Raw genomic sequence first — 229,817 nt, 5'->3', positions numbered from 1 at the left:
AAGCGCGAGGCGAAGGACATGGTGGAAACCTTCTTCGACGAGATCCGCAATGCGCTCGAGCGCGGCGAGGCGGTCAAGCTGTCGGGCTTCGGCAACTTCCAGCTGCGCGACAAGCCGCAGCGGCCCGGCCGCAACCCGAAGACTGGCGAGGAGATCCCGATCACCGCGCGCCGCGTCGTCACCTTCCACGCGAGCCAGAAACTCAAGGGCATGGTCGAATCGACCGGCCCGCTCGCCAAGGCGGCCTGATAATCCATGAACGATCGCTTGAGCAAGACCGAACTCGCCGTGCTGCCGCCGATTCCGGCCAAGCGCTACTTCACCATTGGCGAAGTGAGCGAACTGTGCGGCGTGAAGCCGCACGTTCTGCGTTATTGGGAGCAGGAATTTACCCAGCTGAAGCCCGTCAAACGGCGCGGCAACCGGCGCTACTACCAGCACCACGAAGTGCTGCTGATCCGCCGCATCCGCGAGCTGCTGTACGAGCAGGGCTTCACCATCAGCGGCGCGCGCAACAAGCTCGACAGCCGCGGCGGCGAGGCGGCGCCGGGCTTCGCCCCCGATCCGGAAGCCGGATTCGAGCGCGAGACCCAGGCGCCGGAAGCCGACCAGGCGCTGATCCGCGCCGAACTGGTAGCCATTCTCGCGTTGCTCGAACGGGGCGTGTAGCGGCGCTGTTGCAAGCGCCTGTTACAGTGCCCCGCGGGGTGATAGAATATTGTTATTGTAGTGTTGCTGACCCAACGCATGCGCAGTACCGGGCGCGAAGAACGCCCAGGACTCTTTCCTGGTTCAGGAAAAATTAAGGGAAGACAATGATACGCGTTGCCATTTGTGACGACCACCAGATTGTACGAGCAGGTTTCAAGCAGATTTTTTCGACCTCGGGCGATGACTTCACCGTCGTCGCTGAAGGCGCCACCGGGCGCGAGGCGCTCGACATCGCGCGCCGCGAGATTTGCGACGTGCTGTTGCTCGATATCGCCATGCCCGACCAGAGCGGCATCGACATCCTGCGCACCATCCGCCAGGGCCAGCCGAACCTGCCGGTGCTGATCCTGTCCGGCTATCCGGCGCAGCAGTACGCGCTGAACCTGTTCAAGATGGGCGCCAACGGCTACCTGAACAAGGAGTGCGAGGCCGACGAGCTGAAGACGGCCGTGCGCACCGTGTACCAGGGCCGCCGCTACGTGTCCTCGACCGTCGGCGAACTGCTGGCGCAAAGCTTCGACCGCGACCCGAACACGGCCTTGCATACCGAGCTGTCGGACCGCGAGTTCCAGGTATTCCTGCGCCTGGCCAAGGGCGCGACCGTGTCCGACATCGGCGTGGCGCTGTCGCTGTCGATCAAGACGGTCTCGACCTACCGCACCCGCATCATGGAAAAAATGGGCCTGCAGTCGAACAGCGACCTGACCTATTACGCCATGAAAAACAACCTGCTCGACTAAGCAGGATCCTTGCGCTGCGCGGCTGCTGAGGCCGTGCCACGCGCCACATCCTGGGTCTATAATGCCTACAGATAGGCTCTGCCGCGCGAAAGGACCCGAGGATGTATTTCACCACCGATTCCGCGCTGAAACCCGGCCTGCCGTTCTACAAGACGGTGCTCTGCCTCGTCTGCGTGCTGGTGCTGATCGTCAACGGCTTTTCGCTCGCGCACAACCTGCAATCGCTCAAGGGCGCCAACGAGCTGCAAAGCCAGAGCGCGCGCGTCGGCGAAAAAGTCCAGTACCTCAATGTGCTCGTGATGGATGCCGAAGCGAGCCTGCGTGGCTATTTCCTGTCCGGCTCCGAGAGCTATCTCGGCCCGATGCGCACCGCGCGCGCCGAGATCGACGCGCAGTTCAGCGAGTTGCGCCTGCTGCTGGCCGACAGCCCGGCGCAGCTGAAGAACCTCGACCAGCTGCGCACCCTGGTCAACCGCAAATTGGCCGGCATGGACCAGGCGCTGGAGGTCTACCGCGTCGGCGGCCTGCGCGACATCGTCAAGGTTGCCGAGACGGCCGACAGCAAATCGGTGATGGACGAGATCCGCCTGCTGGTGGTGATCATCGCGCGCGAGCAGCACGACCTGCTGGCCGCGCGCGGCGCCGCCTTCTACAAGCAGTACCAGAACGCCGTCATCCTCGGCATCGGCATCAATCTGGTCGCGATCCTGGTGATCCTGCTGTTCTACCGCCTGATCCGGCACAGCTTTTTTTCGCGCGTGGTGGCGCAGCGCGCGCTGCAGAACGCCAACGACACGCTCGAGTCGACGGTGGCGCTGCGCACCGAGCAGCTGTCGGTGCTGTCGCGCCACCTGATCAGCGTGTCGGAAGAGGAAAAGGCGCGGCTGGCGCGCGAGCTGCACGACGAGATGGGCGCCAACCTGACCGCCATCAGCATCGACCTCAACGCCGTCACCGACCAGCTCAGGCCTGACCACGCGGCGCTAGCGGCGATGCTCGAGCGCGCGCGCGCGACCCTGGTCGATACCGTGCAGCTGAAACGGCGCATCGTCGAGAACCTGCGTCCCAGCCTGCTCGACAACCTGGGCCTGGCGGCCGCGCTGCACAGTTACTGCATCGAATACGCGCAGCTGACCGGGCTCGATTGCGAGTCGCTGGTCGATGGGGAGGTCGATGCGGCCGGGCCGATGCACGCGATCGCGGTATTCCGGATCGTGCAGGAGGCGCTCAACAACGTGGCCAAGTATGCCGGCGCGCGCCACGTGATCGTGCACCTGGTGCGCGAGGGCGATGCGCTGCTGCTCGAAGTGGTGGACGATGGCGTCGGCATCGCGCTCGACGCGGCGCGCCAGCCGAAGTCGCATGGCTTACTGGGGATGCGCGAACGCGCCTTGCTGCTGGGAGGGAGTTTGTGCGTCAAGCGCGGCGTCAACGACGTCGGCACTTGCGTGGAAGCGACCATCCCGCTGTACGGCCCGGGTGGCGCTGCAATGCCTTACTCGGCGCCGGACCTGCCGGCGCCGCCCGAATCAATCAACGCGCCGCCACATCCTCCAGCAGGCGATCATATTCCGTCTTTGCCACCTTGTAGCACTCACCCGCATACTCCTCAAGACCTTGACGGTCAATTACGGTGATGTTGCCGCGGCGGTAGGTGATCAGGCCGTCTTCCTGCAGCTTGCCGGCGGCGGCGGTGATGCTTTCGCGCCGTACGCCCAGCATGATCGAGATCAGCTCCTGAGTGACCTTCAGCTCGTTCGATGGCGAGCGGTCGAGGCGGTCGAGCAGCCAGCGGCACAGCTTCTGTTCGATCGAGCTGTGGCGGCCGCCGACGGCGTTCTGCGCCATCTGGGCGAACAGCGCGTTGGTGTAGCGCATCAGCAGCTGGGGCAGGGCGCCGCCCTGGTTGAAGGCGTCGCGCAGGTACTGGGCCTTGAGGCGGTAGCCGTAGCCGGCGCTCTGCACGACGGCGCTGCAGGTGGCGCGCTCGCCCATGAACAGCGACATGCCGCACACGCCTTCATGGCCGATCACGGCGATTTCGGTGGTGGCGCCGTCTTCCATCACGTACAGCAGGGAGACGATGGCGGTGGTGGGGAAGTAGACATTTTCCAGCTTGCTGCCGCACTCGAACAGTTCCTTGCCGAACGGCAGGGCAACCAGTTCGAGGTGCTCGAACAGCTTTTCCAGGTCTTGCCGTGGCAGCGCGGCGAGCAGTTCGTTCTGCTGCGTACCGCTGTAACTGACCACCGGTTTCGACCCAACTTTGAATTCCGGCGAGGCGCCAGGAATCTGGTTTACCGATTGTGCCTTCTGAGCGGTACCAAGTTGAGTGCTGTTCATTTTTATCCTCATTATCTCTTCATCACATCGGGAGCGATTCCGGCGCCGTTTCCTTTGCCGATCGCGATGTAAGAAGATTAAAGGTTTGGTCTGTTGGCGAACATAAGATTAGCAGTCGCCCCTGTGTAGGCTGGTTGCATAACTCGTTGTAGGCCCAGTCCTACTGGGAGAAACCGGCCTCTGCGCGGGGAAATATTGGGATTGGGCAGCGTTATGTCGCATAATGAGCGCATTCACGGCAACCTGTTCATAGCGCCCATGCAAGTTCTCCTGGTAGAAGACGACGCCGTACTCGCGGACGGACTGGCGCGCACCCTGAAGGGCCACGGCATGCGCGTCGAAGTGCTCGGCAACGGCCTGGAGGCCGACGCGGCGCTGCAGACGTCCGAGGCGGCCGTCGCCGTGCTCGACATCGGCCTGCCCGGCATCGACGGCTTCGAAGTGGTGCGGCGCCTGCGCGCGCGCGGCAGCAGCATGCCGGTGCTGCTCCTGACCGCGCGCGACGCCGTCGAGGATCGCGTGCGCGGCCTCGAGACCGGCGCCGACGACTACCTGGTCAAGCCCTTCGCCACCGCCGAACTGGTGGCGCGCATCAAGGCGCTGGCGCGCCGCAACGCGCCGCCGCCGGCCGTGCTGGCGTTCGGCCAGCTGCGTCTCGACACCGCGGCCCGGCGCGCGCGCATCGGCGAGCGCCAGATCGACCTGTCGGTGCGCGAGTGGGCCGTGCTCGAATACCTGCTGCAGCATGCCGGCCGGGTGGTGTCGAAGCAGCAGATCATCGAGGCGATCCTGCCCTGGGGCGACGACCTGACGCTGAACGCGGTGGAGGTCTATATTTCGCGGCTGCGCCTGAAGATCGCCGACGCCGGCGTGGCGATCCGCACCATCCGCGGCTTCGGCTACATGGTCGAAGCGGGCGCATGACCAGCATCCGCCTGCGGTTGCTCAAGTGGCTGGTCGGCCCTATCCTGCTGATCAACCTGGCCGGCGCCGGGCTGACCTGGCTGCTGGCGTGGACGCCGGCCCAGATGGCCTTCGACCAGGCCATCGCCGACGCCGCGGGCGCCTTGTCCGCGCGAGTGGTGGCGGGCAGGGTCGACCTGCCGGCCCAGGCCGAGCAACTGTTGCGCGGCGACCCTGTCGATGCCGTGTATTTCGTGGTGCGCGGCGCGAATGGCGCGCGGATGGCAGGCGACGCCGACTTCCCCGCACTGCCGCGCGGCGGCGCCGTGGCCGATGCCGTCATGCGCGGTGAACCGGTGCGCATGGCGGCGCGGGTGGCGGCAGACGGCGTCGCGGTGGGCGTGGCAAAAACGGTGCGCCGGCGCGTGCAGCAGCGTTCGGCCATCCTGCAGGCGGTGCTGCCGCTGGTGGCGCTGCTGTCGCTGGCGCTGGCCGGGCTGGTGTGGTTCGCGGTGACGCGCGCGCTGCTGCCGCTGGCGCAGCTGCGCAGCGATCTGAACGGGCGCGGCGCCGGGGACCTGACGCCGGTGGCGACCGACGTGCCGGTCGAGGTCGCGCCGGTGGTCAACGCCTTCAATGGCCTGCTCGACAAGGTGCAGGCCGGGGTGCGCGCCCAGCAGGAATTTGTCGCCGACGTCGCTCACCAGTTGCGCACGCCGCTGGCGGGCATCAAGCTGCAGCTCGAGTGGCTCGATGCGCGCTTGCGCGGCGACGCCGAGGCCCAGCGCTCGATTCGCCTGATGCTGTCAGCCAACGCCCACATGATCCGCCACACCAACCAGTTGCTGTCGCTGGCGCGCGCCGAGCCGAGCCGCTTCGAGAGCAAGCGCCTGGAACGGCTGGACCTGGCCGAACTGGTGACCGGATCGGTGCAGCACTTCGTGGAGCAGGCCGCCGCCAAGGGCATCGATCTGGGCTTCGAACTGGCGCCCGCGCGGGTGGCCGGCGACGCCTTCTTGCTGCGCGACTTGGTCGACAACCTGGTCGATAATGCGCTGCGCTACACTCCGGCCGGCGGCGTGGTGACGGTGCGCTGCGGCGCCGAGGCGGGGCAGGGTGTGCTGGTGGTGGAAGACAGTGGTCCCGGGATCGCTCCCGACCGCCGCGCCAGCGTGTTCGAGCGCTTCGTGCGGCTCGACGAGAGCACCAGCGGCAGCGGCCTGGGCCTGGCGATCGTGCGCGACGTCGCCGCCGCCCATGGCGCCACGGTCGAGATCGGCGAGCGCGCCGGCGGCGGCGCGCTGTTTACGGTGCGCTTTTCAGCCTGAAGCGTTGCGCCGGTTCGGGTTTGTCAGCATTTTGTCAGAATTTCCTCAGGGTAATGTCAGCTTCATCGATTATTATCCATGGGAAACAAACCCACTCCCGCACACGAGGTTGACCATGAAACCACGCAACAACGGCTTCTCCCTGATCGAAGTGATGATCGCGGTGGCGATCATCGGCCTGCTGATGGGCGTGGCGCTGCCATCCTACAACGACTACGTGCTGCGCGGCCGCCTGACCGAAGCCTACTCGGCGCTGGCGACGGTGCAGCCGAATGCCGAGCAGTTCTGGGCCAACACCCGCAGCTACGCCAGCTTCGACACCAGTTCCGGTGTGTTCCCGGCCGCCACGCCGAATTTCACCTACGCACTGTCGGGCGCCACCCAGACCGCCTACACGGTCACCGCGACCGGCCGCGCCCGGGCCGCCGGCTTCGTCTACACCATCGACCAGCAAGGCAACCGCGCGACCACGGCGGTACCGGCCGGCTGGACCACCAGTACGACGTGCTGGGTCGACCGCCGGAACGGCCAATGCTCCCAATAAGCTTTCGCCGGCCCGCCGGCTTCACCCTGGTCGAGACGATGGTCGCGCTGGTCATCGCCGGCTTCCTGCTCGCAGTCGGCATCCCGTCGATGTCGAACTGGCTGCTGTCCAACAAGGCGGCTTCGGCGAACGAGTTCTACATGGAAGGTTTCCGCCTGGCGCGCCAGCAGGCGATCAGCCATAACACCGCCAGCCGCCTGCTTCTGACGGCCAACGCCACCAACGGCCAGCTCGACTGGCAGGTCGACATCTGCTTTCCGACGTCAAGTGCGCCATGCGTGGAGGGCAGCGAGAACTGGTCGACCCCGGCCGCCCCCGCGGCCAACGATCCGGAAGGCGCCAACGGCTTCAGGTCGGTGCTGCGCTCGGCCGCCAACCTGCCGCCGGTCAGCGTGATCGCGCCGACCCTGCTGCCGGACGGGGCCTATTACGTGTTCTACACGGCGCTCGGCTGGGTCGACACGAACTACCCGGCGCGCGTGACCCGGCTCGAGCTGGCGCCCGCGCCGGCCTACGCCGGGCGCGTGCGCACCAGCGCCATCGCCGTGACCCTGGGCGGCATGCCCACCCGCTGCGATCCTTCCGTTGCCGTCACCGACTCCAGGGCCTGCCCACCATGAACAATAAGCAAAGCGGCGTCGCCCTACTCGAGGCGGTGATCGCCACTCTGATCCTGGCGATCGGCCTGCTGGGCGCGATCGGCCTGCAGGCGCGCGCCTACTCGGTTCTGTCCGACGCCGGCATGCGCGCCGAGGCCACCATCGCCAGCGACAAGCTGATCGGCATGATGACGGTCGACCAGGCCAACCTCGCGTCGTACGCGTATGCCGGCAGCGGCACCCCGAGCTCGGCGCTGAACGCCTGGTACACCGAAACGCGCAGCAATATTCCCAACGCGGCGATCACGGTGACGGTCACGCCGGTCGCCCTGACCCGCCGCACCACCGTCAACGTCAGGATCGGCTGGACCCGCAAGACGGGCGGCCAGCCGAGCTGGCATACGGTCACTTCCTACATCGCGCAGTCATCATGAAAACATTCCGATCGCCTGCGCCGGCACGCGGCTTCTCGCTGGTGGAACTGATGATCAGCATCGTCATCGGCCTGCTTGCGCTGGTGTTCGCCACTCGCCTGGTCGCCAATGCCGAAGTGAACAAGCAGGCCGCCGTGGGCAGTTCCGACTCGATGCAGAACGGGATGCTCGGCCTGTTTTCCATCGAGAAGGACCTGTCGCAGGCCGGTTGGGGCCTGAACGACCCTCTGATCAACGGCTGCGACACGGTATTCTCGGATGCCAATGGCTACGCCTTGCTGGGCGTGACGCGCAACAGCGTGGCCGTCACGCCGCTGACGGCGGCGGTGATCCAGTCGAACGGCGCCAATCCGGACGTCATCGCGATCTACTCGGGGAGCGCGATGAGCAATACCGGCATGCTGCGCGTGGCGAGTAACTATGCGGCCAGCTCGGGCTCGATCGACGTCGACCGCAATCCTTATGGCTTCACCGGCACCGACGAGGTCGCCGCCGGCGGCGATGTGATCCTGGTGGCGCCCGAGCTGCCGGGCGCCTCGAAGTGCGCGCTGGCGCAGGTGTCGCACGCCGACGCGCCTGCCGCCCAGGGCGGCCAGAACAAGATCGTGGTCGCGTCCGGCGGCAACAATCGCTTCAATTCGGGCAGCCTCGGCGTGGCCTTCAACAGCCTGCAGGCGCGCCTGTTCAACCTGGGGCCGGCCTCGCAGCTGTCGCTCCACACCTGGTCGCTCAGCCGCGGCTTCCTGCAGCTGCGCGCCACCAACCTGGCCGGCGCCAGCCGCGCGCCGGCCACGGTGATCGACAATGTGGTCTCGCTCAAGGCGCAGTACGGGCTGGACAAACGCGCCTCGTTCCTGCCGGAGCAGGGGATGACGGTGACGCAGTGGTCGAACACGGTCGGCGACGCCGACGGCGACGGCGTGGAAAACCAGGCCGACTACCAGCGCGTGGCGGCGATCCGCGTTGCGGTGGTGGCGCGCAGCCGCACGCCCGAGAAGCCCAATGGCAGCGGCGTGTGCACCGCCACGCCGGCCCTGCCGACGGTGTTCGGTTCGATCAGCGTCAACGTCGCCGTCACGGGCGACACGGTCGACTGGAAGTGCTACCGCTACCGCAGTTTCGAAACGATTGTGCCGATCCGTAATTCGGCATGGAGGCCGACGCCATGATCCTGCGCACCCAGACGCAGCAACGGGGACTGGCGTTGCCGGTCATGCTGATCATCCTGGTGGTGATGCTGATCAGCAGCGCCTACCTGCTCAAGTCGAGCAACTCGACCACGATGACGACCTCGAACCTGGCCTACGAATCGGCGCTGAACAAGGCCGCCGACCTGGGCCTGCTGACCGGCTTCGAATGGCTCAGCGCGACGGCCACCAGCAACAAGGTCGCGCTAGACGCCAACAGCAGCGACAACGGCTACGTCGCCACCTTCGACACCACCCAGAACGTGCGCTCCGACGGCTTCTGGTCCGGCAAGCGCACACTCACCACGGCCGACGGCCTGACCATCGACTACGTGATCCATCGCATGTGCTCGCAGGCGGCGGCCTATAACGCCGGCAGCAACCGCTGCCTGCAGACCACGCCCAACCCGTCCAACCTGGGCAGTTCGGTCGCGCTCGGCAGCAGCCTGTCGTCGACCGCGCTGGCGCTGGCCGGTTCGCCCCAGCTGCACTACATCATCACCGCGCGCATTGCCGGCCCGCGCGGGGGCAACGTCATCAACCAGCTCGCCGTCCTGATCGGCGCCTGATCGCGCATCGACTACAGCTACCTTCGATTGGAACGACCATGAAAATCAACCATTGTCTCGGCGCGCTGGCGCTGCTGGCCACGGCGCTGCTGGGCGGGCCGGCGCAGGCGGCGCAGACCAGCATCGCCCAGGTGCCCTTGCTGAACATGACCGGCACCGGCACGGTCAAGCCAAACCTGATGCTGTTGTTCGACAATTCCGGCTCGATGGATTGGGCCTTCCTGCCCGATTCGGTCGGTTACGGAAGCACCTACCAGTGCCGCACGGCCGCCACCCTGGCCGCGGGCGCCTCCCTGTGCTCGCCGGGCCATCCGCCATTCATGAGTCCGGACTTCAACAAGCAGTATTACAATCCGGCCATCCGTTACCAGGTGCCGATCAAGTCCGATGGCAGCTATTACCCGCAAATGACCGCGGCCAATACCAGCAACTGGACCGCGGTCACCGGCGACGGCTTCAACGCCCACAAGACCGACCTGGCCGGCGCCTCGGCCAGCACGGTCAACCTGGCCACCGGTTTCCCCGACCTGAAGTGGTGCACCTCGACCAGCGGCACCAGCTGCCAGGTCAACACCGCGGCCTACACCTATCCGGACGGCGTCTACAATTCGCCGATCACGATCAACAGCAATCCCTACTATTACACCATCGAGGTCGCGCAGTACTGTTCCGACAAGAACCTGACGAACTGCGTCTCGACCAGTGTCGGCGCCGCCGCCCCGACCGGCTATCCGTATCCGGCCAAGGTGCGCTGGTGCGACACGGTCAACCTGACCAACTGCCAGGCCAAGCAAGTCGGCAACTTCAAGTACCCGTCGTTCTCGACCCCGTTGGGCGCCCAAGTGGCGTTCGGGACCATCGCGGTGCGCCGTTCGACCAGCGCGAGCTCGATGACCATCACCAGCGTCACCATTCCGGACCCGTCGACCCAGCGCACCATCACCAACGGCACCATCACCGCGGCCACCGGCGTCGATACCGCGTTGAAGCAGCAAACCGTCGCCAGCGCGATCGCCGCGTCGATCAACGCCAAGTCCGGCCTGACCAACCAGTACTGGGCCTGCGTGCGCACGCCGGTCGGTACCACCAACGTCTCGCCGTGCTCGAGCTACGGCATCACGCTGGCGTCAGATAACATCGTCGCCGTTATTCCGATCTTCTGCAATCCGTCGACCAAGTCGGCGACCAACTGCAGCGTGCTGACCGACGCATCGCGGAACGGCTGGGGCATCACCGTCAACGCGCCGACCGTTACCGTCACGCCGGCGGTGGCGCCCGTGCCCGCGACTGCCCTGGTGCAGGTCAGCGGCACCACCGGCGGCGGCGGCACCACCCCGTCGCTCGCCTCGATCACCTGGGGCGGGACCACGGTCGGCTCCAGCATCAGTCTGGGCAAGAACTCGAACGCGGCCACCGCGGTCAGCAAGATCGTCGGTGCGATCGGCACCGGCGGCACCATCACTGCCTACGTGGGCGGCAACAACGTCACGCCCGCCTGCGCAGCCAAGAGCAATACCTGGCTGTGCCTGGTCCATACCGCTGCGACCTCCAACGTGGGCACGCCTTCGTTCGGCTCGGTGACCAACGCCGGCACCATCGCGTTCGCGCCGTCGGCCGGCACTGGCTACTCCGCCGGCAGTGCGGCGGTGACCGACTCGATCGCGACCGACGTGGCGGCCATCACCGGCGGTTCCGCCGCGGCCAGCACCTTCCGCCGCGTCGATATCCTCAACAACGGCTCAACCTACCCGCGCGCCGTCGCCCGCACCGATTGCGTGACCACGGCCGGCGTCTGCACCTTTACCGAAGAAATGGTCAATTTCGCCAACTGGTTCGCCTACTACAAGACGCGCATCCAGATGGCCAAGTCGGCAGTGGGGCAGGCGTTCGCTCCGGTATCTGGCAACTACCGGGTCGGGCTGGCGCGCATGTCGAACGTGGGAGCCGGCGGCGCAATCGACCTGGTGCCGGCCGATTTCGCCGGCACCGCGCGCGACAACTGGTACACCACTTTCTACGCCACCACCACGAGCGGCTCGACCCCGACCCGCCCGTCGATCGACAACGTCGGGCGCATGTATGCCAACCTGTCGCCGTACAACTACCCGGCCGGCAGCGAGGTGGTCCAGTATCCGTGCCAGCAGAACTTCATTCTCCTGACCACCGACGGCTACTGGAACGGCGGCTCGAGCTCGAACGTCTCCAACAACGACAACGTCGAAAACGCCAGCCGCTTCTGCACGGCCGGCCGCGGCTGCGTCGATACCCGTACTCAGTCCCCCGAGTCGCTGGCCGACGTTACCCTGCACTGGTACAACGGCGGTTCGAGCACCGGCACGGTATCGCTGCGCCCGGGTCTCGAAGACATGACCAAGCCTGGCCTGGTGCCGGCAGGGGCGGGCGAAAACACCCACCTGCACGTGACCACCTTCACCATGGGCCTGGGCATGGACGGCGTCATGAACTACGAGCCGAACTACGACACCGCACCGGCCGTCGGCGGCGACTTCTTCAACCTGATCACCCAGGCCAGCACCGGCTGCCCTTGGAACGGCGGCGGCGCCTACATCTGGCCCGACCCGCAGGTGGGTTCCTCCGCCAACACCGTGCAGGAACGGGTGGACGACCTGTGGCATGCGGCGATCAATGGGCACGGCAAGTACTTCAGCGCCAACGATCCGGCCTCGGTGCAGGCCGGCCTGGCCGAAGCGATCTCGAACATTTCGGTCCGCGTGGGCGCCGCGTCGGCCGCGGCGACGTCGACGCCGAACATCTCGCAGCAGGACAACGACATCTTCTCGGACGTGTTCACCACCGGTAAATGGTATGGCGAACTGGCCGACAAGAAGATCGACATCGCCACCGGCATCGTCGGCACGACGGCGACCTGGACCACCACCGACAAGCTCGGCCTGACGGTCGGGGCCAGCAGCGATACGCGCACGATCTGGATGCTCGATCCGGCCGGTACCAGGTCGCTCAAGGAGTTCAAGTATTCGGAGATGAGCGCGAGTCCGCTGCTGAAAGGCTGGTTCGACAACAAGTGCACGCTGCTGCCGCAGTGCTCCCTGCTGTCTCAGGCGGACAAGGACGTCGTCAACAATGGCGACAATATCGTCAACTGGCTGCGCGGCCAGCAGCAGTACGCCGACGACCACAAGCTGCGCGCCTACACCATGACCACCCCGGCCACCGGCACGGCGATACCGATCGTGCTGGGCGACATCGCCTCGTCCAAGCCAGCGTTCTTGCGCGGCCCCGACCGCCAGTATTCGACCGCGGGCTACAGCACCTTCAAGTCGGCCAATGCGGGCCGCGCCGCCACCGTGTTCACCGCGGCCAACGACGGCATGCTGCACGCCTTCGACGCGCGCACCGGCGACGAACGCTGGGCCTATGTGCCGCGCATCACGATGAAGAAGCTGTACAGCCAGGCCAGCATCAACTACGGCTTGAACCACCAGTTCACCACCGACGGCTCGCCCGAACTGAACGACGTGCAGATCGGCGGCGTCTGGAAGACCGTGCTGGTGGCCGGCCTGAATGGCGGCGGGCGTGGCTTCTACGCGCTCGATGTGACTGATCCGGCGACGCCGGTGGCGCTGTGGGAACTGTGCGCCGACCCGGCCGTCTGCGCCAAGAACGATCCGGACATCGGCCTGACCTTCGGCAACCCGCAATTCGGCATGTGGCGCGGCCAGTGGGTGGTCTACCTGACTTCCGGCTACAACAACGTGTCCGGCGTCGACGGCGTCAGCGCGCCCGCCTACGCCGGGACTGGCGTGACGCCGGGCGACAACGGCCAGGGCTACCTCTACATCGTCGATATCGCCACCGGCAATGTCCTGAAAAAGGTCTCGACCGGCGCGGGCAGCAAGGCGACGCCGTCCGGCCTGGCCAAGATCACGTCGATCAGCCTGAACCCATTCACCGATCCGGTGACGACCTATATCTATGGCGGCGACAACGATGGCCAGATGTGGCGCTTCGACCTGACCACCGCCGCTCCGGCCGAGGTGCCGGTCGTGAAAATCGGCACCGCCGTTATCTCCGGAACTGTCCAGCCTATCACCACGCGGCCCGAGGTGACGCAATGCGAAGTGGTTGACGTCGTCAACGGCGTGTCGACCCGCCGCGCCCAGCGCGCCGTGATTTTCGGCACCGGCCGCCTGCTCGACCTGTCCGACACCAGCACCACCGGGACCCAGTCGCTGTACATGGTGAAGGATACCGGCAGCCCGATCGCCAACATCCGCAGCGCATCGATGGTTCAGCAGACCTTGAGCCTGCAGGGTTCGAGCAGCAATACCAACACCTACGCCATCACCAACAACGCCGTCAACCTGTCGACCAAGGACGGCTGGTACGTCGACTGGACCCTGAATCCCGGCGAGCGCATGAATCTCGACCCGCAGATTGTCGCCGGCGGCGTCAACGTGGTCACCACCATGCCGACGTCCTCGTCGTCCTGTTCGGTGGGCGGCTCGAGCAATGTGTACCAGTTCAATGTCTGCACCGGCGCCGCGGTGGCGTCCAATTCCGTGGCCGGCGGCACACTGTCGACCAACTCGGCGGCGGTGGGCTTCATCATCGTGCGCCTGCCGTCCGGCACGATCAAGATGATCACGACGACCGCCAGCGGTAACAACATCACGACCAATGTGACCCCGCCAAGCTCGATGGAGGCGCGCAAGACCGGCTGGCGCCGCGTCAGCGGGGAGTAGCGTGTTCGTGCCGGGCGGTGCGCGCCCGGCACGGAAATTTCACACGGAAGGGCGCGGAATCGGTAAAATCGAGGGTTTTCTGTTTCCAGGGCCAATGCAAGGGCTCGATTATGTCCAACGATTCCGACACCCCCAATACCGAACTGCCCGACGCCGCTCCAGCCGAGCAGTCTTCCGACGGTTCGCGCAAGCTGCCGGCGACGATCGCGCGTGAAGTCGCGCGCCGCCGCACCTTCGGCATCATCTCCCACCCCGACGCCGGCAAGACCACGCTGACCGAAAAGCTGCTGCTGTTCTCGGGCGCGATCCAGATGGCCGGCACGGTCAAGGCCAGGAAGAGCGGCCGCCACGCGACCTCGGACTGGATGGAGATCGAGAAGCAGCGCGGCATTTCGGTGGCGTCGTCGGTGATGCAGTTCGAGCATCGCGACCACGTCATCAACCTGCTCGACACCCCGGGCCACCAGGACTTCTCGGAAGACACCTACCGGGTGCTGACCGCGGTCGACTCGGCCCTGATGGTGATCGACGCGGCCAAGGGCGTCGAGGCGCAGACGATCAAGCTGCTGGCCGTGTGCCGCATGCGCAACACGCCGATCGTCACCTTCATGAACAAGATGGACCGCGAGACGCGCGATCCGCTCGAACTGCTCGACGAACTCGAATCCGTGCTGAAGATCGAGTGCGCGCCGGTGACCTGGCCGATCGGCATGGGCAAGAACTTCCGCGGCGTGTACCACCTGCTGCGCGACGAGATCATGCTGTTCAAGGCGGGCGAGGAAAAGGCCGACGGCGCCTACGAGATCGTCAAGGGCATCGACAATCCGCGCCTGCAGGCCATGTTCCCGCTCGAGATCGAGCAGCTCAAGATGGAAGTGGAGCTGGTGCATGGCGCCTCGCATCCGTTCGACCTGGAGCGCTTCCTGGCCGGCATCCAGACTCCGGTGTTCTTCGGTTCCGCGATCAACAACTTCGGCGTGCGCGAGATCCTGTCGGCGCTGGTGGACTGGGCGCCGGCCCCGCGCGGGCGCGACGCGTCGGTGCGGGTGGTGGCGCCGACCGAGCAGCCGTTCACCGGCTTCGTCTTCAAGATCCAGGCCAACATGGACCCGGCGCACCGCGACCGCATCGCCTTCCTGCGCGTGTGCTCGGGACGCTTCGAGCGCGGCATGAAGGTCAAGCACCTGCGCCTCGGGCGCGAGATCAAGGTCTCGTCCGTGGTGACGTTCATGGCCTCGTCGCGCGAGCAGGTCGAGGAAGCCTACGCCGGCGACATCATCGGCTTGCCGAACCACGGCAACATGCAGATCGGCGACAGCTTCTCGGAAGGCGAGATGCTGGCGTTTACCGGCATTCCATACTTCGCGCCGGACTTCTTCCGCTCGGTGCGCATCCGCAATCCGCTGAAGATCAAGCAGCTGCACAAGGGCTTGCAGCAGCTGGGCGAAGAGGGCGCGGTGCAGGTGTTCAAGCCGGTGCAGGGCGCCGAGCTGATCCTGGGCGCGGTCGGCGTGCTGCAGTTCGAAGTGGTGGCCAGCCGCCTGCTCAACGAGTACGGCGTGGACGCGGTGTTCGAAGGCTCGAGCATCAGCAGCGCGCGCTGGGTCAGCGGCGACAAGCGGGTGCTGGCGGACTTCGAAGCGGCGCTGGGCCACAACGTCGCCTACGACGCGGCCGGCAATCTGGCCTACCTGGCCACCTCCAACGTCAACCTGCGCCTGACCGAGGAACGCTGGCCGAAGCTGACCTTCCACGCCACGCGCGAGCACGCGGCCAAGCTGGGGTAATGCGGCTTTGGGGTCGGGTCCCGCAGACCCGGCCCCATGTTGTTTTTCAGCGCAGCGGCGTAATCGAGGTAATCGATTGCGTGCTGGCGCTGCCGTCGGGCGCGCTCACGCGCAGCTGCACCGGATACCAGGAATGGCCCGGCGCCAGCCATACATCGAGCCTGGCCTGGCCGGGCTGCACCAACTGCATCAGGTGCACGCTGGCGATTTCGCCGAGCGGCGTGTCGAGGTTTTCGGGTCCGACGACCTGGAAGCGCACCGTACCCGCCGCGCCGCTGCCGGCGACAAAGAACTCCATCACATCCTTCACCTGCATCGGTTCAGCCAGCCCGATCCCGGACAGCAGCATCAGCACCGAGGCCCGGTCCTGGCCGTCGCCGGCAAGGTTTCCGGCGCCGCGCGCGAAGCGCACCTGCGATTTAGCCCAGTCGAAGGCGGTCACCGCGTCGGTCCCGCCGCTGCCGCTGATTTCGCGCGCCTCCAGCGGCGCGAAGCCGGCGTCGGTCAGCTGGCCGCGGCTTTGCAGCGTGCCGGTCACCCCCTGCATCGACATCTGGTAATCGCTTTGCGTGACACGCCATTCGAGCTGCGCGGCGCCTGCCGCGGCGGGCGCCTGGCCGGGCGCGCTGCGGGTCACCGCGTACGCCAGCAATGCGCTCGGGGGCAGCTGCACCGCCTGGCGCCCGGGCACGTGCTGGGCCGCGCTGTCGTCGTTGTCCGGCACAGCGCTCCAGCCGGCGGCCGAGGGCGCGGCGGCCGGAGCGGGCGTAATCGGCGCCGGCGCGGAGCCGGTCGATCGGATCGGAGGAGGGGGCGCATGTGGCGCTGGCGGGGACGGCGCGGGTGCGGCTTGCAGCCTGACCGACAGGGCGGCCGGCGCCGCAGGGCTGCCGCGCAGGTCGACACGGCCGAACAGCAGCACCGCGGCGTGGAGCAGCGCCGATGCTGCGCACAGCGCCAGCAGGCGCTTCTCGCGCGCGATGAGCCCGAAGATTTTCATGGCGCTAGTGTAGCCGCCACGCTCAAGGCTTGTCACGTCGGCCTGGCGGGGCGCCCGAGCAGCGCGGCGTCGACGATGGCGCCGATCCAGCACGCGATCATCACCCAGATCGCCATCGTCATCATGGGCGAATCGATGCCGCTGTGCTCCAGCCGGGCGCCGATCGCCACCGGATCGAACGCCAGGGCGCCCGACTGCACCAGGCCGACCATCTCGCTGACCTGGCCGGCCACCTTCCCGAGAAAATACAGCACCGCCGCCGCGGCGGGCAGCAGGAAGGCCAGCGCGCGCGCCGGGCGCTTGAGGTAGAAATGCCCGGCGCCGGGAAACACCAGGGCCGACAGCAGCGCGGCAATGACCGATCGATTCATCCATTTCCTCTTTTTTGCCGGCGCCCGGCCCGCCTTGACGGCGCGCAAACCGGCCGGGCGCGATGGGGGTAAATTGGCCTGTGCGTGTTGGAAATATTGCATACGCACATCAGACACCATGACCGCCATCATACCCGCGCGCGAACTCGGGCGCGCGCCGATTCGCTGAACCGGGAGGTGATATCTTGAAGATCCAGTTTGCCCCGGGCCGCCTCGCTCGCCTGCCTGGAAGCTGCCAGGAGATGCTGTCGAAGCTGCGCATCGGCCCCAAATTGCTGCTCGCGCCGGGCGCCGTGCTGCTGCTGCTGATCATGCTGTCGGCCGGCGCCTATTATGCGATGGTGCGCCAGAACCGCTCGCTCGACACCATCGTGCAGCAGCGCGCGGCCCACCTGCGCGACACCGCCAGCCTGGTGCAGGCGGCCCAGCACGCCCACACCGAGATCTACCAGCTGCTTTCCTGGATGAGCGCCAGTTTTTCGGCGGCGCGCGTGGACGCGCTGGCGCGCGACATCAACCAGCGCCACGCCGGCATCGGGCGCCAGTTCGCCGCGCTGGCCGCCGTGACCGAGCGCGGCAGCGTCGAGCGGCGCCTGGTGGAGCAGGCCAACGCCGCCCACATGGCCTACCTGAAGGCGGTGCGCGACGTGATCGACCTGGCCCGGCCCGACCAGTCCACCAGCACCAGCGCGATGTCCAAGGCCGAGCGCGCGTTCGAGGTGGTGGCGCTGCGCCTGGGCGAGCTGTCGCGCCTCGAGCAGGAGTTGAGCGAACAGGCGTCGGACAGCGCCGCCGCCGATTTCCGCGTCATGGCGGCGGTGATGCCGCTGGTGGTAGCGCTGTCGATCGCGCTGTCGCTGGCGATCACGATGGCGGTGCGGCGCTCGCTGCTGCGCGAGATCACCGATATCGGCGACGCCGCGGTGGATCTGGCCAGCGGCAACCTGCTGGTGCGCGAACGCCGCTACGGCAACGATGAAATCTCCGAAACCTCGCGCGTGCTCGACACCAGCATCCGCAACCTGAACGCGACGCTCAAGGGCATCTTCGAAGCGGCGCGCTCGATCGACAGCGCCTCGCGCCAGATGGCGCGCGGGAACGCCGACCTGTCGAGCCGCACCGAGGCGCAGGCCTGCTCGCTGCAGCAGACCGCCAGCTCGATGGAGGAGCTCAACGCCGTGGTGAGCCAGAACGCCCGCAGCGCCCAGGTGGCCAACCAGCTGGCCGCTAGCGCATCGAACGTGGCCACGCGCGGCAGCGACCTGGTCGAGCGCCTGGTCGGCACCATGCGCTCGATCAAGGGCAGCTCGGCCAAGGTGGCGACCATCGCCTGCCGCATCGACCGCATCGCCAACGAGACCGGCATGCTGGCGCTGAACGCGGCGGTGGAGGCCGGGCGCGCGGGCGACCACGGGCGCGGCTTCGCCCAGGTAGCGTCGGAAGTGCGCACGCTGGCGCAGGAAGCGGCGACGGCGGCGCGCGAGATCAGGGAACTGGTGGCGCTGTCGGTGGCGGAGATCGATGGCGGCAGCGCGTCGGTGCAGGAGGCGGGGCACAGCATGGCCGACATTGCCACGTCGGTGCAGCAGGTGGGTTCGATCATCAGCGCGATCAGCCACGCCAGCGCCGAACAGGCGACCGGCATCCTGGAAGTGAGCCAGGCGATCGTGCAGATGGATCAGATGACGCAGCAGAACTCGGCGTTGGTCACCGAGGCCGCGGCGGCGGCAGAAAGCCTGCAGCGCCAGGCCGTGAGCCTGGCGCGCGCCGTCGCCGGATTTTCCCTCGACGATGCGGCGCTGCTGCCGCTGCCGCCGGCCGTGCGGGCCGGGGCGGTAGGACGCAGGCCGCACCTGCGGCTCGCGTCCAAGCGAGCATGAGGATTACTCGTAGTCGCTGATCGGCGCGCAGCCGCAGAACAGGTTGCGGTCGCCGTACACGTTGTCGGCGCGGCCGACCGGCGGCCAGTACTTCTGGCGCCGCAGCGAAGCGACCGGGAAGGCCGCCTGCTCGCGCGTGTACTTGTGCTGCCAGTCGTCGGCCATGACCACTTCGGCGGTGTGCGGCGCGCCCTTTAGCGGGTTGTCCATGCGGTCGTACTCGCCGCGCTCGACCTTGACGATCTCGGCGTGGATCGCGATCATCGCCTCGATGAAGCGGTCGATTTCGACCTTCGATTCGCTCTCGGTCGGCTCGATCATCAGCGTGCCCGGGACCGGGAAGCTCATGGTCGGCGCGTGGAAGCCGAAGTCCATCAGGCGCTTGGCGACATCTTCGTTGCTGATGCCGGTGGCGTCCTGCAGCGGGCGCAGGTCGATGATGCACTCGTGGGCGACCAGGCCGTCGTGGCCCGAATACAGCACCGGATAGTGCGGCGCCAGGCGGCGCGCGATGTAGTTCGCGTTCAGGATCGCCGTCTCGGTCGCCGCGGTCAGGCCGGCGCCGCCCATCATCGCGATGTACATCCACGAGATCGGCAGGATCGAGGCCGAGCCGAACGGCGCCGCGCTGACGGCGCCGATGCCGGCTTCATCACGGGTGTAGCCAGTCGAACGCTGGTTCGGCAGGAACTTGGCCAGGTGCGCGCCGACGCCGATCGGGCCGACGCCAGGACCGCCGCCGCCGTGCGGGATGCAGAAGGTCTTGTGCAGGTTCAGGTGCGATACGTCGCCGCCAAACGCGCCGGGAGCTGCCACGCCGACCAGCGCGTTCATGTTGGCGCCGTCGATGTACACCTGGCCGCCGTGCGAGTGGATCACTTCGCACAGTTCGTCGATGCCTTCCTCGAACACGCCGTGGGTCGATGGGTAGGTCACCATTACGCACGCCAGGTTCTTGCTGTGCAGTTCCGCCTTGGCCTTCAGGTCGGCCAGGTCGACGTTGCCGCGCGCGTCGCAGGCGGTGACGACCACCTGCATGCCGACCATGTTGGCCGACGCCGGGTTGGTGCCGTGGGCCGACGACGGGATCAGGCAGATGTTGCGGTGGCCTTCGCCGCGCGACTCGTGGTAGGCCTTGATCACCAGCAGGCCGGCGTATTCGCCCTGCGAGCCGGCGTTCGGCTGCAGCGACACGGCGGCGTAGCCGGTCAGCGCGCACAGCATGTCTTCCAGCTGGCCGATCATTTCGCGGTAGCCGACCGTCTGCGCGTCCGGCGCGAACGGATGGATGTTCGAGAACTCGGGCCAGGTCACCGGGATCATTTCCGAGGTCGCGTTCAGCTTCATCGTGCAGGAACCGAGCGGGATCATGGTGCGGTCCAGCGCCAGGTCCTTGTCGGCCAGGCTGCGCAGGTAGCGCAGCATCTCGTGCTCGGCGTGGTAGCGGTGGAAGGTCGGGTGGGTCAGGTAGGCGCTGGTGCGCGCCAGCTGCGCGGGGAAGGCGTCGTCGCCGATGGCGTCGAAGTCGGGCGCAGCGTCCACGCCGAAGATCTTGCACAGCAGGGCGATGTCTTCGCGCGTGGTGGTCTCGTCGAGCGAGATGCCGACGTGGCCGTTATCGACCTTGCGCAGGTTGACGCCATGTTCGACGGCGGCCGTGTGGATCGCCGCGGCGCGGTCGGTGGCGACCGTCAGGGTGTCGAACCAGGTGGCGTTGGCCAGGGTGTAGCCGGCGCCCTTGAGCGAAGCGGCCAGGATGCTGGTGAAGCGGTGGGTGCGGGTGGCGATCTGCTTCAGGCCCGCGGGGCCGTGGTAGACGGCGTACATCGACGCCATCACGGCCAGCAGCACCTGCGCGGTGCAGATGTTCGAGGTCGCTTTTTCGCGGCGGATGTGCTGCTCGCGCGTTTGCAGGGCCAGGCGGTAGGCCTTGTTGCCCTGCGCATCGATGGTCACGCCGACCAGGCGGCCCGGCATGCTGCGCTTGAATTCGTCGCGGGTGGCCAGGTAGCCGGCGTGCGGGCCGCCGAAACCGAGCGGCACGCCGAAGCGCTGGCTGTTACCCACCACCACGTCGGCGCCCCATTCGCCCGGAGGCGTGAGCAGCGTCAGCGCCAGCAGGTCGGCGGCGGCGATGACCATCGCGCCGGCGGCGTGCAGGTGTTCGCAGGCGGCGCGGTAGTCGCGCACTTCGCCGTTCACGCCAGGGTACTGCAGCAGCACGCCGAAGCAGGCTTCATTGAGCGTTTCGATATCGGCCGCGGCGACGGTGCGCACTTCGATGCCGAGCGGTTTGGCGCGCGTCTCGACCACTTCGCGGGTCTGCGGCAGCACGTCGTCGGCCACGTAGAACACCTGCGACTTCGACTTGCCGACGCGCTGGATCAGCGTCATCGCCTCGGCGGCGGCAGTGCCTTCGTCGAGCATCGACGAGTTGGCGATGCCCATGCCGGTCAGGTCGGTCACGGTCTGCTGGAAGTTCAGGATCGCTTCCAGGCGGCCCTGCGAGATCTCCGGCTGGTACGGCGTGTAGGCGGTGTACCAGGCCGGGTTTTCGAAGATGTTGCGCAGCACGACGGGCGGCGTGAAGGTGTTCGAGTAGCCCTGGCCGATCATCGACTTCATGACCTTGTTCTGGCCCGCCAGCGCCTTCAGCTTGGCCAGCGCGGCCTGTTCCGTCATCGGCTCGTAGAACTGGCCCAGTTCGAGCTTGCTCTTGTTGCGGATGTTTGGCGGAACGATCGCGTCGATCAGCGCGGCGCGCGATGCGTAGCCGAGGGTCGACAGCATCGCCGCCTGCTCGGATTCGGATGGGCCGATGTGGCGCGGGATGAACGCGTCGCGTGCTTCAAGTTGGGTCAGGCTGGTGCGGGTCATTGTATGGGCCAGAATAAAGTGCTGGCCGACGGCGCGCGAACGCCGTGGCCGGGGTCGGGAAGGAGGGCGATGGGAACTGCCGGAAATTAGTCGGCGGTGTTCTTGCCGTAGGCGCCGGCGTCGAGCAGGCCGTTGATCGCGTTGGCGTCGCTTGGTTTCAGCTTGAACAGCCATGCCGAGTAGGCGTCGGCGTTGATCGACTCGGGCGCGTCGGCGACGGCCTGGTTGACGGCGGTGACTTCGCCCGACAGCGGCGCGTAGATGTCGCTGGCGGCCTTGACCGACTCGACCACCGCGGCGTCGTCGCCGGCGGTGAACGACTTGCCGACCTGCGGCAGTTCGACGAACACGATGTCGCCCAGCGCGTCCTGCGCGTACTCGGTGATGCCGACGGTGACGGTGCCGTCAGCTTCGGCGCGCACCCACTCGTGGGACTCGGTGTATTTCAGGTCGGCTGGGATATTCATATTGTTCGCTCCAAAGTAAGTGGGGTTAGGGTCTGACCCGCGGGGTCGGACCCAGGTGTTAATCAGTTAAGCAACCAGGATTTTACCGTTTCGCACGAACGGCAGCTTCACGACGGTGGCGGCCAGCTGCTTGTCACGGATTTCGACCTTGACGGTGTCGCCGATCGCCACGTCCATCGGCACGCGCGCCAGCGCGATGGCCTGCTGCATGCTCGGGCTGAAGGTGCCGCTGGTGATTTCGCCGGTGCTGCCGGACGCCGAGACGACCTTCTGGTGCGCGCGCAGCACGCCGCCTTTTTCGCGCAGGATCAGGCCGAGGAACTGGAACTTCTGGCCCATCGCGATCAGCGCGGCCTTGCCGACGAAGTCGCGCTCGGACACCAGGTCGATGGTCCATGCGAGGCCGGCGTCGAGCGGGTTGACGGTTTCGTCCATGTCCTGGCCGTACAGGTTCATGCCGGCTTCAAGGCGCAGCGTGTCGCGCGCGCCCAGGCCGGCGGGCTTGACGCCGGCGGCGACCAGCGCGTTCCATGCCGCTTCGGCCTGGTCGGCGGGGAAGGCCAGCTCGAAGCCGTCTTCGCCGGTGTAACCGGTGCGCGCGACCATCACTTCGCCGAACGCGGTGTCCTTGACGATGACGGCGTTGAACGGTTTCAGCGGCTCGGACGCGGCCTGCGTGGTCGGCAGCACCTGCCAGACCTTGGCGCGCGCGTTCGGGCCCTGGACGGCGATCAGCGCCATCGCGCCGGCTCCGCTGCCATCGCGGCGTTGGGTGATCGTGACGCCGCTGGCGGTGGCCGCATTCTGCTCGTTGATCCAGGCGATATCCTTGGTCGCGGTGCCGGCGTTGACGACCAGGCGGAACCAGTCTTCGCGGAAGAAGTAGACGATCAGGTCGTCGATGACGAAGCCCTGCGGATTGAGCATGCACGAGTACAGGGCCTTGCCCGGCACCTGCAGCTTGTCGACGTTATTGGCCAGCAGGCCGCGCAGGAACGAGCGCGCATTGGCGCCTTCGATATCGACCACGCACATGTGCGACACGTCGAACATGCCGACGTCGGTGCGCACGGCGTGGTGTTCCTCGATCTGCGAACCGTAGTTGACGGGCATGTCCCAGCCGCCGAAATCGACCATCTTGGCGCCGGCGGCGCGGTGTGCGGAATTGAGCGGGGTCGCTTGAAGCGTCATGGAATCCTCGAGGCAAGGTAAACAAAAAAGGGCCGCCGACCAGCAAGGGACGGTGTCGAGCCAATCCGATGGTGAATCGCGCCCCTCTGTCCTTGGTACCTGAGAGATAGCGGACAATGCATCCGCCTGCCCCTTCGGTGGGCCGCCGGCTGTGCGCCGCGGCCGCTCTCCAGAGTGTGGTGCGGCGCTGTGCAGCGCCGACCCCTGACCGGTCCTTTTGCCTGAGAGTTTTTGGGTGATGCCCCTTCGGCGGCAGCGCGTGGCTGCCCTCTCCCGATCAAGACTGTGGAGGATATGCCAGCAGGGCCGAAGTGTCAACCTGTCGGCGCCCGCGCGCAGGGCGGGGGCGCGCACGAATGCGGGGCAGCGCAAGGCTTTCTGCACCTCTATTTGTTAGAATGAGGAATTCACTTTGCGGGTAAAACGACCATGAGCGAAGATCAAGCCAAGGAAAAAAAAGAAGCGTGGTACACCCTTTCGGGAGACGTCAACAGCGATATGGTGCACCGGGTGTTCGAAGCGGTGTCGCACATGACCGACGAGGGCATCGACGTGGCGCACGTTCTGGTGCAGTCGAACGGCGGCTACGTCAGCGACGGGCTGTGCCTGTACAACTTCCTGTCCAACGCGCCGGTCGAATTCGTCATGTACAACGGCGGCGCGGTGGCCTCGATCGCCGTGATCCTCTACCTGAGCGGCACGCGCCGCTACGCCAGCGAGACTGCGCGCTTCATGGTCCACAAGTCGCACGCGACGGCTTCGCCGGGCGCACGGCCCGATGCGCTCAACATCATCGTCGAGGGCCTGCGCGCCGACGATGCGCGCACCGAGTCGATCCTGCGCAAGCACATCGAGCTGGCGCCGGAGCAGTGGGCGATCCACCAGTACTCCGACCTGCACCTGACGGCGCGCGACGCAAAGATCGCCGGCATGATTTCCGAGATCGGCGACTTCGCCCCGCCCAAGGGCGCCCACCTCAGCAACATCTGATAGCCGGGGTCTGGTCCTGCGGACCTGACCCCATCTTTGACACCGGCGCGTCAATCGAAAATGGGGTCAGGTCCGCAGGACCAGACCACGTCTCAAAGAAAAAAGCCTGCCGGCGGCGTGGCCGCTGGCAGGCTCTCTCTGCTTCTCAGAGCTTACTTCTTGTCGTTCTTGTGGCTTTGGCGGCCGGCTGCGGCGTGCTGCTCAGGGGTGCCGCCGCGGGTGCCGGCCGAAGGCGATGCCGACTGCTGGCTGCCCGACTGCGACCCCGACTGCTGCGAACCCGACTGCTGCGAACCCGACTGGCGGCTGGCGTCGTTCTTGTGGCTTTGACGGCCCGCCTCGACGTGCTGCTCGTGGGTGCCGCCCTGGCCGCCCGAACGCGAGCCCGAGCCCTGCGATCCCGACTGCTGGCTGTCCGAACGCTGGCTGGCGCTCTGCTGGCTGGCGCCCTGGCTGCGCGACTGGTTCTGCTGGTCCTTCTGCTGCTGCATCTTTTTCTGCTTGTTCATGTTCATTCCTTTACAAAGTTGAAAATGACTTGCCGCCGATTGCTACGCGAAAATAGTTTTTCGCTAGCGTTTCCGGAAACACAATCATGGGTTTCGCACTTTAGGATCGGTATCGGAAGAGCGCTTGAACCAGTGTAGGAGATCCGCCTACAAAATTGAAATGGTTTCAAGCGTGCGCTCGCTTAGAATTCCTCCCAGTCCACGTCCGGTTTGGCGACCGTGGCCCGGCGCGCGGCCCGCAGCGGCGCGGCCCGCACGGCAGAGTTCTTGCGCGGGGAAGGCGCCGGTTCCGCCGGCGCCGCGGCCGCTTTGCTGGCCAGCAAGTGGACCTGGGCCGCCGGGCGTGCGTGCTCGGTAGCGAGCGTAAAGCCGCCGATCACGCGGTTCAGGCTGGCGGCCTGTTCGCGCATCGACGCCGCCGCCGCCGCCGCTTCCTCGACCAGCGAGGCGTTTTGCTGGGTGGCCTGGTCCATCGCCGCGATTGCCTGGTTAACCTGTTCGATGCCGGTGGTCTGCTCGGCGCTGGCGTCGGCGATCTCGCCGATGATGCCGGTGACCCGCTTGACGCTGGTGACCACCTCGTTCATGGTGTTGCCCGCCTTGTCGGCCAGCAGGGTGCCGGCGTTGACTTTTTCCACCGAGTCGTCGATCAGCGCCTTGATTTCCTTGGCCGCCGCGGCCGAGCGCTGGGCCAGGTTGCGCACTTCGGAAGCCACGACGGCGAAGCCGCGACCCTGTTCGCCGGCGCGCGCCGCTTCCACCGCCGCGTTGAGCGCCAGGATATTGGTCTGGAACGCGATGCCGTCGATGACGCCGATGATTTCGGCGATCCGCTTCGACGAATCGTTGATCGAGGCCATCGTGCCGACCACTTCGGACACCACTTCGCCGCCCTTGACCGCCACTTCCGAGGCCGACACGGCCAGCTTGCTGGCCTGGTGGGCGTGGTCGGCGTTCTGCTTGACGGTGGCGGTCAGTTCCTCCATCGACGAGGCGGTCTCTTCCAGCGACGCGGCCTGCTGCTCGGTGCGCGCCGACAGGTCCTGGCTGCCCGCCGAGATCTCGCCGGCGCCGCAAGTGAGCGCCTCGGTGCCGGCGCGCACGTCGATGATCATGCCCACCAGCTTGTCGTTCATCTCCTGCATCGCCTTGAGCAGCAGGCCGGCTTCGCCGCGCGCGCTCTTGTCGACCTTGTTGCTCAGGTCCCCCGAGGCGACGCGCCGCGCCACCACGACGGCCTCGTGCACCGGCCGCGCCACCTCGGCGGACAGCCAGAAGCACAGCAGCACCCCGAACGCGAGCTCCAGCGCCAGGAAGCCCATGCTCCAGGCGAACGCGCCATCGAATTCGGCGCGCGCCAGCGCGGCGGCGGCCGCGCCGGGCTTGTGGGCGGCCTGGGCCGCCAGGTCGCTCATGTGCGCAAGTTGCCCCAGCAGCCAGCCCGCCACCATGATGCCGAGGCAGAGCACGATGGCGAAACTGGCGAACAGCTTGGTGCGGGTGTCGAGCTGGCGGATCGAGTTCATTGATTTTCCTTCGTGCAAGCGGACGGGATTCCACATGGTAAGTAAAGCGCAGCCCGCGACCATTGCGTAGCGTCAATCTAAAAGCCGGGCGCGAGTGTGGCGAAAATCATGAGGCGGCGAAAAAAACCGTCGAAATGGTATTTTCACTATTGCCATACGGCAATAATGTGCCAGAATGGGCATGCGCCGTCTTTTCGCGAGCGAGGCAAACCAATCCATGGCAACGACTCCCCACCAGCAAGCGGCATCCCGGACCGGCGTCCCCGCCGCGCGCGCGCAGCTCGACGACCTGGCCGGCATCGCCATCGCCCACCTCAACGAACAACTGACCGCGCTGTGCGGGCGCCTGGTGGCGGCGCTGCTCGACGTCGACGACCCCGCGCTCGACGCCCACACCGTGTATCAACGCGTCAAGTCGGGCAACCTGCTCAAATCGAACAGCTACGCATATATCCACCTGGCCAGCGCGGCGCTGGAGGAGGGCGTGCGCAAGGAAGTGGACGTGCTGGCGCCGACCCGCAAGCAGCTGCTGGACCGGGCGGCCGGCGAGCTGGCGTTGGTGCCCTTGGCCGAGATGGACCGCAGCGTGGCGTTCGGCGGCATCAGCCGGCCGTTCGAGGCCGCTTGCGCCGAACTGCTCGCCACGCTCAACGTGCGGCTCGGCTACCTGCTCGGGCGTGACACCCTGCGCCTGGCCCAGAACCCGTTCCGGCCCGATGTGATCCTCACCGCACTGCACCAGGCCTGGACCGAGTTTGAGCCGGACCAGCAATCCCACGGCCTGATGGCGCCGCTGCTGCGCCCGCTGGTGCTGTTCGATTTCGCGCCGCTGTATGAAGCGCTGAACCAGTCGCTGGCCGCGGCCAAGGGCGAGTCGGACGCGCTGCGCATCCGCAAGACCGACAACGCGGCGCGCGCGCGGGCCGAGCGCGCCTCCGGCCAGGCGGCGCTGGCGCAGCAGCTGCGCCAGTTTTTCGGGAGCAGCGAGGCGCCTGGCGACGGCGTCGCGGCGGGCATTCCCCTGATTCCCGACCTGCCGTCCATGCCGCAGGGCAGCGGCGGCTGGAGGCCGAGCGGCGCCGCGGGCTTCCACGGCGGCGTGGCGGCGCCCGCGATCGCGCCGGCGCCGGCGATCGCGCCTGCGCCCTTGGCGCCGGTCGCTTCCGCCGGCCCGCATGCCGGATGGGCCGAGCCGGGCGCGTTCGCTCCGGCCGTGGCGCCGCCACCCGGCCTGCTCGAGCTGCTGGTCAAAATCGGGCACGGCTTGCCGCCGCAGCCGGCCGCCGCCGCGCCGCAGGGCGACGTGTTCTACCTGCCGCGGCTGAAGCAGAGCCTGCCGCGCGGCAGCCTGTCGCGCGGCGACGAAAGCACCATCGACCTGCTGGCGCGGATTTTCGAAACCGTGTTCATCGACGAGACCATCCCGAAGGAGACGCGCGAACTGATCCAGTACCTGCAGGCGCCGGTGCTCAAGGCCGCCTTGCTGGACAAGGAATTCTTCTTCCAGGAGCAGCATCCGGCGCGCCGCATGATCGACCTGATGTCGCGCATGGGCTGGGAGCAGCGCGGCGGCGCCGACGATCCGCTGTTGCAGGCGATGCGGCGCGGCGTCGACCGGGTCGGCCGTGACGACGGCGCCGCCGCCTTCGCCGATGCGGTGGCCGAACTCGAGGCCAGCCTCGAAAGCGAGCAGAACGCCGCGGCCGCTGCGATCGAGGCGCCGATCGCCGCCGCCCTGAAGCAGGAAAAGCTGAGCGCGGCCACCAGGTCCGCGCGCAACGCCGTCGCCTTGCGGCTTGGCGGCGGCGACGTGGTGGCGGTGGTCGAGGCCTTCCTCGAAGAGAAGTGGACATCGGTGCTGACGATCGCCTACAGCGTTGAGGCCGACAAGCCGGGCGCGGTCGGCAGCGCCACCCGCACCATGGACGACCTGATCTGGAGCGTGCGGCCGAAGATCACCCAGGAACAGCGCCGGCAGCTGATCGCACGGCTGCCGGCCCTGCTGGCCACGCTCAACCAGTGGCTCGACATCATCAAGTGGCAGGACGCCGACCGGCTGCGCTTCTTCGCCGAGCTGGCCGAGTGTCACGCGTCGATCGTGCGCGCGCCGATCGTGCTTTCGCCCGAGCGCCAGCTGGAGATCGCCCTCGAGGTGGCGCAACAGGACGCGCAGCGGCGCATCGACCAGGAGCAGGCGCTGGCCGCGGCCGAGGACGCGGCTGCCGCGCAGGCCCAGGCCGATCCGGCGCTGGCCGCGATCGACGGGCTCGAGCGCGGCATGTGGCTGGAGTTCGCCCAGGCCGACGGCAGCGTGCGGACGGTCAAGCTTGCCTGGGTCAGCCCGCTGCGCTCGTTGTTCATCTTCTCCACCGGGGCGCGCAAGGAAGCCTTTTCCCTGCCGGTCGAGAAGCTGGCGGAAGCGTGGCGCGCCGGGGAGGCGAGGGTGGTGCGCCAGGACGGCGTGGTCGCGCGAGCCCTGGCCGACGCGATGGGGCTGGCGGTCAACGATCCGCTGGCCGGCGCCGCCGCCTGAATTCGCGCGCCGGCGGCGCAAATTACTTGTCGTAATGGTTGTTGCTCGTGCTATATTTCTTTTTTGAAATATTCACGTTTCCCGCCACCCATTCTTCAAGAGCCCGCCATGCGCCTGTCGATCCTGTTGTTGGTTTCCGCAATGTCCGGCTGCTTCCCCGCGATTGCCGCGCAACTTCCGGCCAAGCCTGCCGCCACGGCCGCCGACGCTACGTTCAGCCGCGGCGGCGCGCTCCCGAAATGGTCGCAGCCGCTGGCGGCCGTGCCGCCGACCACGCGCACCGATCCGGTTGTCATGCGGCTGGCCGAGACCCAGGCGATTGCCGGACCGTCGTCCGGCGTGCTGGTCAACCAGGCGCTCCAGGTGAACGACCAGGGCGCGCTGGCGACGATCGGCCAGTATTCGTTCAACTATTACCCCAGCTACCAGAAGGTCAGACTGCATCGGGTGGCGATCCTGCGCGGCGGCCAGGTGCTCGACCGCACCGGGTCGGTGAACGTGCGCCTGCTCGAGCGCGAAACGGCGGTGGAGGCCGGCGTGTACGGCGGCGCCAAGACGGTCCAGTTGCTGCTCGAAGACGTGCGGGTGGGCGACACCTTGTGGATCACCTACAGCACCGAAGGGCGCAATCCCGTGTTCGACAAGCGCTGGGCGGAAGACTTCAGCTGGGACCGCGACGTGCCGGTCGAACTGCGCCGCCTGACCATCCTGCATCCTGCGCGCCAGCCGCTGTACTGGCGCCAGCTGGGCGACGCGTCCGGCGCGCTGCTGGCGCCGGTGATCGACCAGCTGGGCGACATGGAGCGCATGCGCTTCGAGGGCGCCGCGATCGACGCGGTGGAGCAGGAGAGCTCGGTGCCGCCCGACTTCCTGCCGGTGCGGATGCTGCAGGTGAGCGAATATCCCGACTGGCAGTCGGTGGCCGGCTGGGCCGACGGCCTGTTCCCACCGGTGCAGGCCTCGCCCGGCCTGCGCCAGCTTGCCGCGAAGTTCGGCGCCGGGCCGACGCCGATGGCGCGGGCCAGCACCGCGCTGCACTGGGTGCAGGATGAAATCCGCTATTTCAGCGTGTCGATCGGCCAGAATTCGCACCGGCCGCAGGCGCCCGACGTGGTACTGGCGCGCCGCTTCGGCGACTGCAAGGACAAGACCTACCTGCTGGTCAGCCTGCTCGCGCAGATGGGCATTGCCGCCAGGCCGGTGCTGCTCGATGCGGGCGCGCCGCAAATGCCCGGCAAGCTGATCCCCTCGCCATCCTGGTTCGACCACGTGATCGTGCGCATCGAACTGGACGGCGCCACCTATTTCGTCGATCCCACCAGCACCGGCCAGCGCGGCCTGCTGAGCGGCCTGCCGGCAATCTTCCCCGGCGCGAAGGGCCTGCTGGTCGATGGCCGCACAACGGAGCTGTTGTCGTTTCCGGAAAGCCAGGACAGCGCGCCGCTGCTGGAATACATCGAAAACGTCGGCATCGCCACGTTCGATGGCGACGCCGCGCTGGAATCGCGCATCGTCTACCGCGGCCATTACGCCGATTGGGCGCGGCGCCACTTTCCGCCGATGGCGGCCAGCCAGGTCAAGCGCGAATTGCTGGCCCGCTACGAGAAACTGTACCCGGGCGTGGCCATGGTTGGCGCGCCCGCATTGCGCGACGCCGACGGGCGCTACGAGGTCGTCGCCAATTTCACCTTGCCCAAGCCCGTGACGCTGGTGGACGGCAAGTACAAGTTCGACTACGACAGCCAGATCATGGACGACACGATCGGCGTGCCGGCCAAGGTGGTGCGCAACTTCCCGTTCGCCCTGCCGAGCGGCAAGTTCCACGGCCGCTACCGGCTGAGCCTGCGTTGGCCCGAAACGTACCGGGCCAACGACGAGCCGATCGCGAAAACGCTGGACACGCCGTGGTTTGTCGCGACCGAGGAATATGCCCTGCGCGGCAACCTGGTCGATTACATGCTCGACTATCGCATCAAGACCGACCGGGTGGCCCCGGAAGCGATGCGCGAACTGAGCGTGAAAGCCAAAGCCCTGAATCCTTTCGCCTCGGGCAACTGGGGCGTGGCGGCCGATCGCGTGGCCTTGCCGGCGGCGCTGGCGCATTCCTACCGCAATTTCGAGACGGTGCTCTCTAGCCAGGCGATCTCCGAATGGGCCGCCAAGGTGGCCAGGGGCGAGCCGCCTGATTTCGAAGAAAGCTGCGAAGTCGCGCTGCGCTCGGTGCACGCCGCGGCGCTGCAGGACCCGTTCGACAAGAGCTCCTTCGAGTTTTTCCCCGACCGGATCGCCAAATGGGAAAAAGGCGTGGCCGCGCGGCGCTGCCAGGCGCGCCTGGCGTTTGCGCGGGGCCGGTTCGCCGACAGCGTCGCCCTGTTCAACGCCGACGGCCCCTTGAAGGACGCCGACCACCTGCTGCCGACGCTGGCCTGGGCCAGGTTCAGTACCGGCGACGGCGCCGGCGCGCTGGCCGACATGGCGCGCTACCGGACGGCGCGCGGCAAGGCCGGGGACTTGAACGGATTCGATATCGCCGCCAGCATCGCCTTGCTGCAGCGAATGGGACAGCCGCTGCCGGAGGAGCTGACCGCATACGGGAAAACTGTGCCCGACGGCCCCTGGCCAAGGCCGCTGGTCGCGATGCAGGCCGGCGCGATCGGCGAGGAAGAAGTGCTGGCGATCGCCGCGCGCCTGCCGCGCGATGCGCGCGACCTGGCGCTGAACGACGCCTGGTTCTATATTGGCCAGCGCCGCTTCGCTGCCGGCGACCGGGCCGGCGCGGCCGTGGCGTTCCGCTGGTTCGCCGCCAATGGCATTCCCGGCGCCGCCATCTACCCGGTCGCGCTGCATGAACTGGCCGGCAGGCAGGCGCCGGACGCCGACGTCGTCGCCGGCCGCGCGGCTGCGCGCGTGCGCGACGTCGCGGGCGCGATGGCAAGGTTCCGCGCCGCGGCAGCGCGCGGCAACCCGGAGGCGCAGTTCGAGCTGGCCAGCGCCAGCTTCGTTGGGGTGGGGACGGCGCAGGACTTCGCCGAAGCGCGGCGCCTGGCCACGCTCGCCGCGGACCAGGGTCACGCCGGCGCCATCAACCTGATGGGCAATATCTTCCTTGAAGGCCGGGGCGCGCCGAAGGACGAGGTCAAGGCGCTGGCATGGTACCGGCGCGCGGCCGGCCTGGGCGACGCGCTGGCACTGCACAATATCGGCAACTGCTATCGCTTCGGCTACGCCGGCATGGCGCGCGACCCGGTCAAAGCATTCGGATACATCCACGACAGCGCGGAAATGGGCAACGCGCGTGCGCAGGCGGCGCTGTCGCAGCTGTACGCGGCTGGCGAAGGGACGGCGGCGAACGACGAGCTGGCCCTGCACTGGGCCCGCCGCGCCGCGCTCAAGGGCGATGCCGCCGGGCTGCGCCAGATGGCCCAGCTGGTGCGCGCCGGCAGAGGCGCCGACAAGGATCCTGCCGCGGCGCTGACGATGGTTCGGGCGGCGGCTGACAGTGGCGACCCGGATTCGATGGCCGACCTGGCGCAGCTCTACGATGCCGGCAATGGTGTCGAGAAGGATCCGCGCCAGGCGTTCGCGTGGATCGAAAAAGCGGCGGGGAAGGGCAATGCCAACGCCCAGCTGGCGCTGGGTGTGCGTTATCAGGAAGGCCTCGGTGTGCGCGTCGATCCGGCCAAAGCGGTCGAATGGATGGAGAAGGCCGCTGCGGCAGGGCACCCCTTCGCGTCCATGCAACTGGCGGAGACTTTCATCAAGGGTGACGGGGTGCCGAAAGACGTCCCGCGCGCACTCGCCTACCTCAAGCCCTGCCTGGACCGGAACGAGCGCTATTGCCAGCAATTCATGGCAATGCTGCTGCATTTCGGGCGCGGCGTCGAGCGCGACTACGCCGCCGCCGCAGAGTGGTATCGCAAGGCCGCCGACCAGGGCATGGAAGTGTCGCGCAATAACCTTGCGGACCTGTACGAGAACGGCTTCGGCGTGCCGCAGGACTACGCGCAGGCGCTGGCCCTGTACCGCAGGGCCGCGCAAAGCAAGTTGCCGATCGCGTTTTTGAGCATCGGTTCGCTGTACGAAAAGGGCCTCGGCGTGCCGGTCAGTCCGCAACTGGCGTATTCGCACTATCAGCTGGCGGCGCAGGCGCGCGAGAATGATGGCAACGCCACCGAAGCGGCGCAGCGGCGCGACCGCCTGCGCGCGCAACTGAGCGACAAGCAAAAGGCGGACGCGGAAGCACTGGCCATCGCATGGAAACCCGGCGCGCCGCTGCCCGGCGAGAGCGTGCAGTAGTGAAGTCGTTGCGGCCGGGGGCCTGCGGGCCTGTCCCTGCTACATCTGCTTGAACAGATCGAGATAATTGCGGCTGACCACCAGCTGTTCCGGCCGTCCCTTCAGCTTGAGCAGCAGGCGGCCGCGAAAGTCGGTATGGGTCGATTCGACGAACTTCGCCGCCACGATTGCGCTGCGGTGCACCTGCCAGAACCGGGTCTCGTCGAGCTGCTCGCGCAACTGGCGCATCGGCGTGCGGATCAGGCTTTCGCCGTCCTGCAGGTAGACGCAAGTGTATTTGTCGCTGCTCTGGAAATACACCACCTCGTCGATCGAGATCAGCCTTGTCTCGCGGCCGTGCGCGGCGCGGATCCATTGCAGAGGCTGCGGCGCCGGCGCGGCAGCCACGCCCAGTTGCTGCAACAGCGTGCGCAGTGCCGCCGCGTCGCCAGCCGGCTTGTCGCGCAGCGCCGACTTCAGCTTGGCCACGGTGCGCGTCAGCCGCTCGAGCGTGGCCGGTTTGAGCAGGTAGTCGCGGGCCGAATGCTCGAACGCCTCGACCGCGTAATGGTCGTGCGCGGTGATGAAGACGATGTGCGGGCCATGCTCGCCGGCCGCCAGGCGCGCCGCGACGTCGAGCCCGGTCATGCCGGGCATCTGGATGTCGAGGAACACGATGTCCGGCGCCAGCTCGTCGGCCAGCCGCAGGGCGTCGATGCCGTTGGCGGCGGTGGCGACGATGCACAGCTCGGGCCAGACGACCGCCAGTTGCGACGCGAGATAGTCGCGCAGGTGCGGCTCGTCGTCCGCGATCAGGGCAGTAGGTTGGTCGATGGCGACACCATGTCAAGTGGCAGCAGGACGCGTACGGTCATGCCGCAGGGTTGATTTTCGAGTAATTGTAGCTGAGCGCCGGGACCGTACAGGCTGTGCAGCCGCGCCCGCAGGTTGGCCAGCCCGACGCCGCCGCCGGCACGGGCCGGCCTGGAGGTCAGCCCGGCGCCGCTGTCGGCCACTTCGATGCGCAGGGCGTCGCCGTCGGGGTGCGCGCGCAGTACGATCTCGCCGCCGTTGACCTTGGGCTCGAGACCGTGCATGACGGCGTTCTCGACGATGGGCTGCAGCAGCATCGGCGCCACGCGCAAGGCGCGCGTCGCGTGCGCGACGTCGATCCGGTAGCGCAGCCGCTCGCCCATGCGCACCGCCAGTACGTCGAGATAGGCTCCCGCGAGGTCGAGTTCGGCGCCCAGCGTGGCTTGTTCGGCGCGGCTGGCGGTCAGGCTGGCGCGCAGGTAGTCGATGAACCGTTCGAGCATGTGGCGCGCCTGCGCCGGCTGGGTGTCGATCAGGCTGAGCACATTGGCCAGGGTGTTGTACAGGAAGTGCGGCTCGATCTGCGCCTGCAGAGCCCGCAGCCGCGCCTCGGCCAGCAGTTGCGCGGCGGCGGCGATCTGCTCGCTTTGGCGCGCCGCCAGCGTTTCGTTCTCGATCCGGCGTTCGCTCGACCTGAGTAGCATGAACATGAACAGCGACATCCCCAACGCAAATGGCACGATGGTGGCGAGCGCGGCGCTTTGCATGAGGTAGTGGACGGGATTAACGCCCTTGAGCAGGGCGTTACCGGTGGCGACGCCAAACGTCACGCAAGTGCCGATCACCACCAGGTGGTAGCTCACGGCGGCAATTCCCTTGATGCGCGACGGCCAGCCGCGCAACAGGTAGTCCAGCGCGGCGAGCGTTCCGTGGATCAGGTAGCCCACCAGGTTGGCGATCAGACATATCGGGAAAAAATACGCCATGAATCCCATGCCGCTCTGGCCGAACAGCAAGCTGACGCCCGTCAGGAACAGCGCGATCAGGGTATTCCACAAGCCGGTGTAGATCAGGTTGCGAAAGGGCGAACACGGCCAGCGCCGAAAAAGCGGTATCTGGTCCAGCGGGTGCGCTCCGCGCCTTGCGGTGCTGTAGGCCATGGTCGGTATCCGAAAAGGTTAAGCCGGCAGAAAGTTACCATGAAAGCAAACCGGCGTCCGATATCCCAGCCGCGCCAGTGCCAGCGGACCGGCGCCGACATGCGCGGCATCGAACACGGTCATCACGGTTTCGCCGCGCCGGGTGTCCTGCGCCACGCCGACCAGGTAGCCGTCGGTTTCCGAGCGCGCATGGCGGCGCGGCACCAGCACATGTTCCTCGGCCTGCCAGCCGGCGTCGAAGCGGTAGCTGTCGGCCTTGCCGGTGTCGGTGTCGATCAGGTTGACGGTGTCGAAGACGTACTCGCGGTTGCGCGCCGCGCTGCTCAGCACGGCCAGCTTGCGGTGGCGCCGTGCCGCCACCTGCGGCATCACGCGCGGAAACTCGCTGTTGCCGAACAGGCGCGCCTGGTGCGCCTTGCCACTGGCATAATCGAGCGTGATCTGCGCTGTGTGGCTGCGTTCCAGGTTCGACTGGCGTTCGCCGCGCATCAGCGCCCCGAGCGTGGCGATCGCATTGCCGTCGTGCAGCACCGCATCGAGCCGGGTGGTCTGGCCATCATCGAAGGCGTTGCCGAAATGGAAGACCATGTGTGGATCGAGTTCGAACACCTGGCGCACCTGCAGGGTCGCCTTCGACACCACCACCGCCCGCATCGGCCGCGTGCCGGCCCAGGCATGGCGGTCGGCGAAGCTCAGGGCCGTGTCCGGCGAGAGGTCGAACGGCGGCACCAGGAAAATCAGGTGCTGTGCGCTGATGACGAAGTCGTGCACCATCGCCAGTTGCGGCACTTCCACCACGGATGCTTGCAGCAGCGCCCCATCGGCGCCGATGTGGTACAGCGCCATGCGGCCGCCAAAGGGCAGGGCGCCGAAATTCCACATGCTGCCGTCCTGGTCGATCTTCGGGTGGGCCGAGAACGGCATCGCCTTCTGGTCGTCGCGCCAGGTCTTGATGCCGACCGTGTCCAGCGTGACCGGATTGAGTTCGATCGCCGAACCGCCTTCCCACAGCGCGTACAGGCGCCCGCCAAACGGCAGCAGGTTGGTGTTGGCCGCGTTCATCGTGTCGTTGCTCTTGATGCCGCGCCGGCTGAGCTGAGTGCCGAACGCCGGATACAGGAACTGGCCCGCCTGCGACTCGTCGGTGAATTTCTGCGTGGCGACGAACTTGCCGCGATGGCTGACCTTTCCGTGGGCGATCTGCCAGCGCTGCGCATAGCCGTCGCCGTCGAACCAGTGGTGGTAGCGCTCGCCGCCCAGCTCGAACCGGCCCGGTCCGTTGCGGAAGAAGACGCCTTCGAGGTCGGCCGGCATGCGACCGGTGATGGCGGCGTCGCCGGAGCGCTCGCCCACCATGTCGGCGTACACCGCCAGGGTCGGGTCGCGTTCGAGCGCCGCATGGAAGCGCTGGTAGGTTTCGGGATTGGCGAATGCGGTGGCGGGCAGCAGGCCGAGAGCGGCGCCCGACGCAAGCAGTTGGCGGCGGTTCATGATCGCCTCCGGTCAGCGCAGGCTGACGCGCATGCTGGCGCCGGCGGCGGGCAGCGCAAAGCGGGCCTGCTCGAAACTGGGCGGCCCCATCTTGCCGAGCGCGTTATTGCTGAACGCGTAGTCTTCGGTTGGAATGCCGAGCGGGTTCCTGTCCAGTTTGTCGTTCGAATTGGCGTCGTGGAACAGGACGAACGCGTACTCGCCGGCCGGCAAATCCTTCAGCACGACGGTGACGGAATCGCGCTCGGCGACGGCGCTGGCTGCGCCCGCCGGGCTTTTCAGAAACGTGTCGGCAGAGCTGTACACCGCTACCTTGATGCTTCCGCCGCCCGCCTTGACGTCGTCGATATGGATGGTCAGGTCGGCGGCGCCGGCCGGACCGGTCGCCAGCAGCGCGGCGCAGCACATGGTCTGGATCAGTTTCATGCAAGTCTCCGGTGGGTGAACTGGAGCCCACTGTAGCGCCGCCGCGCGGGGACGGGGCGGCGATGCGATGAAACGGCCCTGGACGGCGCGAAATGCGGCCGGGCGGCGTGAAATGCCGGCTAGTCCTCAGCCGCCGGCGCCGTCTCCGCGTCGGGCTCAGGGCCGGCGGGCCTCAACGCATTGTTCGCGGCCGCCGCGCGCGCCACCGACTCGGTGGTGGGGAAGGGAAACGGGCCGTGCTCAGCGGAAGTGGGAAAGTGGACCGGTGCAATAGGAAGGTGCATGTCGCCTCGCCGGGTTCGGTTAAAGATTGTTTGACCGAAAAGATGCAGCTCAGTTCGGATCTGGCGTGCCTGGATATCTGCTCCACTTGCCATCAGGGCAACATACACCGTACACTGAGCCAGGACGGAGGACCGCGATCCGGCGCCAACGAGCGGTTGTATAACAATTCCAGGGAAGGCGATATCGATGAAGAGGTTCTCTCCGGTCGCAGCGCTGCGTCAATTTCGCGTGCGGGCTGCCATCCCCGTCGCGATGATCCTGGCGGGACACTGGTACAGGAATCGTCAGTTGAACCGGACAGACTTGCTGATCGCCGCCGTCGTGTTCCTTTCCTGTTTGATCGTGGCGTCGAGGCTGGCATCTCGAACTGCGGAGAAAGTCTGAGGTGCAGAGCATGAGAAAGCGAATTTTCGATAAGCGCTTCTTCCTGATGAGCATTGCAGGCTCTGCGATTGGAATACTGCTGAGCCGCCTTGTGATCAAGCCGCTCATGCATATGGCGGGGGATCCACCATGGCTGCGCCAAGCGGTGGTAGTGACGCTGCTGGGCGTGACCGTCGGCCTGTTCGCTCTGGCCTTTTTGACGAGGCTGGCTGCGCGCCGGCGCCGGCTCCCCAAAATCGAGCCGGATTGACGCAGCTTCTTATCCTGGAAACACTATTTCCAAATCGCAACTTCGGGTAAGATAACCCTGTTCCCCGCATGGTATGATCGTCGTCTTTACCGCCTCCGGGGTGTTGCCGGTTTTCGGCCTGGCCATAGGATAGTCAAGCAACGTGCGTCTCTCTTCCATTAAATTGTCGGGATTTAAGTCTTTCGTCGATCCCACCAATTTCCAGGTACCCGGCCAACTGGTCGGCGTGGTCGGTCCCAACGGTTGCGGCAAGTCGAACATCATCGACGCCGTGCGCTGGGTGCTGGGCGAATCGAAAGCGTCGGAGCTGCGCGGCGAGTCGATGCAGGACGTGATCTTCAACGGCTCGACCCACCGCAAGCCGGCCGGGCGCTCCTCGGTCGAGCTGGTGTTCGACAACAGCGACGGCAAGGCCGCCGGCCAGTGGGGCCAGTACGCCGAGATCGCGGTCAAGCGCACCCTCACGCGCGACGGCACTTCCACCTATTACATCAACGGCCAGCCGGTGCGCCGGCGCGACATCCAGGACATCTTCCTCGGCACCGGCCTGGGTCCGCGCGCCTACGCCATCATCGGCCAGGGCATGATCTCGCGGATCATCGAGTCGCGACCCGAAGAGCTGCGCGTGTTCCTCGAGGAGGCCGCCGGCGTCTCGAAGTACAAGGAGCGCCGCCGCGAGACCGAGAACCGCCTCAACGACACGCGCGAGAACCTGCTGCGGGTCGAGGACATCCTGCGCGAACTGAACGCCAACCTGGAAAAGCTCGAGGCGCAGGCGGTTGTCGCCAACCGCTTCCATTCGCTGCAGGCCGACCAGGAAGAGAAGCAGAAGCTGCTTTGGCTGCTGCGCAAGAACGAGGCGCAGGCCGAGCAGACGCGCTACTTCCGCGAGATGGAGCAGGCCCAGACCGGCCTCGAAGAGCAGACGGCGAAGCTGCGCCACGTCGAGCTCGAACTCGAACACATGCGCCAGGCCCACTTCGCCGTCGGCGACCGTCTGCACCAGGCGCAGGGCCACCTGTACCAGACCAATTCCGAGATCGGCAGCCTGGAGGCGCAGATCAAGTTCGTCATCGAGTCGCGCAGCCGGCTGCAGAATCAGCTGGCGACGCTGGAAGCCCAGCGCAACCAGTGGCAGGCGCAAAGCCAGGACTACCAGGAGCAGCTGGGCGAGGCCGAGTACACGCTGGAAGAACTGGGCGCGCGCGTCGAACAGGCGCAGATGGCGGCCGAGGCGCAGTCGGACAGCCTGCCGGCGCTCGACGCCGCATGGCGCGCGGCGCAGCACACCACCACCGAATCGCGCTCGCGCATCATGCAGGCGCAGCAGCAGATCGAGCTGTCGTCGGCGCACCAGCGCAATGCGTCGAACATCCTGGCCGGGCTGGCCACGCGGCGCGAACGCCTGCAGCAGGAAAAGAACGGCCTGAACCTGCCCGACAGCGCGCACCTCGAAAACCTGCGGTTGCAGCTGGAGGAAAAGCAGCAGGCGCTGGAAGAGCAGACGATGGTGCTGGAAGAGGCCACCGAGCAGCAGGAGCGCCTGGAGCAGGAGCGCGCCGCCGCCCAGGCGCAGGTGAACGCCGAAGCGGCCGCCAACGCGCAGCTCGAAGCGCGCCTGGCGGCCCTGAAGCAGATGCAGGAGCGGGTGCAGACCGAGGGCAAGGTCCAGCCCTGGCTGAAGAAGCACGAACTCGACGGCCTGCCGCGCCTGTGGCAGAAGCTGCACGTGGAGCAGGGCTGGGAAACCGCGCTCGAAGCGGTGCTGCGTGAACGCACCGCGGCGCTGGAGATGTCCAACATCGAGTGGGCAAAGGCCTTCTTCGCCGATGCGCCGCCGGCCAAGCTGGCGCTGTATGCGCCGTCGCTGGCCGCCGCGGCGCCATTGCAGATCCCGGGCTTCAGGACCTTTGCCAGTCTCCTGAAGATCAACGAACCTGGCCTGCGCGGGGTGCTGGACGACTGGCTACACGGCGTGTACGTCGCCGAGGACACGGCCAGCGCCTTCTCGGCGCGCGCCTCGCTGCCGCCGGGCGGCTCCTTCGTCACGCGCCAGGGACATGTCGTCACCGCGTCGTCGGTGCGCTTCTACGCCGCCGACGCCGAGCAGGATGGCATGCTGGCGCGCCAGCAGGACATCGACAACATCGGCAAGCAGCTGCGCGCTCAGGCCTTGCTGGCCGACGAAGCGCGCGCGCGCTCGGTGCGCGCCGACGCCGCCGTGGCCGAACTGCAGCGCCGCATGCAGGACTCGCGCCTGCGCATCGGCGCCTTGACGCAATCCGTGCATGCCCTGCAGATCGAGGTGGTCAGGCAGTCCGAGATCGAGGCGCGCTTCAACCAGCGCAGCACGCAGATCCACGCCGACCTGGCCGAAATCGCCATGCAGGAAGAAGAGCAGCAGCAGGTGCGCATGGAGGCCGAGGAAAAATTCGAACAGCTCGACATGGAGCTGGCCGAACTGCAGGGCGCGCACGAAGACGGCCAGACCGCCTTCCTGGCGCAGGAACAGGCGCTGGCCGACGCGCGCGAGAAGCTGCGCGAACTGGAGCGGGCGGCGCAGGAAGCGCAGTTCGCCGAGAAGTCCCAGCGCAGCAAGATCGAGGAACTGCGCCGCAATATCGCCACCGCCACGCAGCAGGCGGCGCAGGTCGCCGAGAGCCTGGAGCTTGGCCGGCAGGAGCTCGAGTCACTGGAATCGGGCGCCGCCAGCGACGGCCTGCAGGACCTGCTGGACCGCCGCAGCGGCCAGGAGCGCGCGCTGTCCGATGCTCGCCATGAGCTTGACCAGATCACGCAGCAGCTGCGCCACGCCGAGGAATCGCGCATGGCGGCCGAGCGCAGCCTGCAGCCGCAGCGCGACAAGATCTCCGAGATGCAGCTCAAGGAACAGGCCGCGCGTCTGAACCAGGAGCAGTTCGCCGAAGCGCTGAAGGCGGTCGACGCCGACGAGGCCGCGCTGCAGGAAAAGCTGCAGCCGGAGATGAAGGCGCAATACCTGCAGGGCGAGGTCACGCGCCTGACCAACGCCATCTCGATGCTGGGCGCCGTCAACCTGGCGGCGCTGGACGAACTGGCGCAGGCGTCCGAGCGCAAGAACTTCCTCGATTCGCAAAACGCCGACCTGACCGAGGCGATCGTCACGCTGGAGGACGCGATCCACAAGATCGACAAGGAAACGCGCGACCTGCTGCAGGACACCTTCGACAAGGTCAACCTGCACTTCTCCGAGCTGTTCCCGATCCTGTTCGGCGGCGGCAACGCCAGGCTGGTGATGACGGGCGACGAAATCCTCGACTCCGGTGTGCAGGTGATGGCCCAGCCGCCGGGCAAGAAGAACGCCACCATCCACCTGCTGTCCGGCGGCGAAAAGGCGCTGACGGCAACCGCGCTGGTGTTCTCGATGTTCCGCCTGAATCCCGCGCCATTCTGCCTGCTCGACGAGGTTGACGCGCCGCTCGACGACGCCAACACCGAGCGCTTCTGCCGCATGGTCAAGCGCATGTCCGAGCACACCCAGTTCCTGTTCATCTCGCATAACAAGATCGCCATGGAGATGGCCAACCAGCTGATTGGAGTGACGATGCAGGAGCAGGGCGTCTCGCGCATCGTCGCGGTGGACATGGAGTCCGCCGCCGGCATGGTCGACGGCCTGCAGGCGGCGTAACCCGAAGCAGGGGTCTGGTCCCGCGGACCTGACCCCATCTTGATTCATCCCTCGCGCCTGGCGTAAATGGCGTATGGGCCTTGTTATTGGTATCATGATCGCGCTTTCGCGAATAGCCTGACAGGCCAGTGACTTACTAACCGAATTTTGGAACAGAATGACAGATCTTCAAATGAGCCTGATCGGCGGTGCCGTCGTTTTCGTTGGCGCCGTATTCGTGTATAACAAATGGCAGGAGCACAAGGCGCGCAGGAGCGTCGAACGGGCCTTCTCGTCGGAGCATGACGATGTGCTGATGCGCAGCGGCGATGCGCCCGTGCCGCGCCAGGAACCGAGCTTCGACCTGGGCGCCGGCAGCGGCGGCGACAGCGCAGCGCGCGTCGAACCCGAGCTGCCCGATACGGTGATTGGCGCCGACGACGTCGAGGAACGCGCCAACGCCGCCGCCGAACAGGCCACCAGCCTGGTCGATCCGCTGATCGACTGCCTGATCCCGCTGGCGCTGGAAATCGCCGTGCGCGGCGACAAGCTGATTCCGGCGCTGCACACGCTGCGCCACGTCGGCAACAAGCCTATCCATTACATCGGCCTGGCCGTTTCCGGCGACTGGGAGCCGATCTCGCACGGCGGCGTGTACACCAAGCTGCAGGCCGGTGTGCAGATGGCCAGCCGCACCACCGCGCTGAACGAACTCGAATACTCCGAACTGGTGACGCGCCTGCGCACGCTGGCCGACGAAATCGGCGCCGAGCCGGAAATCCCCGACATGATCGAAGTGATGGGCGAGGCCAAGAACCTGCACCGCTTCGTCGCCGGCCACGACGCCCAGCTGGGCGTGAACCTGATGTCGAATGGCGCCCCGTGGGCCATCTCCACCCTGATCGGCGCGCTCGAGAAGCAGGGCTTCGACGTGCGTCCGGACGGCCGCTTCGCCATGCCCGACGGCGACGGCGGCGTGCTGTTCACCCTCTCGACCAACGTCACGCTCGGCGCGGACACCACCTCGCACCTGACGCTGCTGCTCGACGTGCCGGTGGTGGCGCCCGCGCGCGACGGCTTCGGCAGCATGGTCGCCTGCGCGCGCACACTCGGCGCGCGCCTGGACGCGACCCTGGTCGACGACAGCAGCCAGCCTTTGATGGACGAAACCCTGGCCGAGATCAACGGCCAGGTGCTCGAGTTCTACGAGGAGATGGCGGCGGCCGACATACCGGCCGGCTCGACCCGCGCGCTGCGCCTGTTCAGCTAAGGACCGTTCCGCCGTGACTACCGTACCAGCATTCCGCGAGCGCATGGCGTGGCTGACCGCCGAACTGAATCGCCACATCTACGCCTACCACGTGATGGATGCGCCGACCATTCCGGACGCCGAGTACGACCGCATGTTCCGCGAGCTGCAGGATCTCGAAGCGGCGCATCCGGAAGCGGCGTCGCTCGATTCTCCGACTTCGCGCGTGGGCGCCACGCCGATTCCCGAGTTCAAACAGGTCACGCACACCGTGCCGATGCTGTCGCTCAATAACGGCTTTTCGCCCGAGGACGTCGACAACTTCGACCGGCGCGTGCGCGAAGGCCTTGGCGTCGAACAGGTCGACTACAACGGCGAACTGAAATTCGACGGCCTGGCCGTCAGCCTGCGCTACGAGGACGGCGTGTTCGTGCAGGCCGGCACCCGCGGCGACGGCGCCACCGGCGAGGATGTCACCGTCAACATCCGTACCATTCGCGCGATTCCGCTGCGCCTGCACGGCGACGCGGTCCCGAGCGTGCTGGAAGTGCGCGGCGAGGTGCTGATGTACAAGGCCGATTTCGCCAAACTGAATCAGCGCCAGCGCGACGCCGGCCAGAAGGAATATGCCAATCCGCGCAACGCCGCGGCGGGCAGCCTGCGCCAGCTCGACTCGCGCATCACATCCTCGCGCAACCTGAGCTTCTTCAGCTACGGTATCGGCGCCCTGGAAGGCGCTGCGATGCCGGAATCGCACTCAGCGCTGCTCGACTGGCTCGCCGCCCTCGGCCTGCCGGTATCGAAGGAACGCGCGGTGGTGACCGGCGCCGCCGGCCTGATGGACTACTTCACCGACATCGGCAAGCGCCGCGCCGGCCTGGCCTACGAGATCGACGGCGTGGTCTACAAGGTCGACCGGATCGAAGACCAGCGCAAGCTGGGATTCATCTCACGCGCGCCGCGCTTTGCGATGGCCCACAAGTTTCCGGCCGAGGAAGCGCTGACCGAGGTGCTCGACATCGGCGTGCAGGTCGGCCGCACCGGCGCGATCACGCCCGTGGCGCGCCTGGCGCCAGTGTTTGTGGGCGGCGTGACCATCGAGAACGCCACGCTGCACAACGAAAGCGAAGTGCGGCGCAAGGACATCCGCATCGGCGACACCGTCATCGTGCGCCGCGCCGGCGATGTGATTCCGGAAGTGGTGGCCTACGTGCCCGAGCGCCGCCCGGCCAACGTGCGCGAATTCGTCATGCCGGCCAACTGCCCGGTGTGCGGCTCGGCCATCGTGCGGCCCGAGGACGAGGCGGTGGCGCGCTGCTCCGGCGGCTGGACCCACTGCAGCGCGCAGAAGAAGGGTGGCCTGATGCACTTCGTGTCGCGCCGCGCAATCGACGTCGAGGGACTGGGCGACCAGTTGATCGAACAGCTGGTCGACAAGGGTGTGATCCAGACCGCTGCCGACCTGTACGCGCTCGACCAGGACAAGCTGTGCGCGCTCGACCGCATGGCGACCAAATCGGCGCAGAACGTGCTCGCCGCGCTGGAAAAATCGAAGGACACGACGTTAGCGCGCTTCATCTACGCGCTGGGCATTCGCAACGTCGGCGAATCGACGGCCAAGGCGCTGGCCCAGCACTTCGGCAACCTCGACGCGCTGCTGCATGCGGCCGCGTTCGAAGGCGGGATCCAGCTGCTCGAAGTGGCCGACGTCGGCCCGGTGGTGGCGCGCTCGATCGCCGAATTCCTGACCGACCCGGAGAACGCCGCGCTGGTGGCGCAACTGCGCACGCACCTGCACTGGAAAGAGGGCGCGCACGTCATGAAGCCGACGGGCGCGCTGGCCGGTAAAACCTTTGTGCTGACCGGGACGCTGCCGACGTTGAGCCGCGACGAAGCCGCGGCGCTGATCGAGGCGGCCGGCGGCAAGGTCTCGGGCTCCGTGTCGAAGAAAACCGCCTATGTCGTCGCCGGCGACGACGCCGGCAGCAAGCTGGCCAAGGCGCAGGAGCTGGGCATCGCCATCCTCGACGAAGGCGATTTGCAGGCACTGCTCAAATCATCATCCACGGAACCAGAATGAAAAAGATCACCAAGGCTGTCTTCCCCGTAGCGGGGCTCGGCAGCCGCTTCCTGCCCGCGACCAAGGCGCAGCCGAAAGAGATGCTGCCGATCGTCGACAAGCCGCTGATCCAGTACGCCGTCGAAGAGGCGGTTGCGGCGGGCATCACCGACATGATCTTCATCACCGGCCGCAACAAGCGCGCCATCGAGGATCATTTCGACACGGCCTACGAACTCGAAAGCGAACTGGAAGCGGCCGGCAAGGACGAACTGCTCAACTTCGTGCGCAACGTGATTCCCAAGCACGTCAACTGCATCTACATTCGCCAGTCGGCGCCGCTGGGCCTTGGCCACGCGGTGCTGTGCGCGCGCCCGGTAGTGGGCGACGAGCCGTTCGCGGTGCTGCTGGCCGACGACTTCATGGACACCGCCGAAGGCCAGAAGCCGGTGCTGGCGCAGATGACGGACGTCTACGGCTACGAGAAATGCAGCGTGCTGGCGGTGCAGGACGTCCCGCGCGCCAACACCCGCCAGTACGGCATCGTCAGCGCAACCGCGTACCGGCCAGACCTGGAGCTGGTGTCGGGCATCGTCGAAAAGCCGCAGCCTGAAGCGGCGCCATCGACGCTGGCGGTGGTCGGGCGTTACGTGCTGTCGCCGCGGATTTTCGACTATCTTGCCGACATCGGCGCCGGCGCGGGCGGCGAGATCCAGCTCACCGACGGCATTGCCGCACTGATGGCGTCCGAGCGCGTGCTGGCTTACCGCTACGCCGGACAGCGGTATGATTGCGGCTCCAAGCTCGGCTACCTGCAGGCGACGACGGCGATGGGCCTCAAGCATCCCGAAACCGCCGCCGGATTCCGCGCCTTCCTCGAGCAGACCCACAAGGAGCTGGCGGCAAAATGACAGTCCGTGAAATCCTCAAGATGGGCGATCCGCGCCTGCTGCGCGTGGCCGAGCCGGTGCGCGAATTCGGCACGCCCGAACTCGACGCGCTGATCGCCGACATGTTCGACACCATGCACGCGGCCAATGGCGCAGGCCTGGCGGCGCCGCAGATCGGCGTCAATCTCCAGCTGGTGATCTACGGCTTCAAGGACAACCAGCGCTATCCCGAGGCGCCGCCGGTTCCCGAAACGGTGCTGATCAATCCGGTGCTGACGCCACTGTCGGACGAAATGGACGAGGCGTTCGAAGGCTGCCTGTCGGTGCCTGGCCTGCGTGGCGTGGTGGAGCGCTACACACGGCTGCACTACGAAGGCGTCGACCAGTTTGGCAAGCCGATCGTGCGCGACGCCGAAGGCTTCCATGCGCGCGTGGTGCAGCACGAGGTCGACCACCTGCTGGGCATCCTGTACCCGATGCGGATCACCGACTTCTCGCGCTTCGGCTACACCAGCGTGATGTTCCCCGACCTCGACCCGGACGACGACGAATGAAGTTAGCCGCCATCGCCTTGCTGGTGCTGGCGCCGCTGGCGCACGCCGACGACGTGTTCACCCGCGTCGAGCCGGCGCCGGTGCGCGAACTGTGGATCGACAGCGGCTTTTTGACCGGCCACTTCGACCGCGACAAGGATCTCAATGGCCGCAATACCGGGCTGGGCGCGGAGTATCGCTGGCGCGCCGACCTGGCGGTGACCGCGGGGCGCTTCTACAACAGCGACCGGCAGTATTCGAATTACGCCGGCGCGATCTGGCAGCCCTTCGCAGTCGGGCCGGTGCGCCTGGGCGCCGTGGTGGCGGGCTTCAACGGGTATCCGCACATGCGCGATGGAGGCTGGTTTCCAGCGCTGATTCCGGTGGCCACAGTGGAGTATCAGCGCGTCGGCGTCAACATCGGCTTCGTGCCGTCGTACAAGGACCGCCTGTACGGCGGCATCTCGGTCCAGCTCAAATTCAAGCTGCTGCAATAAGATCTGTCGTTCTTGCGGAGGCAGGAGCCCATGCTGAAGCGGCTCACAGTCGGCATGGGCTCCTGCCTGCGCAGGAGCGACAATCAGCGTTTCACTTTGTTTAGCGGGTCGTTCGGCATCCACGCCGGCATCGACTTTGCATTCGCCACCGCGTAGCCCAGGTTCAGCGTGAACTGCGCCTGCTGCACCATGCCCGACAAATCCCACGCCGGATCGTATTCGTCGCTGACCTGGTGATAGCGGTTCTTGAAGTCCACCATGCGCTTGCCCGAATCGGCAGCATCGTGTTCGAACTCGAACGACCCGTCGCCGGAGAACACGGCCGATCCGACGTTAAACGCCGGTACGCCGGCCTTCGCGAAGCTGAAATGATCGGCGCGGAAGTAGGCGCCACCCAGGTCGGGCGTGGCCGGCGCCAGTTTCAGCCCCATCGACTTCGCCACCTGCGCGGCGGTCGCATGCAGGGTGCTGCGCTCGCTGCCCGCCACGCCGATGTCGCGCGTCTTGCCGACGAAGTTCATGCTGTCGAGGTTCAGGTCCGCAGCCGTCTTCGCCAGCGGCCACAGGGGATTGCGCACGTACGCCAGGCTGCCGATCAGTCCTTGCTCCTCCGCGCAGGGCCACAAGAATATCTGCGTGCGGCGCGCCGGATGCTTCACCGCCTCCTGCGCCATCGCCAGCAAGGCCGCCGCGCCCGAGGCATTGTCGATCGCGCCGTTCCAGATATGGTCAGGCTTGCCGTTCGCCGGTCCCATGCCGAGGTGGTCCCAGTGCGCCGAGTAGATCACCGCTTCGCCGCGCAACGCCGGATCGGTACCCGGCACTACGCCCGCCACGTTGAACTGATCCACCTTGCGGATCGCGCTATGGACCGTCGCGTGCACGGTGGCGCCCAGGTCGACCGCCCTGAAGCCGCGCACTTCGGCCTGCGCGCGCATTGCGTCGAGATCCTTGCCCGCCGCCGCGAACAGGGCGCGCGCGGTGTCTTCGGTGATCCAGCCTTGCAGCGGGTTGCCGGGGCCGGCCAGGTGGAACTTGTCGTCGCCGAAGCCGTTGGACGGCACGCTCCACGGATAGGACGCCGATTCGGTGGTGTGGATCAGCAGCACGCCCGCCGCGCCCTGGCGCACCGCTTCTTCGTACTTGTAAATCCAGCGGCCGTACCAGGTGAGCGACTTGCCGCCGAAACGGTTCGGTTCCTGTACGGTCGGTTTTGGATCGTTGACCATCATGATCACGAGCTTGCCCTTGACGTCGACGCCGCGGAAGTCGTCCCAATGCTCGTCGTCGGCGTGGATGCCGTAGCCGGCGAATACCACGGGTGCGTCGATCTTCACCTCGGCCTGGCCGTTTGCATTGCCGAACACGATGTCCTGCGGCGCCTTCGGAGCCAGCGTCTTGCCGCCCGCCTCGAACGTCACCGCGCTGCCGGGCAGGGTGCGGATGCCCAGCATCGGCACCGGCTGGCGGTAGGACTTGCCGGCGGCCGGCTGAAGGCCGATCGCGGCGGCCTGGGTTTCGAGGTAGCGCACCGTCAGGTCGCCGCCGCGCTGGCCGGTGCCGCGGCCTTCGAGCAGGTCGTCCGCGAGGAAGGACAGGTGGGCGCGCAAGGGCGCTTCGGCGACGACGGGCGGCGCGGCGTGTGCGGCCTGTGCGGCGATCAGTAATGCGGAAGCGAGAAGGGTGGAAGAACGCATGAAATCTCCTGAAATATGACTGTCGCCGGCCTCTAATGGCAGTCGCGCTGCGCCGGTGTGCCGGCGCGCGCCTGCTTGCACAGCTCGCGCCAGAAAACGCGCGTGAATTCCGGATGGGCCGCGGCAAAGGGCTTGGCGACCGGCGCATAGCGGTTGGTGACCAGCGCCGGCGGCGACAGCTTGCGCACCGCCTTGCCGCCGGCGCCGCGCAGACAGGGCGCGAGCATCATGTTCGGCTCGAGGATCACGTCGAGCCGGCCCGCCATCAGCTTGCGCAGGTTTTCCGACGGCGTCGACGCCACTTCGAGCGGCCAGTGGTAGGCATCGTACACCCGGTTTGGCGCCGGCCCCACGGTTGACATGCCGACCGCGTGCTGGAAGCCGGCGAGCGCCTTACCGTCCCACCTGACGCGCTGGTCGCCGGCCCGCACGAACAGCGACAGTTCATCGGCGATGACGACCAGCGCGGGGTCGGCGCCGGCGCCGCGCATGGGGAACGCCAGCTGGTTGGCAAGATGGTCGGCGTAGGCGAAGCCGGGCAGGATATCGAGCAGCCCGAGCTGCAGCTCGATGAGCTGGCGGTTGGCGGGGCGGCGCTTCATTGTCACGGCGGGCCGGCAACCGGTCAGCGCGATGGCGTTGCGGGTCCACTCGACCAGCTGGCCAGGGGACGTCTCGATTCTGTCGGTGCCCAGCACATAGGGAGCGAACTCGAAATTGGGGAAGCTGACGCGCACGCGGGCCGGGCAATCGGCCGGGGCCGCCGAGGCGGCGAGGCAGCAAAAAAGCAGTAGCGCGGCGCCGCTGGTCTTGACGACGAAGTTCAGCAAAAAATTCTCAGCAATCAATTGTAACTTTTAGGTTAAAAGTTAATATTGCTGAGTATATACCGAACTAAATTGTTTCCGCTCAGAAATTTTCATCCGGACGCAGATAGCGCCACTGTCCGACCGGCAGATCGCCCAGCTTGACCTTGCCGATCCGCACCCGCTTCAGGCCGACGACCTTCAGCCCGACCATGTCGCACATGCGGCGGATCTGGCGCTTCTTGCCTTCTTTCAGCGTGAAGCTGAGCTGGTCCTCGTTCTGCCAGCGCACCTTGGCCGGCAGCAGCGGCTTGCCGTCCATCCACAGCCCGAAGCACAGCTTCTTCAGGTCGGACTCGGGTAGGGTGCCCGGCTTGGTGTATTCCACGCGCACCAGGTACTCCTTCTCGATCGCCGTGTCCTGGCCGATCAGCTGCTTGGCCACGCGGCCGTCCTGGGTCAGGATCAGCAGGCCCACCGAGTCGATGTCCAGGCGCCCGGCCGGCACCAGCGAACGCAATTGCGTCGGATGGAACTGCTCGGGCGAAGGATCGTCGGCCCAGCGGTTCTCCGGCTTGATCAGCGCCACCGCCGGGGTGTAGCCATCCTCGGCCTGGCCGCTAACGTAGCCCATCGGCTTGTTGATCAGCACCGTCACGCGCTTCGACTGCTCGGCCGCGGCCTGGCGCTCGACCGTCACTTTCTGGTCGGGCGTGACCTTGCTGCCCAGTTCGGACACCACCTGGCCATCGACCCGCACCCAGCCGCGGGCGATCCATTCATCGGCTTCGCGGCGCGAGCACAGCCCGAGTTCGGACATGCGTTTGGAGAGGCGTAACAATTCAGACATTCGATAATTCCAATTAAACTTTGAGGGCGTCCAGCAGGTCGGTTTCAAGCTGGATCTGGTTGCGCGAACTGGCCAGGACCTTGCCGTCGACCAGGAACACGTCCTCGACGCGCTCGCCGAGGGTCATGATCTTGGCCGTGTGCAGGTTGATGCGATAGCGCGTGAGCACGCTGGCGATCGAGTACAAGAGGCCAGTGCGGTCGGCCGCCGAAATCGACAGCAGGTAGTACTGGCCGCGTTCGTCCGGGCGCAGGTCCACCGTCGGCGTGATCGGGAAGGTGCGCGACATACGCGACAGGCGCCCCCGCGAAGGCGCCGGCAGCGGGGTCTGCTTCGTCAGCAGCTCGCAGATCTCGTGCTCGATCAGGCTGATGATGTCGCGGTAGCTCTTGGCGAAATTCTGTTCGGTGACGAGGAAAGTGTCGAGCGCGTAGCCATCCGCGGTGGTGTGGATCTTGGCGTCGAGGATGGAGAAATTCTTGCGGTCGAAGTAGCTGCAGATGCGCGCGAACAGGTCCGGCTGGTCCTTCAGGTACACCGCCACCTGCAGCCCTTCGCCGATCGGCGCCAGGCGGCACTTGACCACCGGTTTGGGCGAGTCGAGGCGGTCGTGCAGCGAGCGCGTGAGCCACGCGATGTCGGCGGCGTCGTGGCGCAGGAACCAGGCCACGTCGAGCTGGCGCCACAGCGCCTCGTGCGCATGTTCGGGCAGACCGTACAGGCGCAGCATCGCGCGCGCCTCATCCTGGCGGTTGCGCAGTTCGCGGTCGGCCGAATGCGGCTCGCCGCCCAGCACGCGCAGGGTCACGCGGTACAGGTCCTCGAGCAGCTTGGCCTTCCACGCGTTCCACACCTTCGGGCTGGTGCCGCGGATGTCGGCCACCGTCAGCAGGTACAGCGCGGTCAGGTGCCGTTCGTCCCGCACCGTCGCGGCGAAGGCCGAGATGACGTCGGGGTCCGACAGGTCCTGCTTCTGCGCCACCTGCGACATCGTCAGGTGCTGCTCGACCAGGAAAACCACCAGTTCGGTGTCCTCGGGCTCGATGCCGTGGCTTTCGCAGAACTGGCGCGCGTCCTCGACGCCGAGCTTTGAATGGTCGCCGCCGCGGCCCTTGGCGATGTCATGGAACAGCGCGGCCACGTACAGCAGCCAGGCGTCGCGGAAGTTGGCGATCAGCTGGCTGCAGAACGGGTATTCGTGCGCGTGCTCGCTCATCGTGAAGCGGCGCATGTTCCGCACCACCATCATGATGTGCTGGTCGACCGTGTAGACGTGGAACAGGTCGTGCTGCATCTGGCCGACGATCGGGCGGAAGGCCGGCAGGTAGCGGCCCAGGATGCTCATGTCGTTCATGCGGCGCAGCGCGTGGACCAGGCCCACCGGCGCCTGCAGGATGCGCAGGAACAGCGCCTTGTTCGCCGGATCGGCGCGGAAGGCGTCGCCGATGCGCCTGCGCGCGTGCCACAGCGCGCGTGTGGTGCGGGCGGTCATGCCCTTCAGGTTCGGGCGCTCGGTCATCACCACGAAGATCTCGAGCATCGACGACGGGTACTTTTCGAACGTGTCGTCGTCGCGGATGTCGATCAGGTCATTGACCTCGTTGAAGCGCTCGTTGATCTCGACCAGCACCACCGGCTGCGGGAACAGCTGCGCCTCGATATTCTGCAGCAGGATCGTGTTGAGCTGGGTGACCGTCTTGGCGGCCCAGTAGTAGCGCTGCATCAGGATCTCGCTGGAGCGGCGCGCGTTGACGCCTTCGCCGGTGGGCGCCAGGCCCAGCGACTCGGCGATGGCCGTCTGCACGTCGAACACCAGCCGGTCCTCGCGCCGGCCGGTATGCAGGTGCAGGCGGATGCGGATGTCCTTGAACGCGCTTTCCTTTTCCATCAGCGCGCGCGCCTCGGTCTGGGTGATCAGGCCGCGCGTGGCCAGCTGGCTCCATGAGTTGGCAAGGCCGGCAGCCTTGGCCACCCACAGGATCACCTGCAGGTCGCGCAGCCCGCCCGGGCTCTCCTTGCAGTTCGGCTCGAGCGCGAACGCGGTGTCCTCGTACTTGGCGTGGCGCAGCCGCATTTCGGCGGTCTTGGCCTGGAAAAAAGCCTGCGGGTCGAGCGCGCCGTGATAGCGCTCCTGCATCCGCTCGAACAGCTCCTGGTCGCCGCACACCAGGCGCGCTTCGAGCAGGCTGGTTTGCACCGTGATGTCGGCCTGCGACTCGGTCATGCACTCGTCGATGGTGCGGATGCTGCTGCCGATCTCCAGGCCCAGGTCCCACAGCAGCTGCACCAGGTTCTCGAGCCGGCCGCGGTTGATCGCATCGGCCGGTTCTGATAAAAGGATCAGGAGGTCGACGTCGGAGTAGGGGAACAGTTCGCCGCGGCCGTAGCCGCCCACGCCGACCAGCGCCGTGTTGGGCGGCAGGCCGGCGCCGGCCCACGCCTCGGCCAGCACCGCATCGACGCTCTGGCGCAGGCCGCGCAGCAGCTTTTCCGGCTTGCCGTCTTCGCGAAACGCGGCGATCAGGACCTGGCGATCCGCCTTCAGCTGCTGCTTGAGGAGGTCGCGCGCGGTGCTGGTCGGGACGGCGGCGGGCATGGCTTACGCCGCCGCGGTGGCCGCTGGCTGGGCGATGAAGGCCGGCGGCGGCGGTGAGCCGGCCGACAGGGTCAGGATCTCGTAGCCGGTTTCGGTGACCAGCACGGTGTGCTCCCACTGCGCCGACAGGCTGCGGTCCTTGGTCTTGATGGTCCAGCCGTCGCCCATTTCGCGGATATCGCGGCGACCGGCGTTGATCATCGGCTCGATCGTGAAGATCATGCCCGCTTCAAGCTTCTCCAGCGTGCCCGGACGACCGTAGTGCAGCACTTGCGGCTCTTCGTGGAACACCTTGCCGATGCCGTGGCCACAGAATTCGCGCACCACGCTGTAGCCGTGCTTTTCGGCGTGCTGCTGGATCACGTGGCCGATGTCGCCCAGGTGCGCGCCCGGCTTCACTTTCGAGATCCCCAGCCACATGCATTCGTAGGTCACGTCGGACAGGCGCTTGGCCAGGATCGACGGCTCGCCGATGAAGAACATGCGGCTGTTGTCGCCGTGGTAGCCATCCTTGATGACGGTGATGTCGAGGTTGACCACGTCGCCGTTCTTGAGCACCTTGTCGCCCGGGATGCCGTGGCAGATCACGTCGTTGACCGAGGTGCAGATCGCCTTCGGATACGGGGTGTAGCCGGGCGGACAATAGTTCAGCGGCGCCGGGATCGAGCCCTGCACGTTCACCATGTACTCGTGGCACAGGCGATCGAGTTCGCCTGTGGTCACGCCGGCCTTGACGAACGGGGTGATGTAGTCGAGTACTTCGGAGCCGAGGCGGCCGGCAATGCGCATGCCCGCGATTTCTTCGGGGGTCTTGATGGAGATGGAGGACATAGAGTTCACAATCGGCAAAAAAGTGGGTGCGCAGCGAGAGCTTCGGCTGGGACGCGGATATCCGACATTATAAGGGATGTCGATGTCTGGCGATGGCCATGGCGATAAGTGTCAAGCTGTATCTGGACGATCCGGGCGAAGATGTCGCCTTGTTCGTTACGATTCGCCTCTTGGCCCGTGGGATAGAGATGTACGCTCAGATTACTGTCACTGCATCGTATGATCGACCAGCGCTTTGCCAAGCGCTGAGCGAGCATGTTGGATCACAGGGGGTACAGCCCCTCGTCGCATTGAAGGGCACCACTTACGCGTCAATGGCTCCGGCGGTCGCGCCAACTGTCATAGCGGCCCAACTGATTCGCGACGCCGCGTCGATTTTGTACTTCTTCGATGGTCCGACAACAATCACGATACATATCACTGCTACCACCGTAGCGGAACTCAAAAAGCAAACGCGGCGCGTGACCCAACAGTTGCTGCCCGAGCTAAATAAGGGAAGAAAATTGATCGATGCAAGGATTTTTGTCGAGGAAGAGGAGGGGGAAACGCTGATTATGAGTGGGGTTCGAGTTTCCCTGCTCGGTCAGCTAAGTAGCGCCGCCGGCGAAAAATGGGCGAGCAAACTCTTGGTCCCGGGGCTCGTTTTCGGACTAAGTTCCAAGTTTTTGGCGGGAACCCCCTCAGCCGTCGCTGCGATGTTCGGCTTTGCGGCCGCGGTGCTTGCCTTCGCCGTCGAGGTGGGGCTTTTCGTCTATCATGGAGATGAATGGAAATGGAAGGAGGTGCCATGAACGATTTTGATTTCGCGAATCGCCCCGGCGAGCAACGCCAATTCCGCTCGCTGTCCGAGCGAAAACTGGCAGAGTCACTCTCGTGCGCGCTGTCCGCTCCCCTATCGTGGACACAAGAGCAAGATTCGATCCGCGTTGTCCCTGATGAGGGCGAGGGATCGTTCGGATATCGGCCGGATTTTCTCATTCGGAATGACGAGACGGGCAGATTGCTTGCTGTCGAACTCAAGGCATCCCAGGGTCTTTCGCGCGCGAACCTTATGAAGTTCAAGTTAATTAGCGACGCCTACCACAAGGCTGGGAAAGAATTTCTGTTGATTGTCGATGGAGCGCAGGATGGTTCGGCTGTTCGCGCCCTGAATCAGGACAATGTTCGCACAGCATGGCTTAGTGATGAGAGCGCCGGAACTGCGGTTGAGACGATTCGACGTGCGCTGATGGCTGCTTTCTGATTGGCCGCCGTTCCCGGTCCGTATCCGCATGACCCTGGCTTAGAGGGGCTGACGCTGACCGGTCGCTTCTCCAGTCGGGCATCTCTCCTGCGGACGCAGACACCGCCATTCCGAGTTGACAAAACCTGGCGGCTGGCGCGGCAGCTTGCCTGACGTCTCAGGCAAGCCCCTTGGGCGCGCCGCCAGCACGGGGAATCACTTGAAAGACTGCCCAAATCCGCTTATAATCTCGGGTTGCTCGGTTAGCTTTTCGGGCGAAGATGTAAAACGTAGTGCAAATAATGTTAAATCGCGAGTCCGGTCGCAAAGGGTGCCTGAATGGTGACTGACCGGATTCCAGACCCAACCCTGGAGAAATGTAATGTCCGTAACAATGCGTGAAATGCTGGAAGCCGGTGTCCACTTCGGTCACCAAACCCGTTTTTGGAACCCAAAGATGGCGCCGTTCATCTTCGGTCACCGCAACAAGATCCATATCATCAACTTGGAAAAGACGATGGGCATGTATCAGGAAGCGATGAAAACCATCAAGCAGGTTGCTGCCCAGCGCGGCACCATCCTGATGGTCGGCACCAAGCGCCAGGCCCGCGACATCATCGCCGCTGAAGCCCAGCGCGCAGGCGTGCCTTTCGTCGACCAGCGTTGGCTCGGCGGCATGCTGACCAACTTCAAGACCATCAAGACCTCGATCAAGCGCCTGAAGGACATGGAAGCCCAGATCGAAGACGGTTCGGTCGAGAAGCTGTCGAAAAAAGAAGGCCTGATGTTCCAGCGCGAGATGGTCAAGCTGCAGAAGTCCATCGGCGGCATCAAGGAAATGGGCGGCGTGCCTGACGCGATCTTCGTCGTCGACGTCGGCTACCACAAGGGCGCGATCACCGAAGCCGGCAAGCTGGGCATCCCGGTCATCGGCGTGGTCGATACCAACCACTCGCCAGAAGGCGTGACCCACGTCATTCCAGGCAACGACGACTCGTCGAAGGCCATCATGCTGTACGCCCGCGGCGTCGCTGATGCGATCATCGAAGGCCGTGCCAACGCCACCAACGAAGTGGCCGACATGGTCAAGTCGTCGGGCGACGACTTCGTCGAAGTTTCCGAGCAGGCGTAATTACCTAAGCAGGGGCGACCCTGCTTGAATCAAAAAGGGTGGCGTCGTCACCCTTTTTTTTAAACCGAAGTCGATAGCGCGGCGCCAGCAATGCGCGCCCCCGACGGATAGATATTAGGAGAATTCACATGGCAGCGATTACTGCAGCGATGGTAGGCGAACTGCGCGGCAAGACCGACGCACCAATGATGGAATGCAAAAAAGCACTGACCGAAGCCGAAGGCGACATGGCCCGTGCGGAAGAGATCCTGCGCGTCAAGCTGGGCGGCAAGGCGTCGAAAGCCTCGTCGCGCATCACCGCCGAAGGCGTGGTCGTCGCTTACATCGCCGGCAACAAGGGCGCACTACTGGAAATTAACAGCGAAACCGACTTCGTCGCCAAGAACGACGACTTCCTGGCGCTGGCCAACAACGCCGCCAAGCTGGTGGTCGAGCACAACCCGGCCGACGTGGCTGCCCTGCTGGCCCTGCCGCTCGACGGCAAGACCCTGGATGAAGTGCGTGCCGCACTGATCGGCAAAATCGGCGAAAATATGTCGATCCGCCGCTTCCAGCGTTTCGAAACCACCGGCAAGCTCGCTTCGTACATCCACAGCAACCGTATCGGCGTGATGGTCGAATTCGAAGGCGCGGACGAGCAGGTCGGCAAGGACGTCGCGATGCACATCGCCGCGATGAAGCCAGTGTCGCTGTCGGCCGACCAGGTGCCAGCTGAACTGATCGAGAAAGAGCGTTCGGTCGCCGCACTGAAGGCCCAGGAGGACGCCGACAAGGCCGCCGCCGAAGGCAAGCCGGCCCAGTCGCCGGAAATCCTGGCCAAGCGCCTCGAAGGTTCGGTCCAGAAGTACCTGAAGGAAGTCTCGCTGCTGAACCAGGCGTTCGTCAAGAACGACAAGCAGTCGATCGAGCAGATGCTGAAAGCGGCCAACACCACCGTCAAGGCATTCACCATGTTCGTCGTTGGCGAGGGTATCGAGAAGAAGCAGGACGACTTTGCCGCAGAAGTCGCAGCCCAGATGGCTGCCTCGAAGCAGTAAGTTGCAAAGCGGGCCGGAAGGCCCGTTTTTTTAGCTGTCGCAAGTTCCACCGTCCCTCGCGGGCGGTGAGGCCGGCCGGCGCGCCCGCGAGGCGCCCGCCGGCCAGCACCGAATAATCCGTCACCCAGGAGCCTCTACATGACCAAACCAGCCTATAAACGCGTTCTTCTCAAGTTGTCTGGCGAAGCACTGATGGGCGACGATCCGTACGGGATCAACCGCGGCACGATCGAGCGCATGGTCGCCGACGTGGCGGAGGTGGCGAAAATGGGCGTGGAGCTGGCCGTGGTCATCGGCGGCGGCAACATCTTCCGCGGCGTCGCGCCGGGCGCCCAGGGCATGGACCGCGCCACCGCCGACTACATGGGCATGCTGGCCACCGTGATGAACGCGCTGGCGCTGGCCGACGCGATGCGCCAGGCCGGTGTGACCGCGCGCGTGATGTCGGCCATCGGCATCGACCAGGTGGTCGAGCCTTACGTGCGCCCGAAGGCGCTGCAGTACCTGGAAGAGGGCAAGGTCGTCGTGTTCGCCGCCGGCACCGGCAATCCATTCTTCACCACCGACACCGCCGCCGCGCTGCGCGGCTCCGAGATCAGCGCCGAGATCGTGCTGAAGGCAACCAAGGTCGATGGCGTATATACTGCCGACCCTAAGAAGGACCCGAACGCCACCCGCTACGAGTCGATCACCTTCGACGAGGCGATCGCCAAGCACCTGCAGGTGATGGACGCGACCGCGTTCGCGCTGTGCCGCGACCAGAAGCTGCCGATCAAGGTGTTCTCGATCGTCAAGCCGGGCGCGCTCAAGGCCGTGATCATGGGCGAGGATGAAGGCACCCTGGTTCACGTGTAAAATATCGCATTATTTTCAAGCAACAATCTTAAAAAGCTACAGGAGAGCAGCATGACCATCGCTGACATCAAGAAAAACGCCCAGGATCGCATGGCAAAGTCGATCGAGACGCTGCGCGCCGACCTGGCCAAGGTCCGTACCGGCCGCGCCCACACCGGCATCCTCGACCACGTCATGGTCGAGTACTACGGTTCGCCGACCGCGCTGAGCCAGGTCGCCAACGTGACCCTGATCGACGCCCGCACCATCGGCGTGCAGCCGTACGAAAAGAAGATGCTGACCACCATCGAAAAGGCGATCCGCGATTCCGACCTGGGCCTGAACCCGTCGTCGCAGGGCGAGCAGATCCGCGTGCCGACCCCGATGCTGTCCGAAGAGCGCCGCAAGGAAATGGTCAAGCTGGTCAAGAACGAGGCGGAAGACGCCAAGATCGCGATCCGCAACATCCGCCGCGACGCCAACGAGCAGGTCAAGAAGCTGGTCAAGGACAAGCTGGCGTCGGAAGACGACGAGCGCCGTTCGACCGACGAGATCCAGAAGCTGACCGACAAGTTCGTCGCCGAGGTCGACAAGATGGTCGTCGACAAAGAAAAAGAAGTGCTGACGGTTTAACTTCCCAGATGATCTTCAAGAGTTCCACCACAGCCGTCCCTGAAGTCGCCAAGGTGCCCCGGCACGTGGCGATCATCATGGACGGCAACGGCCGCTGGGCCACCAAGCGGCTGCTGCCGCGCGTTGCCGGCCACGTCAAGGGCGTGGAGGCGGTGCGCGATTGCGTCGAGGCCTGTGTCGAGCGCGGCATCGAGTACCTGACGCTGTTCGCGTTCTCGTCGGAGAACTGGCGCCGCCCGGAAGAGGAAGTGTCGCTGCTGATGCGCCTGTTCGTCACCGCGCTCGAGCGCGAAGTGGCGAAGATGCACGCCAACGACATCCGCCTGAAGGTGGTGGGCGACCTGTCGCGCTTTGACGCCAAGCTGCGCGAAATGATCGCCAACGCCGAGCGCCGCACCGCCAACAACACGCGCCTGACGCTGACCATCTGCGCCAACTACGGCGGCCGCTGGGACATCATGCAGGCCACCGGCAAGATGGTCGCTGCGCATCCGGGTGTAACCGATTTCACGGAAGAGCAGCTGGCCGAACACCTGGCGATGGCGTACGCGCCCGAGCCGGACCTGTTCATCCGCACCGGCGGGGAAGAGCGCATCTCGAACTTCCTGCTGTGGCAGCTGGCGTATTCCGAGCTGTACTTCACCGACACCTTCTGGCCCGACTTCTCGACCGCGGCGCTGGACACGGCGATCTCCTCGTATCAAGGCCGCGAACGGCGTTTTGGCCGCACCGGCGACCAACTGGCCGAAAAGAAAAAATAAATGCTCAAGACCCGTATCATCACGGCGGTCGCGTTGCTGGCGGTATTGCTGCCGGTGCTGTACTTTCACGACCCGATCGCGTTCGCGGTGGTGGTCACGGTGTTCTTCGGCGCCGCGATCTGGGAAGGCTTCCGCCTGTTCAATCCCGGCTCGGCCCGCGCGCTGCTCATCGCCGCCGCGTGGACTGCGGCCTTCGTGTACGCCTTCTTCGTCGCGCACCAGGCTGTCATGCTGTTCTGGTTCGCCATCAGCGCGCTGATCTGGCTGCTGCGCCTGGCGCCGTCGCTGAAGATCGGCCTGCCGGCGCTTGGCACCACCGCCAACACCATGCTGTCGCTGACCTACGCGATCGCCATCGTCGCCTGCTTCGCCGCCATCGTCGCGCTGTTCCGCCATTCGCCGGCCTACCTGCTGTCCGTGATGGCGCTGGTGTGGATCGCCGACATCGGCGCCTACGCCGCCGGCAAGGCCTTCGGCAAACATAAACTCGCCCCATCGATCTCCCCCGGCAAATCCTGGGAAGGCGCGATCGGCGGCGCCATCGCGGTGTTCGTCATCGCCGCATCGACCGTGATCTTCGGCGGCGCCGCGCTGGCCGACACCTTCGCGGTGCACGTCCAGGCCAAATTCGGCTGGGCGGTGCTGGCGGCCATCCTGGCCGTGATCGTCGCCGCGAGCATCGTCGGCGACCTGTTCGAATCCCAGTTGAAGCGCCGCGCCGGCGTCAAGGACAGCAGCAGCCTGCTGCCTGGCCACGGCGGAGTGCTGGACCGGATCGACGCCCTGATCCCCGTATTGCCCTTGGCTGCGCTGATCGACACCTGGCTCTAAAGGCATCCCATGCAACACATCACCATCCTAGGCGCCACCGGCTCGATCGGTGTGTCGACCCTCGACGTGCTCGCGCGTCATCCCGACAAATACAAAGTCCACGCGCTGACCGCGCACAGCAAGGTCGAAGAACTGGCCGCGCAATGCGCGCAGTTCCGTCCGCGCCGCGCGGTGGTCGGCAGCGCTGAAGCGGCATCGCAACTGGCTTCGCTGCTGCGCGCGAAAGACATCCGCTGCGACGTCTCCTACGGCGAAGCGGCGCTGTGCGAAGTGGCGGCCGAAGCCGATACCGTGATGGCCGCCATCGTCGGCGCCGCCGGCCTCGCGCCGGCCCTCGCCGCAGCCCGCGCCGGCAAGAAGATCCTGCTGGCGAACAAGGAAGCGCTGGTGATGTCCGGCCAGCTGTTCATGGACGCAGTGCACCAAAATGGTGCAATCCTGCTGCCGATCGACAGCGAGCACAATGCCATCTTCCAGTCGCTGCCGCAGTCGTACGCGCGCTCGCCCGAAGGCGCCGGCGTCGCCAAGATCGTCCTGACCGCATCCGGCGGCCCCTTCCTGTCGCGCGCCGTCGAGACGCTGGAAGACGTCACGCCCGAGCAGGCCTGCAAGCACCCGAACTGGTCGATGGGCCGCAAGATCTCGGTCGATTCGGCCACCATGATGAACAAGGGCCTCGAGGTGATCGAGGCGCACTGGCTGTTCGGCGCCCCGGCGTCGCAGATCGACGTGGTGATCCACCCGCAAAGCGTGATCCACTCGATGGTGTCCTACGTCGATGGCTCGGTGCTGGCGCAACTGGGCAACCCCGACATGCGCACGCCGATCGCCCACGCGCTGGCCTTCCCGGAGCGGATCGAGTCGGGAGTAGGGCAGCTCGACCTGACCACCATCGGCACGCTGCAATTCGAAAAGCCCGACTTCGCGCGCTTCCCGTGCCTGGCGCTGGCGTTCGAGGCGCTGGTCGCCGGCGGCACCTCGCCGGCGCTGCTCAACGCGGCCAATGAAGTGGCGGTGGAAGCCTTCCTCGATCGCCGCATCGGCTTTCGCGACATCGACCGCGTGATCGCCCGCGTGATGCACGAAAACGAGCATGGCGCCGCCAGCAGCATCGAAGCGGTGATGGCGCAGGACGCGCTTGCGCGCGCCGCGGCGCGCACCATCGTGGCCGGTATCGCGCGATGAACCTGATCACCACCGCGCTGGCCTTCCTGCTTGCGCTGGGCCCCCTGATCATCTTCCACGAGCTGGGGCATTACGTCGTCGCGCGCCTGTGCGGCGTGAAGGTGCTGCGCTTCTCGGTCGGCATGGGCAAGATCGTCTGGTCGCGCCGCTTCGGACCCGACCAGACCGAATGGGCGGTCTCCGCGCTGCCGCTGGGCGGCTACGTCAAGATGCTCGACCTGCGCGACCCCGACGCTCCGGGCATGACCGAGGCCGACCTGCGCCGCGAGTTCACCCATCAAAGCGTGTGGCGCCGCATCGCCATCGTCGCCGCCGGCCCGCTGGCCAACTTCCTGCTGGCGATCCTGGTGTACACCGGGCTGTCGATGTACGGCACGGTCGAACCGTCGACCCGGCTGCGCGCGCCGGCCGAAGCCAGCGCCGCCTACACCGCCGGCCTGCGCGGCGGCGAGCACGTCGTCGCCGTCAACGGCAACGCGGTGGCAGCATGGGGCGACCTGCGCTGGGAGCTGATCCAGGCGATCGTCGACAAGCGCGACGCCCGGCTCGACGTGCGCCAGGCCGAAGGCGGCCAGTTTGTCGCGATCCTGCCGGCGCGCGCGCTGGCCGGCCTCGACGTCGACGGCGACGTGCTGACAAAGCTCGGCCTCGACCTCTGGCGGCCGAAGGCGGTAGTCGAGCAGGTGATCGCCGCTGGCCCGGGCGCCAGGGCCGGCCTGCAGCCGCGCGACGTGGTCACCGCAATCGACGGCAAGCCGGTGACCGACGGCGTGGCGCTGGTCGAGGCGGTGCGCGCATCGGCCGGTCGTCCGATCGCGCTCGAAGGCTTGCGCGGCGGCGCGCCGTTCACCCTGACGGTGGCGCCCGAATTCGACCCCGCCCGCAAGGCGTGGGTGATCAAGGTCCTGACCAGCATGGCGCCCGAGACGGTGACGGTCAGCTCAGGGCCGCTCGAAGCGTTCGAAAAAGCCGTGCGCAAGACCTGGGACACCAGCGTCATGAGCGTGAAGATGATCGGCAAGATGGTCACCGGCGAGGTCTCGCTGAAGAACGTCACGGGCCCGATCACCATCGCCGATTACGCCGGACAGACCGCCCGCATGGGCGCCCCGGTGTTTTTGGGCTTCATCGCCTTCATCAGCATCAGCCTCGGTGTGATGAATCTGTTACCAATTCCGGTGCTGGATGGGGGACATTTGCTGTATTATTCGCTGGAAGTTTTGACCGGCCGCCCCTTGCCTGAACGGATAGGGGCTTTCGCGCAGCGCGCCGGGATCGGCTTGCTGGTCCTGCTGATGGCGCTGGCTGTCTTCAACGACGTCGCCCGGCTGCTGTAGCCGGCGTCTTTCGAACATGTGTGTTGTCTTATGATTGACCATTGATTTTGCCAATGAAATTACATTCAGATCGTTTTGCCCTGCCATTCTTTCGCCGCAGTTTGATCGGCGCCGCCGCCCTGGCCCTGTGCGCCGGCCATGCACTTGCAGTCAATCCGTTTGTCGTCAAGGACATCCGTGTCGAAGGGATCCAGCGTACCGAAGCTGGCACCGTGTTCAGCTACCTGCCGGTCCGCGTGGGCGAAACCTTCGACGATGAAAAGAGCATCACCGCCATCAAGGCGCTGTACGCCACCGGCTTTTTCAAGGACGTGCGCCTGGAAGAAGAGAACGGCGTGCTGGTCGTGCTGGTCGAAGAACGGCCGGCCATCTCCACGGTCGACTTCACCGGCACCAAGGAATTCGAGAAGGACGTGCTGATCAAGGCGCTCAAGGAAATCGGCGTCGGCGAAGCGAAGATCTTCGACAAGGCCTCGGTCGACCGCGCCGAGCAGGAGCTCAAGCGCCAGTACCTGTCGCACGGCCTGTACGGCGTCAAGATCACCACCACCGTGACCCCGATCGAGCGCAACCGCGTCACCGTCATGTTCAACGTGGACGAAGGCGACATCGCGCGCATCAAGGGCATCAACATCGTCGGCAACAAGCACTTCACGGACAAGGAACTGCGCGAGACGATGGCGCTGTCGACGTCCGGCTGGTTCACCTGGTACTCGAAGGCCGACCAGTATTCGAAGACCAAGCTGACCGGCGACATCGAGGCGCTCAAGTCGTTCTACCTGAACCGCGGCTACCTCGAAGTAAACATCGAATCGACCCAGGTCTCGATCACGCCCGACAAGAAGGACATCTACCTGACGATCAACATCACCGAAGGCGAGAAGTACACCGTCTCCGGCGTCAAGCTCGATGGCGAGATGTTCGGCCGCGAGGAGGAGCTGAAGTCGCTGCTGCTGCTCAAGCCCGGCTCGACCTATTCGGGCGAGCTTCTGACCGAATCGAACAAGCGCATCTCGGACCGCCTCGGCACCTTCGGCTACGCCTTCGCCAACGTCAACGCGAATCCGGAAATCGACCGCGAAAAGCGCCAGGTCGCCTTCACCTTCTTCATCGATCCGGGCAAGCGCGCCTACGTGCGCCACATGAACATCGTCGGCAACACCACCACGCGCGACGAAGTGATCCGCCGCGAGTTCCGGCAGTTCGAGGGCTCCTGGTACGACGGCAACAAGATCAAGCTCTCGCGCGACCGCGTCGACCGCCTCGGCTACTTCAAGGACGTCACGGTGGACACGCCGGAAGCCCAGGGCACGTCCGACCAGGTCGACATCAACCTGACCGTGACCGAAAAGCCGACCGGTAACTTCATGATCGGCGGCGCGTTCTCGCAGGCCGAGAAGTTCACCTTCACCGCGTCGATCCAGCAGGCCAACTTCGCCGGCAGCGGCAACACCGTCGGCATCGAACTGAACACCAGCCGCTACAGCCGCACCATCGCGTTCTCGCAGACCAATCCGTACTTCACCGACGACGGCGTGTCGCGCTCGTTCGAGGTGTACCTGCGCACGACGCGTCCGCCGGCGCTCAACACCGGCAGCTTCACCGTCAAGCAGACCGGCGGGCGCATGAGCTTCGGCGTGCCGTTCTCGGAAACCGACACCGTGTTCTTCGGCGCCGGCGTCGAGCGCACCACCATCGAGACCGACAGCTCGAGCCCGCAGCGCTACCGGGACTACGTGGAGAAGTTCGCCCACATCCCGGGCGGTGTCGGCTCTGCCACCACCAATTCGCTGCCGCTGACGGCCGCCTGGGCGCGCGACAGCCGCGACAGCGCGATCACCCCGACGATCGGCCGCTTCCAGCGCGCCAACCTCGAGCTCGACCTGGTCGGCAACTCGAAGTACTACCGCGCGGTCTACGAGCAGCAGTGGTACCGTCCGCTCACGCGCATGGTCACCCTGGCGCTCAAGGGCGAGTTCGATTACGGCCACGGCATCCGCGGCACCAGCTACCCGGTCTTCAAGAACTTCTACGGCGGCGGCATCGGCTCGGTGCGCGGCTACACCAGCTCCTCGCTGGGCGTGGTGGACCCGAACTTCGGCGACGCGCTGGGCGGCGCCAAGCGCCTGATCGCCAATACCGAACTGCAGATGCCGTTCCCGGGCGGCGGTCCTGACAAGAGCCTGCGCTGGTTCGGCTTCTTCGACGCCGGCCAGGTGTACCAGGAAAACCAGAAGATGCGCCTGTCCGAGTTGCGTTACTCGGCCGGCCTGGGCATCTCCTGGATCTCGCCGGTGGGCCCGCTGAAGTTGAGTTATGCTAAGCCCTTGAATGAGAAGTACCTCGACCGCATTGAGCGCTTCCAGTTCCAGATGGGTACCGGTTTCTGATCGATGCCTGTCGCCAGTAGACTACCGAGATAGCGGAGAATTATGTTGAAAACTGTGACTGCCTTGCTGCCCAGGACGCTCGCCATGGCGGCCTTGTGCGCATGTTCGCTGGCCCAGGCGCAGAACGCGCCGAGCCGCATCGGCTTCGTCTTCACCGAGCGCCTGATGACCGACTCCAAGCTGGCGAAAGCGGCCGACGCCAAGATCGAAGCGGAGTTCTCGAAGCGCCAGAAGGCCAACCGCGACATGCTGGCGCGCCTGAAGGCGCTGTCGGAAAAGCTCGACGCCGACGCACCGAACCTGGTCGAGCCAGAGCGCACGCGGCGCTATCGCGAAGTGGCCGATCTGGAGAAGGATGTCCAGCGCACCCAGCGCGAGTTCAACGAGGACCTGCTGCAGCGTAAAAGCGAAGAGCGCGCCAACATCGCGCAAAAAGCCTACAAGCTGATCGAACAGATCGCCGAGCAGGATCACCTCGACGTGGTGCTGCAGGAGTCGGCCTGGACCAGCCCGCGCATCGACATCACCGACAAGATCATCAAGCTGCTCGACAAATAATACGTGACACTTTTCAGAATCAGATGGAGCGCGCTGGGGTTGCTGGCATTGGCGGCCGCGGCGCACGCACAGGGCGGTCCGGCACGCGTGGCCTACGTCGCCCCGGAGCGGCTGTACTCGGAAACGAAACAGGCCAAGGCGGCCGACGCCCGCATCGCGGCGGAGTTTTCCGGGCGCGCGAAGGCGAACGCGGAAATGGTGGCGCGGCTGCGCAAGCTGTCGGAGCAGTACGATGCCGACGAGGCGTCTCTGTCCGAGCCGGAACGCACGCGGCGCCGGCGCGAACTGCTCGACCTCGACAAGGAAGCGCGGCGCAAGGAGATCGCCTATCGCGACGACCTGCAGCAGCGCAAGAATGAAGAGCGCGAACTGATCACCGCGAAGGCGCATGCGCTGATCGGCCGGTTCGCCGAACAGGAAAAAATCGACGTGGTCCTGTTCCGGGACGTGCTGTGGGCGCGGCCGGGAGTGGACATCACCGACAACATCATCAAGCAGCTCGACAAATAGCGCTTGACCAGACATCGAACGGACAACCAGATGGGCACGCGACTAGGTGAATTGGTCGAACGCTTGGGCGGCCAGCTGGTGGGAGACCCGAACCTCGAAGTGAGCGGGATCGCCCCATTGGCGGACGCCGGGGCCGATCACATCAGCTTCCTCTCCAACAGCAAATTGCGCGCGCAGGCGGCATCGAGCGGCGCGGCCGCGCTGATCGTGTCGGGCGCCGACGACGAATTCGTCGCCGCCTCGTACACCGGCGCGCGCATCGTCACGAATAATCCCTACGTGTATTTCGCCCGCGCCGCGCAGTATTTCGCGGCGCTGGACGAAGTGGCGTCTCTGCCGGGCATCGACCCGAGCGCCAGCGTGGCGGCCAGCGCGCAAGTGGACCCGAGCGCGCACGTCGGGCCGCACGTGACCATCCTGGACGGCGCCGTTATCAAGGCTGGCGCCGTGATCGAGGCCGGCTGCTTCATCGGCAAGGGCGCGGTGATCGGCGAGGGCACCCATCTGTTCGCCAACGCGACCTTCCACGCGCGCTGCGAAATCGGCAAGCGCGGCATCATCCATTCGGGCGCCGTGATCGGCACCGACGGCTTCGGCTTCGCCAACGAGGGCGGCGTCTACATCAAGATTCCGCAGACCGGCCGCGTGATCATCGGCGACGACGTCGACATCGGCGCCAACACCACCATCGACCGCGGCGCGCTGGCCGACACCATCATCGAGGACGGCGTCAAGCTCGACAACCAGATCCAGATCGGCCACAACTGCCACATCGGCGCGCACACGGCGATGGCTGGCTGCGTCGGCGTGGCCGGCAGCGCCAAGATTGGCAAGTACTGCACCTTCGGCGGTGCGGCGATGGTGCTGGGCCACCTGACCATCGCCGACCGGGTGCACATCTCGTCGGGCAGCATGGTCTCGCGCTCGATCCTCGAAGCGGGGCAGTACACGGGTTTTTATCCGCTGGCGAAAAACGCCGAGTGGGAAAAAAGTGCGGCAATCGTTCGCAATCTGGCTTCCATGCGGGATAAAATCCGCGCGCTGGAAAAAACAATCAAAACACTGACAGACAAATCATGACCACGACCACCGAAAACAAGACCCTCGACATTTGCCAGATCAAGGCGCTGCTGCCGCACCGTTATCCGCTGCTGCTGGTGGACCGCGTGCTCACCTGGGAAGCGAACAAGTCGATCACCGCGATCAAGAACGTCACCGTCAACGAAGAATTCTTCAACGGCCACTTCCCGCACAAGCCGGTCATGCCGGGCGTGCTGATGATCGAAGCGCTGGCGCAGACCGCCGCGATCCTGTCGTTCCTGACCATGGGCGTGCAGCCCGACGAGAACTCGGTGGTGTATTTCGTCGGCATCGACAACGCGCGCTTCAAGCGCCCGGTGGGCCCTGGCGACCAGCTCAAGATGGACGTCGAGATCCTGCGCGTGTCGCGCGGCATCTGGAAGTACAAGGCGGTCGGATCGGTCGACGGCGCGGTCGCGCTGGAAGCGGAACTGATGTGCACCATCCGCGCCACCGACGACGCGAGCAAGGCGGCGGGACAGTAACATGGCATTGATTCATCCAAGCGCCATCGTCGACCCGAAGGCCCAGCTCGACAGCACGGTCGAAGTCGGCCCGTACTCGATCATCGGGCCGAACGTGTCGATCGGCGCGCGCACCGTGGTCGGGCCGCACGTGGTCATCGAAGGCCACACGACGATCGGCGAGGACAACAAGTTCTTCCAGTTCTCCTCGATCGGCGCGGCGCCGCAGGACAAGAAGTGGGCGGGCGAGCCGACCCGCCTCGAGGTTGGCCACCGCAACACCGTGCGCGAGTTCTGCACCTTCAACCTCGGCACCGCGCAGGACGCCGGCGTGACCCGGCTCGGCAACGACAACTGGATCTCGGCCTACGTCCACCTGGCGCACGACTGCCAGGTCGGCAGCAACACCATCTTCTCGAACAACGCCCAGCTGGCGGGCCACGTCGAAGTGGGCGACTGGGCGATCCTGTCGGGCTACGCCGGCGTGCACCAGTTCTGCAAGATCGGCGCCCATGCCTTCATCGGCATGTACACCAGCCTGACCCAGGACGTGCCGCCGTTCGTGCTGGTGTCGGGCAATCCGGCCGGCGCGCGCGGCGTGAACATCGAAGGCATGAAGCGGCGCGGCTTTTCGCGTCCGCAGATCGACGCCATCCGCGGCGCCTACAAGACCATCTACCGTTCCGGCCTGTCGCTGGAGGAAGCCAAGGCCGCGCTGGCCGAGCAGGAAGCGGCCAATGCGGACGTCGCGCCGGAACTGCGCGCCTTCCGCGAGTTCCTTGGAAGCGCGACCCGTGGCATCGTCCGCTGACATTTCGGTAGCGCTCGTCGCCGGCGAGGTGTCCGGCGACATGCTTGCCGGGCGCCTGCTGGCCGGCCTGCGCCCGCACCTGCCCGATGCGCGTTTCCACGGCATCGGCGGGCCGCGCATGATCGAGCAGGGCTTCGTGTCCGACCTGCCGATGGACACGCTGACGGTGCGCGGCCTGTTCGAAGTCATTCCCCGCTACCGCGAGATCAAGGGCATCCAGAACGCGCTGCGCGACCGTCTGCTGGCCGAGCGGCCGGCGGTGTTCATCGGCGCCGACTATCCCGGCTTTAACCTCGGCCTGGAGATGCAGCTCAAAGATGCGGGCATCCCCACCGTGCACTTCGTCAGCCCGCAGATCTGGGCCTGGCGGGGCGGGCGCATCAAGAAGATCCAGAAGGCGGTGTCGCACATGCTGGTGATCTTCCCGTTCGAGGAAGAGATCTACCGGCAGGCCGGCGTGCCGGTCACCTACATCGGCCATCCGCTGGCCGAGATGATCCCGCTGCAGCCGGACCAGGCCGCGGCGCGGCGCGCGCTCGGCATCGACGCCGGCGCCCGCGTGGTCACGGTGATGCCGGGCAGCCGCATGGGCGAGCTGAAATACCTGGCCGAGCCTTTTGTCGGCGCGGTCAAGCTGCTCGCCGCGCGCGACCCGCAACTCAAATTCGTCGTGCCGATGGCCGGCGAACGCCAGCGCGCCTACTTCAAGGAACTGGTCGCCAGGGCGGGCCTGGCCGACGTCGAGATCATGCTGACCGACGGCCAGTCGCACACGGCGATCTGCGCGGCCGACGCGGTGCTGGTGGCGTCCGGCACGGCGACGCTGGAAGTGGCGCTGTTCAAGAAGCCGATGGTGATCGCCTACAAGGTGATGGCGGCGTCCTGGCAGATCATGCGCCACATGGGCTACCAGCCCTGGATCGGCCTGCCGAACATACTGGCGCGCGAGTTTCTCGTGCCCGAACTGCTGCAGAACGCCGCCACGCCGCAGGCGCTGGCCGACGCGGTATGGCAGCAACTGAACGACGCGCCCGGCCGCCTGCGGCTGGTGCAGCGCTTCACCGACATGCATCACAGCCTGCTGCGCAACAGCGCGCAGGAAAGCGCTGCCGCCGTCATGCGCATCATCGAGGCACCACATTCATCATGACGAAACGAAAAATCAATTTTTATCCGGGCCTGAAGAAGTCCGAGTACCCGTTCACGCTCGAGGATGTTGTCTGCGGCGTGGACGAGGCGGGGCGCGGCCCGCTGGCCGGCCCGGTGTTCGCCGCCGCCGTGATCCTCGACCCGCGCCGCCCGATCGAAGGGCTGCGCGACTCGAAGAAGCTGACCGCCGAGCGGCGCGGCGAGCTGGCGCCGCAGATCAAGGAGTACGCGCTGGCCTGGGCGATCGCCGAGTGTTCGCACGAAGAGATCGACGCCATCAACATCCTCAACGCCACCATGCTTGCGATGAAGCGGGCGGTCGAAGCGCTGCACACGGCGCCGACCATCGCCCTGATCGACGGCAACCGCAGCCCCGTCATGGCGGTGCGCTGCCATCCGATCGTCGAAGGCGACGACAAGGTGCACGCGATTTCGGCCGCGTCCATCCTCGCCAAGACCGCGCGCGACGCCGCGCTGGTGGTCCTGCACGAGCAGTATCCGCAGTACGGCTTCGACCAGCACAAGGGCTACAGCACCAGGATGCACATGGAGCGCCTGCGCGAGCACGGCGCCTGCCCGGTGCACCGCCGCTCGTTCGCGCCGGTGCGCGCCGCGCTGGCCGGCGAGATCCGGTTCGAAACGCTGCCGCTCGACTTCAGCCTGGAGGATGAGGCGTGAAGCACATCACCTCGCGCGACAACCCGCTGTACAAGGAACTGAAGCACCTGGCGACCAGTTCGCAGGCGCGCCGCAAGGCGGGGCGCACGCTGCTCGACGGCGTGCACCTGTGCCAGGCCTGGCTGGAGCTGCGCGGCGCGCCGCCCCAGTGCATCGTCAGCGAAGGCGCCCTGCACAACCCCGAGGTGGAAGCCATCGTTCGGCGCTGCGAGGAACTGCACGCCCACGTCACCGCGCTGCCGGACGCGCTCTACAACGCGGTGACCCAGGTGGAACACGGCGTCGGCCTGATGTTCCTGGTCGATACCCCGGTGCGCGCCATCGACGGCGCCCTGAGCCAGTCGGCGGTCCTGCTCGACAACCTGCAGGATCCCGGCAACGTCGGCTCGATCCTGCGCAGCGCCGCGGCGGCCGGAATCCGCCAGGTGTACTGCAGTGCCGGCACGGCGTTCTGCTGGTCGCCCAAGGTGCTGCGCGCGGCCATGGGCGCCCACTTCGTGCTGGAGATTTTCGAGAACGTCGACCTGGCCGAACTGGTGAAGGCGTCGAAGGTGGCGGTGCTGGCTACCAGCGGCTACGCCACGCAGCGCCTTTACGACATCGACCTGCGCCAGCCGGTGGCGTGGCTGATGGGGCATGAGGGGCAGGGCGTGGCCGACGACCTGCTGGCCCTGGCCACGCACCAGGTGGTGATCCCGCACCTGGGCCAGATCGAGTCGCTGAACGTGGCCGCCTGCGCCGCCGTGTGTTTTTTTGAACAACTACGGCAAAATCAGGCATAGACGACCAGCGTTGCTCTAGGTTAATCTTTCATCTGGAGCCAAGGGGAGTAGAGATGGACATCGCGCATTTGCATTTTCTGGTGGCGGAAGCCGATCCTTCGCAGCGCGCCGCGCTGGTGGAGATGCTCGGCCAGCTTGGCGCCAGCCAGGTCACCGAGGTGCCGGACGGGCACACGGCGCTGCGCTGCTTCCAGGATTCGTTCACGCCGACGGTGGACGTGGCGATCATCGACATCGCGCTGCCCGGCATGGACGGCCTCGAGCTGATCCGCACCCTGGCCGGCATGAAGTGCCGCGCGCGCCTGATCGTCATCGGCTCCCAGCCGGCCAGCCTGATGTTCTCGGTCGAGACCATGGCCCAGGCCTACGGTTTCGACCTGCTCGGCGCCATCGCCAGGCCGGTGTCGGCCAGCCGCCTGGGTGCGCTGCTCGCGCACTATGCGCCGCCGCTGGCGCCGGCCGAGCGCGAGCCGAAAGGCCCGACTTTCAGCTTCTCCGAGATCGGCATCGGCCTGCAGGCGCGCCAGTTCGAGCCGTTCTTCCAGCCCAAGATCGAGCTCGAGACGGGCCAGGTCAAGGGCCTCGAAGCGTTTGCGCGCTGGCGCCATCCCGAGCATGGCGTGCTGGGTCCCGCGGCCTTCATCGACGCGCTCGAGCAGAACAACCGCATCGACTTCCTCGACTGGAGCATGATCGAAAAGTCGGTCGAGCATTGCCGCGGATTCCACGACATGGGCATCCCGATCTCGATTTCGATCAACCTGGCGCCCGAGACGCTGGCCCATCCGGCCTTCATGCAGCAGATCGCCGCCTGCGTCGGCCGCCATCGCGTCCTGCCCGACTACATCACCTTCGAGATGCCCGAATCGTCGGTGCTGACCACCGATCCGAGCTTCGTCGAGCGGCTGGTGCGGCTGCGCATGGCCGGCTACGGCCTGGCCATCGACGACTACGGCACCGGGCGCTCGAACCTGCAGCTGCTGGCGCGCATTCCGTTTTCCGAACTGAAGATCGACCGCAGCTTCGTCGACGGCGCGTCCAAGAAGCGCGCGCTGGGCACCGTGCTCAGTTCCTGCCTGGGACTGGCGAAAAGCCTGGACCGCATGTCGGTTGCGGTCGGCGTCGAGACCAAGGAGGACTGGGATTTCCTGCAGGGCCTGGGCTGCACCTACGCGCAGGGCTACCACATCGCCAGTCCGATGGAGGCGTCGGCCTTCCCCGGATGGCTGGAAGAGTGGCGCCAGTTTTTCTGAGCCGCGCGGGGCTCCGAGGCGCGCGCTGCATTGGTGCCATTTAGTGTACAGTATGCAAGTTGCGTGAAAACTGTCCCAGTGAGCCGAATGTCCCCTAACGATCCATCTGCGCCCAACGGCCGCAGCGCCACGGCCAGCGCCGTCGCCTCGTCCGCTACCGATGCGCGCTACCTCGAACGGTTCATCAGCGGCGTCACCGATTACGCCATCTACGCGCTGGCGCCCGATGGCACGGTCGCCACGTGGAACGCCGGCGCCCAGCGCTTCAAGCAATACACCGCCGCCGAGATCATCGGCTGCCACTTCTCGCGCTTCTACACCGACGAGGACCGGCTATCGGGCAAGCCGCAGCGCGCCCTTGCGACGGCCGAGTCGGCGGGCAAATACGAAGAAGAGGGCTGGCGCGTGCGCAAGGACAAGACTCGCTTCTGGGCCAGCGTGGTGATCGACGCGATCCGCGGCGAGGACGGCGAACTGGTGGGCTTTGCCAAGATCACCCGCGACGTCACCGATCGCAAGCTGGCCCAGGACCGGCTGCGCGCCAGCGAGGAGAAGTTCCGCCTTCTGGTGCAGGGCGTCACCGACTACGCGATCTACATGCTTTCGCCCGAAGGCCTGGTCACCAACTGGAATGCCGGCGCCGCGCGCATCAAGGGGTACCAGGCCGCGGACGTCGTGGGCACCCATTTCTCGCGCTTCTACACCGAGCCGGACCGGGCCGCGGGACTGCCGGAGAAGGCGCTGGCGCGGGCGCGCAGCGAAGGGCGCTTCGAGAACGAAGGCTGGCGCGTGCGCAAGGACGGCTCCACTTTCTGGTCGCACGTGGTGATCGACGCGATCCGCAACGACGCCGGAGAGCTGATCGGCTTCGCCAAGATCACGCGCGACATCACCGAGCGGCGCGACGCCGCCGAAACGCTGGAAAAGACCCGCGAAGCGCTGTTCCAGTCGCAAAAGCTCGAGGCGATCGGCAAGCTCACCGGCGGCATCGCGCACGACTTCAACAACCTGCTCAACGTGATCGTCAGCGGGGCCGAACTGCTCGCGCGCGAACACAAAAGCGCGAGCTCGGCGAAAATCCTCGACAGCATCCAGCGCGCGGCCATGCGCGGCGCCGCGCTCACGCAGCAGCTGCTTTCGTTCGCGCGCCAGCAGCCGCAGGTGCAGGACGACTACAACCTGAACAAGGTGATCCAGCAGTTCGAGGCGATCCTGCGCCGCGCCGTGCCGCCGGAGGTCCAGTTCGAACTGAAGCTGTGCGATCAGCCCAACTTGGTGCGCATCGACGCGGTGCAGTTCGAGGCGGCGGTGCTGAACCTCATTTCGAATGCGTGCGACGCGATGCCCGCGGGCGGCACGCTGGTGATCCGGACCGAGCTGGTGCACCTGGCCGATCAGCAGGTCGCGGGTGCGGCGGCGGGCGCCTATCTGCGCATGTCCGTGTCCGACAACGGCATCGGCATGCCGGCCGACGTCGTGGCGCGCGCGGTCGAGCCGTTCTTCACCACCAAGCCGGTCGGCAAGGGCACGGGCCTGGGCCTGAGCCAGGCGTACGGGCTGGTGCAGCAATCGGGCGGCGTGCTGCACATCCACAGCGAGACCGGTCACGGCACCTGCATCTCGCTGTATTTCCCGCTGCTGGAGCAGGACGGCGCCGGCGCCTCGCTCGAGACCAACAACGGCAACGACAAGGCGCTGATCGTCGACGACCAGCCGGAGGTGCTGGGCATCGCCGTCGAACAGTTCAAGAGCCTGGGCTACGACGTCTTCTCCGCCAACAGCGGCACCGAAGCGCTGGCGATCCTGCGGCGGATGCCGGACATCGACGTGCTTTTTTCGGACGTCGTCATGCCCGGCATGAACGGTTATGAACTGGGACGCGAAGCGCTGCTGATCAACCCGGACATCCAGGTGCTGCTGGTATCGGGATACGCGAGGCCCGAACTGGCGCCCCAGTTTGGCGACACGTCGAAATTCCAGCTGCTGGTCAAGCCGTACCGCATGTCCGAAGTGATCAAGAAGCTGCGGCAAGGCCGATGATGGACTCGCCCGCCATGACTGTGCGCGAACGGGTCGCTGCCTACGACTGGACGGCGACGGCACTGGGGCCGCGAGACACCTGGCCGGTATCGCTCAAGAGCATGATGGCGATGGTGCTCGCCGCCGAACAGCCCATGCTGCTGTGGTGGGGGACAGAGCTGGTCCAGATCTACAACGACGCCTTCGCTCCGTGCCTGGGCAACCGCCATCCCGGCGCGCTGGGCCAGCCCGCGGTTCAATTCTGGCAGGACGTCTGGCCCGTGGTCGGAGGCCAGATCGAACGCGTCCTCGCGCTGGGCCGGCCCACCGTCAAGGAAGACGCGCTGGTGCCCATCTGGCGCAACGGCCGGATGGAAGAAGTCTACTGGAGCTACACCTACACGCCGGTGTTCGGCGACGATGGCGCGCTTTGTGGCGTGCTGACCATTTGCACTGAAACGACGGCGCGCGTGCTGGCCCAGCGGCGCCAGCAGATGCTCGCCGCCTTCACGCGCTTGGTGAGCGGCTGTTCCTCGCGCGAGGAAGTGATCGCGCAGGCGAAAAGCGCGGCGCTGGCCAATGCTTCGGACATCCCCTCCATGCAAGTGGGCGACGATGGCGCCGGATCGCCGGCAGCTGCGGCGGTATTCCGGGTCGCCGATGCACAGCCGGACGGCGGGCTGGCGATTTGCTTCGGACTGAGCGACCAGCTTCCTTTCGACGATGGCTACCGCGAATTCCTCGAGCAGTTCACCGCCGCGATCGGCGAGGCGATCGCAGCGCTGGAAAGCGCGCGCAAGCACGAGATCGCGCGGGCCGATCGCGACCGGCTGCTGTCCGATGCGCCGGTCGGCGCCGCGCTGCTGGTCGGCGAAGACCTGGTGTATCACCTGGCGAACCCGATCTACTGCAACATCGTCGGCCGCAGCAACATCACCGGCAGGGCCTACCTCGACGTGTTTCCGGAGCTGGCCGGCACCGAAGTGCTGCGCACCATCCAGGCCGCGTATCGCACCGGGGTGCCGTACCGCACGGAGGAGACCCACGTGCGCCTGCGCAGCGACAGCGGCGGCGAGATGCAGGACAAGTACTTCAGTTTCAACCTGGCGCCCCTGCGCAGCGTGGCCGGCGGCGTGTATGCGCTGATGGCGATGGCGGTCGATATCACGCCCCACGTGGTGGCGCGCAAGGAGATCGAACGCCTGAACGCGGACCTGGTCGCCGCGGCGCGCGCCAAGGATGAATTCCTGGCCATGCTGGGCCACGAGCTGAGAAATCCGCTGGCGCCGATCCGGGCCGCGGCCGACCTGCTGCAGCTGGGCCGGCCGGACGAGGCGCGCGTGCGCAAGATCAGCGAAGTCATCGCGCGCCAGGCCGAACACATGACGCACCTGCTGAACGACCTGCTGGACGTGTCGCGCGTCACGCGCGGGCTGGTGGAACTGGAGATGCGGCCGGTCGACTGCCGCGAGATCGTCACCGACGCGGCCGAGCAGGTGATGCCGCTGGTGCGTTCGCGCCACCACCAGCTGATGCTGCATCTCCCGCCCGACCGCGCCATGGTCTCCGGCGACAAGGAGCGGCTGGTGCAGGTGGTCACCAACCTGCTGAACAACGCGGCAAAATATACGCCGGACGGCGGGCGGGTCGAACTGGCGATCGAACTGCAGGACGCCGAGGTGCTGATCAAGGTGACGGACAACGGCATTGGCCTGGACGCGGAGTTGATACCGCGGGTGTTCGACCTGTTCACCCAGGCGGCGCGCAGCTCGGACCGGTCGTCCGGCGGGCTGGGCCTCGGACTGGCGCTGGTCAAGAGCCTGGTGGCGCTGCATGGCGGCGCCGTGACCTGCCGCTCCGATGGACCGGGGCAGGGCAGCCAGTTCTGCATCCGGCTGACGCGCCTGCGGCAAGACCAGCCGGCCACCGGGGCGCACGGCGAGGACGCGGTGCACGCCGCGGTGAAGGGCTTGCGTATCCTCGTGGTCGACGACAATGCCGATGCGGCGGCCATGCTGTCGTTGCTGCTCAAGTCGGCCGGGCATGACGTGCTGGTCGAGCATGCCGGCGCCGGCGCACTGGCGCTGGCGCGTTCGTGGCGCCCGCACGCCTGCCTGCTCGACATCGGCCTGCCGGGGATGAGCGGCCACGAACTGGCGCAGTGCTTGCGCGGCGAGCCGGCGACGGCGGAGGCGACCCTGATCGCCGTGACCGGGTACGGGCAGGAAACCGACCGCAGGGACGCGCGCGCGGCGGGCTTCGACCATCACCTGGTCAAGCCGATCGACACCAAAAAACTGATGCTGCTGCTGGAAGGCCTGGCGGGCAGCTGATCCTGGTCTTGCGACAGTCGCGGACCAACCCTTGGGGACTCGGCGTCCCCGTCGCTCCGCCGGACCTGACCCCGAACTTGGCGCCGGGCGCAACACCTCCCAATTTATTTTTACATCCCCCTCTTTACCGGCCCGCTAAATCGGCCTATAGTCGATTTCATTAATAAATCAGACGGTTTTATTTAAGGAAATCGACGCGATGATTGCCACTTTCGGCGAAGCGCTGGTCGACCTGATCGAACAGCCCGACGGCCGCTTCGCCCCCTGCCTGGGCGGTTCGGTCTGCAATTTCACGGTGGCCCTGGCGCGCCAGGGCGTACCGACCCGCTATCTCAACCCGCTGTCGCGCGATCACTTCGGCGAACGCTTCGACGCCCTGCTGCGCGGCGCCGGCGTGGACCTGCCGGGTCATCCGCGCAGCGCCGGTCCGACCTCGCTGGCCGTGGTCAGCCTCGACGCCTACGGCAGCCCAAGTTACGCCTTCCACCGCGAGGGCGTGGCCGACCGCGACATCGATGCGCGCGCTGCGATCGCCGCTTTCCCGGCGCCGCTCGAACTGCTGCACACCGGTGGCCTGACGCTGGTGCCGGCCGACCTCGATAAAACGCTGGAGATCTGCGCGGCGGCGGCGGCCCGCGGGGCGCTGGTGTCGGTCGACGCGAACATGCGGCCGATGCTCGCCAGCGACCTGGGAGCGTACGGCGCCGGCGTGCGGCGCGCGCTGGACCAGGCCCACGTCGCCAAGGTCAGCGACGAGGATCTCGACGCGCTCGGCATCGGCCGCGGCAGCCTGGACGCCATCGTCGGCGCGCTGTTCCCCGGTTCGGCGCTCGAACTGGTGGTCTACACGCAGGGCCCGCGCGGCGCCGCCTTGCTGACGCGCCGCCACCAAGTGGAACTGGCGGCGCCGGCCGGCTTGCGCGTGGTCGATACGGTCGGCGCCGGCGATTGCTTCCATGCCGGCCTGGTCGCCTGCCTGCTGCGCGCCGGCGCGCTGGCCAGCAGGGAGCAGCTGGCGGCGCTCGAACCGGCCCAGTTGCGCGCCGCGCTGCGCCATGCGATCGCCGCGGCGAGCGTGAACATCATGCGCTCCGGCTGCGATCCCGCCACCTGGCAGGAGACGCTCGATGAAGTTTCCCGGCACGCGAGTGCAGGGCAGTGAAGGTGAAGGAGAGGTGACGACAGTATTTTCCGCGGTATCCCTACAATAATGAGGAGACGACATGAAGCGAAGAAAAGTGACGGCGCTTGCGCTGGCGCTGTGCTGCGGCGCGGCCGCCGCCGGCGAAGACTACGGCCACGACCATCCGGGATTTCACGGCTATTTCCGGATCGGCGCGGGGGCGGGCTCGGCGCACGGCCCGATGAGCTGCTACGGCCTGGGCGGCAACACGATGAAATACCGGCTGGGCAACGAGTGCGACTCGTACGCCGAATTCGGCTATACGCATGAGATGCCGAAGACCGAGGACGGCGTCACCTTCGCCGGCACCATCTGGGTCAACGCCTTCGCCCCGAACTCGAGCTTTTCCGGGCCGGGCTCGGAAGTGAAGCTGGCCAAGGCCTACGTCGAGGCGAAGGGACTCGGCTTCCTCAACGGCGGCGTGGCGTGGATGGGCAAGCGCTTCTACATCCGTCCCGACATCCACATGCTCGACCTGCAGTACATCCACCTGAACGGCACCGGCGCCGGCGTCGACCAGGTCAAGCTGGGACCGGGCCACCTCAGCTACGCCGTGTTCAAGGACAACGACCGCAATACCTTCGACCCGGCGACCGGCGCGCGCACCGGCACCGCCGCGGCGATCCGCCAGAATCTGCTGTACCAGGACCTGCCGGTCAACCAGAACGGCACCATCGACGCGGTCGGCACGTGGATCACCGCGCAGGGCGGGGCGGCCACGCACAACGGCTGGCAGCTGCTGGTGATGCACAAGCAGGACAAGCTGTTCGGCGAGGGCAACAACATCTTCGGCGTGCAGTATGGGGTGGGGCCCGGCACCGGCCGCGGCGCACCGCTCACCGGCGAAGACAGCGCCGGCGGCGACACGATGGGCAAGTCCGGCAGCACCTTGCTGGGCTCGGACGCAAAACGCATGCGCGTGTTCGACGCGCTGTGGAGCCAGCTGACGCGCAACTTCGGCGTCCAGGCGGTGGTGCTGGTCCAGCGCGACAAGTCGGACGCGGGCGGCACGACTACCTGGACCACGCTGGGCGTGCGCCCGGTCTACGCTTTTTCGCGCTACTTCAAACTGCAGGCCGAGCTGGGCACCGACAGGGTCACGTCGGCCACCGGCGGCCCGGCCGCGCGCCTGACCAAGCTGACCATCGCGCCGACGCTGTCGCGCGGGCCCGGCGTGTGGGACCGCCCGGAACTGCGCGCTTTCGTTACCTACGGCAGATGGAACAACGCGGCGACCGCGCTGGTGAACGCGGCCAATAATTCCGGCCCGGTCTACAACAACGGCACCAGCGGCACAACGGTTGGTTTCCAGGTCGAAAGCTGGTGGTAAAGCAGGAAAAAGGCATCCCGGTATGCGCCCAGCATAATTGATAAAACCGCTTGATTTATTAAAAAGGCGGGCGTATATTGGATTCAAGGCGCAAGACGACGTCGCACACAAAAATCATTCGGAGACAATTCAATGAACTTCCAGCACAGCCTCGCCGTAGCGCTGCTCGCTGCGTGCGGCATCGCCGCCGCGGCAGACCAGCCAGTCATCGGCATCATCACCAAGACCGAAACCAATCCTTTCTTCGTCAAGATGAAGGAAGGCGCCCAGCAGCGCGCCCAGCTCAAGGGCGCCAAGCTGCTCACCGGCGCCGGCCGGTCCGACGGCGACAACGCCGGCCAGGTCACCGCCATCGAGAACATGATCGGGGCCGGCGCCAAGGCCATCCTGATCACGCCGAACGACTCAAAGGCGATCGTCCCCGCGATCAAGAAAGCGCGCGCCGCCGGCATCCTGGTCATCGCGCTCGACAGCCCGGCCGATCCGCAAAGCGCCACCGACGCCCTGTACGCCACCGACAATTTCAAGGCGGGCCTGCTGATCGGCCAATATGCAAAGGCTGCGCTGGCCGGCAAGCCGGCAAAGATCGCGATGCTCGATTTGATGCCGGGCCACCCGGTCGGCATCGCGCGCCACAACGGCTTCATTGCCGGCATGGGCGCGCCAGGCGTGACGGCCAAAACCACCGAGCTCGCCAGGACCGCCGAGGTGGTCTGTATGGCCGACAGCCACGGCGACCAGGGCAAGGGCCAGACGGCGATGGAAAACTGCCTGCAAAAAAATCCCGGCATCAATCTGGTCTACACGATAAATGAGCCGGCTGCGGCGGGCGCCTACAAGGCACTGAAGGCCGCCGGCAAAGAGAAGGGCGTGACGATCGTCTCGGTCGACGGCGGCTGCACCGGCGTGCGCGACGTGAAGGCCGGCGTGATTGCCGCGACAGCGCAGCAGTACCCGCTGAACATGGCGGTGCAGGCGGTCGACGCCGGCGTCGAGTACGCGAAGACCGGCAAGAAGGCCAGCGGCTATGTCGACACCGGCGTCACGCTGATCACCGACCGCGCGCAGGCCGGCGTCGAGAGCCGCGACACCGCCTACGGCCTGTCCGCCTGCTGGGGCAAATAGCCTCCCTCCGATTTTCCCGATTTGAAGGATTCATGCCATGAACATCCATTTCAACAAGTCGCACTTCTTCCACGGCCTGGACGCGCTCCGGCCGAAAGGCATCACGCTGCCGAAGGCTGCCTTGCCGCCGGTCTCCAAGCTCGGCCCGGTGTTCGCCCTGCTGGCCGCCTGCATCTTCTTCGCGTTCCAGTCCGACCGCTTCTTCACCGGCCAGAATTTCTCGCTGATCCTGCAGCAGGTCATGGTGGTGGGCATCATCGCGATCGGCCAGACCCTGATCATCCTGACCGCCGGCATCGACCTGTCCTGCGGCATGGCGATGGCGCTCGGCTCGGTGGTGATGACCAAGTTCGCGGTCGATCACGGCATCGATCCCTATCTCGCGATCGTCTGCGGCATTGGCGTCTGCACCCTGGTCGGCTACGTCAACGGCGCGCTGGTCACCGCCGTCAAGCTGCCGGCCTTCATCGTCACGCTCGGCACGATGAACATCGCCTTCGCCATCACCCAGATCTACTCGCATGCCCAGACCGTCACCGGCGTGCCGGATGCGATGGCGTTCTTCGGCAATACCTTCCAGCTTGGCCAGGCCACGTTCACCTACGGCACCGTGCTGATGCTGGCGCTGTACGGGCTGACCTGGCTGTTCCTGCGCGACACGGCGCCCGGCCGCCACCTGTACGCGGTGGGCAATAATCCGGAAGCGGCGCGCCTGACCGGCATCGCCACCAACAAGGTGCTGGTCACGGTCTACGTGGTGGCGGGATTCTTCTACGGCATTGCCGCCTTGCTGTCGGTGGCCCGGATGGGCGTGGGCGACCCGCAAGCCGGCCAGACCGACAACCTCGACAGCATCACCGCGGTGGTGCTCGGCGGCACCAGCCTGTTCGGCGGGCGCGGCTCGATCATGGGCACGCTGGTCGGCGTGCTGATCGTCGGCGTATTCCGCAACGGCCTGACCCTGATGGGCGTGTCGTCGGTGTACCAGGTGCTGGTCACCGGCGTGCTGGTCATCCTCGCCGTCGTTACCGATCAACTGACCCACAAGAAAGGCTGACATCATGAGCCATGCTGAAACCATCTTCCAGGCCCGCGGCCTGGTCAAGCGCTACGGCTGCGTCACCGCGCTCGACGGCACCGATTTCGACCTGCGCGCCGGCGAGATCCTGGCCGTCATCGGCGACAACGGCGCCGGCAAGTCCTCGCTGATCAAGGCGCTGTCGGGCGCCGTGGTGCCCGACGAAGGCGAGATGAAACTCGACGGCCAGGAAGTGCACTTCAAGTCGCCGATCGACGCCCGCAAGCACGGCATCGAAACGGTCTACCAGGACCTGGCGGTGGCGCCGGCGATGACGATTGCCGAAAACCTGTTCCTGGGCCGCGAGATCCTCAAGCCCGGCAGGATCGCCAGGTGGCTGCGCATCATCGACAAGAAGCGCATGCTGACGGAGGCGGCCGCCCACATGCGCGACCTGAAGATCGGCATCCGCTCGATGAACCAGGCGGTCGGCACCTTGTCCGGCGGCCAGCGCCAGGGTGTCGCGGTGGCGCGCAGCACTGCGTTCGCGAAGCACGTGGTGATCCTCGACGAGCCGACCGCCGCGCTGGGCGTCAAGGAAGGCAACATGGTGCTCGAACTGATCCGCAACGTGCGCGACCGCGGCCTGCCGGTGATCCTGATCAGCCACAACATGCCGCACGTGTTCGAGATCGCCGACCGCATCCATATCCAGCGGCTGGGCAAGCGCGTGGCGGTGGTCAACCCGCACAAGATCAGCATGTCCGACACGGTGGCGGTGATGACGGGCGCGAAGAACCCGCAGGACTTGCCGCACGAGGCCCATGCGTAGGCAACTTCTGCCAGGTGAACTAGAATGCGTTCTCCAGCCAGCACATCATCGGACCCGCACCAGACCATGCTAGAAGCAGATTTCGAACCACTGACCGACTCGGGCGACGAGGACGACGCCAAGCTGTTGCGCCCGCGCGGCTCGAACCAGGTCGGCATGAGCCAGTTCAACGAACGCGTAGTGTTGCAGGCCGTGCGGCTGCACGGCAGCATGCCCAAGGCCGACCTGGCGCGCCTGACCAACCTGAGCACGCAGACGGTGTCCCTGATCATCAACCGCCTGCTCGAGGAGGGCCTGGTGCTGAAACTCGAACCGGTGCGCGGCAAGGTTGGGCAGCCGTCGGTGCCGATCGTGCTCAATCCGGACGGCGCGTTCTCGGTCGGCATCAAGATCGGCCGCCGCAGCATGGACGTGCTGCTGCTCGATTTTGTCGGCAAGACGCGCGAACGGTTTTCGCTGGCTTACCCGTTTCCCGATCCCGACACGGTGTTCGCCGCAATCGAACAGCAGCTGCGCCGCATCGACGTGCTGCTCGGGCCGGAGCGCCTGACGCGCCTGCGCGGGGTCGGCATCGCGGCGCCGCTGGCGCTGGGCGGCTGGCAGGACTTGCTGGGCGTGGCGCCCGGCCAGGCCAACCCGTGGAACGAGATCGACATCCGCCAGCGCGTGCAGGCGCTGACCGGCCTGCCGGTGGAATTCGCCAAGGACACGGCCGCCGCCTGCGTGGCCGAACTGGTGGCGGGGCGAGGGCGCAGCATCAAGAGCTACCTGTACGTGTTCATCGACACCTTCATCGGCGGCGCGCTGGTGATCGACAGCCACCTGTACGGCGGCACGCACGGCAACGCCGGTGCGATCGGCTCGGTGCCGCTGGGGCTCGCGGGCGGGCGCGCGGCGCCGCCGCAGTTGCTCAGCGACGCGTCGCTGTTCAACCTCGAACAGCTGTTCGGCACCGCCGGCCTGGATCCGGCGGCGGCCTACGACGACCGGGTGCTGCAGGCGCCGTTCTTGACGCACACCCAGGCCTGGCTGGACGACGCCGCGCGTGCGATCGCGCTGGCAATGACCAGCGCCACCTGCTTCCTCGACCTGGAAGGCGTGATCGTGGACGGCTCGTGCGACCGCAGCCTGCTCGGCAGGCTGCTGGCCGAGGTTGAGGGCATGCTGGGCGCCTACAGCTGGGAAGGCATCACCCGGCCGCAGGTGTACGAGGGCACGATCGGATCGGACGCGAGGGCGATCGGCGGCGCCTTCCTGCCGCTGTACGAACACTTTGCGCCGGACCGCGAACTATTCCTGAAGTCCAACTGAAGCATTTTTCGAACGGAGCATCTCATGGCAGCCAAAAAAATCCTGTTTTTGACGGGCGATTTCGCCGAGGACTACGAAACGATGGTGCCGTTCCAGGCACTGCAGATGGTAGGGCACACGGTGCATGCGGTCTGTCCCGGCAAGAAGGCCGGCGACAAGATCAAGACCGCGATTCACGACTTCGAGGGCGACCAGACCTACACCGAAAAGCCGGGGCACCTGTTTGCGCTGAACGCATCGTTCGATGAAGCCGATGCGGGCCAGTACGACGCGCTGATGATCGCCGGCGGCCGCGCGCCCGAATACCTGCGGCTCAATCCGAAGGTGATCGACCTGGTGAAGGCGTTCGCGTCGGCCGGCAAGCCGATCGCCGCGGTGTGCCACGGCGCGCAGCTGTTGGCGGCGGCCGACGTCATCCGCGGCAAGAAGATCTCCGCGTATCCGGCGTGCTCGCCCGAAGTGCGCATGGCGGGCGGCGAGTATGCCGAGATCGAAGTGACGGATGCGGTCACCGACGGCAATTTCGTCACGGCGCCTGCGTGGCCGGCGCATCCAGCGTGGCTGGCGCAGTTCCTCAAGCTGCTGGGTACCACCGTCTCCCTTTAAAAATAGCCGCATCGGGGGTCTGGTCCTGCGGACCTGACCCCATTTTCATGAGGAATCACATGTCCCGACTCCGGATCGGCCTTGCCGCCAACCGCGCCCACCAGGACCGCCCCGACTCCGCGCTGGTCCGGCTGCTGCGCGAAGGCCGCAGCGCCATCGACACGCTGCAGTCGCATTTCACCGTCGTCGGCCGCACCCTCGACGCGATCCACAGCCACGGATTGCTCGCCGACTACCCATCGATCGAGCGCTTCCCATACGGGCGCGAAGGCGGCCTGATGAAACTGGTCTCGCGCGTGGTCGATCCCGATCCGGAGCGCCTCCTGGACGCCGTGATCTACCTGATCGATCCGGTCGATCCATCCTCCAATTTCCCTGAAGCGCTGGCGCTGAAACGCCAGTGCGTCATTCACGGCAAGCCCTTCCTGTCCACGCTGGCCGGCGCGCGAGAGTGGTTCGAGCTCGAAGCCGTGGCAGCCGGCGCGGCGCCCGATCCGTCGCTGGACGCCTGCTTCGACTTGCCGCGCGAGGGCATCGCGCTGATCGCCCACGACGCCATGAAGTCGAAAATGCTGGAACTGGCCGAGCGCCATTTCGCGCTGCTCGACCAGTTCGGCATGCGCTGCGCAACCGGCACCACCGGCGGCCTGCTGAACGAGCTGGCGATGCGGATCAAGGGCGAAGCAGGGCGTAACTGGGTGCGGCCGTTCCGCAGCGGCCCGCTGGGCGGCGATGCGCAGATCGCGGAGCTGATCCTGGAGAGGCAGTGCCGGCGCGTGCTGTTCCTGGAAGACCCGCACGTCGCGCGCCAGCACGAAGCCGACATCCAGCTCCTCGAGCGCGCAGCGCGCACTGTGACCGATTATGCGTCGTGCAGCAGCGACGAAGGCGGCGTCGAGCGCTGGCTAAGTTTGATGGCTCGGCGCAGTGGGCTTCGCAGTTAAGTGCGGCGTGCGTTGCCGGGGTCTGGTCCTGCGGACCTGACCCCATGTTAGAGGTGTTTGGCAAAATCAAAATGGGGTCAGGTCCGCAGGACCAGACCCCGGTGCGGCAATCTCAGCACCCCTGCGCGTTACACAGAGTCAGGATGTTCCCGGTGGTGAACCGCGCCCCGTTGAAGGTCTGGCCGAAGGCGCCCGTGCACGAGGTGCTGTCGTAGCCATGCACGACCGAGTCCACATGGTTGCCGGTGCGGTAGTCGCGGATCCACGGCCCGCCGCTCGAACCGTAGGTCATCGAGCATCCCGTGTTCAGCACCGAGTTGCCGCCGCAGCTGGCGTTCGGGCTGAAGCTCTCCGACGCGCACAGCTGCAAGGTGTTGGCGCCGCCGATATTGCCCGGATAGCCGAGCGCATGCTGGCTGAGCATGCTGCCATAGTTCCACGAGCGGCCGAGCCAGCCGGTGTAATAGCTCACCCCGTGGCCCGCCTTGTCGTCCTGCAGGGCGATCAGGCACACGTCGGAGCCGACGTCGCCGTTATTGATCCAGCTATTGAGCACCCGCGCCTGCGCCCATTGGAAAACGCCATACGGCGCGCTGCCGCTGTTGTAGGCCGGCGCGAACGACCAGCCGCCGATCCAGTTCTTCGTCGAACGGTCCCAGCAGCAGTGGGCCGCCGTGACGATGATGTTTTTCCCGCTGATGACCGATGCGGAGCAGGTGCCGGCATTCGAGAACAGCTTGCCGATCGAGGGTGGGGTGTTGGAATTGCCAGTTTCCTGGTACTGCGTGAAGATGTTCGCGGTGGCGAAGCATAGCCCGGAAACGCCGGTACACAGGAGAGCTACGACTAAACGAAAGGGCGATTGACGACGAAGTGCGTGCGTGACCATTTCAGACCTCCCTGGAATGCGTATTGTTGGTTATTTTTGGTCGTGCTTCTTCCATTCCTCCGGATAAAGCTTGCGTGCCTCGGCCTCCGCTTTCGGATCGGCCGCGCCGCCCTCGGCCGATTCGGACTTGGCGCTTTCCTGCGCCTTGCGTTCGGCCGCCGTCTGCGCCTTTCGGGTGGGCTTGCCGATGGTCTTGTTCCAATCGAGGGGCTGCGCTTTCATCCGTTCCTCGCGGGTCTGGTAGGACGGTTCCTTCAGCGACTTGGCCGAGTCGGTGCCCCGTTTGATGGTGGTGGTGTCCTTATCCTTGTCTTTGTCCTTGTCCTGGCCGGCGGCGAACACAGCGCCGTGCGCCATGGCGACCCCGGAAGCAAAAACGATGGCCTGCATAACGATCTTCGACATAAGAGCTCCTCTATTGAGTAAACAATATTTCGCCGAGATTTCAGCGTAGTGTGTATTGCAGCAATTTCAATGCTTTTCTCGTAATAGCTATCTGTCAACCGAGTGCGGTATCATCCACGGCATTTCAGATCCTGAACCCATATCGTGATTCTTGCCAAAGCCGAACCCGCCACTGATCTTTCCTCGCACGCGCTCAATCTCGTCGATTGCGGCCTCATCATTGTCGACGCCGACCACCGAATCGTTCTGTGGAACAGCTGGATGGTTTCGCGTTCGGCGCGCGCTGCCGCCCGTGTGGCCGGCGAGTCGCTGTTCGACGTGTTCCCGGAACTGCGCGGTTCGCGGGTCGAGTCCGCGCTGAGCGGCAGGCAGGCCACGCGGATTCCGCAGTCGCAGAGCCGGGCGCCATTCCCGCTGCGCGAGGCGGGCAGTTTCGATGGCGCCCGGATCGACCAGGCGGTGACGGTGTCGCCCTTCGACGATGGCAAGGCGCATTTCTGGATGATCGAGATCCGCGACATCAGCGGCACGCTCGACCGCGAGCGCCAGCTGCTCGACCATGCCGAGGCGCTGCGCGCGCGCTCGTACGTCGACGGCCTGACCGGTATCGCGAACCGGCGCTACTTCGACGTCGCGCTCGACCGCGAGCTGCGCCGCGCCCAGCGCCTTGGCGGCGCGCTGTCGCTGCTGATGATGGATATCGATTCGTTCAAGGCCTACAACGACCACTTCGGGCACCAGCAGGGTGACGGCTGCCTGACGGCGGTGGCGCAGGCGCTGGCGGCGATGCTCAAGCGCCCGGCCGACGTCGCCGCGCGCTACGGCGGGGAGGAATTTGCCGCGATCCTGCCCGATACGACGGCGGAGCAGGCGCGGGTTCACGCCGAGTCGATCCGCGCCCATGTGGCTGCGCTGGGCCTTCCGCACTCGCCGGCGGCCGCGCGCGCGCACGTGACGCTCAGTATCGGCGTGGCGAGCTACGACAAGGAGCGCCTGAATACGGCGGCGGGCCTGATCGAAGCGGCCGACAAGGGACTGTATGCGGCCAAGCGCGCCGGCCGCGACCGGGTCGTGGTCGACGGCGACGCCACTTGACCGTCGTACCTGCGGAGGCAGGTACCCATTCCACGCGTGCTTTAACTCTCCGGCACGCTCAGCATGGGTACCTGCCTCCGCAGGTACGACAAGGGAAAACCAACGATACGCCGGCTAGTACTCGCGCCGGTCCGGCTTGATCTCCTGCAGGATCGTGGTCGCGATCTCTTCGATCGACTTGGTGGTCGATGACAGCCAGCGAATGCCTTCGCGCTTCATCATCAGCTCGGCCTCGTTGACCTCGTAGCGGCAATTCTCAATCGACGCGTATTTACTGCCGGCGCGCCGCTCGTGCCGGATTTCCGACAGCCGCTCCGGCGTGATGCTCAATCCGAAAATCTTGTGGCGGAACGGCGGCAGCGACGACGGCAGCTTGCCGCGCTCGAAATCGTCCGGGATCAAGGGGTAGTTGGCCGCCTTGATCCCGTACTGCATCGCCAGGTACAGGCTGGTCGGCGTCTTGCCGGAGCGCGACACGCCCACCAGGATCACGTCGGCCGACGACAGGTTCTTGTGCGACTGGCCGTCGTCGTGCGCCAGCGAGAAGTTGATCGCCTCGATGCGCGCCTTGTACTCCTGGCTGTCGACGATGTTGTGCGAGCGCCCGATGGTGTGGGTCGACATCACGCCCAGTTCCTGCTCGAGCGGCGCCACGAAGGTCTGGATCAGGTCCATGTGCATGCCGTTGGCGGTGCGGATGATGGTCGACAGGTCGGGCTTGACCAGCGTGGAAAACACGATCGGGCGCTGCTGGTCGAGCGCGAACGTCTCGTTGATCTTGCGTACCGCGTCGCGCGCCTTGTCGGCGGTGTCGATGAACGGCATGCGCACCTGGCGAAAACGCATCTCGAACTGGCTCAGCACCGCGTGGCCGAAGGTTTCGGCGGTGATGCCGGTGCCGTCGGAGACGAAAAACACCGTGTTGGGCGACGGCGGCATGGTAGGGCGCGTTTCAGTGGTCATGGATGATTGAGTGTCAATACGGTAATAGAATCAAGATTGTGATCTGTAAATTGCTCGCCGGCCCATGTAGAATGCTCGGCAACGGATTTGATTGTGCTGCACCCGGCCCAAAATAACAAGAAAACCCGGTCAGCCAGCCTCACGCGAAGATTTCTATCATCAGTAAGGGTGTTTTATCATGACCAACGCAGCAATGAAGGATCCCGGCCAGGCGGTGTACGTCGCCTCGTTCGAGAACTTGCGCATGACCGATGTCGAATCGGTCGGCGGCAAGAACGCTTCCCTCGGGGAGATGATTAGCCAGCTCGCCGAAGCCGGCGTGCGCGTGCCGGGCGGCTTTGCCACCACGGCCGACGCATTCCGCGACTTCCTCAACCACGGCATCGACGGCGGCCCGTCGCTCGGTGACCGCATCGCCACCCGCCTCGAAGGCCTGAACATCGACGACGTGCGCTCGCTCGCCGCCGCCGGCGCCGAGATCCGCCAGTGGATCATCGACACCCCGTTCCAGCCGCGCCTGCAGCAAGAAATCGAAGAGTTCTACGATCGCCTGGTGGCCGGTTCGAGCACCGAGATGTCGTTCGCCGTGCGTTCGTCGGCAACCGCCGAAGACCTGCCCGACGCGTCGTTCGCGGGCCAGCAGGAGACTTTCCTGAACGTGGTCGGCATCGACAACGTGCTCGAAGCGATGAAGCACGTGTTCGCGTCGCTCTACAACGACCGCGCGATCTCCTACCGCGTGCACAAGGGCTTCACCCACGCCGAAGTGGCGCTGTCGGCCGGCGTGCAGCGCATGGTGCGTTCCGACCTCGGCGCGGCCGGCGTGATGTTTACCATCGATACCGAGTCGGGCTTCGAAGACGTGGTGTTCGTCACCTCGAGCTACGGCCTGGGCGAGACGGTGGTGCAGGGCGCCGTCAATCCGGACGAGTTCTACGTCCACAAGCCGATGCTCAAGCTGGGCAAGTCGCCGGTCATCCGCCGCAACATCGGCTCGAAGCTGATCAAGATGGAATTCACCAGCGAGGCGAAAGCCGGCCGCTCGGTCAAGACCGTGGACGTGCCGATCGAGCAGCGCAACCGCTATTCGCTGACCGACGCCGAAGTGGTGGAACTGGCCAAGTACGCCGTCATCATCGAAGACCACTACCAGCGTCCGATGGACATCGAGTGGGGCAAGGACGGCCGCGACGGCAAGCTGTACATCCTGCAGGCGCGTCCCGAAACCGTGAAATCGCAGCAGAAGTCGACCGACGCGCAGCAGCGCTTCAAGCTGAAGGGCAGCGGCACCGTGCTGGCCTCGGGCCGCGCGATCGGCCAGAAGATCGGCGCCGGTCCCGTGCGCGTCATCAGCGATCCGTCCGAGATGGAGCGCGTGCAGCCGGGCGACGTGCTGGTGGCCGACATGACCGACCCGAACTGGGAGCCGGTGATGAAGCGCGCATCGGCGATCGTCACCAACCGCGGCGGGCGCACCTGCCATGCGGCGATCATCGCGCGCGAATTGGGCGTGCCGGCGGTCGTCGGCTGCGGCGACGCGACCGAGATGCTCAAGGACGGCACCATCGTCACCGTGTCCTGCGCCGAAGGCGACGAGGGCAAGATCTACGACGGCCTGATCGAAACCGAAGTGTCGGAAGTGGCGCGCGGCGAACTGCCGGAGATTCCGGTCAAGATCACCATGAACATCGGTAATCCGCAGCTGGCGTTCGACTTCCAGTCGATCCCGAACAAGGGTGTCGGCCTGGCCCGCCTCGAGTTCATCATCAACAACAACATCGGCGTGCACCCGAAGGCCATCCTCGAGTATCCGAACATCGATGCGGACCTGAAGAAGGCGGTCGAATCGGTCGCGCGCGGCCATGCGTCGCCGCGCGCATTCTACGTCGACAAGCTGGCCGAAGGCGTCGCCACCATCGGCGCCGCGTTCTGGCCGAAGCCGGTCATCGTGCGCCTGTCCGACTTCAAGTCGAACGAGTACAAGAAGCTGATCGGCGGTTCGCGCTACGAGCCGGACGAAGAGAACCCGATGCTGGGCTTCCGCGGCGCGGCGCGCTACCTGGCGGCCGACTTTGCCGGCGCCTTCGAAATGGAATGCGCGGCGATGAAGCGCGTGCGTGAAGAGATGGGCCTGACCAACGTCGAGTTGATGGTGCCGTTCGTGCGCACGCTGGGCCAGGCGAAGAAGGTGATCGACCTGCTGGCGGCCAATGGCCTCAAGCGCGGCGAGAACGGCCTGCGCATCGTGATGATGTGCGAAGTGCCGTCGAACGCGATCCTGGCCGACGAGTTCCTCGAATACTTCGACGGTTTCTCGATCGGTTCGAACGACCTGACCCAGCTCACCCTGGGCCTGGACCGCGATTCGGGCATCGCGCTGCTGGCAGCCGATTTCGACGAGCGCGATCCGGCGGTCAAGGCGATGCTGTCGCGCGCGATCCAGGCCTGCCGCAAGCAGGGCAAGTACGTCGGCATCTGCGGCCAGGGGCCGTCGGACCATCCGGACTTCGCGGCCTGGCTGATGGCCGAAGGGATCGAGTCGATGTCGCTCAATCCCGACTCGGTGATCGACACCTGGCAGAAGCTGGCGGCCATCGGCAAGTAAGCACGACGGGGTCTGGTCCTGCGGACCTGCCCCCTCTTGCCTGGCTATACAATTCAGTTGTTGACTCTGTGCGCGAACGCGCTAGACTGACAATATTGGAATGTTTAGCAAAATAGCCATCAAAACTCAACGCATCAACACGCAAACCCTCGTAGCCCGATCCGGGCCACGGGGGTTTTGTTTTTTGACTTTGGGGTCAGGTCCGCCGGACCTGACCCCGCCTTTGCACGGGAAGGAAATCAAATGGCGGACTGGATCAACTGGCTGGTAGCAGCCGGCGTGCTGGTGGTGATGGAGCTGTTCACCGGGACGTTCTATTTGCTGATGATTGCCATCGGCATGGCGTTCGGTGCGCTCGCCGCATACACGGGGCAGGCCGCGCCGATGCAGTTCATCGCGGCGGCGGCGGTTGGCGTGCTGGCCACCGGCCTGCTGCACCGCAGCCGCTTCGGCAAGCCATCACGCGGCAATGCGGCGCGCGATCCGAATGTGAACATCGACATCGGCCAGCGCATCGACGTGCCCGAGTGGCACGGCGGGAAGGCGCGCGTGATGTACCGCGGCGCCTTGTGGGACGTGGAGCTGGGGCAGGGCGCGATCGCCGAAGCGGGCGTTTTCAAGATCGTGGAAATCCAGGGCAGCCGGTTGATCGTCACCGGCGCTTGAAAGATTCTTTCAAATAAAGGCAAAAAATGGAATTTAATTTCGGAACCGTCGCGCTGGTCCTGTTCGTCATTGCGCTGGTGTTCGTGTTCAAGACGATCAACGTGGTGCCGCAGCAGCACGCCTGGGTGGTCGAGCGGCTCGGCAAATACCACGCGACGCTGGCGCCTGGCCTGAACATCGTGATTCCGTTCGTCGACCGCGTCGCCTACAAGCACATCCTGAAGGAGATCCCGCTCGACGTGCCGCCGCAGGTCTGCATCACGCGCGACAACACCCAGCTGCAGGTCGACGGCATCCTGTACTTCCAGATCACCGATGCGATGCGCGCCTCGTACGGCTCGTCGAACTACATCGCCGCGATCACCCAGCTGGCGCAGACCACGCTGCGTTCGGTGATCGGCAAGATGGAGCTGGACAAGACCTTCGAGGAGCGCGACCACATCAACACGACCATCGTCAACGCGATCGACGAGTCGGCCGCGAACTGGGGCGTGAAGGTGCTGCGTTACGAGATCAAGGACCTGACGCCGCCGAAGGAGATCCTGCACGCGATGCAGGCGCAGATCACCGCCGAGCGCGAAAAGCGCGCGCTGATCGCCGCGTCGGAGGGCCGCAAGCAGGAGCAGATCAACATCGCCGACGGCGAACGGGCCGCGGCGATTGCGCGTTCGGAGGGCGACAAGCAGGCGCAGATCAACCGGGCGCAAGGCCAGGCGGCGGCGATCGTCGCGCTGGCCGACGCCAGCGCCACCGCGCTGCGCCAGATCGGCGGCGCCATCAACGAGCCGGGCGGGCACGATGCGGTGAACCTGCGCGTCGCGGAAAAGTACGTCGATGCGTTTTCCAATCTCGCCAAGACCAACAACTCCATCATCGTGCCGACCAACCTGGGCGAGATGAGCGGCATGATCGCCAGCGCGATGCAGATCGTGAAAGCGCAGAAGTGACCGTGCGGGTGGTGGTGATCACCGGCGCCTCGGACGGTATCGGCGCCGAGATGGCGCGCCGGATCGCGGCGAAGCAGGGCGGCGGCGTGGCGCTGGTGCTGGCCGCGCGCAGCCGCGAGGCGCTCGAATCGGTGGCCGGCGCCTGCGACGCGCTGGGCGCGCAGACCTTGGTGTGTCCCACCGACGTTGGCGTGCAAGCCCAGTGCGTCGCGCTGATCGATGCGGCGGTGGCGAAGTTCGGACGCATCGATGTGCTGGTCAACAACGCCGGGCGCTCGGCGCAGGCGCTGTTCGAGGATGTGGCGGACCTGGGCTGGTACGAGGAACTCATGCGCATCAACCTGTGGGGCAGCGTGTGGTGCACGCACGCGGCGCTGCCGCACCTGAAGGCGTCGCGCGGCAGCATCGTCGCGGTGTCGTCGCTGGCCGGCCTCGTGGGCGTGCCGGGCCGGACGGCGTATGCGGCGACCAAGTTCGCGATGACGGGATTTTTCGAAGCGTTGCGGATCGAGCTCAATGGCGCCGGCGTCAGCGTGACGACGGCCTACCCCGGCGTGGTGGCGACAAAGATCCGGCATCGCGGCTTCAACGCCGCGGGTCAGCAGGCCGGCAGCAGCGGTCTGAAAGAAGATGGTGCGATGACGGTGGAGGAATGCGCGCGGCTGATCGTCGATGGCATGAATGCGCGCAAGCGCGACGTGGTGATGACGCTGCAGGGCAAGGCTGGACGCTTCCTCAAGCTGGTGGCGCCAGGCCTGGTCGATAAACTAGCACTCGCCGCGGTAAAGGACGACGTGCGGCCGCACTGAATGGCGGCCGCTCGCTCACGCGCCGACGGGAGCCTATACTGAGCGTGAGTGAAGTGGCAGCGATGGCTAACAGCGGACAACGAGGAGCGATCAAGCCGTTCGGCACCGGCCGGGCCGTGCTTTGGCGCGGGGGCATGATCTGGATCGGCACCGCGGGCGAGCCAACGGATTTTCATGCCCACCACGCGATCCAGCTCGCGCTTGCGCTGTCCGGTGGAGAAGTGCGGTTCCGACGCCCCGGAGACGATTGGACGGCATACAAGGCCGCCATCGTCGGCGCGCATCAGCCCCATGCTTTCGAGGCCCGCGATGAACTGGTCGCCCTCATACTGGTCGAGCCAGAGTCGACTGAAGGACAGGCAATTGGGCAGCTCTACAGTGAAGGTATCGCCTCGCTGCCCGCCGATGCATTTGCACCGGAATCGGCAGCGCTTGCGGCCGCATTCAATGACGGCGCCTCCGACGCGGAACTGATCGCCTGCGCGCGCGCGGTGATTTCAGCACTGGGTTCGGTGCATCCATCGCCCGCCAGGCCGCTCGATCGGCGCATCGAGCGCGCGATAGCGATACTGCGCGAGCGCCCCGGCGACGCGATCACCATGGCGGAAATCGCCGAAGCGGTGTTCCTTTCCCCCGAACGTTTTCGCCACCTGTTCCTTCAGGAGACCGGGATCCGGTTCCGCCCCTACGTACTCTGGCTGCGCCTCGAACTCGCCGTCGCCTGCTCCGCGGCCGGGAACAGCCTGACCGACGCTGCCCATGCGGGCGGTTTTGCCGACTCCGCCCATTTCTCACGGACCTTCAAACGCATGTTCGGGATTGCGCCGGTGAGCGTCCGGCGCGAATAGCCGTTTCGTTCAAGCGGCAGCCATGGCGCGCTTTTACACTGGCATCTCACTTAACCCTTCAAGGAGATTGTCATGAACACCGCTTCCCCACACACCTGCAAATGCGTCGCATGCGCCGGCGCCGGCTGCCGCTGCGGTTGCCAAAAGCCCGATCAGCAAAAGGCCTGCGCTTGCGGCCCGCATTGCCGCTGCGGATCGCAGTGCGCTTGCGCCAAGGGCTAATCCGAAAAGGGTCAGGTCCCGATGGACCTGACCCCGGTATTGACACTGGTTTAAGCATTATTAAAGTATCATGCAATACGATCTAGTCATACCAATCCTCTCCGGAGTCAAAAAAATGAAAAGCTGGGTGCGTGCCAACAAGGGTTTCCTGATGTTCCTGGTCCTGTTCGGGATCTTCCGCACCGCAGTCGCCGACTGGAACCCGATTCCCTCCGGCTCGATGCATCCCAACCTGCTCGAAGGCGATGTGGTGTTCGTCAACCGCCTCGCGTTCGACCTGAAGGTGCCGCTGACCGATATCGTGGTGACGAAGCTGGGCGACCCGCAGCGCGGCGACATCGTCACGTTCTCGTCGCCGAAGGACGGCACGCGGCTGATAAAGCGCGTCATCGCGCTGCCGGGCGATGTGGTCGAAATGCGCGACGAGCGCCTGGTCATCAACGGCCAGCCCGCCAACTATTCGCTGGAGAAGCCGGCCACCGAGCGGCTGGCGAACGGCGCCACCATCGATGCGCTGGAGATGACCGAGACGACAGGCGCCGGCCAGCGCCGCATCCAGGTGCTGCCGCAGATCGCCGCGCTGCGCAATTTTGCGCCGGTGACGATTCCGCCGGATCAGTTCCTGATGCTGGGCGATAACCGCGACAACAGCGCCGACTCGCGCGTCATCGGCCTGGTGCCGCGCGGCTTGCTGATTGGCCGCGCGGTGCGCGTGCTGGTGTCGGCCGACATGAACGGCAACTGGATGCCGCGCACCGAGCGCTTCGGGATGTCGCTGGCCCGATGAACCCTGAAGACGAGCCGCCTCAGGTAAGTGCACCGGCGGGGTCTGGTCCTGCGGACCTGACCCCATGTTGAGTTGGTGGCGGAATGAAAAAGGGGTCAGGTCCGCGGGACCAGACCCCGATTCTGCCAGCCGCGCCAATTTTCGCATTCAGACGGCAAATCCCGATTGGCGGTAGAATCCTGCCCCTCGGTTGTTCGCACGTGCGGCGCCATATCTTTGTAAAGGCGCATCACATGCAGCGAATGTTGACCGTAATTCTGGCTTTTATCGGCATGGTGGGCGCGCTCGCGATCGACACCTACCTGCCGTCGATTCCCGCCATCGGCCGCGAATTCAACGTCGGCCCGGTCGCGGTCCAGCAGACCCTAAGTATCTTCCTGTTCTGTTTCGCCTTCATGATGCTGTTCTACGGGACGCTGTCCGATTCCTTCGGGCGCCGCCCGGTGATCATGATCGCGCTGGTCTGCTACACGCTTGCCTCGCTCGGCGCCGCGTTCGCGCCCAGCTTCGGCTGGCTGCTGGTGTGCCGCGCGCTGCAGGGCCTGTCGGCGGGCGCCGGCTCGGTGATCGGCGCGGCCATCGTGCAGGACCGCTTCTCCGGCGCGCAGGCGCAGAAGATGATGGCGCATATCATGATGGTGTTCGGCCTGGCGCCGGCGCTCGCGCCTATCCTGGGCGGCTGGCTGCACGTGCACTTCGGCTGGCGTTCGACCTTCTACTTCCTCACCGGCTTCGGCGCGCTGATGTTCGTGCTGGCCTGGCGCGCGCTGCCCGAGAGCCTGCCGAAGGAGCAGCGCCACGCCTTCCATCCGGTGGCGATCGCCGCAAACTACGTCAAGGTGCTGAGCAACCCGCGCTTCGTGCTGCTGTCGCTGACGGTCGGCCTGGCCTTCGGCGGACTGTCGTTGTACATCGGGTCGGCCGCCAACTTTGTGATGGAGATCCTGCACCTGCCGGAGACGGCGTTCGGCTGGATGTTCATCCCGCTGATCAGCGGCATGGTGATCGGCTCGGCATGGAGCGGCAAGTACGCGGCTAAGATCCCGCCGGTGCGCATGAAGTGGATCGGTTTTACCATCATGCTGGCCGGCGCGGGCATCGGCGTGGTGTACAACCTGCTGTTCGTGGCCGAGGTGCCGTGGGCGGTGCTGCCGCTGATGGTCTTCACCTTCGGCCTCGCGGTGGCGATGCCGGCGATCCAGATGAGCGCGTTCGAGCTGTTTCCCGACAACCGGGGGCTGTCGTCGTCGATGCTGTCGTTTATCCAGATGATCGCGTTCGCGCTGGTGTCGGGACTGGTGGCGCCGCTGTTATTCGGCAGCGCGCTCAAGCTGGCGTGCGGGATGCTGGCGGGGTTGGTGCTGGCGTTCGTGTGCTGGCGGATCAGCGCGTCGAAACGGTTCGCGGCTTAAGCAAACAAGATGGGGACTCGGCGTCCCCGTCGTTCCGCAGGACCAGACCCCGATGCGCATCAGCGGGCGTGGGTTTTCATGGCTGCGGCCACTTCGCGCTTGCCATCGCGTTCCTTTTCGGTGGCACGCTTGTCGTGCTGCTTCTTGCCTTTGGCGAGGCCGATCTCGCATTTCACGCGCCCGCCCTTGTAGTGCAGGTTCAGCGGCACCAGCGTGAAGCCGGCGCGCTCGACCTTGCCGATCAGCTTGTCGACCTCGGCGCGGTGCAGCAGCAGCTTGCGGGTGCGCACGGCGTCCGGATGGGTGAACGAGGACGCGGTCGCCAGCGCGCTGATGTGGGCGCCGAACAGGAACAGCTCGTCGCCGCGCACGACCACGTACGCTTCCTTGATCTGGACCCGCGATTCCCGGATCGCCTTCACTTCCCATCCCTCGAGCACGATTCCCGCCTCGTAGCGGTCTTCGATGAAATAGTCGTGGAAGGCTTTTCTGTTGTCAACAATACTCATGAATTCGTTTGGTCGGTTAAACTACTGATGCAAATACCCCAACATCATAGCAAATGGCAGACTCATGGCAGTAGTGCACAAGACAGTATTTCTCAGTTATAGCGCCGAGCAGATGTTCGACCTGGTCGCCAACGTCGAAGATTATCCGAAATTCCTGCCCTGGTGCGGCGGCGTGAAGGTGCTCGAAAAGAGCGAGAACAAGCTGGTAGCGAGCGTCGGCATCAATTTCCACGGCGTCAAGCAGAGCTTCACCACCTCCAACACCAACACCCGGCCGACCCAGATGACGATGAAGCTGGTCGACGGCCCGTTCAAGGTGATGGACGGCGTGTGGAGCTTCAAGGCGCTGCGCGCAGACGCCTGCAAGGTCGAGTTCGACCTGAAATACGAGTTTTCCAGCATCATCCTCGAGCAGCTGATCGGGCCGGTGTTCGGCATGATCGCCAACAGCATGGTCGATTCCTTCTGCAAGCGCGCCGAGACCGTCTATGGCTGACATGCTGCACGTATCGCTCTGTTACGCCACGCCGGAAATGGAACTGCTGCGCGAATTCGACGTCGCGCCCGGCACCACCATCGAAGCGGCGCTTGCCGCCAGCGGCGTATTGGTCGAGCTTGGCATCGACCTGGCGACGACCCCGGTCGGCATCTACGGCAAGAAGAAGCCGCTCGACACGGTGCTGCGCGAGCGCGACCGCATCGAGCTGTACCGGCCGCTGGTGGCCGACCCCAAGGATTCGCGGCGTCGGAGGGCGTCGCACAAGAAAGACGCCGCCGGCTGATCGACGCTTGCAGCCTCTTAGTGCTGATAGATCCCGGCGTTGTTGCCTTGGCCGGCCTGGGTCAGGCTGGCGACAAAATTATTCCCAACCTGATTGATGGAGGCCGTGTTCCACCCCGCCTGCGTGAGGGAGGCCTGGTTGCTGTTGCCGGTCTGCGTAATCAGCGAGAAATTCCCGGTGAGCGTCTGCGACAGCGTCGCCAGGTTGTTGTCACCGGTTTGTACGATCTCGCTGGACTGGGTAAAGACGCCGGACTGGAAGGTCGTCGCGGTATTGCCGGTTCCGGCCTGCTGGATCGTAATGCGGGCGTCCCCCACCAGGCTGCTGGTGACGGTGTTCAACTCGCCAGCCTGGTTGATTTCGACCGAGCCCATCGTCCGATTCTGGTCGAGGGTGACCGCGTTCAGCGAACCGGATTGCGCGACAGACGCGTGGCCGGGCCCCGCATGATTGTATTGCCGCACGCTCATGAAGTTGTCCGAACCGTTCTGGCTTCCCAGGATGCCAATATCGCCCACGCCCGTTTGTTCGAAAGCGGCGAGGTTGTTGACGCCTTCCTGGCGCAACAAGCCATAGGTCGTGAGGACATCGGTCTGAACGACGGCGGCACTATTGTTGTTGCCGATCTGTTTGATTTCCCCATGATTAATTTGAAAGTGCATCCCGTCCTGCACGATGCTGGCGGTGTTTTCGTTGCCAGACTGGTTAATCTCGGCGGTATTGAGCGAGTGGCGGACGTTGCGCTGGAGGATGCCCGGGGTTTGCGCCAGCGGATCGCCCGCATGATTGTTGTTGCCGGCCTGGATGATCGTCGCGCTGGTGGGGAAGGTCGGGTCGATCAGGGTCTGTTCGGCATACGCGGTGTTGCCGGTTCCTGTTTGCGAGGTCGTGGCCGTTGGGCCGGCCGCCGCGACGTTGAAGGCGGTCGCGAGGATCGCGGCGAGTCCTGTTGCCGAGAGTGCAGCTTTCATGGGAGAACTCCTAGAGATGAGCAGGGGCGGGGTAGGGCGATTCAGCGGCCCCGGAAACTGAATGGTGGAAATCGACGGGCGGCGAGGCCTGTCGGCATTTAAGACAAGAAACGCCGTTCGACACGGTGCTGCGCGAGTGCGACGGCATCGTGCTGGATCGGCCGCTGGTGGCCGGCCCCGAGGATTGGCGGCGCCGGCGCGCGTCGCACAAGAAAGACGCCGCCGGCTGACGGCGCCTAGTGCTGGTACACGCCGGCACTGTTGCCCGCGCCGCCTTGCACAATGTTGGCGCTAAAGCCATTCCCGTACTGCCTGATGAAGGCCGTATTCGGGTCGCCCGGACCGACGTAGGTTTGCACCACCGTGCCGAAATTATCGTTGCCGAGCTGCCCGATCGACGCGCCATTGGGGCCATCCTGCAACAGGCTGGCGAAGTTATTCGCTCCGGTTTGGCGGATCTCCGCCATCGCGGCGCCGAAGACCCTGCTGCCGATCTGCTGGATCATGGCGACGTTGCCGGTCCCATCCTGATAAATTGCGTTGCTGTTACCCTCGCCAGTGCGCACAACACTGTCGGCGATGTTCATGCTGCCTAGCTGTTCGATCAGCGCGGCGCTGCCAAGCACGTGCTCGAGCTCGACCGTGGCCGAGTTGCCGGAACCGGTTTGCGTGACCGACGGACCGTTGTGGGTTGCGTCGTCCTGCAAAACCGACAGCTTGTTGTCAGAACCATTCTGGACCGCGCCGAAGCGCGAGTCGGCCACGAACCGCTGTTCGATCCTGGCCAGGTTGTTGGTGCCTTCCTGGTAGATCGTCCCATCGCTCCAGGTCTGGATCGTCTGCATGAGACTGGCCGTGTTGCCGGCGCCGCGCTGCTCGATGATCGCGTTGACCGTAAAGGCGGCGCCGTCCTGCACGATGTTGGCGGTGTTTTGGTCGCCCTGCTGGAAAATCCTGGCGTTGGCCGCCTCGAAGCGCTCACGCTGAAGAATCCCCGGAGTGTGGCTGACCGGATCGCCGGCATGGTTGTTATTGCCGATCTGTATGGTCGTGGCGGCGGTCAGGCTGCCCGGATACCGTGTTCCTTGCTGTTCCGTATAAGCGCCGTTACCGCTGCCTTGCTGGGTGATCGACACTTGCGCAGTGGCGACGTTGCAGGCGAGTAGGGCGGAAAGTGCAATTGCCGTGAGTGTGGTTTTCATCCTATGTCCCCGGTGAGTGTGGGATCGCCGCTTGCCGTTGCCGCATCGGGCATGAGCGCCAGTTCGAGGTGGCGCCAAGGTCTCGCGGCGCCGGCGGGTGCCGCATCAGGCCTGCCCGCCGGCTGACCCCGCTTAATGCTGGTAGATGCCGGCGCTGTTGGCCGCGCCGCTTTGCACGATGTTGGCGCTAAAGCCATTCCCGCATTGCCGGATGAAGGCCGTATTCGGGTCGCCCGGGCCGACGTAGGTTTGCACCACCGTGCCGAAATTATCGTTGCCGAACTGCTTGATCAAGGCATCGTTCGCGCCATCCTGCAACACGCTGGCGAAGTTGTTGTCGCCGATCTGGTGGATCGCCGAGCGGTCGAGAATCGTCGTGTTGCCGAAGGCTAGCCCACCGATCTGGTGGTTCAGCGCAGTGTTGCCGTTGCCATTCTGATGAATCGAGTTCTCGGTGCTGTCGCCATCGCGCACGAAGCTGTCGACGGTATTGTTGTTGCCGACCTGTTCGATCTGGGAACTGCTGCCGAGCAAGCGCGCCACGTCGAGCGTGACGGAATTGCCGTCACCGGTCTGCGTGACCGACGGGTAGTTGAACGTTGACTCCATCTGCCGCACCGACATCTTGTTGTCCGAACCGGTCTGGATGGCACTGAAGCCGGAGTCGCCCACACTCTGTTCCAGCCTGGCCAGATTGTTGCTGCCGTTCTGGTAGATCGACCCATCGCTCCAGGTCTGGACCGTCTGCGTGATACTGGCCGTGTTGCCTGCGCCGCGCTGCTCGATCGTCGCGTTGACCGTAAAGGCGACGCCGTCCTGCACGATGTTGGCGTTGTTCGCGTCACCCTCCTGGTAGATCCTGGCGTTGGCCGCCTCGAAGCGCTGGCGCTGAAAAATCCCCGGGGTGTGGGTGAGCGGATCGCCGGCATGGTTGTTATTGCCGATCTGTATCGTCGTTGCCTTGGGTGTGAGGAATGGCGCTGTCAGTCCATCCTGTTCCGTGTAGGCGCCGTTGCCGCTGCCTTGCTGGGTGATCGTCACTTGCGCGCTGGCGAGGTTGCAGGCCAGTAGCGCGCCAAGTGCAATTGCCGAGAGTGTGGTTTTCATCTGTTGTCTCCTGTTAGTGTTGGATGAGCGTGGCGGTCTTGCCGCTGCCGTACTGCGTGATGCGTGCCGTGCCTTGCTGGCCGAACTGATCGATGCGGGCCGTGTTCAGGTTGCCGATCTGGTCGATTTCGGCGCGGTTGCCGATGCCGTGCTGGCGGATGGCGGCTTCGTTGTCCTGCCCCTCCTGCTGAACGGAGGCACGGTTGTCGCTGCCGAACTGTTCCACCGAAGCGCGGTTCTGCAGCCCGTCCTGGGCGCCGGCCAGGGCGTTGCGGCGGCCGGCCTGCTCGGCGGCGAAGACGTTGCCGGCTCCACGCTGAAGCAGCAGGGCGCCCTGGGTGGGCGCGGCCTTGCCGATTGTCAGTTCGGGCGGCGCGAGGTCGGCAGCGTAGCCGGCGCCGCACGCCAGTACTGCGAGCGCTGCGATCAGCTTTTTCATAGCGCCGCCTTCTGAACCGTGTAGCGCGTGTCGCCCTCGGCGGCGTAACGCTGCAACACCGGGTGCGACCAGCTGGCCGGGTCCTTCAGCGCCCAGTTGCCGTCGCGGATGCCTTGTACGATCAGGTGGGCGACGCCCGATTCGATCGCCTCGTTGACGCACAGCTGGGTGGGCTCGTTGCGCGTCATGCCGCCTTCGAGTTCCAGCAGGTCCTTCACATTGACGAACTTGAAGATGCTCGGATGGATTTCGTAGGAGTAGATGGTCTTGGTGGTCGAGACGCTCTGCAGGATCTGGCCGCCGCGGATGTCGACGCTGCGCAGGTTCACGGTGACCTGGTCAACCCGGTACTGGGTGGTCAGGCCGATGCCGAGGAAGCGGGCGCCGGCGCCGCCCGTGCGCACATTGCTTTCGTAGGCGATGATGCCGCCTTCGATCAGCACCGAGGCGGCGATCAACGGCGGTATCTGCACGGCGGGCGTGCCGGCCGGCTGCGGCATCTCGAGCGCGCGCACGATCTTGCGCTCGGTGAGCAGGTCCTGAAGGTTCTCGCGCTCGACCGGCAGGAACCAGCCCGACTGCTTCAGGGCCTTGACCAGCAGCGACGAGGCGCCCTGCGTGACCGCGGTGGAGAACGAGCTGTCCGGCGCCGGCTTGTACTGGCCGGTCTGGTCGCGGATACCGTACACCGCGACGGTGACCTTGCCGCTCGGCGGCGGCAGGCTCAGCAGGTCGCGTGTGACTCCCGTGGCCGGCGCGGGCGCGGCGTCGCTGCGCGCGTCCGAGGGCGCATGCTGGACCGCGCAGCCGCTGGCCAGCATCAGGACCGTTGCGGCGAGGGCGCGGCGCGGCGTCATTGGCCCACCTCGAACGAGGTCGTCACGCCGGTCGATTTTTCGGTGGTGGTCACGCGCAGCACGCCGCCGCCCAGGTCCGTCACCGTGATGATGAAATTCGCGGTGGTGAAGGTGCCCGGCACCAGCTTGCCGTCCTGGCCCATCAGCTTGGAAGTGGCGGCCGAGGCCAGCTGGCTGAGCACGGTGCGCTCGAGCGTCTGGTTGAACTGCGCCAGCGGCGACTGGTTGAACGGCGACGATCCGCCCAAGGGGTCTTCCTTGTGCTTGTTGGTCGCGGCGGCCGAGGCCAGCAGGCCGGGCCCGTTGGCCGGGTAACCGCCGAAGTTCGGGTTGACCGGGAGGTACACCAATTCGGCGGCGCAGGCGCTGCCGGTGAGCAGGGCGAGGCCGGCGGCAAGGCGCCAGGCGGGACGGGTGGGCATGGTTTGCTCCTTCGCTTGATTGTCAGATTTCGTCGCGCGCCAGGTCGGCGTCGTTGATGAGGCGGCTCTGGCCATCGGCCTCCAGCACCGCCTGCCAGGTGGACTCGGCCGCTTGTTCGGCCCGGCCCTTGAGTGCGGCGCGCGCCGCCGGCAACTGCATCTGGAATACGCGCCGGTGGCCGAACTCGATCCAGACCTGGCTGCCGGAGCGCGCCGACGGGCGCTCATGGATCGCCAGCGTGTAGCGGTCGCTGTCCTGCTTGTCGCGCCAGGCGGCGATGAAGTAGTCGCTGAATTCGCGGCCGGCCACGGTGATGGCCTGGCTCGTCACGATGCCGGTGGCGTCGGATACCGGATCGCCCGGAACCTGGGCCGTGGCCGGCACGATGGCACAAGCGAGCCACAGCGCAGGCACGCTCAGCCATCGCACGGCGGCGGACATGGAGGTCCTCATTTAATGCTGATAGATGCCGGCATGGTTGTCGCTGCCGGACTGGGCGATGCTGGCGGTGAATCCATTGCCCGATTGCGTGATGTACGCCGTATTCAAGGGCGCGAACCCGACGCTGCCGCTCTGCAGGATCGTCGCGGTATTCAGGTTGCCCGTCTGCGTGATGTCGGCCTGGTTGTAGCCGAGGGTCTGGCCCAGCATCGCCACGTTGCCATCGCCCGATTGCGTAATGGCGCCACTGCCTTCCCTCGCGTCGGCCTGGATCAGGGAAGCGAAGTTGCCCACGCCGTTTTGGATGGTGTAGCCGGAAATGAAGCTGCCGCCGGTCTGGCTGGTGTAAGCCGTATTCAAGCTGCCGGTCTGCGCGATGCGAACGGCGGAGTGGCCGGAAGTCGTGTGGACCGCGTCGATGCGGTTATCGTACCCCGTTTGCCAGGTGAGGGTTGATGAATCGTTCAGCGAGTCGTTCGTGACATGGACGACGTTGCGGTCGCCTTCCTGGGAGATCAGGCCGCTGGCGCCGCCGGTGTCGTGGTGCATCAGCTCCGCGAGGTTATCGTTTCCCTTTTGCCCGATCGAGGTTTCCGAATTGAAGTACTGGTCCTCGATCAAGCTGGCGATGTTCCGGTCGCCCTCCTGCTTGATGGCGCCAAGGTATTCGACGTCGCCGCTCGTCTGGGAGATGGCGGCGTGATTCTCGTTGCCGTACTGTTCGATCTTGGCGGAGTGGCCGCTCAGCGAAAAGATGTTCTGCTGCAGGATGCCAGGCAAACGACCGACGGGGTCGCCGGCAACATTGTTGTTGCCCACTTGCGTGATGGTGGCGGTGGTCGCGTCGTTGACGGTATTCTGTTCCGCGTAGGCGCTGTTACCCGTACCGGTTTGCGTGGTCGTGACAGTGGGCCCGGCCCACGCCGTGGCGCCGGCGCAGGTGAGGATCGCCGCAATCGCGGTTGCTGAGAGTCTTTGATGCACGTTGAACTCCTCGATTAAACACAATGGTTAGCCATTTGAAAACGGCAAACGGAATGCATGAATTGAGTCTATCGAGGGGTTCGCTGCTGAGTTTGACGGTTATCAGGCGCCGGAGCGCGCCGGATCAAGCCGGATCAATGCAAATCTTGCGATCCGGACTTGTTTTTTTGAGGAAATGATGAAGGGGACGCCGGATCTAGCGGCAGCCGGCCAGGATCTTGTCGGCCCTGGCGCCTTCGCGGGCGCGTTCCGCGTCGTCCATGAAGCGGCGCTCGCCGTTCTTGTCGAGTGCGGTGATGCGCTCACCGGAATCGACCGAGCGCTTGACCGCCTGGGCGCGGCTGCAATTGTCGGCTTGTTCCGCCTTCAGCCTGGCCTCGTCCGACGCCTTTTTCGCCTGGTCGGCCTGGTCCTTGAGGCGCTTGTTGTAATCGGCGTTGCGGTCGGCCAGGGTCGGGGCCGGCGCCGGTTTGGCCGCGACGGCGTTCGCGGCGGGCGGCTCGGCCGGCGCGTCGGCGGCGGTCAGCTGGCCGTGCGGCGCTTTGAGGATGTTCTTGAGCGGGATCGACGGCGGCGGCGCGCGGTCGGAGTATTCGCGCACGCCTTTTTCGTTAATCCAGACATACTGTGCCTGCGCCAGGGTGGCGAAGGCGAGCAGGGCGCCGGCGGTGAGCATGCGCACAAGGGAGGGATGGTTCATTGCAGATTCCAGTTCAGTTGCCGTACGTCACTACGCCACGATTTGGCGCGGCTGTCAATCGTAATACGCAGGCGGCCAGCGCAGGCAGTCAAACCGCTGAACCCGCCTGCAAAAAATCCGGCGCCTCGGGACGGCGGGCGCGTTCTTCTGTATAATTCGCTTTTGCGCCTATAGGAAAACACTATGCGTCTTCTTCAAAAAGCACTCACGTTCGATGATGTGCTGCTCGTCCCGGCTTACTCGAACGTTCTGCCTGCCGACACCTCCCTCAAGACTCGCCTGACCCGCAATATTTCGCTGAACATCCCGCTGCTGTCGGCCGCGATGGATACCGTCACCGAAGCGCGGCTGGCGATCGCAATGGCGCAAGAGGGCGGCATCGGCATCATCCACAAGAACCTGAGCGCAAAAGACCAGGCCCGCGAAGTCGCACGCGTCAAGCGTTTCGAAGCCGGCGTGCTGCGCGACCCGATCACCATCCCGCCGGACATGAAGATCCGCGACGTGATCAAGCTCACCGAACAATACGGCATCAGCGGCTTCCCGGTGGTCGAGGGCAAGACCGTGGTCGGCATCATCACCAACCGCGACCTGCGTTTCGAAGAAGAGCTCGATGCGGAGGCGCGCGCCAAGATGACGCCGCGCGAAAAGCTGGTCTATGTGAAAGAGGACACCGACCCCGTCGAGGCGAAGCGCCTGATGAACAAGCACCGCCTCGAGCGCGTGCTGGTGGTCAACGACGCGTTCGAGCTGCGCGGCCTGATCACCGTGAAGGACATCCAGAAGTCGCATGAGCACCCGTTCGCTTCCAAAGACGCGCTTGGCAAGCTGATTGTCGGTGCGGCAGTGGGCGTCAGCCAGCGCGACGAAGAGCGCATCGACCTGCTGGTCGCGGCCGGCGTGGATGTGCTGGTGGTTGACACCGCCCACGGCCACTCGCAAGGCATCCTCGACCGCGTGAAATGGATCAAGACCAAGTATCCGCACGTCGATGTCATCGGCGGCAACATCGCCACCGCGGCCGCCGCGCTGGCGCTGGTCGAATACGGCGCCGACGCGGTCAAGGTCGGCATCGGCCCAGGCTCGATCTGCACCACCCGTATCGTTGCCGGCGTGGGCGTGCCGCAGATCACCGCGATTTCGAACGTCTCCGACGCGCTCAAGGGCACCGGCGTGCCGTGCATCGCAGACGGCGGCATCCGCTTCTCGGGCGATATTTCCAAGGCGCTGGCGGCGGGCGCATCGACCGTCATGATGGGCTCGATGTTCGCCGGCACCGAAGAGGCGCCGGGCGAAGTGATCCTGTACCAGGGCCGCAGCTACAAGTCCTACCGCGGCATGGGCAGCCTGGGCGCGATGGCCGACGGCTCGGCCGACCGCTACTTCCAGGACGCGTCGGCCAAGGCCGACAAGTTCGTGCCGGAGGGGATCGAAGGGCGCGTGGCCTACAAGGGCAGCGTGCTGGCGATCATCTATCAGCTGGTCGGCGGCGTGCGCCAGTCGATGGGCTACTGCGGCTGCGCTTCCATCGAAGAGCTGCGCGAGAAGGCCGAATTCGTCGAGATCACCTCGGCCGGCATGAAGGAATCGCACGTGCACGACGTGCAGATCACCAAGGAAGCTCCGAACTACCGTTCCGAGTAAGACCCAGAAACGCGGCGACCCAGTTCGCCGCGTTTGCATTTCCAGCCTCCCATTCGTTACCAAGAGACAGCGCCACACATGCATTCAAAGATCCTCATCCTCGATTTCGGTTCCCAAGTCACCCAGCTGATCGCGCGCCGCGTGCGCGACTCGGGCGTGTTTTCCGAAGTGTTCCCGTACGACGTCAGCGACGAATTCGTGCGCAACTACGGCGCCGCCGGCGTGATCCTGTCGGGCAGCCACAGCTCCACGCTGGAAGGCGAGTCGGCGCGCGCGCCGCAGGCCGTGTTCGAACTGGGCGTGCCGGTGCTGGGCATTTGCTACGGCATGCAGACGATGGCGGCCCAACTTGGCGGCACGGTGGAGAACGGCCTGGTGCGTGAGTTCGGTTACGCCGAGGTGCGCGCGCGCGGCCATACGGCGCTGCTGAACGGCATCAACGACTTCGTCACGGACGAGGGCCACGGCATGCTGAAGGTGTGGATGAGCCACGGCGACAAGGTGGTGGACATGCCGCCAGGCTTCAAGCTGATGGGCAACACGCCGAGCTGCCCGATCGCCGCGATGGCCGACGAGGAGCGCCGCTTCTACGGCGTGCAGTTCCACCCGGAAGTGACGCACACCGTGCAAGGCAAGGCGATGCTGGGCCGCTTCGTGCATGAGATCTGCGGCTGCAAGTCGGACTGGAACATGCCCGATTATATTTCCGAGGCGGTCGAGAAGATCCGCGCGCAGGTCGGCACCGATGAAGTGATCCTTGGTCTGTCGGGCGGCGTCGATTCGAGCGTGGCTGCGGCGCTGATCCACCGCGCCATCGGCGACCAGCTGACCTGCGTCTTCGTCGACCATGGCCTGCTGCGCCTGGACGAAGGCAAGATGGTGATGGACATGTTCGCCAAGAACCTGGGCGTCAAGGTGCTGCGCATCGATGCCGAAGACCAGTTCCTGGGCCACCTGGCCGGTGTGACCGATCCGGAAGCCAAGCGCAAGATCATCGGCCGCGAGTTCGTCGAAGTGTTCCAGGTGGAGGCGGGCAAGCTGTCCAACGCCAAGTGGCTGGCGCAGGGCACCATTTATCCGGACGTGATCGAAAGCGCGGGCAAGGGCAAGAAGGGCCAGACCATCAAGAGCCACCACAATGTGGGCGGCCTGCCTGAGACGCTGAACCTCAAGCTGCTCGAGCCGCTGCGCGAACTGTTCAAGGACGAAGTGCGCAAGCTGGGCGTGGCGCTGGGCCTGCCACACGACATGGTGTACCGCCATCCGTTCCCCGGTCCGGGACTGGGCGTGCGCATCCTGGGCGAAGTGAAGAAGGAGTATGCGGACCTGCTGCGCCGCGCCGATGCAATCTTTATCGAAGAGCTGCGCAATACCGTGTTCGAAGCCACGCCAATCGAAGGCATCGATTCGGGCGAGCTGCCCCGCAACTGGTATGAGGCGACCAGCCAGGCGTTCGCGGTGTTCCTGCCGGTGAAGTCGGTGGGCGTGATGGGCGACGGCCGTACGTACGAGTGGGTGGTGGCGCTGCGCGCGGTGCAGACGCTGGACTTCATGACGGCGCAGTGGGCGCATCTGCCGCACAGCTTGCTGGGCAAGGTGTCGAACCGCATCATCAACGAAGTGCGCGGGATTAATCGCGTGGTGTACGACATCTCGGGGAAACCGCCGGCGACGATTGAGTGGGAATGATGTTCCCACAGGAATCTTATCGTAATTGATGAGTTATAGAGCCCTGTTCTCACAGGGCTTTATATTTTGAATTTTGAGCCCGCATTGGAAATCAGTTATGGAAATTAAAGTCAACTTTCTCGACAAGCTACGTCTGGAAGCGAAGTTCGACGACTTCACGGTCATCGCCGATCAACCTATCCGCTACAAAGGCGATGGTTCGGCGCCCGGTCCGTTCGACTATTTCCTCGCCTCTTCGGCCTTGTGCGCCGCTTACTTCGTCAAGCTGTACTGCAACACCCGCAACATCCCTACCGAACATATCCGGCTGTCGCAGAACAACATCGTCGACCCCGAAAACCGCTACAAGCAGATCTTCAAGATTCAGGTCGAGTTGCCGGCCGATATTTCCGACAAGGACCGCCAGGGCATCCTGCGTTCGATCGAGCGTTGCACCGTCAAAAAAGTGGTGCAGGAAGGTCCCGATTTTGTGATCGAAGAGGTGGCGAACCTAGACGCCGACGCGCAGGCGCTGCTGACTTTGCAGCCTTCTGCCGAGTCGAGTACCTACATCGCTGGCAAGGATCTGCCGCTGGAGCAGACCATCGCCAATATGTCGGGGATGCTGGCGAGCTGGGGCGTCAAAATCGAGATCGCTTCGTGGCGCAATATCGTTCCCAATGTCTGGTCGCTGCACATCCGCGACGCTCACTCGCCGATGTGTTTTACCAATGGCAAGGGTGCGACGAAGGAGAGCGCGCTGGCATCGGCCCTGGGTGAGTATATCGAGCGCCTGAACTGCAACCATTTCTACGCAGGTGCGTTCTGGGGTGAGGACATCGCTGGGGCGGACTTCGTGCATTACCCGAACGAACGCTGGTTCCAGCCTGGCCCCGACGACGCGCTGCCGGCCGGCATTCTCGACGAGTACTGCCTGCAGGTCTACGACCCCGACGGCGAGCTGCGCGGCTCGCACCTGATCGACACCAATTCCGGCAACGCGGAGCGCGGAATCGTTGCGCTGCCGTTCGTGCGGCATTCGGACGGCGAGGTGGTGTATTTCCCGTCCAACCTCATCGAAAACCTCTACGCCAGCAATGGCATGAGCGCCGGAAATACGCTGGCCGAAGCGCAGGTGCAATGCCTGTCCGAAATTTTTGAACGCGCGGTCAAACGCGAAATCCTGGAAGGCGAGATGGCATTGCCGGATGTGCCGCAGGAGGTGCTGGCGAAATACCCTGGCATTATCGCCGGCATCCGGGCATTGGAGGAGCAGGGCTTCCCGGTGCTGGTCAAGGACGCGTCGCTCGGCGGAACCTATCCGGTGATGTGCGTCACCTTGATGAATCCGCGAACCGGCGGTGTCTTCGCCTCGTTCGGCGCGCACCCGAGCTTCGAGGTGGCGCTCGAACGCAGCCTCACGGAATTGCTGCAGGGGCGCAGTTTTGAAGGCCTGAACGATCTGCCTGCCCCCACTTTCGCAAGTGAAGCCGTGACTGAACCATATAACTTTGTCGAGCACTTCATCGATTCGAGCGGTGTGGTGTCGTGGCGCTTTTTCAGCGCGAAAGCGGATGTCGATTTCGTCGAGTGGGACTTTTCTGGCGAGGGCGAGAATTCCAATGCCCAGGAAGCCGCCACCTTGCTCGGCATCCTCGAAGGCATGGGCAAAGAGGTCTACATGGCGACGTATGACGAGCTGGGCGCCGTCGCCTGCCGGATTCTGGTGCCCGGATATTCGGAAATCTACCCGGTAGAAGATTTGGTCTGGGATAACACCAACAAGTCACTGCTGTTCCGTGAAGATATTTTGAATTTGCACCGCCTGGACGACGCCAGCCTGGAGGCGCTGCTGGAGCGTTTGGAGAACAACGAGCTGGACGAGTATTCCGACATCGCCACGCTGATCGGCATCGAGTTCGACGAGAATACCGAATGGGGGCAGCTGACCGTGCTCGAGTTGAGGCTGCTGATCAACCTCGCCTTGCAGCAGTTGGAAGAGGCGCACGAGCTGGTCGGCGCCTTCCTGCAGTACAACGACAATACCGTCGAGCGCAGGTTGTTCTACCAGGCCTTGAACGTGGTGCTGGAAGTGGTGCTCGATGACGACCTGGAACTGGACGATTACGTGCTCAATTTCCGCCGGATGTTTGGCGACCTTCGCATGGACGCGGTGCTGGGCTCGGTGGATGGCAGCGTGCGCTTCTTCGGCTTGACGCCGACGAGCATAAAACTTGAGGGCCTCGACAGGCACCACCGCCTGATCGACAGCTACAAGAAATTGCACAGGGCGCGGGCGAATGTGGCGGCGGCTTCCAGTTAGCACGTAGGGCGTGCGGACAGGCGCGCAGGGTTGACAGCCGTTTCAGAGACAAGCCGCAGCGCCGGGCAAAAATCCCAAGGACTCGGCCGGGACAATGGTTGGCGCTGTCGGCAGCTTGACTGCAAGGTCAACAAATAGTGAAAGCGGCTGGAAGCCCACTGCATCGCAGCTTGTGGAGTTACTGGGGTCACATACGCGCGCACGCACGAAGCGCACGCAATTGAGCGCGTTTGGATCAGCCATGCAGGTTTGGCGATTTTGCGCGTTGCAGGAGGGTAATGCATTTTTCGCAATCTCGACGATGCTTGTGCTGCCATCGGGCGCCCGATTCAATGCGAGGTAATCAATGCGTACGCTTTGATCGGAAACCGGCGAGGCCAACAGCAGCTCTCCTGGCGAGTCTCGGAACACGGCGTTCTGCTTGATCGTGCTCAGCGCGCTGTTGCTGCTGAAGTCGGCAGATGCTGCTGCATTCGCGGCACGGCGCGTCACTTCCTGCAGCGTGTTGTAGATGTACATCATCCGGGCCACTTCGATTACGCCAAAGACAAACACGAAGAAGACCACGAGCAAAAGCGAGAACTCGACGGCAAAAACGCCTGTCTGTGCGGTGCGGCGAGGCGCGCGCAGGCGCGATGGGCGATTAATTTCCCACATAGCTCATCTCGACTTCTGCGGTCACTGGCCACCCGTACCGCCCGGTTTCGACTGCGCCGAAGAATTGATCGAACATGTCCAGGCGTACGCTCACGAAAACTGTGTCGGGCAAGGGCCGGCTCCCGACGCCCGTACAGCGGACTCTGCCACAATAAACTTCCACTGTTGCAGGCGCAGCGCCCATGTGCAACTCCGAGGTGACCGTTTGCGCGATCGTCGAGGCAGTTGCGCCTGCCGCAGTTGCCAGCGTTGCCGATCTCATTTCCTGCGCCGAAATCGTGGACAGGTAACGCGCAGCGTGTTGAGCAGCTTTTTGAGCCGCAGTGTAGTGCCAAAAATACACCGAGAAAAACAGCGGCACCGTGAAAAAGATAAGGAGGATCGGTAGCAGAAATGCGAGTTCTACCGCCGCAACACCTTGCTGGCGCCGGTGACGTGACGCGCGACGTGGGGAAATGATCATGGATAGAGCTCCACTGGCCCGGAAAGGGATTTTTCCGGAATGATGCCGCCGAATTCGGCGTACACGCTGGTCGCGGTTGCAGGAATGGTCATGAAAAATTTACCGACCGCGAGCACATCGGCCGATACCCCATCGCCAGTCGCGATGGGACACGACAACAGGGGCACGTTTAACACTCGACGGTTCTCTTTCGAAATCGCCAGGTGGGTCGCACCCGGGACACCGTAGTTCGAGCCGCTCGTCATCAGGTACGGCGTATTTGTAGCACCAGTGGGATAGCCCGATGCGGTGGGGCTGGCGCCATACAGGCTAGTCCAGTCGCTGACCAGGAAAGTGGCGTCGCCGGCCGGCGGTTCCGTGGCCGCATATTTTGCCGCGCGGGCGTATGACCACAGTGGTCCAAATTTGGCGCCGCCCGGGGGCGCGGGAAGGTCCAGTACGGTTTGTAACCTGGCGCCCGTGGTGCTGGGGTCTGCAACCTGCGCAGTCGGAGCCGGGCTCATCCAGGAAACAGCGGTCGCGGCCTCGTATATCTTGACGTTGAAGTCCGGCGGCGAGCCATTCGCCTTGCAGAGGTTATTTTCGTATTGATCGAAACGCGAATTGAGCTGCCGGTATAGGTCGCTGAGCGGAAACGGCCCCGAAACGCGAATCGAGCCGCCGGTCACTCGCGGCATCCACATCGTCCCGGTGCACACGAAGGGGCCGACCGCCGCCGCGGAAGTATGGGTTGACGCTCCCGTCGCACCCGGCGGAAAGACCGGGTCGACGACGAAATTTGCCGGGGTGGTGGCGTTTGGGTTCAACTGCATCAAGTCGTAATTGACGCCGCGCCGAAAGCCGAATTCAACCAGTTCCACGGTAATCGGGGGGCCCGGATTGGTACGAGCGCCACGGGGGACGGGCGACATTGCGCAGATCGCAAGAGGGGTGACGTTGACAGACCCGCGGCCAGCGACCGCACGATCGCTGATCGCGCTGGTGGCCGTATAGTCTGAAAGAATTTGAATGAAAAAAGTGTCGACCGTTCCAACGGCTGGGTCCAGGGCGGATGTGTCAACTTTCGCATAATACCGGCCGGCCGGCGTCGATTTCGCGGTAGTTGCGTCGATCCAGTCTCCCGTGGGGGAGGGCGACGTGCCAAAGGTGATCGCCGCCTCGTTCCAGATCATGGGGCTGCCGTATTGGTAGGTCAGGCGGCGTGCGGCGGCATCCGCTTTCGTCAAGGCTGCAGTCACTCCCGCCTGGGTACCGTTCAACTCGCGCGCCGCAGCCAATGCCACTGACTTGGCTATGCCGTTGAGCTCGGCTTTGCGGTTGTATATCATCCCCAGGTCGATCGCCAGCGCGCAAAAGCCAAGCAGTACAAACAACAGGGGAATGAACATGAGGGAAAACGCGCCTCGCTGCCGTCTCGCCGGCCGATACCCACGCGATCCCCGTACGGCAGCCGCTGCGCAACGGTGGCGGCCAGAGCAAGTTGCCGCTGCGTCGAGCGTCGTATCCATGCCGTTCCTCCCAGTGTTCGCCGAGGCGCAGTGCGTCGGCCGCGCATTTAAAGCCTTCAGGAAACGATTTTAGCTAGGCAACTCCTTACAAGCTTGACTTGCGCCAACAAACGGCGACCGCGTGCGCTAGGTTAAGATTGTTTGGTAGTAAATTTTTCGTATGTACCTAGTTTTGCATCGACAATCTCCTGACGAGCAGATGCCATATGCCTGTGAGCGGAGTGCTTCTCAACTTTGGGAGTCGTAGGATGATTAGAGCTTGCCTGGCAGTTTTCTTGATCGCAATCGCGACGCCTGGAGGGACTCATGCCGCGGCGTCGCCGGCCGACATGGTCTACCGAAACGGCTATGTCTACACCGTCGATGACAAGGACAGCGTGCAGCAGGCGCTCGCGGTACGCGCCGGCCGCATCGTCTACGTCGGCGACAATGCCGGCGCCAAGCCGCTGATCGGCAAGTCCACCAGGGTCATCGACCTGCACGGCCGCATGCTGATGCCCGGTCTGATCGACGCCCACATGCATCCGCAATCGGGCGGCAGCCGCCTGCTGAACTGCAGCCTGAATTACGAGTCGCTGACCGTGCCGCAGTTTCAGGCGCGCATCCAGGCTTGCCTGGACCAGGATGAAAAGAAGGACCCCGACCGCTGGCTTGTCGTGGTCAACTGGTTCCAGCAGGGGATGCAGCCGGAAGGCGTGGAAACGACTGCCGCCACGCTGGACGCCCTAAAGACTTCCCGCCCGGTGATCGTGCGCTCGTCGTTTGGGCATTCCGCGCAGCTCAATTCGCGGGCGATCGCGCTGGCTGGCATCAAGCGGGACACGCCCGACCCCGCAGGCGGAAAGATCGTCCGCGACTCCAGCGGGCAGGCCACCGGGCTGCTGGAAGATGCCGCGCAGGACATGGCGATGAACCTGCTGCCGCCGCTGACGGTGGCGGAAAACCTCGCCGCCTCCGCCGCTGCGCTGGACGCGATGCGCCGGCAGGGCATCACCAGCTTCCTCGACGCCTGGACCGACCCCGAGACGATGACCGCTTTCGCGACGCTGCACCGCCAGGCCAGGCTGACCGCGCGCGCGCATTTCGCGGTGCTGATCGACCTGGACAAGGGCGCAACGCCGCAAAGCGCCGTCGCCGCCCTGCTGAAAAAGCAAAAACAGTTCGACCAAGGGCCAACGAAGGTGGCGCCATCGATGCAGGTGCGCCATGCCAAGCTCTTCATGGATGGCGTGATCGCCGCGCCTGCCTTTACCGGCGCCATGCTGGAGCCGTACCTGGTCAACAAGGGCACCGACGCCGCGCCCAACTGGCAGCCCGGGCAAAGCAAGGGGCCGGCGAGCTATTTCTCCGCTGCCGCGCTCATGGCCACGCTGGCCGAATTGGCCAGGGCGCATATCGATCCCCACATCCACGCCGACGGCGACCGCGCGGTGCGCGATTCGCTCGACGCGATCGAAGCGCTGCGTGCTTCGCCGTACGGCCACGAATCGCGGCCGTCGATCGCGCATGATGAAATCGTCGCCCCGGCCGACTATCCGCGCTTCGCCCGGCTGAACGTGACCCCGGTGCTTTCCTTCCAGTGGGGCAAGCCGGCGCCGGACACCGTGGGTGCGCTGAAGAACTACCTGGGCCCCGCGCGCTATGCCACCGTCGAGCCGCAGGCGGTGCTGCACGACGCCGGCGCCCGGGTCGCCTACGGCAGCGATTGGCCGGTCGATCCGCTGGACGTCTGGTTCGCGCTCAAGGTCGGGGTCACCCGGACCGCCGCGCCCGATGCGGGCAAGGAGTACGCCGGCCGCCTGACTTCGCAGCATGGCATGCCGCGCGCCGCCGTGCTGCGCGCCATAACGTTGAACGCGGCCTACACGCTGCGCCAGGAAACGACCACCGGTTCCCTGCAGCTCGGCAAACTCGCCGATCTGATCGTGCTGGACCGCAATTTCTTCACGATACCGGACGAGGACATCGCCAACATCAAAGTCTTGCAGACTGTCGTCGGCGGCAAAGTGGTGTTCGAGGCGAAGGACATGCCTTAGGGCGGCATCGCAGCCTGCGATTTTTTGTCCCACACTCAATGCCGTTCCGCACGGCAAGACTCGTCGGCGTCGGCAGGGTGGGAAATCGCCTTATGATAGAGAGGGTGTGCGCATTCATCGTCTTTCTGGCGCACAGTACGGCCCGGTGATGGCGGTTCCAATTTATCTCTGGAATGCTTGGCTTATATGAAGCAGCCCGACCTCATTAACGCGAACCTGGATCCTCCGCTGGTGGATCAGCACTTCCGCGAATTTGCGGATTCGATGCCCCACATCTTGTGGACCGCGGAACCGGACGGCACTGTCGATTATTTGAACAAGGTGTATACGGATTACACCGGGGTGACGCTGGACGTCCCGAGCCAGAGCTGGCTGAACGCGCTGCATCCCGACGACGTCGAGCGCACCATCGCGTCATGGAGCGAAGCGATTGCCACCGGCAACGTCTATTCGGTCGAGTTCCGCGTCATCGACATCGGCACCAACGAATACCGCTGGCAGGGAGTGACGGCCAAGCCGGTCAGGGACGAGCACGGGAACATCAAGAAATGGTACGGCATCGCAACCGATATTCACGAGCGCAAGATCGCCGATGAAAGGGCCAATCTGCTCGCCGCCCGGCTCGACACCACCATCGAAGGCATGTCCGATGGCTTCCTGATGATGGACCGGACCTGGCACGTCATTTACCTCAACCGGATGGCCGAGAAGCTCATGAAGCGGGAAAGATCCGCGCTGCTGGGCAAGGTGATCTGGGACGAATTCCCTGAGCTGGTCGATTCCGTGATGTACCAGGAATGCCAGCTGGCAGTGACGCAACAGCGCGCGGTCGAATTCGAGACGCTTTCGGAAATCTTCGATAACTGGTTCGAGGTGAGAATCTATCCGTCAGCGGACGTCGTCTCGGTTCACTTCCGGGATATTTCGAGCCGCAAGACGGCGGAAGCCGAAATCCAGCGCCTGGCCTTCTACGACCAGCTGACGGGGCTGCCGAACCGGCAACTGCTGCGGGACCGCTTGCAGCACGCGATGCTCGTCGCCAGGCGCGCCCATTGCATAGGCGCGGTCATTTTCATTGACCTCGACAATTTCAAGGCGCTCAACGACACCCAGGGTCACCATAAAGGCGATCTGCTGCTTCAGGAGCTGGCCCGGCGCCTGGCAACATGTGTTCGGGAAATCGATACGGTTGCGCGGCTGGGCGGCGATGAATTCGTGGTCCTGCTCGAAGACCTGAGCCGCGACGCCGCCGCGGCGGCGACCCAGGCCGAGCTGATCAGCGAAAAGGTGCTGGCGGCCGTGACCGAGCCTTGCGATCTGGGCGACTACCACCACACGGGTACGGCGAGCATTGGCGTCACGCTGCTCGACAGTGAGTGCGGCGGCATCGACGAGCTGCTCAAGCGGGCGGACCTGGCGATGTATCGGGCGAAAGCGGCGGGGCGCAATGCGATCCGTTTTTACGATCCGGAGATGCAAACGACGATTGCCGCCAAAACCTCGCTGGAGATGGCGCTTCGGTACAGTATCAAAAATATGCTCTTCACCTTGCATTACCAGCCGCAGCTGGGAGCGGACCAGCGCGTCATCGGCGCGGAAGCGCTGGTGCGGTGGTCGCATCCGGCGCACCAGCAGGTGCCGCCCTCGGTGTTCATTCCGCTGGCAGAGGAAACCGGCCTGATTCATGCGCTCGGCCAGTGGGTGATGCGCGAAGCGTGCGCGCGCCTCAAAGCGTGGGCGACCGACGCGAAGACGGCGCAACTGAGCCTGGCGGTGAACGTCAGTGCCTATCAGTTCCGCCACCGTGACTTTGTGGCCGGCGTATTGCAGGCGATTCATGACAGCGGCGCCAATCCCGGGCTGCTGAAACTTGAGTTGACCGAAAGCGCCCTGGTCAACGATATGGATGATGCCGTCGGCAAGATAGAGGTGTTGAAGGAGCATGGAATACGCTTTTCGCTCGACGACTTCGGCACCGGCTATTCCTCGCTGTCCTACCTGCGCTTCCTGCCGTTCGAGCAGCTGAAGATCGACCGTTCCTTCATCAACCGTATTCCCAACGATACCAAGGACGCGGCGCTCGTGCATGCGATTATCGCGATGGGCCATAGCCTCGGATTGACGGTGGTTGCCGAGGGCGTGGAAACCGAACAGCAGCGCGCCTTTCTGGCCGCGCTCGGGTGCGACGCGTATCAGGGATTCCTGTTTTCCAGGCCAATCGACATCGGCGCATTCCTGCGCTTTCTGGACTGACGGGCGCACACCGGCCTTTGGACGAATAGCAGGGCCGGTACGCTTCAATGCCGAGAATGCGCCGTCAGGTTAAAATCACAACTTCCGCGGTTCTCCGAGCGGCCGATCGGCGCGCGCATTGACATTTCGTTCGATCTCCCCGATGCTGCCGCGCGAATCGCACCGCCATCCGCCAAAAAAATATCCAGAACCAGGAACACCAGATGTCCACTTCGAATTCCACCACTACGCCTCCGTCGCTGGGCCGGCGCATTTCTCTCGCCTTCGCCAATTTTTTCCGCACACTGTCGGACGCCGACTTTGCCGGCCGCGTCGAGCGGATCGACCAGGTGGCCGTGCAGCCGAAACCGGCCGTGGCGCCGAAGCCCGTCGCGCCGCAAATCAAGGAAGCGTCGCCCGACGCAGCCCTCCAGCTATTGAGCCTGTTCCAGCGCGACGCGCGCCTGATCGATTTCGTTCAGGAGAACCTGTCCGGCTTTTCCGACGCCGAAATCGGCGCGGCCGCGCGCGTGGTGCACGAAGGCTGCCGCAAGGTGCTCGCCGAGCACTTCACCATCGCCAGCGTGCGCAGCGAGGCTGAAGGCAGCCGCATTACCCTCAACGATGGCTTCGATGCCGCCGCCGTCCGCCTGACCGGCAACGTGGTCGGCGCCGCGCCGTTCAACGGCAGCCTCAGTCACCGCGGCTGGCGCGCCACCGAAGTGCGCTTGCCCAAGCTGGTCGCCAGCCACGATGCGACCATCTTGGCGCCGGCGGAGGTGGAGCTGTGAGCGCGCCGCGCTATGCCATCGGCATCGACCTGGGCACCACGCACAGCGCGCTCGCCTTCACCGACCTGGCCGCGAGCGACGGCGAGAAAACGGTCCACGGCGTTCTCGAGATTCCCCAGCTGACCGCGCCGGGCGCCGTCGAAGCCCAGTCGCTGCTGCCGTCGTTCCTGTACCTTCCGCACGCGGCTGAAATGGCGCCGGGCGATCTCAACCTGCCGTGGCTCGGCGGCCAGGATCACGTGGTCGGCCAACTGGCGCGCCAGCTTGGCGCGACCACGCCGATCCGCCTCGTATCCAGCGCCAAGAGCTGGCTGTGCCACCCCGGCGTGGACCGCCGCGCCGCGATCCTGCCCAACGATGCGCCGCCTGAAGTGGCGCGCGTCTCGCCGCTGGAAGCATCGATCCGCTACCTGTCGCACCTGCGCGAAGCGTGGGACAACGCCCATCCCGAGGCGCCCTTCGGCGAGCAGGACGTCACCGTCACCATCCCGGCTTCGTTCGATCCCGCGGCGCGCGAGCTGACCGCGGAGGCGGCGCGGGCAGCGGGCTACGATTCGCTCACCTTGCTGGAAGAGCCGCAATCGGCGCTGTACCACTGGATCCAGGCCAGCCAGGGCCGCTGGCGCAAGCAGGTCAAGCCGGGCGACATCATCCTGGTCGTCGATGTCGGCGGCGGCACCAGCGACTTCTCGCTGATCGCCGTGGTCGAGCGCGACGGCAACCTGGAACTGCACCGCGTCGCGGTGGGCGACCACATCCTGCTGGGCGGCGACAACATGGACCTGACGCTTGCGCACGTCGTCGCGCGCAAGCTGGCGGGAGCCGGCACCCAGCTCGACGCATGGCAAATGCGCGCGCTGACCTATGCCTGCCGCGCCGCCAAGGAAACCCTGCTGTCCGATGCGGGCGCCGCGTCGGTGCCGGTGGTCGTACCCAGCCGCGGCTCGAAGCTGATCGGCGGCTCGATCCGCACCGAGCTCACGCGCGACGAGGTCACCTCCGTGATCCTGGAAGGCTTCTTCCCGCAGGTCGATTCGGGCGCACGTCCGGCGGTGCGCACCCGCGCCGGCCTGACCCAACTGGGCCTGCCGTTCGCCCAGGATGCCGGCATCACCCGCCACCTGGCCGGTTTCCTCGGCAGGCAGGTCGCGGCGATCAGCGAGCTCGAAGGCTTCGAAGGCGCCGTCGATCCGGCGGCGACCTTCCTGCATCCGACCGCGGTGCTGTTCAACGGCGGCATCTTCAAATCGTCGCTGCTGGTCGAGCGCACGCTGGCCACGCTGAACGCCTGGCTGGCGGCCGACAACGCCGCGCCTGCGCGCGTGCTCGAAGGCGCCGACTTCGACCTCGCCGTCGCGCGCGGCGCCGCCTATTACGGCTACGTAAAGCGCGGCGAAGGCGTGCGCATTCGCGGCGGCACGGCGCGCTCCTATTACGTTGCGGTGGAGTCGTCGATGCCGGCCATCCCTGGCATGGAGCCCCCGATCACCGCGCTGTGCGTCGCGCCGTTCGGCATGGAGGAGGGCGCCGACGCGGTGCCTATGGAGCAGGAGTTCGGCCTGGTGGTGGGCGAGCCGGTGCACTTCCGCTTCTTCGGTTCGTCCGTGCGGCGCCAGGACCAGATGGGCACCCACCTGGACTTCTGGGGCCCGGACGAACTTCAGGAGCTCGATGAGATCGAGGCGACGCTGCCGGCCGAAGGCAGGCAGGCCGGCGAAATCGTCCAGGTGAAATTGCAGGCCAGGGTCACTGAAGCGGGCACCCTGGAGCTGTCGGCAGTTCCGCGCAGCGGCGGCGAACGCTGGAACGTCGAATTCGACGTGCGTGGCACCAGCCAGGCCTGATGACGCGCAAGCGCCACGTCGTCGGCATCGACCTCGGCACCACCAACACCGTGGTGGCCTTCGCCGCGTCCGGCGGCGACAGCATCGGCCTGTTCGACATCGATCAGCTGGTCGCGCCGGGCGAAGTCAAGGCCGGCGCCTTGCTGCCGTCGCTGCGCTACCATCCGGCCGACGGCGAACTGGCGCCAGGCGCCCTACAGCTGCCATGGGCAGCGACCGAGGGGCAGGTGATCGGAACCCTGGCGCGCAAACTGGGCGCGCAGGTTCCCGGCCGCCTCGTCTCCAGCGCAAAGAGCTGGCTGTCCCATTCCGCCGTCGATCGCCTGGCGCCCATCCTGCCATGGGGCGCTCCGGCCGACGTGCCCAAGTTGTCGCCGGTCGATGCCAGCGCGAGCTACCTGGCCCACGTACGCGCCGCGTGGAACTGGCGTTTTCCGCAGGCGCCGCTGGAGCAGCAGGAGGTGGTGCTGACGGTTCCCGCTTCGTTCGACGAGGGCGCGCGGGCCCTGACCCTGCGGGCGGCGCAGCAAGCCGGCTTGCCCGCGGTGCGCCTGCTGGAGGAGCCGCAGGCCGTCTTCTACGACTGGCTGTTCCGCCATCGCGCAAACCTCGGCGCCGCCCTAGCCAACACGCGCCTGGTGCTGGTGTGCGATGTCGGGGGAGGCACGACCGACTTCAGCCTGATCAAGGTGGACATCCGGGATGGCGAGCCCCAGCTCACGCGCATCGGCGTCGGCAAGCACCTGATGCTCGGCGGGGACAATATGGACCTGGTGCTCGCGCACATGGTCGAAGCGCGCATGAACGCGGAGGAAGGCGGACAGGCGCGCCTGTCGGCGGCCCGCCTGTCGCAGCTTTTAGAGCGTTGCCGCGCCGCGAAGGAGGAGCTGCTCGCTGCCGGAGCGCCGGCCCAGGTCCAGGTGACCCTGCTCGGCGCCGGCGCGAAACTGATTGGCGGCGCGCGCTCGGCCACCTTGACGCGCGATGAAGTCGCGCGCGCCATCGTCGACGGATTCTTCCCGAAGGTCGGCCCGGCGGAGCAGGCAACGCAGCGCCGCGCCGGCATTGTCGAATTCGGCCTGCCGTATGCCAGCGATGCGGCGATCACGCGCCACGTCGCCAGTTTCCTGGCGCAGCACGCCGCTGCCGCGCGCGAGGCCCTGGGCCTGCCGCCGGGCGGCGCGCTCCCGGTTCCGGATACGCTGTTGCTCAACGGCGGCGTGTTCCGCGCCGCGGCCCTCGCCAGCCGGCTCGAAGACACGCTGGCGGAGTGGCGCGGCGCGCCGCTGCACCTGCTGCACAACGACAACCCGGACGTCGCCGTCGCCCGCGGCGCGGTCGCGTATGCGCTCGCGCGCGAGGGCCTGGCGCCAAAAATCGGCGGCGGGTCGCCGCGCAGCTATTTCCTGGTCCTTGAAAACGATACGAAGGCCATTTGCATTCTTCCGCGCGGTAGCGAGGAAGGGCGCGAGATCGTGCTGCAGGATCGGATATTTGCGCTGCGCCTTGGCCAGCCGGTGCGCTTTCACCTGGTGTCTTCGATCGCCGATTCGGGACCCGTGGTGGGGCAGGTGATCGATCTGAGCGACGGCGATTTCGTGCCCTTGCCGCCGATCGCAACCGTGCTGCGCGGCGGCAGCAGGCAGCAGATCCCGGTGCGGCTGGCGACATCGATTACCGAAGTCGGCACGCTCGAGATGCACTGCGTTTCAACCGACGACCAGAGCCAGCGCTGGCTGCTGGAGTTCCAGCTGCGCGGCGATGGCGCGGAGGAGGGGAGCCTGGAAGCCAACTATCCCTTGCCGCCGAATCTGGGCGAGGCCATCGGGAAGATCGAACGGGTGTTCGGGAGCCGCGGCCAGCAGGTTCCGCCGAAGGAGGTGCGCCAGTTGAGGCGCGATCTGGAAAAGCTGCTGGGAGGCCGCGAGCAGTGGCATACGCCGCTGCTGCGCAAGCTGTTCGACGCCTTGCTGCAGCGCGCGCGAGGGCGGCGCCGCTCGGCCGAACACGAAGCGGTGTGGCTGAACCTGGCCGGATTTTGCCTGCGCCCCGGCTTCGGCTATGCGCTCGATCCCTGGCGCATCGAGCAGTTGTGGGCGCTGTTCGAAGCGGGCGTGCAGCATCACTCGAACGCGCAGGCCGGCGCCGAATGGTGGACGCTCTGGCGGCGCGTTTCGGGTGGGCTGGACAAGGACGCGCAACTGCGCCTGCTCGACGACTTCGCGTTCAACGTGCAGGCCGACAAGGCGGAACGGGGCAAGCGCCCGGTCACGCTGGTGCGCGGCAGCCGCGACGAGATGATGCGGCTGGCGGCGTCGCTCGAGCGCATTCCCGCCGCTTACAAGGTCGAAGTCGGCGCCTGGCTGCTCGACATCCTGAAACAGGGCCCCGACGCGCAGGCCCTCGCCGCGCTTGGGCGCGTCGGCGCGCGCCAGCCATTTCACGGCAGCGCGCACGAGGTGGTGCCGCCGGACGTCGTCGCCGATTGGCTCGAAGCGATCCTGGCATTCGACTGGAAACGGGTCGACGCCGCCGCCTTCGCCGCGGCGCACCTCGCGCGCATGACCGGCGACCGCTCGCGCGACGTGCCGGAACCATTGCGGCAACGGATCATCGAACGCCTGGAGGCGAGCGGCGCCGCGCCGGCGTGGATCGCAATGGTGCGCGAGGCGGGCAGCCTGGATGAAGCGGTGGAGCAGCGAATGCTGGGCGACTCGCTGCCGCCCGGGTTGACGCTGATCGACGGACCGCGCGGGTGATCCGCGCGGCGGCACTGGCCGACCTCGATCGGCTGGCGATACTTGAGGAGTCAAGCTTTGTCTGCGATGGCGTGAACCGCCGCAGCATGCGCCAATTCCTGCGCAGCGATGCGGCAGTGGTCCTGCTCGACGAATGCGATGGCCGGCTGCGCGGCCACGTCATAGTGCGCTTTAACGCGCGCCACCGCATCGCGCGCATCTACTCCATCGCGGTGGCGCCCGAATTCAAGGGGCAGGGCGCCGGCCTGGCGCTCGTCAGGGCCGCGGAGGCGGTGGCAAGAGAGCGCGGGCGCCTGCTGGTCCGGCTCGAAATCAGTGTCGACAACGCGGCCTCGCAAGCGCTGTTCAAACGCGCCGGATACGCCGTCTTCGGCGAATACGAGGAGTACTATGAGGACGGCGGCGCCGCGCTGCGCCTTGAAAAGCGCCTCGGCGACACTCTCACATCATCGGACCATGCAAAAACTCATTTCTGAAATCACCCGGCTGTACCTGATGGACGGCCAGCGATACCGCGCCCAGGACGACGCGGCGCCCGCGTCCTTGTCGACCTCCGCGTTCGAACAGCACCTGCTCGGCGTACGCACCATCGCTGTCGAACTGGTGACGGAGCAGGGGCTCACGCGCGCCCTTGTGATGGATTTCGATTCCGGCGATGCCGGCAAGGGCGAGCAGCACTGGCGTGACCTGTGCGTGGTCGCCAACGCGCTGCAGGAGCAGTTGAACCTGCCGGCGCCGGCGGTCAGCATTTCGGGCCGCACCGGTTTTGCGCTCTGGCTCTCGCTGGCCGAGCCGGTGCCGGCGGCCGACGCGCGCGAGTTTATCTACCTGGTGCGCAAGGCGTACCTGCCCGAGGCGGCCCAGCTGCCCGACGATTTGCCGCGTCGCTGGGCCGAGCCGCCGCCGGCGCGCCAGGCCAGCGGCAAGTGGGCGGCGTTCATCCATCCGAGCATGGGTGGCTCGTTCGCCGAGGAGCCCGGGCTGGACATGGCGCCCCCGGTAGGTGCGCAAGTCGGATTCCTCGAAGGCCTCCAAAGCATCACGCCGGCGCAGTTCGCGCAGGCGCTGGCCGCGCTGCGGGGTGACGGATCGCCCGTGGCGACGCCCCATACCCATGTTGCTTCAAGCCTGCTGCTACAGGATGCGACTCTTGAAGATATCGTCAAATTCCTGCATTCGAAAAATATCGAGCCGACCTTCCGGCACATCAAGGGCTAGGGCGCCTTTGACCCCGGCCCGGCGACACGAGTTCCTGGATTGTGGTTCGTCCCCAACGGTTGAAAAAATTCTGTTAATGGATGAGGTTTCGCTCCAAAGCGGGCGCACAATCGTTCGAAAAGCAGACTTCAGATGCCAGGAGAACCACATGTTCCAGATCTCTGTCGTAAATTTCACCCACACCATTGCGGACCTTGAACTGCATCGCGTGGTGCGCGCCATCAACCGCCAGATCGCCGAGGATTTTGCGCCCTATTGGGGATTTGGCGGAAGCCTGCGGGTCGAGGGGCCCGCCGGCGGAAACATCGACGTCGCCGCACTGCAAGAGATGCGCGGCGACGCCATCCTGTACATCGTCGATTCCGCCAGGTCCGACGACGCTCTCGGCTACCACGCCCGCAGCCTGCGCGGCATACCCTACGGCTTCGTCTACCTGGACCTGTGCGCGGAGCTGGGCGACCAGTGGTCCACCACGCTGTCGCACGAGGCGCTGGAACTATTCGCCGACCCCTATTGCAACTTGCTGGTGAAGGGGCCGCACCCGGGCGGCGCCGGCGTTCCTGAGGTGTATCACTATTTCGAGGTATGTGACGCGGTGCAGTCGCAGGTCTATGAAATCGACAGCGTCACGGTATCGAACTTCGTGCTGCCCAATTATTTTTCGACGGATGAATCGGCGAGCGCGCGACGCGATTTCAGCGGCACTGCACTGCGTTCTTTCAACGTCAATCCGGGCGGCTACGTGGGCTTTTTCGATCCGAACAAAGCCGGCGGCGGCGGCCCGGACACGTTTTTTCCAGATGACCGCTCACGGGAACGCTATTCGATCAAGACCGGCGCAGGAGGGATGCCTGGCGCACAGGCGCGCGGGCGGGTGGCGCGGCGGATCACTCCCGACATGGGCTCTGCCATGCCGGGGAGCAGTATCGCTGCCATACGTCCGGGAGATGGACGCGCCACCGGCTAGACGCGCAAACCATCCAGTCCGCGCCGCGGCTTCCTTGTGGGCGTGCGGGCGCGTTTGATACACTGCGTCCTTTAATCGTATCAAGGAAACGCAATGGATCAGGCGCTCTCCCTGCGGGCATGGGCGCTCAAGGCGCTGCTGGAACCGGATCCGGCCGCCAAAGTGGCTGCGGTTGCCGACATGGCCGCGGCCAGCCGCGCGCAACGGTGCGCGACGGACGCCGGCGCAGCGCTTGCGATGACCGGCGAGATTCCGGGACGTCCGCCTCGTCCGGAGCTGGTGCCTCCACGCCTGGTTGGCAGGCGCTCGATGGTGACGGTGGAAGGGCGCGCGATGCTGGTGCACGCCCTGGCCCATATCGAATTCAACGCCGTCAACCTGGCGCTCGACGCGCTGGCGCGCTTCGCCGGCATGCCCGACGCCTACTACTTCGACTGGCTGCGCGTGGCCAGCGAAGAAGCGACGCACTTCTCGATGCTGGCCGCGCACCTACATACGCTCGGCTACGGATACGGCGACTTCCCGGCGCACGACAGCCTGTGGGAGATGGTCGCGAAAACCACCGATGATGTGACGGCGCGCATGGCGCTGGTGCCGCGCACGCTCGAAGCGCGCGGGCTGGACGCGATTCCGCCGCTGCGCGCGAAGCTGGCGCAGGCGGGCGACATGGAAGCGGCGCGCATCCTCGACATCATCCTGCGCGACGAGGTCGGCCACGTCGAAATCGGCAATCGCTGGTATGGCTTCCTGTGCCGCCAGCGCGGGCTGGAACCGCGCGCGACTTATGCGGAGCTGGCGGTGAAATACGCGGCGCCGACCCTGCGCGGCCCGTTCAACCTGGACGCGCGGCGCCGCGCCGGCTTCACGGAAGAAGAACTGCGCGCGCTGCCGGGGTCTGGTCCCGCGGACCTGACGCCATCTTGATATTAATGCAACCGAATGTTGCAACCGCACATTAATTTTTGTAGGCATCGCGAGACAATCCGACGATACTATGCGCGCCGCCGCGACCATCGTAGTCGGGGCGCTGATACTTAACCGCTAATCAATACAACGGAACAACAAATGGACATGCAACTCCAACCCTACACCCAGACGCGCTCATTCATGACGATCTGGATGATCGAACTGTGGGAACGCTTCGGCTACTACGGCATGCAGGCGCTGATCGTGTACTACATGGTGCAGCGTATGGGCTTCGAAGACAGCCGCGCCAACCTGGTGTGGAGCGCCGCCGCGGCCCTGATCTACGTGGCGCCCGCGGTCGGTGGCTGGATCGGCGACAAGGTGCTCGGCACCAAGCGCTGCATGTTCATCGGCGCGACGATCCTGTCGGTCGGCTACGCCCTGATGGCGGTGCCGGCCCAGGACACCCGCTTCCTGTTCGCGGCGCTCGGCGTCATCGTCGTCGGCAATGGCCTGTTCAAGCCCAACACCGCCAACCTGGTGCGCAAGATTTATGAAGGCGACGATTCGAAAATCGACAGCGCCTTCACGATGTACTACATGGCCGTCAACGTCGGCTCCACCGTGTCGATGCTGGCCACGCCGTGGATCAAGGACTACGTCAACGCCACCTATGGCAACGAACTTGGCTGGCATACCGCCTTCGCGTTCTGCAGCGTCGGCCTGGTGGTCGGCATCCTGAGCGGGCTGATGATGCGCGCCACCATCGGCCACATCGGCTCGCCGCCGGACACCCGACCGCTCAACGTCGGCAAGCTGCTGATGGTGCTGGCCGGCGGCGCCGTCGCCGTCGTCGCCTCGGTCGTCATCCTCGAGTACCAGAGCATCGCGCGCGCCTTCGTGTACATCGCCGGCTTCGTCGTGCTGGGTATTTTCGTGCACCTGATCCGCAAGAGCGAAGTGAGCGAGCGCGCCGGCCTGATCGCAGCCCTGGTGCTCACCCTGCAGACCGTGTTCTTCTTCATCTTCTACCAGCAGATGTCGACCTCGCTGTCGCTGTTCGCCCTGCGTAACGTGGACCTCGAATTCAACGTGCTCGGCTCCCACCTGTGGACCTGGTCGCCAGCGCAGTTCCAGGCGCTCAACGCAATCTGGATCATGGTGCTGAGCCCTGTGCTGGCCTTGATCTATTCGCGCGCCGGCCAGAGCGGCAAGGACTTGTCGATCGCCGGCAAGTTCGCGCTTGGTTTCGCGGTGGTCGCGCTGGGCTTCTTCACCTACGGCGTGGCCGGCCAGTTTGCCGTCAATGGCCTGACCTCGTCGTGGATCATGATCGCCGGCTACGGCCTGTATTCGCTGGGCGAGCTGCTGGTGTCGGGCCTGGGCCTGGCGATGATGGCGCGCTACGTGCCGGCCCGCATGGGCGGCTTCATGATGGGCGCCTACTTCGTCGCATCGGGCATCTCGCAGTACCTCGGCGGCGTGGTCGCCAATTACGCCAGCGTGCCGAAGGACGTGACCGATCCGCTGCTCACGCTGCCGATCTACACCAGCCTGTTCAACAAGCTGGGCTTCGCCGCGATCGCCTGCACGCTGATCGCACTGGCCGCGCTGCCGCTGATGCGCCGCCTGACCGCGACCCACCATTCGCACAGCTGATCGATGTCGCCGGTATTGACGACGCCGCGCATGCGGCTCGAACCGATCGGCGACGCGCATTTCGACGGCCTGTTCGCACTCAACAGCGACCCGGCCGTCATGCGCTATATCACCGGCAAGCCGGACACGCGCGAGGACACGCAGGCCGTGATCGACCGCGTCAAGGCGGCCTGGGAGCGCTTCGGCTATTCCTGGTGGGCCTTCATCGAAGTGTCCACCGGTGAACTTATCGGGGCCGGCTGCGTGCAGCATCTGGGCCGCGATCCGGCCAATCCGCTGGAACTGGGCTGGCGCCTGCGCGCCGACAAGTGGGGCCAGGGGTACGCCTCGGAGGCCGCGCGCCGCATGGCCGCCTTCGCGTTCGAGACCACCGACGCCGATCTGGTGACGGCGGTCTGCAATCCCGACAACCGCAAGTCGGCGCTGGTAATGGAGCGGCTCGGCATGCGCTTCCGCGGCGAGGAAACGTGGTACGACATGACCACGCTGGCCTACGAAATCACCCGCGCCGAATGGCTGGCCCGCCAGGGCGATCGCTGATCGCTATCACCCCCTTCAATTAATACAATACTTGCTGTCCGGATTTCCGCTCCCACGTTCCACGGACGAGGGAGCGGCGATCTGAGCACGCCCGCCGTAAGCGGTTTATGATAGAGGATTCGTTACTGCCGCGCCCTTAAACCATGCACCTCGCATGACACCACAGGAGCTAGTGATGACCCGCAAGACCCCTATCGAGCGCTATCGCAACATCGGCATCAGCGCGCACATCGACGCCGGCAAGACCACCACGACCGAGCGCATCCTGTTCTACACCGGCGTCAATCACAAGATCGGCGAGGTGCACAACGGCGCGGCGACGATGGACTGGATGGAGCAGGAGCAGGAGCGCGGCATCACCATCACGTCGGCGGCGACCACCGCGTTCTGGCGCGGCATGGCCGGCAATTTTCCCGAGCACCGCATCAACATCATCGACACGCCCGGCCACGTGGACTTCACCATCGAAGTGGAGCGCTCGATGCGCGTGCTCGACGGCGCCGTCATGGTGTACGACGCGGTCGGCGGCGTGCAGCCGCAATCGGAGACGGTGTGGCGCCAGGCGAACAAGTACGCGGTGCCGCGCATCGCCTTCATCAACAAGATGGACCGCGTGGGCGCCGACTTTTTCCGCGTCCGCGAGCAGATCGCCAGCCGGCTGAAAGGCGTGGCGGTGCCGATCCAGATCCCGCTCGGCACCGAAGACGATTTCCACGGCGTGGTCGACCTGGTCAAGATGCGCGCGATCCGCTGGGATGACGAAACCCAGGGCGTGAAATTCGCCTACGAGGACATTCCGACCGAGCTGCAGGCCAGCGCGCAGCACTGGCACGACAAGATGGTCGAGGCGGCGGCGGACGCGAGTGTCGAGCTGACCGAGAAATACCTGAACGGCGAGACCTTGACTGAAGACGAGATCAAGCAGGGCCTGCGCGCACGCACGATCCGCAACGAGATCGTGCCCATGCTGGCCGGCAGCGCCTTCAAGAACCGCGGCGTACAGGCGATGCTCGACGCGGTGGTGGACTACCTGCCGTCGCCGCTCGACATCCCGGCCATCGCAGGCCACGACGAGCAGGATCACGCGATCGAGCGCCATCCTTCCGACGACGAACCATTCGCCGCGCTGGCCTTCAAGATCATGACCGATCCCTTCGTCGGCCAGCTGACCTTCTTCCGGGTGTACTCGGGCGTCGTCAATTCGGGCGACACCGTGTACAACCCGACCAAGGGCCAGCGCGAGCGGCTGGGGCGCATCCTGCAGATGCACGCCAACGAGCGCAAGGAGATCAAGGAAGTGTACTGCGGCGATATCGCGGCGGCGGTCGGCCTGAAAGGCGTCACGACTGGCGACACGCTCAGCTCACCCGAGCACGTGATCGTGCTGGAGAAAATGGTATTCCCGGAGCCGGTGATCTCCCAGGCGGTCGAGCCGAAAACCAAGGCCGACCAGGAAAAGATGGGCATCGCGCTGCAGCGGCTGGCGCAGGAGGATCCGTCGTTCCGCGTGCACACCGACGAGGAGTCGGGCCAGACCATCATGTCGGGCATGGGCGAGCTGCACCTCGAGATCCTGGTGGACCGCATGCGGCGCGAGTTCGGCGTCGAGGCGTCGGTCGGCAAGCCGCAGGTGGCGTACCGCGAGACCATCCACAAGCCGGCGGTCGACGTCGAGGGCAAGTTCATCAAGCAGTCGGGCGGGCGAGGCCAGTACGGCCATGTGGTGCTCACGCTGGAGCCGAAGGCGCCTGGCACGGGGTACGAGTTCGTCGACGCCATCAAGGGCGGGGTGGTGCCGCGCGAGTTCATCCCGGCGGTGGACAAGGGCGTGCAGGAGAGCCTGCGCGCCGGCGTGCTGGCCGGTTACCCGGTGGTCGACGTGAAGGCCACGCTCACGTTCGGCTCGTACCACGACGTCGATTCGAACGAGAACGCGTTCAAGATGGCCGGCTCGATCGCCTTCAAGGACGCCATGCGGCGCGGCGACCCGGTGCTGCTGGAGCCGATGATGCAGGTCGAAGTCGAGTCGCCGGAGGACTTCATGGGCAACGTGATGGGCGACCTGACGGCGCGCCGCGGCATGGTGCAGGGGATGGACGAGATTCCTGGCGGCGGCGGAAAGCTGATCAGCGCGCTGGTGCCGCTGGCCGAGATGTTCGGCTATTCGACGACCCTGCGTTCGCTGACGCAGGGCAGGGCGACCTACACGATGGAGTTCAAGCACTACGCCGCGGTGCCCAAGCACATCCTTGACCAGGTGGCCGGCGCCGCCAAGGCCGCGCGCCATTGAGGCGCTGGGTCAGGTCCGGCGGACCTGAGCCAGCCCTTGGGCCGCGCCGCCTGCGAAATCAGGCGGCCTTGCCGAATCCTTCCCCAATACGGTACTTGCGGCGACGGTCACCCATCAATGCGCGCAACTCGGCGATCGCCAGTCCCGTGACCTCGTGCGCGCGGATCAGCAGCGACGCGCCGATCGGCAGGCGCTGGTGGCGGATCTTGCTGATCAGCGGGGGCGAAATGCCCAGCTGCCGGCACAGCGCCGCATCATTCTTCACCTTCAAACGCGCCGACAGCTGATCGACAAAGTGATTCGGGTCGTACTGCAGCGGTGCCGCTGCAACTGCATCCAGGCTCTTCATCGTCATCTCCGTTAAAGATTCCACGGTAAATCGTGGTGTTTCCGATAGCAACCAAAAAATATGCGAAAAGAATAAAGAAATCGTTTCGTTGCAAAAACAACACGGCGATCCGCATGTTTGTGTTGCTACGGCTCTGTTTGCCATCAATCCCGCCGCCCTGGCGGCCACTACACTATTTCGGGCGGGCTGCAACGCCAATCATGCGTCGCCGGAAATTTAGCCGTGGAAAGATATTATCATATTGACAGCAAATTAGTTAACAACGCGGTTCCTATCCGCAACAAGGAGAGTTGCCATGGACATTTCACCTTCGAAAAACGACATTCCCTGGAACGGGGTGGAGCGCCGGCGCAATGGCACCTCGCCCGAGCGCGTGGCGATCATGTGCGGCGTCATCCGCCTGCCGCCTGGCCGGTCCCCGGTGCTGCGCCCCATGTCGGATTTTCGATCAGAACCGGCCCCGCAGCCGCACCCGCCGGCCGCCTGAATACGGCATAACGCCAAACGTCCTCCGCTTGCCCCGCAGCAACGCTATACTGTCGCTTTTTCCGCCGAACAGGAGCCGTCGTGAAGGGCGTTGTCTTTACAGAATTTATGGAAATGGTCGAAGCCCGCATGGGCCTCGACATGCTCGACCACATCATCACCGAAGCCGCGCTGCCCAACGACGGGGCTTACACCTCGGTTGGAACGTATGACCACGCGGAACTGGTGCGCCTTGTCACGGCCTTGTCGAATGCGACCGGCCTGAACACGTCGCAACTGGTGTTCATGTTCGGTGAACAGCTGTTCCAGCGCTTTTCCGTCTCCTATCCGGTCTTGTTCGGCCAAGGGTCCAACGCATTCGAATTCCTGTCGGGCGTGGACGGCGTGATCCACGTCGAAGTGCGCAAGCTGTATCCGGACGCCGAACTGCCGAAGCTCGAGTGCGAGCGCCTCTCCGCCAACGAACTGGTGGTGCGCTACAGCTCCCCGCGCGGCTTTGCCGACCTGGCCGAGGGGCTGATCGCCGGCTGCGTCAAGCATTTCGGCGAACCGATCGCCGTCACCCGTATCGACCTCGGAAAGGTCGACGCCAGTCATCGCGCGGATTTTCACCTGGTCCGCGGATAATCGATGCAAGCAGAAGTGCCAAGCACGGTCGCCTCGCGCAGCCTGATTCGCGAGCGCGCCGCGCGCAAGGAAGCCGAGTCGCTGCTCGAACAAAAGAGCCGCGAGCTGTACGACATCAACCTGAACCTGCGCTCGCTCAACGCCAACCTCGAGGAAAGCGAGGGGCGCTACCGCACGCTGGTCGAACTGATGCCCGACGCGATCTGGATCCACAGCGGCGGCAGGGTGGTGTTCGCCAACCCGGCGGCCTGCGCGCTGTTTGGCGCGGCGGAGGCGGCGCAGCTGCTCGGCGTCGAAGCGCTGTCGCTGGTGCCGGCCAAATTCCGCGACCGCATGCGCGAAGGCACCTACGACGACATCGCCGCCGCGCAGCGCCAGCCGCGTTGCGCGCTGGAGGTCGAGCGCCTCGATGGCGCGCGGGTCGAAGTCGAATTTTTCGGCTGCGCGATCCGCTTCCACGACGCCGATTCGATCATGAACGTCGCCCACGACATCACCGAGCGGCGCGAGCACGAGCGCGCGATCGAACACCAGGCCACGCACGACCTGCTGACCGGCCTGCCTAACCGCGCGCTGTTCCTCGACCGCCTCACGCTCGCGATCCGGCGCGCCGAAAGGCACGGCACACGGCTGGCGGTGATGTTCGTCGATCTCGACAAGTTCAAGGGCGTCAACGACACGCTGGGCCACAGCGCCGGCGACGAACTGCTGCGCATCGTCGCGGCGCAGCTGACGCTGTGCGTGCGCGACTCCGACACCGTCGCGCGCCTCGGCGGCGACGAGTTCGTGCTGCTGCTCGACTATCCGCTCGGGCCGCAGATGCCGGCGGCGATCGCCGAGCGCATCGGCCGCCGCCTCGGCGTGCCGGTCCCGCTGGCGGGGCAGGAGCACGTGGTTACGGGCAGCATCGGCATCAGCACCTATCCGGACGACGGCGGCGACGCCGAAACCCTGCTGCGCCAGGCCGACATTGCGATGTACCGCGCCAAGGAAAGCGGCCGCAATGGCTTCCAGTTCTTCACCGAGGAGATGCAGCAGCGCCTCGACGCGCGCGTCGCGCTCGAGCAGGGCCTGCACCGCGCGCTGCAGCGCAACGAGTTCGTGCTGCACTTCCAGCCGCAGGTCGATTTGCGCAGCGGCCATGTGACCGGGATGGAGGCGCTGCTGCGCTGGCAGTCGCCGGAACTTGGCCTGGTGCCGCCGATGCAGTTCGTCCCGGTCGCCGAAGAGAGCAACCTGATCGTGGCCATCGGGCAGTGGGTGCTCGACCAGGCCTGCGCCACGCTGCGCCGCTGGCAGGACGGCGGCGTGCCGCTGGTGCCGCTGGCGATCAACGTGGCCGCGTCGCAGTTCGCCAACCAGGACCTGGACCAGCTGGTGCGCGCAACACTGGAGCGCTACGGCATCGAGCCGCGCTGGCTCAGCCTCGAGCTGACCGAAGGCTTGTCGATGGAAGACCCGGAAGCGTCGATCGCGCTGATGAACCGCCTCAAAGCGATCGGCATCACTTTGTCGATCGACGATTTCGGCACCGGCTACTCGAACCTGAGCTACCTGAAGCGCTTCCCGGTCGACAAGCTGAAAATCGACCAGGCGTTCACGCGCGGCCTGACCGTGGTGCCGGAAGACGGCGCCATCGTCACCGCGGTGATCCGGCTGGCGCACAGCCTGGGCCTGCGCGCCGTTGCCGAGGGCGTCGAAACCGAAGCCCAGCTGCGCCTGCTGGCGTCCGAAGGCTGCGACGAAATGCAGGGCTACTACTTCAGCCGGCCGGTGCCGGAACCGGAAATGGTCACGATGCTTGTCGCGGGCAAGGGCCTCGACATGGCGCGTATCGTCGGGGATTGAGGCAAAGCTGGGGCGGGTTCGCAGGATCGGATACCGACCTGCGCCGGTCGCTAGCCTGGGGTCTGGTCCTGCGGACCTGACCCCATTTTTTTCGCCTTCAATGTGGGACAGCGCACTTACCGCGCTGTTTTGCACGACTACGCTGTGATTTCGAATTTATCACCACGGAGGATGCCATGCCCACCGGAGCCAGCCCGAAACGCGAGCGCGAATACAAGGAAATCAAGGCAAAAATGAAGGAAGAAGGGCGCTACAAGGGCCGCGAGGAAGAAGTCGCGGCGCGGATCGTCAACAAGCAGCGCGCCGAACACGGCGAAACCAAGACCGCCAGCCACCGTACGGACAGCCAGCAATCGGGTTCGAAAGGCAGCGGTTCGCATTCGGGCGGCCAGGGCGGCACCCATGCGCAGCACGTCGCGGCAGGCCGTCAAAGCCACAAGAACAAGTAGTACCGAATACCCGGGGTCTGGTCCCGCGGACCTGACCCCATCTGGTGTTACGCAGCCGCCTCTTCGATCACGCCATCGGTCACAAAACGGTCGATCTCCGCGTCGCTGTACCCATACTCGCGCAGCAGTTCGCGGGTATGCTCGCCCAGCATCGGCGCGGGACGGTCGATGCGGGTGGGTGTCTTCGAAAAGTGGATGGGGCAGCCCAGTGATTTGACCGGCCCGGCCTGCGGGTGCATCTGTTCGACCACCATTCCACGCGCCAGCGTTTGCGGGTGCGACAGCGCCTCGCCGATCGTGTGCACCGGCCCGACCGGCACGCCCGCCGCATCGAACACTGCGATCCAATCGGCCTTGGTGCGGGTCACAACGACCTCGTTCATCGCCGCCACCAGCGCGCTCATGTTTTCCATGCGCGCCGAATTAGTGGCGTAGCGCGGGTCGTCGAGCCACTTCGGATGACCCAGAGCGTGTGCGATCCGCTCCCAGTTGCCCTGGTTGGCGCCGCCGATATTGACCCAGCCGTCGCTGGCCTGGAACGCCTGGTAGGGCGCGGTGAGCAGATGCGCCGAGCCGGTCGGCCCCGGCGACTCGCCGGTGGCGAAATAAATCGCCGCCTGCCAGTAGGTCTGTTGGATCGCCGCCTCGATCAGCGATGTGTCGACCACCTGGCCTTCGCCGGTCTTCAGCTTGTGCACGTACGCCGCCGTGATGCCCGCCACCGCCAGGATGCCGGCGTTGATGTCGGCGATCGAGTTGCCGGTCTTGGCCGGCGGCCGACCCGGTTCGCCGGTGACCGACATCAATCCCGAAAAGCCCTGTGCGATCAGGTCGAAACCCGGCTTGTCGCCCATCGGCCCGTCGCGGCCATAGCCGGATACCGCGCAGTAGATGAGCCCCGGATTGACCGCGGATAGCACGTCGTAGCCGAGTCCCAGCTTTTCGAGCGTGCCGCGCCGGTAGTTTTCGGTGAGGACATCGGCATCCTTCACCATGCGCAGCAGGATCTGCCGCCCTTGTTCGGTCTTCAGGTTCAGCGCGATGCCGCGCTTGTTGCGGTTCAGGATCAGGAACGGCGCCGAGACGCCGTTGACGCGCGGTTCGCGGTAGGCGCGCGCATCGTCGCCGCCGGGGAGTTTCTCGACCTTGACGACGTCGGCGCCCATATCGGCCAGCATCATCCCGCAGGTGGGGCCGGCCATGATCTGCGCCAGTTCGAGTACGCGCATGCCGGCGAGCGGACCGGGGTGCTGTTTCATGTTCCACTCCATTCGGGACGCGTCTTGGCGAGAAAGGCTTCCACGCCGGTGCGGAAGTCGCGGCTGCCGTAGGCGGTTCGGATCAGGTCCTCGCCGTGCGGCAGGCCTTCGCTGGACAGCCGGCAGATCGCTTCCTTCGAGACCCGCATCGTCAGCGGGGCGTGACCGGCCAGGCGCTTGCACATGCGCGCGGCGGCGGCGTCGAGCTCGGAAGGCTCGGCGATCTCGGTGACGAACGAGCAGGCCTTCGCTTCTTCGGCGCCGATGGTCTCGGCCAGCATCAGCATGCGCTTGGCGCGAGGAACGCCGAATGCGGCGACCACCCGCGCGGTATTCGACATCGACAGGCAGTTGCCGAGCGTGCGCGCGATCGGCACGCCGAACGACGCGGACGGCGTGGCGATGCGGAAGTCGCAGGCCGCGCTGATGGCCAGGCCGCCGCCGATCACCCAACCTTCGACGATGGCGATGGTCGGCATGGGCAGGCGCTCGATCTGGCCGATGCGCCGATCGATCTCTTTTTCATAGGCGACGCCGTCGTCCGCGGTGCGGAAGTCGCGGAACTGTTCGATATCGGTGCCTGCGACAAACGCCTCCCCGCCGGCGCCGCGGATCGTCGCTACCTTGACAGCGGGATCGGCCGCGAGCTGGTCGCAGATAGCGCCTAGCTGTTCGTACATCGCCCAGGTCATCGCGTTGCGAGCCGCGGGGCGGTCGATCAGGATCGCGGCGATCCCGTCAATGATGGTGAGATGGACCTTGCCATTGTTGTCGCTCATTTCGTCGCTCCGTTCAAAGGCGGGGTCAGGTCCGGGGGACCTGACCCCATTTGTCACACCAACGCTTGCTGCAAGACGCGCGCCACGTGAATGGCTTCTCGCTGGGCGCCATCGGCGATCTGGTGCCGGCAGCTGGTGCCGTCGGCCACCAGCAGCGTGTCGGCCGACGCCGCGCGGATCGCCGGCAGCAGCGCCGCTTCGGCCATTTGCATCGATATGTCGTAATGCGGTGCGTCGTAGCCGAAACTGCCGGCCATGCCGCAGCAGCTCGATTCGATCAGGTCCACTTTCAGGCCGGGAATCAGCCCCAGCACGGCCTGCACCGGCCGAACCGCGTCGAACGCTTTCTGGTGGCAGTGCCCATGCAGCAGCGCCTGCGTGGCCGGCAGCGCCTTGAGCGCAAGCTTCAGGCGCCCGGCGCCATGCTCGCGCGCGAGAAATTCCTCGAACAGGAAGGCCTGCGCGCCCAGTGCATCGGCATCCGGGCCCAGGCCCATGACGAGGAATTCGTCGCGCAGGGTCAGCAGGCAGGAAGGCTCAAGCCCGATAATCGGCACGCCGCGCGCGACGAACGGGCGCATCGCTTCGATCACGCGGCGCGCTTCGGCCTTCGCTTCGTCGACCATGCCGCTGGCGAGGTAGGTGCGGCCGCAGCACAGCGGTCTCGTGTCGTCGCCAACCGGGCGTGCGACGTGGACCTTGTAACCAGCCGCCTCCAATACTTGAACGGCCGCGTGCGCATTCTCCGATTCGAAGTAGCGGTTGAAGGTGTCGGCAAACAGCACCACGTCGGCTTGCTCCGGCGCGACGCCGACGGTATCGAAGATATCGGCGCGCCAGGCCGGCAGGGTGCGGCGCGCGGAAAGTCCCAGCAGCTTTTCGGACAGGCGCGCGGCGCCGGGCAGGGTGTCGCGCAGGTTGGCCAGCCACGGCATGCGCGCCGCCAGCGGCGCCCAGCGCGGCAGGCTGGCGATCAGCCGCTCCTTCAAACTCAGGCCGTGCTTCTTCTGCCAGTGGTACAGGAATTCGGTCTTCATGCGCGCCATGTCCACACCGGTCGGGCAATCGCGCTTGCAGCCCTTGCAGCCGACGCACAGGTCGAGCGTGTCACGCAGCGCTTCCGATGTGATTCCGTCCGGCCCGAGCTGGCCCGACAAGGCGAGGCGCAGGGTGTTGGCGCGGCCGCGCGTGAGGTGCCGCTCGTCCCTGGTTACGCGGTAGCTGGGACACATTGTGCCGGCGTCGAACTTGCGGCAGTGGCCGTTGTTGTTGCACATGTCGACCGCCTTGGCGAAGCCGCCGGCGGGGTCGCCGCCGCTGCCGGGCGCCGACACCTGTTCCGACACCGGGTCGGCCTGCACATTCCAGGCCGACCAGTCCAGCGCCGGCTCGATGGCCATCGGCGCGTAGCCGGGCTTGTAGCGGAACAGGGAGCTGTCGTCCATGCGCGTGGTCCGCACGATCTTCCCCGGATTCATCAGGCCGGCCGGGTCGAACAGGTCCTTGATCTCTTCGAAGGCGCGCACCAGGCGCGGGCCGAACTGCCACGCCACCCATTCGCTGCGCACCAGTCCGTCCCCATGCTCGCCGGAGAACGCGCCCTTGTACTGGCGCACCAGTGCGCCGGCTTCTTCCGCGATGGCGCGCATCTTGTGGGCGCCGCCGCGGCGCATGTCGAGAATCGGCCGCACGTGCAGCGTGCCGACCGAGGCGTGGGCATACCATGTGCCGCGTGTGCCGTGGCGTTCGAACACTTCGGTCAGGCGGCTGGTGTATTCAGCCAGGTGCTCCAGCGGCACCGCGCAGTCTTCGATGAAGGACACCGGCTTGCCGTCGCCGCGCATGCTCATCATGATGTTCAGGCCGGCCTTGCGTACTTCCCACAGCGCCTTCTGCGCGCCGGCGTCGGTCATCTCGACCACGCTGCCGGGCAGGCCGAGGTGGGCCATCAGCTCCACCAGCCGGCGCAGACTGGCCAGCTGCGTGTCGCGCGATTCGCCGGCAAATTCCACCAGCAGGATCGCCTCGGGCTCGCCGGTCAGCGCCTTGTCGATCACCGGGCGGAACGCCGGATTGCCGCGCGCGAGGTCGATCATCGTGCGGTCGACCAGCTCCACCGCGCACGGCCCGAGCGTAACGATGTGGCGCGTCATGTCCATCGCCTGGTGGAAGGTCGGGAAGTTGACGACGCCGAGGGTCTTGTGCTTCGGCAGCGGCTGCAGCTTCAGCGTGATGCGGCGCGTGGTGGCCAGCGTGCCTTCGCTCCCCACGAGCAGGTGCGCCAGGTTGACGCTGCCGTCAGCGGTGTACGGCCGCTCGCTTTGCGGATGCCAGATGTCGATGTTGTAGCCGCCGACGCGGCGCATCACTTTCGGCACCATGCGCGCGATTTCGTCATGCTCGCGCGCGGCGATGGCGCGCAGGCCGGCCATCAATGTGCGCACGCGCTCCGGCGCATCGGCCATTGCGCGCTCGTCGGCGAAGCGGGCCTCGGTGCCGTCGGACAGGATGGCGTCGATGGCGGCGACGTTATGCACCATGTTCCCGTAGGCGATCGAGCGCGAGCCGCAGGAGTTGTTGCCGGCCATGCCGCCGATGGTGCACTGGGCGGCGGTGCTGACGTCTACCGGGAACCACAGGCCGTGCGGCTTGAGCCAGGCGTTCAGGTGGTCGAGGACCATCCCGGGCTGCACCGTCACCGTCATCGCCTGCGGGTCGAAAGCGGTAACCTGGTTCAGGTATTTGCTGTTATCGATGACCAGCGCCGCGCCGACGGTCTGGCCGCACTGGCTGGTGCCGGCGCCGCGCGGCAGGATCGGCACGCGCAGCTCGCGCGCAATGGCGATCGCGCGCGCCACGTCTTCCTCGGTGCGCGGCACGAATACGCCGACCGGATCGACCTGGTAGATCGAGGCGTCGGTCGAATAGCGTCCGCGCGAGGCCGCGTCGAACAGCACCTCGCCGCCGGTCTCGGCGCGCAGCCGCCGCGCCAGGTCTTGCGCATTCATGCGGGAGGCGAGTGCATCGCTCAACTGGACCTGGGCGGGGGCGGGTGCGTTCATGGGCTAGGGCAGTGCCTTGGCTGGGCGCAGGTCGGCGAGGACCGTGTCGCGCTTGGTTTGGAGGTGGTGTTCCAGGATCGCGCGCAAGGCGGCGCCGTCGCGCCGGTCCAGCGCATCGAGCATGGCGCCGTGCTCCTTCATTGCGGCATCCCACTTGTCCTGGTTGAAGTTCGAGCGGAAGCGCAGGTTCTGGATACGCGCGTTCATCTGCTGGTAGGTGTTGGTCAGCACCGCGTTGCCGGCGGCGGCGTTGATGCGGTCGTGGATGACGTGATTGATCTTGTAGTACGCAGCCAGGTCGCGCCGCGCATGCGCCGCCAGCATCTCGTAATGCAGCGCGCGGATCTCGGTGACTTCCGCTTCGGTGATGCGTTCGCACGCCAGTTGACCCGAGAGGCCCTCGAGCGCGCCCATCACTTCGAACGTCTGCGCGATATCGTCGACCGACAGTTCGGCCACGGCGGCGCCGCGGTTGGGCAAGAGTTCGACCAGGCCTTCGCCGGCCAGCACCTTGAACGCTTCGCGCAGCGGGGTGCGCGAGACCATCAGCTGCTCGCACAGCACGCGTTCGTTCAAACGCGTGCCGGGCGCCAGCGTGCCTTCGGTGATCATGTCGCGCAGGCGCGCCGTCACCGCGGACGCCAGGCCCTGGCGGTCGATGGGGACCGGCGGTAGGTTCTGCTCTGCGCTGTTCACGTCCATTTGCATATGATGTGATTCTTATTATATTTTAGGCTATTAATAAGGAATATCAAGAAAATCAATGACTTAGTTTTTCTTATGCATTGCGGCGTCTGCAAAAATTGCTTGACTTGAATGTATTTAAGTATATTGTATGCAAAAAAGTCGTTGTTGGTTGAATTATTTCGAAGCTGTTCGCCCTCTCTGGAGTCGCCATGCTGAAGTTGAATTCCCATCCGTCCGGCCGCCATTTCCTGCAGATTCCGGGTCCGACCAATGTCCCCGACCGTATCCTGCGCGCGATGGACTATCCGACCATCGACCATCGCGGCCCGGAGTTTCAGCAGCTGGGCCGCAAGATCCTCGGCCAGATCGGCCAGATCTTCCAGACCGTCCAACCCGTCGTCATTTATCCCGCATCGGGCACTGGCGCCTGGGAGGCCGCGCTGGTGAACACGCTGTCGCCCGGCGACACGGTGCTGATGTATGAGACCGGCCACTTCGCTTCGTTGTGGAATAAGATGGCCGAGAAGCTCGGCCTCAAGCCCGAATTCATCGGCGACGACTGGCGCAGCGGCGTCGATGCCGACAGGGTACATGCGCGCCTGCTCGACGATGCCGGCCACCAGATAAAGGCGGTGTGCGTGGTACACAACGAGACTTCCACCGGCGTCACTTCCGACATCGCGGCCGTGCGACGCGCGATCGACCGCGCCGGCCATCCCGCGCTGCTGCTGGTCGATACGATTTCCTCGCTGGGGTCGATCGATTACCGGCACGACGAGTGGGGTGTCGACGTCACTGTCTCGGGCTCGCAGAAAGGGCTGATGCTGCCGCCCGGCCTGTCGTTCAACGCCGTCTCGCAAAAGGCGATTGCCGCCTCGCGCACTGCCAGGCTGCCGCGCGCGTTCTGGGGCTGGGAAGAGATCATCGAAGCGAACAAGAACGGCTTCTGGCCTTACACCCCGGCCACCAACCTGCTGTATGGATTGTCGGAAGCGTGCGACATGCTGCTCGAAGAAGGCTTGCAGAACGTGTTCGCGCGCCACAAGCGCCATGCCGAGGCGACCCGCGAGTGCGTGCGTGCCTGGGGCCTGGAGATCCTGTGCCAGAACCCGGACGAATACAGCGACGCGCTGACCGCGGTGGTCATGCCCCGCGGCGCCGACGGTGAACGCTGCAACGCCGACGCGCTGCGCAAGGTCATCCTCGCCAATTTCAACATGTCGCTCGGCCAGGGCCTGAGCAAGCTCAGTGGCTGGGTATTTCGCATTGGCCACCTGGGCGACTTCAACGACCTGACCCTGATGGGCACCCTGGCCGGCGTCGAGATGGGCATGGTGCTGGCGGGCGTGCCGCACCTGGCCGGCGGGGTGGCGGCGGCGATGCGCTCGCTGCAGGAGTCGGCTTTAGCTAATAAATTGGATTGAAGTTTTAGATCGTCGTACCTGCGGAGGCAGGTACCCATGCTGAGCAAATTCAGTGTAGGTACCTGCCTTCGCAGGTACGACAAGCGGGTTGCACCACCTAATAAAACGGCACAAGCCGAACAGGAGACAGACCATGTACAGCCTCACCTTCAAGCATTCGCTCGCGATCGCAGGTTTAGCCATCGGCATGTGTCACGCCGCCGTGGCCTTCGCGTGGGAGCCGACCAAGCCGGTCGAATTCATCGTGCCGTTCAGCGCGGGCGGCGCCACCGACCAGATGGCGCGCTCGATCCAGGGCATCATCGCCAAGCACAACCTGATGAAGCAGCCGATCGTGGTGCAGAACAAGGCCGGCGCCAGCGGCGCGGAAGGACTGCTCGACATTCAGAACACGCCGGGCGACGCGCACCGGATGGTGGTCTCTTCGTCCGGCCTGTACACGGTGCCGCTGGCGACCGGCCTGCCGTTCAACTGGCGCGACCTGACGCCGGTGGCGATGGTGGCGCAGGACGAGTTCATCCTCTGGGTGAACAGCGACACGCCGTTCAAGACGCCGGCGGACTACCTCGCCGCGGTGAAGAAGGAGCCGGCCAAGTACAAGATGGGCGGCACCAGCTCGAAACGCGAGGACCACATCATCACCGCGATGGTCGAGAAGAAGGCGGGCGTGAAGTTCATCTACATTCCGTACAAGGGCGGCGGCGAGGCGGCCACCCAGCTGTCGGGCAAGCATATCGATTCGAACACCAACAACCCGTCCGAGTCGATCGCGCAGTGGCGCGCCGGCCAGCACCGCGCGCTGTGCCTGTTCGCCGACCAGCGCAGTTCGTTCAAGGAGAAAGTCACCGAGACCCAGAGCTGGGCCGACGTCCCGACCTGCAAGGAGAAGGGCCTGGACGTGCAGTACCAGATGCTGCGCGTGTTCATGTTGCCGGGAAAGGTGCCGGCCGAGGTGACGAAGTACTACACGGAGCTTCTGCAGAAAGTGGTGGCGACGCCGGAGTGGAAGGCCTACGTCGAGAAGAATGCGCTCAAGTCCACCGTCATGGTGGGCGACGAACTGCGCGCCTACATGGGCAAGGACGAGCAGGCGCACCGCGAAATCATGAAGGCCGCGGGCTTCCTGGCGCAATAACATGAGCGCGGAAAACCTGGAAGGCGCGGACATCGCCGTCACCAAGCGCACCGCCGAACTGACGGTGGGGGCGGTGGTGGCGGCGTTCGGGCTGCTGGCGATCGTCAGCAACTACAAGCTGGGCGCCGGCTGGGCCGAAGACGGTCCGCAAGCCGGCTATTTCCCGATGCGGATGGGGATTGCGATCTTTGCCGCCAGCCTGGTGGTGATCTGGCAGGCCTTGCGCAAGAACGACCGCTCGGCCTTCGTCGAGCGCGGCCAGCTGAAACTGGTGGCCACCGTGCTGCTGCCGCTGGTGGTGTATATCGCGGCGATCAAGTTCACCGGCATCTACGTCGCCTCGGCGCTGTTCATCGGGATTTTCATGGCGCTGGTGGGCAAATTCAGCTGGTGGAAATCGGCGGGAATCGGCCTGGCCATCAACGTCGTGATGTTCTGGGTGTTCGAAATCGCGTTCAAGGTGCCGCTGCCGAAAGGGCCGCTGGAACATTTGCTGGGTTTTTGACGGGGTAGGCGCATGGATGACTTCAACGCATTGATGCACGGTTTTTCGATCGTGCTGTCGTGGCAGAACACCGGGCTGATGATCGTCGGTATCCTGCTTGGCATCGTGGTGGGCGTGCTGCCCGGCCTGGGCGGCCCGAACGGCGTGGCGATCCTGCTGCCGCTGACGTTCACGATGAATCCGACTTCGGCGATCATCCTGCTCTCGTGTATCTACTGGGGCGCGCTGTTCGGCGGGGCGATCACCTCGATCCTGTTCAACATACCGGGCGAAGCCTGGTCGGTCGCCACCACCTTCGACGGCTACCCGATGGCGCAGAACGGGCGCGCAGGGGAGGCCCTGACCAGCGCCTTCACCGGCTCGTTCATCGGCGCCCTGGTCGGCGTGCTGATGATTACCTTCCTCGCGCCGCTGGTGGCCAAGTTCGCGCTGCGATTCGGGCCGCCCGAATTCTTCGCCGTGTACTTCCTGACCTTCTGCAGCTTTATCGGCATGGGCAAGGAGCCGAAGGCGAAGATCGTCGTGGCGATGTGCGTGGGTTTCGTGCTGGCGGCGGTGGGCCTGGACACCATCTCCGGTTCGCTGCGCATGACCTTCGGCATGCCGGTGCTGCTGCGCGGCTTCGACTTCCTGGTCGCCGTGATCGGCCTGTTCGGGATCAGCGAAATCCTGATGACGATCGAAGAGGGCCTGGCCTTCCGCGGCAAGAACGGCGCGATCGACCTGAAGGTGGTGCTCAAGACGTGGAAGGCGATGCCGCGCCACTTCGCCACCTTGCTGCGTTCGTCGGCGATCGGCTGCTGGCTCGGCATCACGCCGGGCGGCGCGACGGCGGCGTCGTTCATGGGCTACGGCGTGGCCAAGAACCTGTCGAAGGACCCGAGCAGCTTCGGCAAGGGCAATGTGGAAGGCGTGCTGGCGCCCGAAACGGCGGCGCACGCGGCCGGCACCAGCGCCTTGCTGCCGATGCTGGCGCTGGGCATTCCCGGGTCGGCCACCGCGGCCGTGCTGCTGGGCGGCCTGATGATCTGGGGCCTGCAACCAGGGCCGCTGCTGTTCGTCGAGCAGAAGGACTTCGTCTGGGGACTGATCGCCAGCATGTACCTCGGGAATATCTCGGGCCTGATCATCGTGCTGGCCTCGGTGCCGCTGTTCGCCGCGATCCTGCGCATCCCGTTCTCGATCATCGCGCCGGTGATCCTGGTGGTGTGCGCGATCGGCGCCTTCACCGTGCACAACGCCGAATTCGACATCTGGCTGATGCTGGCCTTCGGCATTGTCGGCTACGTGTTCAAGAAGCTCGACTATCCGCTGGCGCCGCTGGTGCTGGCGCTGGTGCTGGGCGACCGCGCCGAGGACGCGTTCCGCCAGAGTATGCTGGCCTCGCGCGGCGGGCTCGATATCTTCTGGAGCAATGGCCTGGTGGGCACCATCATGACGCTGGCGGTGCTCGGGCTGGTGTGGTCGATGCTGGCGCCGGCGCGCACGCGCCTGTCCGAGCGCCTGGCCTCGCGCGCGGCCGCGAAATCAGCCTGAAGCGGGCGGCTGCCCGAGCAGCAGCCGCTCGAACTCCTGGGCCGGCATCGGCTGGGCGAACAGGAAGCCCTGCGCATAGTCGCACTTCTTGCGCCTTAGCCAGTCGCGCTGGGCGTCGGTCTCGACCCCTTCCGCAATCACCTTCAGGCCCAGCTTGTGGGCCATCACGATGATGGTCTCGGTGATGGTGCGGCTGGTGGGCTCGCGCAGCATGCCGGCGATGAAGGAGCGGTCGATCTTCAGGTAGTCGATCTCCAGGCGCTTGAGGTAGGACATCGACGAATAACCGGTGCCGAAGTCGTCGATCGACACTTCGATGCCGCCCGAGTGCAGTTCGTGCAGCTTGTCGAGCACATCGCCGGACAGGTTCAGCAGCACGCCTTCGGTGATCTCCACCGAGATGCTGTTCGCCGGCATGTCCAGGCTGCGCAAGTGGTCGATCCAGTTCATCGTGTGAACGCTGCCCTGGAACTGGATCGGCGACTTGTTGATGCTGATCTGGAACGGCCGGCCCAGCATCCCGCTCCAGCGCTTGGCCCAGTTCACCGCTTCAGTGAAGACCCAGTTGCCGATAGCGTGAATCAGGCCGGTTTCCTCGGCGATGTCGATGAACTCGCCGGGCATGGCGAGCGGGAAGCCGGGACGGCGCCAGCGCAGCAGCGCCTCGGCTTTCGCAATGCGGCCGCCGGCCAGGTCCATCACCGGCTGGAAGTGCAGTTCCAGCTCGTGGCGCGGCACCGCCTGGCGCAGCGCGACCCCGAGCACCATGCGCCGCATCGCCGCTTCCTGCATGGCCGGCTCGAAGAAGCTGAGCTGGTTGCGGCCCGACGCCTTGGCGCGGTACATCGCCTGGTCGGCGCTGCGCATCAGCGCCTCCGGCTGCGTCGCGTCGTCCGGATACAGCGCGATGCCGACGCTGGCCGACACGAAGGCCGATTCCTCGTCGAGCTTGAAGGGCCGCGCCAGCTTGTCGATGATGCGCTGGGCGGTGCGCTCGATGTGCGCCAGTTCGGCCGATTCGGTGAGGATCACGATGAACTCGTCGCCGCCCAGGCGCGCCACCGTGTCGCCCGGCGCCACGCATTGCTCGATGCGGCGCGCCGCCTGCACCAGCAGCGCGTCGCCCACAGCGTGGCCGAGCAGGTCGTTGACCTGCTTGAAGCGGTCCAGGTCGATGAACAGCACCGCCATGGCGCTGGCGCCGCCGCGGGCATGCTCGATGGCCTGCTCCAGCCGGTCGCGAAACAGCATCCGGTTCGGCAGGCCGGTCAGGGAGTCGTAGTTGGCGCGGCGCTCGAGCGCTTCGTTGAATTCGCGGATGGTGCGCTCGTTCTGCTTGCGCTCGCTGATGTCGTGGATGAAGCCGTGCCAGACCGTCGAACCGTCGGCGTCGCGGGTGGGCTTCGCGTTGAACTCGCGCCAGCGGACGCCTTGGCCGGGCAGCTCGATCGGAAACTCGATGCGCCAGGGCGTCAGGGTGTCGGCCGAATGGCGCAGTGCGCGGCGCACCCGGGCGCGGTCGCGCGGGGTGGCGTGCGCGAGCATCTGCGTGCAGTCGGCGCGGATCTGGTCGGGCGACAAGGCAAACAGCTCCTGCGCCATCGCGCTGATGTACCTGCAATGCAATTGGCCATTGGGCTGCATCACCAGTTCGAACAGGGCGCCCGGCACCTGCTGGGCCAGCTTGGTGAGCAATTCGTGGCTGCGCTGCAATTCGGCGTTGGCGTCGGACAGTTGCTGCTCGCGCCGCTTCAGCTCGGTGATGTCGTGCACTGTGCCGATCAGGTCGGTGCAGCGCCCGAAGCCGTCGAACACCGGCGTCACCGACACCGCGCCGACCTTGCGCCCGGCCGGGTAGTCGGTCACTTCCTCCCAGCGACGGGTGGCGTGGCTGCGGATCGCGTCGCGGTATTGCGCCAGCACTTTCGAGCGCGAAGGCTCGGGAATCACTTCGTCGACCAGCTTGCCGACGACCTGGTCGGGCGGCAGTCCGGTGGCCTTCTGGAACGCGGGATTGACCAGCAGGAAGCGGTAGCGCCCGTCGCCCTCGACCACCAGGTGGAACACGACGTCTTCCATGTTCGAATAGATGATCGAACTGGCCGGGTCGATGTGGGCGGCGAACACGGGCGCGTCGGGCATGCTGGCAGAGGGTTTGTCCATTCGGTCACTCGTCGCGGGTTCTGGCATTGCCGAGCCTGGTTGCTTGCGGGCCTCGCCGGCGGGGCATCCGGCTACTATAAACGCTAAGCGCGGCGGCGTCATCCATCGCTCGCCGATGCAACCTCTCGCCGCCGGCGCTGTCAATCACTGGTGGGCTGAACTCTTCGGGAGGCGCATGGGACTTACCAATGGTTATGGCCTGGTGATCGGTCCGAAATCGAATTATTTCCGCGACCCGCCGGACAATTTTGGCCGCTACTACCACGGCAACGTCATCATCCACACGCCGGCGGGCGAGTATCACTGCGCGATCGATGTGGACCCCAAATTCATGCCCGACGGCGTGCAGTGGCGGATCGTCCATATCCGTGCGCAGGACTTCGCCGCATTCAAGGCGCTGGCCGACGGCTGGCATGCGCTTCCGTCCACCGCAACTTCGGGCGCCATGGACTACATCAGGTCGAGCGTGCTGCACCCGCCGATCCTGTTCTGGAATGTGCGCTACAACAGCTGCATTGCATGGCTGCTTCGCTTCCTGCGATGGAACCCGCCCTGGAACAGCGGCACCGGCATCCAGGCCCTGACCGACCTCGAAGGCATCATCGCCCAGAGCGCGCGCTTTTACGTATTCGGGGAACCATTCTCGACGGGGATGGGCGTTCACAACATCCATCAGAACCAGGGCGATCCGCCGGGCGGCGGCCACGACGCCGAAAACGCCATCTGGCAAGATGGCGCGACCATCGTCGAGACGACGCAGGGCAAATTCGTCGGCTTCCTGAACAAGTTCAAGACCCAGTCGTTCAAGACCGACAACCTGGGTCACCCGATATGATGTGTTAACGAAGCAGCAGCGGATTGTGCGTGTGCGGCCTGGTCCCGTAGAACGAGAAGTATTCGACGATGCGTTCACCGAGCTGATCGTAGAGATCGAACTCCAGATAGGGCTGTTGCTCCTGGCGCAGCCGGGCCAGCGTTTCCTTGCTCGTCGCGATCGTCGCGGCCGGGTACACCGCGGGGTCGGTCAGATGCCTTTCGAGGTAGTCGATCAGCATCTCGAAGCCTTCGTCCCAGTTGCCATTCCCGTTCCGCATCGCTTCCTGGCGGAGCCTGCCGACTGCTCGTATCAGCTCCCCTTGCACCGTGTCCGCTTGTCCCGAGTCGGGGACGTAGTTGTCCCAGATCGCCTTCGCTTCGGTGTAGCGGTACTCGTCGGGTTCCGGATCCTTTTCTTCCTCCCGGCGAGTGGCCGGCTTTTTTATGACGTAGAAGGCGATTGCGCCCACCGCTGCAAGCAGCAGGGATAACATCAACATCGTTGTGATTCGTCCTAAAATCAAATATGCAAGGCGTGGCCCAGCGCGCGCAGCGCCGCTTCCTGGACAGCTTCGCCCAGGGTAGGGTGCGCATGGATCGTGCCGGCCACGTCTTCGAGTACGGCGCCCAGTTCGATCGACTGCGAGAACGCCGTGCTCAGTTCCGACACCCCGCGCCCGACCGCCTGCCAGCCGACGATCAGGTGATTGTCCTTGCGCGCGACCACGCGCACGAAGCCGTCGGTGCTCTCGATGGTCATCGCGCGGCCGTTGGCGGCGAACGGGAAGTTCGCGACCAGGCAGCTCAGGCCCGCCTGCTCGGCTTCCTGCGGCGTCATCCCGACCACCACGATCTCGGGATCGGTGAAGCACACTGCGGGAATCGCCGCCGGCTTGAAGTGGCGCTTGCGGCCGGAGATGATGTCGGCCACCATCTCGCCCTGCGCCATCGCGCGGTGCGCCAGCATCGGCTCGCCGGCCAGGTCGCCGATCGCCCATACATTGCGCATCGAGGTGCGGCACTGGTCGTCGATCTTTACCGCGCGGCCGTTCATGTCCAGCAGAAGCTTCTCGAGGCCCCAGCCTTCGGTTCGCGGACGCCGTCCCACCGCCACCAGCACGCGGTCGGCCGCCAGCTCCGACTCGGCGCCGCCGGCATCCTTGACCCGGACCGCGGTCCCGGCGTCGTTCATCCCCAGCACGCTGGTGCCGAGGCGGATGTCCATGCCGAGGTGCTTGAGCGCAGCGCCGACAGGGCGCGACAGCTCGGCATCGTAGGCCGGCAGGATGCGGTCCATCGATTCGACCACGGTCACTTCGGCGCCCAGCTTGCGGTAGGCGATGCCCAGTTCGAGGCCGATGTAGCCGGCGCCGACCACCACCATCCGGTCCGGCAGCGTGGCCGGGGACAGCGCTTCGGTGGCGGAGATGACCGGGCCGCCGAAGGGCATGAAGGGCAGCTCGACCGCCTGCGATCCGGCAGCCAGCAGCAGGTGTTCGCAGCCGATGCGCAGCGGCTCGGCGTCCCCGGCCTGCTGCACGTCGACGGTCTTGCCGTCGATGATGCGGGCCCACCCGTTCACCACCTGCACGCCGTTCTTCTTCAGCAGCGCGCCGACGCCGCCGGTCAGTCGCTTGACGATGCCGTCCTTCCATTGCACCGTGCGCGCCAGGTCGATGCGCGGCGCGTTGGCGATGATCCCGAGCGGCGAGCCGTCGGCGTAGTGGCGTACCTTCTCGAATTCTTCGGCGGCGTGGATCAGCGCCTTCGATGGAATGCAGCCGATGTTCAGGCAGGTGCCGCCTAGGCGCTCGCCTTCGACCAGGATGGTCGGGATGCCCAGCTGGCCGGCGCGGATCGCCGCGACGTAGCCGCCGGGACCGCCGCCGATAACCAGCAGCGTAGTGTGTGTCGATTGCATCGCTTACTCCACGAACAGGGTGGCGGGGCATTCCAGGTAGCCCCGGATGGCTTGCACGAACTGCGCCGCCACCATGCCGTCGACGACGCGGTGGTCGAACGACGACGACAGGTTCATCATCTTGCGCGCGACGACCAGGCCGTCCCGGATCATCGGCCGTTCGACCATGCGGTTGACGCCGACGATGGCCACTTCCGGCGAATTGATGACCGGCGTGGTGACGATGCCGCCCAGCGCGCCCAGGCTGGTGATGGTGATGGTGGAGCCGGACAGCTCCTCGCGCAGCGCCTTGCCGGCGCGCGCCGCTTCGGCCAGGCGCAGCACTTCGGCGGCGCTGGACCACGGGTCGCGTGCTTCGGCATTGCGCACCACCGGCACCATCAGGCCAGGCTCGGTTTGCGTGGCGATGCCGATGTGGACCGCGTCGTAGCGGGTGACCACGCCGGCCTCGTCGTCGAAGCGGGCATTGACCTGCGGGTACTGGCGCGCGGCCAGCACCACGGCGCGCATCAGCAGCGGCAGCAGCGTGAGCTTGCCGCGCTCCTTGCCCCAGCGCGCATTGAGCTGGTTGCGCAGCGCTTCGACTTCGGTGACGTCGATTTCCTCGACGTAGCTGAAGTGCGGAATGCGGCGCTTGGCGTCCTGCATTTTCTCGGCGATCTTGCGACGCAGGCCGATGACCGGCACGGCGTGCTCGCCGTCGCGCTGCGCATAACGATCGTCATTGCCGCCGCCGGCAGGGCGCGCGGGGCCGCGCGCCACGAAAGCGTCGAGGTCGGCGTGGGTGATGCGTCCGGCGGGACCGCTGCCATGCACGAACTGAAGTTCAACGCCGAGGTCCCAGGCGCGCTGGCGCACCGCGGGGGCGGCCAAGGGCTTTTCGCCTTCCGCCCGCAGCGACACGACCTTTGCCGCAACTGGCGCGGGTGCGGGCGCGGCCTTCGCCACTGGTTCAGGCGCGGGCGCCGGTTTTGGCGCCGGAGCGGCAGCCGCAGCGGACGCCGCAGCGGGCGCCGCCGCGGGCGCCTGCTGGCGCGAGGCCGGCGGCGCCTTCATGGTGGCCGCATTGCCTTCGCCTTCTACTTCGAGCGTGATCAGCGCGGCGCCCACCGACAGCGCCTGGCCGATTTCGCAGCCCAGCGTGGTCACGGTACCGTGCACCGGCGAAGGAATCTCAACGGTCGCCTTGTCGGTCATGACGTCGGCCAGCACCTGGTCCTCGACCACCTTATCGCCTGGCTTGACGCGCCATTCGACCACTTCGACTTCCGCAATGCCTTCGCCCAGATCGGGCATCTTGATGACATGAACACCCATCGTTACGCTCCCATCGCACGTTTGAAGGCCGCCCCGACGCGATCCGGGCCGGGGAAGTACGCCCATTCCTGCGCGTGCGGATACGGCGTGTCCCAGCCGGTCACGCGCTCGATCGGCGCTTCCAGTTCGTAGAAGCAGTGCTCCTGCACCAGCGCGCACAGTTCGGCGCCGAAGCCGCTGGTGCGGGTAGCTTCATGCACGACGACGCAACGCCCGGTCTTCTTGACCGAGTTGACGATGGTGTCGAGGTCGAGCGGCCAGATGCTGCGCAGGTCGATGATCTCGGCGTCGATGCCGGTCTCGCGCGCAGCCGCTTCGGCCACGAACACCATGGTGCCGTAGGTGATGACGGTCAGCGCGGAACCCTCGCGGAACACCGATGCCTTATCGAGCGGCACGGTGTAGTAGCCCTCCGGGACTTCGCCCATCGGATGCTTCGACCATGGCACCACCGGCTGGTCGTGATGACCGTCGAAGGGGCCGTTGTAGAGGCGCTTCGGCTCGAGGAAGATGACCGGGTCGTCGTTCTCGATGCAGGAGATCAGCAGGCCCTTGGCGTCGTACGGGTTCGACGGCATCACCGTGCGCAATCCGCACACGTGTGTGAACATCGCCTCCGGGCTCTGGCTGTGAGTCTGGCCGCCGTAGATGCCGCCGCCGCAAGGCATGCGGATCGTCATGGCCGCGGTGAACTCGCCGGCCGAGCGGTAGCGCAGGCGCGCCGCTTCCGACACGATCTGGTCGGACGCAGGATAGAAATAGTCGGCGAACTGGATCTCGACGACCGGGCGAAGGCCGTAGGCCGCCATGCCGACCGCGGTGCCGACGATGCCGCCTTCCGAAATCGGCGCGTCGAACACGCGCGATTTGCCGTATTTGGCCTGCAGGCCGTCGGTGCAGCGGAACACGCCGCCGAAGTAGCCCACGTCCTGGCCGTAGATGACGACATTGTTGTCGCGTTCGAGCATGATGTCCATCGCCGAGCGCAGCGCCTGGATCATGGTCATCGGTACTGTCTTCGTGTCTGAATCTCGCTTCACGCTCACACTCCCAATTGTTGACGTTGGCGGCGCAGGTGCTCGGGCATCTCTTTATAGACGTCCTCGAACATCGATGCGGCGCTCGGCACGCGGCCGTCGGCCAGGGTGCCGTACTGCTCGGCCTCTTTCTGCGCCGCGATCACTTCCGCTTCCAGCGCCTGCTGGGTCGCTTCGTTCTCGGCGTCCGACCACAGGCCGCGCGCCTGCAGGTGGCGGCGCAGGCGGACAATCGGATCGCCCAGCGGGAAGTGCGACCAGTCGTCGGCGGGCCGGTACTTGGACGGATCGTCGGAGGTCGAGTGCGGGCCGGCGCGGTAGGTAACCCATTCGATCAGGGTCGGTCCCAGGTTGCTGCGCGCGCGTTCGGCAGCCCATTTCGAGGCCGCGTACACCGCCAGGAAGTCGTTGCCGTCCACGCGCAGCGAAGCGATGCCGCTGCCGACGCCGCGCGCGGCGAAGGTGACGCTCTCGCCGCCGGCCAGCGCCTGGAAGGTCGAGATGGCCCACTGGTTGTTGACCACGTTGAGGATCACCGGCGCCTGGTACACGTGGGCGAAGGTGAGGGCGGTGTTGAAGTCCGATTCGGCGGTGGCGCCGTCGCCGATCCAGGCCGACGCGATCTTGGTGTCGCCCTTGATGGCCGACGCCATCGCCCAGCCGACCGCCTGGACGAACTGGGTCGCGAGGTTGCCGGAGATGGTGAAGAAGCCCTTGTGGCGCACCGAGTACATCACCGGCAGCTGGCGGCCCTTGAGTGGGTCGCGCTCGTTCGAGAGGAGCTGGCAGATCATCTCGACCAGCGAGAACTCCTTGGCCATCAGCAGGCTTTGCTGGCGGTAGGTGGGGAAGTTCATGTCGCCTTCCTGCAGCGCCAGTGCGTGCGCCGTGCCGATGGCTTCCTCGCCGAGCGAGGTCATATAGAACGACATCTTCTTCTGGCGCTGGGCGATGACCATGCGCGCGTCGAAAATGCGGGTCTTCATCATCGTGCGCAGGCCGAAGCGCAGCGTTTCGCTGTCGATCTCCGGGGCCCAGGGGCCGACCGCGTTGCCGTCGTCGTCGAGGACGCGGATCAGGGTCGAGGCCAGATCGCTGGTTTCGGACGGCGCCACGTCGATGGGCGGGCGCCGCACCGCGCCGGCGGCGGTGACGTGAAGATACGAAAAATCGGTCTTGCATCCGGGACGGCCTGTGGGCTCCGGAACGTGCAGTGTCAGAGGCTTACTCTGGCTCATGTTACTTCCCCTTGGTAAGGTGATGTGCGCCAGAAGGATAACAAATAGTTCAGCAGCCCGGCGTGATGTTCGCGCAAATATTTATCGTGCAGTGCAGCAGGGAAGGGGGCTGACCCGCGGGGGCAGACCCAGGTGTGTGGCGTGCGTATTTCAGCGATTGACATACAATCGGGAAATGAAGCCAATCGTCCACAGTCTGCTCGAAACCGACCTCTACAAGTTCACGATGTGGCAGGCGCTGCTGCATCGGCATCCCGCCACGCAGTCAGAATACGTCTTTGCTTGCCGCAACAAGCCGGCGTATCCGCTGGCAGAACTGAAGCAGGACGTGGAGCGCGAACTCGATCACCTCTGCTCCCTTTCGTTCCAGCCAGACGAGGTCGCTTATTTGCGCCGCCTTCGATTCATCAAGGGTGACTTTGCGGATTTCCTGACCGTGTTCCGCTTCCAGCGCCACTTCGTCACCGTCGATACGGAAGGCGACACCCTGACGATCCGCGCCGCCGGCCCGCAGGTGCACGTGATGGGCTTCGAGATTTACGTGCTGTATATCGTCAACGAGCTGTACTTCCGGCGCTTCGACCAAGCCGCCGCATTGGCCGAGGGCCGCAAGCGCCTGGCAGCGAAGATCGATCTGATCAACACGCTGGGCGCACAGGACCGGCGCCGCCATCCGTTCGAATTCTTCGACTTCGGCGTGCGCCGCCGCTTCTCCGGCGCCTGGCACGAGGAGGTCGTCGCAACCCTGGCGCGCGAGGCGCCGCAATACTTCAAGGGCACCTCGAACGTCTGGTTCGCGATGAAATACCAGCTTGTGCCGATCGGGACGATGGCGCACGAATACCTGCAAAGCTTCCAGTCGTTCGGCGTGCGCCTGCGCGACTTCCAGAAGGCCGCGCTGGAAGATTGGGTGCAGGAGTACCGGGGCGACCTGGGCACGGCGCTCACCGACGTGGTCGGCATGGACGCCTTCCTGGCCGATTTCGACCTGTATTTCGCCAAGCTCTTCGACGGCCTGCGCCACGACTCGGGCGATCCGGTCGAATGGGGCGAGAAGGCGCTGGCCCATTACGCGAAGCTGCGCCTGGACGCGCACACGCGGCGCCTGGTGTTTTCCGACGGGCTCGACGTGCCGAAGGCGTTCGCGCTGTACCGTCACTTTGCCGACCGCACACAGACCGGCTTCGGCATCGGCACCAACCTGTCCAACGACATGGGCATCGAGCCGCTCAACATCGTGATGAAGCTGGTGTCCTGCAACGGCCAGCCGGTCGCCAAGCTGTCCGATTCGCCGGGCAAGACGATGTGCACCGACGAGACTTTCCTGGCTTACCTGAGACAGGTGTTCAATCAACGTTGAATGCGCCGCCGTTGTTCCTATAATGAGTCGTATGACTCCCATCTGGCCCGAATTGCAGTACAACGACTGGAAAGACACCTGTGCGACACTGCACCGGTGGTGCCAGATCGTCGGGAAGATACGACTGCGCCAGTCGCCCTGGCTGAATCACTCCTGGCACGCGACCTTTTATGTGACGGCGCGCGGCATCACCACTTCGGCCATACCTTACAACGACCGCAGCTTCGACATCGAATTCGACTTCATCGATCACCGCGTGCACATCCGGGTCAGCGATGGCATGACGAGGACGCTGGAGCTTCGGCCGCGGTCGGTCGCCGATTTCTACCGTGAGTTGTTCGCGCACATGAACGATCTCGGTCTGACTGTCCAGATACATGGCGCGCCAAACGAAGTGCCGGGCCCGATCCCGTTCACCCAGGACGAAACGCACGCAGCCTATGATCCCGAATACTCGGGGCGCTACTGGCGCCTGCTGGTGCAGGCCGATCGCGTGATGAAGCAATTCCGCGCGCGCTTTATCGGCAAGTGCAGCCCGGTGCATTTGTTCTGGGGCAGTTTCGACCTGGCCGTCACGCGGTTCTCCGGTGCGAGCGCGCCCGAACATCCGGGCGGCGTGCCGAATTGCCCGGACTGGGTGACGCGTGAGGCATATTCGCAGGAGGTGTCCAGCAGCGGCTTCTGGCCCGGCAGCGACGCGCTGCCAATGTCGCTGTTTTACGCCTACGCTTATCCCGCGCCGCCCGGCTTCAAGAATGTGAAGGTGCGGCCGGACAAAGCGTACTACGAGGAGACGTTCGGCGAATTCGTACTGCCGTATGACGAAGTGCGGCTGGCCGCATCGCCCGACGCCATGCTGCTCGAGTTCTTGCAGAGCACCTACGAGGCTGCCGCCGACCTGGGCCGCTGGAATCGACCGGCGCTCGAGCAGCACCGCTGAGCGCAGCGCACAGCGCATGCTGCACACCAGCTTCGATGGCGGCGCGAACCTATTCGCCATCGGGCTGTCCAAGGAGAGTCAACAGTTTGACTCGAAGGGATCAATAACATGAACAAGCTAACCCCACTTCGCACATTGTCCGTGCTGGCCGGCGCAATCGCTGCAGTGTTTTCACTGGCCGTCTCGGCCCACGACGACCGGCACGACGACCGTTGGGACGGCAATGGCCACGAAAGCCAGATCCGGCGCGGATTTGAGATCGTCCCGCCCGGCGTCAAGCTGAACCTGATGGGCAAGAACCGCGCGCTGGTCGGCCTTGGCAGCTACATCGTCAATACCAGCGGCTGCATCGATTGCCACAGCCATCCCACCTATGCGCCAGGCGGCGATCCCTTCCTCGGTCAGCCCGAGGTGATCAACGCCAACCAGTACCTGTCGGGCGGGCGCCAGTTCGGTCCGACCATCACGTCGGCCAACATCACCCCCGACTACGCCGGAAAGCCCGCGGGATTGACGCGCGCCGAGTTTATTCAGATGCTGCGTACCGGACATAATCCAAAAGATCCGCCGGGACAAATCGTGCAAGTAATGCCCTGGCCAGTGTTCGGCAAAAAAACCGACCGCGACCTCAACGCCATCTACGAGTACCTGCGGGCGATTCCGTCGTTGCCGGACAATCCGAATCCCGGCCCGTGAGGGGCGCGCCTGGCATCAGCCTCCGCGCGGTCCCTGGCCCATGCCGCCCGGCCCGCGCCGCATGCCCGTCACGCCGCCGAACCGGTACGACAGCCCGAGATACATGAGCCGCCCATCGTAGTGCCGCACATTGGTCTCCTTCAGGATGTCGTTGTCGGTGACGGTCTCGATGCGGTTGGTGTTGAACAGGTCGTTCACGTTGAAGACCACGTCGAGCATCGGCGAAATCGCGTGCCGGTAGTTGACCGAGGTGTTGGAATACGGCTGGCGATAGCCTTGTCCCAGCAGCGCCCGGCCGACCGCGGTGACGGCCACCTGCAGCTTGTCCTGCTCCGTGACGGTCCAGTTCACGCGCGCCCGCGCCGTGAGCGATTCGGCGCTGCGCATCGTGTACACGCCGGGCGTGATGGTGGCGATGCGCTGCTCGGTGTAGGCCAGGTTGCCGCTGGTGTTGATGGTCAGCGTGGGCAGCAGCTTGCCGCTGAGGGTGAATTCCAGTCCGCCGGCATGGTTGCTGCCGGCATTGTCGCGCGTGGTCAGCAGCACGGTATCGCTGATGAATACCTTGCGCTCGGAGATCAGGTCGCTGTTGCGGCGGAAGTAGCCGCGCAGGTTGGCGTCGAGCTGGCCGAAGCGGGTCTCGTAACCCAGTTCGAACGAATCGGTCTGACTCGGCTTCAGGGCCGGATTGCCCGACGAGACATTGAACTCGTCGCGGTACACCACGAAGGGATTGAGGTCGCCGGCGCCCGGACGGCGAATCCGGTGTGCGTAGCTGAAGCGGATGTTGGTGTCCTCCGAGGCCTTGTAGCTGACGAAGGCGCTCGGAATCGCGTTCAGGTAATGGTTGCTGGCGTCAAACCCGCTGGTGCGCTGCGCGATGTCCATGCTGGTGTACTCGGCGCGCAGGCCGCCCAGCACGCCCCAGCGCTCGTTCAGCCGCATCTGGTACGACCCGTACAGCGCCAGCGTCGTCTCATTGAGTTCGTACTCGTTGGTGCGCACCAGGTTGAGACTCTCGGCCTGGGTCAGCGGGTCGATGTTCGTGTAGCGGGTGTCGAAGCTGCTCTTGTTGGTGGCGATCTTGTAGCCCGCCTTGAGCATGCCTTGCTCGCCCGGCTGCTCCAGGTCGGTGGTGAAATCGGCGATGCGGTTGCCGGTGCGGTTGTTCTGGCGGCCCTGACTGTCGCGTGCGCCAGCGGGCCGCAGCACGTACGTGTTCGCGTACGAATTCTCGCTGGCGTTGATGGCCGACGACACGCGCAGGTCGAACTTGATTACCTCTCCCGGCTGGTATCCCTTGTGGTCGACCCGCGCGCCCCAGGTGTACTTGTCCGAGGCGCCGCCGCGGCGCGTGGTGCGCTGGTAGTCGCTGTCGGCGATGTCGTCGGTGCCGAAGCTGGTGTAGCGGTCGAGGGCGTGCAGGCCGTTCGAGTTGCGCGCATACCCGGCGCTGGCGGACAGCGTGTCCTTGTCGCCCAGGTTGTAATGGACGGTGCTGTTGACGCCGGCGGCGTCGGTCAGGCCGCTCGACTCCGACAACTGGCGGCTGCGGTTGAACACGCCCGTCGACGGCACGATGCGCAGGCGCTCGGCGTCGCCCCAGCTGTTGCGGCCGTCGTGGCGGAAGTAGGCGCTGCCCTGGACGCCGAAGCGGCCGGAGTTGTAGGTGCCGCCGCTCGAGGCGTTGTAGCGGCCGGCCTGGCCGGCGTTCGCGTTGAACGAGCCCAGGCCGCCCGGCTTGCGGGTGCGCTTCATGATGATGTTCAGGATCGGCCCGCCGCCCGCTTCGTTGCCGAACTGCGCGCCGGGATTGTTGATCACCTCGATCGACTCGATGTCCTCGGCCGGCATCGAGGCCAGCGTCGGGCCGCGGTTATCGCCCTGCAGCATGGCCGACGGCTTGCCGTCGATCAGGATCTGGACATGGGCGCTGCCGCGCAGCAGCACCGTGCCGTCCGGGTCCACGGTGACCGAGGGGATGTTGTTGAGCGCGTCCGCAGCCGAGTTGTTGGACGAACCGAGGTCGGACTTGGTGTCGTACACCTGGCGGTCGATCTGGTTCGACGGCCGGCTGGCGGCGACGGTGACGGTGGCCACCGGGCCCTCGGCGGGCGGCGCTTCCTTGCTCACCGGCTTTGGCGGCGGGGGCGTGGTCTGGGCCAATGCCGGGACGGCGGCAAGCAGGGCAGCGGACAGCAGGGTGAGAGGGAAGGGCAGGAACGCGTTGTTTCGGCGAATCATCTGGTATGCGATTGGTAGCTGGAGCGAAAATGCGAGGATAGCGAGTTGTTGCCTGTAAGTAAAGCGCGATGTGAGGATGTCAAGACGCCGCGCCCGGGGCTTTGCGCACGAACGCTTCGAACTCGTCGACCGGGACGGGGCGGCTGAACAGGTAGCCCTGGAAGGCGTCGCAGCCTTGCTCCATCAGGAAGCGGTGCTGCGCCTCGGACTCGACGCCTTCGGCGATGACGTCCAGGTCGAGGCAGCGGCCCAGCGCGAAAATGGTGCGGGTGATCGCCGCGTCGCTGGTGTCGCTCATCACGTCGCTGATGAAGGAACGGTCGATCTTGAGCTGGTCGAGCGGCAGGCGCTTGAGGTAGCTGAGCGAGGAATAGCCGGTGCCGAAATCGTCGAGCGAGAAGCACACGCCGCGCGCCTTCAGGCGGTGCATGGTCTCGATCGTCGTTTCGGTATCGTCGACCAGCAGGCTTTCGGTGATCTCGATCTTCAGCCCTTTCGGCGCGGCGCCGGCGCGTTCGAGCACATCGAACACTTCTTCGACGAAGCGCGGCTGGCGCAGCTGGCGCGCGCTGACGTTGACCGAAATCGTCAGGCGCCGCAGCTGCGGATCGGCGGCCCAGCGCGCCAGCTGCGCGCAGGCCTGTTCGAGCACCCAGCGTCCCAGCGGCAAAATCAGGCCGGTTTCCTCGGCGATCGGGATGAAGGCCACCGGCGAGACCATGCCGCGCCTGGCGTTGTTCCAGCGGATCAGCGCTTCGGCGCCGGTGACCGCGCCGGCGCGGTCGAGCTGCGGCTGGTAGTGCAGCAGGAATTCGCCGTTGTGCAGGCCTTCGCGCAGGTCGGCCTCGAGCGCGGCGCGCGCGCTGACCACCGTCTGCATCGCCGGATCGAAGAAGCGCACGCCGTTGCGGCCGGCCGCCTTCACCTCGTACATCGCCAGGTCGGCCTGCTTGAGCAGCTCGCTGGGGGCGGAGGCGCGGTTGTCGAACAGGGTGACGCCGATGCTGGCGGTGGTGTGGCGCGCAAAGCCGTCGAAGGTGACCGGCTCGGCGCAGGCGCGGGCGATGCGCTCGCACACCTGGCGCGCGATGGTCGCCGCCTCGGCCGGCTGCTTGCTGAGGTTTTCGAGCAGGATTACGAATTCGTCGCCGCCGAAGCGCGCCACCGTGTCGATCTCGAACACGCACTCGCGCAGGCGCTGGCCGACCTGCTGCAGCAGTTGGTCGCCTTTCTCGTGGCCCAGCGTGTCGTTGATGGTCTTGAAGTGGTCGAGGTCGATGAACAGCAGGGCGCCCATCGCGCCGGTGCGCGCGGCCACGGTGAGCGCGTGCTGCAGGCGGTCGAGCAGCAGCAGCCGGTTGGGCAGGCTGGTGACCGGATCGTAGAAGGCGAGCCGCTCGATCTCGCGTTCGGCCGCCTTGCGCGCGGTGATGTCGGTATTGATCGCCAGGATGCCTTCCGGCTTGCCGTCGTCGCCGGCGATCAGGCTCAGGGCCACCTGCACCGTCAGCGCGCTGCCGTCCTTGCACATGCGCGTGGTCTCGCCGTTCCAGTGGCCGGTCTGCAGCAGGATGTCTTTCACTGCGCGGAATTTTTCCGGTTCGTCGAGCAGCATCATGTCCACTTTGCGGCCCATCACTTCCTCGCTGGTCCAGCCATACATCCGCTCGGCGCTCTTGTTCCAGTACTGGATGTGGTCGTCGAGGTCGCGCACGATGATGGCGTCCTGCGCCTTGTCGAGCAGCGAGGCCTGGGTGCGCAGGCTGGCGTCGGCGTCCTGGCGCTCCAGTTCGGCCGCGGCGCGCGCGGCGAAGATGCGCAGCGTGGAGGTGACGAATTCCGAGCGGTTGATCGGCCGGCGGAACAGCACGAAGGCGATGCCCAGCAGCCTGCCGCTGGAGTCGCGCAGGCGCCAGCCGCCGTACGCGCGCGCGCCCACCGCGTCCGGCGGCGAGCCGGGGAACAGCTCGTTGGCCGCATCGGGAATGAAGATGTGCTCGCGCTCGAGCGCCATCTGGCACGGCGCGTCGGCCACCACGTACTTGAAGTCGGGCACCCGCACGCCGTCGATCACGGCGATCACCGAGCGCGCCATCAGCGGTTCGCCCGGCAGCAGGCGCGCGATCACGCCGCCGTCGGCGCCGACCGCTTCGGCCATGGTGCCGGCCAGCTGCTCGAAGAAATGCTCGCCGCCGGTGGTCGAGACGCTGGCGGCCATCTTGGTGAAGGCCGCCTGGAGCTTCTGCTGCTCCTGGCGCATGCGCACCGCCGTGATGCCGAACGCCAGGTTGTCGGCCAGTTCCTGCAGCAGGCGCGCCTCGTCGGTGTCGCTTTCGGCCACGTCCCCGGTGTACAGCACCAGCAGGCCGAAGGGCCGGCCGCCGTTCTTCAGCGGCAGGTAGACGGCGCCGCCGTGCCCGCACACCGCCTCGGCCGCGAGCGATGGCGCAAAGCGGAAATCCTGCGCCATGTCCTCGACGATCACCGGATCGCCGCTGCGAATCGCCACGCCGGCCGGCCCGCGTCCGCTCTCGTCCTGTCCGGACCAGCCGAGCGGCAGGCGGCGCAGGCAGGCCACGTCGTCCGGATGGCCGGCGTGCGCGGCGATCGAAATCGACTTGGCCGCATCGTGCTCCGCGTAGCCGACCCATGCCATGCGGTAGCCGCCCACATCGACGGCGATGCGGCAGACTTCGGCGATCAGGTCGGGCTCGCGCGCGGCGTGCGCTACCACGTGATTGCATCTGCTGAGCATTTGCAGCGCACGGTGCGCCTGCTTCAGCGCCAGCCGCGCCTCCTTGCGCTCGTTGATGTCGTGGAAGTACACGGCCAGGCCGTCTTCGATCGGGTAGCAGCGCACTTCGAACCAGGTGCGCAGCGGCGCGTAGTATTCCTCGAACGTGGTGACCCGCCGTTCGCGCAGCGCGCGGCTGTACTCGCGGTACGACGGGCCGCCGATCGCGCCGGGGAAGGCTTCCCACGCCAGCTTGCCAAGCAGCTCGCCGCGGCTGCGGCGCAGCAGGGCCTCGGCTTCCGGATTGAGGTAGGTGAAGCGCAGCGCGGTGTCCATCGTCAGGAAGGCTTCGCTCATGGTGTCGAGCGCCTTGGCCAGGCGCGCCACCAGCCTGGCGGGATCGTCTTCGCCGTGCGCGTGGGGCGCCGCCTCGCGCCATGCGACCTGGATGCGAACGATCTGGCCGTCAGGCAGGCGCAAGGCGCGGCCGCTCGACTCCACGCGGATGCGGCGACCGCCCGCAGTGGTCATCTCGACAGTGGTGTCCCACGGGTCGCCGTCGCGCGCGCAGCGCTCGAACAGATCGCGCATGGCGGCGCGCGATTCCGCGACGGTCATGGCGATGGCTGCGTCCACGCCAGGCGCGGCGCCGGCTGGAAGTTCGAGCAGGGCGAGCGCCTGCGGCGACCACCAGGTCGTACGCGCGGGCAGGTCCACTTCCCAGCCGGCGAAGTACGGCGCGGCGCGCTCGCTGTGAAGCGTGCGCGCATCCTCTGGTGACGGCGGGGTCATCGGACGCGCGCCTGCGGATGGTTCACTGCGGTGGGGTGCCCCATTTCGATCCTGTCCTGTACGAACACACATGTATGAGTAATACGATACAAGCTTTTTGTATAAGAGTACGCACCGGTCGCGGCGAAATTAACAGGTATTTCATGCATCGCTATAAGGCCCAGAGCGGTCGCGCCGCCGCGCGCATGGCGTCGCTCGTTCGGCGACACAATTGTCGCTAAATCTGCGACACAATTGATTGCCGGAAATATTGGCCGGCGCCTTCAGTGCGGGCGGGGCGGCCCGGCGGCGTGGTCAAGGGCGCCGCCGCGGGCGCGATTTTGCCATCGCCGCGCGGCTTGCACGGACGCCGCGCGGCTGGCTAGAATCCGGCTCGAACCCGCGGTGGCGTTGTTCGCATGTCACTGCCGCGCCACCAAATTTGCCACTGGGTTAACATTTGCACACCCTTTTTGAGCGAGCTTGCATGGATGATCAAGGATCCCGATCGGCTGCCACCTACTTTCCGGGGGAAGGGGAGATGGTGCGCGCGGTCCATGCGAAGGACTGGAGCGCCACGCCGATCGGGCCGGTGGCGCACTGGCCGGCCTGCATCCGCTCGGCCGTCGGGATCTGCCTCAATTCCGATTTCCAGATCAGCGTGCTGGTCGGACGCGAACTGGTGTACGTGTACAACGACGCCACCGCGCCGATCTTCGGCGACAAGCATCCGGAGGCGCTGGGCCGGCGCGTGGCCGACGTCTGGTCCGAGGCCTGGGCTTCGCTCGGGCCGGTGCTGATGTCGGTGCTGGACACCAGCCGCGCGGTGCGGATGGACGACTGGCAGCTGATCCTGCAGCGCCGCGGCTTTTCGGAGGAATGCTATTTTTCGGTCTCGTACAGTCCGATCCTTGATGACGACGGCCGCGCCGCCGGCGTATTCGTCGCAACGATGGAGACCAGCCGGCGCTTCATCAGCGAGCGGCGCCTGCGCACCCTGAACCACCTGGCCACCCAGGTCGCGCTGCGCCGCGGCGACGAACAGACGCTCGAGCTGGTGCGGGCGGCGCTGGCCGACAATCCCTTCGACGTGCCGCTGTGCGCGCTCTACCTGGCCGTGCCGGGCGCCGACTGCGCCGAGCAGGTGTTTTGCGCCGGCCTGCACGAAGGCTGCGCCGGCATCGACAAGCGCATCCCGTGGTCCGGCGACGGCGCGGGCGCGCATCCACTGTCACCGCTGGCGCGCTCGTTCGAACCGCAGACCTACGACGCAGCCGCGCTGCTCGCGCCGGCCGACACATGCGGAGCCTGGCCGGAGCCGCCGCGCGAGATCATCGCCCTGCCGTTCACGGTGCCGGGCTACGCGACCCCGCACGGCTTCCTGCTGTTCGCCGCCAACCCGCGCGCGCCGCTCGACCAGGAGTACCGCCACTTCATCGACACCATCGCCGGTCTGGTCGGCACCGCCGTCGCCGGCATCGAGGCGATCGCTGCCGAACGGCGCCGCAGCGAAGCGACGGCGGAGCTCGACCGCTCGAAATCGACCTTCTTCGCCAACGCCAGCCACGAACTGCGCACGCCGGTCACCCTGATCCTGGGCCCGCTCTCCGAGCTGCTCGAAAACACCGACGCCGCGCTGGCGCCAGGCGTGCGCGAATTCATCGAGCTGGCGCACCGCAACGCCCAGCGCCTGCACAAGCTGGTCAACACCATTATGGACTTTGCCAGCATCGAGGCGGGCCGGCTGCCGATGCGCCCCGAACCGGTCGACGTCGGCGCCCTGACCGCGGAGGTGGCCAGCCTGTTCCGCTCGGCGATCGAAGGCGCCGGGCTGCGCCTGGACATCCGCAACCGCCTGCCGGCCGGCGAGGCGCTGGTCGACCGCGACATGTGGGAGACGGTGGTCTCGAACCTGCTGTCGAACGCGTACAAATTCACGCCGTCCGGCGAGATCGCGGTCGAACTGGAGGCCGCCGCCGGCATGCTGCGGCTGACCGTGCGCGACACCGGCGTCGGCATCGCACACGACGAGCTGGAGCGCGTGTTCGAGCGCTTCTACCGCGGCGGCAGCAGCGCCGGGCGCAAGCACGTCGAAGGCAGCGGCATCGGCCTGGCGCTGGTGCGCGAACTGGTGCGCCTGTCGGGCGGCGGGATCGATGTCGCGAGCGTGCCGGGGCGGGGCAGCGCTTTTACCGTCACGCTGCCCTGGCGCGTGGCCGATGCGGCGGCGCCGCGCGCCACGCCACCCGCGCGCGCGCTGCGCCTGCCCGAACCGGTGGACGCGCGTCCGGCGCAGCCAGACGCCTTCGGCCCGCCGGCGGGAGACAAGCCGGTACGCGTGGTGGTGGTGGACGACAATGCCGACATCGTCCATTACATCGAGCGCCTGCTCAAGGACACCTGCAGCGTCGAATCGGCGCGCGACGCCGCAAGCGGCCTGGCCGCGGTGCGCGCCACCAATCCGGAACTGGTGCTGGTGGACGTGATGATGCCGGGCGTCGATGGCCTGGACCTGGTGCGCGCGATCCGCGCCGACCCGGCGATCCGCACGGTGTCGGTGATCGTGCTGTCGGCGCGCGCCGGCGCCGACGCGCGGCTCGACGCGCTGGCCGCCGGCGCCGACGAATACATGGCCAAGCCGTTCAGCGGGCGCGAACTGGTGGCGCGGGTCGCATCGCACGTGCGCATGGCGCGCATCCGGCGCGCGGCGTTCGAGCAGGAAGCGGCCCTCAAGCGCGAGATCGCCGAAGTGCGCCACGACCTGGCCAGCGTGCTCGAAGCGACCAGCGATACCTTCATCGGCATCGACGCCGACCTGCGCGTGCTGGCCCTGAACGAAGCGGCGGCTACCGACCTGGGCGCGCCCAAGCAGGAACTGATGGGACGCACGCTGCTCGAGATCGCGCCTTTCCTGGCCGGCAGCGCGCTGGAACAGGCGATGCGCGCGGCGCTGGCCGGCAAGCATCCGGCGCCAGTCGAATATTTCCTGCGTCCGTCGAACCGCTGGATCAACGTGCGCTGCTACCCGGCGCCGCACGGCGCGCTGGTGCTGGCCAACGACATCACCGAAGTCAAGTCTGCCGAGCAGATGCTGATCGGCGCGAAGATGGACCTGGAGCGGCGCGTCGAACTGCGCACCGAGCAGCTGCGCCAGGCCAACCGCCTGCTGGCGGCGGTGTTCGACCGCGCCCCGGGCGGCATTGCGATCACCGATACCAACGGCGTGTACGTGCGCGCCAATCCGGCCTACCAGTCGCTGGTCGGCTACAGCGAGCCGGAACTGGCCGGGCGCAGCCTGGCCGACGTCACCGTGGACGAGGATTTCCCGCCGACCGCAGCGCGCCTGCGCGCCTTGCTCGACGGCGTGGTCGCCTCGACCCAGATCGAGTCGCGCACGCGGCGCGCCGACGGCGCCGTGATCTGGGTGCACAACTTCATGTCGATGATCGAGGACGAGGACCGGCGGCCGCGCTACTTCGTCGTCATCGCCAAGGACATCACCGAGCGCAAACGCGTGGAGGCCGAGCGCCGCGCCGCGCAGGAAGAGCTCAACGTGCTGTACGAACGATTGCAGACCGTGCGCGAAGCCGAGCGCACCGCGCTGGCGCGCGAGGTGCACGACCAGCTGGGCCAGACGCTGTCGGCGGCGAAGATCGACCTGAAACTGCTGGAGCGCGACATCGGCGCGAACGGCGCGGCGCTGGCGCCGGATCAGGTGATTCCGGAGCTGCATTCGGCCTGCGCCACGCTGGACCGGGCGATGCAGCTGGTGCGCGACATCGCCACCGAGCTGCGCGCGCCGGAGCTCGACGGGCAGGGCCTGTACGCGGCAATCGGCTGGCACGCGCGCGACTTCGAGCGGCGCACCCGCCTGCCCACCCACGTCGAGCTGCCCGCCGGCCTGGCCCAGCCATCGCGCCCGGCCGCCGAGGCGCTGCTGCGGATCTTCCAGGAAGCGACGACCAATGTGCTGCGCCACGCCCACGCGAGCCAGGTGTGGGTCAGCGTCGAACGGCGCGGCGGCGCGCTGCTGCTGCGGGTGCGCGACGACGGGGCCGGCATCGCGCGCCAGCACGCGCGCGCGGTGCGGTCGCTGGGCATTACCGGCATGCAGGAACGGGCCGCGCTGGTGCGTGGCCGGCTGCGCGTGGGACCGCTGCAGCCGCGCGGCACGCTGGTGTCGGCGCTGATACCGATGGATGCGCAGCACAAAGAAAAAGGAGGACGACCATGATCCGCATCGTCATCGCCGACGACCACGAGCTGATTCGCGAAGGCGTCAAGAAAATCATCCGCTCCAGCGCCGACCTGCGCATCGTCGGCGAAGCGGCCGACCTTGCCAGGACGCTGGCGCTGGTGGCGCAGCACCAGCCCGACGTGGTGGTGCTCGACATCAGCCTGCCCGAACACGACGGCCTGGAAGGACTGGCCGAACTGCGCCGCCAGTTCCCGGAGCAGAAGGTGGTCATGCTCAGCATGTACGCGGAGGAGCGCTATGCGGTGAGCGCGCTGCGCGCAGGCGCCGCCGGCTACATCACCAAGGCGATGGCCGCCGAGGAACTGGTCAAGGCGATCCGCCAGGTCGTCGCAGGCAGCACCTATATCGGGCCGCGCCTGGCCGAGCTGCTGGCGCGTCAGGCGCTCGATCCCGAGCCGCGGCCGTCGCACCACAACCTGACCGCGCGCGAGGCCGAAATCGTCGCCCTGATCGGCGCCGGCAAGCAGGTCAAGCAGGTCGCCGCCGAACTGGGCATCAGCGTCAGTTCCGTCAACACCTACCGCAACCGCATCTTCCGCAAGATGGGCCTGTCGTCGAACGCGGCCGTGATCCGCTATGCCCTGAAGAGCGGCCTGGTTAGTTAATTGCCTACAAGCATGTGAATTTGACGCAACGTTATAGCTCCATTCCTTGTCGTTCATTTCGCGACAGCGCTATGCAGAATGCGTGACAGTTTCTTTCCAAGAACTATTTCCTGATATTTAAGTTACGCGAAAAATCAAGGACTTGGCGCGGTCCTGGACGCCTCCGGCGGCGTTTCGCAGCCGCGCACGGGTCGCTCCGTTAGCGAACTGAAGCAGGGATTTTCGTTACCATGGAGTTTGATTTCTCATTGCCGTAGCGCAATGAAGATTGCCGTCCGTGTTTACGAATAAGGTTATGTCAAGATGTCCAGGTGTATGTCGTTGCATTGCTGTTACTTCTTTTTGGGCTGCTGCGCATGATGGCGGACGCGGGGCATTTTCCTGAGCCGTCGCTGCTGGCGATCTTCGCCGCCGAGGCTCACGCCCACCTGCGGCAGGTCGAGGCGGACCTCGCCGCGCTCGGCCACGGGAGGGACGGCGCGGCGCTCGGCGCGGTGCTCGATACCCTGCACACCTTGGCCGGCGCCGCGCGCTCGGTCGACCTGGCCGAACTCGAATGGCTGTGTCGCGCGCTCGAGCGGGTGTTCGCCGCCGCGCGCGACACCGGCGCGGCCCCCGGGCAGCAGGGCGCCGTCGCCGCCGCGCTGGCGCTGGCGCCGCAGCTGACCGGCCAGCCGGCCGGCCGTATCCGCAACCAGGCGCTGGCCCTGTGCGGCCAGCTCGACGCGCTGGCCGCGCAGCTGGCGCAACCATTGTCGACGCCATGAGCACGATACGCACCGCTGCGGAGCAACCGGTCGACATCCTGGTGATCGAGGACAGCCCCACCCAGGCGCAATTCCTGGCGCAGATGCTGCGGCAGGCCGGCGGCTACGCCGTGCGCATCGCGGTGGACGGCCGCGACGGCCTGCGCCAGGCGCGCGAGGCGGCGCCCACGCTGATCGTCAGCGACATCGCCATGCCGGTGATGGACGGCTTTGCGATGTGCCGCGAGATCAAGAAGGACCCCGCCTTGCGCGACGTCCCGGTGATCCTGCTGACATCGCTCACCAGCCTGCACGACGTGATCCGGGGCCTCGACTGCGGTGCCGACAATTTCATCCGCAAGCCCTTCGACGGCAACTACCTGCTGGGCCGGATCCGCGTGATCCTGGCCAACCGCGGCACGCGCGCCGACCGGGTCCAGCTGGGCATGCAGGTCAATCTTGGCGGCCAGACCCACTTCATCACGGCCGAGCGCCAGCAGATCTTCGACCTGCTGATCTCGACCTACGAAGAAGCGATCCAGATGGCCGAGCAGCTCAAGGCGCAGCAGGAACGCATCGCCCATAACTACCAGTCGCTCGAGGGCCTGTACCGCATCGCCGAGGCGCTCAATCCCGCGCTCACCGAGCAGGCGGTGGGCGAACTGGCGCTCGAACGCCTGCTCGACTTCCCCGGCGTGCTGGGCGCCTGCATCAAGCTGTTCGGCGCGGACGGCAAGCTGCGCCTGGTCGCGGCGCGCGACTTCGCGATCGACAGCTACGCCAGCGACGCGTGCGCGACCTGCCAGTGCGAGCGGCAGCTGCGGTCCGGCGCGCTAACCGCGCCGCAGCTTGTGCTCACGTGCGAGCAGCTCGACCGGCCGCATGCCTGCATTCCGCTGGCCACCGGAGCCGGCACGCGCGGCGTGCTGTGCCTGATGACGAGCGAGAGCAAGCTGGCCGGCGACCAGTGGCAGGTGCTGGAGACGGTCGGCAACCAGATCGCCGTGGCCGTCGAGCGCGCGCGCCTGTACGGCAGCATGGAAGCGCAGGTCAAGGAGCGCACCGACGCCTGGCAGTCCGAGCGCAAGCTGCTGTCGGCGGTGGTCAACACCAGCGGCGCGCTGGTGTGCATGGTCGACACCGCGGGCGTGATCCGGCTGTTCAACCCGGCCTGCGAGCAGGCCATGGGCTGGCCGGCGCAAGAGGCGATCGGCCGTCCTTGCTGGGAAGTGTTCGAGAAGGCCAGCGGCGGATCGGGGCTGCGCCGGTTCTTCGAGCACCCGCCCGAAAGCACCGGGCCGTCGCAAGTGAGCGGCGTGTGGCGCGCGCGCGACGGCGGCTTGCGCGAGATCGTCTGGTCCACCACCTGGCTACGCAAGGCCGACGGCCAGGTCGAATATTTTCTCGGCACCGGTGTCGACGTGACCGAACTGCGCGGCGCCGAGGAGCAGGTGCGCTACCTGAGCAGCTTCGATACCCTGACCGGCCTGCCGAACCGCATCCTGATGCGCGACCGCGTGCATCAGATGAAGGAGCAGGCGGCCGGCAGCCGCGAGCTGGTCGGCTACCTGATGCTCAAGCCGGAACGCCTGCGCCTGATCGGCGAGAGCCTTGGCCTGGAGGCGGAGGAGGCGATGCTGCGCCAGATGGCCCGGCGCCTGGCGCGCTGGGAGCACGGCTCGGCCAGCGTGGCGCGCGTGGGCGAGCGCACCTTCGCCATCGCGGCGCTGCGCAAATCGCCCGAAGAATTGTCGGTGCTGGCGCGCGAGCTGCTGGCCGAATTGAGCCTGCCGTTCCTGCACGACGGCCAGGAGCTGCACCTCGAACCGGCCATCGGCATCGCCGTGTATCCGACCGACGGCGCGGACTACGACAGCCTGCTGCAGGGCAGCGAAGCGGCGGTGCGGCGCGCGCTGGCCGGCGCCGAGGAGCGCTACGAGTTCTACCGGCCGGAACTGAACCAGGGCGCGCACGAGCGCTTCCGACTGGAGAGCGCGCTGCGGCGGGCGATCGAGCGCGGCGAGTTCGTGCTGCACTACCAGCCGCAGGCCAGCCTGGCGAGCGGGAAGATCATCGGCATCGAGGCGCTGGTGCGCTGGCAGCACCCGGAACTGGGGCTGATCGCGCCGGGGCGCTTCATTGGCCTTGCCGAGGAGACCGGCCTGATCCTGCCGATCGGCGAATGGGTGCTGCGCCGCGCGTGCCAGCAAAGCTGCGCGTGGCAGCGCGAGGGGCTGCCAGCCGTGCCGGTGTCGGTGAACCTGTCGGCGCGCCAGTTCTCCGAGCATATCGTCATCACGGTCGAGCGCATTCTCGCCGAAACCAGGTTGGCACCGCATCTGCTGGAACTCGAGCTGACCGAGAGCGCGTCGATGGAAGACCCGAAGCGGACCTTCGAGATCCTGCGCCAGCTCAAGGACATGGGCGTCCAGCTGGCGATCGACGACTTCGGCACCGGCTACTCGAACCTGAGCTACCTGAAGCGCTTCTCGGTCGACAAGCTCAAGCTGGACCAGTCGTTCGTGCGCGAGATCGCAACAGATCCGCATGACCTGTCGATCGCGAAAGCGGTGATCGCGATGGGCCACGGCCTGGGACTGACGGTGATCGCCGAGGGCGTGGAGACGGCCGGCCAACTGGCGCTGCTGGCTGAAAACGGCTGCGATGAAATGCAGGGTTATCTGTTTAGCCGTCCGCTCGCCGCGGATGCCTGCGCGCGCCTGCTGGGAGAAGGCAGGGCGCTGGCGCTGGACAGCCTGCGCCTGGGCGCGCTGCCATGAGCCGCCTGCGCCGCCTGGTGCGCAACATGCGCGCCCTGCAGATCATCATGGAGCAGCCTGGCTCGCTCACGCTGCTGGCCGGCCTGCTGTTTACTATCGGCCTGTCGGGCGCGATCCGCGCCGGCGAACAGCAGCGCATGCGCGAGGACTTTGAACGGCGCGCCAATACCCGCATCGCCGCCATCCGCGAAGGCCTGGAGGGCGCGGTCGATGTGCTGGCCACGGTGAACCGGGTGTTTTCCGCGATGCAGCCGGTCGGCCCGCGCCAGTTCGTCGATTTCGCCCAGCCAATGTTGAAGGACAGTCCGCAGATCCAGTTCATCGGCTACCAGCGCGTGGTGAGCGATGCACAGCGTCCTGCCTACGAGGCGGCGCACCGCGCCAGCCTGCCCGGCTTCGAGATCCGCGCGATCATCGGAGGCAAGGCGGTGACGGCGCCGCACAGCCCCAGCTACCGCGTGGTCGATTACCTGGTGCCGATGGCCGGCAACGAAACTGCATTCGGACTCAATGCCGACTCGCGCACGGAATCGTTGGAAGCGCGCAACCGCGCCTGCGCGACCGGCCTGCCGTCGATGACGCCGCAGTACCGGGTGTTGCTGGGCAACCTGATGCAGCCGGGCTTCACGATCATGATGCCGGTCTACCGGCCAGGCGGCAGCGGCTGCTCGCAAGTCGACGGCTACGCAGTGGTCGGCGTTCTCAGCGGCGCGCTCTTCTCGCAAACGCTGGCCAGCGCCCGCCTGCTGGCCGAACCGGGCTTCGACGTGCGGGTCTACGAAGACCGCGTCGCCGCGCCGGGCAAGCTGGTTTTCCACCAGGGCGCGTCTGGCGCGCGTCCGGCCCTGCCGGTGCGCTTCGGCGGTGAGCCGCGCAACGCCAGCGCCACGTTCGATGTGGCGGGGCGGCCATGGCACATCGCGATCGCGGCGGCGCCCGCGCCGCTGCTGCCCGGCGGGCTCGGTTCGCTGCTGATGCTGGTCTGCGGCTGCTTCGGCAGCGTGCTGGCGGCGGCCTACGTCGGCGCGCTGGCGGCGCGCACGCGCGGGGTGCACCGGCTGGTGAAGGAGCGCACCGCGGCGCTGACCCTGGCGAACCGCTCGCAGCAACTGATGCGCCAGGCGGTCGACGCCTGCTTCAACGGCATCGTCATCATCGGCGCGCGGACGCCGTCCTATCCGATCGAATACGTCAATCCGGCGTTCGAGAAGATGACGGGCTATTCGCGCGCCGAAGTGAGCGGTCATGACGGCAGCAGGCTGGTTGCGGCCGATGCGGGGCAGGCCGGCGTGCTCGAATTGACCGCAATGATGGACGAACAGCGCGAGGGCAGCGCGGTGCTGCGCATGTGGCGCAAGGACGGCAGCGAGCTATGGACCCGTGCCTCCATCTCGCCGGTGCGCGACGCCGCCGGCGGCGTCAATCACTTCGTGGCGGTGCTGGCCGATGTCACCGAGAAGCGCCGGCACCAGGCCGAACTGGAATACCAGGCGGCGCACGACGCGCTAACCGGGCTGGCCAACCGCAAGCTGCTGCGCGAGCGGCTGGGCCAGGAGATCGCCGCCTGCGCGCGCAAGGGCCAGTCGGTGTGGGTATTGTTCGTCGACCTCGACCGCTTCAAGTTCGTCAACGACAGCGTCGGCCACCGCGCCGGCGACGACTGCCTGCGCGAGGTGGCGCAGCGGCTGGTGGCCGCAGTGCGTCCCGAGGACACGGTCGGGCGCCTGGGCGGCGACGAATTCATGCTGGTGCTGGCCGAGCGCGGGCAGGGCCAACTGAGCACGTCGGTGCTGGACCGGATCATGGAGTCGCTGGCGCGGCCGGTGACCATCGGCAGCCAGGATTTTTTCCTCAGCTGCAGCGTCGGGGTGGCCAGCTACCCGCGCGACGGCGACGATCCCGAGGCGCTGATCGAATATGCCGACCTGGCGATGTACTGCGCCAAGCAGCAGGGGCGCGACAACTACCAGTTCTACCTGCCGCAGATGAACCAGCAGGCGCAGGAGCGGCTGCGCCTCGAAGTGGCGCTGCGCGGTGCGCTCGAGCGCGACGAATTCGAACTGCACTACCAGCCGCAGCTCGACCTGCGCAGCGGCCGCATCGTCGGCGTCGAAGCCTTGCTGCGCTGGCGCCATCCGGAGCTGGGCATGCTGATGCCGTCGTGCTTCCTGGCGCTGGCCGAGGACACCGGCCTGATCGTCCCGATCGGCATGTGGGCCATGCGCCGCGCGTGCGCCCAGGTCTGCGCCTGGCAGTACGACGGCAGCCCGGGACTGCGGCTGGCGCTGAACCTGGCGACGCGCGAATTCAATCAGCCGGACCTGCCGTCGCTGGTGGCGCAGGTGCTGGACGAAACCGGCCTGGCGCCGAACTGCCTGGAGCTGGAGCTGACCGAGCGGATGGTGATGAGCGACGTCGAGCGAGCCCAAACCACCCTGGCAGGCCTGCGCACGCTGGGCGTGAGCGTGGCGGTGGACGACTTCGGCACCGGCCTGTCGAGCCTCGCGCAGCTGAAGAATTATCCGCTGGACGCGCTCAAGATCGACCCGTCGTTCGTGCGCGAAATTTCGGGCCAGCGTAACGACGACGCGATTCCCGACGCGATCATCTCGCTGGCCCACAACCTGGGAATGCGGGTCGTCGCCGAGGGCGTGGAAAGCGAAGCCCAGTGCGAATTCCTGGCCCGGAACATGTGCGACGAAATCCAGGGACGCCTGTTCGCGCCGGCGCTCGAAGCATCCGCGCTGAAGGCGATGCTGGCCGAAGACAAGCGGCTGCCGCCGCACCTGCTGCGCCTGCACAAGCGCGAACGCACGCTGCTGCTGGTCGACGACGAGCCGAACATCCTGTCCGCGCTGAAGCGCCAGTTGCGCGGCACCGGCCTGCGCATCCTGACCGCGGCCAGCGGTGCGGAAGGGTTGGCGCTGCTCGAGCGCGAGGCGATCGACGTGATCGTGTCGGACCAGCGCATGCCGGGCATGACCGGGGTCGACTTCCTGCGCGCGGTGAAGACCTCCCATCCGGACACGGTGCGCATCGTGCTGTCCGGCTTCACCGAGCTGCAGTCGGTCACCGACGCTGTCAATGAAGGCGCCATCTACAAGTTCCTCACCAAGCCGTGGGACGACACCCAGCTGCGCGGCCACATCCAGGAAGCGATGCTGCACAAGGAGATGGCCGACGAAAATCGCCGGCTCGACCTGGAGGTACGCACCGCCAACGCCGGCCTGGCCCAGGCCAACCGCCAGCTGGAAGAAGTTCTGCGCCAGCAGCAGGAACAGATCGCGCGCACCGGCATCTCGCTCGATATCGTGCGCGAGGCGTTGCAGCACGTGCCGCTGCCGGTGCTCGGGCTGGACGAAGAGCAGGTGGTCGCCTTTGCCAATTCGGCCGCCCAGGAGCTGTTCCGCCAGCACGGGATGCTGCTCGGCAGCCCGGCGGCGCTGTTCATGCCGGCGCTGCTGGAGTCGATCGCGCGCGCCGAAGACGGCGGCGCGTGCCTCGAACGGCTGCACGGCGCCGACTACGAAGTGGTCGCGCACAGCATGGGCAAAGGCACGCGCGCGCGCGGCCGCCTCGTCATCTTCAAGGCCGCGCTGGCGGCCGACATCAACAAGGAAGCAGCATGATCAGCAGGTACAAACAGTTGGACCTCGACGATGCCGAAGCCGGCATGGTCCTGGCCGCCGCCGTCCTCGACCACCAGGGCAGCGTGCTGCTGCCGGCCGGCGCGCCGCTCACCGAGGCCCTCCTGACCTCGATGCGGCGCCGCGCGATCGACAGCGTGAGCGTGGTCGACGACGCCATTTCAAGCGAGGACCTGGCGCGCGAGCGCGAACTGGTCGCGGCGCGCCTGGCGAAATTGTTCCGGTTGCCGGCGGCGAACGAGGCCAATGCGCTGCTCCAGGCCCAGCTGACCGCCTATCGCATGGAAAGCCTGCAATGACCCGGATCACGCTTGAACAAGTGGTGGCCAATGTGCGCGACTTGCCGACCCTGCCGCTGATCGTCACCGAACTGATCGCCACCTTCGACCAGGCCGACGTCAGCACCAGCGAGCTGGCGGCCAAGGTGTCGAAGGACCAGGCGCTGACCGCCAAGACGCTGCGGCTGGCCAATTCCTCGTTCTACGGCCTGCAGTGCAAGGTGCGCACCATCGAGCAGGCGATCGCGGTGCTCGGTTTCGACAGCGTGCGCGCGCTCGTCACGTCGGCCGGCATCATCGGCGCCTTTGGGGGCGCCGGCGCGGCCGGCTTCGACTTTGCCAAATTCTGGCGCCACGCGGTCGGCACGGCGCTGTGCGCCAAGAGCCTGGCCAGGCTCACCGGCCGCAACCAGGAGTTCGCCTTCGTTTCCGGACTGCTGCACGACATCGGCCGGCTGGTGCTGGTGACCATCTGCCCGAAGGAGTACGACGAGGCGATTGCGTACCGCGCGGCCCACGACTGCGAGATGATGGCGGCCGAACGGGAGGTGCTGTCGATCGACCACGCGGTGGTCGGGCGCGCGCTGGCCGAGCACTGGAAGTTCCCCGAACTGATCCGCCGCGCGATCGCCAACCACCACGCGCCGGCCGGGCAGGACCTTGGCGACATCGCCAGCGTGGTGCACGTGGCCGACGCGATCGTCCACGCGCTCGACCTGGCCGGCCAAGACGACGAGCGGGTGCCGGCCGTCGTGCAGGGCGCATGGGACAGCCTGCGCATCGACGCCGCCGGCCTGCGCCGCGTGTTTGCCGACACCGAATCCGAATTTGACAACGCGTGCCAGATCCTGATCGCATCGCACTGAGAAAAGCCATGACCACGACCGATATCCCAATGAACTCGCAGCCCGCGCAAACCATGCAGCGCCTGGAGGAAGACATCCGCAAGTGCGAGGCGGCCGAGGCCGAGCTGACGCGCCGCAATCTGGAGCTGACCGAACTGAACGCGCGCCTGTCGATGGCGCAGCAGCAGCTGATGCAGCAGGAGAAGCTGGCGTCGATCGGCCAGCTGGCGGCCGGCGTCGCGCACGAGATCAACAACCCGATCGGCTACGTGTTCTCGAATTTCGAAACACTCGGCACCTACATCGGGCGCATGCTGGCCATGTTCAAGCTGTACCAGGACGCCGAGGACAGCATCGCCGACCCAGCCGTGCGCGCCGCGCTGCGCGTCGAGCGCGAAACGGCCGACCTGGAATTCCTGATCGAGGACATCCCGGTGCTGATGTCGGAGTCGCGCGAGGGCATCACCCGCGTGCGCAAGATCGTCCAGGACCTGAAAGACTTCTCGCGCGTGGACGCCAACCAGGAATGGCAGTGGGCCAATCTGCACGCCGGGATCGACTCGACCCTGAACATCGTCAGCAACGAAGTCAAATACAAGGCCGACGTCGTCAAGGAGTACGGCCAGATTCCGGATATCGAGTGCCAGCCGTCGCACATCAACCAGGTGATCATGAATATCGTGATCAATGGCGCCCACGCGATCAGCGGCGAACGCGGAAAGATCACCATCCGTACCGGCTGCGACCCGACCCACGTCTGGATCGAGATCGCCGATACCGGGAGCGGCATTCCGCTCGAGATCCAGTCGCGCATTTTCGATCCCTTCTTCACCACCAAGCCGATTGGCAGCGGCACCGGGCTGGGGCTGTCGCTGTCGTACGGGATCATCCAGAAGCACGGCGGCCAGATCGAGGTGCGCAGCGCGCCCGGCTGCGGCACCACTTTCCGCATCACCTTGCCGATTCGCCGCGCGGCGGAGCAGGAGGCGTGATGCAAGCGAATGTTACTGGCGTGGTCCTGTGCGTGGACGATGAACCGCACATCCTGTCGGCACTGCGGCGGCTGTTCCGCACCCAGGGTTACGAGGTGGTGAGCGCCGACAGCGGACGCGCCGGCCTGGAAGTGCTGGCGTCGCGCCAGGTCGACCTGATCATCTCGGACATGCGCATGCCTGAAATGGACGGCGTCGCGTTCCTCGAACAGGCGCGCCAGCATACTCCCGACACCATGCGCGTTTTGTTGACCGGCCACGCCGACGTGAGCCAGATCCTCGACGCGGTCAACCGCGGCGAAATCTACCGCTACATCACCAAGCCGTGGGACGACCACGAGATGACGCTGGTGGTGCGCCACGCGCTCGAGCGCCAGAACCTGGAGCGCGACCGGCGCCGGCTCGAAGCGTTGAGCGTTCAGCAGAACGAACAGCTGCGCGAGTTGAACCAGAGCCTGGAGGCCAAGGTGGCCAGCCGCACCGCGGAGCTGGTCGGCTCGAACGATAAGCTCAAGCGCAATTTCCTGACCTCGATCCAGGTGTTTTCCAGCCTGATCGAACTGCGCGGCGAAAACCTGGCAGGCCACTCGCGCCGCGTCGCCGACCTGGCGCGCCGGATCGCGCTGCGGATGGGGCTCGACGCGCGCGAGACCCAGCAGATCTTCATCGCCGGCCTGCTGCACAACATCGGCAAGATCGGCTTCTCCGACAGCATGCTGGACCTGCCGGTGCCGCGCATGAACGGCGAGCTGCTGGGGCTTTACCGCAGCTATCCCGCGCGCGGCGAGCAGCTCCTGATGCCGCTCGAGGACCTGCGCGACGCGGCCACGCTGGTGCGCGCGCACCAGGAGCGCTTCGACGGCGAAGGCTTCCCGGACCGGCTGGCGGGTCTCGACATCCCGATCGGGGCGCGCATCCTGGCGCTGGCCAGCGATTACGACAACCTGCAGATCGGCACCCTGAGCGAGCGCCAGTTGCGGCCCGACCAGGCGGCGAAGATCGTGATCGAGAGCAGCGGCAAGCGTTACGATCCGGCGGTGGTGGCCGCGTTCGGCGAGGTCACCACCGGCAAGAACCCGGTCGAGGCCCTGCGCGACACCGGGCTGCCGGTGGCCAAGTTGAAGCCCGGGATGCGCACCACGCGCGACCTGGTGACGAAGGAAGGCTCGCTGCTGCTGTCGGCCGACCACGTGCTGACGGAGCGGATGATCCGCCAGATCGGCGATTTCGAACGCACGTCCGGCTCGACGTTCCTGGTGTATGTGAAATTGAAAGCGGAGGCGGCATGAGGCGCGTACTGTTGGTCGACGACGAGGCGCGCGTGCTGAGCGCACTGCAGCGCACATTGCGCCCGTTCCTGCAGGAGCAGGATGCGGAGATCGAGGCGTTCACCGACCCGGAGCAAGCGCTGCTGCGCTGCGCCGAAGTCACGTTCGACATCGTGATGTCGGACTACCGGATGCCGGGCCTGACCGGCGCCGACTTCCTGCAGCTGGTGAAGGGCGTGCAGCCCCAGGCGGTGCGGCTGATGCTGAGCGCATCGACCGAGTTCGCCGAAGTATCGCACGCGATCAACCGCGCCGAGGTGTTCCGCTACGTCGCAAAGCCGTGGGAAGGCGAGGAACTGAAGAAGATCTTCCTGCAGGCGTTCGGCCGCCACGACGAGGCGGTGCGGCTGCGCCAGCCGCCCGCGCTGTCCGCGCAGGAGCTCGAGGCGCGCAAGCTGGAGCGGGAGGAGCCCGGCATCACGCAGGTGCGGCGCGCGCCAGACGGCTCGATCTACCTCGATTAGCCCATCCGTGCGGCGCATCGACCGGTTCTGCGTTCACAATAGGGAGTTGCCCGACCAATTGCGGAGAGACCATGCGCATCGCCACCTTCAACATCAATGGAATGAACGCCCGGCTGCCGGCCCTGCTGGACTGGCTGGCCGAGACCCGGCCGGACGTCGCCTGCCTGCAGGAGCTCAAGACGCCGCACGAGAAATTCCCGGAGGCGGCGATCCGCGAGGCCGGCTACTTCCCCATCTGGCACGGCCAGAAAAGCTGGAACGGCGTGGCGATCCTGGCGCGCGGCGGCGAGCCGCTGGAAGTGGGGCGCGGCCTGCCGGGTGATCCCGAGGACGAGCAAAGCCGCTATATCGAAGCGATCGTGGACGGCATCCTGATCGCCTGCCTGTACCTGCCCAACGGGAATCCCGCGCCCGGTCCGAAGTTCGACTACAAGCTTAAGTGGATGGAAAGGCTGATCGTCCACGCGAAGCAGTTGCTCGACAGCGGTGCGCCGGTGGTGCTGTGCGGCGACTTCAATGTGATTCCGACCGAAGCGGATGTCTACAAGCCGGAGCGCTGGGTCGATGACGCGCTGTTCCGCACCGAGACGCGCGCCGCATTCGACCGGCTGATGGAGCAGGGCTGGACCGATGCGCTGCGCACCATGCATCCGGGCGAGACGATCTTCACCTTCTGGGACTACTTCCGCAATGCGTATGGCCGCGACGCTGGCCTGCGCATCGACCACCTGCTGCTCAGTCCCGCGCTGGCGCCGGCGCTGAAAGCGTCCAACGTGGACCGCGACGTGCGCGGGCGCGAGAAACCGAGCGACCACGCGCCGACATGGATCGAACTGGACCTGGGCCTGCAGGGCAAGTGAAACGGGGTCAACCCTTTATCGCGGGTCAGGCGCGCGATTCGGGCAGCAGGGAAAAAACGTGCGCCGCGATCGGTGCGTCATTGAGGCGCAGGCGGTTCCTCGCCAGGCATTCGTGCGTGGCGCCAGCCTTGCGCGCCACCGCGATGCTGGCAGCGTTACCGTCGGCGATGACAAGCTCCACCCGCGTCAGCGCCAATTCCTCGAACGCATACCGGCAAAGCGCGGCGACGGAAGCCAGGGCGGCGCCTTGCCGTTGCGCGGACTCGCGGACCCAGTATCCAAGATTGCAGAAGCGGTAGTTGGGATTGAATTGATTGAGCCCGGCGCCCCCGACCAGCGCGCCTCCGTCTCGCCGGAAAATCCCGAATTCGTGGGCGCTGCCGTTTGCGCGGGCGCTCTCGCAGGAGTCGAACCAGGTCAGCGCGTCCGCCTCGCCGAAGCCGGCGCCAGCCCAGGGCATCCATTTGCCCACGGTCGCCATCGATTCGCTCACCGCGGCGGCAAAGGCCGGCGCATCCGAGGGCGTGAAGGGGCGCAGCACGAAGGCGCCCGCGCACAGCGAGGTCATGGCCGCAGCGACTTCGTCATGAATACGCTGTGGCGGTCTTCCTTGTAGTCGCCGAACGGCGCGCAGGGGGTGAAGCCGGCGCTTTCGTACAACTGCTGCGCCGGCCGGAACGATTCCATCGACCCGGTTTCCAGATACAGCCGCTGGTAGCCGCGCTCCCGGGCCTCATTAATAATATGCGCCAGCAGCGCCCGTCCGGCGCCGCGCCGGCGCAGTGCGTTCGGCGTGCGCATCGACTTGATCTCGCCGTGCGCCGGATCGAGCTCGCGCAGCGCGCCGCATCCGAGCAGCTGGTCGCCGTCCCACGCCGACCAGAACGTGATCGAGGGATCGCGCAGCCGTTCCAGGTCGAGCGCATGCACGCTTTCGCGCGGGGACTGTTCGTACATGCTCTGCAAGTGCTCCGCAAGCAGGGCGTGGATCGCGGGATGGGTCAGGTCGTCGGTGACTATTTTCATAGGCACCGATTCTAAGAGATTGTTTGGCGTCTTGGCAATAAAAGCATATTGCTTGAGCGATATCAATCCTCTTTCAATTACCAGCTTGTTAAAACGCAAGCATCATGCGAACTTGCATGATCCTTCCCCTTACCGGAGATCCGCATGCGCATCAGCCCCGTCAAACTGGCGTTCGCCGCCCTGGCCTTCTGCGCCTGCGCCGCGCAAGCCGACGAAACCTGCAATTCGCCTTACATGTCGAACCTGATCAAGGGCCAGGAAGACTTCCTGTACGTGTGGACGCTCGGCGTGCCGGGCATGGGCGACGGCTCCGACAAGCTGGTCACGCTGGACGTGAACCCGGCTTCGAAACGCTACGGCCAGGTAGTGGCGCAGGTGTCGGTGGGCGGGCGCGGCGAGGCGCACCACGTCGGCTTCACCGACGACCGGCGCTTCCTGTGGGCCGGAGGCCTGGACGACAGCAAGATCTACGTGTTCGACGTGCATGCCGATCCCGGCAAGCCGAAACTGGTCAAGACCATCAGCGACTTCAGCGCGCGCACCGGCCTGGTCGGCCCGCACACGTATTACGCGATGCCGGGCCGCATGCTGATCGGGGCTCTGTCGAACGCGAAGGATCACGGCGGCGCCACCGGCATGGCGATGTACAGCAACAAGGGTGACTTCATCAGCAAGTACGACATGCCGACCACCAAGGGCGGCGACGGCTACGGCTACGACATCGCCATCAATCCCGCGAAGAACGCCATGCTGACGTCGAGCTTCACGGGCTGGAACAATTACATGAAGGACCTGGGCGCGCTGATGAAGGACGCGCCGGCGATGAAGCAGTTCGGCACGACCATGGTGATGTGGAACCTGAAGGCGATGCAGCCGGAGAAGGTGTTCAACGTGCCGGGGGCGCCGCTGGAGATCCGCTGGTCGCTGAAGGAGGGCGACGACTGGGCCATCACGGCCACCGCGCTGACCTCGGCCCTGTGGCTGGTGAAGAAGGACGCGAAGGGCGAGTGGCAGGCGAAGCAGGTGGCCACCATTGGCGATCCGGCCAAGATCCCGCTGCCGGTCGATATCTCGATCAGCGCCGACGGCAAGGCGCTGTGGATCAATACCTTCATGGACGGCATGACGCGCCGCTTCGACCTGTCCAATCCGGAGGCGCCGAAGGAGACCTATGCGAAGCACACCGGCTCGCAGGTGAACATGGTCTCGCAAAGCTGGGACGGCAAGCGCGTCTACGTCAGCAGTTCGCTGCTGGCCAACTGGGACAAGAAGGGCGCCGACGACGAGCAGTTCGTCAAACTGTTCGGATGGGACGGCAAGGAGCTGAAGGAAACCTGGAAGGTGGACTTCTACAAGCTCAAGCTCGGCCGCGCCCACCACATGAAGCTGGGCGCCAGGGCGGCCCAAGGCTACGCTAGCGCCGCCCAAGGCTCGCCAACGCTGGCGGCGAAGTAGGACCGTGGCGCTGCGCTTCATCGGCCGCGCCGCGGCGTCGCTGCTGGCGTTGGCCATGCCCGCGGAGGGCGCCGCCCAGATCGCGACACTGGGCTTCGTGCCGCCCGCCGCCGGCAGCTACCGGCTCGAGCACATCATGCCCGCGCCCGACGGCCCTGTGCTCGACAGCGACGGCAGCGCGCACCGCCTGCGTGATTTCACCACCGGGAAGATCACGCTGTTCTCATTCATCTACACCTACTGCACCGATGCGCGCGGCTGCCCGCTGGCCTACGCCACCTTGCACGCGCTGAAGGAGACGCTGGCCGCCCATCCGGCCCTGCGCGACCGGGTGCGCCTGGTGAGCATGAGCTTCGATCCGGCTTTCGATACCCCCGAAGCGATGCGCAGCTACGGCGGGGCGGACGCGCGCGACACCCGCGGGCCGCGCTGGCATTTCCTCACCACGCGCTCGGGCAAGCAGCTCGCGCCCTTGCTCGACGGCTTTGGCCAGGATGTCGACGTGGTCTCCCAGCCGGCCAACCAGCGCGCGCCGGTGCTGAGCCACATGCTCAAGGTCTACCTGATCGACGCGCAGGGCAGCGTGCGCGAAATCTACACCACTTCCTTCCTGCACCCGGCGGTGCTGCTCAACGATATCAAGACGCTGGTGCTGGAACGGCCCGTCCGCTGACACTCCGAAAACGCACCAAATTGGTGCAATTTCGTTCAACGTGCGGTTATGGTCCCACAACGGCGCTTTATCGGTGGCGTTCATCCGCAACACATTCCGCGCTTTTATTTCTCAATCGCAAGAATAATTGCACAATTGCAGTATCATTTCGTCCTGGACGAAATTCCCCCTTCCCGAACCTCCCCGACGACGAACGATGAACAAACTAAAAGTAGGAACGCGCCTGATGCTCGGGTTCGGTTGCGTGTGCGTATTGCTAATAATTTCCATTGCCCTTGGCCTCAGCAAGATTTCCGCGCTCAACGACGGTACCAAATTCATCGTCGACAACAAGTTTCCGAAGATCGAGCAGTCGCACGTCCTGCTCGAACAAGTGGACGCTTCCGTAATCGCCGCCAACAACATGATGCTCAACGACGACGAGGCCGACCGCCAGCGCCAGATCCAGGCCATCATGGAATCGCGCAAGGTCGGCGCCGACATGCTCGAACGGCTGACCGGGGCAATGGTCACGCCGGACGGGCAGGCGATGATGGGCGCCATCCATGCGGACCGCGAGAGGTACCAGGCCGCCCAGGACAGGCAGATCGCCCTGATCCAGGCCGGCAAGCTGGAAGAGGTCAAGGCATATTCGATCAGGGAGGTACGTCCGCTGCTGGCCGCATACAAGGCTGCGCTTGGCAAGATGATCGAGCGCCAGACGGGCCAGATCCAAGCAACCGCGCTGGCCGCCAGGCAGGCCTACATCGATGCGCGCAACCAGCTGATCGGCATGGGCGTTCTGGCCCTCGCCGTCGCCGCCACGATCGCCGTGCTGATCTCGCGGGGCCTGCTCCGGCAATTGGGCGGCGAACCGGATTACGCGGCCGAGATCGCCGGCGCCATCGCCGCGGGCAAGCTCGGCGTGCACGTTGCGCTGGCGAAGAACGACAGCGGTAGCCTGATGTTCGCGATCGAAGCGATGCGCGCCCAGCTGGCGGGCGTGGTGCGCGACGTGCGCGCCGGGACCGACCTGATCGCCACCGCGTCGGGCGAAATCGCCGCCGGCAACCAGGAGCTGTCGGCGCGTACCGAGCAGCAGGCCGGCGCACTGGAGGAGACCGCCTCGTCGCTCGAAGAGCTGACGTCCACCGTGCGCCAGAACGCCGACAACGCGCGCCAGGCCAATGTGCTGGCGGAGTCCGCGTCGAACGTGGCGGCGCAGGGCGGCGCCGTGGTGGCGCAGGTGGTGACCACGATGGAATCGATCGCGGCGTCGGGCAAGAACATCGTCGATATCATCGGCGTCATCAACGGCATCGCGTTCCAGACCAACATCCTCGCCCTGAACGCGGCGGTGGAAGCGGCGCGCGCCGGGGAGCAGGGCCGCGGCTTCGCGGTGGTGGCGTCGGAAGTGCGCACGCTGGCGCAGCGCTCGGCCGAAGCGGCCAAGGAAGTGAAGAACCTGATCGACCGCTCGGTGCAGGAGACCGACGCAGGCAGCCGGCTGGTCAACGAGGCCGGCCAGACGATGTCGGCGATCATCGACAGCGTGCAGCGCGTGACCGACATCATGGGTGAGATCAGCGCGGCCAGCGCCGAGCAAAGCGCCGGCATCGAGCAGATCAACATGGCGGTGCTGCAGATGGACCAGGTGACGCAGCAGAATGCGGCGCTGGTAGAGGAAGCGGCCGCGGCCTCGGCTTCGATGCAGGACCAGGCGGCGAGCCTGTCCCGCACGGTCGGCGTGTTCGCGCTGGCCGGCCGTCCAGCGCCTGCGTTGCGCCGGGGATCGGTTGCGCAGAAACTGATCCCCGCACTTGTGGATTAAGGGCAACAGACATTGCGCAAAGGTAATATGACGCGTGATTTTCTGTTAGAATTTTTCAATACCTTTATTTATCACCGTCCTCCCTTCGCAAGCTTCGCCTTGCCCTGCAATTCTCCGTGCCGGACCGAATCCCCGTCCCGCGCAATGGCCGGTCCAATTTTCGTCAACGTTAGAGAACAATGAACAATTTAAAAGTTGGAACCCGGCTGAGCCTGGGATTTGGATGCGTGTGCCTGTTGCTGCTCATTACGATCGGCCTGGGCATCAGCAAGGTCGCGGCGCTCAACGAAGGCACCAACTACATCGTCGACAACAAGATGCCGAAGATGGAAATGGCGCACACGCTGCTGGAGAACGTCGACGCGATCGCCATCGCTTTGCGCAACATGATGCTCAACCCGAACGAAGACGACCGCAAGGGCCAGCTCGAGACCATCATGGCGGCCCGCAGGAAGGTCGACGACATCATGGCCCGGATGGACAAGGTCCACGTCACCGTCGAAGGCCGGGCGTTGCTCGCCCGCGTCCAGGACGCGCGCGCCAGGTATATGAAAGGCCAGAACGAGTTGATCGCACTGATCCAGGCCGGCCGGGAAGACGAATCGAAGCAATACCTGGTCAAGGAACTGCGTCCGGTCCTGCTCGCGTACAAGGAAGTGCTGGCCATCCTGATCAAGCACGAGGCCGATGGTATTGCTATCACCGCGAAAGCGGCGCAACAGACTTACACCGATTCGCGCAACCAGCTGATCGGCCTTGGCGTGCTGGCGCTGGCGCTGGCCGGCGTGACCGGCACGCTGATCACGCGCCGCCTGCTTAAACAGCTCGGCGGAGAACCGGATTACGCGGCCGAGATCGCGGGCGCGATCGCCGCGGGCAACCTCGGCGTGCACGTCGCGCTGGCGAAGAACGACAGCGGCAGCCTGATGTTCGCGATGGAAGCGATGCGCGCCCAGCTGGCCGGCGTGGTGCGCGACGTGCGCGCCGGGACCGACCTGATCGCGACCGCGTCGGGCGAAATCGCCGCCGGCAACCAGGAGCTGTCGGCCCGCACCGAGCAGCAGGCCGGCGCGCTTGAGGAAACCGCGTCGTCGCTCGAAGAGCTGACATCGACCGTGCGCCAGAACGCCGACAACGCGCGCCAGGCCAATGTGCTGGCGGAGTCCGCGTCGAACGTGGCCGCGCAGGGCGGCGCCGTGGTGGCGCAGGTGGTGACGACGATGGAATCGATCGCGGCGTCGGGCAAGAACATCGTCGATATCATCGGCGTCATCAACGGCATCGCGTTCCAGACCAATATCCTCGCCCTGAACGCGGCGGTGGAAGCGGCGCGCGCCGGGGAGCAAGGGCGCGGTTTCGCGGTGGTGGCGTCGGAAGTGCGCACGCTGGCGCAGCGCTCGGCCGAAGCGGCCAAGGAAGTGAAGAACCTGATCGACCGCTCGGTGCAGGAGACCGACGCCGGCAGCCGGCTGGTCAACGAGGCCGGCCAGACGATGTCGGCGATCATCGACAGCGTGCAGCGCGTGACCGACATCATGGGCGAGATCAGCGCCGCCAGCGCCGAGCAAAGCGCCGGCATCGAGCAGATCAACATGGCGGTGGTGCAGATGGACCAGGTGACGCAGCAGAATGCGGCGCTGGTCGAGGAAGCGGCCGCGGCCTCGGCCTCGATGCAGGACCAGGCGGCGAGCCTGTCGCAGGCGGTCGGCGTGTTCACGCTCGACGCGGCGATGGCGCCGACCGATTCGCGCATCCGCCATACCGGTGCGCGCGCGCCGGCGCAACGCCTTCTTGCTGCGTAAGCATCGCCGGGGTCTGGTCCCGCGGACCTGACCCCATTTTGCGTCGTAGTGAAGATGGGGTCAGGTCCGCAGGACCAGACCCCGATGTAGAATAGGTTCCCTTCTCAAGGAGCCTGCAATGACGATCGCCGCCACACCCGCGCCCCCATACTACGCCGTGATCTTCACCTCGATCCGCACCGACGGCGACGAGGGCTACGGCGCCATGGCCGATGCGATGATGGAGAGCGCGGCGCGCCAGCCCGGCTTTCTCGGCGTCGAATCGGCGCGCGAGGAGGTCGGCATCACGGTGTCCTACTGGGCCAGCCTGGATGCCATCTCCTCCTGGAAGCAGGACGCCGCCCATCTCGTCGCGCAAAAGCTCGGCCGCGACAACTGGTACGCCGCCTACAAGACCCGCATCTGCCGGGTCGAGCGCGACTACGATTTCAACGCCGTTTAATTCGCCAGGTTCTTCGCCACGATCGCGTCCGTCGCGGCGCGCGCCTGCTCGAGCGGCTGGCTCAGCGCGGTCGTCGCGTAACGCTGCGTTGCCGGCGCCTGCACCGCGCCCAGCGCGCCGCCTTTCTGCGTGATGTCCACCGACGCCGTGGCCGACAGGCCCACGCGCAGCGGATGCTCGGCCAGCTCCTTCGGATCGAGCGCGATCCGCACCGGCACGCGCTGCACCACCTTGATCCAGTTGCCGCTGGCGTTTTGCGCCGGCAGCAGGGAAAACGCGCTGCCGGTGCCGGCGGACAGTCCCAGCACCTTGCCGTGGAAGGTCACCTTGCCGCCGTACATATCCGCCTCCACGGTCGCCGGCTGGCCGACCCGGATGTCGCGCAATTCGGATTCCTTGAAGTTCGCCTCCACCCACAACTGGTCGAGCGGAACGATCGTCAGCAGCGGAGCGCCCGGCGTGATGCGGCTGCCAACCTGCACGCTGCGCTTGGCGACATAGCCGGACACCGGCGCGACGATCGCGTTGCGGCGCGCTGCCAGCCAGGCGGCGGTGTAATCGGCGCGCGCGGCAAGCACATACGGATGCTGGGCCAGCGCCACGCCGGAGACGCCGGCGCGCGCGGCGCCCGACTGCTTGCGCGCCACCTCGAGCGCGGCGCGGGCGTTGTCCACGGCCCGGCGCGCATGGGCGATGTCCTCGCCCGAGACCGTGTGGTCGGCGGCCAGCGGCAGGCGCCGCGCCAGGTCGTCCTGCGCCGCCTTCAGCTCGATCTCGCGCTGCGCCACCTGGGCGTCGAACTGGTCGACGTTCGAATAACGCTCGCGCTGCTGGCGCACCACCGAGGCGAGCTTCGCTTCGGCCTGGTTCAGCGCAACCTGGGCGTCCGACGGATCGAGCTTGATGATCTCGGCTCCGGCCTGCACCATCTGGGTTTCGTCGGCGGCGATCTCGATCACGCTGCCGGCCACCTGCGACGAGACGGTCACCAGGTTGCCGCCCACGTAGGCGTTGTCGGTGTCGGCGCGGCCGGACAGCACCAGCTTGTAGTAGGCGAAGTAGGCCAGGCCGGCCAGGATGAAGAGCGCCGTGATCGCAATCAGGACGGTGCGGCGTTTGTTCGGGTTCGTGGTTTCAGTTGTCATGGTGTCGCTTATTGGGTGTGTTCAATCCGGTAACCGCCGCCGAGCGCCTTGATCAGCGCGACTTCGGTCTGTAATGCGGCGTCCTGCAGCTGCAGGCGCAGGTCTTCCTGGCGCAGCACGCCTTGCTGCGCTAGCAGCAGCGCGGCGCGGTCGGCCAAGCCCTGGTTCATGCGTTTGGTTGCGCTGGCGGCCAGCGCGGCGGCCGAGGCGTGGGTGGCCGCATGCGCCGCGGCCTGTTTCTCCAGGCCCTGCAGCGTGGCGCCTTCCTCGGCCACTTCGGCTACGGCGCGCTGCACCGATTGATTGTAGTCGGCGATGGCGGCGTTGCGGTCGGCGCGTGCGACGCCCAGGTCGGCGTCCAGGCGCTTGCTGTCGAACAGCGGCAGCTGGATCACCGAGCCGATCATCATGGTGCGGCTGTCAGGGCGCAGCAGCCTGCCGATCGAGACCGCATCGAGGCCGAACGCCCCGGCCAGGTTGATGTCCGGGTAGAAGGCGGCCTGGCGCGCGGCCACGCGGCCAAGAGTCGCCTCGACGCGCCATCGCGCCGCCTGCAGGTCGGGCCGGCGCGCCAGCAGTTCGATACCAAGCCGCGAAGGCAGGCTGGCCACGCCCGGGGCGACCGGGCGGCGTTCCAGCGTGGCCAGGTCCTCGGGGCCGGCGTCGATCAGCGCGCGCAGCGCTTCCTTCTCGCGTCCGGCCTGCGCCGCCAGCGCCGCTACCTGTTCATTCAGGGCGCCCAAGTCGCGCTCGGCGGTGTTCTGTTCGTCGATGTTGGCCAGGCCGCGCGCGATGCGCGCCTTGCGATCCGCGACGACGGCGCGCTGCAGCGCCGCGAGCGCCTGCGTGTTGTCGATGCGCGCCCACAGCACCTGCAGCCGGAAGTAGGTCTGCGCGACCGCCGCGGCCAGGGTCTGCTCCGCCTGGCGCGCTTCGGCCCGGCGCGCATTGACGTCGCCCAGCGCGGCGGAAACCATCGCGCGGTGCTTGCCCCACCAGTCGAAGTCGTAGCCCGCCTTCACCTGCACGGAGGCGTCGTTGAAGAAATTGCCGCCGATCGGCTCGGGGAACAGGCCGTTGCCGGAGTAGCGCTGGCGGTTGGCGCCCACTTCGAGGCCGACGGAGGCGCCGCCCTCGGTGCCGGCCACGCCCAGCGCGGCGCGCGCCTGCGCGACACGGCTCGCGGCCACCGCCAGCGTCGGGCTGTCATGCAGCGCCTGGTCGATCAGCACGTCGAGCTGGGCATCGTGGTAGCGGGTCCACCAGCGCGCTTCGGGCCAGCCGTCGCGCGCCAGCCGGATCGACGCGGCGTGCTGGGCGCGCGTGAAATCGGGCTCGGCCGGGCGCGCGCTGTCGTAGGGGACGTGGGCGCAGCCGGCCAGCGCGGCCAGCAGCGGTAACAGTGTGAATACTCGCACGTTGAATTGCTTTTTCATGGTTAATCGAGGGCGGCATGGTCGACCGGCGCCGGCGCGGCCGCTTTCGGCTTGCGCACCAGCAGCAGCAGCGGGATCACCGCGAGGGTCAGGATCATCATCAGCCAGTAGTCGTCCACGTAGGCGATCATCGAGGCCTGACGCGTGATCTCGCCGTTCAGCGCCGTCATGCCAGCGCCGCTGGACAGGTTGTAGATGGTCGAGACGCCGGCGTCCTGCAGCGCCGGGTTGGCGTAGTTGACGTGGGCGCCCAGCGAGGCGTGGACGGTCTGGGTGTTACGCACCAATAGCGTCTGCACCAGGGCGATGCCGATCGACGAGCCGATGTTGCGCACCAGGCTGTAGACCGCCGTGCCTTCGGCGCGCATCGCCGGCGTCAGGGTGGCGAAGGTGGCGGCCGACAGCGGCACGAACACCAGCCCGAGGCCGATGCCCTGGATGATGCCTGGCCAGACGATGTCGCTGCGCGAGAGCACCAGCGTGTAGTGCGTCATCTGCCACAGCGAGAACGCGGTGATGCCGAAGCCCAGCGCGAGCAGGACGCGGAAATCGACCTTGCCGGTCAGGCGTCCGACCACCAGCATCGCCAGCATGGTGCCTAGCCCGCTCGGCGCGGTCACCAGGCCGGCCAGCGCGGCCGGGTAGTTCATCAGCGACTGCAGCATCGACGGCATCAGCGCGCGCGTGGCGAACAGCACCATGCCGACGATGAAGATGAACAGCAGGCCGGTGACGTAGTTCGGGTTCTTCAGCAGCCGGTAGTCGAGGAAGGACTGGCCGGCGGGGCGCGTCGCGGTGTGGGCGACGAAGTAGGCCGCGCTCATCGCCAGCAGGATCGCTTCGACCCAGGTTTCGGTCGAGCCGAACCAGTCGTTCTGCTCGCCGCGGTCGAGCAGCATCTGCAGCGCGCCGATGGCCAGGCTGAGGGTGACGAAGCCGAAGGTGTCGAAGCGCATGCGGCGCGGCGCGGCGGTGGGCTTGATGTACTTCCAGATGCCGTAGAAGGCGAGGGCGCCGACCGGCACGTTGATGAAGAACACCCAGCGCCAGTCGTAGCTGTCGGTGAGCCAGCCGCCCAGGGTGGGGCCGAGGATCGGTCCGATCATCACGCCCATGCCCCACACGGCCATCGCCGAGCCGTGCTTCTCGCGCGGATTGATGTCGAGCAGGACCGCTTGCGACAGCGGCACCAGCGCGGCGCCGAACAGGCCTTGCAGCACGCGCGCCAGGACGATCTGCGTCAGCGAGCCGGACAGACCGCACAGTACGGAAGCGACCGTGAACCCGGCCACCGAGACGAGGAAGATTTTCTTCAGGCCGAAGCGGTCGCACAGCCAGCCGTTGAGCGGGGTGGCGATCGCCGCGGCGACGATGAACGAGGTCAGGACCCAGGTGATCTGGTCCTGCGACGCCGACAGGCTGCCCTGCATGTGCGGCAGCGCGACGTTGGCGATGGTTCCGTCGAGCGCCTGGATGATCGTGGCGAGCATGATCGAGACGGTGATCATGCGCCGGTTGATGCCGGTCTCGGTCACAGCGGCCCTTCGATGCGCGCCTGCAGCGTCTCGAGCAGCGCGGTGGCGGCGGCCAGCGCGGCCGGATCGACGCCGGCCATCAGGCTGGCGCGAAATTCGTCGGCGCGCTGCTTGACCTTGGCGTACATGCCGCGGCCGGCGTCGGTCAGGCGAATCAGCTTGACGCGCCGGTCCAGCTCCGACGGCGCGCGCAGCACCAGGCCCGCGGTGACGAGCCGGTCCACCATCGCCACGATGGTCGGGCCTTCCACCCCCAGCAGGTCGGCCAGCTGCTTTTGCGACAGGTCGGCGTCGGACTTGGCGATCATGGCGATGGTCATCCAGCCGGCCTGCGACAGGCCCAGGTCCTTCAGACGCGCATCGATCGCCTGACGCCAGCTGCGTGCGGTGCTGTGCAACGCGGAAGAGAAGCGGGCGGACAGCTCGGTATCAGGTAGAGGGGTCATCATTTGCCATGAAATGAGTAGAGATCTATCTATTTTAGCGGTTTCAGTGCGCTCGTGCAACACAATAGCCTCGGGTGCGCGGGTAAATACCCTATAATTCGCCCATTCCACGTGGAAACTCCCGTGCCCTTTCCCCAACCACGAACAACAGAATTCCGCCAATGCGTCCACATAACAAGAGCGTCCTGATCGCCGCCGCCTGCGCCGCGCTGGCCGCTTCCTCCGCGCTGGCCGCACCCGCCGCCAGCGAACTGACCGACCTGTCGCTCGAACAACTGAGCAACGTCGTCGTCACCTCGGTGTCGCGCCAGGAAGAGAAGCTGGCGCATGCCGCCGCCTCGATCTACATCATCAGCGCCAGCGACATTCGCCGCAGCGGCGCGCAGTCGATTCCCGAGGCCTTGCGCCTGGCGCCGAACCTGCAGGTGGCGCGGGTGGACGCGCGCAACTACGCGATCACCGCGCGCGGCTTCAACAGCCCCTTCGAGAACAAGCTGCTGGTCCTGATCGACGGCCGCAGCGTCTACAGCCCGCTGTTCTCCGGCGTGTTCTGGGACGCGCAGGACCTGGTGCTCGACGACATCGAGCGCATCGAAGTGATCAGCGGCCCCGGCTCGACGATCTGGGGCGCCAACGCGGTCAATGGCGTGATCAACGTGATCACCAAGTCGGCCAAGGATGTGCCGGGCGGACGCGCCGCGCTGATCGCCGGCGCCGACGAGCGCGCCGGCACCATGCGCTACGGCGCCGCGCTGGGCGCACACGCGAACTATCGGCTGTACGCGAAGTACCGCCAGAACGACGACACCGAGAACGCCGCCGGCGCCAGCACGCACACCGGCTACCAACGCCGCCAGGCGGGCTTTCGTGCCGACTGGGACCTCGAGGGCGGCGGCGCCACCTTGTCCGGCGACGCCTACCAGGGATCGCTGCACCAGGCGGGCACGCGCGACATCGGCATCGCCGGCGCCAACCTGAACGCCAGCCTGACCGGCCATGGCGGCGAGGCCAGCGACTATCGCCTGCAGGTGCTGTTCGACCACACCGAGCGCAACCAGCCGACCGCCTTCGTCGAATACCTCGACACCATCGACGTCCAGGCGCAGTACAACTTGCAGGCCGGGCGCCACCGCATGTCGGCCGGCGCCGGCTACCGCGGGGCGCAGGACCGGATCGAGAACGGCGCCGGGTTCGCCTTCCTGCCGGATCACTTGCAGCTGCATACCGGGAACCTGTTCGCGCAGGACGAGATTGCGCTGACCGATGCGCTGCGTTTCACGGCCGGCCTGAAGGTCGAACACAATAACTACACAGGCGCCGAGCTGCTGCCCAACCTGCGCCTCGGATGGTCGCCGGCCGAGGCGGCGCTGCTGTGGACCAGCCTGTCGCGCACGGTGCGCGCGCCGTCGCGCATCGACCACGATTTCTATTCGCCGGCGGTGGCGCCCATTGTCAACGGCGTGCCGCGCTACACCATCGCCGGCGGCCCGGACTTCATCTCCGAGACCGCCAACGTGCTCGAACTGGGTTACCGCGCGCAGCCGTCGGCGCAGTTCTCGTATTCGGCCACCGCCTTCTACGCCGATTACGATCGGCTGCGCACGCTCGAGCCGCTGGCCGGCGGCGGCGTCGCGTTCCGCAATTTCGGCGAAGGCCGGGTGCGCGGCATTGAACTGTGGGGGCGCTGGCATCCGTCGGCTACGCTGCACCTGTCGGCCGGCCTGGTGCAGCAATCGATCCGCACCGGGCTGTCGGAAGGCAGCCGGGATTCGTCCGGCACCACCGGCCTGACCACCAACGATCCGGGCCGCCACTGGCTGCTGCGCGCGTCGAAGGACCTGAGCGACACCAGCCAGCTCGACGTCAGCTTGCGTTACGCGGGCAGCTTGCCCAAGCCGGCGGTGCCCGCCTATTATGAAATGGACGCGCGCTGGTCGTGGGCGCTGCGCCCCGACACCGAACTGTCGCTGATCGGCCAGAACCTGCTGCACCGTTCGCACGTGGAATTCGGCGCCGCCCCGGCGCGCAGCGTGTTCGAGCGCAGCGTGCTGCTGAAACTCACCCAGCGGTTCTGATCATGGCCATTTCGTTTTCCCGCCCACAGCCGTTCGCGCCCCGCTGGCCGCATCCACGTCACTGGCTGCCGGCCTTCGTAGCCGGCGCCGTGCTGCTGGCCCTGTTCTGCTTCAACGCCGTGGGCGCCCAGTCCGGCGCCGACGTCGCCAACCTCGAACGCAACGTCAAGGCCGCGTTTCTGGTCAAGTTTCTCGGCTACGTCGATTTTCCCGAGAATGCCGCGCCGACGGCCGGCGAGCCGCTGGTGATCGGCGTGCTGGGCGACGACGCGGTCGCCGAGGAACTGTCCAGGATCACCGCGGGGCGCGGCATGAACGGGCGCCAGGTCGCGGTGCGCAAGCTGCGCCAGGGCGAGGCGCCGGGCAAGCTGCACCTGCTGTTCATCGGCGACGACGACGCGGCCGGCATTGAACGGGCGCTGGCGTCGGTGCGCCAGCAGCCGGTCCTGACGGTCACCGAGACCGGGCGCAACCTGCGCCTGGACAGCGTGATCAACTTCCGCGTGATCGACGAGCGGGTGCGCTTCGAGGTGTCGCTGGAGGCGGCCGAGAAAAGCAACCTGAAGCTCAGTTCGCGCCTGCTCGCGGTTGCCTACAAGGTGCAGCGCGCGGGCCACTGAAGCGGTCAGGAAATCGTCGCCCCGCGTGACGAAAAATTGACAGCTGGTAGGTTTGGGAGCACCATCGAAGTGGATATGCAGCTTGCATAAACTTGCGCACCATGGCGGATGCTCTTCCGTCCGCGCGTGCAGATCGGGCTCCCACATGACATACGATTGCAGACTCAGTCTCATGGAAGCGCCGGGGCCAGCGGCGGAGCGCCGCCAGGCGTCCAACCACATCCTGTCGGTGTTGATCGACGTCGGTCTGACCTACCAGAAAACCCACGGCGACGCGGTGGCGCGGGAATTTTACGCCAGCCGCGGCATCCCCGACGAGCTGGCCGCGCGCGTGCTGTCGCGCCAGCAGGCGCGGCGCGCGGCCAAGTCCGGCGCGGCGCCACACGGATGACGCGCGGCGTCAATTTGCGGTAGGCTGGCGGTTTTGCCAACAGCGGGGATATCCATGCCTACACCCTACGAGACCAAGCAGCCGGAACGGGCCGACATCGATGCGATGGCCGGCGTTATCGCGCTCGAATTCGGCACCGACTGGTGCGGCTTTTGCAAAGGCGCCGCGGGCGCCATCACGCAGGCGATCGGCGCGCGGCCGGGCGTCACCCACATCAAGGTCGAGGACGGGCCGGGGCGAGCGCTGGGCCGCTCTTTCCGGGTCAAGCTGTGGCCGACCGTGGTGGTGCTCAAGGACGGCAAGGAGGTCGGGCGCGTAGTGCGTCCGGCCGACAGCGCCGAGGTGGAGCAGGCGCTGGCAGCCGCCGGCTGACCGGAGCCGGGGTCTGTTCCCGCGGACCTGACCCCATCTCGATCCACAGGAACGCGTGTGCACGCTTCGTTATCTTAATTGCATGACCGTCCAACATCCCGTATCCTTGAGTTGACACTCAACCACGGGAGAACATGATGGACAGCTTCATGAACGTGATCGCGCGCATCCTGATGTCGCAAATCTTCATCATCTCGGGGATCGGCAAGATCACCGGTTACGCCGGCACCCAGGCCTACATGGCCAAGATGGGCGTGCCGGGCGCCTTGCTGCCGCTGGTGATCCTGACCGAACTGGGCGGCGGCCTGGCCTTGCTGTTCGGCTTCCAGACCCGCTGGGTCGCGCTCGCGCTGGCCGGCTTTACGGTGCTTTCCGCGCTGATCTTCCACATGAACTTCAGCGACCAGATGCAGATGATTAACTTCATGAAGAACATCGCGATGGCGGGCGGCCTGCTGATGTTCGTGCGCTACGGCGCCGAGCCGCCGGCGATCGACCGCAAGCGGGTCTGAGTGGCGCGCTGCGGGCGTAGGCGCGATCCTACGCGGACTCATCAATACATCCTACTGTTGTTGCGGAAGGGCAGCGGTACAATCGAAGGCTGAACATTCCGCATACAACTGGCGGCAAGCGATTGTCGCCTGGCCGCCGGCCGCTGCGCCGGCGGGCCCGATCGAACGTCAGGATTCTTGTGTGAACCAGCAGTGCATCAACGTACTATTCCTATCCTCGGGTAATTCCACCCGCAGCATCATGGCCGAAGCGATTCTCAGGCGACTGGGCGGTGAGCGCTTCCGCGCCTTCAGTGCAGGCAGCCATCCGACCGGGCGGGTCAATCCGCTGGCGCTCGAACAGCTGCGCCTGCGCGGCTATCCGACCGACGGCCTGGCCAGCAAATCCTGGAGCCGCTTCAGCAAGGAAGACGCGCCGCCGCTGAGCCTCTTGATCGGCGTGTGCGGCAAGGTGGTCGACGAGCGCCATCCCGCATGGCCGGGCAGCCCGCCGCAGCTGTACTGGAATTTGCCGTCGCCGGGTACGGTGCAGGGCAGCGACGCCGAAGTGCGCGCGGTGTTTTCCAGCGTGTGTGCGCGGCTTGAGCAGGCGATGCGCGAACTGATCGAGCTGCCGCTGGAACAGCTGGAGCCCGAGGAAGCCCTGGCGCGCCTGCACGATATCGGCCCACGCTGATTGCGCTACAATCTCCCGGTGGGAGAGCATCATGTACCGCAATATACTGCTGTGCTACGACGGTAGCGAAGAGGGTATCAACGCCCTGAAGGAAGGCGCCGACGTGGCGCTGGCGATGAACGCCCACACCCATCTCCTGGCGATCCTGCGCAGCAGCGGCGCCGACCTGTCGGCCGAACCGCTCGGCGCGACCCACCTTCCCGACGAACACCAGCAGGCCGCGATGCGGATCCTGCGCGAAGGCGTCGAATGGCTAAAGGCGCGCAACCTCGACGCCCAGGGCCAGCTGGTATTCGGCGACCCGGTCGGCCACATCGCCACCTGCGCGCGCTCGCTCGGCTGCGACCTTGTCGTGGTCGGCCATCGCCACCGTTCGCGCCTGGCGCGCTGGTGGAGCGAAGCCGAGGAAGAGACGCTGCTCGAGCGCGCGCCCTGCAGCATCCTGGTCGCGCTGGGCAAGGCTTAGTGCAGCCAGGCGAAGCGGAACACGAAGACCGCGGCGATCACCCAGACAATCGGCTTGACCTTGCGCGCTTGCCCCGTGGTCAGCTTCAGGATCGCGTAGGTGATGAAGCCGAACGCGATGCCTTCGGCGATCGAGTAGGTGAACGGGATCACCAGCGCGCAGATCGCCGCCGGCACGCTTTCGGTGGTGTCGGCCCATTCGATCTCGCCCAGTTCCTTGAGCATCAGGCAGGCCACGAACAGCAGCGCCGGGGCGGTGGCATAGCCTGGCACCACGCCGGCCAGCGGCGCGATCAGGAGGCAAGCGAGGAACAGCACGGCGATGGTCAGCGCGGTCAGGCCGGTGCGCCCGCCCGCCTGCACGCCGGCCGCGCTTTCGATGTAGGCGGTGGTGCTCGACGTGCCCAGCGCGGAGCCGGCGACGATCGCCACGCTGTCGGCCAGCAGCGCCTTGTTCAGGCGGGCCATCTTGCCTTCGACCAGAAGGCCGGCGCGGTTGGCCACGCCCATCAGGGTGCCGGTGGCGTCGAACAGTTCGACCAGGAAGAACACCAGCACCACGTTCAGGAAGCCCATCGACAGGCCGCCCTGGACATTCAGTTGCAGGAAAGTGGGCGCGAGCGAAGGCGGCGCCGAGACGATGCCCTTGAAGGTGTTCCCGCCGAAGAAAAAGCTCAGGACCGTGACGACGATGATGCCGATCAGGATGGCGCCCTTCACGCGCAGGCGGTCGAGCGTGACGATCAGCAGGAAGCCGAACACCGCCATCAACACGGTCGGCTGGTGCAGGTCGCCGGCGGTGACCATGGTGGCCGGGCTGGCCACCACCAGGCCCGCGCTTTTCAATGCGATCAGCGCGAGGAACAGGCCGATGCCGACCGTGATCGCGGTGCGCAGCGAGCGCGGGATGCCGTTGACGATCATCTCGCGCAGGCCCAGCACGCTGACCAGCACGAACAGGCAGCCCGAGATGAACACCGCGCCCAGCGCCGACTGCCAGGGCACGTGCATGCCCAGCACCACGGCGTAGGCGAAGTAGGCGTTCAGGCCCATGCCCGGCGCCATGCCGATCGGGTAGTTCGCGTACAGCGCCATGATCGCCGTGCCCAGCGCGGCGGCCAGGCAGGTGGCGACGAACACGGCTTCCTTCGGCATGCCGGCGTCGCCCAGGATGGTCGGGTTGACGAAGACGATGTAGGCCATCGTCAGGAAGGTGGTCAGGCCGGCCACCAGTTCGGTGCGCACGTCGGTGCCGCTCTCCCTGAGTTTAAAAAAGGTTTCAAGCGACACTGTGTTCTCCCTGAACGGCTGCGAATCCCGACAGTATATATGGGCGACGATGCAGACGGTGCGCGCAAATCGCCGGCAGTAGCGCAGGTGGGGTCTGGTCCCGCGGACCTGACCCCGTTTTTGAAGCTCACGCGGCGACGATGAAGATGGAGTCAGGTCCGCAGGACCAGAGCCCCGGGTTCAGCGGAAGCGGCGACGCGCCAGATCCACCAGATTAACAATGCCTGCAGCGGCAGCCTCAGGACCAGCAGCCCAATCTGCCAGGCCGGACGTCCGGCCTCCAGACCATCGAGCAGCATTTGCACATTGGCCGGCAGGACCGCAATCGACAGGAGGATCAGGCCCCATCCGGCCGCGCGCCGCAGCCGCGGCACGACCACTCCGATGCCGCCGGCGATTTCGCAGGCGCCGCTGATCGCCACCAATTGCGCGTGCCAACCCAGCCAAGGCGGCATCACCTTCGCGTAGGTGTCCGGCAGCACGAAATGCAACACGCCGGCGACAACGAAGAATACGGCGAGCAGCAAACGTCCGGCCATCATGCGGTAATGATCTTCAGGTTCAGCAGGCGCTCGGCCAGCCACACGGTGGCGATTGCGAAGATGAGCGCCGATCCGCCCACCAGCACCACATTGCGGTAAAACGCCGTTCGGCGCGCAGCAAACGCCAGCGGCAGGAAGATCGCAACGATGGTCAGCTGCCCCAATTCGACGCCCGCATTGAAACCGACCAGCGAGAGCAGCAGCGAAGTCGCCGGCAGGCCCAGGTCGAGCAGCACGCTGGCGAAGCCGAAACCGTGGATCAGGCCGAAGCAGAACGCGGCCAGCGCGCGGCGCCCGTGAAACAGCGGCCAGATGTTGTTCAGCGCCGCCAGCGCCACCGACAGCGCAATCGCCGATTCGACCACCCGCGACGCGATCGACAGCACCCCGAGCGCCGCCAGGCTGAGCGTGATCGAGTGCGCCAGCGTGAACGCCGTGACGATCTTCAGCACGTCGATGAAGGACGCATGGAAGCTGGCGCCGCCGTCCCATTTGCCGTCGCGCCGGACCAGCACCGCCGGCAGCAGCAGCGAGAGCAGGAACAGGATGTGGTCGTAGCCGATCCAGATATGCCAGACGCCGTGCTTCACGTAGTCGGCGAACTGGCGCCAGCGCGATGCGCCGTCGACTTGCAGCGACTGGTGCGCGCTGTCGGGCGTGAAGATGGCGGTCGATGTCAGCGCGCCGTGTTCGAGCCGCAGCAGCCCCTTGTGCTGCGGGTCGATGTCGAACAGCAGCTTGTACTCGACGTCGAGCGTGGCCGCCTCCGCGGGGCAGGCCGCCTGCAGGTGCAGCACGGCGTAGGCGCCGTCACTGTGGTCGTCGATCAGGTGTCCGGTCACGGCAAGCGGGCAGGCGCCTGCTTTCGGCACGGCGAGGGACAGGCGCGACAGGGCGTAGGCGGCGATGGCTGCGTGCTTCGCGCGCACCTCGTCCCAGGTCAGCTCGCCGTTGCCGTCGGCGTCCAGGCCGATCGCCATGTCGAGGTCGCGCAGGGCTATGTCCCATTGGCCGGTGACTTGCCTGCCTTCGACCTTGAGGGTGAGGTAACTGTCGCTCGGCTTGTGGGCCAGCGCCGGCGCAGCGAGCAGCAACGCCAGCAGGGCAACCATCAGACGGCGGATCATGGCGCCACCTTCAGCTTTGCGGCCCGCGCGGTGATGGCGCGGTCCTCGATCTTCGTTTTCGCGATCCAGTCCAGCGCTGTCTTCGTCGCGGTGGCGTCGCCGCTGGCGGCCGCCGTCTCCACCAGGATGCGCAGGTCGGCCGGCTCCTTCTGCACCGCCCAGTTCTGCAGCGCCAGTTTGACGGCGGCCTTTGGGTCGCCGCGCAGCGCCAGTTCGAAGCGCGCCTGTTCGCGCTGGTGCACGGTGTCGCCGCGTAGCATGGCGGCGTCGAAACGCGCGCGCAGCGCGTCGGCCTGCGCGCGGGCGTCCGGCGCGCCAAGCGTCTTCAACGCGATCGCGTAGCGCAGCAGCAGCGCGTCCACGCGGCCCTTGTCCTTGAGCAGCCTGACCACTTCCGGCGCGCGGCCATGATCGAGCAGGTAATCGGACCAGGCGCCGAGCAGGTAGCTGTCCGGCTCGCCGGCGGCCAGCGCCTTGCGGTACAGCGCCTCGGCGTCGGCGTCCTCGCCGAGCCGCGCGGCCATTTCCGCCATCAGCGTCTCAACCCAGCTGCGCAGGTTGGGATCGATGTCCGGCTGGCGTTCGAGCGTGGCCTTCAGGCGCGCATAGCTGGCGCGCCCGTCGCCGTTGACGCTGGCGACGTTGGCCAGGCAGGTCTGCGTGACCAGCGACGGCGCGCGCATGGCCAGGCGCATGCAGCTGGCCTTGGCGGCGGCGTAGTCTCCGATCACCAGCTGCACCGTGGCGCGGGTCAGCCAGGCCTGAGCGTTGCCGCTGTCGTGCTTCAGGACGGCGTCCAGATCGGCCAGCGCGGCCTGGAACTGGTGGGTGCTCTGGCGGAGCGTCGCGCGCAGCACCAGCACCTGGTCGGGCGGCGCCGGCAGCTTCCACCACGGCGCCAGCGCCGCTTGCGCGTAGCCCAGGTAGCGCGGGTCGCCTTCGGTGCGCGCCTGTTCGATGTAGCGTTGCGCCAGCGCGGCGGCCCGGGCGAGATCGTTCGGATTGGCCGACAAGGCGGCGCGCATTTGCATCAGTTCGCGCTGCACCGGGTCGGCGCGGCTGGGCAGGTGTTCGAGCACCTGCTTGCCGTCTTTCGGAATGTAGGGAGTGGCGAACACGGCGCCGCACAGCATCGGCAGCAGCGCAGGGAGCAGTCGTCGAAAGAGTAATGCTGCGTTCATGGAGCCCTTGCAAAAAAACTGGAACCGGCCTTTTGTGAGCCCGGTTCCAGCCGTGGTGATGCGAGCGGTGCGCGGATTAGCCGACCGGCTCCGGCTGAGTGTCTTCCGGCGCGGTCGCGACGATGGTGTCGATCGGGTCCTTCGGCAAACCGTCTTCCGACGTTGTCGAAACAATACCAGAAACGACGGAGAAGAAGGCATCGGCCGCCGGCGTGGTCTGGGTTGGATCCGGGACCGGGAAGATCGTCGTCTCGGTCCCGCCGCAGGCCGCCAGGCCCGCAGCCGCGAGGACCGCCACGGCGATCGCGCTGAGTTTAGATTTATCCATGGTGTCTCCTTGGCTTATTGATTGCCTGGCAGCGGCGTGTTCAGGTAAGGGAAGGCTGGCTTGAAGTCGGTCGCCGCCTTGCGCACGCCGTCGGTCAGCGCGGCGCCGCCGGCCGGTGCGTCCGCTGGCTTGCAGCCCACTTTCAGGGTGTCGGTCGCGCCGGTCAGTACGCACAGGGCGCCCATCGCCACGCGCAGCGACACGTCGACCACGTCGTCGGCCGGACGGCGTCCGTTCGGGAACCCGGCATTGTCCCCAGCGGCTACGCCCAGCACGTTCTGGTTGGCGATCGGGGTCGGCGGGATCGAGGTGTTCAGGCGCAGCGCTTCATACGTGACGACCGTCGATTGTGACTTCGACTGGTTTACACCGGCGATACCGGTCAGGAACGCGGCCACCAGGTCGGTACGCGGGAAGTTGGTCGGCGCCTTCGCGGTCGGGAACAGCGTCTCGACCAGTGCCGGCAGGGTCGGATTGGTGACGTAGGTGGCGAACTGCGCGTCGCCAGTCGGCCTTGAGGTGTTGAAGCGGTCTTTGTCGTCCATGCCGATCACGACCTCGTTCACCAGCGGCATGCCGACGCGCGATACCTGGCTCCAGGCACCGCCTTCCTTGGTGGCGTTGTTGATGCCCGACGCCGGCGATGGATTGAGCAGGCGGCCCTGGCGCATGCTCGCCGTGGTCCACGCCGCGATCACCGGCTCGCTGCCGCTGGTCAGGCAGGCGATCGGCACTTCCATCGCGATGGAGCTGACGTTCTTCTTCTCCAGGTCGTTGGCGTTGCCGCCGTTTTCAGGCCCCAGCGGATTCAGGTTGAACAGGTCGAAGATCTTACCGACGGCGATGTAGAACGGCTCCTTGCGCTGGCCCACGAAAACGCGGCCGGTGCCGCAGGCGCCCATCGAGACGTTGTAGATATGCTGGTTGGCGTAGGTCTCGTAGCCGCTCGCGCCGCCGAAGGTCTTGTCGCCGATGTTATCGACCGGCTTGTCGAACGAGGAGCCGCCGCCGGTGGCGGTCAGGTGGGTGCGGCCGGCGGCGCCTGCGCGGCGGTCGCCCTTGACCATGTCGATGCTGAAGGTCTCGCGCACATTCAGCGTGGCCGGATTGACGCCGGAAATGGTGCCCGAGTTAATCAGCGGGATCATGACCTGCTTGCCGCCGACAGTCAGCGGCGTATGTTTCGAGGTGTTCGTGAAACGGAACTGGAACGTGATGTCTTCCTTGGCGTCGCCGTTGTTGTCGACATGGATTTCATACAGCGCATTCTGGTCGAACTGGTAGAAGTTCGGGCCGCCCTGCGGATCCTGGAACGGGATGTAGTTGGCGATCATGGTGACGTAACCGTCGCGGCCTGGTTCATAGCTGCGGAACATGTAGAAGTCGGTTCCGTCGACTTTCGGCGCGTTCGTCAGGAACGGCGCTTCGCGGTGGCTCGATGCGTGCGCGGGGCCGAACGCGCCCGCAAGCATGAGGCTCGAAATCAGCGCGGCCAGCGCCCGATGTTGGCTCTTCATTTTCTTCATGATGCGGGTCCCGTTCGTGGTTTAGAAAACTGGTTGTTCAGGACAAACACGGTATCAGGCTGATCATTGGCGCAATGTTAAGTAACGAACACATGATGTCAATTTGTGAAAGTTGTAATCAAATATGAACGCCGTTTGCTACCATAGCGTTTTACAAACCGCCCGTCCGTTTCCCATGCCAAAGAATAAGCGCCCAGTCCCTCGAAAATCCGCCTCCGCGCCCGAGGACAATACCGAGCAGATGGCGCAGGCGCTGGCCGACCTGGCGCTCGACATCGCCGAACGCGAAGAGGACGATCCCGCCGCCTTGCGCGAAAAGGAAGCGGAACTGGCGCGCCTGGTGCGCAATGCGCTGCGCAAGAAGAACGACGAGGTGCTGTACGGCGCGATCGAGCAGGCCCGCTTCACCGACGCCGGCGCGTTTGGCTACCTGCGCGGCAAGGTCGAGGAGGCCGCCGCGACCACCACGCTGCGGCGCGAGGGCCGGCCGGCCGAGGAGATCGACGCCTTCCTGGTGCCGGTGTTCGTCAGCACGACGGGCGGCTTGAAACAGGAGCAGACGTTCCAGGACGTCGCCGCTTTCGAACTGCTGCGCGCCAGCTTTCAGCAGGCCGGGCTGGAGAGCGCGGACGCCACCGTTGTCCTGATCAGCCACGCCTACGACCTCGACGAAATCGACCGCATCAGCTACAGCCAGCTGAACGACATGCTGCGCGAAGTGGCCGCGACGATGAGCGAGAAGAAGATGGTCGATACGCCGGTGCTGTCGGCCAGCATCGCCGGCTGGTCCGGAGGCGGTTTCGCGCCGGAAGACGAAGCGATGGAGCTGCGCTTCCTGCTGGGCTTCGTGCGCCGGCGCGCCGACGATCCGTTCTACGCCGAGCCGGCCGGCGAGGCTGCGGCCGAGGCATGGTACGACGCGCGCATGGAGCGCTACCGCCAGTGGACGCTGGACGCGGCGCCGCTGCTGCAGGCCTGCCTGGCGGCCGATCCTTCATCGGTGTCGCTGAACTTCCTGTACCAGGACCTGTTCTACGGCGCCAAGGAGCAGGGCATGGCCGAACTGGCGATGCTGGGCGTGATGTCGGAGATCGGCCAGGCGCTTGAAGCTCACGCGGTCGATCCGGCCGAACTGAGTGCGATCGTCGCGCCGGCCGCTTCCGGGGACGAGCTGACGTTGCGGATCAACCTGTACCGCGGCGGCGAGGACGGGCCGATGGTGTCGGCCGAAAAGGGCTTCGACCTGGCCGGCGACGTGGAGGCGGAGCTCGACGAGTTGTGCGAAGCGCTGCGCGCGATGGGGATTCAGGCGGTGTCGGTGGCGGACAAGTTCGACGCCGATGGACAGGCCGTTGGCGTAAGAACCGCCTGACTGTCGTTCCTGCGTAGGCAGGAAACTATACTGAGCGGTCGTTTCGGTGAACTCAGATTCAGCATGGGTTCCTGCCTTCGCAGGAAGTCGTTCCCGCCGGTGGCGGGAACGACAACCGGAATCACGACATCTTCGCGTTCGACAGCACGATCCACGCGACCGAAATGACGACCATCCCGGTGAGGCTCACGCACGACCAGGTGAAGAACCACGCCGACAGCAGGCTGGCCTGCAGCGCGCGCTCGAACAGCATGCCGAGCCCGAAGTCGAAGAACGTCAGCACCGACCAGCGGCGCAGATACACCGGCAGGTAGCGGCACATGCGGCGATTGTGCTGCCACGCCGCGTGCCGCTCGAACAGGTCGCGCGCCGCGCTCATGTCGGCGAACATCCATTCGAAGAACATGAAGCGGTACAGCAGGGTGCGAAACGGAATTTCGGGTTCGGAGTGATGGCTGTCTGACATGTTCGCACCTTGTTGTGGCAGGAGGGCGATTCCGGCGGCATGCAATGCGCGGGAATGTCTTCCCAATATACCTCAAGCGCCCGATTCGCCCTTACTGCGGCGCACGGTTGAATCAACCCGCAGCCACACCGCGGCGATGCGGTCGGCGCGGCGGTACCCGGCTTCGTCGAGCTCCTCGCCGAACACGTCGGGATCGATCTCTTCGTAGCGCCAGTCCACCCCGGCGCGGTCGAGCACCGGCGCGATGCGCGCCAGGAACGGGTCGGCCCCGTCGACGATGGCCACGCCGGTGTACAGCAGCAGCCGTCCGCCCGGCGCCAGCCGCCCCAGCGCGGCGTCCACGATCGCCAGCGACAGCCCGGCGCCCAGTTCGCCGCCGCCGTGCCGGTAGGCGCGCTCGCTGGGATCGAGCAGGTAGGGCGGATTGGCGACGATCAGGTCGAAGCTGCCGTCGACGCCGGACAGCAGGTCGCTGTGCAGCGTGCGCACATTGGCGGCGCCGGCCAGTTCGGCGTTGACCGCGGCCAGCCGCAGCGCTTCGTCGTTGATGTCTACCGCCAGCACCTCGGCGTTCGGCCAGCGCAGCGCAATGGCGATGGCGGCGGCGCCGCTGCCGCAGCCGATGTCGATCGCGCGGGCGACCGGGCGGTCCGGCTCCTGCCCGAGCGCGCGCAGAAAGCGGTAGGTGTCCGGGCCGAAGAACACGGCATTGGCGGCGCTGGTGGGAAACGCCGAGTGGAGATACAGCTGGCCATCGAGGCTCGTCACGCGCACGGCACTGCGCCAGCCGTCGCCGTCGGCGCACGCCACGCCGGCGGCCTGCATCAGTTCCATCATCGGCTGCGGCAGTTCGCACGCGCGGAAGCGTCGGCTCCAGCCGAAGATATCGGCGAGGCTTGCTGCGCCAACGGGGTCGCGCCGCAGCACCCGCTGGTGCGTCGCCGGCGTGACGGTGACGTGGCGATATCCGGTCCGCGCGAGCGCCCGCCCGAGTTCGAGTAGGGCGCCGTGGCGGTCCATCAGGCGAACAGCTTCGAGAAGATCCGCGTGGCCATCAGGCCGGCGGACGTGTGGTGGCTGGCCGGCGACATCAGCGCGGTCAGCATAGCGATCGCTTCTTCCTTGCTATCGGATGCCGCAAGCTTCGCTTCCAGCAGCCGCAGTTCGCAGGCGATCGCTTCCCAAGCATGCTCGTCGTCCGGGAAGCGGTGGCGGATCAGGCCGCGCTCGGCGCTTTCGCGGATGCGGCGCGGCGGGCCTTCCAGCGCCGAGGCGGCGCGCTGCAAGGCGCGGTGGGTGGCCAGCCGCGGCACCCGCGCGGCATCGGCCGGATGCGGCGGCGTGGCGATCCAGTCGTGCAGCACCTGCTGCTCGTAGGCGCTGAACACGCCGAACATCTGCGCGCGGTCGCCCTGGATCAGGCCCCAGAAACGGCTGTCCTCGGGCGGCTCGCCGCGCGTGAACCAGCCTTGCTGCTCCAGCGCCGCAAGCAGCTGCGGCACATTGTCGGGATCGGACAGCCAGTCGTTGAGCGTGCGCCCGCCGACCTTGCAATAGTCCGAGTGCATGTTCTTGCCGACCGCGCTTTTCGCGCGCAGGATGCCGACCAGCTCCGCGTGCAGGTCGAACGAAGCGATCACCGCCTCGGTGCCCACGCCCAGGTCGTTGAGGCGGTAGCCAGCCTCCACCCGGCGCAGGAATTCGTCGGCGTCGCCCACTTGCGGCGTGAGCTTCTGCAGCGCTTCCCACGCCTTGCGCGCGTGGCCGGTGTCGGCATTGTCCACGGTGACGTGCAGCGTGAAGTAATATGGGTCGATGCCCAGTTCGTTCAGTTCGTAGGCGGTGACCAAGAGGTGCAGCGGCAGCTGTTCGTAGCCGAGGTTGTAGCCGATCAGCTCGGGCAGGAACTGGTCGGCATTGTGGGCCAGCGCCAGTTGCACCAGGCCCTGCTCGAAATGGTCCTCGGGCAGCGTCTGCCACTGATTGCTGCCGTGCGCATCGATCAGCTGCTGGAAGATGACGACGTGGTTTTTCTCGGGCACGCCGTTGCCAAGCTCCTCCAGGTAGGTGGTGATCAGTGGCGCCATCGCGCCATTTTCCCAGTGCTTCAGCAGGCCGAACAACCAGGCGCCGTCAACCAGCTTGGTCGGCGCCACGCCCTTGAGGAAGTACAGCGCGTGGGCCTTGCTGCCAAAGTAGCGGCGCGGCGCGCCGGCCTTGCGCTCGGCCAGGTACTGTTTGTACTGATCGCCGACGGCGGCGGTGTTTGCGGCGCTCCAGGCGGCGAACTGCTCGGCGCCGCGCGGCAGCGGCGATGGCGCCGGGCCCGCTGCGTCGAGCCGGGCCTGCAGCCACTGCGCCGCTTGATCGCGCGCCGCCGGCTGGATGTCGCGCTCGCTCAGGTCCAGGTAAAGCTGGCGCATGGCGCCGCTGCGGGCGGGCGCGTGGTGTTGGTCGCGGGGCAGGGAGGCTGCTTGCTCGGGCATGTTGGGTCTCGTCGTTATTGTCGGGAAGGCTAAATCTTGACTAGTGTGCAAAAAAAGATGCACGCGTGAAAGAGGCGGCCGCGCCGCGCTTCTGTAAGAGTGGGATTACATGGCCCAGGTTCCTTGCCGCCGTTGACTTCCAATTGTGCGCAGCCTACATTTGCAAACTCACACTGTCAGACAGGATTTGAACGTGCCGCCAGCAAATGAATAAGAAGAAAGTCAAGATTCTCCTGGTGGACGACCAACCGGCCAACTTGACGGCGCTCGAATCGGTGCTGGCCGAGCTTGACGAAGAACTGGTCAGCGTGGGCTCGGGCGAACAGGCGCTGCGCGCGGTGCTCGATCACTCGTTCGCACTGGTGCTGCTCGACGTGCAGATGCCTACCATGAGCGGTTTCGACACCGCGGCGCTGATGCGGCGCCACCCGCGCTCGCAGGAACTGCCGATCATCTTCCTGACCGCCGCCAGCCAGGACGCGTTCCCGGTCGAACAAGCCTACGCGCTGGGCGCGGTGGACTACATCACCAAGCCGTTCAACCCTGTGGTGCTGCGCGCGCGGGTATCGGTATTCATCGACCTGTACCGCAAGACCGCCGCCATCGCGCTGCTGCACCATCAGCGCCACCAGGCCGCGCTGCGCGCGCGCGACGAGCGCATCCGCCTGATCCTCGACAGCACGCGCGACTATGCCTTCATCGGCACCGATGCTGAGGGCGTCGTCACCGAATGGGAAGGCGGCGCCTTCGATATCCTCGGCTGGGATGCCGGCAGCGCGCGCGGGCGCAGCGCCGACATGATCTTCACGCACGAGGACCGCGCCGCCGGCGTGCCGCGGGCCCAGCGGGCGCTGGCGCTGGAAACGGGCCGCGCGACGGACAAGCGCTGGCATGTGCGCCGCGACGGATCGCGCTTCTTTGCCGAGGGTGTGATGGTTCCGCTGCGCGACGATGCGGGCAAGCTGCGCGGCTATGCCCATATCTTCCGCGACGCGACCGCCGAAAAGCTCGCGTCCGAGCAGCTGGCGGAGATCGAGGCCGAACGCGAACGCCTGTTTCGCCAGGTCGAAGCGGCGGGCGACCGCCTGGCCGACATCTTCCAGCGCGCGCCCGCCTTCATGTGCGTAATGCGCGGCCCGGAGCACAAGTTCGAGTTCGCCAACCAGCGCTTCATGCAACTGGTCGGCGATCGGCCGCTGCTCGGACTCACGGTGCGCGAGGCCCTGCCCGAACTCGAAGACCAGGGCCTGCTGGAACAGTACGGCGCGGTCTATCGGGACGGCGAGCCGGTCGAAGACCGCAACCAGCGCATGCTGCTGCGCCGCGAAGGCGGCGCGCTGGAGCAGCGCTTCGTCGATGCGGTCTGCATCGCCCTGCGCGAGGCCGACGGCGCGATCTCGGGCGTGCTGGTGCACGGCATCGACGTCACCGAGCGTACCCTGGCCGGCCTGCTGGCGGAAGGCCAGCGTAGCGCGCTCGAACTGGCCGTCAGCGATGCGCCGCTGGGCGATGTGCTCGATGTCCTGGCCAGTACCGCGGAAGACTTCTCGGGCGGTGCCGGCATGGCAGCGATCCGCCTGGCGGACGGCGAACGCGGGAGCCTGCGCCAGGCCGCCGGGCCGACCCTGCCGCAAGAGTTCCTCGACGGCCTGGACGCCTTGCCGCCGGGAGTCCAGGCGGGGCCGGAGGCGCTGGCCGCGGCCAGCGGAGAGGTGGTGGCGGTGGCCGACATCGGCCTCGAGCAGCGCTGGCCGGCCTACCGCGCGCTGGCGCAGGCGCACGGCCTGCGCTCGTGCCGCTCGCTGCCGATCCTGGCGCCGTCGGGCGCCGTGCTGGGCGTGTTCTGCTGGTACTGCCGTGACCTGCGCGAGCATGGCGAGGAACAGCAGGAGGCGCTGGCGCTGCTGGCCAACACCGCCTCGCTGGTGATCGGCCAGCGCCACGAGGCGCAGGAACGGCTGGCGGCCGAGGCGCGCTCGCTCAACATCCTGGAGAGCATCAGCGAGGGCTTCCTGGCCATCGGCGGCGACTGGCGCATCAGCTACGCCAACCACGCGGCCGAGCAGATTACCGGCGCCGGGCGACAGGCGCTGGTGGGCGCCGTGCTGTGGGACGCGATTCCCGAGCTGCGCGGCGGCGCCATCGAGCAAGGGCTGCGGCGCAGCGTGGAGCAACGCACCCACGTCAAGTTCGAGGCTTATTACGATCCTTTCGGGCGCTGGTTCGAGATCAACAGCTGCCCGACGCCCGACGGCGGCATCGCGCTGTACTTTCGCGACGAGACCGACCGGCGCCTGGCCGAGGAGGGCATCCGCCGGCTGGCCGCGGTGGCCGAACAGTCGCCCGACTTCATCGGCATCGCCACGCCGGACTCGATGGGCATGTTCCTCAACCCGGCCGGGCGGCGCCTGTCGGGCATCGCCGCCGACGCGCCGATATCGAACTACTCGCTGGCCGACTTCTTCGCGCCCGAAAGCCGCCAGTTCGTGCTCGACGAAGTGCTGCCTGCGCTGACGGGTGCGCCGGCGCGCTGGGAGGGCGAGCTGCGCTTCGCCCACCTGGCCACTGGCGAGGTGGCGCCGGTGTATTTCAAGGGCTTTGCGGTGCGCGACGACCGCGGCGAGATCATCGGCCTGGCCACCGTCACGCGCGACATCACCGAGCAAAAGCGCGCGGAGGACGAGTTGCGCCGCGTCGCCGCCGACCTGTCGGAAGCCGATCACCGCAAGTCGGAGTTCCTGGCCACGCTGGCGCATGAATTGCGCAATCCACTGGCGCCGATCCGCACCGGCCTCGACCTGCTGCGCATGGCGCCGCCCGAACCGGCAGCGCTGACGCGCATCCTGGGCATGATGGACCGCCAGCTGGGCCACCTGATCCACCTCGTCAACGACCTGCTCGACGTGGCCCGCATCACGCGCGGCAAGATCGAACTGAAGAAGGAGCCGGCGGAGCTGAAGTCGCTGGTGGCGATGGCGCTGGAAACCGGCGCCGCGTTGGTCGAGGCCAGCGGCCATGCGCTCACGGTTGAGCTTCCGGCCGATCCGATCATGCTTGAGGTCGACAGCACGCGCATCGTCCAGGTGCTCAGCAACCTGCTGAACAACGCCGCCAAGTACACGCCGCCCGGCGGGCGCATCGCCGTGCGCGCGTGGACCGAGGAGGGCCAGGCGGTGGTGGCGGTCAGCGACAGCGGCATCGGCATCCCGGCCGAAGCGCTGGGCACCGTGTTCGACATGTTCACCCAAGTGCGCGGCAATATCGACCGCGCCCAGGGCGGCCTCGGCATCGGCCTGTCGCTGGTGCGGCGACTGGCCGAACTGCACGGCGGCAGCGTGGCGGCGGCCAGCGCAGGGCGCGGCGAGGGCAGCACCTTCACGCTGCGCTTGCCGCTCGGCGACAGCGGCCGCGCCGCGGCCGGCGCCGTCGCCGACGCGGACAGCCCGGCAAGCGGCCTGCGCGTGCTGGTGGTGGACGACAATGCCGACGCGGCCGAGAGCCTGTCGGCGCTGCTGTCGATGCTGGGCCACCAGGCCGAAGTGGCGCTCGATGGTCGCAGCGGCTTCGAGGCGGCGCGGCGGGCCGTGCCCGACCTGGTGTTCCTCGATATCGGCATGCCGGGCATGAACGGGCATGAAGTGGCGCGCGCGATCCGCGCCAGCGCTGGCATGGAACAGGTCGAACTGGTGGCGCTGACCGGCTGGGGCGCCGGCGACGACGTCAAGCGCTCGCGCGAGGCGGGCTTCGACCAGCACCTGACCAAGCCGGTCAGCATCGATGCGCTCGAACGCGCGCTGCGCGCGGCTGCGGGGAGGAAGAAATGAAGGGACACCTGCCCGTTTCGTGCGGCACGCTGGTGGTCAATCCCGCCGGCCAGCTGCTGCTGTGCCATGTGACCCATACGCCCAAGTGGGATATCCCGAAAGGCATGCAGGACGAAGGCGAGACCACGCTGGAAGCGGCGATGCGGGAGCTGCGCGAGGAGGCCGGGATCGCATTCGACGCCGATCGTTTCACCGATCTCGGGTTGTTCGACTACCGGCCGGACAAGCGCCTGCACCTGTACCTGGTGCGCAGCGGCGACGAGCTGGCATCGCTGGATCACCTGGTGTGCACCAGCTTTTTCCCGCATCACCAGACCGGCGACGAGACGCCAGAAGTGGATGCCTATCGTTGGGTCGAGCGTTCGCAGCTGGCCAAGCTGTGCTGGCCGAGGATGGCGCAGCGGCTAACGGCGCTGGAGTGGTAGGGTCTGACCCCTTCTTTGGGTCTGACCCTGGTTTTCAGCATCCATTCCAGGGTCGGACCCTAATGCTGTTAAGTTAAGGTGAAAGTTGGCGCGAATCGTAGAACCGGGGGTCTGGTCCTGCGGACCTGACCCCATTTTGATTTGGCCGCAAACTATCGAAACAGTATCTTTCGGTACCAAAAACATCTAAGCGCTCTCGATGTCGTCGAAATTCTCAACATGGGGTCAGGTCCGCAGGACCAGACCCCGACGATGCGCACGCTGCCGATGCTTAACTTAACGGCATTAGGGTCTGACCCAAGGAACGGGTCAGACCCCCGCGAGCATCTTCTCGATTTCGCCCAAGTCCACCGGCTTGGTCAGGTGCAGGTCGAAGCCGGCCGCGCTGGTGCGCTGGCGGTCGTCCTCGCCGCCCCAGCCGGTCAGGGCGACCAACAAGGGCTGGTCGAAGCGCCGGTCGTTGCGGATCGCCTCGGCCACTTCGTAACCGTTCATGCCAGGCATCCCGATGTCGAGGAATACCACCTGCGGCCTGAAGTCCTGCATCGCGTCGAGCGCGGCGCGGCCGTCGTTGGCAACCTGGGCATTGTGGCCAAGCAGGTCGAGCAGCGCCGACAAGGTGTCGGCCGCATCGCGGTTGTCGTCCACCACCAGCACGCGCACCTTGTGCACCGCCGCCGGCGGCGCCGGCGCCGGCTCCTCGGAAGGCGCGGCGGCGACGGCCAGCGGCAGGCGCACGGTAAAGGTGCTGCCCCGGCCCGGCCCGGGGCTGGCGGCCGACACGCTGCCGCCGTGCAGTTCAACCATGCTGCGCACCAGCGACAGCCCGATCCCGAGCCCGCCATGCGTGCGGTCGCGGCTGCGCCCCACCTGGTTGAACATGCCGAATACTTCGTCGAGCGCCTCCGGCGCGATCCCCACGCCGTTGTCGGTCACGGTCAATACCGCTTCGGCCCCATCGCGGCGAGTCGCCAGCGTCAGCGTGCCACCGTGCGGCGTGTACTTGGCGGCGTTATTGAGCAGATTGTTGACGACCTGGATCAGGCGCGTCGCATCGGCAAACAGAGGCAGGGACTCGCCGGCTGGCCGGATGTCGAGCCGGTGGTGGCGGTCGTCGATGGCCGGCATCGCCGTTTCCACCGCCAGGTCGAGCACGTCCTTCAGGTCGATGTGGGCGTGCTTGAGCTCCACCTGGCCGCGCGTAATGCGGGCGACATCGAGCAGGTCGTCGACCAGTTCTACCATGTGCGCGAGTTGGCGCTCCATCACTTCCGTCACGCGCGCGGTGGCCGCCCGGTCGCCGGCCGACAGGCGCATCACCTGCAGCCCGCTGCGCAGCGGCGCCAGCGGGTTGCGCAGTTCGTGGGCGAGCGTGGCGAGGAATTCGGTCTTGCGGCGGTCGGCTTCCTTCAGGTCGTCGGCCAGGCGCTGCAGTTCGAATTCGGCGAGCTTGCGTTCGCTGATATCGGTAAACAGCACCGCGACCTTGTTGCTGCCCTCGGCGCCGACCCGGGTAGCGTAGACGTCGAACCAGCGGTTCATTACGCCGACCTCGTTTTCATGCCGGACCGGCACGCCGGTGCGGGCGACGTCGCCGTACAGTTTCATCCAGTGCGTGTCGTGGCCCGGAACCAGTTCGAGCACGGTCTTGCCGGCCGCGCCGACCAGCCCGGTGTGCTGTTCGAACGCCTTGTTCGTCTCGAGGAACAGGTAGTCGACCGGCGCCCCGGCGTCGTCGTAGATCATCTCGATGATGCAGACTGCTTCGTCGATTGCTTCGAACAAGGCGCGATAGCGTTCCTCGCTCTCGCGCAGGTCTGCCTGGGCCTGTGTTTCCCGTGTGATGTCGCGCACCATGCCACGCATGGTCTGGGGCTTGCCGTCGGCGTCGTACAGCACCTGGCCGCGCGACAGCACGAGGTGATACTCGCCGTCGATGGCCCTGACGCGCATGCGCGACTCGTACGTCATCCCGGTTTCGATCGCGCGCTGGATGTTGAGTTCATTCTGCGGGGCATCGGCGGGATGGATGGCCGCGTAGTAGGCGCTGACCGGGCCGCCGGCGGCCTGCGCGGGCGTGACGCTGAACAGGAATTGCATCGCGACGTCGGCGGTGACGCGGTCGGCTTTGATGTCCCAGCTCCACAGCGCCAGTTCGCCGTAGGTCGCCGTGTTGTCGAGCCGCACGTGGCTGTCCAGCAGCGCGTCGTGCACCAGGCGCCGCTCGCGCGCCGCGTGCGCGGCATGGGAAAGGAACCGTGCCCTGGCGCGCAGAATCAGCGGCGACACGGCGCCGGCGAGCACATCGGCTGCGCCGGCTTCGTAGCAGCGCTCGAGCGGGAACGCAGGGCCGGCCTGCGGCGCCAGCATGATGACCGGCGCGCCGAACGCGGCCAGTTCGCCCACCAGTTCAGGTGCGCCGGCGCCATCGCCCGGCACCGTGGCCAGTACCAGCAGGAACGGCGTTTTGTGCGCCAGCTCGGCCGCGTCGGCGGCGGTGGCCGCGCGCACCAGGACCACGTCCAGTTCGGCGCAGATGTTGTCGATGCCCGCAACCGGCGCGGCAGGGTGTTCGACCAGCAGGACGAAGTTGGAGGGCCGGAGGTGCGACATCGGATCAGTTGCTTTCATTGCGCGGTTTGGCGCGGGGCCAGTTCTTTTCCAGGATCGCCCACAAGATCAAGCCATACGACAGCAGGCGGATCAGATAGTGTAGCGGCGAATCCTCCTGGCTGCTCAACACGACCATCGATACCAGCCGGTGCGCGCCTTCGATGGCGAACGACAGCGCGAAATACAGGAAGAAGCGGTCGCCGGCATCGCGCCAGAAGCGCAGGAAAAACAGCGCGATGACAAACGACGCCATGCCGATCGCCCCAGTAAGGATCGCGTTCATCATGGGCTCACTCCTTTTCGTAGATCAGGCCGTACAGTAGCAGCAGCAAGGCCACCAGCGCCGTGCCCATGCGCACCGTGCTCAGGTCGGTGTCGGGCAGCACCAGCTTGTCGAGCAGCAGCAAAATGTTGTTCAGAGTCATCACGACAAAGCACAGGCCGCTCCAGAACAGCAGCCGATGGCCGGTGCGGCGGTAGCTCGACAGCAGCAGCCAGCCGCAGGCGAGCGAGGTGAGCGTGCATAGGGTATAGATGGTCTCTGCCATGTCAGGAGTCCTTGCGCAAAGTAAATGCGTTGGCAAACTGCTGCGCCTTGCGGTCGAGCGTCGAATGGATCAGCGTGGTGACCTGCACCAGCTGGCGCGCGTACAGCTCGGCCAGGCGGTCGATCAGATCGGCCAGGGCCGGCGTCGCGGGATCGTAACAGATGGCCTTGCCGTCGTCGCCGCAGCGACGCGCCATGCCCGCATGGCACAGGCGTTCCAGCAGCGCCTGGGCGTCGCGTTCGCGCACGTACAGCCTGCGGGCAACGTCGGCGGCCAGCCAGGTTCCATCCGGATCGCCGCGCAGCAACAGCAGCGCTTCGAGGAAGGGCACGGACGGGATTCCGGTCAGCACAAAGCGGCGCAGGTCTTCCGGGATGGGGGGCTGCTCGCGTGCAGGCACGGGGTTTCCAGGCAGAATTGAATCAAGCGCGCATTTTATGCGATTCCGACAATTCCTGCGGTGCGCAATCGTGCGCCAGTGCAATCACCGGGGCCAGTGCGGGACGCCTGGCGTCCTGCGCGGACAGCGTGAACCAGTCTACCGCGGCGGCGAGTTCGGTCGCCTGGGCGCGCATCGACGCGGCCGCCGCTGCCGCTTCCTCGACCAGCGCGGCATTTTGCTGGGTCGCCTGGTCGATCTGGGCCAGCGCGGCGTTGACGTGGACGATGCCTGCCAGCTGTTCGCTGCTGGCGTCGGCGATTTCGCTGACAAGCGCGCTGACGCGGCCGATGCCGCCGACGATGTCGGTCATGCTGCGGCCGGCGTCCGAGGCCAGGCGCGCGCCGGCCGCCATTTCATCGCCGGAAGCGTCGATCAACAGCTTGACGTCGCGCGCCGCCGCCGCCGAGCGCTGCGCCAAGTTGCGCACTTCGCCCGCCACGACCGCAAAGCCGCGACCCTGCTCTCCGGCGCGCGCCGCTTCGACCGCCGCGTTCAGCGCCAGGATATTGGTCTGGAACGCAATTGAGTCGATCACGCCGACAATTTCGGCGATCCGGCGCGATCCGGCGTGAATCGACTGCATCGTCGTGGCCATCTGGCCGACCACGTCGCCGCCGTGGACCGCCAGGTCCCACGCCGCCAGCGCCAGCGCCTTGGCCTGCGCGGCGTTGTCGGCGTTGTGGCCGACGGTGCCGGTCAGCTGCGCCATCGACGACGCGGTTTCTTCCAGCGTGGAAGCTTGCTGCTCGGTGCGCGCCGACAGGTCCTGGTTGCCTGCCGCGATTTCCTGCGACGCCCGGGCGATCGTGTCGGTGCCGCTGCGCACCTGGCCGACGATGCGCGCCAGGCTGTCGTTCATCTCCTTGAGCGCGGCCGAAAGCTGGCCCACTTCGTCGCGCGAGCGCACCTCGATGTGGCTCGACAGGTCGCCCGAGGCGACAGTGCGTGCCACTTTCACCGAATGGCGGATCGGCGCCACGATGCCCAGGCCCAGGTACCAGGCCGTAAACGTGCTGAGGCCGGCGCCAATTGCGCCGATGACGATCAACTCCCGGCTGGCAAACACGGCGCCGTCGGTGGCGTTGCCGGCGCGCTCACGCAACTGGCTTGCCTGGGCGCCGGCGAGCTGGTCGAGGGCATCGAAATAGGCTTGTTCGGCGGCCGCCAGCGTGGGCAGGGCCGCCATCGCCGCGTCCTTCTGGCCGGAGCGCGCCAGCCGCGCCAGGCGCTCGCGCTGGGTGCCGAAGGCGGCAAGGCCGGGCAGCGGCAGTCGTTCGCCAAGCCGGGACAGCATCGCGTCGGCCTGCGCGCCGAGGCGGTCGGCGGCGTCGAGCTCGGCCGCCATGCGCGCCCCGTCGGCTGCCAGCAAGGCGTCGCGCAGGTGGCGCGACTGCTGTTCGAGCGCGCCTTTCGCGTGGCCGATGTCGTCCACCGCCGAAAAGTTGTCCTTGATTGCCGCGTCCACGCCGGTACTCACGCCAATGAGACGCGTCGCGCCCAGGATCACGACCACGGCGAGCATGGCGGTGGCCAGCGCAAAGCTGACGTTCAGGCGATTCCCGATTCGTACATCTGCTATTTTCATACCCGTTCCATTTATTATCGAAGCGCCAACCGAAAGGTGCAAAGATTGTAGCGGTAATAATAACTAACGGGAAAAAATATTTATCGAATGGAACTAACCGCTTGCGCCGCCGTCAGGGCCGCCACGCCGAGCAGCAACGCGCCGGTGACGCGCGCCACGGTGACGCTGGCGCCGGGGTTGCGCGCGAACCAGCCGGCGGCGCCGCTCGAGGCCAGCGCCAGGGCGCCGTACACCGCGGCCTGCGTCAGCGCGGTGATCGTGCCGAGCGCGCCCGCCTGCAGCCATACCGGCCCCGTTGCCGGCTGCAGAAATTGCGGGAAGATCGCGAACATGAAGATGTACGCTTTGGGATTGACCAGGTTGGTGACGATGGCGCGGCGAAATGCCTGGGCCGGGTCGGCGATCGGGCTGCCGTTGCCGGGCAGGGCGATGCCGCTGCTGCGCAGGAAGCCCACGCCCATCCACGCGATATAGGCGGCGCCGCCGGCCAGCATGATCTGGAACAGCGCGGGGGACCAGCGCAGGATCGCCGCCACGCCCAGTCCGGCCATGACCAGGTGGCACAAGCCGCCGGCGACGATGCCTGCCACGGCCGCGATGCCCGCGCGCCTGCCACCCAGCAGTGCGGTGGCCATCACGAAGGCCATGTCCATGCCGGGCAAGGCGACGATGCCGAAGACGACGATAAAGTAGAGCCAGAGGCTGGTGGTGCTGATCATTGTGTTTTCCTGGTTGGTCGATCGCAAAACACAGTGTCCACCCAATACAGGACAGATTTGGCCCTAATAATCTGTTATTGTCCTGCCATGTACCATCCGACCACCCGGGTGCTTGCAGTGCTCGAACTGCTGCAGACCCATGCCCAGCTGAGCGGCGCCGAAATTGCGGCGCGGCTGGCCATCGACGCGCGCACCGTACGCCGCTATATCGCCACGCTCGACGGCATCGGCATCCCGATCACCACGCGGCGCGGGCGCGACGGCGGCTACGCGCTGATGGCCGGCTTCAAGCTGCCGCCGATGATGTTTACCGACGACGAGGCGCTGGCCCTGTCGGTCGGCCTGATCGCCGCGCGCGGCGTGGCGCTGGCCGAGGCGGCGCCCGCAGTGGCAAGCGCGCAGGCCAAGCTCGAGCGCATCATGCCGGACCGCCTGAAGCGCCGCGTACGCGCGATCGGCGAGACGGTGCAGCTGGATCTGGCCGGCGGCTCGCCGCCCGAGGCCAACGATGCGCTGGTCGCTCTGTCGGCCGCGGCGCTGGCGCAGCAGCGCGTGCTGCTCGATTACCGGGGCGCCGGCGGCGAACGCAGCGAGCGCGAGATCGACCCGTATGGACTGGCGCTGCGCAACGGCTGCTGGTACGTGGTGGGCATGTGCCGCCTGCGCGCGGCGATGCGCTCGTTTCGCGTGGACCGCATCGCCGGCGTCGTTGCGAGGCCGGCGTCCTTCCTGCGTCCGCAAGGATTCGATGCGCTGGGCTACCTGCGCGATTCGATGGCCGCCCTGCCGCGCCTTCACGCCGTCGAGGTGTTGCTGCGCACCGACCTGGCCAGCGCCGCGCGCCATTTCAGCGACGAAATCGGCTTTTTCGCGCCGTGCGAAGGCGGCGTGCTGCTGCGCAGCCAGGCCGACGACCTGGACTGGTTCGCGCGCCAGCTGTGCGCCGCGCCGTTCGAGGCCGAGGTGGTCAACCCGCCGGCGCTGCGCGCGCACGTCGCCGCGCTGGCCGCGCGCCTGCTTCGCATGGCCGGCCCGGCCTGATATGCTGCTCCCCATTTAAAAATTGAAAGCGAAACGGATGGACCAGAAACGACTCGACCTGCGCGCGCGCGACCTGCGGCGGATTCTTGCGGGCGCCTCCCAGGCCGACGCCGACGGCGCAATCGGCCCGGTGCAGCAGGCCCTGTTGCACCGGCGCGGCTGGCTGCGCATGCTGGCGCCGCGTTCGGCGGGCGGATTCGAGCTGGCCTTGCCGGAAGTGGTGCGGCTGGAAGAGCGGCTCGCGGCATGCGACGGCAGCATCGGCTGGACTGTGACCTTGTGCGCCGGCGCCGGCTGGTTCGCCGGATTCCTGCCGCCGGCGCTGGCGCGCGAAATCGTCGGCACGCGCCGCGTGTGCGTCGCCGGCAGCGGCGCCCCGACCGGCCACGCCGACATCGACGGCGACGGCTTCCGCCTGACGGGCCGCTGGGACTACGCCAGCGGCGCGCCGTTCGCCACCCATTTCACGCTCAACGCGATCCTGCGCGAGCATGGACAGGTCCTGCTCGACGCCGCCGGCTCACCGCGCATCCGCGCCTTCATCGTGCCCGCTGGCGACGTCGAGTTGGTGCCGTCCTGGCGCAGTATCGGCCTGCGCGCCACGGCCTCGCACAGCTACCGCATCGACCACCGCTGGGTGGGCGCCGCGCACGGCTTCCAGATCGACGCCGCCCACGCGACCGCGGACGGACCGCTGTACCGCTTTCCCTTCATGTCGCTGGCGTATGTCACGCTGGCAGTCAACGCGGCCGGCATGGCAGGACATTTCCTGGAGCTGGCGGCGCCATGCATCGCGCGCCGCAAGCAGCCGGTCAGCGGCATCCCCTTGCTCGAGGCGCCTGGCGTTGCGGGGCGGGTGCGCGAGGCGCAGGCGAATTTCAATGCCGCCCGCGCCACGTTCTATCGGCTGCTCGACCAGGCGTGGGGAGAGGTGCTGGCGAGCCGCGCGCCGCAAACGCAGGCGCTGCATGCGGCGTCGCTGGACCTGGTCGGCGTGGCGCGCAAGGCGGTCGACGAACTGTATCCTTTCTGCGGCCTGTACGCGGCCAGCGGCGACACGGAAATCAACCGCGTCTGGCGCGATTTCCACACCGCGACCCAGCACACGCTTCTCTTGCCGTAAGCCGGGCAATGGTGCGCGGCCCGCAGGCCGATTGCGGTACTCTGGGTGAAATGGGCCGCTCTTGCCGGAAGCCCGGATCTGGTGGCCCGAAACCTCTCGGAGGAACCATCATGAAACGCACACTTATTGCCGTATTCGACAATCGCGGGGACGCCCAGTCCGCCGTCGAGGAGCTGGTGTTGTCCGGTTTTCCGCGCCCGGACATCCGCCTCAGCGAAGGCGACCCCACCGGGCGCGACAGCGCGATCACGGGCGCCGCCACGGCCGAACCCGCCCCCAGCGGCGGCTCCATCACCGACAGCATCCGCACCTTCCTGTCCAATATATTTGGCACCGACAACAGCGTGTACGTGCAGAAATACTCCGATGCCGTCACGCGCGGCCATCACGTGCTGACCATGACCACTGCCGACGAGCCGGAAGTCGAGCGCGCGGCCGCCATCGTCGAGCGCTACGGCCCGGTCGATATCGACGAGAAGGTCGCCGAGTGGAGCGGCGGTCCGATGGCCGGCGAAGCGATCCGCATGGGCATGGGCGCGCAGCAGCAGTCGGCGGCGATGTCGCAGCAGAGCGCGCAGGGCAGCATGCAGGGCGGCAGCAGCGCGGGTTCGGAGCAGCGCGCCATCATCCCGGAAGGGCCGGGTGCGGTGCCGCCGGCGGCGCGCAGTCCCGTGAAGGTGTTTTCGCACGTTGCCGAGCCGTCGTTGTCGGACCTGTCGGAAGAGGACGAGCGCTACTATCGCAGCCACTACAACGCCAATTACGCCGGCAGCGGCGCGGGCAACCAGTATGACGACTACGCGCCGGCCTACCGCTACGGGTCGAAGATGGCGACCGGGGAGACCTATCGCGGCCAGTTATGGAAGGATGTCGAGCCGGCGCTGCGCAGCGAGTGGGAAACCAACAACCCTGGCACGGCGTGGGGCAAGTTCAAGGCGGCGGTGCGCCACGGGTGGGACCGGATCACGCACCTGCATTGACTTGGGCTGACCTCGCGGGCCGGCCCCTGATGCTAAGTTAAGTCTGCAGCGCGCACCGTCGGGGTCTGGTCCTGCGGACCTGACCCCATTTTGATGTCGCCCTCGGCGCCGTCGAAATTCTGAACATGGGGTCAGGTCCGCAGGACCAGACCCCGATTCTGCGGGCAGGGCAAATGTTCACTCAGCCCATCGGCTCGACCACCGGGAGGCTGATCCGGTTGCGCCCCATGTGCTTGGCGCGGTACAGCGCCGCGTCGGCGATGGCCACCAGCTGGCTCGCGCTGGCTTCGGGCGACGCCAGTGCCGTCGCGGCGCCGATGCTGACCGTCACGTGACCGGGCGCGGCGCCCACGTTCGGCACCATCAGCCGTTCGACGCGGCAGCGGATCCGCTCGGCCACGATGGCCGCGCCCTTGAGCGACTGGTTCGGCAGGATCACCGCGAATTCCTCGCCGCCGTAGCGGGCTACCAAGTCGTTGGCGCGCATCTCGCTCGCGACCGCACTGGCGATGCGCTTGAGGCATTCGTCGCCGCCCAGGTGGCCGTTGGCGTCGTTGTAGGCCTTGAAGTTGTCGACATCGACCATCAGCAGCGATAGCGGCTGCTTCTGGCGCTGCGCGCGCGCCCATTCGGCGTGCAGGGTTTCGTCGAAACAGCGGCGGTTCGCCAGCCCGGTCAGCCCGTCGCGGGTGGCCAGCTGCTCGAGCGAGATCTGCGCCATCTTCTCGTCGGTCATGTCGCGCACGGTCTGCACCACCGCCACCAGCGCGCCGTCGTCGTCCAGGATGGGGCTGGCGTCGGACGCCAGGTAGCGGCGCGCGCCCACGCGCGGCATCTCGCACCAGCTTTCCGCACACAGGTTGCCGACCGGGCCGGCCTGCTTGACCTGGCGCGGATAGATCTGGTGAATCTCGTCCGTGCGGTTCTGGATCACCAGGTCGGCCAGGCTGGGCCGCGGCGCTTCATGAAAGCTGCGCCAATGGTCGGAGGTTCCGATCACCTCATAGCCGGGCACCCCGGTCAGGCGCTCGCAGGCGCGGTTCCAGATCATCACCTTACAGCCGGTATCGAGCACAAAAGCGGGTATGGCCAGCATTTCCATCAGGCGGGCGGCGAACGCATCCTGGTGAAGAGGCGGCGCCATCGGGGCGCTGCGTTGTAGCGTGGTGGTGTGCATGTGCGGTCCTGTGAAAATTGTCCGGTGGGCAAATGATTGACTGCCGACAAGTTCTAATTTTGCTACGATGACTTCACGCAATTATTGATCTTCAACAAGGTTTCGGTGCTTGCAACAGGGGCTGCGGACGGCGCCAGCGGGACTGACAGCGACAGGGTCGTTCCCTTGCCCGGCGCGCTGTCGATGACGAACGTGCCGTTCGCGGCCGCGATGCGGTCGGCGATGCCGGGCAGGCCGCAGCCCCGGTGGTCGTCGCCGGCGGGCATGCCCACGCCGTTATCCTGGATCTTCAGGTTCAGGCGCCCGCCATGGTGCTCGAGCGCCACCTTCACTTCGCTTGCCTGCGCATGGCGCACGACGTTGGCCAGCGCCTCTTGCATGATGCGGAAGAGCATCGCTTCGAGCGCCGGATCGGCGGCCGCGCCGAACGCATCGCCGCTGGCGTCGAAGTGATGGCGGATGCCGCTCACGCGCGAAAATTCGGCCATGTGCGCCTGGATCGCGGACTGCAGGCCCTGGGCCAGCGCGGGCGGGCGCAGGTCGTTGATGATTGTGCGCAGCGAGGCGATCGACAGGTCCAGGTTGGCCAGCAGGCTGCCGACCTTTTGCTGGATGCGCGGATCGGTCAGGCCGGCGCGCGCCTGGATCACCGACAACTCGATCTTCAGCGCAAGAAGGTGCTGGCCGAGGTCGTCGTGGATGTCGCGCGCGATGCGCTTGCGTTCGCATTCGCGCACCTGTTCCTGCTGGCCGATCAGGCGGCACAGGGAGGCGTGAGCGTCGGCCAGCGAACGCTCGGCCTGCGTGCGCGCGTGGCGCTCCGTGGCCAGCTGGGTCTCGCAATACGCCAGGCGGTCCCTGAAGCGCAGGTGGTGTGCGAGCGCCCCGCGAAAACCCCAGCCGACCAGCGTCAGCCAGAGGCCTGCGACCAGCACCGCCGGCTGCATGGCCGGCCAGGCGCCGGACGCCGCCGCGGCGGACGCGGCCAGCGCGGCAAGCGCGAGGGCGGTGGCGGCAAGTCGGCGCGGTACGGGATTCATGGCATCCTTTGCGACATGGATCAAGGCGTGAGGCTGAGATTACCGCGCAGCGGGCAGGGCGTCTTGTCTCAAGTCAACTCTTACGCTAGAGCATCTACTGCCTGGGGTCTGGTCATGCGGACCTGCCCCCGGCGGTGGAGCCGCCGGCGCGGTATAATGACCGGTTGACGATTGAGGTTTACAGTGACTTACAGCATCAAAGAAATTTTCTACACCTTGCAGGGCGAAGGCGCGCACGCCGGCCGTCCGGCGGTGTTCTGCCGCTTTTCCGGCTGCAATCTCTGGACCGGCCGCGAGAGCGACCGCGCCACCGCCACCTGCACCTTTTGCGACACCGACTTCGTCGGCACCGATGGCGAACGGGGCGGCAAGTTTCCCCAGGCCGAGGCGCTGGCCGCGGAAATCGACTCCCTGTGGCCGGCCAGTTATCCGGCCAGCAAGTACGTCGTCTTCACCGGCGGCGAACCGCTGCTGCAGCTCGACGCGCCGCTGATCGACGCGATGCACCGCGCAGGCTTCGAGATCGCGATCGAAACCAACGGCACCTTGCCGGTGCCGGCCGGGGTGGACTGGATCTGCGTCAGCCCCAAGATGGGTTCGACGCTGGTGGTAGAAAAAGGCAATGAAATCAAGGTCGTGATCCCGCAGACGGGCCAGGACCTGGGCGCCTACGAACAGCTCGATTTCGACAATTTTTTCGTGCAGCCGATGGACGGCCCGCTGGCCGAACACAACACGCGCCTGGCGATCGAGACCTGCAAGCGCCACCCGAAGTGGAAGCTGAGCTTGCAAACCCATAAACTTTTACAGATACCTTAAGCAATGCTCACCATCACCCGCAAGCTCGAGTTCGATGCCGGACACCGGATTCCCGACCACAAGAGCCAGTGCCGCAACCTGCACGGCCACCGCTACACGCTGGAAATCACGCTGACCGGCGCCGTCATCGACGTCGAAGGCAGTTCCGACAACGGCATGATCATGGACTTTTCCGACATCAAGACCATCGCCAAGGAGCACCTGGTCGATGTCTGGGACCACGCTTTCCTGGTCTACGAAAAGGACGACGCCGTGCGCGAATTCCTCGCCAGCCTGCCGGGCCACAAGACGGTCGTGATCGACCGCATTCCGACCGTCGAGAACCTCGCGCGCGTCGCTTTCGATATCCTGAAGGCCGCCTTCAAGGACCGCTACGGCACCGGCCTGCACCTGCACAAGCTGATGCTGCACGAAACCCCGAACTGCTGGGCCGAGATCACCGATGCCTGACAGCGAATTCATGCAGCTCGCGCTGGCGCAGGCGCAGCATGCCTGGAGCCTGGGCGAAGTGCCGGTCGGCGCCGTCGTCGTCAAGGATGGCGAAGTGGTGGCGGTCGGCTACAACCAGCCGATCGGGCGCCACGACCCCACCGCGCACGCCGAAATCGTCGCGCTGCGCGCCGCCGCCGAGAAGCTGGGCAACTACCGGCTGCCCGGATGCGAATTGTTCGTCACGCTCGAGCCCTGCGTCATGTGCTCGGGCGCCATGATGCACGCACGCCTGGCGCGGGTGGTGTACGGCGCCAGCGATCCCAAAACCGGCGCCTGCGGCTCGGTACTCAACCTGTTCGACCAGGAAAAGCTGAACCACCATACCGAACTGGTGGGCGGCGTGTTGGCGGATGAAGCCGGCGCCATGCTGCGCGGCTTTTTCGCCGAACGGCGCGCCGCGGCGAGGGCCGGCGCCGCGGGCTGACCTTCGCGCGAGCGCGCGCAAGGCACGCTCTAATGATGGTATGCTGGTTCCAGGAGAGCCACCATGCCGAACCTGACCGCCAACGGGATCACCATCGCCTGCGAAACCGCCGGCGATCCTCGTGGCATGCCGATACTCCTCATCTCCGGACTGAGCCTGCAGCTGACCGCGTGGCCGCAGGACTTCATCGACGGTCTGATCGACCTGGGCTACTACGTCATCCGCTTCGACAACCGCGACTGCGGCCTGTCCACCAAAATCGCGCAGGGCGGCACGCCCAACCTCACCGTCGCCTGGCTGCGCGCGCTGTTCCGGCTGCCGGCGCGAACCCCCTACACGCTGGACGACATGGCGCTCGACGCGCTCGGCGTGCTCGATGCGCTGGGCGTGGAACAGGCGCACGTGGTGGGCTGGTCGATGGGCGGGATGATCGCCCAACTGCTGGCGGCGCGCCATCCCGAGCGCGTGCTGACGCTCACTTCCATCATGTCGAGCAGCGGCCGGCGCGGCCTGCCGGGCAGCACGCGGGCGGTGCGCAAGGCCATGCTGCGGCGCGTGCGCGACCTGTCCGACCATCGCGAGCTGGTGGAGTACGTGCTCAATATCTGGCGCCTGATTGGCAGCCCGGCCTATCCCACCTCCGACAAGCAGCTGCGCGAACAGGTCGAGGCGGCGATCGCGCGCAACGTGTGCCGCCCCGGCCAGGCGCGCCAGATGGCGGCGATCCTGGCGGCACCCGCGCGCACAGCGCTGCTGCGGCGGATCGAACGTCCGACGCTGGTGATCCACGGCGCCGCCGACCCGATGGTGCCGCTGGCGTGCGGCATCGACACCGCGCGGGAGGTGGCCGGCGCGCGCCTCGAGGTCATCGAAGGCATGGGCCACGACCTGCCGGCGCAGCTGATCGAAAGGGTGCTCGCCTTGATCGACACCCATGCGCGCGGTAAGATGGCTGCAGACCCCCAACCACGCCTCTTCGAAAAACAATAATGACCAAAAAACTCGGTATCGCCATCATCGCTCCGGGCGGCAACGCCCCCGACGACTCCGCCATCCCGCGCGGGATAGAGCGCCTCGAACAGCACGGCTGCATCGTCCACAACTACTACGAACCCTCATTGATCCACCAGCGCTTCGGCGGCACCGACGCCGGCCGGCTCGGGCAGATCGCGGCGGCAGTGGCCGACCTCGACGTTCAGGTGGTGATGGCACTGCGCGGCCAATACGGCATCACGCGCATTCTGCCGAAAATCGATTTCGACGCGATCGCAAAGAGCGGCAAGATCTTCGTCGGCTTTTCCGACATGACTGCGCTGCACATGGGGCTGATGGCCAAGACCGGCGCCAAGAGCTACGCCGGGCCGATGTTCGCCGGTGACTTCTGCATCGAGAAGACGGTCGATTTTACGCTGAAGAATTTCTGGCAGTGCCTGGCCGGGCCGACGCACACCATCACCGAGCTGGCCACCGGCAATCCGTCGCTCAACCTGACCGGTACGATCTGGGGCGGCAACCTGGCGATGATGGTGTCGCTGCTCGGCACCGAGTACTTCCCGGTGGTTGAAGACGGCATCCTGTACATCGAGGACATCAACGAGCATCCGTACCGCATCGAGCGCATGCTGCTGCAGCTGATGCAGGCCGGCGTGCTGGCGAAGCAGAAGGCGCTGATCCTCGGCGACGTGTCGGGGTACCGCCTCGCCGCCGCCGACAACGGCTATGACTTCGACGCCATGCTGGCCTACCTGCGCGAAACGCTGCCGCTGCCGGTGCTCACCGGCCTGCAGTTTGGCCATATCCCGAAACGCGTGACCATCCCGTTCGGCGCCACCGCCAGCCTGGTGTCCGACCATTCGCGCTTCCAGCTGACGATGAGCGACTACCCCACCATAGGGTATGCCTGACGCGTCGCCCGGTCAGCACTACTACTGGGCGACATCGGCTGCGGCCGGCCACCCAGCCATCGAGGGCCGCGCCGATTATGCGATCTGCATCATCGGCGGCGGCTTCGCCGGCCTGGCGACAGCGATGTCGCTGATGGAGCGCGGCGAGAACGACGTGGCGCTGCTGGAGGCCGACCGGATCGGCTTCGGCGCGTCCGGGCGCAATGGCGGCTTCGTGTTTGGCGGCTTTTCGCTGGGCGAGCGCGCGCTGGTCGCCGCCGTCGGTCCGCACGAAGCCCGCAAACTCTATCAGCTCACGCTCGACGCGGTGGCCACAATACGACGCCGCATTCACCAGTACCGGATCGACTGCGAGCCCGCCGAAGATGGCGTCTATCTCGCCAACTGGTTCTCCGACCAGCGCATCCTCGATCGGCAGCAGCGATTCATGGCCGATCATTTCGGCGTCGAGTGGCAGCGCATCGCCCGCGCCGACCTGGCGGACCGCTTGCTGACCGACCGCTATTCCGGCGCGCTGTTCGAAGCGGGCGCCTTCCATTTCCATCCGCTGAAGTATGCGCAAGGCCTGGCGCGCACGCTGGACGCCGGCGGCGTGCGCGTGCACGAACGCAGCCGCGCGTTGCGCATCGCGCGCGACGGCGCCGGCTGGCGCATCACCACGGCGCATGGCGAGGTGAGGGCGCGCGAGGTCGTCATGTGCTGCGGCGGCTACCTTGAGCGACTGCAGCCGAAACTGGCCGGCGCCATGCTCCCGATTGCGACCTACGTGATGGCGACTGAGCCGCTTGGTGCGCGCCTGCACGGGGCGCTGCGCACCGGCGCCGCGGTCTATGACACCCGATTCGCGTTCGACTACTACCGCCCGCTGGCGGATACGCGTCTGCTGTGGGGCGGCCGCATTTCGGTGCGCGACCGCGCCGCCAATGAGGTCGCGCGGCTGCTGTACCGCGACATGCTGCGCGTGTATCCGCAGCTGGAAGGGGTGAAGGTCGATCACGCGTGGAGCGGGATGATGAGCTATGGCCGCCACAAGATGCCGCAACTGGGGCGCCTGCCGGATGGCCTGTGGTACGGGATGGGTTTCGGCGGCCACGGCGTAGGTCCGACCACGCTGGGCGGCGAGGTGCTGGCCGCCGCCTTGTGCGGCGAGGGCGCGGAGCTGGCCCGATTCGCGCCGTGGCAGTTGCCGGCGACCGGCGGCCCTGCGGGCCTGTTTGCCGCACAGCTGAGCTACTGGTATTACACCTTGCGCGACCGCCTGCGCGAATAGCGTGATTTTGAAATGTACTTGTGACGGCAGCAATATTTCTCGTACACTGAGGAAAATTCAAGGAGAGCGTATGTTTAGTCACATCATGGTTGGTTCGAACGACATCGAAAAGTCGAAACGGTTTTACGACGCTGTACTGGGAGTCCTCGGAGCAGGCGAACCGTTCCGTGGTCAGGCTCCGACCGGCCAGGCGCGGCTTTTCTACCGGCACGGCGGCGGCAGTTTCGGGGTCAGCGAGCCGATTAACGGAGAAGAGGCGAGCTTCGCCAACGGCGGCACCATCGGCTTCAAATGCGACTCGCCGGAACAGGTGCAGAAATTTCACGACACTGCGGTCGCGTTCGGCGGCCGATCCATTGAAGATCCGCCAGGGCTGCGCGAAGGGGCGATGGGCGCGATGCACCTGGCTTACGTTCGCGATCCGGACGGCAACAAGCTCTGCGCCGTCTATCGCGCGAAATAAGGCGGCGCTTCCACAGTTCGTTTGACGTCAAACGCAGTCGCCTGTATGGGCTGGTATTCGGCACGCTGGGCGCGCGAGCAGTTCAGGGTCGCGCGTCCATTCAGGCTGTACTAGTCCGACAGCGGTCAACAAGCATGCAGCGCTTCAGCCGCAGCTTTCAACCGTTGGCCTGGCATAAACTGATCGGAGACCATCAAAATTGAAAACAGATTTCTTTTGAGATCGTCTTTTGAAAGCTCACCGCTGCTTAACGCGGTTTGCAACAAATGGAGCGCCATATCGGCGAGGAGCACTCTCTGTTTTTCGCTCCATCCTGACTCGCCTCGCGTGGACGAATCCTGTTGATAGGCCGATTCGGTCAGGCGATGGGCTTCGCGACTCATAGAAAGTATTTCTGCTCTAACCAATTCATCCATCTGTTTTCGTCCTTGAGAAAAGGGTGGCTTCGCCGCCGGTCGTGTGCGATTTGCACACCATGCTGAGTGAACCTCAACTGTACCCGAGCGCGGTGTCCATGCCTATTCGTCGAAGATCAGTTGTTTTAATACGCCCCCGACGATAGATAAGCGGCATTGTAGACAGCGATGTCTAGATAAGCTATTGTTAATCCCTGCGTCGCTCATTCGGATGGGGCCAGCGGCCGCGCACGCGCCGTGGCTGTCCGATGATCTTCGTCGTGCCCGGTCACAGCCGATCGCTGCCACGACGACAAGAGATCTGAACAGTCGCTAACGCTGCATCGCGGGCGATCACGGGCCCGGCTCGACGAAGTGCACCGGTTCGCGGGCGCCAAGCGAAAAGAATCGCCAGCCGTCTTGCTCGCGCATGCGTCCCAGCTTCGCGCAGTGATCCATCGCGCGCGCAAACGCCGCCCACGCATCCATGCCATAACAGCCGATACCGTGTTCGCCCAGGCCGGCCGAGGCGACGCAGCACCAGGCGCCGCCCGCTTCGCGCTGGGGCGGCGACACTCCCATGCGCAGCAGGTGCTCCGAGCCGTCGGGAGCGACCGCGAGGCAGCGCCGCTCCGCGAGGATGGCCGCGCCGGTCTCTGGCTGCTCGGGGCGGACGGCGGCCACCGTCCGGTACCCGCGCTTGCGGATCGTCTCGATGTAGCAGGGCGTGGCCGCGGAGTCGCCCAGCGCCCGCCGCAATTGGGCGATCGCCTTGTGCACCGGGTTGTCGCCCACATCGGCGCCGGGCCAGCACTCGGTGAGCAGCTGGCCAATGCTCATCACCGTTTGCGGGCGGCCGCACAGCGCCACCAGCACGTCCATCGCGCGCGGTTCGACCGGATAGCGCTGGCCATCGCGCAGCACGGCGTTGGCGGCCGGGTCGATGCGGCAGGCGCCAAAGGTGAAACTGGGCTCGTTCATGGGGGGCTGGAGATGATTTATTGGCAAGCTTCCATCATTCTAAGACTGCCGCGCTCGCCTGAGCTTTTGATGGGCGCTTGTTTGATTTGGATCAAGCTTTCGAGGATCGGAAGCTTATCGGAAGACAAGCTGCGCGCTGGCTCGATAAGGTAGTCTTCCTGCCGGAAATATCCGGCATCAACATTTGCTCGCCGGCGCCGACGCAGTGCCCGGCGGCACTAGGGAGACAGCATGGCAATGACGATTCCGTATGACCCATCCCTCATCTTGGGCAATCTGGTCAACGATGCGGTCCTGAAAAACGTGATGGACATGGCGACGATCCAGGCGCCGGTCGACGCCGCCGAAGACAACCTGAACTCGCTCATCGCGCTCAAGCGCAGCATCGACATGACGATTCAGGAACTGCTCGACATGCACATCGACACCACCGACCTGCTGAAGCAGTCCAATGACGTCAACAAGCAGGTGCAGAAAGCGGCGATTGACTATGCCCAGAAAAAAATCGCCGGGCTGACCGCGCTGATGCCGCTCAAGTCCCAGGTCCACACCAGCAACGACTCCTACGAGAGCCCGATCGACTACAACAAGTCGCAGCTGAAGAAGATGCCGCTGTCGTCCGATTCGCTGAAGATGAACGTCCAGTACTTCTCGTTCGAGGACAACGACCAGCAGTCGAACACCGCGGCCCTGACCATCAAGAGCTTCGTCAGCGACGAACTCGACATCTTCGGCGATTCGTTCAAGGACCAGGCCAGCAGCGCCGCGCAGTCGCAGATGAACAGCCAGTATTCGCGCCACGACATCGCCGGCACGCTCGTCATCAGCGTCACCTGCACCCACAAGGACGCGGTGATGCTGGCGCCGTTCGTGCTCGATGTGGACAAGGGCATCCGGGTCTGGAACAAGATCTACCCCGACGACATGATCAAGACCGACAGCCTGGCCAACGTCATGGACATCGCCGCCAAGGCCAACACCAAGGACGAGAAGGCGCTGCAGCTGCTGTCGGGCGCCACTTACGGCTCCTGCTTCATAGGCATGGTGCACGTGCTCGACACCACCAACACCACCGCCAGCGAGACCATGTACTCGGTGGCGGCGAGCATGCAGGGCCAGTTCGAGATCGGCGGCTGGTTCGCCGACGAATCGGGCGGCTTCGGCGTGGACAGCTCGTTCTCGGACGACGCCAAGAACCTGCTCTCCGCCCAGAACGTCACGTCGCACTGCACCCTGGTCACCATGGGATCGATCCCGTCGATCAAGTCGAACGAGGTGAAATCGGCGGTGCAGCAGTTCG

Annotated in this window: 201 protein-coding genes and 2 riboswitches (2 of these 203 running past the window's edge); of the genes, 129 read left to right on the top strand and 72 right to left on the bottom strand. The window is 66.1% G+C overall.

What is annotated here, in order from left to right; genetic code table 11:
- The 4 genes from Q4S45_RS10385 to Q4S45_RS10370 form a co-directional block, all read left to right on the top strand.
- A protein-coding gene (locus Q4S45_RS10385) for an integration host factor subunit alpha (RefSeq protein ID WP_305512086.1) crosses the window boundary here: on the top strand, nt 1-249 show its 3' portion. 99 nt of this gene lie to the left of the window's left edge; only the last 249 of its 348 coding nucleotides appear in the window; the start codon falls outside the window, past its left edge; the stop codon is at nt 247-249.
- Between the two features lie 6 nt (nt 250-255).
- Nucleotides 256-669, top strand: coding sequence for a MerR family transcriptional regulator (locus tag Q4S45_RS10380; protein WP_305511623.1), 414 nt, complete (start codon nt 256-258; stop codon nt 667-669).
- A gap of 146 nt (nt 670-815) precedes the next feature.
- Nucleotides 816-1,451, top strand: coding sequence for a response regulator transcription factor (locus Q4S45_RS10375; protein ID WP_305511621.1), 636 nt, complete (start codon nt 816-818; stop codon nt 1,449-1,451).
- Between the two features lie 101 nt (nt 1,452-1,552).
- Entirely contained in the window at nt 1,553-3,088 is a 1,536-nt protein-coding gene (locus Q4S45_RS10370) for a CHASE3 domain-containing protein (protein WP_305511619.1), read from the top strand.
- Here Q4S45_RS10370 and Q4S45_RS10365 read toward each other — a convergent pair.
- On the bottom strand, nt 2,985-3,794 hold the full coding sequence (locus Q4S45_RS10365; protein WP_305511617.1) for a Crp/Fnr family transcriptional regulator: 810 nt from the start codon (nt 3,792-3,794) through the stop codon (nt 2,985-2,987). The genes Q4S45_RS10370 and Q4S45_RS10365 overlap by 104 nt on opposite strands.
- A gap of 258 nt (nt 3,795-4,052) precedes the next feature.
- Between Q4S45_RS10365 and Q4S45_RS10360 the strand changes: the two genes are divergently transcribed.
- The 9 genes from Q4S45_RS10360 (at nt 4,053) to Q4S45_RS10320 (ending at nt 15,869) form a co-directional block, all read left to right on the top strand.
- Nucleotides 4,053-4,718, top strand: coding sequence for a response regulator transcription factor (locus Q4S45_RS10360; RefSeq protein ID WP_305511615.1), 666 nt, complete (start codon nt 4,053-4,055; stop codon nt 4,716-4,718).
- Nucleotides 4,715-6,025 (top strand): sensor histidine kinase, encoded by a 1,311-nt coding sequence (locus tag Q4S45_RS10355; RefSeq protein ID WP_305511613.1) that lies wholly within the window; start codon nt 4,715-4,717, stop codon nt 6,023-6,025. Before Q4S45_RS10360 ends, Q4S45_RS10355 begins: the two co-directional genes overlap by 4 nt.
- A 115-nt stretch (nt 6,026-6,140) precedes the next feature.
- A complete protein-coding gene (locus Q4S45_RS10350) occupies nt 6,141-6,569 on the top strand; it encodes a type IV pilin protein (protein WP_305511611.1) in 429 nt (142 codons plus the stop codon).
- Complete coding sequence (locus tag Q4S45_RS10345; protein ID WP_305511600.1) at nt 6,557-7,189, top strand: Tfp pilus assembly protein FimT/FimU; 633 nt, start codon at nt 6,557-6,559, stop codon at nt 7,187-7,189. Before Q4S45_RS10350 ends, Q4S45_RS10345 begins: the two co-directional genes overlap by 13 nt.
- Complete coding sequence (locus Q4S45_RS10340; protein WP_305511595.1) at nt 7,186-7,602, top strand: prepilin-type N-terminal cleavage/methylation domain-containing protein; 417 nt, start codon at nt 7,186-7,188, stop codon at nt 7,600-7,602. The genes Q4S45_RS10345 and Q4S45_RS10340 overlap by 4 nt, the downstream gene beginning before the upstream one ends.
- Nucleotides 7,599-8,771 (top strand): PilW family protein, encoded by a 1,173-nt coding sequence (locus tag Q4S45_RS10335; protein WP_305511593.1) that lies wholly within the window; start codon nt 7,599-7,601, stop codon nt 8,769-8,771. The genes Q4S45_RS10340 and Q4S45_RS10335 overlap by 4 nt, the downstream gene beginning before the upstream one ends.
- The gene (locus tag Q4S45_RS10330) at nt 8,768-9,358 is read left to right on the top strand and encodes a hypothetical protein (RefSeq protein WP_305511592.1); all 591 of its coding nucleotides are present in this window, start codon (nt 8,768-8,770) and stop codon (nt 9,356-9,358) included. Before Q4S45_RS10335 ends, Q4S45_RS10330 begins: the two co-directional genes overlap by 4 nt.
- A gap of 38 nt (nt 9,359-9,396) precedes the next feature.
- Nucleotides 9,397-14,082 (top strand): pilus assembly protein, encoded by a 4,686-nt coding sequence (locus Q4S45_RS10325; protein WP_305511590.1) that lies wholly within the window; start codon nt 9,397-9,399, stop codon nt 14,080-14,082.
- Between the two features lie 110 nt (nt 14,083-14,192).
- On the top strand, nt 14,193-15,869 hold the full coding sequence (locus tag Q4S45_RS10320) for a peptide chain release factor 3 (RefSeq protein ID WP_305511588.1): 1,677 nt from the start codon (nt 14,193-14,195) through the stop codon (nt 15,867-15,869).
- Nucleotides 15,870-15,915: 46 nt separating this feature from the next.
- Here the strand turns inward: Q4S45_RS10320 and Q4S45_RS10315 are convergent, their stop codons facing one another.
- Both Q4S45_RS10315 and Q4S45_RS10310 read right to left on the bottom strand, forming a co-directional pair.
- Nucleotides 15,916-16,869, bottom strand: a complete 954-nt coding sequence (locus tag Q4S45_RS10315; protein ID WP_305511586.1) for a DUF3108 domain-containing protein — start codon at nt 16,867-16,869, stop codon at nt 15,916-15,918.
- 32 nt (nt 16,870-16,901) lie between these two features.
- Nucleotides 16,902-17,240, bottom strand: coding sequence for a DUF6677 family protein (locus tag Q4S45_RS10310; protein ID WP_305511584.1), 339 nt, complete (start codon nt 17,238-17,240; stop codon nt 16,902-16,904).
- A 185-nt stretch (nt 17,241-17,425) separates the two neighbouring features.
- Here Q4S45_RS10310 and Q4S45_RS10305 point away from each other — a divergent pair, with 185 nt between their 5' ends.
- A complete protein-coding gene (locus Q4S45_RS10305; RefSeq protein WP_305511582.1) occupies nt 17,426-19,120 on the top strand; it encodes a methyl-accepting chemotaxis protein in 1,695 nt (564 codons plus the stop codon).
- A gap of 3 nt (nt 19,121-19,123) precedes the next feature.
- Here Q4S45_RS10305 and gcvP read toward each other — a convergent pair whose 3' ends face one another.
- The 3 genes from gcvP to gcvT form a co-directional block, all read right to left on the bottom strand.
- A complete protein-coding gene (gcvP, locus tag Q4S45_RS10300; RefSeq protein ID WP_305511580.1) occupies nt 19,124-21,997 on the bottom strand; it encodes an aminomethyl-transferring glycine dehydrogenase in 2,874 nt (957 codons plus the stop codon).
- Between the two features lie 86 nt (nt 21,998-22,083).
- Entirely contained in the window at nt 22,084-22,464 is a 381-nt protein-coding gene (gcvH, locus tag Q4S45_RS10295) for a glycine cleavage system protein GcvH (RefSeq protein WP_305511578.1), read from the bottom strand.
- Nucleotides 22,465-22,530: 66 nt separating this feature from the next.
- Nucleotides 22,531-23,655 carry a glycine cleavage system aminomethyltransferase GcvT gene (gene gcvT, locus Q4S45_RS10290; protein WP_305511576.1) on the bottom strand — a complete coding sequence of 375 codons (1,125 nt, stop codon included), beginning with the start codon at nt 23,653-23,655 and terminating at the stop codon, nt 22,531-22,533.
- A gap of 76 nt (nt 23,656-23,731) precedes the next feature.
- A riboswitch (glycine riboswitch) is annotated at nt 23,732-23,838 on the bottom strand.
- Nucleotides 23,839-23,854: 16 nt separating this feature from the next.
- Nucleotides 23,855-23,941: riboswitch (glycine riboswitch) on the bottom strand.
- Between the two features lie 143 nt (nt 23,942-24,084).
- On the opposite strand from gcvT, the gene Q4S45_RS10285 reads away from it, so the two are divergent.
- Complete coding sequence (locus Q4S45_RS10285) at nt 24,085-24,645, top strand: ATP-dependent Clp protease proteolytic subunit (protein ID WP_305511574.1); 561 nt, start codon at nt 24,085-24,087, stop codon at nt 24,643-24,645.
- 152 nt (nt 24,646-24,797) lie between these two features.
- Here Q4S45_RS10285 and Q4S45_RS10280 read toward each other — a convergent pair whose 3' ends face one another.
- Together Q4S45_RS10280 and Q4S45_RS10275 are read right to left on the bottom strand one after the other, a co-directional pair.
- A complete protein-coding gene (locus Q4S45_RS10280) occupies nt 24,798-25,154 on the bottom strand; it encodes a hypothetical protein (protein WP_305511573.1) in 357 nt (118 codons plus the stop codon).
- A 182-nt stretch (nt 25,155-25,336) separates the two neighbouring features.
- Nucleotides 25,337-26,680 (bottom strand): methyl-accepting chemotaxis protein, encoded by a 1,344-nt coding sequence (locus tag Q4S45_RS10275; protein WP_305511572.1) that lies wholly within the window; start codon nt 26,678-26,680, stop codon nt 25,337-25,339.
- A 217-nt stretch (nt 26,681-26,897) separates the two neighbouring features.
- Here Q4S45_RS10275 and Q4S45_RS10270 point away from each other — a divergent pair, with 217 nt between their 5' ends.
- Both Q4S45_RS10270 and Q4S45_RS10265 read left to right on the top strand, forming a co-directional pair.
- Nucleotides 26,898-29,213 (top strand): DUF1631 family protein, encoded by a 2,316-nt coding sequence (locus Q4S45_RS10270; RefSeq protein ID WP_305511570.1) that lies wholly within the window; start codon nt 26,898-26,900, stop codon nt 29,211-29,213.
- Between the two features lie 108 nt (nt 29,214-29,321).
- Nucleotides 29,322-33,509, top strand: a complete 4,188-nt coding sequence (locus tag Q4S45_RS10265) for a DUF3857 domain-containing protein (protein ID WP_305511568.1) — start codon at nt 29,322-29,324, stop codon at nt 33,507-33,509.
- 39 nt (nt 33,510-33,548) lie between these two features.
- Here the strand turns inward: Q4S45_RS10265 and Q4S45_RS10260 are convergent, their stop codons facing one another.
- The 5 genes from Q4S45_RS10260 to Q4S45_RS10240 form a co-directional block, all read right to left on the bottom strand.
- Nucleotides 33,549-34,256 carry a LytTR family DNA-binding domain-containing protein gene (locus Q4S45_RS10260; RefSeq protein WP_308633178.1) on the bottom strand — a complete coding sequence of 236 codons (708 nt, stop codon included), beginning with the start codon at nt 34,254-34,256 and terminating at the stop codon, nt 33,549-33,551.
- Between the two features lie 44 nt (nt 34,257-34,300).
- Nucleotides 34,301-35,461, bottom strand: coding sequence for a sensor histidine kinase (locus tag Q4S45_RS10255; protein ID WP_305511566.1), 1,161 nt, complete (start codon nt 35,459-35,461; stop codon nt 34,301-34,303).
- 18 nt (nt 35,462-35,479) lie between these two features.
- The gene (locus Q4S45_RS10250) at nt 35,480-36,952 is read right to left on the bottom strand and encodes a carotenoid oxygenase family protein (protein WP_305511564.1); all 1,473 of its coding nucleotides are present in this window, start codon (nt 36,950-36,952) and stop codon (nt 35,480-35,482) included.
- 12 nt (nt 36,953-36,964) lie between these two features.
- On the bottom strand, nt 36,965-37,378 hold the full coding sequence (locus Q4S45_RS10245) for a DUF2141 domain-containing protein (protein ID WP_305511562.1): 414 nt from the start codon (nt 37,376-37,378) through the stop codon (nt 36,965-36,967).
- Between the two features lie 119 nt (nt 37,379-37,497).
- Nucleotides 37,498-37,662 carry a hypothetical protein gene (locus tag Q4S45_RS10240; RefSeq protein ID WP_305511560.1) on the bottom strand — a complete coding sequence of 55 codons (165 nt, stop codon included), beginning with the start codon at nt 37,660-37,662 and terminating at the stop codon, nt 37,498-37,500.
- Nucleotides 37,663-37,849: 187 nt separating this feature from the next.
- On the opposite strand from Q4S45_RS10240, the gene Q4S45_RS10235 reads away from it, so the two are divergent.
- The 8 genes from Q4S45_RS10235 to Q4S45_RS10200 all read left to right on the top strand — a co-directional run bounded on the left by Q4S45_RS10235 (nt 37,850) and on the right by Q4S45_RS10200 (nt 47,171).
- Complete coding sequence (locus tag Q4S45_RS10235) at nt 37,850-38,047, top strand: hypothetical protein (protein ID WP_305511558.1); 198 nt, start codon at nt 37,850-37,852, stop codon at nt 38,045-38,047.
- A 10-nt stretch (nt 38,048-38,057) separates the two neighbouring features.
- Nucleotides 38,058-38,297 carry a hypothetical protein gene (locus Q4S45_RS10230; protein ID WP_305511557.1) on the top strand — a complete coding sequence of 80 codons (240 nt, stop codon included), beginning with the start codon at nt 38,058-38,060 and terminating at the stop codon, nt 38,295-38,297.
- Between the two features lie 142 nt (nt 38,298-38,439).
- The gene (gene smc, locus Q4S45_RS10225; RefSeq protein WP_305511555.1) at nt 38,440-41,964 is read left to right on the top strand and encodes a chromosome segregation protein SMC; all 3,525 of its coding nucleotides are present in this window, start codon (nt 38,440-38,442) and stop codon (nt 41,962-41,964) included.
- Nucleotides 41,965-42,121: 157 nt separating this feature from the next.
- Nucleotides 42,122-43,213 (top strand): cell division protein ZipA C-terminal FtsZ-binding domain-containing protein, encoded by a 1,092-nt coding sequence (locus Q4S45_RS10220; protein ID WP_305511553.1) that lies wholly within the window; start codon nt 42,122-42,124, stop codon nt 43,211-43,213.
- A gap of 43 nt (nt 43,214-43,256) precedes the next feature.
- Nucleotides 43,257-45,272, top strand: a complete 2,016-nt coding sequence (gene ligA / locus Q4S45_RS10215) for an NAD-dependent DNA ligase LigA (RefSeq protein ID WP_305512084.1) — start codon at nt 43,257-43,259, stop codon at nt 45,270-45,272.
- Nucleotides 45,269-46,162 (top strand): UTP--glucose-1-phosphate uridylyltransferase GalU, encoded by an 894-nt coding sequence (galU, locus tag Q4S45_RS10210; RefSeq protein ID WP_305511551.1) that lies wholly within the window; start codon nt 45,269-45,271, stop codon nt 46,160-46,162. The genes ligA and galU overlap by 4 nt, the downstream gene beginning before the upstream one ends.
- Complete coding sequence (gene def, locus Q4S45_RS10205; RefSeq protein ID WP_305511548.1) at nt 46,159-46,695, top strand: peptide deformylase; 537 nt, start codon at nt 46,159-46,161, stop codon at nt 46,693-46,695. The genes galU and def overlap by 4 nt, the downstream gene beginning before the upstream one ends.
- The gene (locus Q4S45_RS10200; RefSeq protein WP_305511546.1) at nt 46,692-47,171 is read left to right on the top strand and encodes a hypothetical protein; all 480 of its coding nucleotides are present in this window, start codon (nt 46,692-46,694) and stop codon (nt 47,169-47,171) included. The genes def and Q4S45_RS10200 overlap by 4 nt, the downstream gene beginning before the upstream one ends.
- Nucleotides 47,172-47,254: 83 nt before the next feature.
- On the opposite strand, the gene Q4S45_RS10195 is transcribed toward Q4S45_RS10200, so the two are convergent.
- The 5 genes from Q4S45_RS10195 to map form a co-directional block, all read right to left on the bottom strand.
- The gene (locus Q4S45_RS10195) at nt 47,255-48,868 is read right to left on the bottom strand and encodes a M28 family peptidase (RefSeq protein ID WP_305511544.1); all 1,614 of its coding nucleotides are present in this window, start codon (nt 48,866-48,868) and stop codon (nt 47,255-47,257) included.
- A gap of 32 nt (nt 48,869-48,900) precedes the next feature.
- Nucleotides 48,901-49,698, bottom strand: coding sequence for a hypothetical protein (locus tag Q4S45_RS10190; RefSeq protein WP_305511542.1), 798 nt, complete (start codon nt 49,696-49,698; stop codon nt 48,901-48,903).
- Between the two features lie 79 nt (nt 49,699-49,777).
- A complete protein-coding gene (locus tag Q4S45_RS10185; RefSeq protein ID WP_305511540.1) occupies nt 49,778-50,524 on the bottom strand; it encodes a pseudouridine synthase in 747 nt (248 codons plus the stop codon).
- A gap of 13 nt (nt 50,525-50,537) precedes the next feature.
- Nucleotides 50,538-53,120 carry a [protein-PII] uridylyltransferase gene (locus Q4S45_RS10180; protein WP_305511538.1) on the bottom strand — a complete coding sequence of 861 codons (2,583 nt, stop codon included), beginning with the start codon at nt 53,118-53,120 and terminating at the stop codon, nt 50,538-50,540.
- Between the two features lie 3 nt (nt 53,121-53,123).
- On the bottom strand, nt 53,124-53,951 hold the full coding sequence (map, locus tag Q4S45_RS10175; protein WP_305511536.1) for a type I methionyl aminopeptidase: 828 nt from the start codon (nt 53,949-53,951) through the stop codon (nt 53,124-53,126).
- A 98-nt stretch (nt 53,952-54,049) separates the two neighbouring features.
- Here map and Q4S45_RS10170 point away from each other — a divergent pair, with 98 nt between their 5' ends.
- The 30 genes from Q4S45_RS10170 (at nt 54,050) to Q4S45_RS10025 (ending at nt 85,299) form a co-directional block, all read left to right on the top strand.
- Nucleotides 54,050-54,742, top strand: a complete 693-nt coding sequence (locus Q4S45_RS10170; RefSeq protein WP_305511535.1) for a hypothetical protein — start codon at nt 54,050-54,052, stop codon at nt 54,740-54,742.
- Nucleotides 54,739-55,194 (top strand): hypothetical protein, encoded by a 456-nt coding sequence (locus Q4S45_RS10165; RefSeq protein ID WP_305511533.1) that lies wholly within the window; start codon nt 54,739-54,741, stop codon nt 55,192-55,194. Before Q4S45_RS10170 ends, Q4S45_RS10165 begins: the two co-directional genes overlap by 4 nt.
- A gap of 361 nt (nt 55,195-55,555) precedes the next feature.
- Nucleotides 55,556-56,305 carry a 30S ribosomal protein S2 gene (rpsB, locus tag Q4S45_RS10160; protein ID WP_305511531.1) on the top strand — a complete coding sequence of 250 codons (750 nt, stop codon included), beginning with the start codon at nt 55,556-55,558 and terminating at the stop codon, nt 56,303-56,305.
- Nucleotides 56,306-56,433: 128 nt separating this feature from the next.
- A complete protein-coding gene (gene tsf, locus Q4S45_RS10155) occupies nt 56,434-57,342 on the top strand; it encodes a translation elongation factor Ts (RefSeq protein ID WP_305511529.1) in 909 nt (302 codons plus the stop codon).
- 138 nt (nt 57,343-57,480) lie between these two features.
- Nucleotides 57,481-58,197: a UMP kinase gene (gene pyrH / locus Q4S45_RS10150; RefSeq protein WP_305511527.1), complete on the top strand. Its 717-nt coding sequence runs from the start codon at nt 57,481-57,483 to the stop codon at nt 58,195-58,197.
- Between the two features lie 51 nt (nt 58,198-58,248).
- Entirely contained in the window at nt 58,249-58,809 is a 561-nt protein-coding gene (frr, locus tag Q4S45_RS10145; protein WP_305511525.1) for a ribosome recycling factor, read from the top strand.
- A gap of 8 nt (nt 58,810-58,817) precedes the next feature.
- On the top strand, nt 58,818-59,570 hold the full coding sequence (gene uppS / locus Q4S45_RS10140) for a polyprenyl diphosphate synthase (protein ID WP_305511524.1): 753 nt from the start codon (nt 58,818-58,820) through the stop codon (nt 59,568-59,570).
- Nucleotides 59,571-60,401 carry a phosphatidate cytidylyltransferase gene (locus Q4S45_RS10135; protein WP_305511522.1) on the top strand — a complete coding sequence of 277 codons (831 nt, stop codon included), beginning with the start codon at nt 59,571-59,573 and terminating at the stop codon, nt 60,399-60,401.
- Nucleotides 60,402-60,410: 9 nt separating this feature from the next.
- Nucleotides 60,411-61,586, top strand: a complete 1,176-nt coding sequence (gene ispC / locus Q4S45_RS10130; protein ID WP_305511520.1) for a 1-deoxy-D-xylulose-5-phosphate reductoisomerase — start codon at nt 60,411-60,413, stop codon at nt 61,584-61,586.
- Nucleotides 61,583-62,923, top strand: coding sequence for an RIP metalloprotease RseP (rseP, locus tag Q4S45_RS10125; protein ID WP_305511518.1), 1,341 nt, complete (start codon nt 61,583-61,585; stop codon nt 62,921-62,923). Before ispC ends, rseP begins: the two co-directional genes overlap by 4 nt.
- 53 nt (nt 62,924-62,976) lie before the next feature.
- Complete coding sequence (gene bamA / locus Q4S45_RS10120) at nt 62,977-65,313, top strand: outer membrane protein assembly factor BamA (RefSeq protein ID WP_305511517.1); 2,337 nt, start codon at nt 62,977-62,979, stop codon at nt 65,311-65,313.
- A 42-nt stretch (nt 65,314-65,355) separates the two neighbouring features.
- Nucleotides 65,356-65,871: an OmpH family outer membrane protein gene (locus tag Q4S45_RS10115; RefSeq protein WP_305511515.1), complete on the top strand. Its 516-nt coding sequence runs from the start codon at nt 65,356-65,358 to the stop codon at nt 65,869-65,871.
- A 39-nt stretch (nt 65,872-65,910) separates the two neighbouring features.
- A complete protein-coding gene (locus Q4S45_RS10110) occupies nt 65,911-66,381 on the top strand; it encodes an OmpH family outer membrane protein (RefSeq protein ID WP_305511513.1) in 471 nt (156 codons plus the stop codon).
- Nucleotides 66,382-66,411: 30 nt separating this feature from the next.
- Nucleotides 66,412-67,461: a UDP-3-O-(3-hydroxymyristoyl)glucosamine N-acyltransferase gene (gene lpxD, locus Q4S45_RS10105; RefSeq protein ID WP_305511512.1), complete on the top strand. Its 1,050-nt coding sequence runs from the start codon at nt 66,412-66,414 to the stop codon at nt 67,459-67,461.
- Nucleotides 67,458-67,946: a 3-hydroxyacyl-ACP dehydratase FabZ gene (fabZ, locus tag Q4S45_RS10100; protein ID WP_305511510.1), complete on the top strand. Its 489-nt coding sequence runs from the start codon at nt 67,458-67,460 to the stop codon at nt 67,944-67,946. The genes lpxD and fabZ overlap by 4 nt, the downstream gene beginning before the upstream one ends.
- A gap of 1 nt (nt 67,947) precedes the next feature.
- A complete protein-coding gene (gene lpxA, locus Q4S45_RS10095; protein ID WP_305511508.1) occupies nt 67,948-68,736 on the top strand; it encodes an acyl-ACP--UDP-N-acetylglucosamine O-acyltransferase in 789 nt (262 codons plus the stop codon).
- Nucleotides 68,720-69,886 carry a lipid-A-disaccharide synthase gene (lpxB, locus tag Q4S45_RS10090; protein WP_305511506.1) on the top strand — a complete coding sequence of 389 codons (1,167 nt, stop codon included), beginning with the start codon at nt 68,720-68,722 and terminating at the stop codon, nt 69,884-69,886. The genes lpxA and lpxB overlap by 17 nt, the downstream gene beginning before the upstream one ends.
- Nucleotides 69,883-70,563, top strand: coding sequence for a ribonuclease HII (gene rnhB / locus Q4S45_RS10085; protein ID WP_305511504.1), 681 nt, complete (start codon nt 69,883-69,885; stop codon nt 70,561-70,563). The genes lpxB and rnhB overlap by 4 nt, the downstream gene beginning before the upstream one ends.
- Nucleotides 70,560-71,345: an RNA methyltransferase gene (locus Q4S45_RS10080; RefSeq protein WP_305511502.1), complete on the top strand. Its 786-nt coding sequence runs from the start codon at nt 70,560-70,562 to the stop codon at nt 71,343-71,345. Before rnhB ends, Q4S45_RS10080 begins: the two co-directional genes overlap by 4 nt.
- Nucleotides 71,346-71,398: 53 nt before the next feature.
- A complete protein-coding gene (locus Q4S45_RS10075; protein ID WP_305511501.1) occupies nt 71,399-72,598 on the top strand; it encodes an EAL domain-containing protein in 1,200 nt (399 codons plus the stop codon).
- An 87-nt stretch (nt 72,599-72,685) separates the two neighbouring features.
- Nucleotides 72,686-74,638 (top strand): PAS domain-containing sensor histidine kinase, encoded by a 1,953-nt coding sequence (locus tag Q4S45_RS10070; protein ID WP_305511499.1) that lies wholly within the window; start codon nt 72,686-72,688, stop codon nt 74,636-74,638.
- Nucleotides 74,635-76,950 carry an ATP-binding protein gene (locus Q4S45_RS10065; RefSeq protein ID WP_305511497.1) on the top strand — a complete coding sequence of 772 codons (2,316 nt, stop codon included), beginning with the start codon at nt 74,635-74,637 and terminating at the stop codon, nt 76,948-76,950. Before Q4S45_RS10070 ends, Q4S45_RS10065 begins: the two co-directional genes overlap by 4 nt.
- Nucleotides 76,951-77,149: 199 nt before the next feature.
- Entirely contained in the window at nt 77,150-78,112 is a 963-nt protein-coding gene (locus Q4S45_RS10060) for a PfkB family carbohydrate kinase (RefSeq protein ID WP_305511495.1), read from the top strand.
- Between the two features lie 61 nt (nt 78,113-78,173).
- Entirely contained in the window at nt 78,174-79,463 is a 1,290-nt protein-coding gene (locus tag Q4S45_RS10055; RefSeq protein WP_305511493.1) for a carbohydrate porin, read from the top strand.
- Between the two features lie 132 nt (nt 79,464-79,595).
- On the top strand, nt 79,596-80,588 hold the full coding sequence (locus Q4S45_RS10050) for a sugar ABC transporter substrate-binding protein (protein ID WP_305511491.1): 993 nt from the start codon (nt 79,596-79,598) through the stop codon (nt 80,586-80,588).
- 37 nt (nt 80,589-80,625) lie between these two features.
- Nucleotides 80,626-81,645: an ABC transporter permease gene (locus Q4S45_RS10045; protein WP_305511489.1), complete on the top strand. Its 1,020-nt coding sequence runs from the start codon at nt 80,626-80,628 to the stop codon at nt 81,643-81,645.
- 4 nt (nt 81,646-81,649) lie between these two features.
- Nucleotides 81,650-82,438 carry an ATP-binding cassette domain-containing protein gene (locus Q4S45_RS10040; RefSeq protein ID WP_305511487.1) on the top strand — a complete coding sequence of 263 codons (789 nt, stop codon included), beginning with the start codon at nt 81,650-81,652 and terminating at the stop codon, nt 82,436-82,438.
- Nucleotides 82,439-82,504: 66 nt separating this feature from the next.
- Nucleotides 82,505-83,749: an ROK family transcriptional regulator gene (locus tag Q4S45_RS10035; RefSeq protein WP_305511485.1), complete on the top strand. Its 1,245-nt coding sequence runs from the start codon at nt 82,505-82,507 to the stop codon at nt 83,747-83,749.
- 24 nt (nt 83,750-83,773) lie between these two features.
- Entirely contained in the window at nt 83,774-84,355 is a 582-nt protein-coding gene (locus Q4S45_RS10030) for a DJ-1/PfpI family protein (RefSeq protein WP_305511483.1), read from the top strand.
- A gap of 59 nt (nt 84,356-84,414) precedes the next feature.
- Nucleotides 84,415-85,299: a methylglyoxal synthase gene (locus Q4S45_RS10025; protein WP_374046090.1), complete on the top strand. Its 885-nt coding sequence runs from the start codon at nt 84,415-84,417 to the stop codon at nt 85,297-85,299.
- Between the two features lie 112 nt (nt 85,300-85,411).
- Here Q4S45_RS10025 and Q4S45_RS10020 read toward each other — a convergent pair whose 3' ends face one another.
- Entirely contained in the window at nt 85,412-86,188 is a 777-nt protein-coding gene (locus tag Q4S45_RS10020) for a serine protease (RefSeq protein ID WP_305511479.1), read from the bottom strand.
- Between the two features lie 30 nt (nt 86,189-86,218).
- Complete coding sequence (locus Q4S45_RS10015) at nt 86,219-86,593, bottom strand: hypothetical protein (protein ID WP_305511478.1); 375 nt, start codon at nt 86,591-86,593, stop codon at nt 86,219-86,221.
- Between the two features lie 144 nt (nt 86,594-86,737).
- Between Q4S45_RS10015 and Q4S45_RS10010 the strand changes: the two genes are divergently transcribed.
- On the top strand, nt 86,738-87,688 hold the full coding sequence (locus Q4S45_RS10010) for a GGDEF domain-containing protein (protein ID WP_305511476.1): 951 nt from the start codon (nt 86,738-86,740) through the stop codon (nt 87,686-87,688).
- Nucleotides 87,689-87,802: 114 nt separating this feature from the next.
- Here the strand turns inward: Q4S45_RS10010 and Q4S45_RS10005 are convergent, their stop codons facing one another.
- A complete protein-coding gene (locus Q4S45_RS10005) occupies nt 87,803-88,651 on the bottom strand; it encodes a pyruvate, water dikinase regulatory protein (protein ID WP_305511474.1) in 849 nt (282 codons plus the stop codon).
- Between the two features lie 244 nt (nt 88,652-88,895).
- Between Q4S45_RS10005 and ppsA the strand changes: the two genes are divergently transcribed.
- The 7 genes from ppsA (at nt 88,896) to Q4S45_RS09970 (ending at nt 96,947) form a co-directional block, all read left to right on the top strand.
- The gene (ppsA, locus tag Q4S45_RS10000; RefSeq protein ID WP_305512083.1) at nt 88,896-91,256 is read left to right on the top strand and encodes a phosphoenolpyruvate synthase; all 2,361 of its coding nucleotides are present in this window, start codon (nt 88,896-88,898) and stop codon (nt 91,254-91,256) included.
- 243 nt (nt 91,257-91,499) lie between these two features.
- Nucleotides 91,500-91,922 (top strand): NfeD family protein, encoded by a 423-nt coding sequence (locus Q4S45_RS09995; RefSeq protein WP_305511472.1) that lies wholly within the window; start codon nt 91,500-91,502, stop codon nt 91,920-91,922.
- A 26-nt stretch (nt 91,923-91,948) separates the two neighbouring features.
- The gene (locus Q4S45_RS09990; RefSeq protein ID WP_305511470.1) at nt 91,949-92,869 is read left to right on the top strand and encodes an SPFH domain-containing protein; all 921 of its coding nucleotides are present in this window, start codon (nt 91,949-91,951) and stop codon (nt 92,867-92,869) included.
- Nucleotides 92,870-92,871: 2 nt separating this feature from the next.
- Entirely contained in the window at nt 92,872-93,678 is an 807-nt protein-coding gene (locus tag Q4S45_RS09985; RefSeq protein WP_305512082.1) for an SDR family oxidoreductase, read from the top strand.
- A gap of 44 nt (nt 93,679-93,722) precedes the next feature.
- On the top strand, nt 93,723-94,526 hold the full coding sequence (locus tag Q4S45_RS09980) for an AraC family transcriptional regulator (protein WP_305511468.1): 804 nt from the start codon (nt 93,723-93,725) through the stop codon (nt 94,524-94,526).
- 337 nt (nt 94,527-94,863) lie between these two features.
- Entirely contained in the window at nt 94,864-95,535 is a 672-nt protein-coding gene (gene lepB, locus Q4S45_RS09975; protein ID WP_305511466.1) for a signal peptidase I, read from the top strand.
- Between the two features lie 233 nt (nt 95,536-95,768).
- Entirely contained in the window at nt 95,769-96,947 is a 1,179-nt protein-coding gene (locus Q4S45_RS09970; protein WP_305511465.1) for a multidrug effflux MFS transporter, read from the top strand.
- A gap of 59 nt (nt 96,948-97,006) precedes the next feature.
- Here the strand turns inward: Q4S45_RS09970 and smpB are convergent, their stop codons facing one another.
- Entirely contained in the window at nt 97,007-97,456 is a 450-nt protein-coding gene (gene smpB, locus Q4S45_RS09965; protein WP_305511463.1) for an SsrA-binding protein SmpB, read from the bottom strand.
- 64 nt (nt 97,457-97,520) lie between these two features.
- On the opposite strand from smpB, the gene Q4S45_RS09960 reads away from it, so the two are divergent.
- Both Q4S45_RS09960 and Q4S45_RS09955 read left to right on the top strand, forming a co-directional pair.
- Entirely contained in the window at nt 97,521-97,952 is a 432-nt protein-coding gene (locus tag Q4S45_RS09960; RefSeq protein ID WP_305511462.1) for a type II toxin-antitoxin system RatA family toxin, read from the top strand.
- The gene (locus Q4S45_RS09955; protein WP_305511460.1) at nt 97,945-98,238 is read left to right on the top strand and encodes an RnfH family protein; all 294 of its coding nucleotides are present in this window, start codon (nt 97,945-97,947) and stop codon (nt 98,236-98,238) included. The genes Q4S45_RS09960 and Q4S45_RS09955 overlap by 8 nt, the downstream gene beginning before the upstream one ends.
- A 17-nt stretch (nt 98,239-98,255) precedes the next feature.
- Here the strand turns inward: Q4S45_RS09955 and Q4S45_RS09950 are convergent, their stop codons facing one another.
- The 9 genes from Q4S45_RS09950 to Q4S45_RS09910 form a co-directional block, all read right to left on the bottom strand.
- Nucleotides 98,256-99,209 carry a hypothetical protein gene (locus tag Q4S45_RS09950; protein ID WP_305511458.1) on the bottom strand — a complete coding sequence of 318 codons (954 nt, stop codon included), beginning with the start codon at nt 99,207-99,209 and terminating at the stop codon, nt 98,256-98,258.
- Between the two features lie 236 nt (nt 99,210-99,445).
- Nucleotides 99,446-100,411, bottom strand: coding sequence for a hypothetical protein (locus Q4S45_RS09945; RefSeq protein WP_305511456.1), 966 nt, complete (start codon nt 100,409-100,411; stop codon nt 99,446-99,448).
- 132 nt (nt 100,412-100,543) lie between these two features.
- The gene (locus Q4S45_RS09940) at nt 100,544-101,518 is read right to left on the bottom strand and encodes a hypothetical protein (RefSeq protein ID WP_305511454.1); all 975 of its coding nucleotides are present in this window, start codon (nt 101,516-101,518) and stop codon (nt 100,544-100,546) included.
- 13 nt (nt 101,519-101,531) lie between these two features.
- Entirely contained in the window at nt 101,532-101,957 is a 426-nt protein-coding gene (locus Q4S45_RS09935) for a hypothetical protein (RefSeq protein ID WP_305511452.1), read from the bottom strand.
- Nucleotides 101,954-102,814, bottom strand: coding sequence for a CsgG/HfaB family protein (locus tag Q4S45_RS09930; protein ID WP_305511450.1), 861 nt, complete (start codon nt 102,812-102,814; stop codon nt 101,954-101,956). Before Q4S45_RS09930 ends, Q4S45_RS09935 begins: the two co-directional genes overlap by 4 nt.
- Complete coding sequence (locus Q4S45_RS09925) at nt 102,811-103,236, bottom strand: curli assembly protein CsgF (RefSeq protein ID WP_305511448.1); 426 nt, start codon at nt 103,234-103,236, stop codon at nt 102,811-102,813. Before Q4S45_RS09925 ends, Q4S45_RS09930 begins: the two co-directional genes overlap by 4 nt.
- Before the next feature lie 22 nt (nt 103,237-103,258).
- Entirely contained in the window at nt 103,259-103,678 is a 420-nt protein-coding gene (locus tag Q4S45_RS09920) for a CsgE family curli-type amyloid fiber assembly protein (protein WP_305511446.1), read from the bottom strand.
- 12 nt (nt 103,679-103,690) lie between these two features.
- Nucleotides 103,691-104,662 carry a hypothetical protein gene (locus Q4S45_RS09915; protein WP_305511444.1) on the bottom strand — a complete coding sequence of 324 codons (972 nt, stop codon included), beginning with the start codon at nt 104,660-104,662 and terminating at the stop codon, nt 103,691-103,693.
- Nucleotides 104,663-104,858: 196 nt separating this feature from the next.
- Complete coding sequence (locus Q4S45_RS09910; protein WP_305511442.1) at nt 104,859-105,362, bottom strand: DUF4124 domain-containing protein; 504 nt, start codon at nt 105,360-105,362, stop codon at nt 104,859-104,861.
- A gap of 183 nt (nt 105,363-105,545) precedes the next feature.
- Here Q4S45_RS09910 and guaB point away from each other — a divergent pair, with 183 nt between their 5' ends.
- From guaB to Q4S45_RS09895, 3 genes are all read left to right on the top strand, one after another.
- Nucleotides 105,546-107,006 (top strand): IMP dehydrogenase, encoded by a 1,461-nt coding sequence (gene guaB, locus Q4S45_RS09905; RefSeq protein ID WP_305511440.1) that lies wholly within the window; start codon nt 105,546-105,548, stop codon nt 107,004-107,006.
- 78 nt (nt 107,007-107,084) lie between these two features.
- A complete protein-coding gene (gene guaA, locus Q4S45_RS09900; protein WP_305511438.1) occupies nt 107,085-108,695 on the top strand; it encodes a glutamine-hydrolyzing GMP synthase in 1,611 nt (536 codons plus the stop codon).
- Between the two features lie 97 nt (nt 108,696-108,792).
- The gene (locus Q4S45_RS09895; RefSeq protein ID WP_305511436.1) at nt 108,793-110,997 is read left to right on the top strand and encodes an OsmC domain/YcaO domain-containing protein; all 2,205 of its coding nucleotides are present in this window, start codon (nt 108,793-108,795) and stop codon (nt 110,995-110,997) included.
- Between the two features lie 42 nt (nt 110,998-111,039).
- Here the strand turns inward: Q4S45_RS09895 and Q4S45_RS09890 are convergent, their stop codons facing one another.
- The 3 genes from Q4S45_RS09890 to Q4S45_RS09880 are packed head-to-tail and all read right to left on the bottom strand — an operon-like array spanning nt 111,040 to nt 113,505.
- On the bottom strand, nt 111,040-111,654 hold the full coding sequence (locus Q4S45_RS09890; RefSeq protein ID WP_305511434.1) for a TadE/TadG family type IV pilus assembly protein: 615 nt from the start codon (nt 111,652-111,654) through the stop codon (nt 111,040-111,042).
- Complete coding sequence (locus Q4S45_RS09885; RefSeq protein WP_305511432.1) at nt 111,641-112,117, bottom strand: TadE family protein; 477 nt, start codon at nt 112,115-112,117, stop codon at nt 111,641-111,643. Before Q4S45_RS09885 ends, Q4S45_RS09890 begins: the two co-directional genes overlap by 14 nt.
- The gene (locus Q4S45_RS09880) at nt 112,114-113,505 is read right to left on the bottom strand and encodes a pilus assembly protein TadE (protein ID WP_305511430.1); all 1,392 of its coding nucleotides are present in this window, start codon (nt 113,503-113,505) and stop codon (nt 112,114-112,116) included. The genes Q4S45_RS09885 and Q4S45_RS09880 overlap by 4 nt, the downstream gene beginning before the upstream one ends.
- Before the next feature lie 395 nt (nt 113,506-113,900).
- Between Q4S45_RS09880 and Q4S45_RS09875 the strand changes: the two genes are divergently transcribed.
- The 12 genes from Q4S45_RS09875 to fusA all read left to right on the top strand — a co-directional run bounded on the left by Q4S45_RS09875 (nt 113,901) and on the right by fusA (nt 130,867).
- Nucleotides 113,901-115,661, top strand: a complete 1,761-nt coding sequence (locus tag Q4S45_RS09875) for an amidohydrolase (RefSeq protein WP_305511428.1) — start codon at nt 113,901-113,903, stop codon at nt 115,659-115,661.
- A 186-nt stretch (nt 115,662-115,847) separates the two neighbouring features.
- Nucleotides 115,848-117,914, top strand: a complete 2,067-nt coding sequence (locus tag Q4S45_RS09870; protein WP_305511426.1) for a bifunctional diguanylate cyclase/phosphodiesterase — start codon at nt 115,848-115,850, stop codon at nt 117,912-117,914.
- A 203-nt stretch (nt 117,915-118,117) separates the two neighbouring features.
- Nucleotides 118,118-118,684, top strand: a complete 567-nt coding sequence (locus Q4S45_RS09865) for a DUF2760 domain-containing protein (protein ID WP_305511424.1) — start codon at nt 118,118-118,120, stop codon at nt 118,682-118,684.
- Nucleotides 118,681-120,528 (top strand): Hsp70 family protein, encoded by a 1,848-nt coding sequence (locus tag Q4S45_RS09860; protein WP_305511421.1) that lies wholly within the window; start codon nt 118,681-118,683, stop codon nt 120,526-120,528. The genes Q4S45_RS09865 and Q4S45_RS09860 overlap by 4 nt, the downstream gene beginning before the upstream one ends.
- Nucleotides 120,528-123,287: an Hsp70 family protein gene (locus Q4S45_RS09855; RefSeq protein ID WP_305511419.1), complete on the top strand. Its 2,760-nt coding sequence runs from the start codon at nt 120,528-120,530 to the stop codon at nt 123,285-123,287. Before Q4S45_RS09860 ends, Q4S45_RS09855 begins: the two co-directional genes overlap by 1 nt.
- Entirely contained in the window at nt 123,284-123,763 is a 480-nt protein-coding gene (locus tag Q4S45_RS09850; RefSeq protein WP_305511417.1) for an N-acetyltransferase, read from the top strand. Before Q4S45_RS09855 ends, Q4S45_RS09850 begins: the two co-directional genes overlap by 4 nt.
- A complete protein-coding gene (locus Q4S45_RS09845; RefSeq protein WP_305511415.1) occupies nt 123,744-124,505 on the top strand; it encodes a hypothetical protein in 762 nt (253 codons plus the stop codon). The genes Q4S45_RS09850 and Q4S45_RS09845 overlap by 20 nt, the downstream gene beginning before the upstream one ends.
- A gap of 148 nt (nt 124,506-124,653) precedes the next feature.
- On the top strand, nt 124,654-125,472 hold the full coding sequence (locus Q4S45_RS09840; protein ID WP_305511413.1) for a hypothetical protein: 819 nt from the start codon (nt 124,654-124,656) through the stop codon (nt 125,470-125,472).
- 93 nt (nt 125,473-125,565) lie between these two features.
- Entirely contained in the window at nt 125,566-126,396 is an 831-nt protein-coding gene (locus tag Q4S45_RS09835) for a ferritin-like domain-containing protein (protein ID WP_305511411.1), read from the top strand.
- 141 nt (nt 126,397-126,537) lie between these two features.
- The gene (locus tag Q4S45_RS09830) at nt 126,538-128,037 is read left to right on the top strand and encodes a peptide MFS transporter (RefSeq protein WP_305511409.1); all 1,500 of its coding nucleotides are present in this window, start codon (nt 126,538-126,540) and stop codon (nt 128,035-128,037) included.
- Between the two features lie 3 nt (nt 128,038-128,040).
- The gene (locus tag Q4S45_RS09825; protein ID WP_305511407.1) at nt 128,041-128,577 is read left to right on the top strand and encodes a GNAT family N-acetyltransferase; all 537 of its coding nucleotides are present in this window, start codon (nt 128,041-128,043) and stop codon (nt 128,575-128,577) included.
- 175 nt (nt 128,578-128,752) lie between these two features.
- On the top strand, nt 128,753-130,867 hold the full coding sequence (gene fusA, locus Q4S45_RS09820) for an elongation factor G (RefSeq protein WP_305511405.1): 2,115 nt from the start codon (nt 128,753-128,755) through the stop codon (nt 130,865-130,867).
- A 58-nt stretch (nt 130,868-130,925) separates the two neighbouring features.
- Here the strand turns inward: fusA and Q4S45_RS09815 are convergent, their stop codons facing one another.
- Nucleotides 130,926-131,216: a hypothetical protein gene (locus Q4S45_RS09815; RefSeq protein WP_308633176.1), complete on the bottom strand. Its 291-nt coding sequence runs from the start codon at nt 131,214-131,216 to the stop codon at nt 130,926-130,928.
- A 295-nt stretch (nt 131,217-131,511) separates the two neighbouring features.
- Here Q4S45_RS09815 and Q4S45_RS09810 point away from each other — a divergent pair, with 295 nt between their 5' ends.
- The 4 genes from Q4S45_RS09810 (at nt 131,512) to Q4S45_RS09795 (ending at nt 134,626) form a co-directional block, all read left to right on the top strand.
- On the top strand, nt 131,512-131,703 hold the full coding sequence (locus tag Q4S45_RS09810; protein ID WP_305511401.1) for a hypothetical protein: 192 nt from the start codon (nt 131,512-131,514) through the stop codon (nt 131,701-131,703).
- Nucleotides 131,704-131,810: 107 nt separating this feature from the next.
- The gene (locus Q4S45_RS09805; protein ID WP_305511399.1) at nt 131,811-132,329 is read left to right on the top strand and encodes a heme NO-binding domain-containing protein; all 519 of its coding nucleotides are present in this window, start codon (nt 131,811-131,813) and stop codon (nt 132,327-132,329) included.
- Nucleotides 132,330-132,332: 3 nt separating this feature from the next.
- Nucleotides 132,333-134,177 (top strand): bifunctional diguanylate cyclase/phosphodiesterase, encoded by a 1,845-nt coding sequence (locus tag Q4S45_RS09800; RefSeq protein ID WP_305511397.1) that lies wholly within the window; start codon nt 132,333-132,335, stop codon nt 134,175-134,177.
- 176 nt (nt 134,178-134,353) lie between these two features.
- Entirely contained in the window at nt 134,354-134,626 is a 273-nt protein-coding gene (locus Q4S45_RS09795) for a hypothetical protein (protein WP_305511395.1), read from the top strand.
- A gap of 47 nt (nt 134,627-134,673) precedes the next feature.
- On the opposite strand, the gene Q4S45_RS09790 is transcribed toward Q4S45_RS09795, so the two are convergent.
- The 4 genes from Q4S45_RS09790 to Q4S45_RS09775 are packed head-to-tail and all read right to left on the bottom strand — an operon-like array spanning nt 134,674 to nt 140,422.
- Nucleotides 134,674-135,885, bottom strand: coding sequence for a CaiB/BaiF CoA-transferase family protein (locus tag Q4S45_RS09790; RefSeq protein WP_305511393.1), 1,212 nt, complete (start codon nt 135,883-135,885; stop codon nt 134,674-134,676).
- The gene (locus Q4S45_RS09785) at nt 135,882-136,664 is read right to left on the bottom strand and encodes an enoyl-CoA hydratase/isomerase family protein (protein ID WP_305511391.1); all 783 of its coding nucleotides are present in this window, start codon (nt 136,662-136,664) and stop codon (nt 135,882-135,884) included. Before Q4S45_RS09785 ends, Q4S45_RS09790 begins: the two co-directional genes overlap by 4 nt.
- A 53-nt stretch (nt 136,665-136,717) precedes the next feature.
- Nucleotides 136,718-139,672 carry an FAD-binding and (Fe-S)-binding domain-containing protein gene (locus tag Q4S45_RS09780; protein ID WP_305512081.1) on the bottom strand — a complete coding sequence of 985 codons (2,955 nt, stop codon included), beginning with the start codon at nt 139,670-139,672 and terminating at the stop codon, nt 136,718-136,720.
- Nucleotides 139,673-139,729: 57 nt separating this feature from the next.
- The gene (locus tag Q4S45_RS09775; RefSeq protein ID WP_305511389.1) at nt 139,730-140,422 is read right to left on the bottom strand and encodes a GntR family transcriptional regulator; all 693 of its coding nucleotides are present in this window, start codon (nt 140,420-140,422) and stop codon (nt 139,730-139,732) included.
- Between the two features lie 200 nt (nt 140,423-140,622).
- Here Q4S45_RS09775 and Q4S45_RS09770 point away from each other — a divergent pair, with 200 nt between their 5' ends.
- From Q4S45_RS09770 to Q4S45_RS09755, 4 genes are all read left to right on the top strand, one after another.
- Nucleotides 140,623-141,837, top strand: a complete 1,215-nt coding sequence (locus Q4S45_RS09770) for an alanine--glyoxylate aminotransferase family protein (protein ID WP_305511387.1) — start codon at nt 140,623-140,625, stop codon at nt 141,835-141,837.
- A 133-nt stretch (nt 141,838-141,970) separates the two neighbouring features.
- Complete coding sequence (locus tag Q4S45_RS09765) at nt 141,971-142,972, top strand: Bug family tripartite tricarboxylate transporter substrate binding protein (RefSeq protein ID WP_374046089.1); 1,002 nt, start codon at nt 141,971-141,973, stop codon at nt 142,970-142,972.
- A 1-nt stretch (nt 142,973) separates the two neighbouring features.
- Nucleotides 142,974-143,477, top strand: coding sequence for a tripartite tricarboxylate transporter TctB family protein (locus Q4S45_RS09760; protein ID WP_305511385.1), 504 nt, complete (start codon nt 142,974-142,976; stop codon nt 143,475-143,477).
- Nucleotides 143,478-143,489: 12 nt separating this feature from the next.
- The gene (locus Q4S45_RS09755) at nt 143,490-145,013 is read left to right on the top strand and encodes a tripartite tricarboxylate transporter permease (RefSeq protein ID WP_305511383.1); all 1,524 of its coding nucleotides are present in this window, start codon (nt 143,490-143,492) and stop codon (nt 145,011-145,013) included.
- Here Q4S45_RS09755 and Q4S45_RS09750 read toward each other — a convergent pair.
- Nucleotides 145,005-147,176, bottom strand: a complete 2,172-nt coding sequence (locus Q4S45_RS09750; RefSeq protein WP_305511381.1) for an EAL domain-containing protein — start codon at nt 147,174-147,176, stop codon at nt 145,005-145,007. The two genes, Q4S45_RS09755 and Q4S45_RS09750, sit on opposite strands and share 9 nt — an antisense overlap.
- A gap of 175 nt (nt 147,177-147,351) precedes the next feature.
- On the opposite strand from Q4S45_RS09750, the gene Q4S45_RS09745 reads away from it, so the two are divergent.
- The gene (locus Q4S45_RS09745) at nt 147,352-148,011 is read left to right on the top strand and encodes a DUF2278 family protein (RefSeq protein ID WP_305511375.1); all 660 of its coding nucleotides are present in this window, start codon (nt 147,352-147,354) and stop codon (nt 148,009-148,011) included.
- A 4-nt stretch (nt 148,012-148,015) separates the two neighbouring features.
- Here Q4S45_RS09745 and Q4S45_RS09740 read toward each other — a convergent pair whose 3' ends face one another.
- Genes Q4S45_RS09740 through Q4S45_RS09720 form a run of 5 tightly spaced genes read right to left on the bottom strand, consistent with a single transcriptional unit; the run spans nt 148,016 to nt 153,505 of the window.
- Nucleotides 148,016-148,492: a hypothetical protein gene (locus tag Q4S45_RS09740; RefSeq protein ID WP_305511374.1), complete on the bottom strand. Its 477-nt coding sequence runs from the start codon at nt 148,490-148,492 to the stop codon at nt 148,016-148,018.
- A gap of 20 nt (nt 148,493-148,512) precedes the next feature.
- Nucleotides 148,513-149,913 carry a dihydrolipoyl dehydrogenase gene (gene lpdA, locus Q4S45_RS09735; protein WP_305511372.1) on the bottom strand — a complete coding sequence of 467 codons (1,401 nt, stop codon included), beginning with the start codon at nt 149,911-149,913 and terminating at the stop codon, nt 148,513-148,515.
- A 3-nt stretch (nt 149,914-149,916) separates the two neighbouring features.
- Complete coding sequence (locus Q4S45_RS09730; RefSeq protein WP_305511370.1) at nt 149,917-151,230, bottom strand: dihydrolipoamide acetyltransferase family protein; 1,314 nt, start codon at nt 151,228-151,230, stop codon at nt 149,917-149,919.
- 2 nt (nt 151,231-151,232) lie between these two features.
- A complete protein-coding gene (locus Q4S45_RS09725) occupies nt 151,233-152,237 on the bottom strand; it encodes an alpha-ketoacid dehydrogenase subunit beta (RefSeq protein WP_305511368.1) in 1,005 nt (334 codons plus the stop codon).
- A 35-nt stretch (nt 152,238-152,272) separates the two neighbouring features.
- On the bottom strand, nt 152,273-153,505 hold the full coding sequence (locus tag Q4S45_RS09720) for a 3-methyl-2-oxobutanoate dehydrogenase (2-methylpropanoyl-transferring) subunit alpha (protein ID WP_305511366.1): 1,233 nt from the start codon (nt 153,503-153,505) through the stop codon (nt 152,273-152,275).
- A 175-nt stretch (nt 153,506-153,680) separates the two neighbouring features.
- On the opposite strand from Q4S45_RS09720, the gene pncB reads away from it, so the two are divergent.
- From pncB to Q4S45_RS09705, 3 genes are all read left to right on the top strand, one after another.
- Entirely contained in the window at nt 153,681-154,865 is a 1,185-nt protein-coding gene (gene pncB / locus Q4S45_RS09715) for a nicotinate phosphoribosyltransferase (RefSeq protein ID WP_305511364.1), read from the top strand.
- Nucleotides 154,866-154,896: 31 nt separating this feature from the next.
- Nucleotides 154,897-155,805 (top strand): DUF5996 family protein, encoded by a 909-nt coding sequence (locus Q4S45_RS09710; protein ID WP_305511362.1) that lies wholly within the window; start codon nt 154,897-154,899, stop codon nt 155,803-155,805.
- Between the two features lie 108 nt (nt 155,806-155,913).
- Nucleotides 155,914-156,501 carry a hypothetical protein gene (locus tag Q4S45_RS09705; RefSeq protein WP_305511360.1) on the top strand — a complete coding sequence of 196 codons (588 nt, stop codon included), beginning with the start codon at nt 155,914-155,916 and terminating at the stop codon, nt 156,499-156,501.
- Between the two features lie 15 nt (nt 156,502-156,516).
- Here the strand turns inward: Q4S45_RS09705 and Q4S45_RS09700 are convergent, their stop codons facing one another.
- Entirely contained in the window at nt 156,517-158,745 is a 2,229-nt protein-coding gene (locus tag Q4S45_RS09700; RefSeq protein WP_305511358.1) for a TonB-dependent receptor domain-containing protein, read from the bottom strand.
- Nucleotides 158,746-158,824: 79 nt separating this feature from the next.
- The gene (locus Q4S45_RS09695; RefSeq protein ID WP_305511356.1) at nt 158,825-162,271 is read right to left on the bottom strand and encodes an EAL domain-containing protein; all 3,447 of its coding nucleotides are present in this window, start codon (nt 162,269-162,271) and stop codon (nt 158,825-158,827) included.
- A gap of 466 nt (nt 162,272-162,737) precedes the next feature.
- Here Q4S45_RS09695 and Q4S45_RS09690 point away from each other — a divergent pair, with 466 nt between their 5' ends.
- The 11 genes from Q4S45_RS09690 (at nt 162,738) to xth (ending at nt 179,053) form a co-directional block, all read left to right on the top strand.
- Nucleotides 162,738-166,484 (top strand): PAS domain-containing protein, encoded by a 3,747-nt coding sequence (locus tag Q4S45_RS09690; RefSeq protein ID WP_305511354.1) that lies wholly within the window; start codon nt 162,738-162,740, stop codon nt 166,482-166,484.
- Nucleotides 166,481-167,113, top strand: a complete 633-nt coding sequence (locus tag Q4S45_RS09685) for a response regulator transcription factor (protein ID WP_305511352.1) — start codon at nt 166,481-166,483, stop codon at nt 167,111-167,113. Before Q4S45_RS09690 ends, Q4S45_RS09685 begins: the two co-directional genes overlap by 4 nt.
- 326 nt (nt 167,114-167,439) lie before the next feature.
- A complete protein-coding gene (locus tag Q4S45_RS09680; RefSeq protein WP_305511350.1) occupies nt 167,440-167,880 on the top strand; it encodes an Hpt domain-containing protein in 441 nt (146 codons plus the stop codon).
- Nucleotides 167,877-170,639: an EAL domain-containing protein gene (locus tag Q4S45_RS09675; RefSeq protein ID WP_305511348.1), complete on the top strand. Its 2,763-nt coding sequence runs from the start codon at nt 167,877-167,879 to the stop codon at nt 170,637-170,639. The genes Q4S45_RS09680 and Q4S45_RS09675 overlap by 4 nt, the downstream gene beginning before the upstream one ends.
- A complete protein-coding gene (locus Q4S45_RS09670; protein WP_305511346.1) occupies nt 170,636-174,268 on the top strand; it encodes an EAL domain-containing protein in 3,633 nt (1,210 codons plus the stop codon). Before Q4S45_RS09675 ends, Q4S45_RS09670 begins: the two co-directional genes overlap by 4 nt.
- The gene (locus Q4S45_RS09665; RefSeq protein ID WP_305511344.1) at nt 174,265-174,585 is read left to right on the top strand and encodes a hypothetical protein; all 321 of its coding nucleotides are present in this window, start codon (nt 174,265-174,267) and stop codon (nt 174,583-174,585) included. The genes Q4S45_RS09670 and Q4S45_RS09665 overlap by 4 nt, the downstream gene beginning before the upstream one ends.
- Nucleotides 174,582-175,430, top strand: a complete 849-nt coding sequence (locus tag Q4S45_RS09660; protein ID WP_305511342.1) for an HDOD domain-containing protein — start codon at nt 174,582-174,584, stop codon at nt 175,428-175,430. Before Q4S45_RS09665 ends, Q4S45_RS09660 begins: the two co-directional genes overlap by 4 nt.
- An 8-nt stretch (nt 175,431-175,438) precedes the next feature.
- Nucleotides 175,439-176,401, top strand: coding sequence for an ATP-binding protein (locus Q4S45_RS09655; RefSeq protein WP_305511340.1), 963 nt, complete (start codon nt 175,439-175,441; stop codon nt 176,399-176,401).
- Nucleotides 176,401-177,690 (top strand): HD domain-containing phosphohydrolase, encoded by a 1,290-nt coding sequence (locus Q4S45_RS09650; RefSeq protein WP_305511338.1) that lies wholly within the window; start codon nt 176,401-176,403, stop codon nt 177,688-177,690. Before Q4S45_RS09655 ends, Q4S45_RS09650 begins: the two co-directional genes overlap by 1 nt.
- Nucleotides 177,687-178,193, top strand: coding sequence for a response regulator (locus Q4S45_RS09645; RefSeq protein ID WP_305511336.1), 507 nt, complete (start codon nt 177,687-177,689; stop codon nt 178,191-178,193). Before Q4S45_RS09650 ends, Q4S45_RS09645 begins: the two co-directional genes overlap by 4 nt.
- 71 nt (nt 178,194-178,264) lie before the next feature.
- A complete protein-coding gene (gene xth / locus Q4S45_RS09640) occupies nt 178,265-179,053 on the top strand; it encodes an exodeoxyribonuclease III (protein WP_305511334.1) in 789 nt (262 codons plus the stop codon).
- 25 nt (nt 179,054-179,078) lie between these two features.
- On the opposite strand, the gene Q4S45_RS09635 is transcribed toward xth, so the two are convergent.
- Together Q4S45_RS09635 and Q4S45_RS09630 are read right to left on the bottom strand one after the other, a co-directional pair.
- On the bottom strand, nt 179,079-179,621 hold the full coding sequence (locus Q4S45_RS09635) for a GNAT family N-acetyltransferase (RefSeq protein ID WP_305511333.1): 543 nt from the start codon (nt 179,619-179,621) through the stop codon (nt 179,079-179,081).
- Nucleotides 179,618-180,079 carry a GNAT family N-acetyltransferase gene (locus Q4S45_RS09630; RefSeq protein ID WP_305511331.1) on the bottom strand — a complete coding sequence of 154 codons (462 nt, stop codon included), beginning with the start codon at nt 180,077-180,079 and terminating at the stop codon, nt 179,618-179,620. Before Q4S45_RS09630 ends, Q4S45_RS09635 begins: the two co-directional genes overlap by 4 nt.
- A 144-nt stretch (nt 180,080-180,223) precedes the next feature.
- Here Q4S45_RS09630 and Q4S45_RS09625 point away from each other — a divergent pair, with 144 nt between their 5' ends.
- The 5 genes from Q4S45_RS09625 (at nt 180,224) to Q4S45_RS09605 (ending at nt 186,261) form a co-directional block, all read left to right on the top strand.
- Nucleotides 180,224-181,534: a selenium-binding protein SBP56-related protein gene (locus tag Q4S45_RS09625; RefSeq protein WP_305511329.1), complete on the top strand. Its 1,311-nt coding sequence runs from the start codon at nt 180,224-180,226 to the stop codon at nt 181,532-181,534.
- A gap of 4 nt (nt 181,535-181,538) precedes the next feature.
- The gene (locus tag Q4S45_RS09620; RefSeq protein WP_305511327.1) at nt 181,539-182,207 is read left to right on the top strand and encodes an SCO family protein; all 669 of its coding nucleotides are present in this window, start codon (nt 181,539-181,541) and stop codon (nt 182,205-182,207) included.
- Between the two features lie 196 nt (nt 182,208-182,403).
- Nucleotides 182,404-184,017, top strand: a complete 1,614-nt coding sequence (locus tag Q4S45_RS09615) for a methyl-accepting chemotaxis protein (RefSeq protein ID WP_305511325.1) — start codon at nt 182,404-182,406, stop codon at nt 184,015-184,017.
- Nucleotides 184,018-184,196: 179 nt separating this feature from the next.
- Nucleotides 184,197-185,819 (top strand): methyl-accepting chemotaxis protein, encoded by a 1,623-nt coding sequence (locus Q4S45_RS09610; RefSeq protein ID WP_305511323.1) that lies wholly within the window; start codon nt 184,197-184,199, stop codon nt 185,817-185,819.
- A gap of 118 nt (nt 185,820-185,937) precedes the next feature.
- Nucleotides 185,938-186,261 carry an antibiotic biosynthesis monooxygenase gene (locus Q4S45_RS09605; RefSeq protein WP_305511322.1) on the top strand — a complete coding sequence of 108 codons (324 nt, stop codon included), beginning with the start codon at nt 185,938-185,940 and terminating at the stop codon, nt 186,259-186,261.
- Here Q4S45_RS09605 and Q4S45_RS09600 read toward each other — a convergent pair.
- The 4 genes from Q4S45_RS09600 to Q4S45_RS09585 are packed head-to-tail and all read right to left on the bottom strand — an operon-like array spanning nt 186,258 to nt 190,826.
- A complete protein-coding gene (locus Q4S45_RS09600; RefSeq protein WP_305511321.1) occupies nt 186,258-187,406 on the bottom strand; it encodes an efflux RND transporter periplasmic adaptor subunit in 1,149 nt (382 codons plus the stop codon). The two genes, Q4S45_RS09605 and Q4S45_RS09600, sit on opposite strands and share 4 nt — an antisense overlap.
- An 8-nt stretch (nt 187,407-187,414) precedes the next feature.
- Nucleotides 187,415-188,842, bottom strand: a complete 1,428-nt coding sequence (locus Q4S45_RS09595) for an efflux transporter outer membrane subunit (protein WP_305511320.1) — start codon at nt 188,840-188,842, stop codon at nt 187,415-187,417.
- A 2-nt stretch (nt 188,843-188,844) separates the two neighbouring features.
- A complete protein-coding gene (locus tag Q4S45_RS09590; protein WP_305511318.1) occupies nt 188,845-190,377 on the bottom strand; it encodes an MDR family MFS transporter in 1,533 nt (510 codons plus the stop codon).
- A complete protein-coding gene (locus tag Q4S45_RS09585) occupies nt 190,374-190,826 on the bottom strand; it encodes a MarR family winged helix-turn-helix transcriptional regulator (protein ID WP_305511316.1) in 453 nt (150 codons plus the stop codon). Before Q4S45_RS09585 ends, Q4S45_RS09590 begins: the two co-directional genes overlap by 4 nt.
- 158 nt (nt 190,827-190,984) lie before the next feature.
- Here Q4S45_RS09585 and Q4S45_RS09580 point away from each other — a divergent pair, with 158 nt between their 5' ends.
- The 7 genes from Q4S45_RS09580 to Q4S45_RS09550 all read left to right on the top strand — a co-directional run bounded on the left by Q4S45_RS09580 (nt 190,985) and on the right by Q4S45_RS09550 (nt 195,935).
- Complete coding sequence (locus Q4S45_RS09580) at nt 190,985-192,898, top strand: TonB-dependent siderophore receptor (protein ID WP_305511314.1); 1,914 nt, start codon at nt 190,985-190,987, stop codon at nt 192,896-192,898.
- Nucleotides 192,899-192,900: 2 nt separating this feature from the next.
- Nucleotides 192,901-193,518 carry a YfiR family protein gene (locus Q4S45_RS09575; RefSeq protein ID WP_305511312.1) on the top strand — a complete coding sequence of 206 codons (618 nt, stop codon included), beginning with the start codon at nt 192,901-192,903 and terminating at the stop codon, nt 193,516-193,518.
- A gap of 172 nt (nt 193,519-193,690) precedes the next feature.
- The gene (locus Q4S45_RS09570) at nt 193,691-193,909 is read left to right on the top strand and encodes a hypothetical protein (RefSeq protein WP_305511311.1); all 219 of its coding nucleotides are present in this window, start codon (nt 193,691-193,693) and stop codon (nt 193,907-193,909) included.
- Nucleotides 193,910-193,957: 48 nt separating this feature from the next.
- Nucleotides 193,958-194,281 (top strand): thioredoxin family protein, encoded by a 324-nt coding sequence (locus tag Q4S45_RS09565; protein WP_374046106.1) that lies wholly within the window; start codon nt 193,958-193,960, stop codon nt 194,279-194,281.
- 134 nt (nt 194,282-194,415) lie between these two features.
- Nucleotides 194,416-194,793 (top strand): DoxX family protein, encoded by a 378-nt coding sequence (locus tag Q4S45_RS09560; protein WP_305511307.1) that lies wholly within the window; start codon nt 194,416-194,418, stop codon nt 194,791-194,793.
- 181 nt (nt 194,794-194,974) lie between these two features.
- The gene (locus Q4S45_RS09555; RefSeq protein ID WP_305511305.1) at nt 194,975-195,469 is read left to right on the top strand and encodes an arsenate reductase ArsC; all 495 of its coding nucleotides are present in this window, start codon (nt 194,975-194,977) and stop codon (nt 195,467-195,469) included.
- A 31-nt stretch (nt 195,470-195,500) separates the two neighbouring features.
- Nucleotides 195,501-195,935: a universal stress protein gene (locus Q4S45_RS09550; RefSeq protein WP_305511303.1), complete on the top strand. Its 435-nt coding sequence runs from the start codon at nt 195,501-195,503 to the stop codon at nt 195,933-195,935.
- Here Q4S45_RS09550 and Q4S45_RS09545 read toward each other — a convergent pair.
- From Q4S45_RS09545 to Q4S45_RS09520, 6 genes are all read right to left on the bottom strand, one after another.
- Entirely contained in the window at nt 195,932-197,224 is a 1,293-nt protein-coding gene (locus Q4S45_RS09545) for an NCS2 family permease (RefSeq protein WP_305511301.1), read from the bottom strand. The two genes, Q4S45_RS09550 and Q4S45_RS09545, sit on opposite strands and share 4 nt — an antisense overlap.
- A gap of 152 nt (nt 197,225-197,376) precedes the next feature.
- A complete protein-coding gene (locus Q4S45_RS09540) occupies nt 197,377-197,766 on the bottom strand; it encodes a DoxX family protein (protein ID WP_305511299.1) in 390 nt (129 codons plus the stop codon).
- Entirely contained in the window at nt 197,763-198,893 is a 1,131-nt protein-coding gene (locus tag Q4S45_RS09535; RefSeq protein ID WP_305511297.1) for a HupE/UreJ family protein, read from the bottom strand. Before Q4S45_RS09535 ends, Q4S45_RS09540 begins: the two co-directional genes overlap by 4 nt.
- Entirely contained in the window at nt 198,890-200,074 is a 1,185-nt protein-coding gene (locus Q4S45_RS09530; RefSeq protein WP_305511295.1) for a lipopolysaccharide assembly protein LapB, read from the bottom strand. Before Q4S45_RS09530 ends, Q4S45_RS09535 begins: the two co-directional genes overlap by 4 nt.
- A gap of 76 nt (nt 200,075-200,150) precedes the next feature.
- Nucleotides 200,151-200,402: a hypothetical protein gene (locus Q4S45_RS09525; protein WP_305511293.1), complete on the bottom strand. Its 252-nt coding sequence runs from the start codon at nt 200,400-200,402 to the stop codon at nt 200,151-200,153.
- A 14-nt stretch (nt 200,403-200,416) separates the two neighbouring features.
- Nucleotides 200,417-201,928, bottom strand: a complete 1,512-nt coding sequence (locus tag Q4S45_RS09520) for a DUF4331 domain-containing protein (protein WP_305511291.1) — start codon at nt 201,926-201,928, stop codon at nt 200,417-200,419.
- 175 nt (nt 201,929-202,103) lie between these two features.
- On the opposite strand from Q4S45_RS09520, the gene Q4S45_RS09515 reads away from it, so the two are divergent.
- Nucleotides 202,104-203,300, top strand: a complete 1,197-nt coding sequence (locus Q4S45_RS09515; protein ID WP_305511290.1) for a DUF2863 family protein — start codon at nt 202,104-202,106, stop codon at nt 203,298-203,300.
- Between the two features lie 121 nt (nt 203,301-203,421).
- On the opposite strand, the gene Q4S45_RS09510 is transcribed toward Q4S45_RS09515, so the two are convergent.
- From Q4S45_RS09510 to Q4S45_RS09500, 3 genes are all read right to left on the bottom strand, one after another.
- Nucleotides 203,422-203,766, bottom strand: a complete 345-nt coding sequence (locus Q4S45_RS09510; RefSeq protein WP_305511289.1) for a hypothetical protein — start codon at nt 203,764-203,766, stop codon at nt 203,422-203,424.
- 72 nt (nt 203,767-203,838) lie between these two features.
- Entirely contained in the window at nt 203,839-204,786 is a 948-nt protein-coding gene (locus tag Q4S45_RS09505) for a class I SAM-dependent methyltransferase (RefSeq protein ID WP_305511287.1), read from the bottom strand.
- Entirely contained in the window at nt 204,786-206,252 is a 1,467-nt protein-coding gene (locus Q4S45_RS09500; protein ID WP_305511285.1) for an iron-containing redox enzyme family protein, read from the bottom strand. Before Q4S45_RS09500 ends, Q4S45_RS09505 begins: the two co-directional genes overlap by 1 nt.
- 206 nt (nt 206,253-206,458) lie before the next feature.
- On the opposite strand from Q4S45_RS09500, the gene Q4S45_RS09495 reads away from it, so the two are divergent.
- Together Q4S45_RS09495 and Q4S45_RS09490 are read left to right on the top strand one after the other, a co-directional pair.
- Nucleotides 206,459-210,076, top strand: a complete 3,618-nt coding sequence (locus Q4S45_RS09495; RefSeq protein ID WP_305511283.1) for a response regulator — start codon at nt 206,459-206,461, stop codon at nt 210,074-210,076.
- Nucleotides 210,073-210,501, top strand: a complete 429-nt coding sequence (locus Q4S45_RS09490) for an NUDIX hydrolase (protein WP_305511281.1) — start codon at nt 210,073-210,075, stop codon at nt 210,499-210,501. Before Q4S45_RS09495 ends, Q4S45_RS09490 begins: the two co-directional genes overlap by 4 nt.
- A gap of 309 nt (nt 210,502-210,810) precedes the next feature.
- Here the strand turns inward: Q4S45_RS09490 and Q4S45_RS09485 are convergent, their stop codons facing one another.
- The 6 genes from Q4S45_RS09485 to Q4S45_RS09460 form a co-directional block, all read right to left on the bottom strand.
- Nucleotides 210,811-213,132: an ATP-binding protein gene (locus Q4S45_RS09485; protein WP_305511279.1), complete on the bottom strand. Its 2,322-nt coding sequence runs from the start codon at nt 213,130-213,132 to the stop codon at nt 210,811-210,813.
- On the bottom strand, nt 213,119-213,400 hold the full coding sequence (locus Q4S45_RS09480; protein WP_305511277.1) for a DUF5985 family protein: 282 nt from the start codon (nt 213,398-213,400) through the stop codon (nt 213,119-213,121). The genes Q4S45_RS09485 and Q4S45_RS09480 overlap by 14 nt, the downstream gene beginning before the upstream one ends.
- Before the next feature lie 4 nt (nt 213,401-213,404).
- Complete coding sequence (locus Q4S45_RS09475; protein ID WP_305511275.1) at nt 213,405-213,662, bottom strand: DUF5985 family protein; 258 nt, start codon at nt 213,660-213,662, stop codon at nt 213,405-213,407.
- A gap of 1 nt (nt 213,663) precedes the next feature.
- Nucleotides 213,664-214,062: a hypothetical protein gene (locus Q4S45_RS09470; RefSeq protein ID WP_305511273.1), complete on the bottom strand. Its 399-nt coding sequence runs from the start codon at nt 214,060-214,062 to the stop codon at nt 213,664-213,666.
- Nucleotides 214,063-214,084: 22 nt separating this feature from the next.
- Nucleotides 214,085-215,689, bottom strand: coding sequence for a methyl-accepting chemotaxis protein (locus Q4S45_RS09465; protein ID WP_305511271.1), 1,605 nt, complete (start codon nt 215,687-215,689; stop codon nt 214,085-214,087).
- 80 nt (nt 215,690-215,769) lie between these two features.
- Nucleotides 215,770-216,408: a LysE family translocator gene (locus Q4S45_RS09460; protein WP_305511269.1), complete on the bottom strand. Its 639-nt coding sequence runs from the start codon at nt 216,406-216,408 to the stop codon at nt 215,770-215,772.
- 87 nt (nt 216,409-216,495) lie between these two features.
- Between Q4S45_RS09460 and Q4S45_RS09455 the strand changes: the two genes are divergently transcribed.
- From Q4S45_RS09455 to Q4S45_RS09445, 3 genes are all read left to right on the top strand, one after another.
- A complete protein-coding gene (locus tag Q4S45_RS09455; protein ID WP_305511267.1) occupies nt 216,496-217,449 on the top strand; it encodes a YafY family protein in 954 nt (317 codons plus the stop codon).
- Nucleotides 217,450-217,486: 37 nt separating this feature from the next.
- On the top strand, nt 217,487-218,572 hold the full coding sequence (locus Q4S45_RS09450) for an acyl-CoA dehydrogenase (RefSeq protein WP_305511265.1): 1,086 nt from the start codon (nt 217,487-217,489) through the stop codon (nt 218,570-218,572).
- A 110-nt stretch (nt 218,573-218,682) separates the two neighbouring features.
- Complete coding sequence (locus Q4S45_RS09445; RefSeq protein ID WP_305511263.1) at nt 218,683-219,552, top strand: hypothetical protein; 870 nt, start codon at nt 218,683-218,685, stop codon at nt 219,550-219,552.
- A gap of 181 nt (nt 219,553-219,733) precedes the next feature.
- Here Q4S45_RS09445 and Q4S45_RS09440 read toward each other — a convergent pair whose 3' ends face one another.
- Together Q4S45_RS09440 and Q4S45_RS09435 are read right to left on the bottom strand one after the other, a co-directional pair.
- Nucleotides 219,734-220,729, bottom strand: coding sequence for a sensor domain-containing diguanylate cyclase (locus tag Q4S45_RS09440; RefSeq protein WP_305511261.1), 996 nt, complete (start codon nt 220,727-220,729; stop codon nt 219,734-219,736).
- A 62-nt stretch (nt 220,730-220,791) separates the two neighbouring features.
- Nucleotides 220,792-221,769, bottom strand: a complete 978-nt coding sequence (locus tag Q4S45_RS09435; RefSeq protein WP_305511259.1) for a sensor histidine kinase — start codon at nt 221,767-221,769, stop codon at nt 220,792-220,794.
- A 183-nt stretch (nt 221,770-221,952) separates the two neighbouring features.
- Here Q4S45_RS09435 and queE point away from each other — a divergent pair, with 183 nt between their 5' ends.
- The 7 genes from queE (at nt 221,953) to Q4S45_RS09400 (ending at nt 227,141) form a co-directional block, all read left to right on the top strand.
- On the top strand, nt 221,953-222,588 hold the full coding sequence (gene queE / locus Q4S45_RS09430; protein ID WP_305511257.1) for a 7-carboxy-7-deazaguanine synthase: 636 nt from the start codon (nt 221,953-221,955) through the stop codon (nt 222,586-222,588).
- Nucleotides 222,589-222,591: 3 nt separating this feature from the next.
- A complete protein-coding gene (queD, locus tag Q4S45_RS09425) occupies nt 222,592-223,038 on the top strand; it encodes a 6-carboxytetrahydropterin synthase QueD (RefSeq protein ID WP_305511255.1) in 447 nt (148 codons plus the stop codon).
- The gene (gene tadA / locus Q4S45_RS09420; RefSeq protein WP_305511254.1) at nt 223,031-223,504 is read left to right on the top strand and encodes a tRNA adenosine(34) deaminase TadA; all 474 of its coding nucleotides are present in this window, start codon (nt 223,031-223,033) and stop codon (nt 223,502-223,504) included. Before queD ends, tadA begins: the two co-directional genes overlap by 8 nt.
- Nucleotides 223,505-223,567: 63 nt before the next feature.
- Nucleotides 223,568-224,494 carry an alpha/beta fold hydrolase gene (locus Q4S45_RS09415; RefSeq protein WP_305511252.1) on the top strand — a complete coding sequence of 309 codons (927 nt, stop codon included), beginning with the start codon at nt 223,568-223,570 and terminating at the stop codon, nt 224,492-224,494.
- Entirely contained in the window at nt 224,494-225,408 is a 915-nt protein-coding gene (gene ldcA, locus Q4S45_RS09410; protein ID WP_374046088.1) for a muramoyltetrapeptide carboxypeptidase, read from the top strand. Before Q4S45_RS09415 ends, ldcA begins: the two co-directional genes overlap by 1 nt.
- A complete protein-coding gene (locus tag Q4S45_RS09405) occupies nt 225,401-226,678 on the top strand; it encodes an FAD-binding oxidoreductase (RefSeq protein ID WP_305511250.1) in 1,278 nt (425 codons plus the stop codon). Before ldcA ends, Q4S45_RS09405 begins: the two co-directional genes overlap by 8 nt.
- A gap of 70 nt (nt 226,679-226,748) precedes the next feature.
- Nucleotides 226,749-227,141 carry a VOC family protein gene (locus tag Q4S45_RS09400; protein WP_305511248.1) on the top strand — a complete coding sequence of 131 codons (393 nt, stop codon included), beginning with the start codon at nt 226,749-226,751 and terminating at the stop codon, nt 227,139-227,141.
- Between the two features lie 125 nt (nt 227,142-227,266).
- Here the strand turns inward: Q4S45_RS09400 and Q4S45_RS09395 are convergent, their stop codons facing one another.
- Both Q4S45_RS09395 and Q4S45_RS09390 read right to left on the bottom strand, forming a co-directional pair.
- Nucleotides 227,267-227,557 carry a hypothetical protein gene (locus Q4S45_RS09395; protein WP_305511246.1) on the bottom strand — a complete coding sequence of 97 codons (291 nt, stop codon included), beginning with the start codon at nt 227,555-227,557 and terminating at the stop codon, nt 227,267-227,269.
- Nucleotides 227,558-227,890: 333 nt separating this feature from the next.
- Nucleotides 227,891-228,517, bottom strand: a complete 627-nt coding sequence (locus Q4S45_RS09390; protein WP_305511243.1) for a winged helix-turn-helix domain-containing protein — start codon at nt 228,515-228,517, stop codon at nt 227,891-227,893.
- A gap of 231 nt (nt 228,518-228,748) precedes the next feature.
- Between Q4S45_RS09390 and Q4S45_RS09385 the strand changes: the two genes are divergently transcribed.
- On the top strand, nt 228,749-229,817 hold the 5' portion of the coding sequence (locus Q4S45_RS09385; RefSeq protein WP_305511233.1) for a hypothetical protein. It continues 422 nt past the right edge of the window; 1,069 of the gene's 1,491 nt are visible here — the first part of the coding sequence; its start codon is at nt 228,749-228,751; its stop codon lies off the right edge, out of view.

The sequence above is a fragment of the Massilia sp. R2A-15 genome (assembly GCF_030704305.1).
In the GTDB taxonomy this organism is placed as follows: Bacteria; Pseudomonadota; Gammaproteobacteria; order Burkholderiales; family Burkholderiaceae_D; genus JAFCUW01.
Note: the sequence above shows the minus strand (reverse complement) of the source record. Positions and strands in the feature narration are given on the sequence as shown.

Excerpts from the sequence above, each read along its gene's own strand:
- Q4S45_RS10380 (WP_305511623.1), top strand. The coding sequence starts at position 256 with ATGAACGATCGCTTGAGCAAGACCGAACTCGCCGTGCTGCCGCCGATT.
- Q4S45_RS10375 (WP_305511621.1), top strand. The coding sequence starts at position 816 with ATGATACGCGTTGCCATTTGTGACGACCACCAGATTGTACGAGCAGGT.
- Q4S45_RS10370 (WP_305511619.1), top strand. The coding sequence starts at position 1,553 with ATGTATTTCACCACCGATTCCGCGCTGAAACCCGGCCTGCCGTTCTAC.
- Q4S45_RS10365 (WP_305511617.1), bottom strand. The coding sequence starts at position 3,794 with ATGAACAGCACTCAACTTGGTACCGCTCAGAAGGCACAATCGGTAAAC.
- Q4S45_RS10360 (WP_305511615.1), top strand. The coding sequence starts at position 4,053 with ATGCAAGTTCTCCTGGTAGAAGACGACGCCGTACTCGCGGACGGACTG.
- Q4S45_RS10355 (WP_305511613.1), top strand. The coding sequence starts at position 4,715 with ATGACCAGCATCCGCCTGCGGTTGCTCAAGTGGCTGGTCGGCCCTATC.
- Q4S45_RS10350 (WP_305511611.1), top strand. The coding sequence starts at position 6,141 with ATGAAACCACGCAACAACGGCTTCTCCCTGATCGAAGTGATGATCGCG.
- Q4S45_RS10345 (WP_305511600.1), top strand. The coding sequence starts at position 6,557 with ATGCTCCCAATAAGCTTTCGCCGGCCCGCCGGCTTCACCCTGGTCGAG.
- Q4S45_RS10340 (WP_305511595.1), top strand. The coding sequence starts at position 7,186 with ATGAACAATAAGCAAAGCGGCGTCGCCCTACTCGAGGCGGTGATCGCC.
- Q4S45_RS10335 (WP_305511593.1), top strand. The coding sequence starts at position 7,599 with ATGAAAACATTCCGATCGCCTGCGCCGGCACGCGGCTTCTCGCTGGTG.
- Q4S45_RS10330 (WP_305511592.1), top strand. The coding sequence starts at position 8,768 with ATGATCCTGCGCACCCAGACGCAGCAACGGGGACTGGCGTTGCCGGTC.
- Q4S45_RS10325 (WP_305511590.1), top strand. The coding sequence starts at position 9,397 with ATGAAAATCAACCATTGTCTCGGCGCGCTGGCGCTGCTGGCCACGGCG.
- Q4S45_RS10320 (WP_305511588.1), top strand. The coding sequence starts at position 14,193 with ATGTCCAACGATTCCGACACCCCCAATACCGAACTGCCCGACGCCGCT.
- Q4S45_RS10315 (WP_305511586.1), bottom strand. The coding sequence starts at position 16,869 with ATGAAAATCTTCGGGCTCATCGCGCGCGAGAAGCGCCTGCTGGCGCTG.
- Q4S45_RS10310 (WP_305511584.1), bottom strand. The coding sequence starts at position 17,240 with ATGAATCGATCGGTCATTGCCGCGCTGCTGTCGGCCCTGGTGTTTCCC.
- gcvP (WP_305511580.1), bottom strand. The coding sequence starts at position 21,997 with ATGACCCGCACCAGCCTGACCCAACTTGAAGCACGCGACGCGTTCATC.
- gcvH (WP_305511578.1), bottom strand. The coding sequence starts at position 22,464 with ATGAATATCCCAGCCGACCTGAAATACACCGAGTCCCACGAGTGGGTG.
- gcvT (WP_305511576.1), bottom strand. The coding sequence starts at position 23,655 with ATGACGCTTCAAGCGACCCCGCTCAATTCCGCACACCGCGCCGCCGGC.
- Q4S45_RS10285 (WP_305511574.1), top strand. The coding sequence starts at position 24,085 with ATGAGCGAAGATCAAGCCAAGGAAAAAAAAGAAGCGTGGTACACCCTT.
- Q4S45_RS10280 (WP_305511573.1), bottom strand. The coding sequence starts at position 25,154 with ATGAACAAGCAGAAAAAGATGCAGCAGCAGAAGGACCAGCAGAACCAG.
- Q4S45_RS10275 (WP_305511572.1), bottom strand. The coding sequence starts at position 26,680 with ATGAACTCGATCCGCCAGCTCGACACCCGCACCAAGCTGTTCGCCAGT.
- Q4S45_RS10270 (WP_305511570.1), top strand. The coding sequence starts at position 26,898 with ATGGCAACGACTCCCCACCAGCAAGCGGCATCCCGGACCGGCGTCCCC.
- Q4S45_RS10265 (WP_305511568.1), top strand. The coding sequence starts at position 29,322 with ATGCGCCTGTCGATCCTGTTGTTGGTTTCCGCAATGTCCGGCTGCTTC.
- Q4S45_RS10255 (WP_305511566.1), bottom strand. The coding sequence starts at position 35,461 with ATGGCCTACAGCACCGCAAGGCGCGGAGCGCACCCGCTGGACCAGATA.
- Q4S45_RS10250 (WP_305511564.1), bottom strand. The coding sequence starts at position 36,952 with ATGAACCGCCGCCAACTGCTTGCGTCGGGCGCCGCTCTCGGCCTGCTG.
- Q4S45_RS10245 (WP_305511562.1), bottom strand. The coding sequence starts at position 37,378 with ATGAAACTGATCCAGACCATGTGCTGCGCCGCGCTGCTGGCGACCGGT.
- Q4S45_RS10240 (WP_305511560.1), bottom strand. The coding sequence starts at position 37,662 with ATGCACCTTCCTATTGCACCGGTCCACTTTCCCACTTCCGCTGAGCAC.
- Q4S45_RS10235 (WP_305511558.1), top strand. The coding sequence starts at position 37,850 with ATGAAGAGGTTCTCTCCGGTCGCAGCGCTGCGTCAATTTCGCGTGCGG.
- Q4S45_RS10230 (WP_305511557.1), top strand. The coding sequence starts at position 38,058 with ATGAGAAAGCGAATTTTCGATAAGCGCTTCTTCCTGATGAGCATTGCA.
- Q4S45_RS10220 (WP_305511553.1), top strand. The coding sequence starts at position 42,122 with ATGACAGATCTTCAAATGAGCCTGATCGGCGGTGCCGTCGTTTTCGTT.
- ligA (WP_305512084.1), top strand. The coding sequence starts at position 43,257 with ATGGCGTGGCTGACCGCCGAACTGAATCGCCACATCTACGCCTACCAC.
- galU (WP_305511551.1), top strand. The coding sequence starts at position 45,269 with ATGAAAAAGATCACCAAGGCTGTCTTCCCCGTAGCGGGGCTCGGCAGC.
- def (WP_305511548.1), top strand. The coding sequence starts at position 46,159 with ATGACAGTCCGTGAAATCCTCAAGATGGGCGATCCGCGCCTGCTGCGC.
- Q4S45_RS10200 (WP_305511546.1), top strand. The coding sequence starts at position 46,692 with ATGAAGTTAGCCGCCATCGCCTTGCTGGTGCTGGCGCCGCTGGCGCAC.
- Q4S45_RS10195 (WP_305511544.1), bottom strand. The coding sequence starts at position 48,868 with ATGCGTTCTTCCACCCTTCTCGCTTCCGCATTACTGATCGCCGCACAG.
- Q4S45_RS10185 (WP_305511540.1), bottom strand. The coding sequence starts at position 50,524 with ATGTCTGAATTGTTACGCCTCTCCAAACGCATGTCCGAACTCGGGCTG.
- Q4S45_RS10180 (WP_305511538.1), bottom strand. The coding sequence starts at position 53,120 with ATGCCCGCCGCCGTCCCGACCAGCACCGCGCGCGACCTCCTCAAGCAG.
- map (WP_305511536.1), bottom strand. The coding sequence starts at position 53,951 with ATGTCCTCCATCTCCATCAAGACCCCCGAAGAAATCGCGGGCATGCGC.
- Q4S45_RS10170 (WP_305511535.1), top strand. The coding sequence starts at position 54,050 with ATGGCGATAAGTGTCAAGCTGTATCTGGACGATCCGGGCGAAGATGTC.
- Q4S45_RS10165 (WP_305511533.1), top strand. The coding sequence starts at position 54,739 with ATGAACGATTTTGATTTCGCGAATCGCCCCGGCGAGCAACGCCAATTC.
- rpsB (WP_305511531.1), top strand. The coding sequence starts at position 55,556 with ATGTCCGTAACAATGCGTGAAATGCTGGAAGCCGGTGTCCACTTCGGT.
- tsf (WP_305511529.1), top strand. The coding sequence starts at position 56,434 with ATGGCAGCGATTACTGCAGCGATGGTAGGCGAACTGCGCGGCAAGACC.
- pyrH (WP_305511527.1), top strand. The coding sequence starts at position 57,481 with ATGACCAAACCAGCCTATAAACGCGTTCTTCTCAAGTTGTCTGGCGAA.
- frr (WP_305511525.1), top strand. The coding sequence starts at position 58,249 with ATGACCATCGCTGACATCAAGAAAAACGCCCAGGATCGCATGGCAAAG.
- uppS (WP_305511524.1), top strand. The coding sequence starts at position 58,818 with ATGATCTTCAAGAGTTCCACCACAGCCGTCCCTGAAGTCGCCAAGGTG.
- Q4S45_RS10135 (WP_305511522.1), top strand. The coding sequence starts at position 59,571 with ATGCTCAAGACCCGTATCATCACGGCGGTCGCGTTGCTGGCGGTATTG.
- ispC (WP_305511520.1), top strand. The coding sequence starts at position 60,411 with ATGCAACACATCACCATCCTAGGCGCCACCGGCTCGATCGGTGTGTCG.
- rseP (WP_305511518.1), top strand. The coding sequence starts at position 61,583 with ATGAACCTGATCACCACCGCGCTGGCCTTCCTGCTTGCGCTGGGCCCC.
- bamA (WP_305511517.1), top strand. The coding sequence starts at position 62,977 with ATGAAATTACATTCAGATCGTTTTGCCCTGCCATTCTTTCGCCGCAGT.
- Q4S45_RS10115 (WP_305511515.1), top strand. The coding sequence starts at position 65,356 with ATGTTGAAAACTGTGACTGCCTTGCTGCCCAGGACGCTCGCCATGGCG.
- lpxD (WP_305511512.1), top strand. The coding sequence starts at position 66,412 with ATGGGCACGCGACTAGGTGAATTGGTCGAACGCTTGGGCGGCCAGCTG.
- fabZ (WP_305511510.1), top strand. The coding sequence starts at position 67,458 with ATGACCACGACCACCGAAAACAAGACCCTCGACATTTGCCAGATCAAG.
- lpxA (WP_305511508.1), top strand. The coding sequence starts at position 67,948 with ATGGCATTGATTCATCCAAGCGCCATCGTCGACCCGAAGGCCCAGCTC.
- rnhB (WP_305511504.1), top strand. The coding sequence starts at position 69,883 with ATGACGAAACGAAAAATCAATTTTTATCCGGGCCTGAAGAAGTCCGAG.
- Q4S45_RS10075 (WP_305511501.1), top strand. The coding sequence starts at position 71,399 with ATGGACATCGCGCATTTGCATTTTCTGGTGGCGGAAGCCGATCCTTCG.
- Q4S45_RS10070 (WP_305511499.1), top strand. The coding sequence starts at position 72,686 with ATGTCCCCTAACGATCCATCTGCGCCCAACGGCCGCAGCGCCACGGCC.
- Q4S45_RS10065 (WP_305511497.1), top strand. The coding sequence starts at position 74,635 with ATGATGGACTCGCCCGCCATGACTGTGCGCGAACGGGTCGCTGCCTAC.
- Q4S45_RS10060 (WP_305511495.1), top strand. The coding sequence starts at position 77,150 with ATGATTGCCACTTTCGGCGAAGCGCTGGTCGACCTGATCGAACAGCCC.
- Q4S45_RS10055 (WP_305511493.1), top strand. The coding sequence starts at position 78,174 with ATGAAGCGAAGAAAAGTGACGGCGCTTGCGCTGGCGCTGTGCTGCGGC.
- Q4S45_RS10050 (WP_305511491.1), top strand. The coding sequence starts at position 79,596 with ATGAACTTCCAGCACAGCCTCGCCGTAGCGCTGCTCGCTGCGTGCGGC.
- Q4S45_RS10045 (WP_305511489.1), top strand. The coding sequence starts at position 80,626 with ATGAACATCCATTTCAACAAGTCGCACTTCTTCCACGGCCTGGACGCG.
- Q4S45_RS10040 (WP_305511487.1), top strand. The coding sequence starts at position 81,650 with ATGAGCCATGCTGAAACCATCTTCCAGGCCCGCGGCCTGGTCAAGCGC.
- Q4S45_RS10035 (WP_305511485.1), top strand. The coding sequence starts at position 82,505 with ATGCTAGAAGCAGATTTCGAACCACTGACCGACTCGGGCGACGAGGAC.
- Q4S45_RS10030 (WP_305511483.1), top strand. The coding sequence starts at position 83,774 with ATGGCAGCCAAAAAAATCCTGTTTTTGACGGGCGATTTCGCCGAGGAC.
- Q4S45_RS10025 (WP_374046090.1), top strand. The coding sequence starts at position 84,415 with ATGTCCCGACTCCGGATCGGCCTTGCCGCCAACCGCGCCCACCAGGAC.
- Q4S45_RS10020 (WP_305511479.1), bottom strand. The coding sequence starts at position 86,188 with ATGGTCACGCACGCACTTCGTCGTCAATCGCCCTTTCGTTTAGTCGTA.
- Q4S45_RS10015 (WP_305511478.1), bottom strand. The coding sequence starts at position 86,593 with ATGTCGAAGATCGTTATGCAGGCCATCGTTTTTGCTTCCGGGGTCGCC.
- Q4S45_RS10005 (WP_305511474.1), bottom strand. The coding sequence starts at position 88,651 with ATGACCACTGAAACGCGCCCTACCATGCCGCCGTCGCCCAACACGGTG.
- ppsA (WP_305512083.1), top strand. The coding sequence starts at position 88,896 with ATGACCGATGTCGAATCGGTCGGCGGCAAGAACGCTTCCCTCGGGGAG.
- Q4S45_RS09995 (WP_305511472.1), top strand. The coding sequence starts at position 91,500 with ATGGCGGACTGGATCAACTGGCTGGTAGCAGCCGGCGTGCTGGTGGTG.
- Q4S45_RS09990 (WP_305511470.1), top strand. The coding sequence starts at position 91,949 with ATGGAATTTAATTTCGGAACCGTCGCGCTGGTCCTGTTCGTCATTGCG.
- lepB (WP_305511466.1), top strand. The coding sequence starts at position 94,864 with ATGAAAAGCTGGGTGCGTGCCAACAAGGGTTTCCTGATGTTCCTGGTC.
- Q4S45_RS09970 (WP_305511465.1), top strand. The coding sequence starts at position 95,769 with ATGCAGCGAATGTTGACCGTAATTCTGGCTTTTATCGGCATGGTGGGC.
- smpB (WP_305511463.1), bottom strand. The coding sequence starts at position 97,456 with ATGAGTATTGTTGACAACAGAAAAGCCTTCCACGACTATTTCATCGAA.
- Q4S45_RS09960 (WP_305511462.1), top strand. The coding sequence starts at position 97,521 with ATGGCAGTAGTGCACAAGACAGTATTTCTCAGTTATAGCGCCGAGCAG.
- Q4S45_RS09955 (WP_305511460.1), top strand. The coding sequence starts at position 97,945 with ATGGCTGACATGCTGCACGTATCGCTCTGTTACGCCACGCCGGAAATG.
- Q4S45_RS09950 (WP_305511458.1), bottom strand. The coding sequence starts at position 99,209 with ATGAAAGCTGCACTCTCGGCAACAGGACTCGCCGCGATCCTCGCGACC.
- Q4S45_RS09945 (WP_305511456.1), bottom strand. The coding sequence starts at position 100,411 with ATGAAAACCACACTCACGGCAATTGCACTTTCCGCCCTACTCGCCTGC.
- Q4S45_RS09940 (WP_305511454.1), bottom strand. The coding sequence starts at position 101,518 with ATGAAAACCACACTCTCGGCAATTGCACTTGGCGCGCTACTGGCCTGC.
- Q4S45_RS09935 (WP_305511452.1), bottom strand. The coding sequence starts at position 101,957 with ATGAAAAAGCTGATCGCAGCGCTCGCAGTACTGGCGTGCGGCGCCGGC.
- Q4S45_RS09930 (WP_305511450.1), bottom strand. The coding sequence starts at position 102,814 with ATGACGCCGCGCCGCGCCCTCGCCGCAACGGTCCTGATGCTGGCCAGC.
- Q4S45_RS09925 (WP_305511448.1), bottom strand. The coding sequence starts at position 103,236 with ATGCCCACCCGTCCCGCCTGGCGCCTTGCCGCCGGCCTCGCCCTGCTC.
- Q4S45_RS09920 (WP_305511446.1), bottom strand. The coding sequence starts at position 103,678 with ATGTCCGCCGCCGTGCGATGGCTGAGCGTGCCTGCGCTGTGGCTCGCT.
- Q4S45_RS09910 (WP_305511442.1), bottom strand. The coding sequence starts at position 105,362 with ATGAACCATCCCTCCCTTGTGCGCATGCTCACCGCCGGCGCCCTGCTC.
- guaB (WP_305511440.1), top strand. The coding sequence starts at position 105,546 with ATGCGTCTTCTTCAAAAAGCACTCACGTTCGATGATGTGCTGCTCGTC.
- guaA (WP_305511438.1), top strand. The coding sequence starts at position 107,085 with ATGCATTCAAAGATCCTCATCCTCGATTTCGGTTCCCAAGTCACCCAG.
- Q4S45_RS09895 (WP_305511436.1), top strand. The coding sequence starts at position 108,793 with ATGGAAATTAAAGTCAACTTTCTCGACAAGCTACGTCTGGAAGCGAAG.
- Q4S45_RS09890 (WP_305511434.1), bottom strand. The coding sequence starts at position 111,654 with ATGTGGGAAATTAATCGCCCATCGCGCCTGCGCGCGCCTCGCCGCACC.
- Q4S45_RS09885 (WP_305511432.1), bottom strand. The coding sequence starts at position 112,117 with ATGATCATTTCCCCACGTCGCGCGTCACGTCACCGGCGCCAGCAAGGT.
- Q4S45_RS09880 (WP_305511430.1), bottom strand. The coding sequence starts at position 113,505 with ATGTTCATTCCCCTGTTGTTTGTACTGCTTGGCTTTTGCGCGCTGGCG.
- Q4S45_RS09870 (WP_305511426.1), top strand. The coding sequence starts at position 115,848 with ATGAAGCAGCCCGACCTCATTAACGCGAACCTGGATCCTCCGCTGGTG.
- Q4S45_RS09865 (WP_305511424.1), top strand. The coding sequence starts at position 118,118 with ATGTCCACTTCGAATTCCACCACTACGCCTCCGTCGCTGGGCCGGCGC.
- Q4S45_RS09855 (WP_305511419.1), top strand. The coding sequence starts at position 120,528 with ATGACGCGCAAGCGCCACGTCGTCGGCATCGACCTCGGCACCACCAAC.
- Q4S45_RS09845 (WP_305511415.1), top strand. The coding sequence starts at position 123,744 with ATGCAAAAACTCATTTCTGAAATCACCCGGCTGTACCTGATGGACGGC.
- Q4S45_RS09840 (WP_305511413.1), top strand. The coding sequence starts at position 124,654 with ATGTTCCAGATCTCTGTCGTAAATTTCACCCACACCATTGCGGACCTT.
- Q4S45_RS09835 (WP_305511411.1), top strand. The coding sequence starts at position 125,566 with ATGGATCAGGCGCTCTCCCTGCGGGCATGGGCGCTCAAGGCGCTGCTG.
- Q4S45_RS09830 (WP_305511409.1), top strand. The coding sequence starts at position 126,538 with ATGGACATGCAACTCCAACCCTACACCCAGACGCGCTCATTCATGACG.
- Q4S45_RS09825 (WP_305511407.1), top strand. The coding sequence starts at position 128,041 with ATGTCGCCGGTATTGACGACGCCGCGCATGCGGCTCGAACCGATCGGC.
- fusA (WP_305511405.1), top strand. The coding sequence starts at position 128,753 with ATGACCCGCAAGACCCCTATCGAGCGCTATCGCAACATCGGCATCAGC.
- Q4S45_RS09815 (WP_308633176.1), bottom strand. The coding sequence starts at position 131,216 with ATGAAGAGCCTGGATGCAGTTGCAGCGGCACCGCTGCAGTACGACCCG.
- Q4S45_RS09810 (WP_305511401.1), top strand. The coding sequence starts at position 131,512 with ATGGACATTTCACCTTCGAAAAACGACATTCCCTGGAACGGGGTGGAG.
- Q4S45_RS09805 (WP_305511399.1), top strand. The coding sequence starts at position 131,811 with ATGGAAATGGTCGAAGCCCGCATGGGCCTCGACATGCTCGACCACATC.
- Q4S45_RS09800 (WP_305511397.1), top strand. The coding sequence starts at position 132,333 with ATGCAAGCAGAAGTGCCAAGCACGGTCGCCTCGCGCAGCCTGATTCGC.
- Q4S45_RS09795 (WP_305511395.1), top strand. The coding sequence starts at position 134,354 with ATGCCCACCGGAGCCAGCCCGAAACGCGAGCGCGAATACAAGGAAATC.
- Q4S45_RS09790 (WP_305511393.1), bottom strand. The coding sequence starts at position 135,885 with ATGAAACAGCACCCCGGTCCGCTCGCCGGCATGCGCGTACTCGAACTG.
- Q4S45_RS09785 (WP_305511391.1), bottom strand. The coding sequence starts at position 136,664 with ATGAGCGACAACAATGGCAAGGTCCATCTCACCATCATTGACGGGATC.
- Q4S45_RS09780 (WP_305512081.1), bottom strand. The coding sequence starts at position 139,672 with ATGAATGCGCAAGACCTGGCGCGGCGGCTGCGCGCCGAGACCGGCGGC.
- Q4S45_RS09770 (WP_305511387.1), top strand. The coding sequence starts at position 140,623 with ATGCTGAAGTTGAATTCCCATCCGTCCGGCCGCCATTTCCTGCAGATT.
- Q4S45_RS09765 (WP_374046089.1), top strand. The coding sequence starts at position 141,971 with ATGTACAGCCTCACCTTCAAGCATTCGCTCGCGATCGCAGGTTTAGCC.
- Q4S45_RS09760 (WP_305511385.1), top strand. The coding sequence starts at position 142,974 with ATGAGCGCGGAAAACCTGGAAGGCGCGGACATCGCCGTCACCAAGCGC.
- Q4S45_RS09755 (WP_305511383.1), top strand. The coding sequence starts at position 143,490 with ATGGATGACTTCAACGCATTGATGCACGGTTTTTCGATCGTGCTGTCG.
- Q4S45_RS09750 (WP_305511381.1), bottom strand. The coding sequence starts at position 147,176 with ATGGACAAACCCTCTGCCAGCATGCCCGACGCGCCCGTGTTCGCCGCC.
- Q4S45_RS09745 (WP_305511375.1), top strand. The coding sequence starts at position 147,352 with ATGGGACTTACCAATGGTTATGGCCTGGTGATCGGTCCGAAATCGAAT.
- Q4S45_RS09740 (WP_305511374.1), bottom strand. The coding sequence starts at position 148,492 with ATGTTGATGTTATCCCTGCTGCTTGCAGCGGTGGGCGCAATCGCCTTC.
- lpdA (WP_305511372.1), bottom strand. The coding sequence starts at position 149,913 with ATGCAATCGACACACACTACGCTGCTGGTTATCGGCGGCGGTCCCGGC.
- Q4S45_RS09730 (WP_305511370.1), bottom strand. The coding sequence starts at position 151,230 with ATGGGTGTTCATGTCATCAAGATGCCCGATCTGGGCGAAGGCATTGCG.
- Q4S45_RS09725 (WP_305511368.1), bottom strand. The coding sequence starts at position 152,237 with ATGACCATGATCCAGGCGCTGCGCTCGGCGATGGACATCATGCTCGAA.
- Q4S45_RS09720 (WP_305511366.1), bottom strand. The coding sequence starts at position 153,505 with ATGAGCCAGAGTAAGCCTCTGACACTGCACGTTCCGGAGCCCACAGGC.
- pncB (WP_305511364.1), top strand. The coding sequence starts at position 153,681 with ATGAAGCCAATCGTCCACAGTCTGCTCGAAACCGACCTCTACAAGTTC.
- Q4S45_RS09710 (WP_305511362.1), top strand. The coding sequence starts at position 154,897 with ATGACTCCCATCTGGCCCGAATTGCAGTACAACGACTGGAAAGACACC.
- Q4S45_RS09705 (WP_305511360.1), top strand. The coding sequence starts at position 155,914 with ATGAACAAGCTAACCCCACTTCGCACATTGTCCGTGCTGGCCGGCGCA.
- Q4S45_RS09700 (WP_305511358.1), bottom strand. The coding sequence starts at position 158,745 with ATGATTCGCCGAAACAACGCGTTCCTGCCCTTCCCTCTCACCCTGCTG.
- Q4S45_RS09695 (WP_305511356.1), bottom strand. The coding sequence starts at position 162,271 with ATGACCCCGCCGTCACCAGAGGATGCGCGCACGCTTCACAGCGAGCGC.
- Q4S45_RS09690 (WP_305511354.1), top strand. The coding sequence starts at position 162,738 with ATGGATGATCAAGGATCCCGATCGGCTGCCACCTACTTTCCGGGGGAA.
- Q4S45_RS09685 (WP_305511352.1), top strand. The coding sequence starts at position 166,481 with ATGATCCGCATCGTCATCGCCGACGACCACGAGCTGATTCGCGAAGGC.
- Q4S45_RS09675 (WP_305511348.1), top strand. The coding sequence starts at position 167,877 with ATGAGCACGATACGCACCGCTGCGGAGCAACCGGTCGACATCCTGGTG.
- Q4S45_RS09670 (WP_305511346.1), top strand. The coding sequence starts at position 170,636 with ATGAGCCGCCTGCGCCGCCTGGTGCGCAACATGCGCGCCCTGCAGATC.
- Q4S45_RS09665 (WP_305511344.1), top strand. The coding sequence starts at position 174,265 with ATGATCAGCAGGTACAAACAGTTGGACCTCGACGATGCCGAAGCCGGC.
- Q4S45_RS09660 (WP_305511342.1), top strand. The coding sequence starts at position 174,582 with ATGACCCGGATCACGCTTGAACAAGTGGTGGCCAATGTGCGCGACTTG.
- Q4S45_RS09655 (WP_305511340.1), top strand. The coding sequence starts at position 175,439 with ATGACCACGACCGATATCCCAATGAACTCGCAGCCCGCGCAAACCATG.
- Q4S45_RS09650 (WP_305511338.1), top strand. The coding sequence starts at position 176,401 with ATGCAAGCGAATGTTACTGGCGTGGTCCTGTGCGTGGACGATGAACCG.
- Q4S45_RS09645 (WP_305511336.1), top strand. The coding sequence starts at position 177,687 with ATGAGGCGCGTACTGTTGGTCGACGACGAGGCGCGCGTGCTGAGCGCA.
- xth (WP_305511334.1), top strand. The coding sequence starts at position 178,265 with ATGCGCATCGCCACCTTCAACATCAATGGAATGAACGCCCGGCTGCCG.
- Q4S45_RS09635 (WP_305511333.1), bottom strand. The coding sequence starts at position 179,621 with ATGACCTCGCTGTGCGCGGGCGCCTTCGTGCTGCGCCCCTTCACGCCC.
- Q4S45_RS09630 (WP_305511331.1), bottom strand. The coding sequence starts at position 180,079 with ATGAAAATAGTCACCGACGACCTGACCCATCCCGCGATCCACGCCCTG.
- Q4S45_RS09625 (WP_305511329.1), top strand. The coding sequence starts at position 180,224 with ATGCGCATCAGCCCCGTCAAACTGGCGTTCGCCGCCCTGGCCTTCTGC.
- Q4S45_RS09615 (WP_305511325.1), top strand. The coding sequence starts at position 182,404 with ATGAACAAACTAAAAGTAGGAACGCGCCTGATGCTCGGGTTCGGTTGC.
- Q4S45_RS09610 (WP_305511323.1), top strand. The coding sequence starts at position 184,197 with ATGAACAATTTAAAAGTTGGAACCCGGCTGAGCCTGGGATTTGGATGC.
- Q4S45_RS09605 (WP_305511322.1), top strand. The coding sequence starts at position 185,938 with ATGACGATCGCCGCCACACCCGCGCCCCCATACTACGCCGTGATCTTC.
- Q4S45_RS09600 (WP_305511321.1), bottom strand. The coding sequence starts at position 187,406 with ATGACAACTGAAACCACGAACCCGAACAAACGCCGCACCGTCCTGATT.
- Q4S45_RS09595 (WP_305511320.1), bottom strand. The coding sequence starts at position 188,842 with ATGAAAAAGCAATTCAACGTGCGAGTATTCACACTGTTACCGCTGCTG.
- Q4S45_RS09585 (WP_305511316.1), bottom strand. The coding sequence starts at position 190,826 with ATGATGACCCCTCTACCTGATACCGAGCTGTCCGCCCGCTTCTCTTCC.
- Q4S45_RS09580 (WP_305511314.1), top strand. The coding sequence starts at position 190,985 with ATGCGTCCACATAACAAGAGCGTCCTGATCGCCGCCGCCTGCGCCGCG.
- Q4S45_RS09575 (WP_305511312.1), top strand. The coding sequence starts at position 192,901 with ATGGCCATTTCGTTTTCCCGCCCACAGCCGTTCGCGCCCCGCTGGCCG.
- Q4S45_RS09570 (WP_305511311.1), top strand. The coding sequence starts at position 193,691 with ATGGAAGCGCCGGGGCCAGCGGCGGAGCGCCGCCAGGCGTCCAACCAC.
- Q4S45_RS09560 (WP_305511307.1), top strand. The coding sequence starts at position 194,416 with ATGATGGACAGCTTCATGAACGTGATCGCGCGCATCCTGATGTCGCAA.
- Q4S45_RS09550 (WP_305511303.1), top strand. The coding sequence starts at position 195,501 with ATGTACCGCAATATACTGCTGTGCTACGACGGTAGCGAAGAGGGTATC.
- Q4S45_RS09540 (WP_305511299.1), bottom strand. The coding sequence starts at position 197,766 with ATGATGGCCGGACGTTTGCTGCTCGCCGTATTCTTCGTTGTCGCCGGC.
- Q4S45_RS09535 (WP_305511297.1), bottom strand. The coding sequence starts at position 198,893 with ATGATCCGCCGTCTGATGGTTGCCCTGCTGGCGTTGCTGCTCGCTGCG.
- Q4S45_RS09530 (WP_305511295.1), bottom strand. The coding sequence starts at position 200,074 with ATGAACGCAGCATTACTCTTTCGACGACTGCTCCCTGCGCTGCTGCCG.
- Q4S45_RS09525 (WP_305511293.1), bottom strand. The coding sequence starts at position 200,402 with ATGGATAAATCTAAACTCAGCGCGATCGCCGTGGCGGTCCTCGCGGCT.
- Q4S45_RS09520 (WP_305511291.1), bottom strand. The coding sequence starts at position 201,928 with ATGAAGAAAATGAAGAGCCAACATCGGGCGCTGGCCGCGCTGATTTCG.
- Q4S45_RS09515 (WP_305511290.1), top strand. The coding sequence starts at position 202,104 with ATGCCAAAGAATAAGCGCCCAGTCCCTCGAAAATCCGCCTCCGCGCCC.
- Q4S45_RS09510 (WP_305511289.1), bottom strand. The coding sequence starts at position 203,766 with ATGTCAGACAGCCATCACTCCGAACCCGAAATTCCGTTTCGCACCCTG.
- Q4S45_RS09505 (WP_305511287.1), bottom strand. The coding sequence starts at position 204,786 with ATGGACCGCCACGGCGCCCTACTCGAACTCGGGCGGGCGCTCGCGCGG.
- Q4S45_RS09500 (WP_305511285.1), bottom strand. The coding sequence starts at position 206,252 with ATGCCCGAGCAAGCAGCCTCCCTGCCCCGCGACCAACACCACGCGCCC.
- Q4S45_RS09495 (WP_305511283.1), top strand. The coding sequence starts at position 206,459 with ATGAATAAGAAGAAAGTCAAGATTCTCCTGGTGGACGACCAACCGGCC.
- Q4S45_RS09490 (WP_305511281.1), top strand. The coding sequence starts at position 210,073 with ATGAAGGGACACCTGCCCGTTTCGTGCGGCACGCTGGTGGTCAATCCC.
- Q4S45_RS09485 (WP_305511279.1), bottom strand. The coding sequence starts at position 213,132 with ATGAAAGCAACTGATCCGATGTCGCACCTCCGGCCCTCCAACTTCGTC.
- Q4S45_RS09480 (WP_305511277.1), bottom strand. The coding sequence starts at position 213,400 with ATGATGAACGCGATCCTTACTGGGGCGATCGGCATGGCGTCGTTTGTC.
- Q4S45_RS09475 (WP_305511275.1), bottom strand. The coding sequence starts at position 213,662 with ATGGCAGAGACCATCTATACCCTATGCACGCTCACCTCGCTCGCCTGC.
- Q4S45_RS09465 (WP_305511271.1), bottom strand. The coding sequence starts at position 215,689 with ATGAAAATAGCAGATGTACGAATCGGGAATCGCCTGAACGTCAGCTTT.
- Q4S45_RS09460 (WP_305511269.1), bottom strand. The coding sequence starts at position 216,408 with ATGATCAGCACCACCAGCCTCTGGCTCTACTTTATCGTCGTCTTCGGC.
- Q4S45_RS09455 (WP_305511267.1), top strand. The coding sequence starts at position 216,496 with ATGTACCATCCGACCACCCGGGTGCTTGCAGTGCTCGAACTGCTGCAG.
- Q4S45_RS09450 (WP_305511265.1), top strand. The coding sequence starts at position 217,487 with ATGGACCAGAAACGACTCGACCTGCGCGCGCGCGACCTGCGGCGGATT.
- Q4S45_RS09445 (WP_305511263.1), top strand. The coding sequence starts at position 218,683 with ATGAAACGCACACTTATTGCCGTATTCGACAATCGCGGGGACGCCCAG.
- Q4S45_RS09440 (WP_305511261.1), bottom strand. The coding sequence starts at position 220,729 with ATGCACACCACCACGCTACAACGCAGCGCCCCGATGGCGCCGCCTCTT.
- Q4S45_RS09435 (WP_305511259.1), bottom strand. The coding sequence starts at position 221,769 with ATGAATCCCGTACCGCGCCGACTTGCCGCCACCGCCCTCGCGCTTGCC.
- queD (WP_305511255.1), top strand. The coding sequence starts at position 222,592 with ATGCTCACCATCACCCGCAAGCTCGAGTTCGATGCCGGACACCGGATT.
- tadA (WP_305511254.1), top strand. The coding sequence starts at position 223,031 with ATGCCTGACAGCGAATTCATGCAGCTCGCGCTGGCGCAGGCGCAGCAT.
- Q4S45_RS09415 (WP_305511252.1), top strand. The coding sequence starts at position 223,568 with ATGCCGAACCTGACCGCCAACGGGATCACCATCGCCTGCGAAACCGCC.
- ldcA (WP_374046088.1), top strand. The coding sequence starts at position 224,494 with ATGACCAAAAAACTCGGTATCGCCATCATCGCTCCGGGCGGCAACGCC.
- Q4S45_RS09405 (WP_305511250.1), top strand. The coding sequence starts at position 225,401 with ATGCCTGACGCGTCGCCCGGTCAGCACTACTACTGGGCGACATCGGCT.
- Q4S45_RS09400 (WP_305511248.1), top strand. The coding sequence starts at position 226,749 with ATGTTTAGTCACATCATGGTTGGTTCGAACGACATCGAAAAGTCGAAA.
- Q4S45_RS09395 (WP_305511246.1), bottom strand. The coding sequence starts at position 227,557 with ATGGATGAATTGGTTAGAGCAGAAATACTTTCTATGAGTCGCGAAGCC.
- Q4S45_RS09390 (WP_305511243.1), bottom strand. The coding sequence starts at position 228,517 with ATGAACGAGCCCAGTTTCACCTTTGGCGCCTGCCGCATCGACCCGGCC.